We start from the raw sequence: 230,686 nt of genomic DNA, 5'->3' as shown, positions 1-230,686 counted from the left end.
GGCGGACTGCACAATGGATTCGTGCAAGGTTTCAATGCCAAGCCTGTCCATAATGGCGTTGAATTCGGCAAGGAAGCCTTGCTGTGACAATCGCTCTGAGTTTTCAGCCAGTGTGGCCTTAGCCCCTGTTCTTGCGGCAATGGATTTATTGACACGATTGGCAAAAATTCGCAGGCCCACCGAAGTTTCAAACCGGTATTCGATGGCATTTGGGTACCAGTGCTCCATAAACACAATATTATTGTGCACACTGGCGTCACTGGCCGATTCAAGAATAATTGCCGTATCGCCGAAAGGGTCGCCGTTGTCGGAGTGATAAATGACGTTCTCCGCTATTTCTCCACCGTGGTGGGAATACTTGAGTACCGCACTGTTCTGCGGCAGCGGCATACCGAAACCGATGGCCCTGTCGACGTCCACAAACAAATTGCCGATAACTCGGTTATGGGCGGAATTCACCCAAAAATGCACTGCATGCTGAGCGATATGACCGCTCGGGCTGGCAATATCCCGAAATACGTTCTTCTCTACCAGCCAGCCTTCTGCACCCAGTGCGTCAATGCCGCCGGTGTAATAGTTCTGCGCTACCCCGCGGGTAAACTGGAAGATACTGTTTTTAACAACGCCGCCAACAGAAGTATTTTCCGGGGTGTGTTTGTTGTAGCTGACTTTAATAAACTGCTCGTAGGCATCCTGCAATATGCAATTGTTGATGATGGGGTAACTTGCGTTTGACTCACCGGCGATTTGAATTAAATGGTTTCTTGCCTCAGCCAGGGTCACCCCGTCGAGATAAAAATGATTCGCCGCAACACGAAACAAATTTCCGCTGCCACCTTTAATCACAACGTCATAAGGGTCGCCGGTTTCCGACATCACCATAATGTTGTCGTGCTGAACGTACACCGTTTTTTGTAACTCATATACCCCTGAAGCCAGCAAAATGGCGGCATTTCCATTGCTCAGTGCCGCTTGTTTAAGGGCGCCAAGCAACTCATCAGCATTATTCACGTTAATCCGCCGGTAGGACTGGGGCACTTCAATTCTGGGTTCAAAGAAGGTTTTTCTGACCGAAGTGGCCACCTCGGTTTGCCGCTGAACAGGAGGCGGCTCCAAGACGCCCCGCTCGGTCAATTTCGAAACTATCTGATAAAGGGTTATGTCGCTTGCAAAGAATGCGGTCACGCCGACCACCGTTGACAGCAGCCCCACAATTGCAAAAAAACCGGCAATACGGCTCAGCATCCTAGCAGTCACCCGAACTGAAATTGGCTGAGTTTCGGCGCAAAAGAAACACTCCCGATAACATCAGGAAAACCGGGATCAGCCAAATTGCCCAGTAAGATATTTTCTCAAAATAATATTTTTTTGTAATGAAGTGGCGAACTCCATTCCAGTATCCGGCCTTGGCAGACATGCCGTTTACCACCACATCTTCACCGTTTGCGGTATAACCAGCCTGGTTGTATTCCTGTTCGAGTATTTTGGGATTTGCCTGATAGAACGCCAGGTCATGCTGCAACACAATGCCAAAATCCGGGTCGAGCAACTGTTTGCGATCACCGTAATCCACTTCCACCATCACATGCCCCGGCACGGTAATGATTTTGTTTGCAATCTGGTTTCTGTCGAGCAGTTGGGACATCAGCATGGACGCATCCCCGCAAATGCCAATACCACGCTCAATCGACTTCTCTGGCGAACTAAAGTGATATCGCTGGTATTCAGGGATCCCTGACCATAGGCCCATGGCGTACAACAAATAGTTTTCCCACACAGGCACCCTCTGATTAAACCGGCCCGGTTCATAACTCTCCCAGTGAATATGCGCCAGCCCACCTGAGATGGCCTGTGTGAGTCTCGACACATACACCTGAGGAGATTCATCGGCTCGCTTTATCGTTTCAAGCAGCAACTGATCAGGTGTAATTGAAACATCTTGCGCGCCAAATCTTAGGTTCTCAGCTGATATTGCGTCAGGATTGAGGGATTTTCGCAGGCCGTAAAGATTGATGGCGAACAACATCACTGCCACTGCGATCAGAACTATCGAAAACAACCGTTTCATTTCATACCACCTACACCTTCACCCGCTACTGGCCTACGCACCGTTTTCAATCCGCGTCCCAATTAACCAGACGAGAGAATTTTTTCACATGGCCCTTCCAGCCAAACTTTATGGCCGTTTTATCGTGCAATTGTCTTTGCCGTGATGCGTCCATGACAGGCAAAGATTCCAGGACCTCGCCGATACCCTTTTCAATACTGGCAACCGTCGCGGCATCGATAATGCTGCCAGTTTCACTGTCAGCCAGCGCCTCGGCCGTACCTCCGGAATTACCCGCCACAACGGGTTTCCCACAAGCCTGGGCTTCAACCAGCACCATGCCAAAACCTTCAATATCCCCCCCGATGGTTCGGTTGGGCAGGACAAACAGATCGCATTGCTGATAGCACTTCACGAGTTGCAAATCGTCGAGGTTGGTATACACAACAACCTTTGACTCAAGCCCGAGTTGCTGAATTTTGCCCAGCAGATTTTGATGCTGCTCCCCTCTGCCGACGATGGCATAAAACAAATCAGGCTTACGTTTGAGCAGAGCAGGCATTGCCTCAATCAGATAGTCCTGCCCTTTTCGTTGTTGTAACCGCCCTACGGTTAACAGCACAGTCTTGTCTGTCCAGCCCATCTGTGCGCGAAAATCCAAATCTGGCGCAGCTGGCAAAAACTGGTTGGTATCCACACCTGGGTTCAGCACAGCACATTGCCCAGCGTTTCCAAACCCCAGTGATTCAACCAGTCCGGCGGAATTCTGACTGTTGCAGATAAGATTGCGGGCCCGCTTGCATACCTGCCTGACCAACCAAGCCTGCTCCCGGCTGCTTGCAGCACACTCCACATCTTCTCCGTGCACAAAACAGCGGTACGGAATGCCAAAAACCAGATTCAGTAACCAGGCGGTTACGCCCTCATGAATTACCCGCCCACAGTGGATTTCGGTAATCCCATTCTGCTTTATGATGCTGCGCAGCTGCCTAATGGTTTGAAAATAAAATTTCAGACCAGTAAGGCTTTTCAGTCCCCACTCAGGGCAACGAAGCGGCATTCTGATTATATTGAGATTGTGTGATTGGTCGAATTTGCTCGCCCCGTCCTCACTATGAGCAACTATCAGCACCTGCTCCCGGGGTAATCGGGAATACAACTCCCAGAACCAGCGCCCGCTTCCGCCTTCAATGGGTGGAAAGTTCTCGGTTAACACCAGTACCTTTTTCATCGCTTTAGCTCTCCCACTTCCGAGTGTGCTTTCAGTAACAGTGCCTGTGTAAAAACCGCCAGATAAAACCACATGTTGGCTCGCGCAGAATCAGTAGGATCGCCGAAAAAGCCAAATGCCAGATAAGCGGCTAAAATACCCAGAAATGTAATGCGCAACGCCCCTTCAGCCACTGTACCAGAGTGACGGTAACGGCCAATTCCCATGACACATATCACCACAAAAAGAACGCAGCCAAGAAACCCAAGCTGGTAGTAAACACTCACATAGAGATTTTTTATGTGCCAGGGAAGGTGGGAAAAATCGTGATAAAAAAACCACTGATCCATACCAGCCGAAAAGTCTCCGTTGCTGATCAGATTGTTGCCTGTGCCATCCAGCAGAGCCAGGCCGGTCAGCCCGGTTTTGCCGCTGCTGTTATTCTGTCCAATCAGAAAAGTAGCGGGCAGCGCAAAAGCTGATGCATCAAAAGAATCCAGCTTGATTTGCTTTGAAACGGTTTTGAATTCCTGCGAAGGTTCAAAACGGAACTTTTCAGTGGTGCAATTTCCTGCCCAGTGTTCAAAAATAATCAGATTGCGCTGACAAACCTTAACCAAAAGCCCCGCCGGCCCGCGGGCGCGGTAGCGAAACTGCAGACTGTACTCACCCCCGGGCGTCACATTAACCCTTTGTCCAAGCTGCAGATCGCCGCCCGAATCAAGTTCAAGCAACCCCTGCCCTTGTGAAACAGAAAAAGTCCCGTCTTTGGCCACCACTTCAATGTTGTTTAAAGCATGATTGAGCGGGAAGCTTCCCAGCCCATTACCCAGGAATTGGGCCGTTAGTGACGGCTCGCCGGAATCAAGAACCGCTTGCCAGTGGGTCAGGCGGGTTTGTAAATCTGCCCAGATGGTTTCATTGCGAATGGTGATCCTGGACCCGCTGAGGCTGGTGACCATCACCGCTGCTACCAGTGTATAGGCTCCCCCTCTGAATAAAACCTGACTGACGGGTTCGGCTTCTGGGGACCTTCGAGCGAGGGCGAGCGTTGAAACCAGGCAGACTATTATTCCAGCTGCCAGCCAGACAGATTGCGCGAGACTTTGCTCAATCCACCGGCTATCGAGATAGCTTTTAACAGCAATCAACAAAAATACCAGTGCAACACCAACCATCGCTGGCCAGTATCCCGCTTTTAATACCCCGCGCTGCTGTGTTATCCACAGGCTTGCTACTAACAGCCCCCCGGAGGCGATAAGCGCGTAGTAGCCAGCCCGCTGAAAAACCAGAAAAGTACCAAGCAGCAAAGCAGCATAGAGAACAACCGTGGCAAGTTCATTTGCTCCGGAGTTTCGCCCCCTTACACTCCACCAATACATTGCAGCCACGGTTGCCAGGCCGATGGCGGTCGCTGCGTAGGTAGCACGGGTAAAGCCGACAAGAATGCAGTAAAGCAGGCAGCCCATTGCCAACAGGCTGATAAACCTGCTGCGAGAGGAGCGAAAATACATCACTGCCATCAAATTAACCGGCGCCAGAAACAGCAGAATGCCATCCAGACTCTCTCCGCCAGTATGCATCCCCGCAATTTGGCCGGTAATGCGGTAAATAGACGAGAAGTTAGCCAAGGCATGCAGTTTCAGCCACAACCCAGAATCTGAGGCCCAGGTCGCCAGAATGCCCCGCTCCCACAGAACCAGAACGAACAGGACAAAGGTTGTGAGCAGCCCCGCGCATAAGAAATGATTCAGCGTTTTTTCGGAATGCTGCTGAAATTGGGCTTGCAGCAGCCAGCTCAGTAGCAGGGCATAAACAATGCCTTTGAGGATGGCTGCGCCAAACAGGGGGGTATGATAGAAGTTGGTGGTCATTGGCTCAAACAGGCCAACAAAATCAAATGGCTGCGTTACAAAAATACAGAGTGCAACAAAGGCAATCGCCACAAGCTTGCTACGTTGGGCCAGATGCACACCAAAATCGCGCTTGGCACTGGCAACCGCCAGTGTCAGCAAGACGAAGAAGTCCAGCTCATCGGCAACATAGCGGCCAGTCCAGGGGGCCAGATTCAGACCAACGGTGAGCACCGGTAATACATAGAGCCAAAGGCGGGAAAAGTAACAACTGCCTGCGGCATACACTAATCCGAAAAGGGCAAGCTGCCACTGGTACATGGGAAAGGCAGCAAGCAAGTAAACCGCAAGCCCTGCAAAGGACAATGAAACAATTACAGGCAGGAGGTATGCAAGGTAAACCATTTTACAGCCTGCCTATCGGCTTTCCGCAGAGTTCAAATTCAGACCGGAAACACGAGATGTCAGCGAATCCAAAGGTATAGTGACAGGTGCAACCAGCACCTTGACACTGCCGTGGGTGTTGCCACCCAACAGTGCATTACGAATTTGATACAACTTGGTCTGGATTTGCCCGGAAAACAGCTGACCGTCCACTTCGTACCAGTGCACCAATTGCACCCGCTTGCCCAGAGGGGAAACCAGATTTCTTACCGGCAGGGTTAGCTGATGGTTCTCCAGTTGCACAGTAACTGTCGCAGAAGCCTCCAGTGACCAGTCATGCTGAGCGTAAAGGCGGTTGAGGTCGCTTACCAGCTCATTGCCATCGCCGTTAAACCAGGCCTGGTAAAACTGGATTTCACAGCGGCCATCCGCCTCCATAAACTGCATCAGCTCAGCGGTTGGATTGGACATGGCCGGCTGCCAGGCATGCCGGCTCTGGCAGCCTGACTGCGCGTTTTTAAGCACTGTGAATGAGTGACTTTCAGCCCCCGCGAAGGAGGCCAGATTGGATTGAACCCATCCCGTCCAGGCTGTACCCGACAGTAAAAGTAAAGCAAGCACCGAAACATGGACGTTGCTCACTTTTGCAGTGAGCTGAGCGCCGCTTTGCTTCGGCGCTTCCCACTGGGCGTCTTTGTCCCGCATCAGTTCACCTATGCCAAGCAAACACATGATCACCAGCGCAAAGAAAAACCAGCCATAAATGAGGTGGTCGGCACCAGCAGCGTGTTTCATATCAGTTTGGTAGGCAATCAGAATGATGCCGTACACACGAATGATGTTGGCAATTACGGGAAACGCGATGGAAATCAGGGTGAACAGAATGCGTTTAGATGCTTTTCGCAGATTGAGATAGGCGTAGAGTGTACCTATGACAATACTGGCAATAAAAAAACTGACTCCGGAACAAGCCTCTGCAACCAGAAACCGCCCCTGGGGTATCTCGATATAAAGGCCATTGCGGTACAGTGGTATGCCCGTTGCCTTGAGCAGGGCGACTGAACCATCTGCTGTGATCTCCTGTAAATAGGGGATCAGTTGCTCACCAACCGGAACGCTGAACAGAATGAAGCACAGCGGAAACACAACCACGTACGCCGCTCTATGACCCAGCAAGGCCCACAAAAGCAGAGGCAATAGGGTGAAAGTTGCAATGTGCATGAACAATTGCACATCGCCGGCAATACCAATTACGTACAACAGCAAAGTTGGTCCAATCGCCAGCAGCGGCAAAAGAGTACTTTTGAGGCCGCAGGCCTGCAACGCATAACGTTTCAGGTAGATAAGATACAAGGCTCCGGGAACAATGAAAAAGCCATGATTGAATATTTCATTGCCCCACCAGATTTGCGCCGCCGTCCACAGCCCCTGCCAGCAGAATGCCAGCCACAGTATTGCAGTAAGCCCTATAGCCCATTGCCAGTCATTACGTTCTTCCCTAAACCACTTCATGGAGACTGCCTGTTTTCCGCGCTTATTCGAGCTCGTAAGCCTGTTTCATGGTACCCCAGCGGTAATCTTTCAGCAGTTTTACCAGCTTACCTTCCATACGGGAGAGGTTCACGTAATGGCGAAAACGCGATTTCAATGGTGCGTTGTTAATGCGAGGCTGCTGAGCATCAATTTCCCACGGGTGGAAATAGAAACTGTATGGCGCACTTTCCTGTTTGAAAAAACGCTCTATGCGACGCCGTGAAAGCCAATAGGGATACAGGCGGAAGTAGCCGCCACCGCCTATCCCTGTGTTGGTGTCGTTGTTTCTTACGGTAGGAATGGGGATCTCGGTAATCCCTTCCGGACGCTGGTGTTTGAACCTCGGCCAGTGCGGTACACCGTAAAGATCATGTTCAATAGGGTATGTGCTGGAAGAGTAAGTAAACCCTAACTCACTGAGCACTTCATAAACCCAGGTATTTGACTCATTGACGGAAAAACTCGGTGCGCGGTAACCGTCTACCTTCACGCCACCAATGTCTTCGAGGATCGCCTTGCTGGTGCTGACATCGTCGCGGAATTCCGCTTCGGTCATGGTGGTGGCGCGCTGGTGAGCCAGACCATGACTGGCCAGTTCATGACCCTCGTCCACTATGCGCTTGATCACTTCCGGGCAACGCCTGGCAACCCAACCTAAGGTAAAGAAAGTCGATTTAACCCCATGTTCAGCGAACAGATCGAGCAAGCGGTGCGTATTCTCCCCAACACGCAGACGCATAAAATCCCAACCATCCTGAGAAATGACATCTTCAAATGCGGAAACCTGAAAGTAATCTTCCACGTCTACCGTCATGGCATTGAGGCGAGACTCTTTTTTTGACTGCATGTTAAAACACCTTGAGCACTAGCGCCCTTTACCAAACAGCACCACTTCCACGGTACGGATGAGAATCAGAATATCCAGCAGCAAGCTTTGGTGTTTGACGTAGTAAAGGTCAAATTTCAGCTTCTCCATAGAATCTTCCACACTTGCCCCATAGGGGTAATTGAGCTGGGCCCAGCCTGCCAGACCAGGTTTCACATTATGACGCTGATTGTAATACGGCACTTCCCGCACCAGCTTTTCAACAAATTCCGGGCGTTCCGGGCGCGGGCCAATAAAAGCCATTTCGCCTTTGAACACGTTGAACAGTTGGGGCAGTTCGTCGATGCGGTACTTGCGAATAAAATGACCAATCCTGGTAACGCGGTCATCGTTTTTGCTGGCCCATTTGGCACCGTCTTTTTCAGCGTCCGGGCGCATGCTGCGGAATTTAATGATCTTGAACAGCTTGCCGTTCAGGCCTACCCGCTCCTGTTTGTAGAATACCGAGGTACCGGTACGCCGACCATCATCCAGATAAATAATGAATGCCGTCAGCGCCATGAAAGGCCAGGTGAAAAACAGCACCAGGGTGGCAAGAAATGCATTGAGGCTGTAATCCAGCGCATCACGCAGATAGTTCTGGCTGTGAAAGCCGTTGGAGTATATCACCCAGCTCGGATACATCAGATTCACCACAATCTGGCCGGTTTCCCGCTCCATGAAATCCAGCAGGTCGGTGACTTCAATGCCGCGCAAACGGCACTCGAACAGTACATCGATGGGCAAAGTTCCTCGGCGCTGGTCGCAGGCAATAACGATTTCTTCAATATCGTTGTCGGCAATAAACTGCTGGAAATTTTCATCCACTTTAACGTGAATGATTTTTTCTTTTTTGATGCCCTCTTCACGGTTGTCACCGGGAATGGGAATAAACCCAAGTAATTCAAAACCGATGCGGTCAACATCACGGCGCATGCGCTTTTCAATAATCGAAGCCCGCTCACCGGCCCCGAGGATGACAATTCGCGCCTTGCCTAGCCCCAGTAAACCCAGACGATTGGTAAAATAACGAAATACCACCAGAGAAATCACAATGGCCGACATGGCCGCAGGCAGGAAGTAGGAGTCCATGATCAGGTGTTCAAAAAACGCCCTGCTGACCACCTCAACCAGAAAGTAACTCAAACCTACACTGACAAAGATCCGTCGGATTATGCCGCGAAAAGTCTCCCTCAGCTTGGCTTCGTAAAGGCCCACTGCCAGTGAGCACAACAAGATAGAGATGGTGATAAGCCCAACGTTTACCGCCAGTTTTTCAATAGAAACGGACGCGGTGATGGACAAATGTATGAGAATGAAATGGGTGATGTAACCCATGTATGCGATGAGAAGCGCTTCACTCAGTACGAGTATGTTTGAACGCTTACTTTGATTGTGCCTGTTTACTGCCACCCCTGGCCCCCTGTAACTACAACTGCAAACCCATGATAAAGGTTATTATTCTAATAGACTACGTATCATGATGGCATTATAGTGTTATTTGCCTTAGGGTAAATTATATTCTAAAAAAATTAACCATAAGATGTGTAGGATGATCTCTTATGTACTGCTCTAGACGTTTGTTAAAAGTCGCATTTGGAACAGCTATCACTTTGCTCGCCGGATGTAGTAATACCAGTTCTCTCCCTGAGGCCACCGCCCGGGCATCTCTGACCACCGATGTAAACAATTACCAGTATCTGATTGGTCCCGGTGACACCCTGACCATTTTTGTATGGCGTAACCCCGAGATTTCCGGGCAGTTCATCGTTCGTCCTGACGGTAAAGTCACCACTTCACTGGTGGAAGATATCGATGTTGCCGGCCGGACGCCATCCATGCTGGCGCGGGAAATTGAGGAAAAACTTTCCACCTACATCAACAACCCCCGCGTTACCGTAAGCGTAAACAACTTTGTCGGCCCGCTAAGTGAGCAGGTCCGGGTCATTGGCGAAGCCACCAATCCCAGTGCCATCAGTTACACAGAGCACATGACCCTGCTGGACCTGATGATTGCCGTTGGCGGTTTAACTGAGTTTGCCGATGGCAACAACGCCAAACTGGTACGCGTGGTAAACGGTAAGCAACAAACCTTTTCCATCAACATTGATGATTTGATCCGCGAAGGCGATATCTCCGAGAACGTTGATATGCTGCCTGGTGACATTGTTATCATCCCTGAAGCCTGGTTCTAGTCGTAGTCGGAACAATTTTACATGCAGGATTTACAACAAACCCTTAATCAACTTGTTGATTATGTTAAGGGTATTTGGATCAAAAAACGCTTTGTGATGATCTGTTCATGGGTGATCTGCCCCATTGGCTTTGCCTACGTGGCAAGCATGCCGGATCAGTATGAATCCAAAGCCGTGGTGTACGTTGACACACGCTCGGTATTGCAGCCCTTGCTGCGCGGGCTGGCGATTCAGACCAATCCGGATCAGGAGATCCAGATGATGGCCAGGACACTGCTCAGCCGCTCCAACCTCGAAACCATTGCCCGTGAAAGCGATTTGGATATTACTGCGGCCACCGAACAGGAGTTTACTTCCCTGGTTAACGGCCTGGCAGAAGACATCGATCTGAATTCCACCGGGCGGGACAACATCTACACTATCTCCTACCGCACCACATCCCCCAACACCGCACAACGAGTGGTACAGGAGACGTTGGATTTATTCGTTGAAGGCTCTCTTGGGAATAACCGAAAAGATACCGACACGGCGGGCCGTTTTCTTGACGAACAGATTGCCGAATACGAAAGCCGGCTGGCCGAAGCGGAGCAAAGGCTGTCTGACTTTAAACGCCAGTACAACGATATTTTGCCCGTTCAGGGGTCCTTCTACTCCCGTTTGCAACAGCTGAATGCGGAACAGGAAGCCACTCTGCTGCAGATCAGGCAAACCCAGCAACAGGTAGAATCACTCAAAAACCAGCTTTCCAGCACTAAAGCGGCTGACGGATTTGCCGTTACCAATGAAGGCGATACCGTATTGCGCACCCGTTACGACGAGCGTATTAAAGCGCTCGAAGAAGAAATGGATCGTCTTAAGTTGCGCTTTACTGACCTGCACCCGGATGTGATGGAGACCCAGGCGCTGCTCGACAGTCTGACCCAGGCTCGCCAGAAAGAAATTGACGCCTTCCTGAGCCAGGATACTTCCGACAGCAATGAGCCGGTGGGTGAACTCAACCGCGAACTCAAACTTGAAATCAGCCGTCTGGAGAGCACCATTGCCTCATTGCGGGTAAAAGAGCAGGATCTCGAGCGTAAAATTGCTGATTTAAATTCAAAAATCGATTTGGTGCCGCAAATTGAAGCGGAATCTGCGTCCCTGAACCGGGACTATGGCATTACCAAGCAAAAATACGAAGAACTGCTGTCACGCCGCGAATCAGCAGACCTGTCCCGTCGTGCAGACGTGTCGTCAGAAGAACTGCAGTTCAGAATAATCGAGCCCCCGCTCAAGCCACTCAAGCCGTCTGGCCCCAAACGGGTATTGCTGTATACCGGGGTACTGATAGTGGGCTTTGGTGCAGGCATTGCACTGGCATTCCTGATAAGCCAGCTTTCGCCGGTACTTATCCGGGCCAAACAGCTGAGCCAGATTACCGACTATCCGGTCTGGGGCTCAGTAAGCCATTTAAATGTAAAACATATCCGCAACGTTAACCGCACGCGGGTGGCTGTATTTGCATTATCTTCGGGCGTTATTCTGGCACTGTATGGCGTGCTGGTAGGCGCAGAGATGATGAGCATCAACCTAATGCAGAGCATCTTGTCATGAGCAGTACCATAGAAAAAGCGCTGCAAAGGCAGCAGCAGGCCAAGCGTGACGCTGAGAAAGCCACAACCCTGGAGAAAGCGGCAGCGGTCAGCCAGACCGCCTCTGAGGCTGTGCCAGTCAAACCGGCCCGGGCGCCTCAGCAACAGCCCGAAAAACTGCCAGAAACCAAACCATTTGAGATAGATCTGGAGAAACTGGCCTCTAAAGGCCTTATTTCTTTGACGGGCGCCCGTACCCAAATCAACGAAGAATACCGGGAAATCAAACGCAAGCTGATCGGCAATGCGTTTGGGCCGATCTCTTCCACCCTGAATAACAGCAACATTATCATGGTTACCAGTGGCCGGCCGTCCGAAGGTAAAACCTTCACTGCCGCCAATCTGGCTCTGAGTATCGCCTCAGAACAGGACAAGACGGTACTGCTGGTGGATGCGGATGTGCTCAAGCCCAATGTACTCAACACTCTGGGGCTGGAAAAAAGAGCCGGCCTGATGGAATACCTGCTGGGTGAAGTGGAAGATATCTCGGATGTGCTCTACCACACCAACGTCGACAAGCTGAAAATCATTCCGGCCGGGCGTTCTCATCATCTCTCTACCGAGTTGCTCGCCAGCCAGAAGATGCAGGATACGGTTAACGAGTTTGCCAACCGCTACCCTGATCGTATCGTGATATTCGATACCCCTCCCCTGATTGGTATTACCGAGTCAGCTGTACTGGCAAATTTTGCCGGCCAGGCGGTTGTGGTTACCGAAGAGGGTAAATCCAAACTTTCCGATATCCGCCATGCTGTTGAGCGCTTGAACCCCAACATGGCGATCGGTTTTGTGGTGAATAAATCCGTCAATAATGACGCGGAGGGAACCGGATATTATGGGTATTACTACGCGGAGCGTGAAGAGTAGTTCTATGTCACCGATTAGTAAGCGCGTTCGGCTGGCCGCACCACTCTCTTGTGTAATGTTGGGCACTTTGCCGGCCATGAGCCTGGCAAATCAGGTCAAGATTACGGCTTCAGCCGACGCTGATGTGATTGTCCAGAATGTCGATTCTGACAGCCAGGGCGAAGGAACTTTGAATACGCTAAGCCTCAAGCCCAGATTCAACGCCGCTTATCAAAGCCGCACTTTTCTGGGCAATTTCAGTGGTGCGTTGACCCACCTGAACCGTGACAACAACGACAACAGCCAGTCTGACAATTATGCAGAATACAGCTACAGTGCCAACTGGCTGGCGATTGAACGACTCCTGAGCTTCCAGGCCTCAGGCGGTATCAGTTACCGCAACGCGAACGCATCAAATTTTCTGGTCTCCGACTTTCTTGCCAATGAACAGGATTTGGCCAAAACCCAAACCAACCGTATTGCTTCAAATCTGACCATGGAACAGGGAGACTGGGTTCGCGCATCGGCATCAGTCAGTTACGCCAAAGTGGATTCTGAGCAAAACCTGACTGCCGGTTTTGCTGGTCTTGACAGCACTTCATCCTCAGCCCGTGCAAGTCTGCGTAATGGCGATGAGGCCAAAATTCTGATTTGGTCTGTTACCGGCGGTTACCAGAATACTGAGCGCAACACGGCCGCCCAGGGTGATTTTGTCAGCCAGGATGCAAACGGCTATCTGGATACCATGCTATTGGGTAACTGGGGCCTGAGGCTCACTGCCAGTCACGAATCAAACGAAGTATCGGATGTGACTGGCTCAGAAACCTATGTGCGCGAATTCGACAGCTACGGCGTTGGCCTGACCTACCGCCAATCGGAAAACCGCTACCTGTCGGTAACGGCCAACCAGAGCCAGTCCGATTTGGATGAAGCGGGTGACGATACCTTTGTGGGTATCGATCTGCGCTGGGCTTTCTCCCCACGCACGTCACTGGATGCCCGTTACGGGCGGCGTTTCTACGGTGAAAGTGCCAGTGGTGCGTTGAATTACAATACCAAGTATCTACGCTCCAGTCTGAGCTATTCCGAAGACATTACCAATTCGTCCCGTTTGCTGTCTGACCCGATTCTGCTCGGCCTGCTGGTTTGCCCCTACGGTGACAACGCGACTCTGACAGCCTGCTACCTTCCGGACAATCTCGACTACACACCGCAGTCTGGTGAGCAGGTGTTTGTGATCAATTCCGAAAACTTCGAGCTGGACGACAACATTGTGTTACGCAAATCGGCAAACGGGCAGGTTAACTATCAGTTTTCCCGTCTTACATTTGGCCTTTTTGCCCAGCACACTGAAGAGGACTATCTGGATCAGGACAGGTTCCGTACCACCATGGCAGCCGGTATCAACGCCAGCTTTTCAGTTGGTCAGCATACTCACATCAACGCCAGTGTGCGCTTCGCCGACATTGAACAGCAGTCTGCCACCTTTTCCAATGGTAACAGCCAGAACACCAACGCCTCATTCGGGCTGGAACGCCAATTTGGCCGGTATCTGGTCAGCAGTCTGGATGTCAGTTTGGTCAAGAAGAATGGTGATTTAACCGACAGCTACTTTGGTGCCAATTATGAAGACCGGCGCCTGACGCTGGGCATTCGTTACACCTACGAATAAACCTAATCTGGCATTCCGGCTTACCCTGTAGAGAGGCCTCTATGGGGTTTGCCCGGCAATCACCCATCCGGCAAACAGCGCCACGCTGAAGCTCATCAGGGTGCCCAGAATCATATATTCCGTCAATCGCATGTCCCGCTCCTTAGTCAGATCCCCAAACCGGAATACGGTTTTTGTCGCCACCAGAAAGCCGATACCGGCAAACTGTTCCAGCAAAACAAAGGACAAGGCCAGGCTGCGTTCCAGATAGCCAATCCATGCCCCGGCAAACAGCAGGCCCTGACGCCCGTCGGGCGCCCCAGCGTGTTGCTGCAGCGCATCGGTATGGGGTTTAAGCGCTTTGGCAATGAAAATGGAGGCAGGTCGCCACGCCACAACATAGGCCAGAGCGATACGCAGGTTATCCGGCGTAAATACATGTTTTGTCAGGCCGATGAGTGATTCAACTGTCAGATCGGAAAACCACCAGGCCACGAGCAGAAGGATAATGATATGCACAGCCTGATCGAGCAGAAAAAACCTGAGAATATCCTGGCGATAAGACTTCCACACGTCGGTGAGCAGATGGCTGCCCACAATCGCAACCACCGCCGCCATGCCAGCCCACCAGGATGGAGCAAAAAAAGCCACCACAACGGTATTGAGTGCCGCGTGAACCGCAACGTGTTTCCACAGCCCGCCCGAACGCCAGTGGTGTGTAGTGCGACATACCACCCAGGGTAGAGGCTGTGCGTAAAAATCCCCAATCAGATGGGCCATCAGCAAAAACAATAGTAATTCCATTTCAGCCCCCTACCCGTGTATTTACCAAATACACAAAATCTCTGACCAGCTCTGCGCCGATGGCGGCCAGCCGCTGGCTGATATTCTGCCGGCTGGTATGCAGCTGCTGTGCAAGTACACGATGCTCGGCAAAGCCACTTTCCAGGTACGAGTGTAACAACTGCTTCTGGCTTGTTGTCAGCCTGCCAAGCAGATGACTGAGAAACTCACACAGCAACCCCATCTCCTCATCTCCTGAGCCACCGCAAATTGCGACATGAATACTGCCACGGGCCGCTCTATCGAGGTTACGCCCGGAGCACACATAAGCTTCTCCAAGCGCCGAACGGGGGCCACTTTCCGATACAGTCCCTTCACCGTACGCCAGTGATAATGTGCAATCGGCTGGCGTTTCCAGCCCCACGCCGGCACCCAGCGCAAGTTTGAACTGCAGTGCTGCGTTCAGCGCGGGTTGCGGCTCGGGAAACATCAGTTGAAACGCATCGCCGCGATAGCCATAGCCCTGGGCCCCGTATTTATCGGTACAATCAGCAATAAAAGTCTCTACAGCCTGTACCGAGCGGTTAAAATCCGGCTGCGACATTTTGCTTGAATGCACTAGATCGCCAGTTAGCACAGCAATCATCGTCTTCCTTTCTGACAGAGTTTTTTTTACTGTAGTTGCTCCATGACTACAAGGCAACCTTATTTAATTGCATAAAAAAAGGCAATCATATTAGATTACCTTTCTTACTACTGATCTTCATCGGATTTCAGTCGCACGTAAGTGCGGTATTTCTTTTTCAGCAGCTTGTCAATGTACTGGGTCAGCTTGATTTTGTGGCTGATGGCATCATCCAGTGCATCAACCAGTTCACTGAGCATCGCCTTATAATATTCGGCATCCTGTATCTCATTACCATTGGGAGTCAGGAGCTTCTTCGCCGGTTTATGGGTTCCCTCTGGTACGCTCACTTCAATCTCTTCCGCTTCATCAGCAACTGAAGGTTTATCCGGAACAAACATCTCTTCTCTGACCTCGTCGATTACGGCATTCACCGCTTCCTCAGTCAGAACTTCAAGTTCTTCAAGAAAACCGAACAACAGGATCCGGTCCATCAGAGTATTGATTTTCCGTGGCACTCCACGGGTGAACTGATAAATGCGCTCAAATGCAGCGTCAGCAAACAAAGCGTCGCCATTCCAGCCGGCATGTTGCATACGGTATTCAATGTAGGCGCGGGTTTCTTCCTGGGTCAGAGGAGCAAGGTGACAGGACGCCACAATGCGCTGACGGAACTGCTCCATATTGGGTGCCCGCAGTATCGGCTGAAGCTCTTCCTGCCCCAGCAGGAAACTCTGCAGCAACGGCTTTCCTTTCTGCTGGAAATTGGAAAGCATGCGCAATTCTTCTATGGTTTCCAGCGGCAAATTCTGTGCTTCATCAACCAGCAACAAGGCTCGCTGGCCCCGCTGACTGAGGGTAAACAGAAACGTTTCCAGCTCATCAAGAATGTCTGCCTTACTCTTGCCGGCGGTATCAAGCTCAAATTTGGCCGCCACCATTTTGACCAGTTCATCAGGAGTAAGTTTTGGGGTGACAATTTGCGCCGCCACAATATCGTCCTGAATGTCCGCCAACAGGCTGTTGGCGATGGTAGTTTTTCCGGTACCAATATCACCGGTAATGACAATAAAGCCTTCCGCCTGAGACAAGCCATACTGCAAATAGGACATGGCCCGCTTGTGCCACTTACTGGCAAAGAAAAACGCCGGGTCCGGCGTCAGCTGGAACGGTTTGGAGTCCAGTCCATAATAACTTTCGTACATAGTGATACCGCTAATGCTTAATGTGGCAACTTCCTTTGGTGCTAGCTTATCCTAAAGCATGCACAGGGGCTATGCCTCTTTGTGCTGGTTTTGCACAATACGTTCAATGATGCCCGTGGTAGAAACTCCTTCTTCAAAATGCAACACCTTGACTTCACCGCCATTTGCCAGCACCTCACGGCCGCCAGCAATGTCTTCCACCCTGTAGTCGCCGCCTTTGACCAGCACATCAGGTAGCAGGCGGGCAATCAGGCGCTGTGGAGTGTCCTCTGAAAACGGCACTACCCAGTCAACCGAACTCAGGCCTGCCAGCACAGCCATACGTCGCTGCACTGAATTCACAGGTCGTCCGGGCCCTTTCAGACGCGAGACCGACTCGTCCGTATTCACCGCAACAATCAGGCGGTCACCCAATGCTCCGGCGGCATCAAGATACGACACGTGACCGGCATGCAGGATGTCGAAACACCCGTTGGTCATCACTACTTTTTCACCCCGCTTGTGCGCCTGCTCCAGTGCCAGAGCCAGCTGTTCCTCGGTCATCACTCCACCATCCAGGTGTGTAGACTGATGCCCAAGCGCGACCGCCAGTTCGGTGGTAGACACGGTAGAAGTACCCAGTTTGCCCACAACCACACTGGCCGCCAGATTCGCCAGAACACAGGCATCCGACAAGGCCACCCCGGTGGCCATACATACTGCCAGCGTAGACACTACGGTGTCACCCGCGCCGGTCACGTCATAAACCTCCTTGGCCTTGGCGGGCAGATGAAAGGCTTCTTTGCCGGACTCGAACAAGGTCATCCCCTGCTCCGAACGGGTCAGCAGCAGCGCCGGTAACTCCAGGGCATCGCGGCAGGCCTCAGCCTGCGCAATCAGGGTTTGTTCATCTCCAGCTTCGCCCATTACCCCGGCCAGTTCCGCCATATTGGGGGTTATAAGGGTTGCCTGACGATACTTGTCAAAGCTGCTGCCCTTGGGGTCAACCAGAATTGGCTTGCCATGCTGTCGCGCCAGTTGAATGAGCACCTGGGGATCACTCAGACAGCCTTTGTTGTAATCTGACAGCACCACCAGATCAGCCTCCTGAACGGCCGTTTCAAAAGCGGAATAAAGCGCTGACTTATCGTCATCGGCAAAGCTCTTTTCAAAATCAAGCCGCAGCAATTGCTGATTGCGGCTCATCACCCGTAATTTGGTAATGGTGTCCTGGCCTTCAATGGCGAAAAAATCACAGTCAATGTCAAAGCTGGCGAGGCGACTTTTCAGAATTTCAGCATTTTCGTCCCTACCGCACAGGCCCATCAAACGGACACTGGCACCAAGTGTGGCCACATTGATTGCCACATTGGCTGCACCGCCGGGGCGATCTTCACTTTCGCGAATGTTCACAACCGGCACCGGAGCTTCGGGAGAAATCCGTCCGGTCCCGCCACTCCAGTACCGGTCGAGCATCAAATCGCCGACAATCAGGATTTTGGCCTGGCTGAAATCTGGTAGAATCATAATTTTTCTTCAGTACCTCAATAAAATTGCCAAGAAGTATAACAGCCAAATCATCAGAAGCAGAAACCCGCGCCACGGCGAGCTGGTATCTTTACCTGCTGCAAACCCGAACAGGCCAGCTGTATACGGGCATCACAACGGACCCGGTACGGCGCTTTCGTCAGCACAGCGGTGAAATAGTTGGAGGAGCAAAATCATTGCGCGGAAAGGGGCCGCTGGTTATGCAGGCGGTTTTTCAGAGCACCGACCGTTCTCAGGCGTCGGTTTGGGAAGCGCGAATAAAATCGCTTTCCCGAGTGCAAAAACAGGCTCTGATTCTCGGACAACACCCAATGAACTCTGAACTGACCAACGTCACACATCAATTTCAGACAACGCCAATACCAGAGGTCTGAAGCTTCAAACCGTACTGTTTGTCAGAGTAAAAATTCCAGAACGCCATTAACAACCAGGGCAATACCAATACTGAGGGCAAACCCCAGCGATGCCACTCCGACATTGTGCTGGTGATCGACTTCCTGACGATAATTCATGCCAAAAAGAATGATCTTCTTGCTTAACAGCACCGTCAACTGAAGGGCAAATGCCAGACACACGCTCACTACCAGCCAACCGGTAATATTGCTGACGTAACCCGCCGGGTCGTAGACCAGTAACCTGGCAGCAGAGGTGACAATGGTGGCGGTACCCAACAGATTGCCGGTATGATCAATTGCCAGCGCCAACTGACCTTTTCGCAACGCCCCCTGAAACGAATCGTTCTGGTTCTCGCTGGCATAGCGGGCCTCGTAAAATCGGGTCATAACAAGCAAAATGGCAAGCACAACCATAAAACCGGTGGTAACCGCAATAATGGCGTTGAGGTTGCTGCCTTCCACCCACAGCATGATACTGCGCAAAATGATGGCACTGGCGACCAGACTGGCTGCATCTACAAGCGCTACACTCACGCTGCGTTCGGAGATCATTTCCATGGTATCCAGCCGGTTGAGTACCAGCTTGTCGTGTGCAAAACGACCGAACTTCACCAGCACAATCCCAACCACTCCAAAGGTCAGCATGCCAAGCGCTGCATTCTGATAGCCATGCCCAATGTGGCGACCCACGGCCGATGCCAGTACGATGCACAAGGAAAGCATTCCCCCGGCGATGCTGATGCCGAAGGCAAAATTGTCTTTTACCCCCAACTCTTCGGTCACCGACCCCATATCCTTTCTGAACATTCGGGTCAGCCATTTCATCGCCACCAGCAACATAAGCGCCAGTGCAAGATCAATTGCCAGATAGACCCACATATCGTGTGGCAGGGTAACCAGCTTTACGAGGTTTTCCATCGCTAATAATTCCTCATGTCTTTTATCTGCGCAGAACCGACGTTGACGGCGCTGGAGAGCAAGTTGAAACTGTGCCAGACTCAACAGGCTATGCCATACAGGCAAAGCCTTGTAATTTATTCACTTAACAGACTTTTCGTTGGTATTATGCCTACGCTGCAAAGAAATAACAGGATTATGATTGAGCGTGGCGCTCAGTTCTGGCAACGTTTTTGCGATGCCATGGGTGGCCATTCTGCGCTGCTTTCCCACAGCAATTTACTCACAGAAGTATTTGGCCTTAGCGAGTTTATTGCCGAACAGGCCATCCGCCACCCTGAGTGGGTGACGGAAATTATTAGCCAGGGCGAGCACCTCTGCCACAATCACAGCAGTTATGCCGAACATTTAAGGCAGTCTTTATACGGCATCGAGCACGAAAACGACTTCCATCAGGCCCTGCGACATTTCCGGCACCGGCATATGATGAGTATTGCCTGGCGTGATCTTACCAACGTTCAGATCATCGAAGATTCCCTCAAACAGGTTTCCGAACTCGCTGACGCACTGATCCTGGAAGCTTACCAATGGCTATACCAACGCCATTGTGAACACTATGGCACGCCTGTTGGCGAGCACGGCCCCCTGCCTATGCTCATCCTGGGGATGGGGAAACTCGGCGGCAGGGAACTCAACTTTTCATCTGATATTGACCTGATTTTCAGCTTTCCCGCCAAAGGCCACACTGAAGGCAGCCGCAAGCCCATTGAAAACCAGCAATTCTTCAACCGGTTGGCGCAAAAGCTGATTTCGGCACTGGCAAAAATCACCGCTGACGGCCAGGTCTTTCGGGTTGATATGCGGCTACGCCCGTTTGGCGAGTCCGGGCCCTTGACCATGCACTTTGCTGCGCTGGAAGATTATTACCAGGAGCAGGGCCGCCACTGGGAGCGGTTCGCAATGGTCAAAGCCCGAATTATGAACCCTCCTGACGCCTACACTGAAGAACTTGAGGATATACTCACGCCCTTTACCTTCAGGCGCTATCTGGATTTCACCACCATAGACGCGCTGCGCTCCATGAAACAGCTGATTGCCCGGGAAATAAGACGCCGACGCCTGGCCGACAATATCAAGCTGGGTGCGGGCGGGATCAGGGAAGTGGAGTTTTTTGCCCAGAGCTTTCAGTTGATTCACGGTGGACGCCAACCACAACTGAGAACCCAAAGTGTTAAGGCAACCCTCGAGGCACTGGAAAAACTGAACCTGATAGACCAGGCTACCCTGAACACCCTGTATGCTGACTATTGTTACCTGCGCAAAGTAGAGCACACCCTGCAGCAATGGCGTGACGAACAGACCCAGACCCTGCCCGACGAGGAATGGGGTCAGGAAATTGTATTTACCGTGTGCAAAGAGCCGGATTACACTGCCTTTTACGCTAGTCTGCATCGGGTAATGGCGCAAATACATGCCCAGTTCAACCAGTTAATCGAAGAACCCCAGGAAAGCCGCGGGCACAACGATGAACTGTTCGTAAAATGTCGCGATGCATGGCAATTGGGTCTGGATGAATCCGAATTTACCCAGCTGATGAGCCCACCGCTTAGCGAAGCGGCAGCAGCAAAGTGTTATCACCAACTGCTCGCCTTCCGCCAGCAACTCAGGGCCTACCGCATGGGTGAGCGGGGTGAGGAAACCCTGCATAAACTTATCCCCGAATTGCTGTATGTACTGACCTGTCAGCTCCCCGAACAGGCGGGGCAGGTTCTTGGCCGGGTACTGGATGTTGTCAATGCGGTTACCGGAAGAACCACCTACCTGGATCTGCTACTGGAAAATCCTGACGTTCTGCAACAGCTGGTGAAGCTGTGTCATCACAGTGGCTGGATTAGCGAGCAAATCCAGCGTTTCCCCTTGTTGCTGGACGAGTTACTCACTCCCTTGTACCTCCAGCAACAGAATGCCGACATCTTCATTAGCAAGCAGCATTATCAGGATGAACTTCGTCAAACTCTGTTGCGGATTGAACCCGAAGACACAGAACTACTGATGGATAGCTGGCGACAATTCAAACTCTGCCAGCAGCTTCGCATTGCTGCCAGTGACATCAGTGGTTCCCTGCCGGTGGAAGCGGTGAGTGACAAACTGACAGTACTGGCTGAAGTGGTTCTCGACAGCGTCATTCATGAAGCCTGGCGGCAGGTTTCTGACCGCTTCGGCATACCGGACCACCTCAATACCGGAGCCCAGGAATGCCCCGCTGCTGCCAATACCGGCTTTGCCGTAATAGGTTATGGCAAGCTGGGGGGCTATGAGCTCGGATATGGCTCGGACCTCGACCTGGTGTTTTTGCACAATGCGCCGCGCACGGCCAATACCACCGGCAGCAAATCTGTCAGCGCACAGCAGTTTTATATCAAGCTTGCCCAACGCATAATGCACCTGCTCAACACCACCACCCTGTTTGGTCAGTTGTATGAAACCGATCTGCGCCTGCGGCCATCCGGCAACTCAGGGCTGCTGTGTTGTCATATTGATGGCTTTGAACATTATCAGCGGCACGAAGCCTGGACCTGGGAACACCAGGCGCTGGTTCGGGCCAGGAGTATCACAGGTGACAAAGCCTTACTCGCTACTTTTGATTCAATCCGACATCAAACCCTGAGAGCAAAAAGAGCGCGTTCAGAGCTGCAAAAAGATGTGGTCTCCATGCGCGAAAAAATGCGTGCCCACCTGCTGAACAACAAAGAGGAAGGCGTTGACCTGAAACAGTGTGAAGGGGGCATTACCGACATTGAGTTTCTGACCCAGTACTGGGTACTGGCCTATGCCGATGAACACCCAACCCTGACCCGATACAGTGACAATTTACGGATTCTGGATGCTGTTGGAGAGGCCGGCCTGTTGCCAGGGGAAGAAGTAACACAATTGCAACAGGGTTATCTAAAGTTGCGGGACCATTACCACCAGCTCACTCTTGCGGAGCATAAATACGCCTCAGATACGGAGGTATTAAGCCAAATCCGCCAGCGGGTTTCGGAAATCTGGCAACAGGTATTGGGTTAGCCCGCGGTGATGCGGTTGCAGTTTTCTTTCAGGAACGGCGTACTCTCGACGGTCACCACCAGGGTACGCTGACCAGGGCAGACAAAGGCCTTAACCTCACCGTCAAAATTACTGTCAATCGCAGATGCAATTTTAGCCAGCGAGCCGGCAATGGTGTTGTCCATCTGAAAATGATGCTTGATGACAAAATCTTCCCTGAGATCCCATATCAGTTGCATACCTTCCTGCTGGGCATAATCTGACATGGCTTCCCGCAGGGTATTACCGGCTTTGAAACTGCGGTGCTTGTGTTCCCCTACCCACCGGTGATTGGCGGGGCGCAGGTCACTGGACATATCCTGGAGCTGCGACTCCAGGTTCTGCTCAGATTCACTTAATTCAATAACAAAATCACCGCCGTCTTCCTCGATTTTCTGCGATGAAGAATGGCGGAACTCACGGTAAAAATCCGACAGCCCTTTGGCAATCGACTTTTGTTCCGGAGCGCCTTCCGGCAACGGGCGGGCATCATTAGCCTGCTTCATCTGAATAAGCACACCGGCAATGATCACCAACAACAGAGCCAGGGCAATATGTCTGGCCCAGAACAGAGTATTGGAATAGCCTTTTTTCGCCATAGAATTCAATTAACCACTACTGCCTATCTCAGCGAACTGCAATATTTCGGGGAATCACCATTTATACCTTATCGGCCAGACTTTACAAAGCATGAAGTACATTCAGGCATATAACGATGGGTCATCCTCATTCGGACGGGTTTTAAACCGTTTGTGCATCCACAAATAGCTTTCCGGCTGTTCCAGCACAATTTCCGCAATGCGCTGATTCAACAGGGTCAAGGCCGCAACATCGTCCATTTCTCCCAACTCGGGCATGGGAGGGTAAATCTTAATCTTGTAACCTCGGGCGGTATACTGTGAAGAAATCAGCATAGGCACACAATTGGAGCGGCGGATGAACATCAGCGTAGCGGTAGTGGTGGCGGTATGCTTTACCCCACCAAATGGCACAAAAATGCTTTGTGCGCGACCGTAATCCTGGTCGGGAAGATAGAGACACAATTCCTGATGATCCAGAGCAGACAATAAGGCACGGGAATTGCGCTTGTGGATCATATATTTATTGGATTTAGCGCGGCCATGATACTGCAGGTAATCCATCAACGGGTTATTGTGCTTGCGATAAAACCCAATACTCGGGTGAATGTAACCGATGCCCCGGCAGCCGAATTCCAGGTTCACATTGTGCAGCGCCATGCCGAACACGCCCTTACCTTGCGCCAAAGCCTGTTCCACATGCTCATAACCTTCAACCTCGGTTATCCGCTTAACCCGCCAGGCCGGCCACCACCACCCCATGGCCGTTTCAAACAGAGCCATACCGGTGCGACGGAGATTTTCCTTTACCAGCGCATCTTTGTCGCTTTCGCTCATATACGGGTAACACAGTTCGATGTTCCGGCGGGCAACGGCGGCCCGCTTTGGGGCTATCCAGCCAATAAGACGCCCGAACCCCGCCCCCAACCAGCGAATGAGTGGTAAGGGTAACCATATCAGCAAATACAAAATTCCGGCACCTAACCAGACCGGCCAGTAGCGGGGGCCAAGAAAGGCCAATTTGAACTGTGGAGGTTTGATTGCTTGAGACAACGTCGACTCATCCTGAAAAAATTTGCCGTATTGTAGCGTCAGATCCCGGACAAGCCCACCTTTGCAACGCCGGCATACCGCAATTCCCTCAAGTTTCGCGATCGATTTGCCGGAGTTTTTTCTCGAAGCTCTCGAACTGCGCCTGGGATTGGTAATCGAAATTGTACTGATTATGAAAACCAAACTGCAATTTTACAGTCGCATCTTCGATAAACAGGGTGTACCCATCCAGATCAGTGAAGGCAGTTACCCCATTTAGCACATACTTGTCGCCCTGTTTTTCACCGTGCTGCCGGATCTTTTCAAACACCCTCAGAACAAACTTGCTGTCGAGTTCGTTTTTCATTGTAGTTCCTCCTGTAACCGGCACTGATATCAGCGTGACGAATAACATTTAAGTGTAGGCCATCAAAACCGATCCGGGCACCATACATCCGGTACCTCACAGGAAAGGGTTCAGTTGAAGTTGTACCTCAACCCAACCGTCACCACATTGGCTTTGAAATCCTGTTGGCCACGCGCATGACTGAACTCCAGACGCACCATGGAATTCATGCTGAGCTGAAAATCAAACCCAACCCCAACCAGGGCAGCAGCAATCCCTTCGTCGTAATGGCAGGTATTCGCCAGAGTCCCCGGCTCCCCTCCCTGCCGGCAGGTCCCGTCTGGCAGGGAGCCTTGTGCAGTCAGCACATCGGCGTTCATAACGCCCAGTTTGTAATACAGCTCACCCCAAGGGCTGCCCGCTTTTCCGAGCATCGCAAGATACAGCGCGTCGGCTTTCATGCCGCTCTGCGAATCGAGCCCATCTACCAGCGACTGATAACCAAATTCCAGATACCACTGAGACAGAAACTGATGCCCCATTGCAAACTGATAATGGGGTTGCTGCTCCGATAACTCACCAAATTCCACATCGGCATACCCACTACTGAGCACACCATACATGCGCTCGGTTGCCTCTACCTGGACGTTCACTCCCAACGCCAGTGCCACAGCGGCAATACGTTTAAACATGATTTTTCCGAACAAATAAATTAAAAGAAATATTCCAGGGTCAGTTGAATGTGATCGTCCCTGCGCAGGTAAAAATAGGTATCCGTTTCATCGTCTGATGACAAAAAGTAGGCGTCAAGTTTCCAGCGCCACTGGTCACTCATGCGGCTGGACGCTTCCACAAAGCCACTGTATGTGGCCAGTTCATCCAAATCCTGCACATAACCTGCGAGTACTTCGGTACCATCCAGGTCGTTGAAAACCCAACGCAGGCCCAGCATGAGATCATTTTGCCCGTTAGCAAAGAAGTTATCAGTGCGCTCATCGAACTGGTATTCCATCAGAACCCCCAAATCATGGGAGGTATCGAACACCCCCACACTGGTGCGCTCAAACCCGGCCACCAGAGCGGTAAAATCTTCACTTTGCCCGCGGCGGTGAATGGTTTCCAGTTTCAGTAACCAGGCGCCCTGCACTTTCAGCACGTCCAGCCCGAACTGTTCCACCTGAGCGTAATACGGTGTCACACTTTCGGAATTCTGGGCCAGAAATAACAATTCGGGCTCCCGGGTGGTACCGTCAAAATACGACACGCCCACTTCCCAGTCACCAATGCTGTTCTGCCAGCGTAAAGCGTAATCCAGATGCTGCTGCTCATCGTCAGACTCATACAGCGCCGCATCGGCATCAATCGGCAGCGGAGGTCTCAGACGACCATCGGTGCCAGCAAAGGTACGTTCACGAAAATAAGGTAACAGAAATCCGGATACGGTGCCCCAGTCGCCAAATACCCTGAGGTTAACCATTGGCTGACCCAGCTTGTCTTCACCATCCAGTGATTCGACAGCATCGGTCTGATTGATTATATCCACCAGGTGCAGGGACTCGGTCTGCCCCCAAAACACTTTGCTGACTCCAACCCGACTCTCCCAGTTGTCACCAACGTGCAGCCATACCAGCTCCCGGATATCCCCATGGGTGCGCTCACTGTCCTGTTGGTCGAGCCTCACAAAGGGCTTCACCACCAGGCTGTCGATCCCGTCGTTCCACTCTGTGTAGAGCTCCGGTTCAATGAATAGCGACACCTGCATGCGTTCCTGGCCGGAATACGCTGCATCCTGGAGAAAGTAGCGATTTTCCAGCCCGGAAAGCCCGCCAAGTTCCCATTCGGCCCATACCTGGCCACTGGCGAGGATCAGCCCCGCACTGATAATTTTCCTTAAAAACACGACTTATCGCGCCCTCCTGAGGCTGTTTTTATCAAAATCCGACTCATCCAGCCCCACTTTAAACTCGAGGGAATGAGTGACCAGTTTGGTGGATTTATTGGTTTGCAAATTGAACATGTAACTGGTTTTTGGCCGCCAGTATTTACCGATGTACAACTCATAGTCCTCAAATTCCAGGATTTTGAGGGCCGCTCCCTTACGGTCAAAAAATTCGGCTTTACGCACCCGGTAGTGGGCCTTGTCGATCCAAACCAGCTGTCTGGAGTAACCTGAGAACTCATCTTGCGGAACCTGCTCAATCACGTACACATCATCGCCGTTGAATTGATCATCGCGAATAAAGCGGTAGGAGAATTTTTCCACCTCGAAGGACGTCATATCCTCAAACGCAAATTCACTGCCCATAAACGGCCCGGATTTATTTCGCGAGGCAATGCGTTTTACCCGTTTAAGTGCCGGCAGGTAAATCCACTGCTCATCTGGCTCGCTGGCATGTGAAAAACTTAAAAATGCGGTGCCACTTACGTCTTTTGGTGAATCAAAGATAGTCAGTGCTTTGTCACCATCGTCACGTACTTCCAGAGTATTAACTCGCATATCACGGGTCGCTTCCTGGCCCTGGGCATTGCGCAGGATCATGGTCATTTCGGCCACCGAATTGTCCCACCCCCGATCTCGGGCCTTGCGTTCCTGGGCAATTCTAAGCCCCTCTGTCTGAGCGTCATCGGCCCTGACCAGATTGCCGGTCATCAGCGCCAATAAAATCAGACACGCGCTCCAGCTGGCGCAATATTTACCCATAGTGCTCTCCGTTAGAAACCTGCCGGTCCCGATCCAGCCACATCAGGAATGCAGGCAGAAAAATCAGGTCCACCAGCAATGCTGCAACAATAATGATCAATGTCAACAGCCCCATGTCTGAATTAAGGGCAAAATCCGACAGTGTCAGCACACCGAATCCAGCCACCAACACCAGTGTGGTCGTAGTCAGGGCCAGACCAACCGTTTCAAAAGCGTAATGAATGGATTCAGAAACACGTTTTTTCTGGTTTCGGGCAATCTGGTACTTGGACAAAAAGTGCACTGTGTCGTCAACAATAATACCCATCGTCATGCTCAGCACCACTGAAAGGGCCATATTGATCTGGCCGGATAACAGCCCCCACATACCAAACCCGACCAACGCCGGCAATAAATTAGTAAACAGGCTCACCAGCCCAAGACGCCAGGATTTAAGGGCCAGCACTATCAGGCCAGAGATCAATATCAGCGCCAGCACTGTACCCCACACCATACTTTGCATATTGCGCTCGCCAATATGTGCAAACATCAAAGGTGGGCTTGCCGCCTCAACCCGCAAGCCCGGGGCGTTCTGCACAAACCATTGCCGGGCCTGGGTCTCGAAAGCGGTAAACTCGTTGCTGCCCAGGTTGCTCATCACCGCCACAATCCGCAGCGCGGATTTATCGATGTCCAGCTGATTGGTGAGATCCAGACCGTAGGGTAATGACATTTCGTACAGCAGCAGATATTGCGACGCCAGTTCCCGGTTCTGTGGCAGCCGGTATGCTTCGGCCTCGTCGTTGTGCATATTCATGCTCAGGCGCTTCATGGTATCCGAAAACGTCAGCACATGATGGACCTGAGGCTGGTTGCGCAGCCACCCGGCAAACTGGTCAACACTGGCCAGTACTTCTGGCTCGGTAACGCCGTAGGGTTCATTGGTGTAAACGACAAAATCCACATTCGACATGCCGCCAAGATAGCGCTCCTGAACATCCACTGCCTGACGGAACCGGCTGTCCGGATCGAAGTATTTAACCGCGATATCGTTGAGTTCATTGTGAGAGGCAAATCCACCGGCGACCAGCACAATCAATGCTGAATAGGGCAAAATCCGTCGATAATACCGGGTGACCCATTGTCCACCACGACGAAAAAATGCATGCTTGCCCTCATCCTTTTGTGCCGTGTTAACCGGCATAAGCATCAGTAAGGCGGGCAAAACCGTCAGCGATAGCAGGCACGCAATCATAACGCCTGCAGCAGCCATATTCCCCAGGTGCGCCAATATCGGTACAGCCGAAAAATTCAGCATCACAAAACCTATCGCGGTGGTAATGCTGGTAATAAGGATGGGTTTGATATTGAGGCTGAGACTCTCAAGCAATGCCTGTTTGCGATTGAGGCCCTTGCCCAGAAAATAACGCAGGCCGACAATCACATGAATGCAGTCAGCCACCGCCAGCGTGGTTACCATAGTTGGCACGTTCACTGTCGCGGTACTCAGATAAATGCCATACCAGCCAGCTCCGCCCATCACAATCACAATGGTGCCCACAACTACTGTCAGCGTCGCCAGGGCTGCCGCCCACGAATGGGTAAGAATGGCAATCATGATAATGATCAAAAGATACATCAGGGGGATCAGGGTCTGGGCATCGTTTTGCGCAGCAACAGCGAAGGCATCATTCATGATCACCATACCAACCAGGTATATTCGGTGATTGGGGTAATCCTGCTGGTAGCGGGTTTGCAAATCCCTGGCGAATGCGGCTATTTCGATCACTTCCTGGGTTTGGTCACCATCCGGCAACTGGATAGTTGCATTGATCACTGCCACATCACCGTTCTCCGACACCAGCCGGCCCTTAAGTTCCGGGCTACCGGAAACCACAGATTCGACCCAAAGGACCTGTTCCTCTGTTGCGCGACCAGACAGAATAAGGTCGGTAACCACCAGATCGTCATCTTCCGCATAGGTATGCTGGTAGTTTGAGAGCGACTCAACACGGGTGGAGAGCGGAAGTTGCCAGGCGTCGTGCGTGAGGTCGTGGATCAGGCTGAAGGATACCGGATCGTAAATGGTGCCGGATTGAGGGACTATCAAAAACGCCACATTTTCGCTTTTATTGAAAATGTTCTGCATTTCCTCGAATGCCAAACGCTGTGGGTTGTTGGGTTCAAAAAATACTTTGTAGTCACCGCGAAAATAAAGATTTTTGGCGCCAAGACCAATCACCAGACACAGTACTACAAACCCGAGCAAACCTGTTTTGGGCCGATTCAAAAAAACTGTGATCCAAGCGGGTACTGCCACCATGCTCCAACTCTGCCTTATTGCTCAATTAACTAACGTCTAGGGCCTGTTGATCTTTAGTGTTCAATTTTGCAACAAATTGTCGTGCATTTCGGGTTCACTCTGAGTGCTTCCATGGCTGCGTTGTTCGTCATTTACTTAGCTGACTAAGCTTCATGACTCTCGCCTTGCCCTGAAAACACTCAGAGAGAACAAATTTCGAACAGCAAAGATCAACAGGCCCTAGAGTGTATCCGTTTATCATTCATAAGTATAAGTAGCCCAAACGAAAATCCTCCTGATCTTACGTCAAACAAAAAGGTCTCCGGCTCAGGGCTCGCTTCATGCTAGACGCATTCGCCCCACGTTTTAACGACTTTGTAACGGAATATTTGATCTTTTTTTAAAGTCATCGTAGTATCACTTCACACAACTGGTCAGATGAGCGGATGAGTTTACAATGAGTATCAGAACAAGTTTAAAAAAAGTCCTTCCTCCTATTTCGATTACCGAGCAAGAAGCTCTGGACGCAGGAGATATTTGGATTGAATCTTCCATCTATCAGGGCAAACCTGATATGCAGGCACTGCGTAATGTCCCGCAGGCCAAACTCAGCGCCGATGAACAGGCGTTCCTGAATGGCCCTGTAACCGAACTGCTTGCCATGATTGACGATTTTGAACTTGGCAACGGCAAGCACATCCCTCAGGAAATTCTCGATTTTCTGGGTAAAAACCGTTTCTTCTCGATGATCATTCCGAAGAAATTCGGCGGTCTTGAATTCAGCCCGTACGCCAACTCCACCATTGTTGCCACCATCGCCGCCAAAAGCGGTGCCCTGGCAGTGACTGTGATGGTACCGAACTCACTGGGCCCGGGCGAACTGCTGATGCATTACGGAACCCAGGAACAACAGAATTACTGGCTGCCACGTCTGGCCGTTGGTCAGGACATTCCATGCTTCGCGCTAACCAGCCCCGAAGCAGGCTCTGATGCCGGAGGCATTCCGGATGCTGCAATTGTTACCAAGGGCGAATGGAACGGCGAAGAAGTCATTGGGCTTTCTGTGAGCTGGGACAAGCGCTACATCACCCTGGCACCGATCGCAACTGTGCTGGGTCTGGCATTTAAAGTCTTTGACCCCGAGCATCTGTTGGGTGACAAGCTGGAGCTGGGAATTACCTGTGCCCTGCTACCAAAATCACACCCTGGTGTGGAACTGGGCAACCGCCACGACCCAATGGGACAACGTTTCTACAACGGTACAACCCGAGGTAAAGACGTGTTCATTCCGATGGATTTCATCATTGGTGGCCAGAAGAACATCGGCCGTGGCTGGCAAATGCTGGTTAGCTGCCTGGGCGCTGGCCGGGGTATCTCATTGCCCGCGATGGGCGTTGCGACAGCGCAGTCTGCACTCAAAGGTGCGGCCGAATACTCTTTCGTGCGTGAACAATTTGGCCTACCTATTGGTCGCTTTGAAGGGATCCAGGGCAAACTTGCGGACATCGCCGGCAAAACTTTCCTGCTGGAAGCCATGCGGGTTCTGACCACTGAAGGTCTTGGGCTGGGCCTGAAACCTTCCGTTGTAACGGCAATTGCAAAATATCACATGACCGAGCTGGGTCGTGACGTGATGAATTCTGCGATGGACATTCAGGCTGGTAAAGCCATTCAGCGCGGCCCCCAGAATACCCTTGCGGGTGGCTACAGTGCACTGCCTATCGCGATCACGGTTGAAGGTGCCAACATTCTCACCCGTAACCTGATGATTTTCGGTCAGGGTGCCATGCGCTGCCATCCGTATTTGAAGGAAATGGTGGACCTGATCCACAGCAACGAGCCCAGTGCCGATGCTGAATTCAATACAGTCTTGCGCAAAACCGTTACCTTCAGCGTGAAAAATTCCCTGCGCAGCCTGGCTAAGAGCTATCTGCCATTTGTACGTGGCTGCGAATCCAGCATGCCGGAAGTCCGCAAATACGAAAAGCGCATCAACGCGTTATCAGCAAAGCTGGCACCGCTGGCTGATCTGTCTCTGGCAGTACTGGGCGGTGACCTGAAAAAAGCGGAGTTACTGTCAGCACGTCTGGGCGACGTCATGAGCTACCTCTACGGTGCCATGGCCGCTGTGCGCTTCTATGAGCAGCGTATCGAGGATCGCAAGTTGGCTAAACCGTATTTTGATTACGCCATGCAGTGGTCTTTGCAACAAGCTGAACAGGCGCTGGTAGATTTCATCAACAACTTCCCGAACGCAGCCACTCGCGGTCTGATGCGGGTATTAACCAATACCTACACCAACAGTGTCAGCAGCATCAGCGACGATTTGGTGCGTGAACTGTCACTGGCATCCATGCAGGACAACAGCGTTAAAGCGCAGCTGACTCATCTGGTTCGCCCGATTGAAGGTGATGGTAACCACATCAATGAGCAGGCCTTCAAAGCCAAACATGCGGTTGCACATCTGTTGGCCAAAGTTCAAAAAGCCCTGCGTCAAGAGCCTGTGGTGCCTTTCCTGTCATTGGAAAATGCCCTTAACAAGCTGACTGAGAAAGGTACTATCACCAATGAGGAAGCCGCTTTACTGCACGATTACAATGAAAAACGTAAACTTGCCGTGCGGGTTGATGAGTTTACCTTCGACATGGAATTGATTCCTGCATCTGATACAAAATCAGCTAAGGAAACCCAGCAACATGCGGCGTAAAGCTGTTTTTGAATATTCCCAAGGCGGTCAATGACCGCCTTTTTTGTACCACTTTGCCCCCCTGAGATTGAAATCCCAATTGTGATCCGCAAAAGATTGCTGTATTTTCAATTCATTAACATTTGAAACATGCAGTCAGGCCCCTTCTGTGCAGGTACGCTCCGGGACAATAAAACTCGACCATCATCTGGCTTCCAAAGACACTCTGGAACTGCTCTACGGTAACATTTTCACCGGAATGATCATGAGCTTTGTGGCCATGAGTGGGTTAATATTTGGGCTCCCGAATCCGCAAACTGCAACGATAAAATTTTGGTTCTGGGTAGTCACCATTGGCATCATAACACTGCGCCTGGTGGACGCTTTTCACTGGCAGACCCGGGTAAGAGATACCGACTACAATCCCAAATGGTCATTCCTGCGGTTTCACACCGGCGCCGTTGCTATGGCGTTCGTCTGGGCTGCGTACAGCATCACCCTGTTCAACAGCATGAACACCATCGAATTGGCTACTACCCTGGTTATTCTGAGTGCCATGGCTGCGGGCGCAGCAACCGTACTTGCGCCCAGTCGCACCCTGCTGATTTTTTACTGCAGCATGCTGATACTGCCGATTTCAATCCAGTCTGTCGTTAATTCAAAGGACGACTTTACCACCATTGGTGTGCTGGGCTTGTTATTTTGGGTATCGATGCTGTTTACCGGGTTCAAATCCAATAATTTCTTTCATAAAGCCATCAGACTGAAACATGCCAATAATGAATTGGTTCAGCAGATGAAAATCGAACGTAATGAAGTGCGTCGCATCAACGAAGATCTCCGGCGCAGCAATGAAAAGCTTGATCACATTAACGCCAGCCTGGAAGCGGAAGTCACCCGCAGAACCAATGAAATGCACCGGCTTTCCAACCGGGACCCGCTGACCCTGTTGCTGAATCGCCTGGGCTTCATACGGCAGTTGGAAGAAATCATCCGTACCACCGAAAAACTGCACAACACACTTGCTGTACTGTTTGTCGATCTGGACGGCTTCAAGCAAGTTAATGACAGCCTCGGCCACTGGGTGGGAGACAAGGTGCTGGTTGAAGTTGCCACCCGGCTCAAGCGCTTCTGCGATCCGGACCACCTCGCACGCTGGGGTGGTGATGAGTTTGTCATTGTACTTCCCTACGCCAATGAAGATACCGCCATTGCGGTTGCCCAGGCTGCTAGAAGTGGCATTTCCGACCCTATTATTGTTGAGGAAAACCAGATTTCACTGGATGCGTCCATCGGCATTGCACTGTATCCGGACCACGGTAAAACCGCTCAGATACTGATCCAGGAAGCGGATCTGACAATGTACAACCGAAAACGGAATGCCAGAGGCAGCGTGGGCGTCTTCAATCAGGCCATTTACCAGATGGCAAGAGAAGAGCAGGACCTTCGTGACGGCCTGCGTCGGGCCATAGAAAATGGCCAGTTGTTTGTAATGTTCCAGCCCATCCTCAGTGCAGCCAAAAGGCAACCCTGGGCCGTCGAAGCCTTGCTGAGATGGGAGTATGGTGATCGCAGCGTGCCACCGTCAGTATTTATACCACTGGCGGAGAAAACCGGCCTGATCCATGATATTGGTACCTGGGTGCTGCATAGGGCATGCATTGTCGCGGCCCAGTGGCCGCAGGAAAGCGAAGTGGCGGTTTCTGTCAATGTCTCGGTCATACAACTGATGGACGACCGCTTTGTAAATACCCTCGACAAAGTGCTGAAAAGCAGTGGCCTGGACCCTACCCGCCTGCATCTTGAGATCACCGAGTCTGTATTCGCAGACAACCGTGAAACGGTTGTCCGACAGGTAAATGCCATCAAGGCCCGTAAAGTTCAGATATCCATTGATGACTTTGGCACCGGATTTTCTTCCCTCAGCCAGCTGCAGTCCTTAAGTTTTGACCACATAAAAATTGATCGCTCTTTCGTACAGAAACTCGAAGAAGGCAGTGATACTATTATCCGGGCGACTTTGATGATCGCAAGAGAGTTTGGCTGCAAAACCATCGCCGAGGGGATTGAATCAAACGCTCATGCCGAGCGCCTGATTGAAATGGGAGTGGATTGTTTACAGGGTTTTCACTACGCACGGCCCCTCAGCGCTGAAGCAATCAGACAGTGGCTTGAAAATCAGAAACAGTAAACACCATGGCTCAACTCTATTTCTACTATTCGGCGATGAATGCCGGAAAGTCCACTTCGCTATTGCAGTCTGCATACAATTACCAGGAGCGGGGAATGCGTGCGCTGATATATACTGCAGCACTGGACCACCGCTACGAAGTCGGCAAAGTGACCTCACGAATTGGTCTGCAGGCTGACGCCCTATTATATTGCCGCGACGACAATCTGTTCGAAGCGGTGCAAAACCAACTTCAGAGTGCTCCATTGCACTGCGTATTTATCGATGAAGCCCAGTTTCTGACCAAAGCCCAAGTTCGGCAACTGGTGGACATTGTCGACGACCTCCATATTCCTGTACTCGCCTATGGCCTGCGCACCGATTTTGTAGGTGAAACCTTTGAGGGGAGCCATTACCTTCTGGCCTGGGCAGACAAACTGTTCGAACTAAAAACCGTCTGCCACTGCGGTCGAAAAGCCAATTTCGTAGTACGCCTGGACGTTAACGGAGCCCCACTGACCGCTGGTGACCAGGTAGAAATTGGTGGCAATGACCGCTATGAGTCCATGTGCCGAAAACACTTCAAAGCGCTGGCATGGCCTGAAAAATCCGGAATCTGACCAACGTCATTGCTGATCTTCAGCCGCAGTATTACTCATGCACTTTCTGCCCGGTAGTTGACTTTCGATTGCTGACACGCAACAGTAGCAAGTCACACTATGAGGGGCACAATGTTTAATAAAATCAAACGATTCAATAATTTTTCCGGCATCACAGGGCTGCTGGCCTGTAGTGTCATGCTCGGCGTATCCCCTGCGAATGCCAGCACATTGCCCGCCTCCCTGAATGACTTGCCCGAAGTTATCGAGCAGGCACTTGTTCAGTTCCATACTCCGGGAATGAGTGTGGGGGTAGTCAAGGACAATCAAGTCGTCTATCTGCAAGGGCACGGTTTACGCAGTATTGAAGACCGTCTGCCGGTAACACCGGAAACCTATTTTCGTCTGGCATCCGTGAGCAAGGCCTTTACCGCTACCGGAATTGCCCTTTTAGCTGAAAGCGGTGACCTCAACTGGCAGCAGCGAGTAACCGATCATTTAGCGCATTTTCAAATGGCAGACCCTTGGGTAACCCGGGAATTCACTGTTCTGGATTTGCTTACACACCGAAGCGGCCTCGCATCCGGCGCTGGCGACAGCATGTTGTGGCCAGAACCCAGTGGATTCAGCCGCGAGGAAATCATTCATAATCTGCGCTATCTGACCCCAAAAACCAGTTTCAGAAGTGCGTATGCATACAATAATGTGATGTACATTACCGCGGGAGAAGTGATTGCCAGCACTACGGGGGAAAAATACCAGGACTTTATCGACAAACACATTTTTGCTCCCTTGGGCATGCACTGCTTTGCCGGTGATGTCCCTCCATCGGCACTGGTCAATCATGCCGTAAGCTTTGGATTCAGTGAGCAAAGGGGGCAGTACGCCATTCCCCGCAACCAAATCCGTCAGCAGGGCCTGGTGTCGGCCGCCGCAGGAGGCCTTACCTGTAACGCCAAAGAAATGCTGAAATGGTTGTCCATGTGGCTTAACGGTGGAAAGCTCCCCGATGGTAAAGCCTTTTTATCCTCTGACAGCATAGAGTTTATGTGGTCCCCCCAAACCCTGCTGCCCATTTCGGATATAGACCGGGCCTGGGATGAAACTCAGTTTAGTGCTTATGGAATAGGTTGGCGTCTGGCCGACGTTCTCGGTCACAAAGTGATATCTCATACCGGCACACTTTCCGGCTATCAAACCTACGTTACACTGGTTCCGGAACTAAACCTGGGGGTGGTGTTGCTGAACAATGGTTCCAATTATGGTGCCCGGGGTGCTGTAATGCAAACCATCCTCAAGGCTTATATGGGTAAACCCAAACCGCCAGCAGCAGAAAACTGGATAAGCGCCTATTCCGCATTACAGCAGCACAATAAGGTGCTTAGTCAGGAACGGGAAATTGAACTGGCCGGCAGCGGCCACGTGGTGCTTGAACTGCCACAGTACGCAGGTGAATTTGAAGACCAGTGGTTTGGTGCATTCAGGATAAAATACGCAAGCCAAAAACTCACCATTGAATCTGAAAAAATGCCCATGCTAAGCGGCTTTCTTGAGCCTTTTGACGATCACCGGTTTGTGATTCGGTGGCACAACCCGAATGCGGCAGATGACGCCATGATCCTGTTTGACGTAAGCCCACAGAGAACGGTAACGGGTTTTACGCTGGCTCCGTTCAAAGCGACGGTACCTGAGTATCACGAATACAGCGACATGTACTTCAAACCTGTTGCGGGCAACAATACTTCAGCAGAATAACCGCCCAGAGTGGTGGGATTTCACCACTCTGATGGCTACTATCCCGTATCAGGGATCGCCTGGGAAACACCCTTCCATAAAGCTGTGTATCCAGTCACCATCCCTTGCCATCACCTCATCGAACACATGGTGATTCACTCTGCGGTTCTCAGGCAGTTCAGGGTCAAGTTCAGGATGTGGACGGCGTGTCATCTCAAGACCCAATTCGTCCAGGCGCTCTACGAAATTCTGGTACCAGGGATATAACCCTCCCTGTATTACAGCGAATTTGGGCAAACGGCTGGGATCCTGCCTGCTGGCCCAACGCTGATAAACTTCGGCGATATAAAAAACGCTATTGCGTTTGAGATAGATCTCATTTTCCTCAAAGTAGTTCTCCCAGGTTACCGGCTCCAGAAAGAGTGTTTGAGACTCGGTGATCAGAGAACCATCTGCAGAAACAATACAACCGAACATCCGCGGATAACGAAAGCCATAAAGAAAGGCACCAAAGCCACCCATTGAAAACCCAGCAATGGCACGATTCCTTGCGCCTCTTCGCACTGGATAATTGCGCTCTATATAAGGAATAAAATCCCGAATAAAAGCGGTTTCCACCTGATAATCGTTACCGTCAAAAGTCTCTTCGCCGTTTTCACACCCTGCAGGACACTTGTCCCCCGGGCAAACATTACGAAAAACCCGGGTACTGGGAGGAGGGCACTGCAACTCTCCCGGCAGCATGTTAGCCCACATGGTGACCGGCGCCCCGGCATACATATACACCAGAATAGCTTCCTGCATTAACCCCTGGGCTACGGCATCCTGATAAAACCTGTGGCTGTAATAACCCATTCCCGAATTCTCAAAGGCATCGTCAAGCACCCTCCCCCCCTTGCCGTGTAACCAGTAAATCACCGGGAAGCGCTTTCCTTCGGCCGCGGACTCGGGGACGATGATCCGGTACTGAATTTCCATATTCGTGTTTAGCGCTTCACTTCGGGGAACAGTAAGCAACTCATCCAGCGTATTGGCCTGCAGAGTGGCAGTGAATAACAATGCGAACAATAAAAATTTCATACAGTCTTCCTGAAGTAACGTGGGGCGGCCACAGGATACCGTGAAGCCTCTGCCAAAAAACGTGCCGCTGAGATAACCCGGACCTTGGCATGCTGTGCGGAAAACAGCAGCAACAAACTCTATTCGTTAACCAATCTAAAAGATTTTGCGAGGTAAGATTAAACACTTGCCGGGCTCGAAGTGGCCCGTTGAAAAGACACGCTAAATTAAGAATACATCCAGAACAATGAATTTCAAGCGACCTCAAATGCAACAAAAAACACTTAAAATTCAAAAAATTAGTTTAATATAGTAATGTTTTATTATGAGTTAGCCAGATGAAATACACCTCGGCTCTCAAAAATACAACTTTTATACTAAACCCAGTGTGCAGTATTGCGTGGCTAACGATGGTTGGTCCGGACACCGGTCCGGAAAAATTCAAACAATAGCGGGCGATTAAACACAATGTATTGTCACTACAAAAGGGCAAGTTTTCAGATCTGGGCCTGTTTGGTATAAAATTCGCCGCAAAATAGCCAAGGTACCCAAACATGGTCAGGAATTACCGCTTCCTCAGTGTCATGATGACATTTTGTATTTTTCTTGTATTGCCCGCCCAGGCTGAATTACAGAACAGCTCTCGTGAAATTGAACCGCAAACCGAAGTAACAACCGAGCATAAAACCACCATCCGCGGGAAAAAGATTCCCTACACCGCAACAGTAGGCACTCAGCCGGTCTGGAATGCCGACGGCGAGGCCGTTGCCACGCTCCACTATACTTACTACCAGCGTAGTGATGCCCAAGACACCACCACTCGCCCTCTGATGATCAGTTTCAATGGCGGACCGGGTTCCGCTTCAGTCTGGATGCACATTGCCTATACTGGCCCAAAGTTACTGAACATTGATGATGAGGGTTACCCTCTCCAGCCTTATGGAGTCAAGTCCAACCCCTATTCCATTCTTGATGTTGCCGACATTGTGTATGTAAACCCGGTGAATACGGGCTACAGTCGGGTGCTCAAAAATAAGGACGGCGATGCCATGAGCAAGGAAGAGCAACAAGCAATGTTTTTTGGTGTCAATGCTGACATACAGTATCTCGCAGAGTGGATAAACACATTTGTCACCCGCAACAACCGATGGCGCTCACCCAAATATCTGATCGGTGAAAGTTACGGCACAACCCGGGTATCCGGTTTAGCTCTTGCACTGCAAAATCAGCAGTGGATGTATTTAAATGGTGTCATCCTGGTCTCTCCTACCGGGTTAGGTATCAAACGGGATGGCCCGGTGAAAGCCGCGAACCGTCTACCCTACTTCGCGGCCACAGCCTGGCATCACAATGTGCTTGCTCCCCAGTTTCAGGCCATGGAACTGGAATCTTTTCTCGCCGAGGTAGAAGAATTTACGCTGAAGGAATTGCTGCCTGCACTTGCAAGGGGAGGGTTCATTCCCGAAGTTGAAAAAAAGAATATCATCAGCAGGATGTCAGCCTATTCCGGCTTGTCCGAGCAGGCCATTGCGCAAAACAACCTTGATGTAAGCCCCCAGTTTTTCTGGAAGGAACTGCTGCGGACAGAAGGTAAAACCGTAGGCAGGCTGGACAGCCGCTATCTGGGAATGGACCGTCAGGATGCAGGTACCCAACCCGACTATAATGCAGAACTGACATCGTGGCTGCACGCCTTCACACCGGCTATCAATTATTACCTGCGTGAACAGCTGAACTTCAAAACCGATATAAAATACAACATGTTTGGCAATGTGCATCCATGGGACCACAACGACAATCACAGCGGCGAGGATTTACGGCAGGCCATGGCGGCCAACCCCTACCTCAAGGTTATGATCCAGTCCGGCTATTACGATGGCGCAACCAATTACTTTGATGCCAAGTACACCCTGTGGCAGCTGGACCCCAGTGGCCGCATGAAAGGCCGTATGAGCTTCAAAGGCTACAGAAGCGGCCATATGATGTATCTCCGCAGACAGGATCTCGAAACATCCAATCAGGACATACGGGATTTTATTCTCTCCAGTTTACCCGCAGAGGGACAACCGGCCCGATACGCCCGTTAACCAAAAATGAACCTATGGCCTCATTCGGGGCCATTTCCTCCAGCTCGAGCTCATTGTTTTTGCGCACACCATTATTCTCGCGATGCCGCTCAATCCCTCTACACTATTAAATGCCACTTGTTCGCCCGATTGAACTGGTGTGACGGTTTCATCTTTAATATGTTTGACGTTCTGTAAGATAGGGAAATTATGCATTACCAATGGAGATTTTTCTTCGCGATTTGCCTGCCCGGTTACTGGATTGGAGTTTCCGCTATGGCCTCAACCCCCGAAATCAGCGAATTGCAGCGCCAGTTTACCCCCTTGGTTCAAAAGGACCTGTCAGAAACCCTGGTCACTGCCTCTCTGCTGAGCGATGACGAAGTCATGCAACTTGGCGTCTGGGACTTCGACCCAAATCGCTTACTGGGAACCGACAACGATGAATTTGGTTCCGATGAAGCCCGGGCAATCAGAGATTCACTGAATCAGGTCAGCCTTCCATGGAACAAGCTTTGGTTGCAGACGGAAAACGGGGACCAGATTTCACTTACCGGAAAATTTGCCGCGTTGCAGGTTAAACAGCGAGTTCAGCTTGATCGGGAGTCCAGAGATTTAGCGGAACATCGGGTTTACAGTGCTCACTTGGGCGTCTCCTATCTCAAAAATTTCACCGACCACTGGCAGGGTCAGGCCAGGTTTAGCGCAAGCTGGATGCACTACGAAAACACTTTCGAGTTTATTTCTCCGCTTGCCAAAGCGTTCAAGCCGGTCATCAATGGGGTATTCTCCAATTACGACGTTAACGCACTGATGTTCGAACCCACTATTCGACTGAATTACCGTTGGCAGGGGCGCAATACTCGATACCGCCTTTTTTCCGCCTGGCATTATCTTTTTGGCCAGACAATCCATGCAGATATCGACGCTCACGATGTGCGTCCCCATGCCTGGTACTGGTCAAACGGCATCGAACTCAGCCGCCCTGTTTTTCGCGACACAAACAGCAGCCAACAACTGTGGTCCAGGTTTTCCCGGGTTAACGTAGGCGGTTACCTGTCAGAGCCTACAGGCAGTTCACACTATTACGAACTGGGTGCCGGCTGGCTGATCAACACACCTAAATTTGGCAATTACGTTACCAATCTGGGCGTGGGCATCAATCTCAATTATGGCAGTACCCTGAAGGGAGGCACTTTGGTTATTCTCTATAATATTGGTGCCTTTTGAACCACCTGACCCATTCGCGCAGGGACAGGGCAAATAAAATCGGCCCGGAACTACGACAGCCGGTACACATGATCTACTATAAGCACACATCTGTTTAAAGCATAAGGAAGCGGCAATGAAAAAAGTGTTAATTTTCCTACTCGTTCTGTTGGTGATCGTAGCGGGCGGGATTTGGTATCTGCTCAGCGGAGCCGATGAGTTCATCCACAATCAAATTGAACAGCAGGGCAGCAGATATCTGAAGACCGATGTCAACGTTGCCAGCGTTAGCCTCATTTTCAGAGAAGGCCGGCTGGAAATTTCCGGTCTGGAGGTGATGAATCCAAACGGCTTTACTTCCGATAAGGCATTTAACCTGAACCAACTGGCAATGGACCTGGGCGCTTCCATGAAGGAGCCCTATGTGATCCAGGAAATACTGATTGATGCCCCCCAGGTATTATATGAAGTTAACGAGTCCGGCCAGTCCAATTTGCTGGTGCTGAAAGACAACCTACAATCCTCTTTGCCCACCAAAGATGGCACAGCACAGGAAACAACGGAAAAGTCTGATTCTCCACTGGTACTGGTAAAAAAAGTGACGGTTGCGAATACCCGGCTCAGGATCAATGCGGAAGCACTGCAAACTGGTGAGCTTAAGCTGGAGAAAAAATCCTACGATGTAACCTTGCCCACGTTCCATGCCGGCCCGATTGGCGAGCCAGACGGACTGCCTGCGGATCAGGTGGGTGCTGCGATTTTCAACCAGATGCTGGCGAATCTGATCAAAGAGGCCAAGGCGAAAGCCAGGGATATCGTTGAGGAGCAGGCAAAAGCGAAAGCAAAAGAAAAGCTCGAAGAAGAAAAAGGCAAATTGTTGGAAAAAGCTGACAAAAAACTAAAAGAGTTGTTCAAGCAGTAGCTAAATACGTAATCAATGCCACCTGTACTGCCTTGCCAGGTGGCCATCTGCCAATAAAAAGCAATCCCCCTACCATAGATTGGGGCCGTTCAATGGCCCAACACTGCGTCTCAATAAAGCTTCACTGACTGAGATGATTCAGGACATCAACTCACCATGGTTTTCAGGTAAGGCTGTAACTCCTCAACTAAGCACACCATCAGGGAAGATATTATGCCCAATACACCCAGTTCAGCGTTCTCCGAAACCCAGCAAATGCTGGCTCTCTGCTACATCTCGTATTTCCACTATGCTGCCACCGCCACCGACCGTGAAAATGCGAGAAAAATCAGTCATGAAATTGATGATGAAATCGCCAAAAGCGCCGTTGTACAGGGCCAATGGGAACGGGTCTGGGGGCCAGCCCTGTTTGCCCTGCCCGGTTCGAAATTTGATGACGCGCTGGTGTATGTGGTTAAACACCGAGTTCAAGAAAACCACTTTGCCATTGTGGTGCGCGGCACCAACCCCATTTCTTTGCCCAATTGGGTACTCTGGAATTTTCAGGCCAAGGATTTGAAACTTTGGCCCGGCTACACAGAGAAAAAAGATAAAAATGGAAAGAACAACCCAATCCTTTCACCAAGCTGCAGTAAAATCACCCAGCTTCAGGAAGACCAATTGCCATGCATATCAGAAAGCAGTTTTTTTGGCCTGCTGGTTATGCAGGCGCTGCGGCCGCCCATCGGCATACTGGGTTGCAATTCAAATCTGCTTGAATTCTTCAGAGAGCAACAGGAGTCGCTGAAACCAGGCTCAGAGCCCCTTTCCATCATCGCTACCGGGCACAGTCTGGGAGGCGCACTCAGCCCGCTCATTGCCTTATGGCTGAAAGAAGAAAATATCCCGGCAAAATTCCAGAGCATAACCTTTGCATCCCCAACCCAGGGCAACAAAACGTTTGTTGAGTATTTTCATTACCAAATCCAGCGTGAAGACTGTATCCGCGTTGCCAACGATTTGGACATTGTCACCCTGGCGTGGGACCCGGCTCTGATGAGCAATATTCTGAATGTCTATCTGAAGCAATGCCCACCGCTTTATCCTTTACCACACTCGTGGCTGCTGCTTAGGCGACTCCAAAGCAGGTCTGAAAAGAAAACCTACCGCCATCTCGCTGACCGCTCCGCAGTCTTTCCAGGAGTCTTTTGCCCCACGAAAGTTCCTTACCTTTATCAGGCCATATATCAGCATGTGATGGCGTATCCTAAACTGCTTGATATTGATGACCACATTAACTGGGACAGCTGGAACCCGTTTTTCAAGCTCATTGGCCAGGAAATACGACTCATGGCCTACCGAATGATTACTTGAAGTTCCCGCTGCAGATACATCGGAATTTACCCCTTCAAATTGCAAACTCAAATTCCGGGCCACATTGACGGTTTAATCGCCATCAAGTTGTCCGGATTTTTTACACTCGGATTTTCCTACGTTAAAAAAATCACGCAAGCCATTGTTATTTAACAACTAAAAAGATTGGCACGTTAAGTGCTATTCACAAAGAGTAATATTAAGATTTAGCCTCGCTTGAATCTAATAGAAGTAAAATTATTCAGGAGTATGTTATGAAGTTTCTTAAAGGATGTTGTTTGGGATTTGGTCTTCTGCTTGGGGCGAGTGCCAATGCCGCGATTATCACCTTTGATTTTTCCGGCCCTGGTGGTAACCAGTTGTACGATAGCCTCACCTTTAACTCTGGTGGTTATACTCTGACCGTCACCGGGCGGGCTTCCTATATGGGCGAGAAAGTGGACGGCGTTAAAGTTGAACAGTTTACTCAGGGCCTTGGTGTTTACAGCGGCTTTTCCGACGATTACAAATTGGACGATACACCGGATTTGCAGGAAACCCTGTTCTTTAAACTCACCAGTGACGGTGACCCGGATGCGAAATTTTCCTGGGTAGAGATCTTCTTTGGCTCCAAATGGGCTTCTCAGTTGGAAGACGGTGACGGTGCACAGGTTCGCTTTGGCTATCCTCACACAGAAAACTTTGTCGATGGTCCGGCAGATTCAGCCGAGTTTGACCTTGACGGGTTTTCCACACTGATTGATATCCAGCCTGACAGCGACGAAGGCGATAACGGTTTCCGGGTACAAAAAATCTCTATCGACGTACCAGTACCTGCATCTATCGGTCTGTTTATGGTTGGCCTGCTGGGACTGAGCGCACGCAGACTGTTCAGTAAAAAGTAATTTTCGGACAGGCCGATATCGGTCACCGCCAGCCCTTAAGGGCCGGTGCAGCACAATCTGATACGCTTAACTATCGAAAAGGCATCTACCAAAAGTAGGTGCTTTTTTTTATATCCCAATCAAATTGAACGGCCTTTTACATTCCCCTTCTCACTTGCCCGGTTATGGAAACACCCATTGTTTGATCTGCGGCAAATGCAAATCACAGCCGCTGCACTACGCTTAAAATTCATTTGGATTGAATTGGGACGTTATGGGAGAGGCAATCAGTACAGCCGGCGCGGTACTCGGTGGACTGGGCATTTTCTTCTTGCCATTGGCATGATGACCGACGGTTTGAAAACAGCCGCAGGGCCAGGATTGCGCCACCTGCTCACCCGCTGGACCGATACCCCACTCAGGGGAGTATTGGCCGGTTTCCTCATGACCGCCATCGTGCAATCCTCCAGCGCAGTTACGGTTGCTTCACTGGGCTTTGTCAACGCTGGGCTTATCAACCTGCATCAGGTTCTGGGCGTCATTTTCGGTGCCAACATTGGCACCACCATGACCGGGTGGCTGGTTGCCCTGCTGGGTTTTGAAGTCAACATTCAGGCTTTCGCACTGCCACTGATAGGTATTGGCATGCTGTTAAAACTGATGCGAGGCCCAGGGCAACTGGCGTCCGCTGGCGTTGCGCTGGTTGGTTTCGGGCTGTTTTTCATCGGCATCGGCGTCCTGAAACAAAGCTTCGAAGGTATTGTAGAAACCTTTTCCCTCACCCGGTTCACCGCAGACGGTATGTCAGCGTTAGTGATTTACCTGCTGCTTGGAGTTCTAGTGACCACCCTGACCCAATCTTCCAGTGCGTCAATTGCCATTACCATTACAGCAGCATCGAGTGGGGTAATTGGCCTGTATGCCGCCGCAGCCATGGTGGTCGGCGCCAATGTGGGTACCACCTCAACTGCGGTATTTGCTGCCATTGGTGCCACTTCAGCCGCCAAGCGAGCGGCCGCTGCGCAGGTGCTGTTCAATTTGATCACCGCAGTGGTGGCGATGCTTATCCTGCCGGTGCTTTTCTACCTTATCAACTCGATCAGTGCCCTGCTCAGCCTGGATCCGGACACAGGCATCACACTGGCTTTGTTCCATACGCTATTCAACCTGCTGGGGCTGTTGTTGATTTTTCCGTTTATGGATAATCTGGCGCGCTGGCTGGAGCAGCGCTTCAAAAGCTGGGAAGAAACCGAGTCCCACCCGCGTTTTCTGGACAACACCATTGCCCAGACACCCGCTCTGGCCGTAAACGCCTTGTTGAATGAACTCGATGTCGTACAACAGCGATTCCTGAATCTGTACCAACTGGCCATCAGCCCACAGTATGATGCCAGTAAATTCCGCCAGCAGCGCGATGTACTCAATAACCTTGCCCGGCAAATATCCAGATTTATCGTCAATCTGGAGAGTGCGGCACTGCCAGACGAAACCACCGAACAACTGGCAACCCTGATGCGGGTTGAGCACTACCTTGTGGACTGCACTCTGTCTGCCGACACTTTGGCGGCCAGCTGGAATACCCGGGAAAAACTCCGGGATCCGACGCTGGAATCCGAACTGGCGGGATTCCTGAATCAGGTCTACAACAACATGGTAACGGTAACGCATGCCCAAGAAGCTGCAAACAGCGACATTAATTCAACACTGGACTCCATCCTGCAGGAAAAAGATCGCATCAAGGCAACATTGATCATGGCAGGTACCCGTCACCAGATAGAAATTGCACAAATGTCATCAGCCATCGACAGCTTGCAGGAAGCCTGGCATATCACCAAAACCTGGCACAAAGCCACCCACAGGGTTACGGCGCTGGCCGCCATCGTTCGCCCAGAGATGCCGGAACCCGAACCGCTAGTGGCGAGCCAATAAATAACAGGGGCAACACCCATGGCATCACTGACCTTTCTAGGCGCCGTTGAGGGCGTAACCGGCTCAATGTATCTGTTGAAAACAGAGTCGGGGACTATTTTGCTGGATTGCGGACTGTACCAGGGCAGCCGCAAGGAAGAACAGGGTAACTTCAGCCACTTCCCGTTTTCGGTGCAGGACATAGATGCCGTGGTTTTATCCCACGCCCATCTGGATCACTGTGGACGCCTGCCCATGCTGGTCAAGTTCGGCTACCGTGGCCCAATTTACATGACTACACCAACCTGCGAACTGATTGAAATTCTTCTCAAGGACGCCGCGTCCCTGCAGATGCGAGATACCGAATGGGAGAACAAGCGCCGGCGTCGCTCTGGAAAAAAGGAGATAGAACCCCTTTACACATTGGAGGACGTTGATGCCACCCTCGCCTGCTGTGAAGGCATCGCCTACAACAGCCCGCGGCCTGTTTTGCATGGCGTCGACCTGTGCCTGGCGGAGGCCGGGCACATTCTTGGCTCGTCCATTGTACAGCTGACCATTAACGAGGGCACAGTGCGCCGCAGGCTGGTATTTTCCGGTGATTTGGGCAACTCCCAGGCCGCTCTGCTGCGCAATCCGGCCTACCTGCAAGACGCTGACGTTGTTCTGATGGAATCGACTTATGGTGACCGCGAACACCGTTCCATGGCGGAAACCCTCGATGAGTTCGAGCAGGTAATCATTGACGCATCTCAGAACGGCGGCAATATATTAATCCCGTCGTTTGCGGTAGGCCGTACACAGGAAATTCTGTTCCGGCTGGGCGAGCTATACCAGCAAGGTAAGTTGCCCCAGCGACTGATTAGCCTGGACAGCCCCATGGCGATTGCCGTCACCGAGCTGTACCATCGCTATCAGGACGTTTACAACCGCAAAGACCTTGCAGCAATCGAACAGCATGATGACCCTGCCCATCGCCACCAGCACAGTCTGCATACGTTTTTGCCCACTCTGCGCTATTCCGTTACGACCGAAGAATCCATGGCGCTCAATCGCATCGAAAGCGGTGCCATCATTATTGCCGGCAGCGGCATGTGCAACGGTGGGCGCATTCGCCATCACCTAAAACACAACCTGTGGCGACGCCAGTCTCATGTGATTTTTGTCGGCTATCAGGCCATCGGCACCCCCGGCAGAACCCTTGTGGATGGTACAGAACGGATTCGAATTGCCGGGGAGTCGATTGTTGTACGGGCACAAATACATACCCTGGGCGGATTCTCTGCCCACGCCAGTCAGTCCCAGCTCACAGACTGGCTCGCCCACTTTTCAGACCCCAGGCCACAACTGTTTCTGGTACACGGTGAGGAAGAAACCAAACAGGCATTGAAGCAGCATTTATCCCAGTTCGGGTGGAAAGCGAAAATACCGCAGCTTAATCAGACCATAGAAGTATAAAATACCGACAAAAAACCCCTGATTTTGCCTTATGTGGCCGAGTTGTTACACTGGCAACGCCAATAACAACAAAAATATCAGGGGTAATACTTTGAATAATTTATATAAAAACGTAGCAGGCCGGATTGAGGACCTGATTCTGGCTATTGTGGCACTGGGTATTCTGGTCGTTTCCATCGAGTACATTCAGTTTTACCTTTACCACCGTGAACTCAATCTGGACACCCACGGCTTTATTCAACGGATCGTACTGTTTCTGGTGGTGATCCTGTTTACTTCCTATTACTTTCTTGCCTATTCCGCGTACTTCTCACACAACGACACCGACGATAACCTATCCAACTTGTGTTCATTGCGTCTGATCACCATGTACATACTCGACCTGATCCAGGTCACCCTGGCTGCGTTGCCCTATGCAATTCTGCTGATTGGAACCCTTTCTTCTGCCCCCGACCAGTTCAACAGCTGGAAACCGGGTGAATTTATTGCTCTGAAAATATCGCTCAACCAAATGCATTTACTGTTTGTGATCATGATGTGCTGGCACCTTGTGGTCTATGCTTGGTACATGGTGGCTTCAGGCGATCAGAGCAGCAAACGGCTGCACCTTGGTTACACCGCCTGCTATGTGCTGCTTGCAATGCAATCCGCATACGCCCCTCAATGGGCCGAAAAGAGCCCGTTTTTTGTTTGGGGTCTGATTGGCGTGTACATGTTATTGGTATTGTCTTTGTACCTGAGCAAGGGCAAGCAGGACGTACAGCGGGCCATTGACTTTGGCAAACATGCCGCATGATGATCTTGACCAATCTGATTGGCCTCCTGGCAGTGCTGCTGACCATGATCGCCTACTACCAAACAGATCGCATTCGCTTTTTGCAGGTCAACGTACTGGCGGTCAGTTTTTTTGGTATGACATTGATTCTCAACCAAGGTTTTACCGGAGGCCTGATTTCCTTCGTGAATGTGGCGGTGTACATTGCCGCCATTTTTACCTCCCAAAAGGCTCGTCAAAAATTATCCTGTGTCATGCCGCTTGTTGCCTTTTCCATCGCCTTTTACTGGTATGGCACTGAGTCCGTGCAACGCGGCGACATGCCCGCTCTCCTCACCGCAAACCTGCCGTTTATTCCGGCAGTGGCGACTTTTCTGGTGACCTTGTCAGCGCTGCAACAAAGTATTGTGATCAATAAAATCATTCTGTTTTCGGGAGTCGTGCTTTGGGCCTTATACAGTTTTCTTGTCGGTGCATGGTATGCACTGGCTTCGGATGTGGTAGGTCTCGCCGTTTTGCTGTGGTCACTGCACCGGATAGCCGGCCAAAGAAGCAAACTGGCAACCTGAGCAAAAAATGCCTGCGGAGCAAAACCCTGACCAATGCAGAAGTAATTTCGACTGCATGTTTCCCATTTCTTTGTTAGCAATAAAAATGAGTTGATTGGTGATTGGCGGTTTATTGTTCAGCCCTATTAGGGTAAAGTACGCGCGTTTTTTTACCTCAATCCCAGATACCCGCTCGTCATTGCGCATTCTGGCCTGCGTTCCATAGGAAGTACTCTTTTGATCACCACCGCCAATATCACCATGCAGTTTGGTGCCAAGCCGCTGTTTGAAAACATTTCTGCCAAATTCGGTAACGGCAATAAATACGGCCTTATCGGCGCCAATGGCTGCGGCAAATCCACCTTTATGAAGATTTTAAGCGGTGAACTGGCTCCCACTTCAGGCAATGTTTCAGTCACTCCCGGTGAACGCATTGGAACCCTGAACCAAAACCAGTTTGCCTTCGAAGAATTTTCGGTTGTGGACGCAGTCATGATGGGTAACCCGCATTTCTGGGCAGTCAAACAGGAGCGGGACCAGATTTACGCCCAGGATCACATGTCAGAAGAAGACGGCATGCGGGTTGCGGATCTGGAATCCGAGTTTGCTGAAATGGACGGTTACACCGCCGAAACCCGCGCTATTGAACTGCTGGTCGAAACAGGCATCGACGAATCCTATTACTACGGCAAAATGTCGGAAGTGGCACCAGGTTTGAAATTGCGGGTACTGATCGCACAGGCGCTGTTCTCCAACCCGGACATTCTGCTGCTGGACGAGCCAACCAACAACCTCGACATTTACACCATCAAGTGGCTGGAAGATGTGCTTAATCTGCGCAAGTGTACCATGGTGATAATTTCACACGATCGCCACTTTCTGAACGCGGTATGTACCCACATGGCCGATATAGATTACGGCGAACTGCGCATCTACCCGGGCAACTACGAAGCCTACCTGGCCGCCTCCAGTCTGGCACAGGAGCAGCTGTTGAATGAAAACGCCAAGAAAGAAGCCGAAATCAAAGAACTGCAGAGTTTTGTAAACCGCTTCTCTGCCAACGCATCTAAAGCCAAACAGGCCACCTCTCGCGCCCGCCGGATGGAGAAAATTGAATTGCAGGAAGTCATCGCTTCCAGCCGTCAGTCGCCTTACATTACTTACAAGCAACATAAAAAACTCCACCGCCAGGCATTGGAATTACACGATTTGGAACACGGTTTTGACGGCGAAACCCTGTTCAAAGGTGGCGACATTCTGCTGGAAGCCGGTTCCAAGCTTGCAGTGATTGGTGAAAACGGTGCCGGTAAAACCACCTTTCTGCGTTGTCTGGTCAACGAAATTACCGCCAACGGCGGCACCATCAAATGGTCGGAAAATGCCGCGATTGGTTATCTGGCCCAGGATGTGAGCCGGGATTTTGCCAAGTCGATGAACCTGTTTGACTGGATGTCTCAATGGCGCACTCCCAAACATGATGACCTTGCGGTACGAGCGATTCTGGGCAGATTGCTGTTCAGTGCCGATGACATCGTCAAGGACGTTAAAGTGTGTTCCGGGGGCGAAAAGAACCGTTTGATGTTCGGCAAGCTGATGATGCAGGAAATCAATGTGATCATCATGGACGAACCCACCAACCATATGGACATGGAAGCCATTGAAGCACTGAACAAGGCTTTGAAAGACTTCGACGGCACGTTGATTTTCGTCAGTCACGACCGCGAGTTTGTCTCAAGTCTCGCCACTTCAGTGATAGAAATCAAAGATCGCAAGTTAACCTATTTCCAGGGTACCTACGACGAATTTGTCAGTGCGCGCTAATTCTGCCGCTGAATTGATGGAAGCCGCCAGAGTCTGGCGGCTTTCCATTCAAAGATTAAAGCTGCTTTAATCTGAGCATCAACAAGGCGGCACGTTTCGATTGTGCCGGTAAGGCATCCAGGTCGCCGGTTTCATTCACCGTATGCCCGGCGGTACCGCTCATACCCAGCCCGTCTATGGCCATGGACACATATTCTGACGTGAAAGATACATCAGCCGCTCCGGCATTGAGCGGGTTAACCGCGGCAACACTGCCCTGGCCCAAATCTTCACTCACTGCACTGTAGATAGCCAACAGTTGTTTGTTCCCTTCGGTGGGTGCCAAAGGTGGATATCCGTCGCCAAACTCGATAACCGCAGACGTCTGTGGCAGGTTCTGACTCACTATTTCAGTCATTTTCTGTTGAACCCGGTTCAGTTGCTGCAACGAAATTGCACGAATGTCGCCAGTCACAATGGCCGACTCCGCCACGACATTGTTCTTTCCGAAGGAGGTACCACTGTTACTGGCCCGATCATGGGTTATGGTAGTACCACCAATGATTCTGCCAGGGTTAAAGGTCAGTAACTCTTCACTTCGCAATCCTTCGTAAAATGCGTTCAGTATTCTTGCAGCTTCATAGATAGCACCGGCTCCTATTGCGGGCTGAAAAATCTGCGAGGAGTGGGAGGGTACACCAGTCACTTTCAGTGTCCAGTCCACCGAGCCACGTCGGGAAATATTGGCGGTTGCCGGATTGCCGTCACCGTTTTCAAACCCCAGAGCGATATCGGCCCATTTGGCGGCATCAACCAGTGCCTGCTTCGACAGTGACAATGGGTCACCACTCAGTTCTTCATCACCGGTAATAACCACTCTGATATTCATGTCGGCCAGATCACCGCTGTGATTCAGCGCCCGAAGTGCCTGCAACATAATGATGTTGCCACCTTTCATATCAGCTATTCCCGGCCCCATTGCCTTATTGTCTGCCAGGCGCGTAAAAGTCTGAAATGGGCTGTCCGGTTCAAATACCGTATCCAGGTGGCCGATTAACAACATTTTTGGCCCTTTTCCGCCTTCCAGCTCTGCAATGAGGTGGCCAGCCCGACCAAATTTTTCCCCTGACTCAAAGCGGGCCGTGAACCCCAGCGCTTCAAATTCAGGGATCAGCAGATTAGCCACCGCTTCCACACCGGCAAAATTCATGGTTCCACTATTAATGTTAACGCTTCGCTCCAGCAGAGCCTCAGCCTGGGAGTTTGTGCTGTCCAGGTAGGATACGATTTGCTGTTCCGTCGATGAAAGTGCCGCTAATGCTGAATGGGATACAAGCCCCAAAGCCAGCACCAAAGAAGTTGCTTTTATCATTTTTATTGCCTGTATAAATCGTCGAGTGTCAATTGTCTGCACTACTTTATGCGGTGTCACCGTTCAGTGCAATGAGACTGCGTTCAGTCAGCCATACCTCAGGCTGAAAAACTCGCAGCGACAGCATCGCTCTGTTCCGATCAGTTTTTGTGCAATCGCATAGTATCATTGCGGCCCGTTGTGTCAGGCGGGCACCATGTCAAGGAGCCAGGCTTAATCGGACGTTGTATTTAATCCCGGTCGAAATTAAGGGGCAAATGCCCGCACAATATGAAAAAGTCGTTTTTATCCAGATTCTTAGTTACAGCTACAGGCCTGCTGCTGCCAGCCTTCAGCAGTTTGGCACAAAACCATTCCGTTCCGGTATTGGCGGTGGAGTACCCGCCTTTCACCAGCATCGATATGGAAAACAACGGCATTGCGTTCCGTCTGCTGCGGGAAAAACTTCAGAACTGTTCAACCCAGGTGGAACCATTGATAGTGCCGCCTGCAAGGGCACACACCTGGATCCAGGACAATAACTGGTGTGCAAGCTTCTATCCCCCTTTGGCAGGGGATGTTTCAACCAACTTTTACCGTTTGTCTGACGGCGAAGTGATAATCGGCCTTGCCCGAATTCGTAAACAAGGGCACTTCAGTCTCAACGACCGTCAGTTAACCACAGGAAAAAGCGTTGCTGTTCTGCGACCCTCCAGCAAGGGTGAAATCCATCAGCAACTTATTATGCGGGGCCTTAAGCTGGTCTATATAGAAAGCCTCAACCAGGGGTTCAGCCTGTTGCAGCTTGGCAGGGTAGATTTTGTCATGGCGGACAAGGTCAGTGCAGCACTGGCAGAAAAAACCAATCCCGGGTTAAACCTTCAACTGGCAGCAGAACCGCTATTACATACGCCAGTCGGCATATACCTCAACCCTGGTTGCCCGCAGTATGAGCGCTTGCATGCCTGCCTAAAACAATAGCTTGCCTTTATTGCGAATTACGCTTTATTTTTCAGAACCTTACGGTAGCGCTGCAAACTGTTACCTATGTGTTTTCGGGCCGCAGCCTGGGCCGCAGGTTTATCCTGCGAGATAATTGCATCTACGATATCCTGATGCTCCTCATGAATCAAATGCAGGTAATCAATGATAGTCATATGCTCTGCCGCAGCCGCCATGGCAACGGTTCGATCCGGGATCATCTGTTTTCCGATGAATTGCAAAAATCGTTCAAAATAGCTGTTCTGCGACGCTTCGGCTATGCACAAATGCAACTGAAAATCTTCGTCAATCAAGGATTCCCCCAGAGTTAGCCGGGCACCAAACTCATCCTGCAATTCTTGCAACTTCGTTGCCATTGATTCGGTACGGCGTTCGGCAGCCAAACCCGCCATTTCGGTTTCAACGGCCATGCGGATTTCCAGTAACTGACAGGCGTTCTCAGCAATGTTCAGTTCGGTGGAAGAAATGTGGAACGCGCGGGAAGGTGACTTGCTGAGCACATAAACGCCAACCCCCCGCCGGACGTCAATCAGCCCCTCAGCACTCAACCTTGCCAGCGCTTCCCGCACGACAGTTCTGCTTACCCCCGCTTCCTCTGCGATGGCCTTTTCCGTTGGCAGTTTGTCGCCCACTTTAACCTGCTGGGATTGTATATATGAGCGCAATTTTGCGGTCAGTTCCGATGTCAGAGAAGATGAACTAACCCTGCCGAGACTGATATTGCCTTGTGTTTTTTCCATCCAGATTCTTATTCAATGTTTAAAAAGTCCGTCTGGCAATTTATGACCGCCAGCCCAAAAAAACTTACAACGGAGCACAACCCGTGCTGAAGATTTCCGCCAGAAATACGGCACAAAATATACTGACAAACCAAACTCAGGGAAAGGTCCCTTTTTGCACAAAAGTCTGTTGTTGCCCCAGTTGTTGTATGACATCATACATGTAACATTTTAGCAAAAATTGTAAAAACACAAGAGGCATAATCGTGAGCAGATTAAAATCAAAATTAGGTCGGTTGGCGCTGGCTTTGATGGTTGCAGGTGTCGCTGGTAAGGCCCAGTGCCAGCAGGACGCGCAGCCTCAGTACCAGGTTGAAAAGATTGCCAACCAGGTTGCTGACTGGCAACTGCAACATTTAGATAACTTTGATTACATTCCCAGTTTTCACAAACAAACCTACAACACCTGGGGCTGGGTACACGCTGCATTTTACGTAGGCCTTAACCGCTGGGCTGACACCACCCAGAATGGTGCGCTTTATCGCGATATCCTGCATTGGGCGGACGATACCAATCACTTTTTACTCGGCCCGCGGGCGTATCATGCTGACGATTACGCGGTAGGCCAGGTCTACACTGATTTATACCTGAGCGGAAGAGCTGGCGAACAAGCCATACTGGCATCAAAGAACCTGCTTACCCACATCGCCGAGGCCAAACCCAATGTTGATCTGGCTTTCAACAGCGACGCTCTGGGAGAACAGGAACTGCGCCTGTGCCAACTGCGCTGGTGCTGGTCGGACGCGCTTTTCATGGCTTCCGCAGTGTGGATAGACATTGCGCACATCACTGGTAATGATGAAATTTTTGAGTTCTTTAATCACGAATTCTGGGCCGCTACCGACTACCTCTTCAACGAAAAAACCGGCTTCTATTTCCGTGACTCCCGGTTTATTGGCAAAAAGGGAGACTTTGGCGAAGACGTACACTGGGGCCGGGGCAACGGCTGGGTTTTCGCGGCAATGGTCGATATTCTGGAAGGGCTGGACGGACTACCCAACAATCACAAGGACAAATACGAAGCCCTGTTTAAACGTATGGCAAAAGGTCTGGTGAAAACCCAGCGTGAAGACGGATTCTGGGCAGCATCCCTGATGGCACCAGAGCAAACCTCAAAAGAACTCAGTGGAACGGCATTCTTCCTCTACGGTCTGGTTTGGGGGGTTGACAATGGCTTACTGGATGCCGCCACCTACAACCCAATCATAGATAAAGCCTGGCAAGCCATGAAAAACTCAGTGCGCGACGATGGCAGCCTGACCTGGGTTCAGCAAATAGGCTTTGGCCCTGAATCTGTAGTGGAAGACAGTACCCAGCTGTACGGCACCGGTGCGGTCCTGCTCGCAGCATCTGAACTGTATAAACGGTGTCAGTCACAACCGGCCAACAATCAACTGGACTACTGTTCGGCCCCTGACTAATCGGGGCCGCCACACTATCTACTGTGGCTTAAACGCAAAAAACCAGTACCCAAATAGGTACTGGTTTTCAACACAGCAAATCGACAATTCTGCACTGCCGATAATTCAGAACGTCGACGGCAAGTCCTATTTCATAAAGACTCTGCCTGCCTCAGAAAAGGTATCAACGCAAACCCAGTTTTTTGAATTCCGTGAACGTATGGATCACACCACGTAACTCAGCGAGCCCTTTTAACCGCCCCATATAGGAATAACCCGGTTTAACGCCCTCTGCATTAATCTCGTCTGCCATCAGATGGCCGTGATCCGGTCGCATGGGTATTTGCAAGCCGGTTTTCTCTTCGGCATCCAGCAAAGCCCCAATTAACCCTACCATGTCGTTATCTCCGGACAGATGCTCAGATTCATAAAAAGAACCGTCTGCTTCCCGGATCACGTTACGAAGGTGGACAAAATAAATCTTTTCCGCAAACTCTTCTGCCATGCTGACCAGATTGTTGTCGCCTCGGGCGCCATAGGAGCCCGCACACAGGGTAAGGCCATTGGATTGGCTTGGAACGGCGGTCACTACCTTACGGGCATCGTCCTGGGTAGAGACAATTCTGGGCAGACCAAACAGCGAGAACGGCGGATCGTCCGGATGAATACACATCTTAACGCCGTACTCTTCTGCGACCGGAATGATTTCACGTAAAAAGGCGAACAGATTGTTTCTCAGGCCCTCGGTGCCCAGTTCAATGAACTCACCAATGGCTACTTTAATGGATTCACGGTCATAGGAACCCTCACCGCCGGGTAAACCGGCAATGATGTTTTCCTCCAGCAACTTCAGTTCGTCCTGAGTGAGTGCATTAAATCGCTGTTCAGCCTTCTGAAGTTGTTCATCGGTATAATCATCGCGGGCGTTTTTGCGCTCAAGTACGAAAACGTCGTAAGTAATAAAATCACTCATCTCGAAACGCAGGGCAAAACTGTTGTTAGGCAGGCGATAATTCAGATTGGTGCGTGTCCAGTCGACCACCGGCATAAAGTTGTAGCAAATGTACTCAATACCGGCTTTGCCGGCATTCATCACGCTTTGCTTGTAGTTTTCAATGTAGGTCTGAAAATTACCGGTTCGGGTTTTAATGTCATTATGAACCGGAACGCTCTCAATGACTGACCATGTCAGGCCTGCCTGCTCGATCATCTGCTTACGTTCTACCAGAGTGTCGTAAGGCCAGACTTGTCCGGTAGGTACCTCATGCAGTGCAGTAACAATACCCGTGGCTCCCGCCTGGGCTATCATTTCCAGAGTAATGGAGTCGTTTGGGCCAAACCAGCGCCAGGTTTCTTTCATACTGTTGTCCTAAAAATTTCAACGCCCCAACCAATTGGTAAGGCCACCTTATCAATTTAAGCACAATCATGGCTAAAAATACAACAGCATAATGGTAGGTACAGAGCCAAAACCTGGTATTTCAGGTCCGACTCGCGGTAGTTCAACCTCAAAAAATTAACAATTTAACGTTGCGGTACAGTTACCTGCCAGAATCAAAATACGCCGAGGCAGCTTCAGTCGCATTTTCAATGTGCGCTTTCATAGCGCTTCGCGCGCGTTCAGGATCGCGCCGTTCCAGTGCCCGAAGAATTTTCCTGTGCTCGTTGATCGACGGATGAATACCTTCTTTGCGCAACCGGGACATAAACAGCTGGCTCAGTGAAGAGCGGTTTCTCAACTCCCACAACCACTTAATGATCACGCTAATGGCAGAATTCTGGCTGGCTTCCGCTATCAGTAAATGAAACTTCATATCCGCCTTTTCAGAGGCATCAGGACGTTTTTCCTCTTCCTCCATCTCCAGGATAATATCTTTTAACTCAGCCAGTTGCTTGTCGGTGATCCTGGCGGCGGCCAATGCACAGGCCTCTGATTCCAGAATATATCGGGTATCCAGTATCTCAAAGGGGCCAACACCTTCATCTTCCAGCGTCAGTTCCGGTGACTGATCAAGTACATAGATGCCCGAGCCGGTTCTGATTTCAATAATACCGGCCAACTCGAGCGCAATCATGGCTTCCCGGATGGTGGGCCGGCTGACTCCAAGCTTCTCTGCCAGATCCCGTTCAGAAGGCAATCGCTGGCCTGATGACAATTCGCCGCTTTTGACCAGATTAGATATTTGTTCAGCAACTTTGACATACAGCCGCTGTGTTTTAATTGCTTCCAGCTCCATTTACGCACCCTGACAAAACTTCTGTTTCGATTAATTGCACCTGAATTGGTATTACCAAACGAATTCTATTCCAGTTTGCTTAAAATCGAAAACAAAATAGCCAATATAACCATACAAAATTACAAAAACATAACCTAACCCAAAACAACCATACCTGACAAAAATTAAAAGTCATTGATATATAAAGAGATTATACCGATACAAACCGGCATACCAAACAGCCCACAATATGAATCAAATTCACTCACAAAGTTTATCATTTGTTAATATTTCGTAACTTTCACTATGGACAAGTGGTGTACAGCTCGCTAGACTGGAAATATTGGCATTACCACTTAGCCATATGACATTAATAAAAAATGGGTACCTTTCAGTCTTGGAAAGCCGTTTCATACATTGGCAAGCGGCTCAGACGACAGGTCTGAAATGGGCTACATGGCTACGAGCAAATACTCAACAGGGTTTGGTTTATGATATTGACACATCAATTGTGGCGTAACCTTTTTCAGGCAGTGGGCTTAAGTCTGATACCTCTTCTGTGTTTTGCCACCGATTATGGCGTCACTAACATCAATGCTGACTGGCAATATCTTGAAAGCAATGAATCAAGCGTCGAACAGGCCCTTACGCATTCTGATTGGCAGGCAGTCAGCCTCCCCCATACCTGGAATGCGACCGATACTGTTGACCCAATCCCCGGTTACCGGCGAGGGGCCAGCTGGTATCGCAAACAGCTTCCTATCGGGCAGGCTGAAAATCATGTCCTGTATTTTGAAGGGGCCAACATGGAGACCGAGGTCTTCGTTAATGGCCACAAGGCCGGAGGCCATGTGGGTGGCTATCTGGGGTTTGAAGTGGACATTACCCCCTTTGTAACGGCCAACAGCACTGCAGACATAATGGTTCGGGTAACAAACGGCTACAATCCGGATCTGATCCCCTCACAGAAAGCCGATTTTTTTATTTTCGGCGGTATCACGAGGGATGTGTGGCTGAAGGCTTTGCCTTCGGCTTACATTCAGCAAGTCAGGGTTGCGACGCCTGCAGTCACACAAGAAACTGCCACAACGGAAGTGCATTACCAGGTACTCAAAACGGGTTCAACCGTCGCCACACAGGCTGTAGTTAGTCTCCAAAATCCCGATGGAACAACGCAACTGGAGCAGCAGCTGCCCCTCACTCTGAAAGGCGGGCTCAATTCCTTCAGTGTGTCATTGGCAGAATTACCACAACCCCAGTTGTGGTCACCGGACACCCCCAACCTTTACACGGTAAAAGTTGCACTGGTTGATGACAGCCGCACCGTTATTCATCAGCTCGACACCCGATTTGGATACCGCTGGTTTGAGATGCGTCCCAATCAGGGCTTCTTTATTAATGGAAAACGTACTCTGATCCGCGGCACCCACAGACATGAAGAACACGCTGGTGTGGGGGCTGCACTTTCCAATCAGCAACATTGGAAAGACATGCGCATGATCAAGGAAATGGGTGCAAATTTTGTTCGCCTCGGCCATTACCCCCAGGATCCGGAGGTGTATAAAGCTGCCGACGAACTCGGCCTGGTGATCTGGGATGAACTGCCCTGGTGCAGGGGGGGTAAAGGCGGAGAAGTATGGGAACAAAACACCGAACGCTTGCTGACCCGTCAGATAGAACAGAATTTCAATCACCCCAGTATCGCCTTCTGGTCATTAGGCAATGAAATGTACTGGGTGGAAGACTTCCCCGGCGGCGGCAGCGATGAGGTCATTGTGCCTTACGTTAAGAAACTCAACGCTTTAGTTAAAGAGCTCGACCCATCACGCCTGACCACAATGCGCAAATACTACCCGGGTGCCGAAATTGTCGATGCCTTTTCGCCCTCGATCTGGGCTGGCTGGTACGGAGGTGCCTATGGCCAATACGAAGCTGCATTGAAAGACGCCATGCAAAAGTACCCTGCCTTTCTGCATATGGAATATGGTGGTTCCAGCCACGTAGGCCGGCATACCGAGACGCCAGTTTCCGTCGACGGCATGCAGGGTGCGCAGGTTTCGGTTACCGAAGCCGTAAATCAGTCTGCGGTAACCAGCGTCGCCAAAGATTCTGACTGGAATGAAAACTACATCGTTAACCTGTTTGACTGGCATCTGAGTGTATCCGAGTCACTGGACAATTTTGCCGGTAATGCACAGTGGGCCTTCAAGGATTTTGGCACCCCCTTGCGGCCCGAAAATCCCATACCTTATGTCAATCAAAAGGGCTTGGTCGATCGCGCAGGTAGTCCCAAGGATGCCTACTACGTATTTGCCAGCTATTGGTCTGATGAACCGTTTTGCTACATCGAATCCCATACCTGGACCCATCGTTTCGGGCCAACGGAGGGGCGACCGGTAAAAGTTTACTGTAATACCGAAAAGGCGGAGCTGTTTTTAAATGGCCAGTCACTCGGGGAAAAGCAAAGGCAATACGGGCACTTTCCGGCCCACGGCCTGGTATGGCAGGTACCATTCAAAGACGGTGACAACGAGCTAGCGGTAAATGGCATTCATGCCGACGGCAGCCAGGTCACTGACACTATGACCGTTCACTATACGGTTGGAGAAAGCGGCAAGCTCGATAGCATCAGACTGGCAGCAACCCAACAATCCGACGGTACTTATTTAATAACTGCTGAAGCACTGGACAGCGCGGGCAGTCGGGTAACCGATTTCTCAGAACGAGGCTATTTCTCTGTGCTCAACGGCGTAGGGCAATTGATTGACAACCAGGGCACACCATTGGGTACCAGCAACATAGAGATGGCTAATGGTGTTGCCCGGATAGTTTATCAGCCCGAAAGTAAAGCGCGGGCAGTTATTGGCTTTAACACTCAGAACTTCAAAGGAGCGTATCTGAGCGTGAATTGACGTTGGGCATTCAGGGCCGTCAGCGTGTGCTTGGTAAATATAGCTGCCTGTCCTCTACCCAACAGATTTTGTTCAAAACAACGCCGAGCAAAATCATTAAGGCGCAAATTGTATCAACTTCACTCACAATTGTTTAAATTTTGTTTGATAATGGTTTATTTTGTGTATAAGTTTTTATCTGAGAACACGTAGACGGGGAACAACACAATGAAAAATCTATTTCAAAGACGCTCCAGTTTAGCCATTGCAGTAGCGGCTTCCTTGAGCGGTCTTTCCACTGCTGCCATGGCACAGGAAAGCGACAGCTCAGAGAGCGCTGACAATACGGTTGAAGTCATTAACGTAACCGGTATCCGCAGCGCACTGGCCAGCGCCCTTGCAGAAAAACGCTATGCCTCCAGTATCAAAGAAGTTATTCAGGCCGAAGACATCGGTAAACTGCCCGACCAGAACCTGGCGGAAGTGCTGGAAAACATCACCGGGGTGCAGATTGACCGGACTGCCGGTGTCGGTACTGGCGTACAGATTCGCGGAACCAACGCCAACCGGGTGGAAATTAACGGTGTCGCAACTGTAGGCTCAGGTGACGGCCGCACCGGCATCAGCTTTGACGACCTGCCTGCTGCGCTGATTTCCTCTCTGGAAGTTATTAAAGTTCCTACTGCCGAAACCGTTGAAGGTTCTGTAGGTGGTACCATCAACCTGCGTACCCTGCGGGGCTTAAGCCTCGATGAACGTGTAGCCACATTCCGGGTACAGGCAGAAAACAGTGATTTGGCCGACAGTACCTACCCTCGCATTTCAGGCACGTTTGGCGACAAATGGTCCACTGACGCCGGTGACATTGGAGTGGTTTTCACTGCCAGTTACGCAGAGCAGGATGTGGCTTCCTTTGACCCCCGTTACGACCGTGACCGCGAAGTACTACCGGATTCCGGCCGCGCCAGTGCCGAAGACTTCCCGTTTTTCCGTACCCAGTTCTTTGATCAGGTCATCACCCGTTACGAGTACGAAACCAAAAACTACACGGCCTCTTTTGAATACGCCCCCACCAATGACGTAAAAGTGTATTTTGATGCCACCATCAACGATCAACAACGGGCACAAAAAACCTCGCGGGCTTTGTTCTCCGGTACCGGGGCCAACTCGGTGGTAGACAATACCATTAATGAAGAATTTGAAACCATCAACCTGGGCACTATAGACGGCCCCAACGGCCCGCTGGTACTGGGTGAAGTGCAGGCGGTACTCAGCGGCATCATCCGCGCCACCGAAGGTTCTGATCCAAACCTGCGCGTAAGCGGTATCACCGGCTCCCGGGTCACTGACAGCCGCGTGTTTGCGCTGGGCAGCGAATGGGCGTTGGACAACCTGATGCTGTCGGCAGAAGTTTCTTACGCCGATTCCGATTCCGTATTCCCCAGCATGAATACCACACTGGACTTCATTAACCCCAACGCCATGCAACCCGAAGAACTGGGATCACTGGATAACGCGGTTCCAATGGTGTTTGACGCATCCGGTGGCACCCTGCAGTTTGCCATTGCCGAAGGTTTGCCCGAGTCACCTTCGACTGCCGACATGCTGAACCCACAAAATTATGCGCTTCGTCAGGTAGCGCGTGGACTGAATAACCGTAAAAATGACGAAACCGCGTTTCGGTTTGATGCCGCCTACGATGTGGCTGATTTGAACCCCTTCTTTGTTGAAGTGAAAGCCGGCTTGCGCTGGAACGAGAGCTCAACCGAGTTCAACGATGTGGATGCGAGTTACAACTACACCAGTACTGCCAACCATGCCAACCGCCCCCGGGCCAGCCTGTTTTCCGATATCATCACTGCAGGGCCGGACAACTTCAACGCCGCGGACAACCGTACCCTGTACGTACGGGATTACCTGATGGTCAACAACGACCTGGCATTCAGCAACCCTGCAGCGGTAATTGATGCGCTGAACAGTGCCCTGGTTACCGCTGGGCTTGACGCAATGGATGAACCTTCCGTTAATGTCAGCTCATTCTCGGATATTTCCGAAGAAACCCTAGCCATGTACCTGCAAGGTGATTTCTCCTTCGATATTGGTGATATTCCCATCAACGGAAACGTGGGTGTTCGCTACATCGACACCGAAGTCACCTCCATCGGTAACAACGCCCAGGATAACGTTGTTCTTGAACGCATTGTTGATACCTCAGACTACGACTTTGTGCTGCCTCGATTTAACATTTCCGCCGAAGTCACCGACGACCTGCTGATTCGTGGCGGCATCGCTAAGGACATCCGCCGACCTGACTTCAACGACATGTCAGTGTCAATTAACTATCCCGGTGGTGCCGGAGCCGCCGTCGTCAGAGGTAACCCTCAGTTGAAACCGGAACAGGTATTATCGTTCGACATCTCGGCCGAATATTATCTGTCAGAGGCCAGTTTCTTCAGCATTGGTTTGTTCCATAAAATCCGGGAAGACATTTTTGCCACTGTACGTGACAACCCGGCTGAGCCCATTGGTGAAAGTGGACAGATTGAGCGTGATATCACCGCCCCCTGTGAAGAAGGCGGGATTTTCAACCCCACAATTACCGACCGCAACGTATGGTCTTCGGTAACCGAAGGTGCCGGTATCTGCGTTCCGCTGGAGAGTATTTTCAACGTTGAAAACGAAGAAACCCAGACCGGGGTAGAAATAGCCTTCCAACAGGATCTGTCGGCCTGGGAAGACTCATTAGGCTGGGCATCCGGTTTTGGTATTATCGCCAACTATACCTATCAGGAAGCGGGCTCGAAAATCGATTCCTACAACGACGGTAGCGGTGATGGTAACGCCCTGAACAAGATCCTGGGCCGCACGGATACTGACATGTCTACGCCGACCCTGGACGACGACGTAGTTATGGAACGTATAGAGCTGCTGGATCTGTCACAGGATTCCTACAACATCACACTGTTCTACGACAAATACGATTTGAGTGTGCGCGCACGCTACACCTGGCGCTCTTCATTCAAGACAGACGACAAAATCAGTTTTGACCTTAACCGCATCGTCGATGATCGTGCCCAGCTCAATATGAGTGTTAGCTACGACATCAACGACATGTTCACGGTTGGCCTGGAAGGCGTCAACCTGCTGCGTGGAGACCGTAACCAGTGGTGCGTTAACGAAGGCGCGCTGTTCTGTTCACAGGGCCTGACTGACCGCCGGGTAATGCTGGGCGTCACCGCCCGCCTGTAATTCGACCTTTTGTCATAGTGAATGCGCATCAGCCCCTGTTGCTGATGCGCATTTTTTTATGCCCGTTACCGTCGCCCAAAGCAACCACAAACAACCCAATACAATCACAAATAGTCATAATTAAACAAAAAACAATCACAAAACCCTTCACACCACGTCAACGAATTGTTATAAATCTGCTTCAATGCGTTAACGCTTTTGCCTACGCAAAGGAACACATTTGAAAACCGGGGGTTTAGGGATATGAAGCCATTTTTGCGTACCGTTTCCGTTGTCATGACAATGGCATTATTAGCTGCCTGTTCAGCAAAGACTCAGAGCCAGCTCAGCAGAGCCAAAGATGAACCGACAGCCTCCCTGCCACAACCGCAACAGGTTTTACAGAGCATTGAAAAAGCCGCTAACTGGCAAATTGCCCATACCTCTTACATGCCTCACGTGGGGCGGGCCAGAAAAGGCTCTGAGGCTTATGGGCGCTGGATCCAGGGTGCGTTTTACAAAGGCCTGACCAAAGTTGCAGAGCGTTCGGAAAACCCCTTTTACGAAACCTGGATAGGTTATGTTGGCAATGATCACGACTGGCGTCTGGGGCGGGTAAAGTACTTTGCAGACGATCAGGTTATTGGCCAGATGAACCTGTGGTTCTACGAACGTCATCCCGACCCCGACGTTATCGCACCACTTATCGAAGCGTTTGATCCAATCATCGAGCGAGCCGCCGATACCAGCCTGGAGTTTGTTGACGGGCGCAACGAAGACAATGTTCACCCCTGCCAGGTTCGCTGGTGCTGGGCAGATGCCCTGTTTATGGCTCCACCCACCTGGTTTGGTCTGACTCAGGTAACCGGCGATCCGAAGTATATGGACTACGCCCACAAGGAATTCAAGGCAACCATCGATTACCTCAGAGATGACAAAACCGGCCTGGTCTTTCGTGACTCCCGCTACTTTACCCGTACCGGAAAATTCGGTGAGCCGGTTTTCTGGTCCCGTGGGGTTGGCTGGGTGTACGCAGGTGTTGTCAATACCCTGGAATACATACCTGAGGATCACCCATACCGGGCCTACTATGAAAACCTCTACATTGAACTCACCAATACGCTGGTGAAACTGCAAAAGCAGGACGGCTCCTGGCCCATGTCACTGCTGGGCGGTGAAAACTACGCCGAGCCTGAATCCAGCGGTACCGCATTTTTTGTCTACGGTCTGGCCTGGGGCGTCAATCAGGGCTTACTTGGGCAATCTGACTACCTTCCCTACATTGTAAAAGGCTGGACGGTGCTAGAGAGTTCATTGCACCCGGACGGCAAATTTGGCTGGGTTCAGGGCGTGAATGACAAACCCGATGTGGTGACTTACGAAGATTCGCAACTTTATGGCGTAGGCGCCTTTTTGCTGGCAGGTTCCATGATCTACGACCTGGCTCTACAACAAACAAAATCCGAATAAATAACCATGTCGGCAAATGCGTTTACTTTAACGCGCGGGCATACTGGTAATAAAGTCAACCATCAGGAAGTGTAAATGCTTTACCTACAAAAGAAAAATGTATTCACCTGCAATAATCTGGGCAAAAAATTGCGCATTGCTCTGTTTTCGATGGCAGTTGCGACTCTGGGCGCCTGTTCCAGCGCGAGTACACAGTCTGGGCCAAGCTCGGCAGCGATCTCGGATACCCCGCCGCCCAACATTGTTGTCATACTGTCTGACGACCACGCTTGGAACGACTACGGCTTTATGGGCCACGATATCGTTAAAACACCAGCACTGGATAACATTGCCCACGAAGGGGTAACGTTCAAACGTGGCTACGTTCCCACCTCACTGTGCCGCCCGTCACTGGCCACCGTCGCCACAGGCTACTACGCATCGCAGCACGGCATTACCGGTAACGATCCTTCCCGATTGCTGCCTGGCGGCAGAGAGGGCGAACTTTACCAGCAGCAACGTGGCGAAATCATTGCAAAAATCGACACGTTGGACACCCTGCCGGAACTGCTCAGGCAAAAAGGCTACGTGTCCCTGCAAACGGGCAAGTGGTGGGAAGGCAGCTATCAGCGCGGCGGCTTTGATGAAGGCATGACCCGCGGCTTTCCTCAGCCAGGTGGCCGCCATGGTGACGACGGCCTAAAAATTGGCCGTGAGGGGCTGGACACCATTTTTGAATTTGTAGACCGGGTAAGTGCTGAAAACAAACCCTTTTTAGTCTGGTATGCGCCCTTTATGCCGCACACCCCTCACACACCACCAGAGCGTATTCTTGCAAAATACACCGACAAAGGCCTGCCCATTTCCATCGCCAAATACTATGCGATGATCGAGTGGTTCGATGAAACCAATGGACAACTGATGGAGCATCTGGAGCAAAAAGGCCTCAAGGACAACACCCTGATAGTGTACGTTTCCGACAACGGGTGGATTTCCAACCCAACCAAAACCGACGGCTTTTTACCCCACTCCAAGCAAAGCCCGGGAGAAAGCGGTGTGCGCACCCCAATTATGTTCTCGCTGCCAAGCCAGTTGAAAGCGCAAATGCGCCCTGAGCCAATCAGCAGTATTGATATTCTGCCCACCATTTTGGGCGCTGCGGGCATTGAGGTACCGGAAGGACTGCCAGGATTAAACCTGTTTGACAATATGAAACAGCAGACGCCCATTGAGCGTGACACCGTTTTCGGAGAAGGCTTTGCCCATGATATGGGTGATCTTAATAATCCGGAAGCTACACTGCTTTATCGCTGGGTGATCGAAGGGCCATGGAAGCTGATCCTGAGCTACGATGGTGAGAACGTCTCCTATCAGAAATACCACGAGGATGTTTTGGTTCCTCCACGGCTCTACAATCTGCTGGAAGACGAACACGAGAAACATAATCTCGCAGAACAACACCCTGAACTGGTTGAGCGCTTGTCACAGAAACTGACCGACTGGTACCCGGTAAAGGAAAGAAAAATTCTGCAATAAAAGGTTACTATTCAAAAATGAATCAGCCCTCCCAAACCGGGAGGGCTTTTTTATTAACGTAAAATCTGCTTCAGTCGTCAAAATGCCAGTGGCTGGGTTTAAGGCCTTGATACACAGAAGCAATCTGGGCCACCTGCTGCCCCAGTAAACAGCCCATGTTTATTTTCGATAAATCGTTGCCGGAAAAAGCCAGCGAACTGATGTTGTTCAACCGTTCACTTTTTACGTTATCCAGATGGGGGCGGCCCATCTGATGGGTCAGATATGCCTGCTCAACCCATTGCAAATGCGCCTGATCCACATCTTGCAGCATTAGCCGGGTTTCACCACTATTCGGGTTCACCCGCACTACGCTGTTGCTGACAATGCTGGTTACCCATAGGTACCCCTCGGTATCCATGGTCAGGCCATCCGGATAGATACCCTGCCCGTACTGGGCTGCGAGCGTTGGATTAATAAGGTTGTTGTTTGCGTCAATGTCGTAGCGCAGGGTTCCACGACTGAAAGTTGCGTTAACATAAAGAGTGTTGCCATCGGGAGTAACATACACTTCGTTGGTGTAACCAATATTATCAGCCACAATGCGGGCACTGTGCTGGTCTATAAGCACGATAAACCCGTCTTGAACATCCGAGCGGTAGCCCTTTGCCCTGGGGATCTGGCGGGTACTGACCGTTAGCCAGTAGCGCCCCTGATGGTCCAGATAAATAAAGTTACTCGGTGGCAGGGGCTGCCCCTCAACCTCCAGTAACCAGGGTTCAATGTTGTGCTCACGGTCGATGCGATAAACGCCCCCATCCGCCGTACCCAAATGTGCGACCAGAAAGCTGCCGTCGGGTAACAAGCAAATACCATTGGGCTTTAAAATACCGGGTGGATCCTCTCGCCCTGCCACTTCACCACCGCCAAAGAACGTACACTGGCCATCTGGCGCAATGCGGCTCACACCACCACGAAAGTCGGATACATACAGATTGCCGGCGGCGGTTGCCAGCACACACTCCGGGCGCACCAGACCTGAGCCGGTAAAAGTGATGTCATTAAGGTTTAACGCTGGCGGGTAATTCATGGTCACTACTGGTCCCTGTAAAAAATCACTGGCAGTTAACGAAAACGCATTAAAAGGCGATCAGGTTTCCGCTGTGCGCCGAATGATATATGGCCTGTTCAATTTCGATGTTTTTAAGGTACTCAAAGCCCTGATTTTCCAGCGCTGCGCCGGTAAGGTAATGTGCGGCTATGTGCTCGATGGTATTAAATACACAATCCCCCCCGAAGTGCTGATCCCGCCATTCATAAGGCTGTTCAACCCACTGTTGGCGGCCAAATTCGCGCAGCAGTATGCCCCCTTCGCCATTCAAGCGCAGTTCCCCGTGGGTACCGGCAATTTCCATTTCCCCCATGGTACGGCGGGTATTAGTGGCACAGTGGTCCAGCAAGCGATTGCCGTCGAACACCGCCTGAATGCGGTTTTGAAATTCAAACAGGATAAGCCCGGCATCCTCGCCTTTAATGTGGGGGTTGCAGCGGCGCAGCTTGGCGAACAGATTATTAGGTTCACCGAACAGAAAACGAAAGGTATCGACCAGATGGATAGCGGTTTCGTGCACCAGAAACTTGGGCATTTGCTGAAAATAGGGCTGGCGCGCCAGGTAGGCCTCGGGGCCCTGGCCGTCTCCCGGGCGAAGCTTGAATTCCACATTGAGAACTTCGCCCAGCCTGTTTTCATCAAGCAGTTGCTTGATTTTGCGATACCAGGGCATAAAGCGGAAATTTTCGTGCACGATGAGTTTAATGCCCGCATCGGCGGCAATCCGGGTCATCTCTTGTGCCTGTTCCAGGTTTTCACCAAATGGCTTCTGACAAATCACATCAATACCCAGCCCGGCAGCAATTTTTACCGCCTGGAGGTGGGTTTCCGGCGGGGTTATTACATCCACCAGGTCCGGTTTACAGCGCTCGAGCAAGCGCTGCAGATCATTATCGTAGTCCCCAATGTTGAACCTTTGGGCAAATTCCATGGCTTTGTCCCGATTGCGATTGTTGACTCCAACAATCGTTGCCCCCGGTAAGCGGTTCCAGGCTTCATAGTGGAACTGGCTGAAATACCCGGTTCCTGAACACACCACAGTTAAATTATCAGACATAATAGCGCCTTAAGGGATTTAGCAAGCAACAGGATCAGCACATTCAGACCACCGGGCTTTTGCGTGCAAGCCGTGAAAACAGCCCAGCCCAGAAAGAGGTGGTCCTGGTTCTTACCGCCGGTATCTGATTAACAATGAAGCAGCCAATGATCACCAGCAAAATCACTGCAACCGGACGTTCAAACATGGGCAGGAAGCTGCCCTCACTCAACATTAACGCACGCCGCAGGCTTTCATCTGCCATGCCACCCAGCACCAGGCCTATCACCATGGGTGCAATGGGAAAATCCATTTCTCCCAGAAAATAGGCCGCGATGCCAACCGGTATCAGAATGTACAAATTGAAAATACTCAAGCCGAGCGCATACCCGCCCAAAATACACAGTATCCCGACTACCGGAATAAACAGCGGTGCCGGGATGGTCAGCAGTTTCACCACCTGCTTTGCCAGCAACATACCATTTGCCCACATGGCGAAAGACGCCAGCACCATAATGGCTGTCACTTCGAGCAGAAAATTCGGATGGTCTACTTCAATAGAGGGGCCCGGGGTAATGCCGTGCAGCAGCAACGCCCCAAGCAACATGGCCGCAGGCGGGCTGCCAGGGATCCCAAGGGTCAGCAACGGGATCAAGGCGCCGCCAATACAGGCATTGTTGGCTGTTTCTGACGACACTATTGCTGCTTCAGAGCCCTTGCCGAATTCCTTCTGCTGTTCAGGCGTACTGGCATTTTTGGCCGTGCTGTACGACACCCAACCGGCGATATCCTCACCAATCCCCGGTACAGAACCAACGCCAACCCCAATGGTTGATGAGCGAAAAATATGTTTTATGTTTCGGGTGATGGCAGATAATTCCGGCAGAATCCGCCCAAGTTTAGGCGCTTCGGCCAGTGACCGCCGCTCTGACAACACCCGAATCACCTGCGGGATGCCAAACGCGCCGATGAGCACAGGCACAATCTCAAGCCCGGCATCCAGTTCGCTGAAGCCTGCCGTGTAGCGGGGAAAATACTGCAGAGAGTCCCGCCCGATAGTTGCCAGGAACAACCCTATCAATCCGGCTATCCAGCCCTTGAGCACCGTGCCCGGGCTGGTAAGGGTGCCGCTGATAACAATGCCGAACAGGGCCAGCAAAAAGAATTCCCAGGAGGTAAACTGCAACGCCATACTGGCGATAAAAGGTGACAGGGTAACCAGGAACAACAGGCCAATCAGGGTGCCAATAAACGACGCAGTGGTAGTAAGCCCCAGCGCCCTCCCGGCCTGGCCTTTCTGTGTGAGTGGGTAACCATCCAGCGCCGTTGCCGCTGCCGCAGGCGTGCCCGGTATGTTGATGAGAATTGCCGGGTAGGACCCACCATATATCGCCCCCACGTATAACCCGAGCAGAGCAAGCAGGGCCACATCCGGCCCAAAACCGTAGGTCAGAGATGTTAACAATGCGATTCCCAGAGTCGCTGTGAGCCCGGGCATAGAACCAAAAATGATGCCGACAAAACTGGCTCCGAAAACCACCAGCAGATTGGTCGGGCTCGTTGCCAGGGCAAAGAGTGTTGAAAAGAAGTGGGAAAATTGCTCCAGCATCACAAGCCTCCTGACTACTGGAAAGCCAGTACGTCGTATACCAGATAATTCAGGAAATCACTCACCGTACCGTATTCCACCGGCATAGGTACATACAGCAGGAAGTTAAAAGTGCAAACCAACAACAGTGGAACCAGCAGAACCACCAGAACCTGAATCACCGCACGTTTGCGATCCTTGTTCTGAGGAAAGCACACACTTAAGGTCAGCAGGCACATCAATGCCATCAGCATACTCAAGTCGCTGTACCGGATGGCATCCTCATCGTAGTTTATGCTCAGCCAATGGGTATCTTCTGATACGTTGACGTTCAATTTGACGGCAATCAGACATAGGGCCAGCACCAGATGCAACGTGCTTGAGCGGCTCAGACCGTTAACCATCGGGTAATAAAAACGACTGGTAAGGGACAACAGAAATACAACGGAGGCAAGATAGAAGTCGGTGGAAGGAATATACACATACACGTAAACCAGCAACAAGCCAATCACGTACCAGCGGTCTTTTATACGCTCATTACGCCAGTCACCCAGCCACCCTCGCAGTTCACCAAAGCCCCTGAAACCCTGCTTTCGGGTAGCTTTATAAAGCAACATTCCACTGCAAATTACCAACAGACCGCACACCAGTAATGGGAACAACGCCGGAGAAACAAACCACTGGTTATCTACCCCGCCATAACTGCCTGACATCGGAAAGCCCAGAGTATGAACCAGCAATGCCACGGCAACCGCCAGCAACACCAGCGCGACCTTAAAATCCTGCTGCGCATCAGCTGCCGACCCGGCAGTCAGAACTGTCGACGGCGCGTTTGACTGTTGTTCCATGGGTTACCCAATCTCTGTCTACTCATAGTGGCGAACCAGCTCCCTGATACCCAAAATCAGGGTTTGGGGATGCCAAATTTGTCTGGTGAAAACTTGTTCGAACCCAGCCCCTGCAAGGTCCAGGTAAAATACGACTCCAGTGCAGCAAACTCGTCGCGGGCCGCTTCACCATGCTTGCCAGACAACTGATAGTAATTGTCCCTGGCCCATTGCTTTACCACCGGCGACTGCATGGCGGCTTCAAAGGCTTTACCCAGTTTTGTTTTTACGTCGTCAGGCGCATTCTGGTGAACCGCAAAACCAATGGCCTGGCTGAGAGGCAAGTGCTCCGCTAGCTCAGGGTAAAGGCCGAACGCACTGGGAATAGTACCAACACCTTCCAGCTCAAATGGTTCAGGGTGCAGCATTGCCAGCGGGCGCAATTTGCCACCGCGGATCAACTGGGCCTGCTCTGCCATGGAGGTGATCACCACATCCACTTCGCCAGTGATGGCGGCCGTTTGAGAGGGAGCCGAGCCAGGGTAAGGGACAAACTGAAAATCTACGCCACTGACACGTGCCAGCTCCAGCAGATACAGATGGTGAATGCCCCCCGTTCCGCCGGCCCCGGCTTTATACGCCTGTTGTGATTGAGCCTGATGAGCCACGAGGTCCTGCAGTGATGTTATTGGTGAGTCAGTATTGACCGAAATGACGTCCGGCGAACTGCCGACGATGAACGGCGACCAGACATCAAAACGCTCGTTCCAGCCTCCGTTCACCGCTGCCACCACGTTAGAACTGGATATGCCCACCAGGTTGTAGCCATCCGGGCGCTTGCTAAGCACAGAATTCATGCCAATGGAGCCGGCTATGCCGCCGGTTTTATTGACCACGTTGATGCGGGTGTCGAGCACTTTGGCCATTTCAGCCATGATCATACGATTCACCGCATCTGTGCCCCCACCTGCCGACCACACCACCGTATTGGTGATTGGGCGTACCGGATAAGGCCGCGCGGCGTGGGCCAGAGTGGCGATGACACTCGCCATAATCAGCGCCGGTAGAATGATCTTCTTCATAGTGCTACTCCGAATCATTTTTTGTAACCTGCCAATCCTGCCGGTAAGAAAAACTCCCCCGGGCATCGGCTTAGTCAGGCCAGTTTGTCCAGTTCTGCGAACACCAACGACGAAATCGCCTCGGTACCGGAAGTGCCTCCAAGTTCATAAGGCAACAAGGTACCGGTGGCATAGGCATTCTCAACTGCCGTGTCGATTTTACGCGCGGCCTCAATGGCACTGGAATTATCGTGCTTGTTGCCCAGCCAGCGTAACATCATCGCGGCTGACAAAAACATCGCGGTCGGGTTGGCTTTACCCTGGCCAATGATGTCGGGTGCCGTACCGTGGCAAGGCTGGAACACCGCTTTTTCAATGCCAATATCCGCTGAGGGTGCCATGCCCATGCCGCCCATTAGGCCAGCGCCCAAATCCGACAGAATGTCACCGAACATGTTCTCGGTGACAATCACATCAAACTGCCACGGCCGCCCCACCAGCTGCAGGGCCGCGGCGTCGACATATACGTGGTTGTTATCCACATCGGGATTTTTCGCTGCCACTTCGTCGAAGATTTGCCGCATGTAATAAAACGACCCTAACACGTTTGCTTTATCAACACAGGTTACCAGGCCCTTGTATCCTTCATTCCTGCGCTGGCGACCCAGTTCGAAGGCGAAGTCAAACAGGCGTTCACAGCCTTTACGGCTGATTTTCTGGGTGTCGTACGCTGCCTCATCAGCACCTTCGCCCTCAATTTTGAACTTTTCCCGGCTGGCAAACAGGCCCTCGGTGCTCTCACGTATCAGAATGAAATCAAGATTCTGCGCCTTCTCTGAGGTAAGCGGTAACGGCAATCCTGGCATGGTTTTCACCGGCCTGACGCCGGCGAACAAATCCATTTTTTCCCGCAGTTCCAGTTGCGGGGCAATTTCCCGCCCGTCCGGATAACGAATGCTCGGCATTCCCATGCACGCCAACAATGTGGCATCGCTGTCAAACGCGTGCTGCAAGGCTTCTTCGGGCAGTGAAACACCGGTTTCCTTGTAATGCACTGCGCCCGCAGCAAATGAGCTGTAATTCAGGCTTACCCCCCCAACCTGCTTGCAGACCTTGTCCAGCAATTCCAGACACACTGGCGTCACTTCATGGCCAATACCATCTCCGGGTAATACGGTTATTGAGAATTCTGATTTCACTGTTGCTGTTTCCTGTTTCCGTTGGATATCACAAATGATCCAGCCGATATTGTCTGATGATCCGGACTAAACTGGCGCCGCCGTTCACACGGTGCTGGCGATGTATCGATACCGCTTTTTGCGGATCTTTATGTTTTATCGCTTCAATCACCTGCTGATGATCAAGCGTTGAATTAACCGGCTTGTCCCGTAACTGCAAGGTAAAGTAACGGGCGCGATGGGCAAGATCCCAATAATTCAATACGGTCTGCTTCAAGCGGGCATTGCCGCAAAAGGCCAGTAGCAGGCGGTGAAAATCTTCATCCGCTTTGGCCCAGGCTTCGAGGTCGTCCCGCTCCAGTGCTTCGGCCATGGCTATTCCGGTCTGTTCAAGCTGGCCAATTTCCTCGTCCTGCAAACCCTTGTTGGCAATAACCGACACCGCTTCGCACTCCAGAGCGGTAATAATCTGATAGACCTCCTGCATGTCATCTGCAGACAGAGGCAACACCTGCATACCGTGGCGGGGCTGCACTTTGATCAACCCCTCATTTTCCAGCTTAACCAGCGCCTCCTTGAGCGGAGTACGGCTGATCCCCAACAGCTCAGCCAGCTCTTTTTCCAGAAAGAAGCGCCCGGGTTTTAACTCGTTGTTGAGAATTTTTTCCCGTAATTCTTCGTAAGCACGCTGACTTAATGACACGGCTTTACCCTTTCAATTCGCACGTTGAACACTAATCCGCTGTTACAGCGAACAAGGTACTGTAAACTTCAAATAATATAATGTATAAGTTAATGTATTGCTAATGCAAGTAAAAGAAATATGAACAAAGTGACTGACTCTACCCCCTGGCTGGGGTGCATAGCTGACGATTTTACCGGTGCCACAGATTTGGCCAGCTTCCTGGTTGCAAGCGGTTTGCGCACCATTCAGGTTAATGGGCTGCCTACGCCTCAGCAAATTGCCAATATCAAGGACGTGGATGCCGTTGTGATTGCGGTTAAATCCAGAACCATCCCAGTCCAGGACGCAGTTGAACTGTCACTGGCCTGCCTGGAGGTGCTGCAGTCACTGGGATGCGCTAAATATTACTTCAAATATTGCTCAACATTTGACTCAACGCCAGAGGGCAATATCGGGCCGGTTATCGACGCACTGATGTCAAAGCTTAATGCAGCCTCTACCGTAGTTTGCCCGGCATTGCCGGTTAACGGCCGTACGGTGTATCAGGGCCATCTGTTTGTGTTTGACCAGTTGCTGCATGAAAGCCCAATGAAGGACCACCCGCTGACACCAATGAAGGATTCTTCACTGGTCCGGATGATGGAAGCCCAAGGCACAGGTAAAGCGGTATCGATCCCAAGCCAGGTCGTTGAACAAGGCCCGGGAGCATTAACAGAAGCGCTGGAAACCCAACGCGTGAACCATCATTATCTGGTGCTGGATGCCCTCAGTACCGACCATCTCAAGTGCATTGGCGAATGCCTGTCATCATTCACACTGATTACCGGCGGCTCTGGGCTGGCCATCGGTTTGGGAAAAGAGTTTGAGGACTGTGGCGGAAACCTGACAGAAGTAACCAGTAGCGTGCAGCCCATCGCCGCACCAACGCTGGTGCTGAGCGGCAGCTGTTCTGCCATGACCCAAAAGCAGGTTGCCGCGTATCGCACCAGTCACCCGGTCATGGAGCTTGACCCGGCAAAACTGGTGACCGGCGAACAGTCGGTGGATTCCATTATTACATGGCTGGCTTCGGCAATTGACCGGGCTCCGCTGGTCACAGCCACCGCAGCTCCCGACATCATTGCTGAAAATCATCAGAACTATGGCGCCGAATTCATCGCTGGCCTCATAGAACAAACCTTCGGTGCGCTGGCCATTGCAGCCAGTGACCAGCTGGGTGTGCGCAATTTTGTAGTGGCGGGCGGAGAAACTTCGGGCGCGGTGGTCAATGCACTGGGTGTGGACAGCTTCTATATTGGCAAATCCATCGCCCCCGGCGTGCCCATGGTACAAACCCCTGGTGAACAGCCGATAAATCTGGCCCTCAAATCGGGCAATTTCGGCCAGCAAGACTTTTTCTTTCAAGCATTGGAAACCTTATCATGTTGTTAACCGAACACATTGCCAAACAAAAAATTGTCACCTATGCCAAGTCCATTTTTGACCGCGGCCTGACGTCCGGTGCGTCTGCCAATATGAGCATCCGCATCGCTGAGGGCTGGGTAATGACCCCCACCAACACCTGTTTCGGTTTTCTGGAAGCGGACGAGTTGTCGGTGGTCAGTCACGACGGCACCCTGTTAAAAGGTGCGCCGCCGTCGAAAGAATTTCGCCTGCACAAAGCCATTTATGACCAACGCCCCGATGACACCTGCGTGATCCATCTGCACTCCACACACGCCACTGCCCTTTCATGCCTGCCGTGTGACGATGTCACCAATTGTGTTCCCTGTTACACCCCGTACCTGACCATGCGCCTTGGGGCCATTGCCATGGTGCCCTACTTTGCGCCGGGCGACGACAAACTGGCAGAAGCTGTAGGCGCGATTGCCGCCAGTCACCCCGGGATAATCATGGCCAACCATGGCCCCATTGTTTCGGCCCCCGACGTGGAAAAATGCGTTTATGGTATGGAAGAACTGGAAGAAAGCTGCAAAATTGCGCTTATGTTGCAGGGCAAACCGGCCAACCGCTTGCTTGACAGCGAAATCCAGGAATTAATTAATAAATTCAAAAAGTAAGGATACGTATGTACATTGTAACCGTGAAATTTCTTATCAATGAAGGCCAGATGCAGGCGTTTATGCCGGCAATGCTCAAACAGGCTGAGGACTCTCTTTCCAACGAAGAAGCCTGCACCGTGTTTGATGTTGCGGTGAGTGAAAACAACCCCAATCTGGTGTTTCTGTACGAGATCTACAACTCAAAAGCCGATTTTGAATATCACCTTGAAACCGAACATTTCAAAACCTTTTCAGACAGGGTCGGCCCGCTGGTAGCCGACAAACAGGTGGAATGTTTCCACCTGCAGAAATAATTCTCCCACAACCAGGGACAGGCCTCGTCAGCCCATGGAAAATTCAATTACCCAGACCACCGCGATTTTCTAGGGCCTGTTGATCTTTTTTATTTAACATTTGTTCATTCTGAGCACTTTCAGGGCAAAGGCGAGGACCTTCAAGCTTAGTCTGCGTACCCTTTGCCATTAGCCCCTGTGGACAAATTCAGGCCCAGTTCCGGTATTTTAATGGCCCTCCCGGGCCAGAAAAGATCCGGCGTGGGAGTTTGATGGCTCCTAAGGGCAAGCAAACATTGGCTGGCTCGTCAGCCAACACCCCTCTGCGTTCAAAACAATGTTTCATACTTTTTAAAGTCCCGTTCAACCTCTGCCAAAGCTTGCTTTTTAGTCGGCATATACTGGTTCCCTGACCTGCTCCACCTGAACGATTTTGATATTAAAATTACATTCAACTCAAACCAATTGCTTTTGCTTGACTACATTAGAGAGTGAAATCAAGTTATTGAAATTCATATAAATATAATTCAAATAAGGATGTTAAGAACAAAAAACCATCAACCAAAGGCTTGATTAATTAATTCGTACTGTTTAAAATTTATTTTAATTGAACAGTCAATCAATAAAAAATTATGCCAAAAGTAGGAATGGAGCCCATACGTCGCCAACAGCTTATTGAGGCGACATTGGAGTCAGTTGCAGAGTTGGGCTTACACGCTACGACCATTAACAGTATCAGCAAACGAGCCGGACTATCGTCGGGAATCATCAGCCATTATTTTGGTGGTAAAGACGGCCTGCTCGAGGCCACAGTGAGATTTTTGCTGAACAACTTGCGTACCACGCTCGTATCAAAGACCCAAAATGGCTGTACGCCAAAAGAGCGTCTTATGTTTATTGTTGAGGCAAACTTTTCCGTCGTGCAGCAAAGCGCCCGTTCAACCAAAACCTGGTTGAGTTTCTGGGCTCAGTCGATGCATGCCCCTCGGTTGGGGCGATTGCAACGTATCAACGCCCAACGTCTTTATAGCAACCTACTGTTTTCGTTGAATTCGTTGATGTCAAAATCTGACGCGCAAAAAGCCGCCAAACTCAGTGCCGGCATGATAGATGGGTTGTGGCTTCGGGCGGTATTAAGCCAGGCCAATGAAACGGAGTTCAAAGAGGCGGAGCAACTCGCAAAGCACTACATCGAGAACTTAATTTCATTGAGCGGAGACTAATATGACCCTGCCAGTATATCAGAACTTCATACACGGCCAGTTTGTCGCGAATAACGGCGGCAACACTTTTTCAGTCAAGAATCCGGCGACCGGGCAAGAGATCTATCATGTTGAGGAAGCCGATGAATATGTACTAGCTCAAGCTATCGAAAGTGCAAAAAAGGGCTTTGCACAATGGTCAGCCATGAGCCCAGTGGAGCGCAGTCGCATCTTACTCAAAGCCGTTGCACTGCTGCGTGAGCGCAACAATGAGCTGGCTCGACTGGAGGTCCTGGATACGGGCAAACCGATCCAGGAAGCTGATTGCGTAGACGTGGAAACCGGTGCTGATGTCATAGAGTACTTCGCAGGCTTAGCTCCTGCCCAACTGGGCTCCCAGCAAACCGTGGGGCAAGATTTCTTCTACACCCGCCGTGAACCACTTGGCATTTGTGCCGGTATTGGTGCATGGAATTATCCGCTTCAGATTGCATGTTGGAAATCGGGTCCTGCACTGGCGGCGGGCAACGCCATGATTTTCAAGCCGTCAGAAGAAACTCCGATGGGAGCAATCAAACTCGCGGAGATCTTTATCGAAGCAGGCATGCCTGCCGGTGTTTTCAATGTGGTTCAGGGTGCCGCCAACGTCGGCCAATGGCTGACCACTCATCACGACATAGAAAAAGTGTCTTTCACCGGTGAGGTGGGTACAGGCAAGAAAGTGATGCAAAGCGCTACCTCGAACCTGAAGGAAGTCACGATGGAGCTGGGGGGGAAATCACCGCTGCTCGTTTTTGATGACGCGGATATCTCTCAGGCCGTCAGTGCTGCCATGCTGGGTAACTTCTACACCCAGGGTGAAATATGTACTAACTGTACCCGGGTCTATGTGCACAAAAACATCTATGATGCCTTTTTGGCGGAGCTGAAGACCCGCACCGAAAACAACATTATCGCCGGCGATCCATTGGATCCGGACGTGAATCTGGGCGCTTTAATTTCCGAAAAGCACCAGAAGCTGGTACTCGATTACATCGAAAAAGGTAAAGCCGAAGGGGCAACATTGCTCACCGGTGGGTATGCCTTATCTCCTGAATCAGCCCCAAACGGTTACTTCGTTGCGCCGACGGTGTTTGTCGATTGCCATGACGACATGACCATTGTCAAAGAGGAGATCTTCGGGCCTGTAATGAGTGTGTTGGTGTTTGAAGATGAAAACGACGTAATAGCACGTGCCAATAACACTGATCTTGGTCTGGCGGCAGGCGTATTTAGTACGAACATTCAACGTGCCCATCGGGTTATTCACCAGCTAAAAGCCGGGATCTGTTGGATCAACAGTTACGGCAACTCACCTGCTGAAATGCCTGTGGGCGGTTACAAGCAGTCCGGTATCGGCCGGGAAAACGGCGTTGAAACGCTTAACAGTTATACCCAGACCAAATCGGTTTATGTGGGTATGAGCCAAATTGAAAGTCCGTTTTAAGGAGGCAGCATGAGCGATTTCGATTACATTGTTGTAGGCGCGGGGTCTGCCGGATGTGTGCTGGCAAACCGTCTGTCTGCCAATCCTCACAATCAGGTGCTGCTGCTTGAAACCGGCGGATCCGACAAAAGTATTTTCATAAAAATGCCTACCGCATTGTCGATCCCAATGAATACCAAGAAATATGCCTGGCAGTTCCATACTCAGCCAGAGCCGTTTCTGAACAACCGCGAGATGCATTGTCCTCGGGGTAAAGTGCTGGGAGGTTCTTCATCCATCAATGGAATGGTCTACGTACGTGGTCATGCCAAAGACTTTGATGAGTGGGAACAGCACGGTGCTGAAGGCTGGAATTACCAGGCGTGTCTGCCGTATTTCAAAAAAGCCGAAACCTGGTACCGCGGGACAGATTCCTATCGTGGTGGGAGTGGCAAAGTCGGTGTAAACAACGGCAACGAGATGAAAAACCCTTTGTATAAGGCGTTTATCAAAGCCGGAGAACAGGCAGGCTACGCGGTCACCAATGACTACAACGGCGAGCAGCAGGAAGGTTTTGGCCCGATGCATATGACCGTCAAAGATGGCGTGCGCAGTTCCACCAGCCGGGAGTATTTGGATCCGGTTAAAAACCGCGACAATCTGACCATCATTACCGGCGCACTGGTAAGCCGGGTATTGCTGGAAAACAAAAAAGCTGTAGGTGTGGAATACCGGGTCGGCAGCGCCACAAAACAGGCCCGCTGCAATAAAGAAGTGATCCTCAGTGCCGGTCCGATAGGCTCACCACACATTTTGCAGTTGTCAGGAATTGGCGATGCAGAGGTTCTGAAAAATGCCGGCGTAGATGTCCAGCATGAACTACCGGGAGTGGGTAAAAATTTGCAGGACCACCTGGAATTCTACTTCCAGTACAAGTGCAAACAACCGATTACTCTTAATGGCAAGCTGGGACTACTGTCGAAGGCCAAAATCGGTACTGAGTGGATCCTGAACCGCACTGGATTGGGTGTGACCAATCACTTTGAATCCTGCGCGTTTATTCGCTCCAAACCCGGTGTTGAATGGCCGGATATCCAGTATCATTTTTTACCGGCCGCGATACGCTACGATGGCAAGCAGGCCTTTGAAGGGCACGGTTTTCAGGTACATGTTGGTCATAACAAGCCCAAAAGCCGTGGCGAAATAACCCTGCAGTCCAGCGATCCAGCTGTGCCGCCGAAGATCCAGTTTAATTATCTGGAACATCCGGACGACATTGAAGGGTTCCGGGCCTGTGTCCGTCTGACCCGGGAAATCATTTCCCAACCAGCATTTGACGAATTTCGGGATGGCGAAATCCAACCCGGCGAACACGTTCAAAGCAATGACGAAATCGACCAGTTTGTCCGTCAGGCAGTTGAAAGCGCTTACCACCCGTCCTGTTCCTGCAAGATGGGTGAAGACAAAATGGCGGTTGTTAATTCTAAAACTCAGGTACATGGTATTGAGGGATTACGAGTGGTGGATTCATCCATCTTCCCGACCATCCCCAATGGTAACCTGAATGCCCCCACCATCATGGTTGCAGAAAAGGCCGCAGACCTAATTCTCGGCATTCAACCCGAAACCAGTGAACCCGTGCGCGTGGCACCCAGCCAGGACTGGCAAACAACACAACGTTAATTCGGACGTGCTTTTCAGACTCCTCCCCGAATCAGTTCGGGGCCGGGAGAGCATCAACACGGCTGTTGCTATTTATTCCAGGGACCAAAAGCGCATTTTTCACACTAAATAACCGGAGTAGTTATGAGTTATTTTTATTCGTATTGGGAGGGTGACAATGACCATTTGGCTTAGTGCAGGTATCCTATTTACCCTGTTGTCGGTGGCTTACTTTATCTACAAGTGGGGCAATGTTCCCGTTGTGGGCGTAACCCCTGTCAGAACCTTTACTTTCATTGCGATCTTATTCACGTCCGGCCTGGATGTTGGCTTAATCATGTTCCCGCTCACCGAATTCGCGGGTTATGCAGACATAAGCGCAAGCCCAGAGTATGGCTTTACCAATCCCCTCGCTATCGAGTTTGGGTTTTGGGGCTTTCTCATCTGGGGCTTTTACTTTTTAACCTGCTTTTATTTCTGCGTAATAGAACCGAAAGTAAAGTTCTTTGAAAAACCATTAGTCAAAGTGATCAATAACGTGGTGATCATTGGCACCTGTGCCTTTACGGCTTACCTGTTGTTGTCAAATCTGCCGTGGTACCTGCCAGCAATCGGAGATGGCGAGTCCATACTGCCGGTATTTTACCTGATCGTTTTCGCAGCAATCGCCTTTGCGGTTTACTCAAGTACCGACATCAAGTATGTGCGCTTTTTGAGCCTGTCCACCAGCTGGCTGTTTATTGCCCTGATTGCATTTATGGGTACCTCAGCCTTTGCGTTTGGAGACAGCGAAGTATCCAGCTACATGGACAACCTGGCGATGCTGGGCGACTACTTCCCCAACATGCACCACTTTGTACTGCCGCTGAATGACTATCATGAGTTCTATCTTTTCTGGTGGTTTGCCTGGAGCATTATGATTGGTCAGTTTACCTCACGTTTTGTGGGTGGCCTGAAGACCTATCAGGTCTTGCTGGCGATGTTGATCTTTCCTTCGATCCCGATCGCTACCTGGTTAGCAGTTCTGTATCACTATCATGATGCAGGAATTTCAACCGAAGGGTTGCTGAACTTTGCCATGGTTTTTGTAGGTGTGGTGTTTGTTATCAATTCACTGGACTCACTGATCCGACTGTACACCGATAACCTTAATCTGACGGTCGAGCGCCTGGGTAAAGCTAACTACATCATTTTGAACATTGCAGCACTGTCTCTGTTGACGCTGCTGTTCAAGCTGAACTTTCTGCAAATCCAATGGGTGGGTGCTCTGGTAATAGCCATCTTTTTCGCATGCTTTGGTTACATTCTTTACCAAAAGCATCACACGGTTACCAACATTAGTGGTTCCCCAAAAGAGAACACCATCGATTTCAGTAAAATTGAGAGTATGAGTTAACGTTATGAAGTCATTAATTAATACCCTGATCTTTTCCCTGGCGCTGGTTAGCACCACGCAAACTGCACACGCTGACTGGAGCACCTCGGTAACGGCAGCTTCGGACTACACCTTCAATGGGGTAAGCCAGACACAAAATTCTGCGGCCATCCAGGCTAGTCTGGACAAGGCGTTTGATGGGGGTTTTTACGCTGGAACCTGGGCCTCCAATGTGGACTTTGGTGGCGAAACCAACATTGAATGGGATTTTTATGTCGGCCAGTATGTGCAACTGAACAAACAGTTTAGTGTTGACTACGGCATGGCCTATTACACCTATCATGGTGGTGACGCATCCAGCGATGGTAACTACCCGGAAGTTTATGCCAATTTTGGCTATGCTAATGCACTGGGTAACACAGAGCTAAACTTCTGGTACAGTTGGGATTACTTTGGTACCGGTGCCAACCACACGGTGAGCATGGTTGCCCACACTTTCCAACTGGCACCCAACCATGCCCTTCGGGCCAGTTTCGATGTGTCTAATTCCTGGGACGGCGATAAATGGAGTTGGAACGGTAGCGACAGTTCATATCACCACTACCGACTGGCTTATCAAACCAGTCTGGCCGGCTTCAGTGTAGAAATAGCAGCAGAAAACACCAATCTGGACTGGGACACGGCAGACGAACGCATTGTACTGAGTATATCCCGCACATTTGGGTTTTAACTGAACAATTATCAAGGGCGCCGAAGACGATCTGCGCCCTTGATATTTCCACCACAGTTACCCCGTCAACGACTATCAACTCACCGGATAACCCGCAAGCCATCTGTACCCCGGCATATCAGGCAAAACTATCAAAGTACAGATCTTTTGCTTCAACGCCGAGCTCTCGCAGCTGGTTCATCGCATCGTCCATCATGCCTGCTGGCCCGCAGATAAAGTATTTCGCCGCCAGCAAGTCGCTGGTTGTGCTATTGGCAAACAGCACCTGCTGTGCATACCCGGTCGCGCCTAACCAGTCGTCCGAAGCCCTGGACAGCACCGGGGTAAAATGGAAGTTGCTGAACTTACGGCTCAGGGCAAAGAACTCTTGCTGATACAACAAATCCTCTTCGGTTCGGGCACCAAAGTAAAAATTTATCGGCTGCGTAGATTTCATCACCCGCAACCGCTCCAGAATGATCGAACGCAGCGGTGCCATCCCTGAGCCCGCCCCGATCAGAATCATTGGCCCTGAGTAGTCTGGCTCGGCATAGAAATCCTCGAACGGCCCCATTGCATCCACCCGCTGTCCCGGCTCCATATTACACAGGTATGACGACCCTACCCCAGCCGGAACTCCGGGCTCAGGGGCACGCTGGTATTTGATGGCAAACACAAGTTCTTCGGATGTGTGACTGTCACTGGCCAGTGAATAACTGCGCAAACAGGCATGGCGTTCAAACTGCTCATCAGGAACCCCTTCCCAGTTGCCGGCATATTGGTGAGGGATGTTTTTAGGGCGCACGTCACCGTGCCCATGAGGAATAAAGAAGCGCACAAATGCCCCGGCTTTATAGGTCAGGCGGTTGCCAATGACTTTGAACCTCAACTCTTTGATATTCGAGCTGACAAAGCGGCTGTTAGTCAGTTCCAGCGTGACCTTTTTGGCATCTGTCACGTCAAACAGGGTCATGTCCTGAACGTCAGTGGAGAAGTGCTGACAGGCCAGTCGGAAGCCCTGCTCCAACTCGTCAACAGAGAACTGCTCATGGTCTGCGGATGTGGGTTCCGTTGATGGGTTAATCAGTACCTTGCACCGTCCACAGGTGCCGCCGCCACCACAGGTAGACGGCAGGGCTATACCGTGCTCAGCCAGTCCGTCCAGAATATTGGTGGCACTGGAAAGCTCGACTTCCCAAAGGGGACGACGCTGCTGATCAAATATTTTGACCGGGATTGTGGCTGACAGCCACGCCACCTTGTACTGCCCGCGGAACGCCAGGTCCACCGTCCAGATGAGTCCGGTTAACGCCAGCCACAGCGTAATAAAGGCAAACAGAATGATTTGAATGTTATTGAAGCTGCCTTCATTTCCGTAATCCATAAAGTGCAGCATGAAGAAAATGTCGGCCAGGCGTTTATGCGCGTCACTGTGGCCCACCACACGACCGGAGCCAGCTTCAATGTAGACGCTGGTGTCAATGTCATCGGCAAAGTTAACCCGCCAGGTAGCATTCTTTTGCTTGGGGAAGTCTTCCAAAGGCGGCTGCAACAAGGTCACAGAATCCACCGCCCCCGGTCCGTTGTATGACTGACGGGCCAGCCGGGTAGCAAACGACGCATCGATATCGACCCGCTCGCCACTGTATGCATCCACCAGGCTGTAGTCATTTTCAAAGTCCCGGTATAGCCCCAATTTATGAGTAAGCAGGTAATAGGGCTGTCCCAGCAACTCAATTTGCGTAATGACAACGCTTTTAGGATTACGCTGCAACACCGCTTTTGGCTCTACCAATGCGGTTACATCAATATCGCCCGGTTCGTGATGAGCGTGGCTGCGATAAGTGTGTCCGCCCACCTTGTGGTGGTCCATGAGGTTGAAATACAGGCCGCTGCCTAACCACAGCAAAAACTGCATTCCCACCACTAAAGACGCCCATTTATGTATTTTTCTTATCCACTGCATACTGCTCGCCTCTTAATTCAACGCATCGGTAATGGCATGCCCAGGCGGATTTTTCCTGAAAACCCGGAAATAGGTCAGAAGCAAACCGGACACGCCGCCACCAATCCCCAGCAGGGTGAGCCAGAACAGCAGACGATTGTCGATTTCCTCACCGGAGGAGTAATCCATGACATGGAAACGAAACATCCAGTCAAACAGACGCCAGAACGTATGGCGCTTGCCTGCCAACTCTCCGGTTTGAGCCTGTATGTAAATGGTTGGCGCAGCGAAATTGTCGAAGTCCACCCGCCAGGCCGGTAACGCTCTGGGGCTTAATTCAAACGGCGGGTTTTCCGTAATCAGCTCAGCCTGTTCCACTTCTCCGTCACCGGTATAGTATGCCTTCGCCAGTTCAACGGCGGTAGCTTCGTCCAGCGGCGACAGCACTTTGCCATTGTGCGCACTGACCATCACCCGTTGCTCACCTGCACGGAAGCGGTAAACCGCTTGCCCGGCCAGCGTACCCAGTGACACATCGTGAGCGCCTCTATGGTCAGCAAATAGCTCAGCCTGAGAATAGTGAATGGTGTTGGGGTCAATTTTATCCTGCGGCGTATGTACCAGGGTGTCGCCGTGAATGTAATCAATATCAAAAAACACCATGTAGGTACCGGTCACTGACCAGATCACAAACTGCAGTCCAATGAACGCCATCAGCCACTTGTGGTATTTACGGCTGGTTTTGAGCAGGCTGAACGGCGGTCGGGTGTCATTGCCAACCTGGTGGCTTCGCCACAGGAAGTAAATGGCAGGCAACACAAGCAAGGTCAGCAGCACGGCACTGGCCATACCGCCCACCATGGGCGCAGCAATCCGGCTCATCACTTCCGAACCGGTGCCACTGCCGTAAAGAATAGGAAGCAAACCAATAATAATGGTAGCGACCGTCATCATCACCGGGCGGACCCGCATTCCGGCACCATCCGTTACTGCCTGCGCCAAATCGCTGCGGGTCAAGGCCCGCCCCTGCCGGGCACAGTCTTCCTGCATGGCCTGATATGACTGGTTCAGGTATACCAGCATGATCACGCCAATCTCAACCGCAACGCCGGCAAGGGCAATGAAGCCAACCCCAACAGCCACCGAGAAATTGAAGCCCTCCAGGTACATCAACCACAGGCCACCAATCAGGGCCATTGGCAACGACACCACGATGATCGCCACTTCACTGAATGAGCGGAAATTCAGGTACAGCAGCACCAGAATAATTGCCAGAGTCAGCGGTAACACATAGCTGAGCTTTTCCTTGGCCCGTTCCATGTATTCGTACTGCCCGGCCCAGTTCAGTGAATAACCGGCCGGCAATTCCAGCTTATCGGCCAGCGCCGCTTTGGCGTTGGCAACATAACTGCCAATGTCCACACCGTCGATGTCGATGTAGCTCCAGCCATTGATGCGGGCGTTTTCACTTTTGATCCCCGGCGGGCCACTTTCCACATACACCCGGGCAACATCACCCAGGGCGATACGCTGCCCGGTGGGTGTCACGATAGGGAGCCGCGCCAGACTCTCCGGGGAGTTGCGGTAGTCCTGCGGGTAACGCAAATTAACCGGGTAACGTTCCTGGCCTTCAACGGTCTGAGTCACATTCATGCCTCCAATGGCGGTGGAAATCACCTGCTGCACATCGGCAATGTTGAGACCAAACCGGCTGGCTTTGTCACGCTGAATGTCCACTTTGATGTAGCGGCCACCGGCGACCCTTTCGGAATACACCGATGCGGTTCCCGGCACATCTTTAAGAATGGTTTCCAGTTGCTGGCCGATGTCCTGGATCACCGCCAGGTCTGGCCCGGCTACCTTAATGCCCACCGGGGTCTTGATGCCGGTTGCCAGCATGTCAATGCGGGTTTTGATGGGCATCACCCAGGCGTTGGTCAGGCCCGGAAACTTCACTAAAGAATCCAGTTCCGCCTTCAGGCTTTCGGTAGTCAGCCCCTCACGCCATTCACTTTTGGGTTTGAGTTGAATGAAGGTTTCAATCATGGTCAGTGGCGCTGGGTCAGTTGCCGTATCCGCCCGCCCCACTTTACCGAACACGTTCTGTACTTCCGGGACGGTGCGTATGAGCTTATCGGTTTGCTGCAACAACTCACGGGCTTTCCCTATCGACACTCCCGGGTAGGTGGTGGGCATGTACATCAGGTCGCCCTCATCCAGTGGCGGAATGAATTCACTGCCAATTTTGTCCAGCGGATAGAAACCCAGTACCGTGATCACCATAGCCGCAAGCAATGTCGCTTTAGGAAATTTCAGTACCTGTTTCAATACCGGCAGGTAAGCCGCAATCAGTAACCGGTTGAGCGGGTTTTTATGCTCAGAAATCACCTTGCCGCGAATGAAGTAACCCATTAGCACCGGCACCAGCGTAATGGCAAGCCCGGCCGACGCTGCCATGGCGTAGGTTTTGGTATAGGCCAGCGGCGAGAACATCCTGCCTTCCTGGGCTTCGAGAATAAATACCGGCAGGAACGACACAGTAATGATCAACAGGCTGAAAAACAGAGCCGGCCCTACTTCCGAGGCGGCCTTGGCGACAATCTGCCAACGGTTTTCATCGGTGAGAGGGGTCTTCTCCATATGCTTGTGCATATTTTCGATCATCACAATGGCACCGTCGGTCATGGCCCCGATGGCAATGGCTATGCCCCCCAGTGACATAATGTTGGCATTAATGCCTTGCAGGTACATCACAATGAACGATACCAAAATACCCAGCGGCAAGGTCACCACCGCCACAATCGAAGAGCGCAGATGGAACAGGAACGCCACGCAAACCAATGCCACCACAGCCAGTTCTTCGAGCAGCTTGCTCCATAGGTTGTCCACTGCTCGTTCAATCAGTTGCGAACGGTCGTAGACGGTCACCACTTCCACGCCGTCGGGCAACGAACGCTGCAACTCAGCCAGTTTGGCTTTAACTCCATCGATGGTTTTCTGCGCATTTTCACCAAAGCGCATCACCACCACGCCACCAACCACTTCGCCTTCACCATTGAGCTCAGCTATACCACGGCGCATCTGTGGCCCAACATTAACCTGTGCCACATCGCCGATGGTCAGCGGTGTGCCGGAGGCATTAATGCCCAGCGGGATGGATTCGATATCGGCTACTGATTGAATGTAGCCGGTGGCAGTGACCATGTATTCGGCTTCGGCCATTTCAATGACCGACGCACCGGTTTCCTGGTTGCCCTTGTCCAACGCCAGCTGGATCAAAGACAAGGGAATGCCGTAGGCGCGCAGTTTATCCGGGTCCACCTGCACCTGATACTGTTTGACCATACCGCCCACGGTGGCCACTTCCGAGACACCGGGTACCGTTTGCAGTTCGTACTTGAGGAACCAGTCCTGAATACTGCGCAACTGGCTGATGTCGTGGCGGCCGGTTTTGTCGGCCAGAGCATAAATGTACACCCAGCCTACACCGGTGGCGTCCGGCCCAAGCTCCGGTTTGGCATTGGCCGGCAGGTTGGATGCGGCCTGGCTGAGGTATTCCAGCACCCGGCTGCGCGCCCAGTATAAATCGGTGTCATCATCAAAAATGATGTAGACGTAAGAATCCCCGAAGAACGAAAACCCCCTTACCGTTTGTGCACCGGGCACCGACAACATGGCCGTAGTAAGCGGAAAGGTGATCTGATCCTGCACTACCTGGGGTGCCTGCCCGGGGTAGCTGGTCTTGACTATTACCTGCACGTCGGACAAATCAGGAATGGCGTCCACCGGCGTATTTTTAAGCGCAAAAAGACCGGCAAAAATCACAATCAGGGTCGACAGCAGAACAAAAAAGCGGTTGCCGACCGACCATCGAATTATGGCTTCAATCATTGATAATGGCTCCCGGTTCAGTGATTGCTGTGATCAGCATGGCCAGCCATATCATGCCCGCCGGCATCAACCGGCGTAATCGCCACCACCACAAAATCGTCGCCGACTTCAAAAGTAAAGCTGACGGTCATGCCCGCCTTGAGCAAGGAAAGGTCAATGTCATCTGCCACTCTGAAGTCCATGGTGGCGGGCGGCCTGTCCCATTTTTCGATGGCGCCGCGGCTGATATTCAGCACTCGGTTTTCGCTGTCCACCGTATTGATCACACCGTTTACTGTGGCCGAAGAAGCGCTGTTGTCCATGCCTTGCATAATGTGGATGCCTGTTAACCTGTAGCCACCACCAGAGGTTTTGGTCACTTCAAAATGCAGCGACTGCCCGGCTTCCAGGGCATCCATATCAACCGATTCGTCAACGGTAAAATCCATCGTCATTTCAGGCCAGTTCCACGCCTCGGCCGGGCCATGGGTAATGTTGACCATGCGATGCCCCGCCATCACCGAGTTCACACTGCCTTCCATCCACACTGAATCCGGCTCGGCGTCATGGCTCATGCGCTTGAAATCGGAGGTTTTGCTTGACTCGGAATCAATCAGAAACTGGGCCGAGGTGACCACCACGTCGCCTTCGGCAAGGCCATCAAGGATCTCAATATTTTCCCCGGTCACCCGCCCGATGCTTACCGCCACCGACTTAAAGCGCCCGTCGCCCTTATCGAGTACCACCCGGTCCTGCTTGCCGGTGCGGATCACCGATTCTTTCGGCACCACCAGGGTATTGGGCGACTCACCTGCAACAATGGTAACTTGCGCAAACATGTTGGGCTTGAGCTGATGCTCAGGGTTGCTAAAGCGCATGCGAACCCGCAACGTGCGGTTCTGGGCGTCCAGCGTCGGGTAAACATAATCCACCACGCCCTGCCAGGTTTTACCCGGCAGATAGTCCAGCGTCATGGTGACCGGCAGCCCTGCCCTTACCAGTGCGGCATCCCGTTCAAACACCTCGGCTTCCACCCACACTTCATTAAGCTGCCCAATGCTCATCAGCGTGGTGCCGGGCTGAACGAAGAATCCTTCACGGATCTGCAATCCATCCACCACACCGGACTGCGGAGAATAAAAGGTCACACTCTGGTAAACCTTCCTGTTTTTCATCAGCTTGGCAATAAATTCCGGCGACAGATGCAACGACTGCAGGCGCTCTTTGGCAGCGCTGACCAGGGTTTCGTTGTTACGCCTGAGGGCAATCAACAATTCTTCCTGCGCGGTCACCAGCTGGGGCGAATACAGCGTGTACAGGGGCTGTCCCTTGCTTACCGGCTCACCGGCGGCCTTAACGAAAAGCTGTTCAATCCAGCCTTCCACTCTGGGGTGAATGTGCACCAGAGTGTCTTCGTCATACTGCACATAGCCCACCGTTAACAAGTTGGATTCCAATGAAGTGCGCACCACTTTGGCGGTTCTCACCCCCAGGTTATTCACCACATCAGGCGAGATGGTTACCGTGCCGGCACTGTTGTCTGCGGCCCCGGCGTCTTCTTCATAAACCGGAATAAGGTCCATCCCCATCGGCGATTTACCGGGTTTGTCACGACGGTAGTTCGAGTCCATCGGCGCCACCCAGTACAATGGTTTCTTCTCACCGGAAGCGTCACTTTGATGTGCCTGTTCAGCCGGTTGCAATACCCACAGCGCTGCGGCTCCTATCGCTGCACCCGCCAGCGCCGCCACGATTATTGTTTTTGTTTTCTCGGACATTAGTTGTCTCCCATTACAGGTGCCGGATTGGATCCGGATTGGGCAAAATAGTAATTCAGCTGCGCGGTGATTTTGAGAATATCCACCTCGATTTGAAGCGCAGCAATTTTGGCGTTCAGTTCCGCGATACGGGCACGGATCACCTCAGCGAAATCACCGTCATCATTAGTGTAGGCGGTCAGCGAGGCCTCAGACTGTTCGCGCACCTGAGCCAGCAGTTCCTCGCTGTACAACCCATCACGCTGTCTGAGCCGCGCCAATTGACGAAGCCCTTTTTCAACCTGACTGAGCATGGCCTTGAGGGTTAGCAGCTTTTCGGTTTTCACCGATTCGGCCATAGCCACTGAAGCCGAAACCTGTTTGTCCTGGCGGTTCTCGGAAAACAGTGGCAGGTCGAAGGTGACGCCCACGGAGAAAAAATCAGCCCGGTCCATGCCATTGGGCGCACTGTCCCTGTAGGCATAACTGGCGTTAACGCCCCACTGGGGCTGGTTTTGCTGACGGGCCAGTTCGGTTTCCTTATGCGCAACCTGCTGGGAAACGTCAATTGCCAGTATTGCAGGGTGGCCAGCCAGACGGCGAGCCAGTTCGCTGCGTGAAAGCCCGGCATCGGCCAGAGGGTCTAACGTCAACTCCGGCAATCGCTCTGCAACACCTTCAGCCAGCACAACGTTGTCGAAGTTCATCAGCATGTCAGGGTTAGCGGCGTCAAACTGATACAGCCACTCTGACAATTGTGCAGCAGCAGCTTCAAGTTGCTGGTACTGTACCGTCAAACGGTCATCCAACTGCACCAGCTCCAACTGGGCACGAATGATGTCCTGCTGACGGGTCTTACCCGTGGCCGATGCGTAACTGGCGCGGGTTACCTCCACCAGTTGTTCAAACAGGGCTTTGTCCTGTTCAATTAACGCAATGGTGGCCTGTGCCTGGTACACCTCCAGCCACAACTGGGTCACTTTACTCTCTATTGTGGCCCGACGATCGTCGCGCAGCAGGGGATATTTCTGTGACTCGGCCTTCAACTGCCCCTGACGAATTTCCAGCGCATCCCCACGTGGAAACATCTGGGTTACGCCAATTTTGAACTGGGTCATGGCTTCCTGATCAAAGCTCCAGCTGTCCATCGGCAGGTTCATCAGGCCAATGGAGACTGTAGGGTCCGGCAATGTACCGGCTGCCACAACCTGTTCTTCCAGCGCCTGCTGTTTCAACAGGCTGCCTTTCACCCAGGGGTCGTTACTGAGCGCTATATCAATGGCATGCTGCAGCGAAAGCGCCTCCTGTGAGTGAGCACTCACCGCTTGCAAAAAACCACAGAACAAAATACCCAGGCGTACTGAACGCAATGTATTCACAAGCATCGGAATTGTCCCTTGTAAAAAAAATTAGTTGATATTTATGATATCGGGTCAACGCTCAGTGGCAGCCCATTGTAACCGCCTCAGGTACGGTAAATTTCAGGCACAATGATCCTGTATCAGGTAATTATCGGTGGGCGATAAAGGGAAGTAATACTGGATTTTGGGGTTGCAGACTGGGCAGCTGCGTAGACCTCAGACTGCACGCCAGCCTCTGCTATTTGTAGCTGGAAACTGACACAGGTGTAGGAAGTACAGGCGTTCATCGGGCACTGGCAATCGGATGCACAGCAGTCCTGTGCTGCCTGCGCTTCTGCAACGGGAGCCATGTCATGGTTCATATCACCATGCTGCATCATGGCGTGGCCCATGGCTGCGTGGCTATTCTGCGCCGGCTTTGAAGCCGGTGTACCGGTTGCCTGCATGGCCATTTCGCAATGCATTTCGGCGTACGAAAACGCCTGCCCGCAAAGAGCAACCATCACAGCAAAAACGGTAAACAGCCTGGCAATCGAATTCAATTCAAAACCTTTGAGTGAAACAGCGCGTCAATACTATCCAACACAGCCCCGATTTGTAAAGTTTGTGGCCTTTTATTGGTGCACTTGCTCAATTTTGGCCCTCTTCAGGTGGGTTTTACTCCGTTTTACTGCCCATGCCTGTCGGCTGGAGTAACACTCAGCCTTCTGGAACAGTATTTGCTGCTCCCCGCCTTTTGCTGTATCGAGAATCTGGATTATGAAAGCATTTATCGAAAACATGCCCAAGGCAGAATTACACGTCCACATTGAAGGCACCCTGGAGCCGGAACTCAGCTTTGCATTGGCCAAGAAAAACAACGTTAGCTTACCGTTCGACACGCCTCAGGCACTGATTGCCGCTTACGACTTTTACGATCTTCCCTCATTTTTGAAAATTTACTATGCCGGCATGAGCGTGCTAATTGAAGAAGACGATTTCTATCAGCTCACCTGGGATTATCTGGCCAAAGCCGCTTCACAAAACATTGTTTACGCCGAAATATTCTTTGACCCCCAGGGCCATACCATTCGCGGCGTGGCCTTCGACACTGTGATTAAGGGCATTCGCCGGGCCCAGTGCGATGCCGAGAACAAGCTTGGTATACGCAGCCAGCTCATAATGTGTTTTTTACGCGATATGAGCGCCGAGTCTGCCATGGAGCACCTTAAACTGGCCGAGCCGTATCTGGACTGGCTGGTAGGCGTTGGACTCGATTCTGACGAGTTCAATAACCCGCCGATAAAATTCAAAGACGTTTTCGCGCTGGCACGGAAATGGGGTTTAAAACTCACCATGCATTGCGACGTAAATCAAAAAAATACTTTAGAACACATTCGACAGGTGCTTGAAGAAATAGAAGTCGATCGAATCGATCACGGCGTTAATGCGCTGGAATCAGACGAGTTGTGTGAACTGATCAAAAGCAAAGGGCTGGGCCTCACTGTGTGCCCCGTTTCGAACCAGTTTGTGGTCCAGTCACTGACTTCAGGGGAAATCCGCGACATGCTCAAGCGGGGTATGAAAGCCACCATCAACTCTGACGATCCGGCCTATTTCAGGGCTTACCTGAACGAAAACCTGATTGCCCTGCAACAGGAAGGCGACTTTTCCCGTTCGGAATTGAAAACCCTGATGGCAAATGCGTTTTCCGTAACCTGGTTGCCAGAAAGTGACAAGCGAGCGTATTTGGATAGACTGGAACAATACTACGCTTGATTATTGGGCAGCCACGGCTGGGGAAAAACAATGGAACGAAAAGCACAATGTATGTGCGGAAAACTGACGATTCAGGTGCGGGGAGACCCAAGCATCACCCTGGCCTGCAACTGCCAGAACTGCCAGCGTCGCACTGGCTCAGTGTTTGGCGTAGGAGCGTATTTTGATAACCACAAAATTACCGGGCGGGAGGGTACGCCCAAATCGTTCCGAGTTGCAACGGAGAGTGGCAACTCGGTCACTACTTATTTTTGTTCCAATTGCGGCTCCACACTTTATATAGAAGCGGAAATGTTTACGGGCATGACGGGAATACCAGTGGGGTGCTTTACCGATCCAGGCTTTCCTGAGCCCACACTGTCAGCGTGGAATCAGTCAAAATATGATTGGGTTCAATTTCCAGAACACTGGCTTAAGCTTGAAAAGCAAGCCCCCAATAAAAGCTGATAACCCGTTGGCCATAAACAGCGCCCCAATTTACAGGGCACCATGCGGGTGAACTGCGCGTTCAATATTGGTCTGCGTTGTATCCCTTATGAAACGCCCGCTTATTTCACAAGATAAAAAGCGCGGGTGTCTTCCGCCAGTTTTTGCAACGATGGATGGTGCAGATACATCATATGCCCGGACTCATAGTAAGTCATGGTGACCCGGCTCATATCAATCCCGTGGCGGCCAAAAGTAAACTCGGCATCAAAAAACGGCGTGGAATAATCGTAGTAACCACTGGCAACCATCACTTTTAACGCCGGGTTTTTGCTCATGCCTTCGGCCAGATAGGAAGCCGCATGCACAAACTGGGGCTCACTGTGGCTGCCGCGATGCCAGACCCAGTTATCACCGACTTCAGAGCTGCTCACAATGTATGGCTGCAGCCAGCTAACACCGAGATCATTATGCAGATAATCATTCAGCGCGGCGGTATAGGCAGCACTGACCGCGGCACTGGCGGCATCATAACGGGTTGTCACGGCCAGATCGTCTGTTTCATTGGTGGTATAGCGGCTGTCAAAATTACCGGTCGACAGACCTTCTTCCCGCAGCAGTTGTTTTTCAAACCGGTTGGCCTGTACCCTGAGGTTCGCACGCTTGACATAGTTCACATCCAGTCCCAGATAACCAGCGAGCTTTGAGGCCACCTGATTGAACTCTGCAGCAGGCAAGCGGCTTCCTTTGAACAGGGCCGGCAGGTATTCATTCACCGCAAAACTGCGCACTTCTTCAAGATGTTCAGTCAGGCTGGCAGGGCGGTCGGCCAGTTTGTTGTGGTACCAGGCGGTAGCAGACATACTCGGCAAATAGGTGACATAGGCCAGCATGTTGTGCGGAGTCCAGGGCGTACTGCCGGTAAAGTCGAGCGCCTGGGAAACCATAATAATGCCATTCAAACGAATGGGCTCTTCGCGATTGTGCAGATACGGCAGCATCGCCGCGCTGCGGGTGGTACCAAAGCTTTCTCCCAGTACATACTTGGGGCTGTTCCAACGTTTATTTTTGCGGATCCACTCCCGAATCACCGTAGCGGTGGTTTTGGCGTCTTCCTTGAGGCCCCACACGTCTTCAGCAGTACCTTTACCTGCCAGCTTACTGAATCCGGTACCCACAGGGTCAATCAACACAATATCGGTCACGTCCAGAATGGAATACTCGTTGTCCACCATCTGGTACGGTGCATTGCCAGCGTCCTGGGCATCACTGGGCACCACAACCCGTTTTGGCCCCACCATCCCCATGTGTAACCACACTGACGAAGACCCTGGCCCGCCATTAAACACAAAGGTAACCGGGCGATTAGCCTGTTTTTCCTTGGCCAGATAGGCGGTAGTAACAACACTGGCATACACCCCGCCTTCGCTGTCTTTGAGCAACATATTGCTTACTTCGGCACTGTAATCCAGCTTGCGGCCACCGAACTTGCCGGTGTGCGATGTCACAAAGCTTTGTTCTTCCGGAATGGGAAGGGAAGGGTCGCTTTCATGCTCATTTGCCATTGAAACGGCATTGAAACTGAGCACAGAGACCAAAATCAGGAGTTTTTTACTTATCATCATCACTTCTTAATGTGTAGTTGCCTGGATTGGAGTTTCAAAAACCACCAGTTGCGGGTGGTTTATTGAGGTTAAATATTCAACCGGGCGTTTTTGGTATCACAGGTTAATACTTTGAGAACCAGCACCGGGCTGTCTTTTTTCAGTTTTAGCAGTTGCGCTTCTTTCTCGACAATGAAGAAACACTGATGGCCGAATGCCCTTCCCCCATGTGAATACCATGCCGGTACTGGCGCCCCTCGGTGACCTGATGAACGTCAACCGCGATGCTCTGGTGTTGGCCTGCCAACGGCCTGCTGGTTTTTGTCTCTACCCAGCTGTAACCAAAACTCTGATTTGGATCAGATGCTGCTAAGCTGACGAATTTTAACCGGCATCAGGTTTACCGCATTGATAACGGACATGGAGTAGCCCGGGCCTTCCTTCGCCAAATCACTCGCCGGTAAATAAAAAGCCTGTGCAAACCCGGCGCCGTACAACGCAGCATCGACAATATTCCAGCGTTCGTTGTGCCACACTTCTGCCCAGGCATGGCCATAAGCCACCACCTCATCTGGCAACTCAACAATTACCGAACCGACAATTACCCGCGCAGGTAAACCCAGCGCACGGGCTAGCGCCGTAGACAAAACCGCGTATTCCGTACAGTCACCGCTTTGCTGAGCCGCTACTACCGAAGCAATATTGAAACCGTGAATAGAGGTAGGGTTCACCATAAACTCACTCACGTATTCTGCCAGTTGCTCTAACCTCACCGCTTCCCCGGGCAAAGTTTTGAAACCGGCCACGAACTCCTGAGTAGCACTTTCATCAAAATCCACCACAAAACTGGCCTTTGAGTGCTGCTCCTGTACGCTGCCGGTGTATTGAGGCTGCGCCTTCATGGTAACAGCGAGAACATTGTCACTCACCGGAGCAGTGGTAACTCCCTGCCACTCACGCAGCGCTGCTGCGATTGCTTCAGGGTTACGGGTTTCCAGCTCAAAACGAATTTCACTTGAAAGTGGCAAGGACTGCTCGGGCTTGAGAGCTATGCTCAATTGCGCCATCGAAGGCACTGTTTGGGCAAAAGCTCCCCAGCTCCAACAGCAAATCAACCAGGCAGTTATCCTCATGGCCACTTGGGCTCGCCACTCACGTGCAATAATTCCATCTGCATGCTGATTGGCCCCTGGCTAAGGGTACCTCGCTGGATAACCCCCAGATCGTCGGCCATGACCTTCATCACAATCGGCCCCATATCAATCTGGATGTTGGCATTGGGGTCATCCGCTATTTTGGTCAGAGTGATCTTGAGCGCAGAGGTCGGGTCGGCATCGCTGGACCACATGTAAACTTCGCTGGCCTGCTGCTCCGACTTGAGCAGATTCGCAGTTTCCTGATAACTGCCAAACCCTGAAATCAGCCAGTCGTTGTACTCCAGCGTCGCTGATATCGGCTTGCCCTGCATTTGCCCATTTACCTGCCACCTGTCATCCGCAATAGCCAGGGAAAACTCGGATGCCAGTACGTCATTTTCAACCGAGTACTCGGTGGCATTAATAATTGAACCATCGGGCCGGCTCCAGGTAGTAGAAACCGTATCCGAACGGGAAACGCTGTTTGCATTGACTGGAAGCATCATGGCCGATTCATTGATTATCCTGATGTCACCGTCCTGATCGGTAGTGTATTTTTCGCGGCTGTACCCTACCGGTAATCCGTTAAAAGAGAGCTGGTAGATGGGTTCAAAAAATTCGGCGTCAGTATCGCTCGCCAGAAAGGCACCGACAAAAGATTTAAACACGGTTAGAAACGTATCACGGTAACCCAATTCATTGTGTACACAAATCTGCAAGCTGTTGTCGGTTTGCGCCGACAAGCCCTTAAGCACACCACTCACCTTTTCGTTACCCTCACCCAGGCTGTACATCGTATCTAACAGCATGTAAGGCGTATCCCCTATCAAGCCAATATCCATAGCGTAATTGAAGGTTGATGAGAGGGTCTTTTTGTTGATGGCCTCTGCCCCTTTTACACTATGGCTGACAATGCTGTACAGGCTGGACGCGGTACCATCAAACTCGGTCAGGACATAACACTCAACCGGAGTATCAGAACCAATGCCAACCGAGTAATACCAATAGCCATCTCCCTGTTCAACAAGCTCTGCATTACCCAGTACCTTGTGCTTGACGTTCAGGGCTTCTATTGCCAGTTCAGTGGTATTTTTCACTTCGGCCTCTCTGGCCATCGCTGTTTTGAACCACTCAGGGAATTGCTCCAGGGGAACCAGATCAACCGCATTGGCACCAACGGATACCGACAAACCCAAGACCAGGGAGGAGGCAGTTAAAGACAATTTCATAGAATTCTTCCTTGATATTTTTATTACGGCAAACAGAGTTTTACCTTTGACTGAATGACCAGACAATAACTGCTTGGCGTGATTTTTTCTATAAGAAATCCATTTCCGTGACTGCGCCATTGCATCATCGCCAGCGCTTCTGCTCGTCAGTAAACCTTTGGTATGAAGGCTGCTATCTTCTTTTTGTACTGAATGTAGGTTTCGCCAAAATTCTTCACCAAATCACGCTCCTCAAAATAAATGCCCACAAACATGTACAGCGTGAACAAAAGTGCCAGTACCAGGCGGGTTGTTGTCATCAGGGGCGTTGCCCACAACAGAATCAGCATGCCCAACATCATAGGGTGGCGGCTATAGCGGTACATATATTTATTGGTGAATGCCAGCGGTGTGTAAGGCCTGTTGCAAAAATACAGGTATACCTGGCGTAACCCCATCAACTCGAAGTGGTTGGTTACCAAGGTAGACAATAACAGATACACAATACCCATCACGTACAGCACATAAAGGGTGATCATCGCGACCTGATTCTGAACCTGCCAAAACACACCGGGCAATGACTGCCAGTAATACATGGCAATGCTGGAGACTACCCCTGACAACAACATGTACGTGGCCCGTTCCGCAGCTGCAGGGATCCATCTTGTCAGCCATTTCTTGAATTTGGCTCTGGCCATCAGGCTGTGCTGAAGGGCGAATAGCGCAATCAGCCCGCAGTCGACCAACAGCGCCAGCCAAACGGATTCAGACTGCCAGTGACTCAGGCCAACAGGCGCCAGAGCGCCTGCCCCGAGAATCAGCCAGAACAGTCCAAAACATCCCACGGCGTATCCAAGAAACCCGTAAGCAAGTACCGCAACACGCTTGCCCAGGTTGCCGGTATCGCCCGCAACAGGCGTGCTATGAGTGAGTGAATGGGTGCTTTGCATGATCTTATCCTCATTGAACCTGTTTATGGCTTAACGCTTTTGCACTACGATTTCCAGATACTCGGAAGGCACCACAATGGCTTCACCCTGGCTGCGGTTAAACCGGCCTATAAGCTGGTGAATGTCACTTTCGAGGTTAGCTGCCTGCTGCTCATCCAGAGCGGCAAAAGCTTTATGAACCGGGCCATAATAAGTGCGAAACAAATCAATCCAGTGCTGTGGTGAGCAGAAGCGAAAATTAAACTCCTTAACGCGATAGGTGATTTCCGATGCGTGCGGTTCGAATTGCTCATCAATAAAGGTTCGGGTTCCCCACAGTGCCGGTGACTTCACACCCACAGGCGGCGCAACATAGCTGCCAATCAGTTTGAACAACTGGCCAACAAAGCCCTCTGGCGTCCAGTTCACCAAGCCAATTTTTCCATTGGGTTTGCAAACACGAATGAGCTCTGCCGCACTTTGTACTTGGTTGGGCGCGAACATTACTCCAAAGGTCGACACCACGTTATCAAAGGTATCGTCAGCAAAGGGTAAAGCTTCGGCGTCTGCAAACTGGTAATCGATTTCCAGGCCTTCGGCCTCGGCACGCAGTTTTGACTGTTCCAGCAGCGTTTCAACGTAGTCGGTAGACACGACGTGGCAAAAACGGCGTGCTGCCGCCAGGGTAGCGTTGCCATTGCCTGCGGCCACATCCAGCACCGATTCTCCGGATTTCACGTCCAGAGATTCACACATCTGCTCGCCGGTGATCTGCAGGGTTACGCCAATGCGGCCGTAGTCGCCCGAGCCCCAGGTGGTACGTTGCTTTTCCTTGATGGCCGAATAGTTAATTTCATTCACGATTTGTGGTTGGGTTGCGGTTAACATGGATTTATCTCCTGATAATGTTGTAAGACACTATTGTCTCGACAGGAGCAATGATAGGTCGCAGCCTATCTCCAAGCTTGAAGATAGGTTGGAGGTTTTATGGGGATTTTGTGGAGATGGTAATTTACCTGAAAACAAAAGACTTCACAGTGGTTGGGAATCAGCTCAGCAAGGCATAATCCTGCATTTTCTGCATTTCTTCTGGTTTCACAAAACGCTGAATATCACTTATGGTCAATTTGGGCCTTATGCGCCTGGCATCCTCAAACGCTCTGGCGGCGGCTTCGGGCTGATCCGCCTGTGCCAGCGCCACACCCAATACAACCCGGGGTAAAAAGATTTTATCATCAAATGCGCAGGCATTTTGTGCCACTTCAATGGCTTCATCAACACGCCCGTAACTCAGCAACCCTCGGGCCAACAACGCCCCCCAGGCACCAATACGGTTGTCCCGCGGGCTAATGCGAATTCCGTGATACATATTTTTAAACCCTTCCTCATTGCCGGTTTGCAGTTGCGCCGCCCCCAGCGCCGCCCAGCCCTGCGCATTGCTGGGGTCCAGTTCAACACAGCGTTCCAGCAATTTAATACCGCGAAAAAAATCCCCCATGTCACTGAACGCACAGCCCACGTAACCCAAGACATCCGGATCCTGACTGTCCAGGGCAATGGCCTTTTCTGCCGCAGCCAAGGCTTCTTCGTGCCAGCCGTCATGATTGACCAATCCGACCAAATGGCCGATTGCCAGCGTCAGGGCCAGATAAGCATGAGCAAAAGCCAGTTCTGGGTCTTTGGCGATGGCATGACGCAGCAGGTCCGCACATTCCTCAAAACTCTCCTCACTCCAGCCTTTAAGGCCGAGCACCGCATGCCCCTGGCGGTAGAGTTCCCAGGCCGCCAGGTCCACCTGACGACGTTTGCGCAGGCACGCCAGTTCAACCCGGTTAATTTCAGGCTCAATGGCACTGGTAATGTTCAGGATAATGTCCTCAAGCTGCTCACCGAGGCTTTCCAACGGAAAATTTTTTCGGACACCCCACAGTACCCTATCGCTCTCGGTCTCCAGCAGTTTGACCGACAAGGTGAGCCGGTCTCCCAGGCTAGCGACCGAGCCATCAACTATATACTGCGCCCCCAGCTCACGAGCAATATTACTCTGACTGGCAGGGTTTGCCCGGTAGTAGGCACCGCTATTGCGCGACGTCACCAGAAAACCCGGTGTTCGGGCCAGATGAATGTTGATTTCTTCGTATAGGGTTTCGGCAAAGAAGCTGACCAGATCAGCCCCCAGACACTGGAAAGGCAATACGGCGATCACGATACGCTTGTCCGGGGCAAGGTTGCGGATGGGGAACAAACACACATTACCGTTTTCTTCACTGCCTGCCAGGGCACTCTGGCGCAGAAGTTCGTTTACGCCCCCCTGTTGATCGCTGCTGTCAGGCAACATAGTGGAGTTCTTCACTGCGGCCTGTTCCCGGACCGGCGAGATAAAGCGGAATCCACGGCGGTTTACCGTTGCAATGTATTTTTGAGTTTTGCCCCCGTCGCCTATGGCTTTTCGGGCAGCCTTTACGCAACTGCTCAGTGTTGACTCGCTGATGATCTTTCCGGCCCACAGAGTGTCCATCAGTTCTGATTTGCTGACGATGCGCTCCCGGTGCTGCAACAGATAGGCAAGCAAATTGAACACCTGTGGTTCAATGGCCTGCGGCTCACCGTTACTGCGCAGCTGATAACTGGTGGTATCCAGTTCGAAGTGATCAAAAGTAAAGTTCATAATAGCCGTCATTCCATCGATACGTTCAAGGTTGCAAGGGTCACATTTGCGCCGAACTCAGTATGACTCAAAGAGTATAGAAAAAGCACAAAATTTAAACACCTGTGAAAACGCGTCAATGAGTGTTATCCGGCCGCGCTTGACCAATTCGCCCCATGGCTACCTGGATTGGGTTAACGCAACGATGCGCCTTACCCCTTGCCTTTGGGCTTATTGGGGCCGGATTCTGAATCTTTTTCAATGTAGGATATGATTTTACCCGCCACATCAATACCCGTAGCGTTTTCAATTCCCTCCAGCCCGGGCGAAGAGTTAACTTCAATAACCAGTGGGCCATGGGCAGAACGCAGAATATCCACACCGGCCAAATCCAGCCCCATCACATTGGCGGCGCTGACGGCCAACCGCCGTTCTGCAGCACTGAGTTTGACCACTTCCGCACTGCCTCCCCGATGCAGGTTTGAACGGTATTCGCCCTTGGCTGCCTTGCGTTGCATGGCTGCAATTACCCGGCCTCCCACCACAAAACAGCGAATATCAGAGCCTCCGGCCTCCTTTATAAACTCCTGCACCAAAAAGTCACTGCCAATGCCACGAAATGCATTTATCAGTGCTTCAGCCGCTTTTTTGGTTTCGGCCAACAACACACCATTGCCCTGGGTACTCTCGGTGAGTTTAACGATGAGTGGAGCGCCCCCTACCGATTCAATCAAAGCTCCGGTAGCCCTGGCCAGGTGGGCATAGCTGGTTACCGGCTGACCAATTCCCTTGCGGGCGAGTAACTGGTGAGCCCGCAATTTATCCCGTGAACGCGTTATTGCTATCGACTCATTGATGGAATAGACAGACGCAACCTCAAATTGCCGTAACACCGCACACCCATAGGCAGTGACACTCGCACCGATACGCGGGATCACCGCATCAAACTGCAACTCTTCGACCGTATCGGCCAGCCGCTGGTAGTAAACAGTGGGATCATTTGCAGTAATATTCATAAAACATTTCAACACATCGACCACTTTCACCTCATGCCCCCGGCTTTCTGCCGCTTCCACTAGGCGGCGGGTGGAATAAAGCTTTCGGTTACGGGAAAGTATGCCGATTCTCATGAAATGCTCCTGTTGGTTGCTCCCAAGCTTTAGGAGTGGATTGAAAATTAAGTAACCCACACCATGAGCTCTTTGACGTTGTTCAAGCCTAGGCGCTATGCTTGTAGAGTGCAAAAAATCATTGAATGGCTGTGATTTTTAAAAAAACTTTGCACCGAAATTGCCGAATTCCAACAGGCAGACGGATTCAGCTAAAGACCAATTTCTGCTGCCCCTTCAAGAACAAAGATTGATTGAATACCGCCCATATTCAAGCCTTTGGCATCCTGTAAGATACCAGTTACTGCTGCTAGAAAAAGCCAATATCCATAAACACAAAAATCAAAATAGCTCTTCAAAGTGCATTAACAATCATATATCTTCAAGTTTATCGAATGTGAATATATTGTAAGCATGCATGCACTGAGGAAAAGAAGACCACCCATGAAGTTACTTACACTCAATAATACGGCCAAAATTATTAGTATTGCTCTGCTAACTGCCACAGCAGGGTGTAACAGCCACAGCAGCAATGACGAGCCTGAACTCAAAATAGCCCTGACACCCGCTAAAACAGGCAGCTTTGGTGATCAGGGTGACGGCACTTACATTAACCCTATTCTGAACGCTGACTACCCGGACTCAGACATTGAGCAGGTGGGCGACACCTACTACATGATCACTTCCAAGCAGCACATGTCACCCGGCATGCCAATTCTCGAGTCCAAGGATATGGTGAACTGGACCAATGTAGGCCACGCTTTCCCAAAATTGTCCTGGGCGCCTGAATACAACTGGGATCGCATGAACGGCTATTCCTTTGGCGTGTGGGCCGGTGACATCGCGTACCATGAAGGCAAATGGTATGTCTATCAGGTGGATTACCAGCATGGCCTGATGGTCACCACTGCAGACGACATCCGCGGCCCGTGGAGTGAGCCCATTATGATGCTGCCCAAAGCTGATGTTCTGGATGATCCTGCAGTATTCTGGGATGAGGAAACCGGCAAAGCGTATGTGCTGGTGAATACCGGCACCAAACAAAAAGGCCCGGACAACACCATTGAAGGTAACGAAAACCGCATATATGAAATGAGCTGGGATGGCACCAAAATCCTTGATGAAGGCAAACTTGTTTACACAGGCATGGGCGCCGAAGCCGCCAAAATTTATAAAATTGACGGCACCTGGTACATCTTCATGGCGCAATGGACCATGGGTGACTATTCCACCAAACCCGGGGTTAAAAACCCCAAAAATGACCGCAAACAGTTAGTGTTGCGCTCTAAAGAAAGTATTTACGGCCCTTACGAAGTGCGCACTGTGCTAGAAAAAGGCTCGGAATTTAATGACCGCAGCGCCAGCCAGGGCGGGTTGATGCAGGCTCCGGACGGTTCATGGTGGTACATGCACCAGTTGATTCAGAACGACGACATCCCGTTCCAGGGCCGCCCCCAATGCCTGGAACCAGTAACCTGGGTGGATGGCTGGCCCATTATCGGTATTGATGAAGACAACGACGGCATTGGCGAACCGGTAAAACGCCACAAAAAACCGATTGACGGCTACCCCATTTCTGCACCGGCTAGCGACGACGACTTTTCTTCAGAAACGCTGGGCTTCCAATGGGAATGGAACCACAACCCGCGGGATAGCCACTGGTCGTTAACCGAGCGCCCGGGCTGGTTGCGGCTGAAAGCCAGCAAAGTATTGCCCAACAAAGCCGGCCACGGTCCGAATATTAACCAGTGGACCAATAACGACGGTTCTGACGGCGATTTCTGGCGCGCCAGCAACACCCTTAGCCAGCGCATAATGGGAATAACAACCGGCACGGCGGTAGCCAAATTTGACCTTTCCGGCATGCAACCTCACCAGTTAGCCGGGTTCGTGCGTTACGGCGGCGTGTTCAACCTTTTGGGCGTTGAAGTAAATGAACAGGGGGAAAAACACCTGTTCTATATGAACGGCATGAGCGAAAAGACCGTTGGCCCCAAAATTACCGGCAATAATCTGTACGTCAGAACATCCAACGCCAGAGACCAGGCAACCTACGAATACAGTTTTGACGGCAAAAGCTTCAAAGCTTTCGGCCCCACTTTCACAATTGCTTTCGGCAAATGGACCGGTGACCGGCTGGGATTCTTTAGCTGGAATGAACGGGAAGATGCCGGTTACATTGATGTTGACTGGTTTACCTATGACTACGACGGCCCCAAAGCCGCTTCGGCGCCTATGGATGTGGCGGAGTAACGCTTTCACAATCGCAGCCCCGCACAGGGCCATTTAAACAGCTTTTCAGCGAGCCTCAGGGCTCGCCAGCTTGGTTTGCGCATTGACACCGCTCTGACTTAGCGATAGATTTGCCATAAAACTACACCCGTAGTTTTATGGCATTTATTGATTAAGGGATCTGATATGAATTTTATAGGCAAAAGCCTGATAAGTGCACTCGCTGTTGCTTTGCCATTTCAGGCCGCATCGGTCAACTTGTTAAAAGCCAATACTGAATTCAAAAACCAGCAATACCAGCAAGCGTTTTCACTCTACGAGGAAGGAGCCAGGGTGGGCAGCGCTCACGCCTATTATCAGCTTGGCGTTATGTATTCCAAAGGCCTGGCCGTGCAGGCCGATACCTTAACTTCACTGGTTTATTTTGCGCTGGCCGCAGAACAGAAATACCACAACGCTGAGACTGTGGTAAAAAACATGCTGGCCAACCTGAACGAAGAAGAGTTATCCGATATAAATCAATTGCTTGAAGAGTATGTAGCGGAGCAGCATCAAATCCAGCAACAATATTTGCCTGCCATCAACCCGAAGAATCTGGATTACAAAGTAACTTTTGAAGGCAAAACCGCCTTAGAACAGAAGTTTCATCCGGAAACCCTCGATGACGAGCCATTTGAAGATTTTTATTCCGGTGATGATGAGGAGGAGGATCTCGACTCCAACGGGCTTATTATCACAGAACAGCCAGGCTTTCTGGTAGTGGAAAATGATGTGGCAGCAGACGGCTCGGTGCGCTACATCAGCGAGGTTCAAAAATCCGGTTCGGTGCGCAGGTATGTCGATTCCTACAAACTCTTTCCACTGGAAAAACCGGACTTGAATGGCAAGCCTGTTGAGTTCGTCAATCGGGCGTACCTGGGGGTTGCTGCCAGCGACAAATTTCAATTAATTGAAGAACTGCCACGGCTTTATGGGGAAACCCGTAAAATTATCAGGGCTGCAGAACAAAGTGAGTCCCTTGAAGACCAGTATCAATACGCTATGGCCATGATCATGTTCCCCTGGCTGGAAGAGCAACCCAACCAGGCCCGCGAACTGCTCAAACAGCTGGCAATACAAGGCCACCCTTCTGCAATGTACGAATATGGCTTGCAGCTTTACATGGCACAGGAAGACATTCCCGAAGCGGTAAAATGGATAACCGAAGCAAGTAAATTCGGCCTGGCCCGGGCAGAATACCGGCTGGGTAAATTGCTGTTAACCAGCCCATGGGTTATTCATGATGAAAGTAAAGCCCTGTTCTGGTTTGAATCGGCCATGCAAAAAAGCCATGAAGCGGCCGCACTGCACGCAGCTCACATTAAGCTGACCGCCAAAAATCAACAACTAAGAGATGTTGAAGGCGCGATTCAATACCTCAGCAGAGTAGAAGCAACCCAGGGGTTAAACCCTGAGTACTATTACCTGCTTGCTCTTTCCTACAAAGACCGCCCCGACAGAGACTACAAACTGGCTTTTCAGAATCTGGAAAAAGCCATCTTCATGGCAGGCCAGGCCAACTGGGACACTTCAGAGTGGGAAGGATTACTCGCTAAACTATTACAGGGCAATATTACCGTCACGGATTTTGAATCGCCTTAACGCACAATTGATGATGTACATGGGGCCCGAAGTATTGGGCCCCAGTTAAGCAAGCTGTGCCGTGTTCAACGTCTCTATCTGTTACTGTCTTCCAAAAAATCCTCGGCGGCTTTCTGCGCCTGTTCTGCACGGTCTGCCACTTTCGCCTTAAAGCTTTCAAATGACTCGCGCAGTTTCTCGCATTTCTCGGTATTTTTGCCCTCGCAGTAGTCAAGCGCCTCTTTCCATTCCTCGGTCAGTTCCTCTGCTTTATCACCGTACTTTTTGATCAGATCAGAATAATGGCCCTGCTTGTCTTCCAGCTCATCAATATGATCTTCCATAGCCGCTTTGGCTTTTTCCACTGCATCCATGACCTGGTCTTTTTTGGCCTCCAGATCTGCTTTTTCACAGCCGAGCAGACCGGTAACGGCAATAACAACCAGGCCAATCTGAATCATTGTTTTATGCATTGTGTTTCCTCCTTGGTGAAGTGGCTGAACATGGGAGCTCTGCTCAGAATCAACACTAATGGCAAGCGCAGTAATATTGCTCCCCCTTAAAAAACTTAGGCCCAATCAGAAGCATTGTCACTAGGGTGTGTTTATCTTTGTTCATTATTTATGAACAAAGATAAACACACCCTAACAATGCCAATGAATTTCTGCGACCTCCTACCACACAATATCTTCGGTAAAAATGCGAGTTCGACAGGTCATCTGCTGTGAAAGTGCGCTTTTCAAGATTGATTTTGATAAAGCCTATAACGTAGAGTGGTGATAACGCAGTAGTAACAAGCACGTAACAGGACTAACAAATGAAGTGGTTGTGGATGTTTGGTGTGCTGATGGTTAGCACTCACGTGTTTGCCAACGCGCAGGAGCAAAAGTTTGCGCAGTACCAAAGCACCTATCTGCAGCTTGTAACGGATTACCCCAATGCTTTTCAGCGTATCAACGCCTTGTACTCCAGCCATCTGTTTGATCAGTCGGAACTTGGTCAGTTGTTCGAATTTCTGGTGCTGGCAGGTTACTACGATCGATGGACGTCACTGCCGTTCCCAAACCTGGAGCTGGTTGAAATCCAACCACATTGATTTTTATGCCGGCTTGAGAACACTGAATATATTGTACCTGCCTGCATCCGAATCCATGGTTGTACAGAGCCTTTTTGGGCCTGCGGGAAGAAGTCAGTGGGCAGGTCAGCACAGATACACTGTATTTCATTACGCGCTGGATCATTCAGTTATTCCAGATTTCAGGAGAGGACCCCGCCGCGCTGATAGAGCTGATGCTGGTAATGGACAACCTGAAAAACCACAATCCTAACCTGCTCTTTCAGTACAGCGTTGATGAAGCTCATGAGAGTGCGTTTTCCATTTATTATAATTTGAACAACCTTGAACCGGCCGAGCAGCACTGCCAAAGGTTTGTCGAAGCTCAACAACAACGGTTTTCTTCACCACCAGCAGAATTTCGCTGCAAGGCCCAGCTGACAGGTGACACACAACCATTCCAGCATGCCTGGCAGGATTACCAGGCAAAACTGTTGAAAGCCGAATTGCGAGATGATCCTTTGCAACATGCATTGATACTGAAAGACCAGGCATGGCTAATGCTGCGGCATAATAAAGACGCCAAAGACATCCAAAATTTGCTGGACCGCGCTATAGATATACTCAACAGCCAACCGTACGTGAACCACAGGGAAATGGCGCTGGCGTACTGGCTTAAGGTTTATGTTCTGGCTCAGCTGGGGGATTACGAGCGCGGTCTCGATAGGCTGAATAAAGCGTACGAATCCACTAAAATCAAACAGCCTCCGCAGCTCAACAACCTGCTCCAAACTGCTCATCTGTACTTACTGAAAAGCTCTGGCCGCTATGAAGAAGCCTCTGCGCTCGGAAATGAGATAGCGTATCAAAGCTTTTATCGTGAGCCACTTACCGGGCACAACGACCTGCCGGTTTTAAGCATTTCACTCGAAAAGGTTCTGCAGTTTAGCGATTATGCGAGCATGCAACAAAAAAATGAATCGCTGGCGTTGCAGGTGGAAAATGCCCGCCTGTTTCGCCTGTTAACGGTTTTGCTTGCGGTATTCACTCTGGTAATACTCAGTGTTACCTATCTGGCCTATCGGAATTCAAAAATGCAGGCCCGCACAGATGGGCTGACGCAACTGCTTAACCGCCAGGAAGGCATGCGCCGCCTTAAACTGGAAGCAGGGAGAATGCGTCGGCGCTCCGACCGTATTTGCATAGCCATACTGGACCTGGATGGTTTTAAGCAAATTAATGACACTCATGGGCACCGTACCGGCGATGAAGTACTTAAGCTTCTTGCCGGCATTATGCAAAAACACCTTCGCCAGTCTGACGTAGCGTTCAGATACGGTGGCGAAGAGTTTGTAATTGTCTATCGCAATACTACCACTGCTGAAGCCAGCGTGAGCCTGGAAAACCTGCGCGACAAACTACAGAAATACAGTGGCTGGGAAACCACTGATGATACTCTGTCAGTCAACTTTTCTGCCGGGTTGGTGGAATTTAGCGATACGGATGTTAATGTCCTCTACGCCATCGATTATGCCGACAAAATGTTGTACCAGGCAAAGCGCAGTGGAAAAGGCAAAACAGTTGCGGGGGTTTATTCCAGATCCACTCCTGAAGATTTAACCTTCAATGGCGTTTAAAGCAACCTGAAGCGCATGTGAGATAGCGCCTGGGACAATCCTGCCCCAGCGCTTTTCGTACACGAACATCACCCATGACTGACCAACGTAAAACCCTCATCCAGCCAGCCAGTTACGCCACCAATCATTTTTTTCACTGGCCGCCCCAGCCTGGCAAGTTTCATGGCCGCTTTCTCGGTGGCATTGCAATGTGGCCCGGCACAATACACCACAAAACAGGTGCCTTGCGGATAGTCGGCCAACGTTTCTTTACTTATAGTTGGGTAAGGCATCAGCACAGCCCCTGAATGTACCCTTTTTTTGCAGTCTCCAGGCCGCGTACGTCCAGCAGCACAAAGTCATGCAAATCATTGTTTATCGCGTAGTGAACATCCCAGCAATCTGTCTCAAATTTCATTAACGACTGAAAATGGGCCAGCGCTTCGACGCTTTCAGCGGGCATGGGTCGGACAACGTGTGATGGCATTTCTTCTCTCCTTTGATTCAAAATTCAACAACATTATTGCCTGCTGGAAAAATCACCGTTATTGTCCAATAAGACACTATTCGTAATAATTAAGACAGAATATGATTCACCAAAACCCAAAAGTGCTGATCTTGCTGACCGAAAGCTTGTCGATTTTCGAATACGCCTGTGCCACTGAACTGTTTGCGTTACAGCGGGATGAATTTGACCACTGGTACACCACTGACACGGTTTCACTGACCCATTCCTCGTATGAAGGACTGGCAGGCACCCAGCTAAACTGCCGACAGGTTGGCGTATTGCCTGAGTGTGATCTGTTGGTCATCCCAAGTTACCCGGTTAACGCCCTCCAAGTGCCTGATAAATTGCTGGCGTCATTGCGGCACCATCATGGCCGAGGGGGCAGAACCATCAGCTTCTGTTCGGGGGCATTCCTGCTGGCTGAGGCGGGTTTGCTGGACGGCCGGCCTGCAACTACCCACTGGCGCTATGCCGAACAGTTCAAGCAGCGATTCCCCAGCATAGAATTCCGAGATGACATCCTGTACCTGTATGACGGGCAGATAGGCTGTTCTGCCGGCAGTGCCGCCGGTATCGACCTCGGCATTGAAGTTATCCGGCGCGATTTCGGGTATTCGGCAGCCAATATTGTGGCTCGCAGGCTTGTACTGCCGGCGCATCGCAGTGGAGGGCAATCTCAGTACATAGAAAAACCAGCCTCGAATGGCAGTACAGGCCTTGCCAAAAGCCTGGATTGGGCGGTAAATAATTTATCCCATACACTCAGGGTGGACGATATTGCCAGGCAGGCCAACATGACCAGACGCACCTTCGACCGGCACTTTAAAAAAAGTTTCAACATTACGCCCCAGGTCTGGCTTACCCACCGGAAACTGGAAATAGCCCAGCGGCTGCTGGAAGATTCCAACCTGAATATTGAACAGATTGCCTTGAAGTCAGGCTATGAGAACGGCACATCACTGCGGATAAACTTCAAAAAATACATATCAGTTTCGCCCAATGCCTACCGTGAGCAGTTCGGACGAAAAGAGCCGCCCCCTTTCTGAGCGGCCAGTGTTTACTCTGGCTCTGCCACACTCGCCATTTTTACCGGATAAGACTGCAACAGCTCGCTAACCAGTTTGGTCAGTTCCTGCTGAACCGTGATGCTGTCTTGTGCTTCAATCTCCACACTGCCAACTGCGCTGTAAATAAAGGCACCGTCTTTCACAATATCAATCTGAAGATTCTGGTACTGAGTTACCTGCTCCCCCACAGGTACACTGAATATGCTACCCAGGGATATACCGCTGGAACGCCCGAACACCCCGGTGCCAAGGCCGATATTAACCGACGCCCCCCCTTCTTTACTCGCAACTGTAGGGAAATAGCCCACTTCTATGTCGGCATTTTCTTTACTGGCAGGTTTTAACCCCCTGCTCTGAAGGACTGAAGAAATAGCCGTCACCATATGATCATCAATGGCAGGATTAACCGAATTCAGTGGCACCTGAACGTAAAAGGTATCAATGGCGTCAAAGTTCTGCTCGTCACTCATGTTGATTTGTGGCTGATTGGAGGCGCACCCAACCACCACACTCAATGCCGCAATAACAACCATCAGTAGACGCGCAGCACGCAGGGGAGTTTTTGGTATCAGCATAATTTTTTCCATAAATTTCCGGCTGTTTATCAACGGGCTAACCCTAGGGTGTGTTTATCTTTGTTCAATGTTTATGCAGTCGGTCATTAGTGCGCCAGACAATTACAAAATGAGTGAGGTTTAGTAGGCCTAAATGAGCGAATTTGAGGGCAGTATGGCGCAATAATGGCCACTGCCCTTCGGGTTGGATCTAAAATGACCGATAACCGCGTTGCCGCTGACTTATTTGGATTACCAAACTGCGTCACCGACGCCTTGTCCTCAGCCATTTTAGTTTCCAACATAAATAATGAACAAAGATAAACACACCCTAGTGTTTGGCTCGCATCCCATGGCTTTAATCATAGCTGACATTGTGCCGCTGGCATCTTTGATTTTCCTGTGTGTGCTGACGGATGAATGATTGTGAGTTAGATGCTGAAAAGAGGTACACTACGAAGACATATTTCTGGGAATAACCCGATGAGCCAAGAACAAATCAACAACCCTTTGCATGGCCTGACGCTGGAGAAAATTTTAACGCGCCTGGCAGAACATTACGGCTGGAACGGACTTTACGAACATATCCGTATTAACTGCTTTGCCAATGAACCTTCCATTAAGTCTTCACTCAAATTTTTGCGTAAAACTCAATGGGCAAGAGATAAAGTTGAAGCCTTGTACCTCAAAACATTTAAGTAACTCTTTGTGTTCCAGCATACGCCCAACCGGGAGTTGCGGGCTATGCAGTCAAGCGCGGTTTTCCGGCTCCCATCCAGCTTTCACACAGCCAGCACAAGATACCTGCCAGTGCGCCACTCAAAGGCCCGAATTGGTAAAATCAAAAATGACCCCCAGCATTTTGTTGTGTGCTGCTTTCCTGTCTACCCCCTCCCTGTCTTTGCACAAACTCACGCCCATAGCTTCGTTTGCATGATTACACTCATCGAGGTAAATAAAGTGCCCTTCATCATTCACAAGCGTGTACAACTCAGCACTCTTTAAATTGCTGGTGTAGTGGCAGACTAAACCCGAACACCGTTTTAAGTGGTAGCATTACACTTAATAACGAGGTGTTCAATGAGAAGACAAAGACGGTCATTCAGTCCGGAATTCAAACATGATGCAGCCAGCCTGGTACTCGACCAAGGTTACAGTATGGCTGAAGCTGGACGCGCAGTAGACGTTCACGAAAATACCCTGCGCAAATGGGTTCAGCAGCTCGAATCGGAGCGCAGTGGCAACACGCCCAGGTCCAAGGCGTTGACTCCAGACCAGCAGCGTATTCAAGAACTGGAAGCCCGCGTAAATCGCCTGGAACGAGAAAAGGCCATATTAAAAAAGGCTACTGCTCTCTTGATGTCCGACGACCTGAAATCCACGCGCTGATAGACCGGTTGAGGGAGCATGAATCAACAGAATTGGTCTGTTCAGCGATAGGGATCGGCGTCAGCAGTTACTATGAACGGCGTAAGCGTCAGCGGCTGATTAGTGCTAAACGGAACATTCTGCGGGCCAGAGTAAAGCGCTTGTTTGATAAGAGCCGCCAGTCTGCCGGAACCCGGACGATAGTCAGTATGCTGCGCGATGAAGGCATTGTCATGGGCCGATTCAAAGCGGCTCGCCTGATGCAGGAGCAGGGTTTAATGAGCAAGCAACCCGGCAAGCACGCTTACAAAAATGTACAGGTCGAACGGCCGGATATCCCCAACCTGCTGGACAGGCAATTCGATGTTGAGAAGCCCAATCAGGTCTGGTGTGGCGATATCACCTACATCTGGACCGGCTCAGCCTGGCACTATGCAGCGGTCGTCATTGATTTGCATACCCGCCGGGTCATTGGCTGGAATCTGTCACACCGGCCGGACGCAGAACTCGCGGCCAGAGCACTGGATATGGCCTATGAATTACGGGGTAAACCGAAAGGCGTTCTGTTCCACAGCGACCAGGGTTCCCAGTACGGTGCTCGCAAATTCAGGCAACGACTATGGCGTTACCAGATGATTCAAAGCATGAGTCGGCGGGGAAACTGCTGGGACAACAGCCCAATGGAACGTGTGTTCAGAAGCCTGAAATCCGAGTGGATGCCTTCAACTGGCTACCGTTCGATTAACGAAGCGAAACGAGATGTGGGTTATTACCCAATGAATTACTACAACTGGGAAAGACCGCATCAATTTAATAAAGGGCTACCACCGGCGAAAGCAGAAGAATTAGCTAAAAAGGTGTCCGGGTTTTATTGACCACTACACTCCAACAAATACCACAATTTCCCCCGTTCCTAAATTAGCCTTCGTTCTGGTTCTAAATGAGACAATATCAATCCGAGATGTAGCGGATTACTTCCTCCAAAATATGGGTTGTGCGTGCGATATGTCCTGGATGTTATGGTTGTTAAAGAGCTTTCAAACTCTTCCAAAAACCTTAACCAGTGTTGCATTGGATCATCATCAGATAATTTGCACTCAGGGTAACCCATCATCTTTTTGACTAGGAATGCTTTCAAGAATTCATACTGACCTTCACTGTTCCAAATAGCAAAAAACGTACTCCACCGCTCGGATGAGGGAGGAGGGTTATCAGCATCAGTAACAAATTCATGAATATTTCTATATCCAAGGATAGCGCTTATATAATAGATAGCTCCCTCCCAGTATGCTCCTATCTCAAAAATTGATTTGCTGTCCACAGGGTAAGCGGGAAAAGCCGCGATTTTGGCAATTCGAAATCCATTGATGATATCTATGTACTTGGTATGCCAATCGTCATCGGGATTGAGGTGCCTGCCCTCTACAAAATAAAAGTGACGTCCATTTAATTCAAAACGTTCAGCCAACGGAGGGCTAGGAATGGCCGACTTACCAGTCGTCGATATGAATGCATCACTGTTAACATCAGATAATGGTAGCTCACCGGCCTCAGCCTTCCCCAACATATCGACAAACCAACCTGCATACTTATAATTTTTTCCTAAAGATAAGGCTAAAAGTCTCGGAAATCTTTCCTTTATCAACTCAGCGAGTTCTGAAACATTACAGTTCACTGCATCACGCCACCCAAAATACTCATTACCGCTGGATCCGCTGGTATGAAGGGCATTTTCAAAACAGCTTTCCTCAAGCACTTCCATGCCATCATATTTTTTATATCCCGAGGAGTAATACGGGACTAGTTGAAGACGCCAATGAATACCCGAGGACGACATCCCGCAATATATAGCTAGATTTTGATATCCCTGCTTGTGAAGCTCGTGAATTGCCCTGAGCAGTCTCAAAGATCTTCGAACTATCGGCTCTTCTATCATAAATTTAGTATCCCAAAATGATCAAACAGTGACTCATAAAACTAGAATAATCATACCATTACAATCTACCATCGATATTACCTATGAATAGGATGTTTAACTAAATTAGTTGGCTCGACATCATGATTAACAAGCCGAAAAAATTATGACAACCGAATGGTTTGGTGCACCGTCGCCGGTTCGCTATGATGTAGAAAACAACTAGGAAACCCTGGAGCGAAAAATGTGTGAGCCGAGCAGTACACTCAAGCTTTGTACATGTGAAAATGAAATAAATAAATCCAAACCTTACTGGATACTATATCGTTGTACCCGAAAAGGACCGCCAAATATGATTATGGGCACCTTTATAGAGCCTGAGAGCTCTGTACTTTCAACTTTCAACTGGGCTAGCAAACACCTTAATGAATCTGATAGCTGCTTTGACTTTTCATATCACCCAAAGGACCAAGACCGCCTGAAGCTTTTCGTCAATGATAGATGCTTCGCATTTACGTATGATGACCGCAGTAAAAGATGGTGTGACGACTGGTACCAATTGGAACCAGAAACAAGTTTCGAGGAAGTCAAATCAGGGAAGGTAGAGCTGTTATAATTCGTACAGCCAGGGCTAATATCGTCTAGTAAAACTGTCCAATATTCATGGAACCAACTAACCTCCGAATCAGGATCAGATTAGGGCCCTACATATTCGTTTATGTTAATCTGCAAACATCGTCCAATCCAAGAGCAAAAACGGCAAAAAAAACTGTTTTCCCAATATTTTAATGACAAAATTGTACAAAAAGATTTCCTAATATACTCTAGATATGCCTACGCAACTCATTACTTAGCTCGGTTTGTAGTGGTCAATCACTCTCTGATTCAGTCGTCTAATTGTTTTTATATCTGATACTTGAATGTTCTTCATTTAATCAGCGCTGATATTCCAGTATTTTCATTTATCTAATATAGCTCATCTTTCAGCAGATCATTCTTCCGAAGTAAGAGCTTTTTTTAGCAAAAAGATACTGCTTTAGTTTTTTGAAATGCAATAAAAAAGGGCCTTTCGGCCCTTTTCACAAACTTCATTTGATTCACAAACTTTATTTATCGTACACAAACTTCATTCGGAATCGACAACAAAAATATCACTCATCCCGATACGTATCCATGGTCGGGCAGGAACACATGAGGTTGCGGTCGCCGAATACGTCGTCAATACGGTTAACGCTGGGCCAGAACTTGTTGCGGGCCACTTCAGGAGCCGGATAGGCGGCCAGGTTTCGATCGTAGCTGCGGCTCCAGTCGCTGTCGCAAATGTCAGCCAGAGTGTGTGGCGCATTGTGAAGCGGGTTGTCGGTGGCATCCCACTCGCCGCTTTCCACTTTGGCAATTTCTTTGCGAATGCTGATCATAGCGTTGATGAAGCGATCCAGTTCATACTTGGCTTCGGATTCGGTGGGCTCGATCATCAGCGTACCGGCTACCGGGAAGCTCATGGTTGGCGCATGGAAACCGTAATCGTTCAGACGCTTGGCAATATCCACTTCGGTTACACCAGAAGCTTCTTTGAGCGGGCGCAGATCGATAATACATTCGTGGGCAACCCGGTCGTTACGACCTTTGAACAGCACGTTGTAGTGGCCTTCCAGTGACTTGGCCACGTAGTTGGCATTCAGAATCGCCACTTCGGTAGCTTTGCGAAGGCCGGCTGAACCCATCATTTTAATGTACATATAGCTAATAGGCAGAATAGACGCACTGCCCCACGGAGCTGCCGAAACCGCACCGCAGTCTTTACCGGCATTCTCAATATTCACCACCGCGTGATTGGGCAGGAATGGGGCCAGGTGTGATTTCACACCAATAGGGCCCATACCCGGGCCACCGCCACCGTGTGGAATGCAGAAGGTTTTGTGCAGGTTTAGGTGCGAAACGTCCGAACCAATATAGCCCGGTGCAGTAATGCCAACCTGTGCATTCATATTGGCGCCGTCCATGTATACCTGGCCACCGTGCTGATGCACGATGTCGCAGATTTCACGGATGGTTTCCTCATACACTCCATGGGTAGAGGGATAAGTGATCATGGCACAGGAAAGGTGGTCGCCCACTTCTTCCGCTTTGGCGCGCAGGTCGGCCAGATCCACGTTACCGTTCTTGTCGCAATCTACCACCACAACCTTCAGGCTAACCATTTGGGCCGAGGCCGGGTTGGTACCGTGAGCCGAACTGGGGATCAGGCACACATTACGGTGGCCTTCGCCGCGGCTTTCGTGATAACGCTGGATGGCCAGCAAACCGGCGTATTCGCCCTGGGCACCGGAGTTCGGCTGCATGGAAAGTGCATCGTAGCCGGTGATGTTAATCAGCCAGTCGCTCAGTTCACCAATCATTTCCTGGTAGCCTTTGGCCTGCTCAAGCGGAGCAAACGGGTGCAACTGACCGAATTCCGGCCAGGTAACCGGGATCATCTCGGCGGTGGCGTTGAGTTTCATGGTGCAGGAGCCCAGTGAAATCATCGAATGGTTCAGAGCCAGATCTTTGTTTTCCAGCGCCTTGATATAACGCAGCATCTCAGTTTCAGAGTGATACTGGTTGAATACCTCGTGGGTGAGAATGTCATCGGTGCGCTGTAAATCAGCCGGAATCGACTGGCTGCCCTGGGTGGTCACTTCGGCGTCCAGCGTGTCGATATCCAGGCCGTGTGCGTCGCCCAGCAATACGTTTAGCAGGGCCAGAATGTCGGCACGGGTGGTGGTTTCATCCAGAGAAATACCCACGGCCCCTTCCAGGTCGGCGCGCAGGTTAATGCCCGCGGCGTAGGCTTTGCTGAGCACGGCCTGCTTGTCGCCCACCAGCACGGTGAGGGTGTCAAACCAGGTGCTGTGCTTCAGGCCCAGGCCTTTCTGGGTCAGGCCGGTAGCCAGAATATCAGCGAAGCGGTGAATGCGCTGGGCAATGGTTTTAAGGCCCTTCGGGCCATGGTACACCGCATAGAAACTGGCCATGTTAGCCAGCAATACCTGTGCGGTACAGATGTTGGAGTTGGCCTTTTCACGGCGAATGTGCTGTTCACGGGTTTGCAGCGCCATACGCAGTGCCGGGCGACCACGGGTGTCTTTACTCACACCAATAATACGCCCTGGCAGTGAACGCTTGTACGCGTCGCGGGTTGCAAAGAAAGCCGCGTGCGGGCCACCGTACCCCATAGGGACACCAAAGCGCTGGGCACTGCCCAGAGCTACGTCTGCACCCAGTTCACCGGGCGATTTCAGCATCACCAGGCTCATCAGGTCTGCCGCTACGGCCACTATGCTTTTTTTGGCCTGAACCGCAGCAATGATGTCGCGAATGTCGGCCACCTCACCGGTGGTACCGGGGTACTGCAATAAAGCGCCAAACACATCGTGATCGGCGGCTTCGCTCGCCGGGCCGGTAACGATGCCAAAACCAAACATTTCCGCGCGGGTTTCTACCACGTCACGGGTTTGCGGGTGCACGTCGTCGGCAATGAAGAACAGGTTGGCTTTTTTGTTTTTCGAAACCCGCTTGGCCAGCGCCATGGCTTCGGCAGCCGCGGTACCTTCATCAAGCAAAGAAGCAGAGGCCAGTTCCAGGCCGGTTAAATCAATGGTGACCTGCTGGAAGTTCAGGATGGCTTCCAGACGGCCCTGAGCGATTTCCGGCTGATAAGGGGTATAAGCAGTATACCAGCCCGGGTTTTCCACTACGTTGCGCAGGATCACATTCGGCACATGAGTATCGTAATAGCCCATACCAATAAACGAGCGGTTGATGGTGTTCTTGGCGGCCACGGCTTTTAATGCCGCCAGCGCTTCAACTTCTGTCGCGCCCTCTCCTACTTCAATGGGTTTATCCAGCTGAATGGCGGCAGGCACGGTTTGAGCCATCAAATCGTCCAGCGATTCGGCGCCAACGGTTTCCAGCATGGCTTGAATTTCTTGCTCGCCCGGGCCAATGTGGCGGCGAATAAAGGCGTTTTTTTGCTCCAGCTGAGCCAGAGTAGGAGATGAATTCGACATATATCTCTAATGGATCTGCAATGATTAAATGAAAACGAAAGGGGCTTTGCACGCCCCTTTCACACAGTATTCAGCTTGCGCCGGCTTATTCTTCGTCGATGCTGTTTTCGTAGCCGTCGGCGTCGAGCAGGTCTTCCGCTTCAGAAGGATCGTCGGCTTTGATTTTGAACATCCAGCCGTCTCCGTAGGGGTCGGAATTCACCAACTCCGGAGAATCTTCCAGATCTTCGTTCACTTCCACAATTTCACCGCTGATGGGCGCGTATACGTCAGAAGCGGCCTTAACCGATTCTGCAACGGCAATGTCGTCTCCGGTGCTGACTTTGTCACCGACATCCGGCAATTCGACAAACACCATATCACCCAGCAGATCCTGAGCGTGCTCAGAAATACCTACGGTAAATACGCCATCTCCTTCTGGGCGCACCCATTCATGGGTAGCCGCGTAACGTAAATCGGTTGGGATGTTGCTCATAATTTTTCCTGATCTAGTTAGAGTCTGTTTATCTGTGTTAATTACAAAACGCTTTTGCCATTGCGAACAAAACTGGGTTTAACCACTTTTACTGTAACCCACTTTTTGCGCATTTCCACTTCCACCGTTTCGCCCACATTGGCCGGTACGCGGGCCAATGCAATGGCGTGCCCCAGGGTGGGTGAAAAGGTGCCGGACGTGATGATGCCTTCGCCGTTTTCGGTGTTGATTTTCTGGCCTGCGCGCAGCACGCCTTTTTCTGTCATCACCAGGCCAACCAGCTTGTCGGTGCCCGCTTCACGTTGCGCTTCAAGCGCCTTGCGGCCGACAAAATCGCGCTCTGCCGGTTCCCAGGTGATGGTCCAGCCCATATTGGCCGCCAGTGGCGAAATGGTTTCGTCCATATCCTGGCCGTACAGGTTCATACCCGCTTCCAGGCGCAGGGTGTCCCGCGCGCCCAAGCCACAGGGTTTTACACCCGCATCCAGCAAACCTTGCCAGAACTGTCCGGCCTGCGCTTCGGGTACCATAATTTCGTAACCCGCTTCACCGGTATAACCCGTGGTGGCAATAAACAGGTCTTCCGCCTGCACACCAAAGAACGGCTTCATTCCCGCCACAGCTTCTTTTTGCGCGGCGCTGAACAAAGTAGCTGCCTTCTCTTTAGCATTCGGCCCCTGTACCGCAATCATGGCAAATTCCGGGCGCTCGGTAATGATCACGTCAAAACCCTGGGCTTTGTCCAGCAACCAGTTCATGTCTTTTTCACGGGTGGCCGAGTTCACAACCAAACGGTAGTTGGTGGCGTCGAAGTGGTACACAATCAGGTCATCCACTACTCCACCTTCCTCATTGAGCATACCGCTGTAGAGGGCTTTGCCCTTGTCTTTGAGCTTGTCCACGTCGTTGGCCAGCAAATAACGCAAGTAGTCTTTGGCCTGCAGGCCGGTTACGTCAACAATGGTCATGTGGGAAACGTCGAACATACCGGCGTCCTGGCGAACGGCATTGTGTTCTTCAATTTGCGAACCGTAATTGATGGGCATGTCCCATCCGAAGAAATCCACCATTTTGGCACCGGCTTCCAGGTGCTTGGCATGAAGGGCAGTGGTGCTGGTCATCCGACTCACTCTTGTCTTAAATAAAATCGTTAAAAAGTATAGGAGTTCGGTCAGGCAGCAACAAATTGGAATTTCTTATCATTACATTTGCAAATATAATGTATTTACTTCACTACATCAGAATTTCAAATCTATATGAAACAATTGTCGCTGGATAATTTACGCACCTTTGTCAGTGTGATTGAGCTGGGCGGCTACGCCAAAGCCGGAGAACTACTGGGGCGTTCACAACCGGCCATCAGCCTGCAAATCAAAAAGCTAGAAGAACAAACCGGGCGCAAATTGTTTACCAAGGTGGGGCAACGGCACCTGCCCAGTCCCGACGGCAACTGGCTGTACCCTAAGGCCAAGGAAATGCTGGCCATGAACGACGCCATTTTTCGCAGCCTGAACCCGGCCCCATTGAGCGGCAGATTAAGGCTGGGCATACCCAACGAATTTGCTTCCACTCTGTTGCCCGGTTTGATTGGCGAGTTTTCCAAGCGCTACCCTGACGTGTCTCTGGAAGTCACCTCGGCACTAAGCCGGGATCTGCTCGCCCCGGCCCGACGCAACAGTTTCGACCTGATTCTGGCACTGGTGAATCCCAAGCAGCAGACCGACGGCCAGCGCGTGATTGAAGACGATATGGTATGGGTGGGCGACCCCTCCCATTCGCTGGTGGGCGACAACATTTCCCTGGTCCTGGCGCCGGATGGCTGCATGTACCGTAGCCGCGTAATTGAACAGCTCAAACAGCAAACCCGGGCATGGAAAATTGCTTACACCAATGCGGATCTGTCCGGCCTGGTTGCTGCCATTCAGGAGGGGCTGGGTATTACTGCACTGGCCCGCTCCAGCATGCCATCGCAACTTACGGTATTACAACACCCTTACCTGCCTCGCCTCGGTACGGTAGACATCTGCCTGTTCAACCAGGACACCCAGCACCCGGTGGTAAGCAAAACTCTGGCGGATTTTATTCGCTCCCGTTTAACGGGCTGATCCTTGTTGAAGTCGGCTCGTCTTGTGTCTGTTCCCGACAAACACTATACTTCCGGACGTCTAAACGTCCTTTAGAGAGTGGTATTTTGTCTGAGCATCTAACAAACCGGGGTAAACTGGCGCTATTGCCCCTGGCGGTCTTCCTGTTGTTTTTCCTTGGTGCCGGTTTTTATTATCAGTCTCAGGGCGTGGAATATGCGTTCTACCAGCTGCCGGCACCCGTAGCCATTTTACCGGCCATATTACTGGCGGTATTTTTGTCCCGCGAATCCCTGAGCCAGACCATTCACCAGTTTGTTGACGGTGCCGGGCACCACAACATCATTACCATGTGCCTGATTTACCTGTTGGCGGGGGCATTTTCCGCCGTCGCCAACACCACCGGCGGCGTAGATTCCACCGTGGCATTGGGGCTAACCCTCATTCCAACCGACTGGCTGCTGCCAGGGCTGTTTTTGCTCAGCGCGTTTGTAGCCACTGCCATGGGTACTTCCATGGGCACATTGGCTGCCATGGCGCCAATTGGCCTGGGCATGGCCGAAACCACCGGCATTTCACTGCCGTTGATGGCGGGGGTACTGATGAGCGGTGCCATGTTTGGCGACAATCTGTCGATCATTTCTGACACTACCATTGCCGCCACCCGCACCCAGGGCTGCCAGATGCGCGACAAATTCATGCAGAACATCAAGTTGGCCATCCCCGCCGCACTGCTGACACTGGTTTTCCTGATCTGGAACAGCCCTTCGGTGGAAATTGCAGAGCCGACGGCTGCCAACCCCTGGCAGGCGCTTCCCTACTTGCTGATCCTGCTGCTGGCGGTGGCCGGAGTTAATGTATTTGCCGTGCTGACGCTGGGCATTGTCAGCTGCGTTTTGATGGGCGTGTGGCAGGCAGACTACCCGGCGGGGCAACTGGGGCAGGACATCTACAGCGGCTTCGGGCAAATGCAGGAAGTATTCATTCTTTCCATGCTGATTGGCGGTCTTTCCGAACTGATGCGCCGCCAGGGCGGGCTGAGCTATCTGGTGGAACGGCTGCAAAAACTCGCTGGCCGCCTGTCTCGTCACGACCATGCCAGCCACAGCCTGGCCATAGCCGGGCTTATCAGCGTGACCAACCTGTGTGTGGCCAATAACACCGTATCTATCATTGTGGCGGGTGAAGCGGCCAAACGGCTGGCTGAGCACGGCGAAATACCGCCCAAGCAAAGTGCCAGCCTGCTGGATATTTTCGCCTGCATCGTACAGGGGCTTTTACCCTACGGAGCCCAGGCGTTGCTGCTTGGGGCCAGCTTCAGTATTTCGCCGGTATCGCTGGTGCCCTACGTGTACTACTGTTTCATACTGGGCCTGGTGGCCGTGGGTTTTGTCATCTGGCAGCTATTGCAGGCGAATCAGACGGATTAAAAAAGCCTGCGTACAGCAGGCTTTCATCGTTAACCAAATTTCGCCTCAGCGAGCGTGCCAATCGGCTCCTCCAGACTCGCCGGGGGCACAGTAAACCACTGGGGGCCCTGCTCTGTCATGTAAAGGCAGTCCTCCAGTCGCACACCAAATTCGCCGGGAATATAAATGCCCGGTTCGTCAGAGAAACACATTCCAGGCTTCAGTGGTGTGATTTCCTCAAGTACAAAATTCACACTTTCGTGGCCTTCCATACCAATGCCGTGCCCGGTGCGGTGCGACAGGCCCGGCAACGCATACTCGGGGCCGTAACCCAGAGTCTGGTAATAATCCCGCACGGCTTTATCAACCTGCCCCGCCGCCACGCCAATTTGCGCCTTTTCAAACGCGATTTGCTGGCCCTTGCGCACACTCTTCCATACCTGGTGCTGCTTTTTGCTCGGCTCACCGAAAACAAAGGTGCGGCTGATGTCTGACTGGTACCCATGTACGTTACAGCCGCAATCCATCAGGATCAGCGAACCTTCCTGAATTTCCTGCGACTGACGGGTACCGTGGGGGTAGGCGCTGGCTTCATTAAACAGCGCCATGTTCCAGGTGCCTTTGCCCCCCAATCGTTGTTGGGCACCATCCATAAGCGCTTTCACATCGCTCTGGCTCATACCCAGGGTAAGCTGCCCGTAAACATGTTCGTATGCCTTGAGTGTTACTTCGTTGGCCTTGTGCATCAGAGCCAACTCATGGGCACTTTTGTACATGCGGCATCCGCGGGTGACAGGCTCTGCGCTGACGTGTGTCATGCCCGGCAACAGGGCCATCACTTCACTGAGTACGAAGTAACGCACGCTGTTTTCAAACGCCAGCTTGCCCTTGTCCAGTTTCCACTCAGTCAGTAATTCTTTCACCCGTTCGAACGGGCTTTGGTGCTCCTGCCATACCCGCACCTCACTGCCTACGGCCATGGACTCGCGCACACTGGGCTCTTCGAAAAACGGGGTGACGACGGCGGGTTCGCCTTCCTGTGGCACAACCAGTGCGGTCAAACGCTCACTGCGCCACCACTGGATGCCGCTGAAGTAATCCATGGCGGCACCGGGCTCCAGGATCATGGCCGACACGCCCTGCTCGGCCATCAGCTTCTGTGCTGTTTTAATGCGCTGACGACGCTCTGCCACACTAATGGGTTCCACCGAACCGGTGATATCCGATAAAGTATGAGAGCTTGAAGCACCTGACTGCGCCGCTCCGGCCAGGCCAGAAAGCCCCAGTGTACCCAAACCTAAACCGGTCATTTTTAAAAAGCTGCGTTTGTTCATCTCGTTATTCCAGCAAAATAAAGTAAAAATTTAGTGTTGGTTACAAGCCCATGGCCCTTACAATCCACTGACGTTTGAGGGCGGGAATGGCGTTGGTTGCGCTCAGCCCTACTCCACGCAGCAACTTTCTGAGTGGGTCGTCTCCGGCAAACAGGCTTTTGAAGCCATCCATCGCCGCTATCATTTTCACCGCTTCAGCTTTACGGGCCCGTTCAAACGGCCGCAGATAACGCTGGCGGGAAAAGTCTTTGCCCTGCTGGTGCAAACGCGTGATCTCACGAGCCAGCGCCAGTGCATCCTGCATTCCCAGATTGGCGCCCTGCCCGGCAAGTGGGTGCACGGTATGAGCGGCATCACCAATGATAACCACACCGTCTTTTACCCATTCACGGGCGTAACGCATGGTAAGCGGGAAACAGGCCCGCTCACTGATCAGCTCCAGCGGGCCAAGCACACTGTTACTGGTGGCTGAGAGCTGATGTGCAAACGCCTGCTCATCTTTTGCCATCAGTTCCCTGGCATGCTGATGCTGCTGCGACCACACAATGGAACAGGTGTGCGGGTCCGCCATCGGCAACAGTGCCAATGGCCCATGGGGGGTAAATACCTGTCGGGCGACCCGGTTATGGGGTTCGCTGCAGCGGATATTGGCGACAATCGCAGTGTGACCATAATCCCTGAAATTCAGTGGCAAATTGGCCTGCTGACGAATAAAGGAGTTTGCGCCGTCGGCGCCCACCAGTAACCGGCAAGCCACCACATCGTCAGTGTCGAGCATCAGCATGGTCTCCTGCTGGCCCCACAATATCTTGCTGATGCGGCCGTTGATGAAGGTAAGGTTATCCTGGGTGGCGCACGCTTTAGCCAGCCCGTTCACCAACAGCTGATTTTCAACTATATGACCAAGGTGCTCCGCCGCAACCTCCCGGCAATCAAATTCAATACGGCCAAAACTGTCCTGGTCCCACACCTGCATAGCGGTATAGGCACACAGGCGTTCGGCAGGCATGTGTTGCCAGGCTCCCAACTCAGTAAGAGCCTGCTGATTGGCACTGTTAATGGCGCTGACCCTCAGCAGCGGTTCAGTGCCCACTGGCAGAATAACCGGCTCGTCGCTAATGAGCGCCACCTGCAGTGGCAAATCTTTCAGCGCACGGGCCAGAGTCTGCCCTACCAGGCCTGCGCCAATAATGGCGATGTCTACCTTGTTCATGATTGCTCCGGGCTCACGCTTTGGGTCCAAATCCGGTGGTCTGGCGCACAAACCTTTGTTTGAGCGCCGACAGGTTATCCATACTGATAAGCCCTATATTCCGGGCCGCCTGCAGCGGCCAGTGTGAATTGGAAAACAACCTCACCAGCGAATCGGTCAGTGAAATGGTGGCCTGGCGATCACCTTGCCGGCTTTGCTGGAAACGGTGCAATACCGAGAATGCACCGGGGTCCGGCTCACTCTCAAGAGAGTCAATCAGGCCAATCACATCCCTTAATCCTAAATTAAAACCCTGCCCGGCAATCGGATGCAAAGTCTGTGCGGCATTACCTATGGTTACAACGCGGTGAGAGATTGCCGGATCTGCGGTACGCAGCACCAGCGGATAGTGGGTTCTTTTGCCAACCCCTTCAATGATACCGTGCCGATAGCCAAAGGCCGCTTGGAGCTGGCGAACAAACTCAGCATCGGTGCACTTCAGCAAGCGCTTGGCTTGTTCAGGAGGCAGAGTCCATACCATAGCGAAGCCATAACTACCGGATTGCGATTCGCTAACACCGCCATGGTTGAATGGCAGAAAGGCCAGTGGCCCAAACGGCGTAAAGCGCTCATACGCCCAGTTGTTGTGAGGCTCTGAGGTACGCACATTGGCAACAATGGCGGTCTGGTTGTAATCGTCAGAGCGGTGCTGCAGCCCCAACTGATTGCCCAGTTCAGATCGCCCTCCGTCGGCCAGCACCAATAATCTGGCGCGCAGGGTATGGCCGTTGTCGAGCGTAACCGTAACACTCTCTTGCTGGCGGTTGACCTCAGTTACTGACGCAGGCGCATGAATACTAAGGCGCGGGTGACTTTCCACGCGAAATGCCTTGCCCAGTTCGGTCAGCGCCACTACCCGGCCAAATGCGGGCAATCCATGCTGCCGTGCGTCCAACTGGCACAGGCCCGCAGCGCCCTGCTCCGATACCTGAATACGGGTGATCTCAGCGGCATGACTGACATTCAGGCTGACACCCAGCTTTTCGAGTTCATCCAGGGTTCGTTTGGCCAGAGCAATGACCCGGGCGTCGAATCCGGGGTGGCGTTCATCGACAGAAAACGAGTTGGCGTCAATAAGACTTACCCGGCAGTGAGTGCGAGCCAGCAATCCTTTCGCCAGCAGGCTGCCCACGGTGCCGCCGCCTACAATGGCAATATCCGTTTCGGTTCCAGGGGTTTCTGTCACACGGCTACCCCTTCATCAAAACTTCGATGCCCGCCACGGTTTTGGGCACATCCGCAGTGAGAATTTCAACCCCGGTAGCGGTGATGGCTACGTTGTCTTCAATACGCACACCAATGCCCCGGTAGGCTTCGGGCACCTGCGGCTGGTTCGGAAAATACAGCCCGGGTTCCACCGTGATCACCATACCCGGTTGCAGGGGGCGGTCTTCTCCATTCAGCTTATAATCACCCACATCGTGCACATCGAGGCCAAGATAATGCCCCAGCCCATGCAGGAAGTATTGCTGCCATGCTTTGGATGCAATATTTTCATCTACCGTACCTTTGAGTATGTTCAGCTTCACCAGGCCTTCTGTGAGTATTCTCACCGCCACTGCACTGGCCTCGGGCAAGGTTACCCCGGGCTTGAGCATGGCCAGCACCCCTTCCTGGGCATCCAGCACCAGATTATAAATAGCCTTTTGCGCTTCACTGAAGGTACCTGAAACCGGGAAGGTACGGGTGATGTCTGCCGCATAACCCTGATATTCTGCACCGGCATCGATCAATACCAGATCGCCGGCCTGCAACTGGCTGGCGTTCTCGGTGTAATGCAGAATGCAGGCATTCTCGCCGCTGCCGACTATGGTGCCGTAGGCGGGAGAGCGGGCTCCGGCCATGGCGAATTCGTGATGGATTTCTGCTTCCAACTGGTATTCAAAGCGCCCCGGCGCAGAAAACTTCATGGCCCGGCAGTGTGCAGCCGCCGTAATTTGCGCTGCGGCTTTCATGGCCGCCACTTCACAGGCCGATTTAAACAGCCGCATTTCGTGCAGCATGGGGCGAATGTCCATGATGCCACCTGGCGCGCGGTTTTCCTTTGGGGCCTGTCTGAGCAGGGCCAGAGCTTCCTGAACCAGGTTGTCTGCCGCGTCATTATCACCAAGTGCAAAGTAAAGCTGTTGGTGCCCTTCAAGCCACTCCGGTAAAATGTCTTCCAGTTCGTCAAGCTCGTAGGCTTCATCCACGCTGAAGCGCACCAGGGCTTGCTCTGCGCCCAGCCGCCGCCCGTGCCAGACTTCAGCTTGAGGGTCTTTCGGCAGGCACACCATCGCCCGGTAGGAGCCACCGTGACGGGAATGGTTTGACAGCAACAGCCAGGCATCAGGCTCTTCAAAACCGGTGAGGTACCAAAAATCACTGTTCTGCCTGAACAGATACTCGGTGTCCCGGCTGCGGGTTACCAGTGAGGCTGCGGGGATTAAGCACACACTGTCCGGCAGGCACTGGGCCAGCAAACGTTCCTGTCGGGCAATAAATTCCTGACTGCTGATCATGGCAAGCCCCAGTTAATGCACCGAAGGCTTTTCGTTCTGGTCTTCCAGCAACGACTGGCCCAGCTCGTTAAAGCACAGCAAGGCTGAGATTTTTACATACTCCACCACTTCATACAGAGCCCGCTCAGAATCTTCGTCTTCACTCATAGGCTCTTCCATACGGGCAATCTCAGCAAAATCTTCCAGCGCTTCTTTCACATCCTCGGAGCATTGCATTAAATCCTGCTGGTGCAACCCAAACCCGAGCATAAAACCCTGTACCCAGTTGATGAGGGCAACGCCCCTGTCATTAATGGGAGCCTGGTCATCGGGCAGCATCAATTGCAGTGCAAATTCGGCCTCGACAAATTGCTGGCAGGTTTGCTGAAACAGGCTATCGAGAATTTGTGCCACAGACTGTGGGAAAGTTTCGCCCTGATTGCAGGTATCGCTCAGAGCACTGATCCATTGGCGTTCGGTCAAAGACATGCCACCACAAAGCATGCCACATAAAGTACCGTGTACTTCTGCTGCGTCGACAACCATCCCTTGTTGTGACAATCGGTTGGTAACGCTGTCGTAATCCAGTTGTTTATCCACGGAAAATTCCACTATCATTTTTCGGTATGCTAGCAAATTCAACCTGCAAAACCCAGCATGTACAGCACCGGATCCCCTCTGTTTGGGTAAGGATTGGGCTATTGCCCCGCAGCCGAATTGAATATTGATGTGAACCACTTTCCCATCCAGACACTGCAGTGAATGAACTCACAAAAGGGAAAGTGCGATAGTTTCGAGCGAAATGCGGCACTCCTTATGAGCATAGCTCAATCCACAGAGCTTGTTACCTTAGTTGTACAAAGGCAGAAATGGACACCATTTTATTGCACATAAGCGCGAGAGTAACTGGCGGTCGAAGCCAGATTTGGTTATGATCGCCGCCAACAGGACGTTGACTCGCTCGATTCTGGCTGTATTGGTTGTAGCAACTAAAAAACACGCCGCTTCCGTGCACTTCAAACAGACGGCGCAACCCGGTTCCGAATGTGAAGCTGGTCTATCCGGCAAGGTGAGTAGCTTCACCTCCATCGGCGTTTGGTATAACCTGTTGCGTAACGCATGATAACTATGTCTCCTGGGATGTTTGCCAGTTCATTCATGTCCCTGGCCGATGCTACTTAAAAGGAAGTTGACTTTGTGACTATTGCGCAGGCTCGGCGCGTACCGAGAAGCCTACGGTCATGACGATTCTTCCACCGTGTCCTTTTCGGCACACGGGCGAACGATGGACAGCGGCATTTTGGGAGACACCCCCTTTAACGATGGTATTACTCAATGGCAATCATTAATTTCGGTTCCATTAATATCGACCATGTCTATCAGGTCGATCATTTTGTCCAGCCGGGTGAAACCCTGGCCTCTTCACATTATCAGCAACTTCTTGGCGGCAAAGGGGCTAATCAGTCTATCGCCCTTGCCCAGGCCGGAGGCAATGTAAAACACGTTGGCAGCATTAACGAACACGATGCCAGTTTCAAACAGGCGCTGATAAAAAGCGGCGTTGACTGCCGCTTCCTGAGTTGCTCTGACGTGCCCACGGGGCACGCCATTATTCAGGTCACCCCCAGCGGTGAAAATGCAATTGTGCTATTCGGTGGCGCCAATCAAACCATATCGTCCAAAGACGTTGAAAGAGCGCTGCTTGACAGCCGGGCCTCAGACTGGGTACTCACCCAGAATGAAACCAGTTGCATCGAAGAAGTGCTGCGTTCAGCCAAAGCCAAACACCTTAAGGTAGCCTTCAACCCTGCGCCCATGAGTGAATCTGTCAAACAGTTGCCGTATGAGTGCATTGACCTGCTGATTGTGAATGAAACAGAAGCGGCAGCCATTACCGGCGAGCCTGAGCTGGACGACATCATTGCCCATTTTAAAGCCAACTGGCAACATGCCGAAGTGATCATTACACTGGGCAAACAGGGTGTGATCATGTTACGCCGCGAGCAGACCATTGAGGTCAGTGCGTTCAGTGTTGACGCTGTAGACACCACGGCCGCCGGTGACACCTTTATTGGCTACTTTCTGTCAGCGTATGCAGAACATGCCGACGCCCGAAAAGCATTGGTTCGGGGCTGCGCCGCATCAGCCATTTCGGTAACCCGGGAAGGAGCGGCACAATCAATTCCAAGCCAAAAAGAAGTCGATCGTTTTCTGGCCAAACACGCTGGTTAATCAACATTCGAGTAAAGTATGACTCATAAAATAATTCTGGACACGGACCCTGGTATCGACGATGCCATGGCAATCTTTTTTGCCTTTCAACACCCTCAAATCGAAGTTCTGGGCCTGACCACCGTGTACGGCAACGTACCGGTGACCATGGCAGCGCGCAACGCTGTTACACTTTGTGAACTGGCAGGCCAGGAAATTCCGGTTACCCAGGGAGTAGGTATGCCGTGGGTAGGGCCGGAATCCGGTTACGCCCATTTTGTGCATGGCGACGACGGCTTTGGCAACATTGGTTTTCCGGCTTCTGACAAACCTCTGGACCCGCGCAGTTCAGCCCAATACATCGTCGATATGGCCCGCCAGTATCCCGGCGAAATCACTCTGGTAGCCATTGGCCCGCTGGGCAATCTCGCGCTGGCTTTGCGGCTTGAGCCGGAACTGCCCAAGCTGGTAAAAGGGGTGAGCATTATGGGTGGCGCAGCGTTTGTTCCCGGGAATGTGACTCCGGTTGCCGAAGCCAACATCTGGAATGATGCCCATGCGGCCGAGATTGTTTTTGCTGCTGACTGGGAACTCACCATGTTTGGCCTGGATGTGACCAACAAGGTGCACTTCCCCCCCAGTTTTGTTGAAACCCTGGCGCAGAAAAATCCCAAACTGGGTGGCTTTGTGCAAAAGGCCGCGCAGTTTTACATTGACTTCTACTCCCTGGGTAAGGATGAGCACTTCTGCTGTTTCCACGATGCATTTCCGATTGCGCATCTTATCCACCCCGAGCTGTTTGAACTGACCGAAGGGCATGCCCGGGTTTCCACCGACCCGCTGAACCGGGGCCAGACTTCAGTCGCACCAGCAGGTACAACCGCCAGCCCTGACTGGCTGAATGCCAGCACCATTAAAGTCGCCACCAAGGTTGACGCCAGTGCGCTGGAGAAACTGTTCATCGAAACCTACGCACTCTGAGTTTACGATGGTGAAGGTGCAGTGCACCTTCACGCCAGTAATAGTGTTAAGGATGCAGAAGTGACAACAGGCAGCCCTTTCAAGCTTCCGGAAATGCCTCACAACGAACCGTTGAGGCTTTCTGAGTTATGCCAGTACGGAGTGCTGGACACCGAAGAAGAAGCCCTGTTTGACGAAATTACCGAACTGGCAGCACAGGTGTGCCAGACCCCCATCGCTTTAATCAGTCTGGTCGATGCCGACCGCCAGTGGTTTAAATCCCACAAGGGTCTTGACGTCAGGGAGACCGACCGCAAGGTGGCATTCTGTGCCCACGCTATTCTGCACGATGAGATCATGGAGATTGCCGACGCCCGAAAGGACCCGCGCTTTGCCCAGAATCCACTGGTCACCGGCCCACCGCACATCCGGTTTTACGCAGGCGTCCCCTTGGTCAGTGAATCCGGCTATCGCCTTGGTACCCTTTGCGTGATCAGCGATCGCCCGCATACTCTCAACTCTGTCCAGAAACAATCGTTAAAAACGCTGTCGAAGTCGGTGATGAGTCACCTTGAACTTAGACGCAAAAACAGCCTGCTGGCTGAGCAGAGCCAGTTAAAAAGCGATTTCTTATCCTACGTCAGCCATGAGGTAAAAACGCCCCTCAATGCAATAAACAGCTTCAGTCAGCTGCTGCTGGAAGAAGCCAGGGCCAGCAAAGATTCTGCAAACAAATTGGAAGCACTCAACCACATACATACCAGCGGTACCAGATTGCTGGAAGTGGTTAACTCGATTCTGGATCTGCGACAGATGGAGGCAGGAACCCTGGAGCTTACACCCAGAAGTGTAAAATCAAGGGCGTTGTTCACTCACGTGTTTTCTTTTGCGGAACAGCAAAGCAAAATCAAAGGGGTGGAATTGACAACTACCCTTTCTCAATCCTTGCCAGAATGGATTTATCTGGACGACAACAAATTCACCCAGATAGTGGTTAATTTACTGAGCAATGCGATAAAGTTTACACCAGCAGGGCAATCTGTTTGTTGCAACGTGAACTGGCAGCAGCGCGGCATTGTGATTACCGTAAAGGACAACGGGCCGGGAATTTCCTCACAGGAGCTTGAGCATTTATTCACCCCCTTTGTGCGCCTGGCCTCAGCCAGACATACCGAGGGTTCAGGCCTCGGCATGGCGATCACCAAGGCACTGATTGATCTGATGAAAGGCCACATCCATGTGGACAGTGAGCTCGGCAAGGGCACGAGCATCGAGGTGATCGTGCCTGTAAACACCTCAACTTCTCAGCAAGCGAACCCTGACGGGATTTCACCAGCAACTGACTGCACGGATGTTCTGGTAGTAGAAGACAACGAAATTAACCGGCTGGTGATGCAAGCCCTGCTGGCCCCATTTCCCTGCCGGGTGGTGACTGCCGATACCGGTGAACAGGCAATTGACGCCTGTGAGAACAACAGCTTCGGGCTGATACTGATGGACCTCAACCTGCCGGGAATGTCTGGTTTGGAAGCCAGCCAAACCATTTGCAAGCGGTATCCGCAGGCTTGTATCGTGGCCCTGACCGCCGACTCCCTGGTTGATGAGCACAAACTAAGGGCTGCCGGCATCAGTCAAAAACTGACCAAACCGGTGGATAAAATCCAGCTCAGCGAACTGCTTAAGCAGTTATTGGCCAATAAAGATAACCACAAATGACACAGCTCAACGATGCCCGTAATGCGCTCAGGCGTGAACTGCGCCGGGCCCGTCGCCAGTTAACCCCGGCGCAGCAGCAGCGGGCGGCCGTTCAACTGCTTGAACAGTGGCAAAGGCATTTTCATGCCGTTCCCGGACGTGTTGCTCTCTATCTGGCCAACGACGGCGAGGTCAGCTTGCAGCCCCTGCTTCAGTGGCTGCAGTGCAACCGTGCAGAAATCACCTTGCCTGTGCTTCATCCGTTCAGTGGCAACGCTTTACTGTTTCAGCGTTATATGAACACAACCCCAATGCACCTGAATCGCTTTGGTATCGAGGAACCGGTTTTGGACTGCACGGCTGTTCGGCTTGTGCCGCAACACGATATGATTTTACTGCCACTGGTAGGCTTTGATGCTGCCGGTAACCGGTTGGGCATGGGTGGCGGCTTCTATGATCGCACCCTGGCGGGGCTGATCGAGGCTGACAAGCGCCCGCTTTTGCTGGGTGTGGCCCACGAATGCCAGCAGGTACGGAACTTGCCGGTGGAGTCCTGGGACATTCCGCTTGACGGAATTCTCACGCCCGCAGGCTTCATCAGCGCAAGTAGCAGAATTTTAGACGCGAACACCAAAGGGCATCACATTTAACCCGAATTCAGGTACACTTCGGCAAAATTTCAGGAGTCTATAACTATGGATCAGAATACCAAAAAGCAGGCGGTTGCCCTGGCTGCACTGGATTACATTGAAGCTGACACCATCATTGGTGTTGGCACCGGCTCTACCGTAAATTTCTTTATTGATGCCCTGGCTGACATCAAACACAAACTGGCAGGCGCCGTATCCAGTTCAGTGGCTTCAACGGCCAGGCTGAAAGCACTGGGTATTGACGTGTTTGAACTCAACGAAGTGGACAGTCTGTCGATTTACGTTGATGGTGCCGACGAAGTCACTCCCCACAAACACATGATTAAAGGTGGGGGTGCCGCGCTCACCCAGGAAAAAATTGTTGCCGCGGTAGCCAAAAAGTTTGTCTGCATTGTGGATGACACCAAGCAGGTGGATGTGCTCGGCGACTTTCCCCTGCCGGTGGAAGTGATTCCGATGGCCCGTTCCTATGTGGCAAGGGAGCTGGTCAAACTGGGCGGCGATCCGGTGTGGCGCCAGGGCGTAATTACCGATAACGGTAATGTGATTCTGGACGTGCATAACCTCAAAATTCTCAACCCGCGGGAAATGGAATCCACCATCAATAATATTGCCGGCGTGGTCACCAACGGCATTTTTGCCCATCGAGGTGCAGATGTGGTGCTGGTTGCTACCGAGCAGGGCGTTGAGACTCATTAACAGTTCACACCGCTGGCCTGGCCTTGCAGGCAAGCCTGCATGGGAATTTGCCTGTAACCTGAACAAACTGAACAAAAATAGCACTTTTCTCTGTCGCTGAGTTCTGCTATTTTACCCATTTAGACGTCCAGATGTCTTTTTAATCCACTTTTCCCGTATCGAGATGCGAAGCAATGAGTAAAGTTTCACTACCCAAGGATAAAATCCGTATCCTGCTGTTGGAAGGACTCCACCAAAGTGCGGTTGAGACCTTTAAAGCCAATGGTTACACCAACATTGAATATTTGAAAACGTCTTTGCCGGAAGACGAATTGATCGAAAAGATCAAAGATGTGCATTTCATCGGCATTCGCTCTCGAACCTACCTGACCGAAAATGTGATTGAAGCGGCCAGCAAACTGGTTGCCGTGGGTTGCTTCTGCATCGGAACCAACCAGGTTGATCTGGACGCCACCCGCTCACGGGGCATTCCTGTGTTCAACGCCCCCTTCTCCAATACCCGCTCGGTCGCTGAATTGGTGCTGGGCCAGCTGATTTTGTTATTGCGTGGCATTCCGGACAAAAATGCCAAAGCACACCGCGGCGAATGGGACAAGAGTGCCGTTGGTTCCGTAGAAGCACGAGGCAAAACACTGGGTATTATTGGTTACGGCCACATTGGTACTCAGCTCAGTATCCTGGCCGAGCATCTGGGTATGCGCGTGCAGTTTTACGATATTGAAGACAAACTGGTATTAGGTAACTCCACCCAGGTAAAAAGCCTGGATACCCTGTTAAGCACTTCAGATGTGGTTTCTCTGCATGTACCGGAAACGGCCCAAACCCAAAACCTGATTGGTGCCCGGGAACTGGCCAAGATGAAAGCCGGCAGCATTTTAATCAACGCTTCACGGGGCACCGTAATTGATATTGACGCTTTGGTGAATGCGCTGGAATCTGGCCACATTCATGGCGCAGCCATTGATGTATTTCCGGTAGAGCCGAAGTCGAACAGCGAAGAGTTCGTGTCGCCGCTGCGCCAGTTTGACAACGTGATCCTGACCCCGCACGTGGGTGGCAGTACCCAGGAAGCACAGGAAAATATCGGCGTGGAAGTAGCTGGAAAACTGGCCAAATACAGTGACAATGGCTCCACCCTGTCGGCGGTTAACTTCCCTGAGGTTTCCCTGCCGGAGCACGTAGGTCGTTCACGATTGCTGCACATTCACCAGAATCGCCCGGGTGTACTGACCCAAATCAACCAGACGTTCGCTGAAAAAGGCATCAATATTGAGGCGCAGTATCTGCAAACCAGCGCAGAGATTGGTTATGTTGTGGTAGATGTGGAAGCTGACAAAGCCTACGAGGGCCTGGCTCAACTGCAGCAGATTGACGGCACAATAAAAGCCCGTATCCTGCACTGAGTTAAACACACGCACAAAAAACGCCGCAATCTGCGGCGTTTTTTTATTCCTTTAGAAGTAGTAGTGTGATCATCAAGCGATATTTTACTCGTATATCACCTCAAGCTCATTGATATTTGGCCAGTCACCGATAGCCATTAGTTTTACATAACGACCTTCAGCGTAGAATTCAGTTACCGTCGGTTGAGCATCATCATCTTTGTTTTGATGTTTCGCTACCTTTACGAATTCTTCATCAAGTGAGTTAGCAACGAATATTTGGTATTTAACTTCTTGACCTTCAGTAGTCCAAAGTTTAGTACCTGAAATCGTTTTCACTTCACCAAAATCAACGATGACGTCTTTAGTGCCGTTTTGTGCTGCTGACCAACTAGAGTCATCACTCGTATCACCATCGAAGATCTTGGCAGCTTCGTAGCCTTCCTCTTCTGAATCAACCGAAATTACCGATGGCTTCACAGTAAAGCTCATATCGGTTTCAGAAGACTTACCGTTGGTATCGGTAGCAACCGCTTTTAGGATATGGGTTCCTGCTGCAGCACCCAGCAACTCTGTAGGATAGTCATAGCCGCCCCATGTGTATGGCGCTTCGTAAATGTCACGCACTAAGTTGTCGTCCAGGTACAAGTCAACACGTTCAATACCAACCCAGCTAACAATCGATTCAGTGGTAACTGATGTTGATAGCGACTCATAACCCACTGATAAATCCATTTCATCGTAAACAAAGTCTACATGGGGTGCCGGAACTTCCTCAACAATAAGCGTCATGTCTGCAGACGTTTCTAATCCGTTATTATCTTTAGCAACAGCGGTGAAAGTATGAGTACCAACGCCTAACGGATTAGGGTTTGGTGTGTGGCATGGTGTAGGTTTAGGGTCTTGATCGCAGCTTATCCAGCCCATAGCGCCAAATTCATAAGGTGCATACGGATGACCAAAATTCCATGACGGTTTGGTATCAACACGCACCAGCTCGCCATTTCTATATAAGGTGACTGATTGAATTGAGCCACCTTCATTGGGTGATTCCGCTTTTAGAATAATCATTAATTGCGGATAACCTTCGTAAACGGTCACCACATCATTAGGCCAGGTTAATACCGGAGGTTTGGGCGCAGCTTTAACAATGACCTTCATGGTTGTTTCGCCCGAATCGCCAGCGCTATCAACGGCAACCGCTTTAAAGATATGCTCACCTGCAGGTAATGGGTTAGGGTTTGGCTCATGGCAAGGGGTAGGAACTGGATCTTGATCACAGCTGATCCAACCCATAGCACCTGTTTCATGGGCGTTATATTGATGACCAAAATGCCAAGACGGTTTAGTGTCGACACGCACTAATTCATCATTGATGTATAAGGTGACTGATTCTATGGTGCGGCCTTCAATTGGGCTGCTGGCATCTATTCTGAACTCCAAGCGCTCAAAGCCTTCATTAACCGTCATTTCTGTTTCAGGGAACTGAACGATCGGACCATCAGATTTGACTGTTAAAGTCATGGTCGCTACCCCCGTATCGCCTTCACTGTCAAGTGCAACCGCTTTAAATACGTGAGTACCCGCTGGTAATGGGTTTGGGTTTGGCTTGTGAGTGTCTAACCAACCCATAGCACCCGTTTCGTGTGGCTTGCTGGCATGACCAAATAAGAATTTATAGGAATCATCAACACGAATTAATTGGTCGTTAATGTATAAAGACACCGATTCAATGGTACGACCTTCAACAGGGGTGGCTTTTACTTCAAAGATTAGTTGCTCATAACCTTCGTCAACGGTTTTTGACGACCAAGGGAATTTAACTTCCGGTGCGTTTTCATTGTTTTCAATATCTAAATCAATAACTTGTATATGAACAGGGCGAGCACTACCTTCAGCTTTTTCCATTAAGTAGTAATAGAGCTTTCCTTTACTGATGTATGGAACACCGTGGGAGAACTGCGTTCCAGAGTCGCCGTCATATACACGGGTGAAGTTGCTGGTACCACCTTCGGTTTTTTCTACAAACGGGCGTCCCGAGCCGTTTAAACCAATAACGTAGACATTGTTTCCAGATGTATAAAGGCTTTGAGCACCAGTAAATTCTGTAGAATGAATAAATTCAGTCGCCCCCATAGGCTTGTAAGAGTGAATATATACTTGTTGGAAATCAGCTCGTTTGCTGTCTGCTGAGCGTACGCGACTGATGATGTGAATATCGCCCCGTTCAGTTACTGTCCAGTCAAAGTAGCTAACCATATAAACAGAGTTAGGATCTTCATGACCAGTGATGAAGTCACCCGGCTCAAACACTTTAATTTCATCTGAGTTAACTAACGGCCAAGTTATTGATTCACCGTGGTGGTTTTTCCAATCGCCAAAACCTTCAGGGTGATCAGAATAGGCGTAGTAAACACCGTTTTGATGAGTATACCTGTCAGTAGAAACTGCCTGACGTTGCTGGAAACCAACGCGCAATTTTCCTGCAACGTATTTCATGTTTCCATATAAGCCCCAGTTGTAATCGTTGCCTTTATCAATAGCATCCAGTGAGTTAAACGCTGTGTACCTAGACCATTTTTGGTTTACTGCATCATAACGGTTAAATACGTAGCGGCCGTTATTGTCTCTGCCATTACGCATATAAGAGAGCAAGGTGCCATCTGAGTTAGTAAAGAATTTAGGGTAAGTTAGCCTGGTGTCATCAAGAACATCCGCTAAATCACCTGTCATTGTGACGTGTTTATAGTCATCAGGACCTTGGCTAATACTGCTGGTGTCTTTTACAAATTGGCTAAGCGTAAAGTCGCTATCAGATACTTCCGCAGCACCAGGAACCGAGTAGCTATAACGGAAGAAATCGTCTTTAAAGACGCCCTGATCACGATAGCTATGCATATCGTAGAGTAGATGAATAGTGCCGTTTATTGGGCTCACTGCGACCGCAATGGTGTTGTGTGATTCACCTATGTGTGGTTTGCCGCTAAATCCAGTGTGGCGATGAGGGAATTCAATCGTTGCTTTGCTACCTGTTAACGTGTTGTAACGGGTTAACATTACGTGACGATCGTACTTGCCACCGCGATACCAGGTTGTGAACACATAGTGTTTATAGGTTTTGATACTATCGCCATGGGCAGATATTTGTGGCCCATAATAATAATCGTATTTTTCGGTACCGTTATCTGGCGTGCTAGCGCTAACTTTTACGCCATCGAAATGCAATGCGTTATCGGCGATTTTAACCTGGCTTTCCAAAGTCACTTCAGCGTTTACGTGCTGAGTCGAAAAACCTAAAAGCGAAATTACTAACAATAGATAACGTAGCATTGGCATACGTGAGTCCTTTCCGTAATTCATAATGTACTCTTCTGTATGTGTTGTGATTGGGTGGGCAGTGAGCTTTACTTTATAAAGGCTAATTTAATGGTTTCACCAACTCGTGCTGACTATCAAATTATCAAAAAGACAACCAAAACACTCACGCCTGATCATTTGCAATCAAATATTAAATCAACATTTATGCAACATCAATCAAAAATGTTAATGCCATGTATCATGATTCAACAATTTATTTTCTACTTGCTGACTAAAACAGGTAGCTAGCTTGGGCTTGGAATTAAATACAAAAGAAAACGCACAATCTTTTGAATTTCATATGAAAGAGGAACAGATCTGTTTGGTGCGGAGATTCAGTTTCCGGAAAGTATAGGTTGTTACTCGCCCTCATGCCGAAATTCCGCAATTGGCAAATTACCAGAATGATTAGACTGGCTATGCAAAGTAGCTCAGGTTTGCTGCGCCTGAACGAAAAAAGCCCAGTCGCTAAACTGGGCTGATTCGTGGAATTGTTAGTCCCGGCAAGGGAGGGTTTACTACTCAGATAACATAAGCGCCCAGAAATCCAAACCTGGTTTTGATATTCCAAGGCAGCAAATCATCAATTTAGCAATCCGATTTGCAGATATTGGGTAAATTCTTTTCACAAACTCAAATCTTCCCACACTGCTCCTATTAAAGCTTACCTATCAGAAAAAGTTGTACACCAGGGCAACCGAAGTTTCAGTATCCAGCTTGTCTTTACCGGATTCTACGTGGGTATTGTGTGAAAGTTTGATACCTAACTTCATGGAAAGAGAGCCATTAATACTGGCGGTCAGTGCACTCTCAGATAGAGATTTGGTGTTGTCTCTACCCACCTCAGTACTGGCAGTCTGGGTAAACTTGGACGTTTCAGAAACAAACCACTGGAAAGCAGCGGATGCACGAACAATCATACCGTTTTGCTGCTCACCGTCCTGGGTTTTACTCCACGCGTAACCCGGACCCAGCGAATATTCGAACTTACTGGTTTCGGTCTCCCACAACTTTTGGTTCCAACCGGATGCGAGAGTCGCCTGATAGTCGTAACTGCTTTGCTTGTCCTGTTCGTAGGAAGCGAAGCCGAATAGACGATGATCGGGATTGGTTAACTTATAATTGGCCTGGGCGGAAGCAAAATACTTCTCAGCAGAGATACGGTCTTCCTTTTCCCCGTCGGCATTTTCTACTGTCTCTTCTTTGTAGAGCGCAGAAATGTTGTAGTCGTTACTCCAGTCTTCCAGCTCATGATTGGCGACAATAGACCCATTCAGTGAAGTGGTTTCAGTATTACCGGTGGTAATGTTAAATCCCATTCCGGCTTCCATTGAAAAGGGTTTCATTTCCTCTTCACCTTCAGCAAATGCCAATGTGGTAAAACATAACCCTGAAAGGGCAAAAGCCAGTATTTTTTTATCCATGTGCTTTCCTAAATTAAAACCATTTCCGTGATAACAGGACCAGCTGACGGCTCGCACTTGCCAGCCTGGTTCCGGGTATCAATATTCGCAAAAGGGCTACTCCCCGCACGCATGCAAGCGTGCATGAGACAATATTGCTATTAAAAAAACTGGTACACCAGCGAGACTGAAGTTTCCGTATTCAGCTTTTCTGCAGCTTCAAGCACACTGGTCTCATGGTTCATTTTCAACGCCAGTTTCATGGCCAGCGAGCCGAACAGGTTCGCCGATAGTGATGTTTCGGAACGGGATTTGGTGTTGTCTTCTCCCGACTCCATGCTGACAAACTGGCGAAACTTGGCTCCGGTCGCCCACTGAAACTTATATTCAGCCGACGCCCGCACAATCACACCATCATTCAGATTGTCGTTTTTCTCTTCTTCTGCAGAAACAAACGCATACCCCGGCCCCACAGAGTAACGAAATTCACTGTCCTCATCACGCCATAACCGGTGTGACCAGCCACCTGCCAACGACGCACGATAGTTGTAACCATTAAACCTGTCATTTTCATAGTCGCCATACATAAACATGCGGCGCCCGGGCGTGCCCAGCTTGTAATCGAATTGGCCATAGGCAAAATAACGTTCAGCAGCGACGTCATTAACCTTTTCACCGTTAACGTTTTTTTCAACTTCCTTGTACAACATTTCGGCAAAATAAATGTTGCTCCAGTCGTGGGTCTCGTGGTCAGCGGCCAGGCTGGCTTTTACTGAAGTGGCATCAGTGTTACCGGTAGCCAGAAGCAAGCCGACTTCGCCGTCGAGAGAAAAATGCGGATCTGCGCCATCCTGAACAACAAAGTCGGTGTTGTACAGGGTTTGTATACGGCTGCGTTTGGCCGCCATGGCACTTTCACAAAAGGCCAGTGTAAGCAAAAATATAATCAACAAACGCAAGACAATTTGGTTTTGCATAAAATTAATTCTTGATTGTAATTTAGCGCAACGAGATTTTTTCTGTACCGTCCCTGGTAGCCGCCCGGCGATATGACACCTAGCGGATCAAATTCACAATTTTCTGTGTTTCAGTGTTCGCAAAGCTCACTGCATTCCCCAGGGTTTCCCCCTCCACTTTGAGGCTGGCGGCGATTTCCGGAGTAAACAATTCCAGCTTGCCATATTCCTGAGGTTCATTTTCTCGCAATGTTATCCGTTGGGCACAAGCTATCAGGGCAATATCACGCTCCGCTGCCTGCTTATGTGGATTGTGTGCATTTTTAACAGGGAAAAACAATGGCAATGGCAACTTCCAGCTTTCCATAATCGTACCGCTGCACTCGGCAAAGGTGAAATTAAAATACTTCTTTTGCTTTTCCCACGGTAATCCCGGGTGCTCATCACTAAGATAAGCCTGATACTCATCCGGTGAACATTTTGCGATGACCAGTTCACTGAGGTTCATCAGGATCCCCATCACAAAAAAACGTTCACTGGCCCGCACCCTGGACTGTTTGGCCAGATACTTACCGGCCATTCCGCAGTAAACTGAAGAATGCCAGTGTTTGTCGAGCCGAATCAAACCGGACTCGAAGCACTTGAATGCCGAATTAGCGGTCTCTGCAATCACCAGGTTGTAGAGTGCTTCACCACCAATGACATTTATGGCCTTAGGAATGGACTCAATCTGCGAAGGAAAACGAAACAGGGCACTGTTGGCAAGGCGCAGGATTTTGGCACTTAACGACGGATCCACACTGATCATACGTGCAATATCGTCGGTATCGGAACGGTGATCATCCAGCACATTACGGATACGCAAACAGAGATCTGGTAACGTAAAGGATTGTGCTGCAAAGGAAACGTACTTTTCTACTGACATACTTTTATCAACCTGCCCGATTATAACGCGGGCCATTATACCAATCAGAACTTAAAACTCAGCCTTTTTGACTAACTTCCTCGTCAGAAGGAAACAGTTCGGTTTGCTGCGCTGCTGGCTTATCTTCGGACTGCGCTGCGTCGCGGCGTTTGCGCAATGCTGCCTGCTTGCGCCTGACACATGCGGCAATAATTTGTCGCTTGGTGTCGTTGTTCACTCTTTGCCAGTACAAACGCTCATCCCGACTTCGGAAACAGCCCACACAATAGCCCCGTGGCCCTGACTGGCAAACCCCAATACACGGGCTGGGAATATCAAAAAATTCCAGTTGTGAGGGTAGTGGCTTTTTGTCCGCTGTCATTGTCAGTTATGTAACGTTACTTTAGTAAAATTGCGATAAAGTTTCGGCGCTTAACTTCAAAGCCTACGATATTACACGAGCATGGCGAAAATGTGGCCAAAAATGCGTTAAAACGTAAAACCCAGGCAAAAAAAAACGAGGCCACCCGGCCTCGCTTTTCAACAATGATTACCAATACTTACTTTTTCTTGGCTTTTGGATTCGGCAAATCAGTTATACTGCCTTCGAAAATTTCGGAAGCCAAACCAATTGACTCATTCAGCGTTGGGTGAGCGTGAATGGTCAGTGCCACATCTTCAGCATCTGCACCCATTTCAATCGCCAGGCCAATTTCACCCAGCATCTCACCTGCATTGGTCCCCACCAAGGCACCGCCCAGAACACGACCAGAATCTTTGTCGAAGATCATCTTGGTCATACCGTCGGTCGCGTCAGACGCAATGGCACGGCCAGAGGCAGCCCACGGGAAGGTGGCGGTCTCATAATTCAGCCCCTGCTCTTTGGCTTCTTTCTCGGTCAGTCCAACCCAGGCAACTTCCGGCTCAGTGTAAGCAACAGAAGGAATACAGCGAGGATCGAAGTAATGCTTCTTACCGGCAATCACTTCAGCAGCTACGTGGCCTTCATGCACACCTTTGTGCGCCAGCATGGGCTGGCCTACGATATCACCGATGGCGAAGATGTGACTTACGTTGGTTTGCATTTGCTTATCTACATTGATAAAGCCGCGCTCATCAACCTTCACACCCGCTTTGTCGGCATCAATCTTCAGACCATTCGGGCGACGGCCAACCGCTACCAGAACCTTGTCATAACGTACCGGCTCAGCAGGCGCATTCTTGCCCTCGAAGGTCACGTACAGACCGTCTTTTTTCGCTTCAACGCCGGTTACCTTGGTTTCCAGCATAATGTTGAATTTGTCTTTGATGGTTTTGGTATAAACCTTCACCACGTCTTTGTCGGCTGCCGGGATCAGCTGGTCAAGGAACTCAACCACGTCGATTTGAGAACCCAGGGCATGATAAACAGTCCCCATCTCCAGGCCAATGATACCACCACCCAGAACCAGCATTTTCTCTGGTACGTCTTTCAGTTCAAGTGCACCGGTGGAATCGATAACACGCTCATCCTGCGGAATGAAAGGCAGAGATACAGGTTCAGATCCAGCAGCGATAATGGCTTTTTCAAAAGTGATGGTGGTTTTACCTTCCGCGCCTTCCACCACCAGGGTGTTGGAGCCGGTGAATTTACCGTAACCCTGAACGTGCTTAACCTTGCGCATCTTGGCCATACCGGACAGGCCTTTGGTCAATTGAGCAACCACGCCGTCTTTATATTCACGGATCTTGTCCAGGTCAAAAGACGGTTCGCCAAAGGTCACACCGTGAGAAGCCAAATGCTTGGCTTCCTTGATCACCTTGGCAACGTGTAACAGTGCTTTAGACGGGATACATCCCACGTTCAAACACACCCCACCCAGTGTATCTCTGGCATCCACCAGCACGGTTTCCAAGCCCAAGTCGGCTGCCCGGAATGCTGCGGAGTAGCCGCCAGGCCCGGCGCCCAATACTACTAACTGAGTTTTAATTTCGCTCATTGTGACCTCAATTCTGTCCAAATATCTGAATTTATGCGTAACGGCTCGAATTCTAACTAGGGCTGGTCTGCCCTGTAAAGCCAACTTCGGCTAAAAGCCGGTAAAACCTTGCGTGGGAGCCTTTAGGCTCCCACTACGGAACAGCGGGTTACAACAACATTTCCCGCAGATCTTCCAGTACGTTTTTCAGGTGTACCGCAAAACGTGCCGCTACTGCACCATCGATCACCCGGTGATCATAGGAGAGCGACAGTGGCACCATCAAACGAGGCTCAAATTCCTTACCGTTCCATTTTGGTTTGATATCGCTTTTCGACACACCCAATATGGCTACATCAGGCGCATTTACAATAGGCGTAAACGCCGTACCGCCAATACCGCCCAAGCTGGAAATGGTAAAACAGCTGCCTTGCATATCGGCTGCCTTGAGCTTGCCATCACGAGCCTTGGCACTGATTTCCAGTAGCTCTTTGGACAGCTCATAAATACCTTTCTGATCCACGTCACGCACTACTGGCACCACCAGACCTCCGGGAGTGTCTACAGCAATACCAATGTGGTAGTACTTTTTCTGAATCAGCGATTCACCGTCTGCAGACAAGGACGTGTTAAACACCGGATAGGCTTTGAGTGCATCCGCCACGGCTTTCATCATGAACACAAGCGGCGTGATCTTAAAGCCCAGCTTGCGCTTCTCTGCCACCACATTCTGTTGCTTACGGAACGCTTCCAGATCGGTGATGTCAGCTTCTTCGAACTGTGTCACATGGGGGATGGTCACCCAGTTGCGATGCAGATTCGGGCCAGAAATCTTCTGGATACGGGTCAGTGGCACTTCTTCCACTTCACCGAACTTGCTGAAGTCCACCTTGGGCGGTGCAATTACCTGCAGGCCACCTTCTCCGGCGCCAACCGCAGCGGCAGTCGCCTTCGGACGGCTCAGCTCGTACTTAACGTAAGACTGAACGTCTTCCTTGAGGATACGGCTTTTCGCACCGCTGCCGCTAACCTGGGTCAGGTCAACACCAAACTCGCGGGCCAGACGGCGTACCGAAGGTGACGCATGTACCTTACCGGACTTAGGCTTTTCGCCAGCGGAAGGGTGGTGAGGCACCGGCGGAGGCTTAGGGCGGCTGCTTTCAACAGGTGCAGGTGCACTGGCAGGAGCCGCAGCAGCTTTTGCTTCGGCTTTCGGTGCCGCAGCGCCCTGAACCTTAAGCATCAGAACCGCAGAGCCCTGTGACACTTTGTCACCCTGCTTGATCAGCAATTTGGTCACTACACCGGCTTTTGGTGCCGGCACATCCATGGTCGCCTTATCGGTTTCCAGCGTGATGAGGCCATCTTCCACCTCAACCGTGTCACCTTCGCTAACCAGTACATCAATAACATCCACATCGCTGGCATCGCCGATATCCGGAACGGTAACTTCGATTTCCACTTCTTCGCCCCCGGCAGCTTCTGCCACCGGTTCAGCTGCAGCAGGAGCAGCTGCCGCTGATTCGACAGGCGCACTTTCAGATGCCCCGCCGCTGACTTCAAGAACAAGAACCAAAGAGCCTTCACTGACCTTGTCGCCTTCCTTCACTTTCAGACTGACAACTTTACCGGCCTGCGGAGAGGGCACGTCCATGGTGGCTTTATCGGTTTCAAGCGTGATCAGGCCGTCTTCGGCAGCTACAGTATCACCTTCTGCAACCAGTACTTCGATAACGTCTACGTCAGAGGCATCACCAATATCAGGAACTTTCACTTCAATGGTCTGGCTGCCACCACTGGCTGCGGCAGGTGCCGGTGCCGGATCTGCTGCCGGAGCAGCAGAAGCTTGTGGCGCTTCTTCCGCCGGGGCAGATTCACTCGCACCACCGGCTGACAGCTTGGCCAGCAGGTCGCCCTGCTTGATTTTGTCACCCACTTTAACGTTCAGTTCGGCAACGGTTCCGGCGAACGGCGCAGGTATGTCCATACTCGCCTTGTCGCTTTCAACCGTTACCAGAGATGCTTCTGCTTCAACCTCGTCACCCACTGCTACGCACAGTTCAATGACTTCAACTTCATCTTCACCCAGGTCGGGTACGAATACGTCTTTAATATCTGACATAGTACTGAATCTCCCTGAACTTACGCGTAAAGCGGGTTAATTTTTTCAGGATCGATATTCAGATCCTGCATGGCTTGCGACAAGGTTTTGCTGTCGACTTCACCGGCTTTGTGCAACTCGTACAGAGCAGCAAAAGTTACGTAGCTGGCATCCACTTCAAAGTGGCGGCGCAGATTGGCGCGGCTGTCGGAGCGGCCAAAACCGTCGGTACCCAGTACGCGATAAGAGCCCGGTACAAACGCACGAACCTGATCAGCATAGTTTTTGATGTAATCGGTCGCAGCGATAGTCGGGCCATCAATACCGGCAGACAGGGTCTCGGTAATGTAAGGAACCTTGGCCTTGGCTTCAGGGTGCAGCATGTTGTAACGGTCGCAGTCCATACCTTCGCGGGCAAGTTCATTAAACGAGGTCACACTGTAAACTTCGGCAACCACGTTGTAGTCTTCTGCCAGTTTGGCCGCGGCTTCGCGAACCTGTTGCAGAATGGTGCCGGAGCCCAGCAGCTTAACCTTGCGCTTGCGCTTCTTGTCACCCACAGTATCCAGCAGGTAAATACCTTTCACGATGCCTTCTTCCACGCCCTTCGGCATTTCCGGCTGAACGTAGTTTTCGTTCATGACGGTGAGGTAGTAGAACACGTTTTCCTGTTCCTCGAACATGCGGCGCAGGCCGTCCTGCACGATAACCGCCACTTCGTAACCGTAGGTCGGGTCGTAGCTGATACAGTTCGGGATCAGGGCAGCCTGGGTATGGCTGTGACCATCCTGGTGCTGCAGACCTTCACCGTTCAGCGTGGTTCTTCCGGCAGTACCACCTACCAGGAAACCGCGAGCCTGGCTGTCACCGGCAGCCCAGGCCAAATCGCCTACACGCTGGAAGCCAAACATGGAATAGTAGATGTAAACCGGGATCATCGGCAGGTCGTTGGTGCTGTAGGAGGTACCCGCTGACAACCAGGACGCCATGGCACCCAGTTCGTTGATACCTTCCTGCAAGACCTGGCCTTTTTTGTCTTCGCGGTAGTAAGCAACCTGATCAGAATCCTGTGGTTCGTATTTCTGACCCTGGCTTGAGTAGATACCCACCTGACGGAACAAACCTTCCATACCAAAGGTACGGGCTTCATCCGGGATAATGGGCACTACACGCTTACCGATTTGCTTGTCTTTCAGCATCGCTGTCAGTACACGCACAAACGCCATAGTGGTAGAGATTTCACGATCGCCTGAGCCTTTGGTAACAGCTTCAAACGCTTTCAGTGGCGGTGCTGGCAAATCTTCAGTGCTGTTCGGCAGGCGGCGCGGCATAAAGCCGTGCAACGCATCGCGACGGGCACGCAGATATTTCATTTCTTCGCTGTCATCAGCAAACTTGAAGTAAGGCAACTTTTCCAGTTCGCCGTCGGCAACCGGAATGTTGAAACGGTCGCGGTATTGTTTAACCGCATCCATGTCCATTTTCTTAACCTGGTGGGCAATGTTTTTACCTTCACCAGCCGCACCCATGCCGTAGCCTTTCACGGTTTTGGCCAGGATAACCTGTGGGCGACCTTTGGTGTTCACTGCACGATCGTATGCGGCGTAAACTTTCACCGGATCGTGACCACCACGGTTCAGGCGCCAGATGTCTTCGTCAGACATGTTGGCTACCATCTCTTTCAGCTCAGGGTATTTGCCAAAGAATTTTTCTCGGGTGTAAGCTCCACCCTTGGCTTTGAAGTTCTGATATTCACCGTCAACGGTTTCGTTCATCAAATCGAGCAGTTTGCCGGAAGTATCGCGGGCCAGCAGAGCATCCCAGTAACGGCCCCAGATAACCTTGATCACTTCCCAGCCAGCGCCACGGAAGGTACCTTCCAGTTCCTGAATGATTTTGCCGTTACCACGTACCGGGCCGTCCAGACGCTGCAGGTTACAGTTCACCACGAAAGTCAGGTTGTCGAGACCTTCACGGGAAGCCAGGCCAATTGCACCCAAGCTTTCCGGCTCATCAATTTCACCGTCACCAAGGAAACACCAAACGCGCTGTGCAGAACAGTCTTTCAGCCCACGGTTGGTCAGGTATTTAAGGAAACGGGCCAGGTAGATAGCCTGCATTGGGCCAAGGCCCATGGATACCGTTGGGAACTGCCAGAAATCCGGCATCAGTTTCGGGTGCGGGTAGGAAGACAGCCCCTGGCCGTCCACTTCCTGACGGAACATATCAAGCTGCTCTTCACTCAGGCGGCCTTCTATGTAAGCGCGGGAGTAGATACCCGGAGAAACGTGGCCCTGAATGAACAGGAAATCGCCACCGTCGTTGTCGTTGGGGGCGCGGAAAAAGTGGTTGAAGCCTACATCGTATAACATGGCCGATGAAGCAAAACTGGAGATGTGGCCGCCCAGTTCAAGATTTTTCTTGGACGCCCGCAGCACCATCATCAGGGCATTCCAGCGCAGGGCATTACGGATCTTCGCTTCAATGGTCTGGTCGCCCGGCATGGTCGGCTCCTGCCCGGGCGGAATGGTATTAATGTAAGCGGTGGTTGCATCATAGGGCAAATGGGCACCATTTCTGCGCGCTTTTTCGATTAACGATTCCAGTAAGAAATGCGCTCTTTCAACGCCCTCTTCTTCTAATACCGACTCTAACGACTCCAGCCATTCTTGTGTTTCTTGAGGATCCACATCTTGGTGCATCATTTCAGTCATGGTGCCATCCTATTTTTCTGCTGATATAGAAAACCATCCGCCTGGGAGTACACCCGGGGGATGGAATACTTAACTTACGTTGTACTGGTCGTAAGCCATACTGGCTTACACATTAATAAACCGGCCTTTGCCGGTACATATTGAGGCCGTCAGGCCCCTAAATCTCCAGGCGTCTCAATGCACGTTGCACACGGCTGTCGCGCTGATTGATCGCCAGCAAGGTTTTCTCAATCAATGCCAGGTGGGCATTACACGCCTGCCTGGCAGCTTCGGGATCACGCGATGCAATCGCAGCGACAATCTCCCGACGTTGACTGGTAATTTCCTGGTTCACACTGGGCTGATAGGCCAGCATGACAAAATTTCGTTCGATGTTTTCCACCAGCATGGCCTGCATGGTACTCATCACATGCAACAACACCATATTGTGTGAAGCCCGGGCCATACTCATGTAAAAACGCCCTACTGCTTCAGCCAGGGGGCGTTTGGAATCATCCGGCCCCGGTTCTGGCAACATGTCCAATGCATCCTGCAAAGCTTCGTAATCTTCCGGCTGACCCCGCAATGCGGCATAGTAGGCTGCCATTCCCTCAAGCGCGTGGCGAAATTCCAGTAAATCAAACTGGGTTTCCGGCCGTCGGCTGATCAGCGCCATTAACGGGTCCATCATCGCGGCGTTCAGATCACGACTGACAAAAGTCCCGCCGCCCTGCTTACGCTCCACAAGCCCCCGGGCCTGCAAATTGCCAATGGCTTCGCGCAACGATGGCCGTGAAACGTCAAACTGCAGGGCCAGTTCTCTCTCCGGCGGCAGTTGCTGCCCGGCCAGCAGGGAACCGTCCAAAATCATGGATTCCAGCTGTTCGGTGATCACATCCGAGAGTTTCTTTCGACCTTGCCGCATGCGGAAGTTGCCCTACACCTAATAAATAGGGTGGCGAAAATGTAAACATTTTTCGAGAGCCACCCTGCATTGGTCATACCATTTTACCTATACAGTTTAGGTCAGATCGCCAACCGGGTAAATAGTTTCAATATAGCAGAGCTTGAAAAATCGACTAAAAATCAACTTTAATACTTGAATTTAAAGAAGTTTTAATTGAGAAGCAGACTGGTCAGACAAGAAGTAATCCGTCGTCAGGCCAGTCCGATTGGAAAGACAGTGGGCCGTTGAATGTCAGGCCAGGTTGCCGGTTAAGGTAAGAAGTGCTGTAACTACTAATAAAAACAGAATGTTACGTTTAGCCAGTCGCACCAGTTGCACGGGCTCAGCGGCAATGTCGCTGTGAACTTCGTCGTTGGTCATCTCCGCAGCCGCAGCAACACTGGTCAGCAATTTGATCGCACTAATGCGGGTATCGGCCAGTGCATCCAGCCAAACCGGCAGAGCCCGGGAGAAATGCCCCATTAACAAAAAGCCCAGTGACGTGATGCGCACCGGAACAAAATCCAGAACATGCATCACTGTTTTGGTTACCTCAAACTCTGCTTCCCCGGCATCCGACTGCTCATCGGTGAAGGTGTGATGGAACTGTCGTGCAACACAGTAAATAAGGGCGCCTGGCGCTCCAAAGGCGATGAAAAACAGGATCACGGCCGCGTAATGCTGATAATTGAGCCAAATCAGTTGCTGACCAAAACTGCGGCCAGTTTCATGCTCTGGCGTAATATCTTCTGAAATGGGTTCGTCAACATCTTCATTTATATCGCGATGCCCCAACTGTCTTGCATACAAGCTGCAGGCTTCGAGATCCCCCCGATCGGCGGCCTGCAAAAAGCACCGGTAGGTCGCTCTGAGTTCGGGGCATCCCATACAGACATATAAAAGAAGCGTTTGCAGAATAAAGGAAAGAAATCCGCCCAGTAGCCAGGACTCCAGCACCCAAAGCAGCAAGCCTGGGGCGAGTATAAAAAACAATACTATATAGTCAGGGCTAGAAGTTGTGAGCCAGTTTTTATCCTGCAGCCACTGACGATAACGCGCTATATAGGTTTCTATGCGCCATTCAGGAGTCTTAATCAGACTGCGCTCAAGAGCAATCACCAATAACAGACTTACAATAATCATACGAACCAGTTTCCTAAACTATAGGGTCAATTCAGTCATTCAGAATTTGAGTTGCTGACGCAGACGACACCAGTCAAAAAAGGGCCCGGGGTCGGTCTTTCTGCCAGGTGCAATATCATTATGCCCCACAATGCGGCCGAGGGAAATTTTCGGATATGCTTCAATGAGTTCCTGACACACTTTCACCAGACTGGCGTACTGATGTTCAGTATAGGGTTGCGTATCAGTGCCTTCCAGTTCGATACCAACGGAAAAATCATTGCAGCGGCCCTGGCCCTGAAAGCTGGAAACGCCGGCATGCCAGGCTCTGGCACTGAAGGGTACATACTGCTCAACTTTACCGTCTCTGCGGATTACACAATGCGCAGACACTTTAAGGCCAGCTATCTGTTGGTAAAACGGGTGCTCTGACGGGTCCAGCGTGCCACAAAATAACTGTTCGATCCCCTTTCCGCCAAACTCCCCGGGAGGCAACGAAATATTGTGGATCACCAACAACGAGATATCGCACTTCTCAGGCCGCTCATCCCAATGCGGGGAAGGAATGCACTCGGCCCCATGAACAAAATCGAGCTGTTCAGACATAATCTTCAAAATTACTGAATTTATTGAACGGCCAGTCTGGCACCGCCTAAATCAATCTACAAGCGCTGATGTTTTGATATAGTGATAAAAATTTATTGAACAACGGGGTAAAGCAATGAGCAGTGGTGGTGACACCAGCGTTAGCAAATGGATGGTGATCCTCGCCTGGATCAGTGGCTTGGGCCTGCTGACCTATGTGTTTAGCGGAATGCTTGAGAAGCGGTATAACCCCAACGATCAGCCGGCCTCTCAATATTATAACGGCCAGACCGAAGTCACTTTGAAACAGAACCGCGCCGGGCACTATGTTACTAGTGGTACCATCAATGGCCAGAAAGTGGTGTTTCTCATCGATACCGGAGCAACCGACGTGGCTATACCCGCCCATCTGCAACAGCGGCTGGGTTTAGAGGCCGGTTACAGCAGCCTGGTGCAAACTGCCAACGGCACTGTGCGAGTCTCCAGCACGCAAATCGAACGGTTGAGTATCGGTGAAATTGAAGTGCGTAATGTTAAGGCAAACCTGAATCCGGGCATGGATGGCGACTATATTCTGCTGGGCATGAGTGTATTGCGCCAATTGGAGTTTACTCAGAGAGGAGATTCGTTAATATTGCGTACCCTTTAAAAAGTACGAGTTGATAAGCATGTCACGCCCATCTCAATCAGAAATTGAAGCTCAGGTCACGCTCGCGCTATGCGAAGATCTGGGCGGTAGCCTCAGCCCTGAAAACGATATCACCGCCAATCTTATTCCGGCACAGCAAAATGCCGTTGCAACTATTATCACCCGGGAACCCTGTGTGGTATGTGGAACCGAATGGGCAGATGCGGCCTTCAGACTCATTGACCCCAGCATTGAACTCAGCTGGCATGTTTCTGACGGAGATAAGGTAGAGGCAAACGCTACCCTGGTGACCTTGCAGGGCCCGGCCCGTGGCATACTCACTGCAGAACGCACCGCACTGAACTTTTTACAGACGCTTTCCGCTACGGCCACAGTAACGGCCCACTACGTCGCGAAACTGGCAGGGAGTAACACTGCCATACTTGATACCCGCAAAACTCTCCCGGGGCTGCGCCTTGCGCAGAAGTACGCCGTCAGTTGCGGCGGTGGCACCAATCACCGGGTGGGTTTGTACGACGCCTATCTGATAAAAGAAAACCATATTTTCGCCTGCGGCTCAATTGAAAACGCAGTCAGCCAAGCCCACCTGGATGCGCCGGGCAAGAAAGTCGAAGTAGAAGTGGAAAACCTCGCTGAGTTTGAACAGGCGCTGCAAGCCGGTGCCGACATCATCATGCTGGACAATTTTGATAACGAACAGATCCAACGCGCAGTAGCCCTGAACCAGGGGCAAAGTAAACTGGAAGTGTCTGGCAATATCACCGATGAACATTTGCAATCCCTTGCGGATTTGGGGGTTGACTATGTCTCATCCGGGGCCTTAACCAAGCACGTTACCGCAATAGATTTATCATTGCGGGTGCGCATTGAAGGCTAACTCTGCCAGTACATCAAGACCTAGTAGACACTTACTAAACAAGGACTTGGAATACTGTGGTCGGATTTCTTAAGGTCTGTGGAATCGAAACTTGAGTATGGTTTCCAATACTTGTCAGCAAAGCAAGTGCTCCTATACTGAGTCTCAAGTACCGGGGCCGTTGTTCACAGCGACTCGGGAATTAAACGTCACTTTTGAACTAACAATGTATTTAAACGTGTTAACGTCCCGGAGAGAAGACCATGAAATTAGCTAAAAAATCCAACCAAAAAGGTTTCACCCTGATCGAACTGATGATCGTTGTTGCCATCATCGGTATTCTGGCAGCCATCGCACTGCCTGCGTATCAGAACTATGTTAAGAAAGCCAAGTTCACTGAACTGTTGAACGGCGCAAGTGCAGCTAAAGCAGCGGTTGAAATCTGCTACCAGTCTCTTGACGCACTGGCTGACTGTGACGCGGGCGGCAACGGTGTTCCAGCGGTTATCGCTGCTGCAGCGGGTGTTGCTGGCGTTTCCACTACTGACGGTGTAATCACTGTTTCTGCACCTACTGATGAAACTGCCCTGGCTGGTGAAACTGTTGTATTCACTCCTACTGCAACTGGTAACGGTAACCTGAGCTGGGAAATGACCTGTAACGTTGAACTGTCTAACAGCTGTACTGCGGCCGCTGCTGGCGCGTAAGTCACACTAACCTGACGGTTAAGAAGGGGCTCGGTATTATTCTGAGCCCCTTTTTTGTATCCTAAGCTAACGTATTGAATGTGAAGGCAAAGTATGGCAGCAAATAATCTGGTTACCTTTGAATGGCAGGGTGCAGACCGGGCAGGCGCCACCCGCAAGGGCGAAATCATGGCCAAGAACACCATTGAGGCCAAAAACCTGCTGCGCGCCCAAGGCATTTCTGCCAAAAAAGTGAAAAAGCAATCCACCCCCCTGCTGAAGAAAAAACAAAAAATTACCCCGGCAGACATTGCAGTAACTTCCCGACAGTTGGCCACCATGCTCAGCGCTGGTGTAACGCTTATCCAGTCAATTGAAATGATCGCCCAGGGCCACGCCAATGCCTCGATGCGTAATCTGCTGAATTCCATCGGTAATGAAGTCAAGGCCGGAACCCAATTATCAACAGCACTGCGCAAACACCCCGAATACTTTGACGACCTGTACTGCGACCTTGTCGCTACTGGTGAACAATCCGGTGCCCTTGAAACCATCTACGACCGCATAGCCACCTACAAAGAAAAAGCCGAAGCGCTGAAATCCAAAATCAAAAAGGCCATGTTTTACCCCATTGCCGTTGTGGTTGTGGCCTTCGTAGTAACCGTAATTTTGCTGATTTTCGTGGTACCTCAGTTTGAAGAGATCTTCAGCAGCTTTGGTGCTGAGCTGCCCGCCTTTACCCAACTGGTACTGGCCATTTCTGCTTTCGTGCAGAATTACGGCGTATTTATAGGCCTGGGAATGGCTGGTGCTGGCTACGCTTTCGCCCGGGCGCACAAAAAATCCCAGAAACTGCGTGACAAGGTGGATGTTCAGGTGCTTAAAATTCCGGTGATTGGTGAAATTCTTAAAAAGGCCAGTATTGCCCGTTTTACCCGCACCCTTTCGACCACGTTTGCAGCAGGTGTACCATTGATTGGTGCCCTTGAATCGGCCGCCGGAGCCTCAGGAAATGCCGTGTTCCGCGACGCCATTCTGTTCATTCGTAAAGAAGTAGCAGGTGGTATGCAAATGAACACCGCCATGCGAGCTACCGGTGTGTTCCCGGATATGGTCACCCAAATGATCGCCATCGGTGAAGAGTCCGGTGCGGTGGACGAAATGCTGAGTAAAATCGCGACCATCTATGAAGCGGAAGTTGACGACATGGTTGACGGCCTGACCAGCTTGCTGGAGCCATTGATCATGGCCGTACTCGGTGTGGTAATCGGCGGTTTGATCATTGCCATGTACCTGCCAATCTTCCAGATGGGTAACGTCGTTTAATCTGCCCGTTGCACCATTACTTTTCGTTGAGGTCAGGCTGACATTCTGGCAGTCTGACCTCAGTTCCCGCTGTATTCTGCAAAGTTTAGTATTACCATGACCGCAATAGTTGATTTAGCACTTCAAAGCAGCGCTTTTTATCTAAGCCTGGTGTTTGTTGTCAGCCTGATGGTGGGCAGTTTCCTGAATGTAGTTATTTACCGCCTGCCTATTATGATGGAGCGCAGTTGGCAACAGGAATACCAGGGGTATTTTGACCCCGACACCGAAGTTGGCGAAAATGAAACCTTCAACCTCATCAAACCCGACAGCACCTGCCCGAAATGCCAGCATAAAATCCGTGCCTGGGAAAACATCCCCGTTATCAGTTACCTGTTTTTAAGGGGCCGCTGTTCGGGCTGTGGTACCGCTATCTCTGTGCGCTACCCTCTGGTTGAGCTTTTTACAGCGCTTGCCTGTACCCTGGCCGCCTGGCACTTTGGCCCTACTGCTCAAGGGGTATGTGCGGTATTTATCACCTACATTCTAATAGCCTGTATTTTTATTGATTTGGATAAAATGTTACTGCCTGATCAGTTGACCCTGCCTTTAATGTGGCTGGGCCTGCTGGTAAGTACCCAGGCGCTATTTGTTGGCACGTCAGATGCCATCTGGGGAGCGGCTGTCGGCTACCTGAGCCTGTGGTCAGTGTACTGGTTATTCAAACTGGTCACCGGCAAAGAGGGGATGGGTTATGGGGATTTCAAGCTGCTGGCGGCTCTGGGTGCATTCACCGGCTGGCAAGGCTTACCCATTATTATTATCCTGTCTTCCTGTGTAGGTGCAGTAATCGGCATAACATTGATGATTGTGCAAAAGAAAGATTCAACTCTGGCCATCCCATTTGGCCCCTATCTGGCCATAGCTGGCTGGCTGACTCTGCTGTACAAAGATAATATTATCACCGGTTACATGACCTGGGTGTTCGGCGCATGATGTCTGCCACAGGCCAGCGCCCTTATGTGGTCGGCCTGACCGGTGGCATCGGCAGCGGAAAAACCGCAGTCAGCGACAAATTTGCCGAATTGGGTATTGATATTATTGACGCCGATATCATTGCCCGGCAGGTTGTTGAACCCGGTACTCCCGCGCTAAAGGCCATAACAGAACACTTTGGTGCGGCCGTCATTGATGCAGACGGGCGGCTGGACCGTGCAGCATTGCGGCAACGGATTTTTTCAGACGAGCAGCGTCGCCAATGGTTGAACAAATTACTCCACCCTGCCATTCGCCTGGCCATGCAAGAAGCCATCCATCAATCCCGCTCCCCCTATTGTATTCTCGCTGTACCGCTTCTGATTGAAAACGGGCTGGACGGCATGGTTAATCGAGTGCTGGTTGTTGATTGCCCCGAACACATTCAGCTTGAACGGGCACTTGCCCGAGATGGCAGCACCGAACAAACCATCCGCGGTATTATGGCGTCACAGGCCAGCCGTGAACAACGCCTGGCCAAAGCCGATGACGTCATCGACAACTCCGGCCCACTGTCTGCAATCGCTCCTCAGGTACTGAAACTGCACCAAGCCTATATTGAATTCTCAGCCCGGCTGTAATAGCCGGCTAATTCTGCCTGACACTTGAAATTTCCCCGCTTTTACGTTGTAGTGCGTATGCCAGCAAATCCTTGGGTATAATTACTCATATACACAGGGATATTCCCGGGGTACCCTCCGGGCAAACAGGAGCAGGCAACCACGCCGCACCACAGAGGGAATACATGACCACTACCGTTTTCGAGTTTCCACTAAAGGAAAAAGTACGCAATTATCTGCGTATCGAACAATTGCTGGTGCAGCTCAAAACCGCCAGTGGCAACTCCCAGAGTGCCATCCACATGTACTTTTTTGAGCAATTGTTTACCTTACTGGATTTGTTTGATCGCATCGATGTACGCAGTGATGTACTCAAAGATCTCGACGGTCACGAAAAAAACCTGCGTTACTGGTCGCGCCACCCGAATATCGACAGCAGTGCGCTGGAAGAGGCTCTGAACTCCATACTCGACCTGCGCAAACGGCTCAAAGACAGCAGAAAATTTGGCTCTCTGCTGAAGGACGACAAGCTTCTCAGCAGTATCCGCCAGCGCTTTGCCATCCCCGGCGGCACCTGCGGGTTTGACTTACCCAACCTGCACTATTGGCTTCATCTGCCGGTAACTGAACGGCAGCCCATTATGAAAGGCTGGCTCGACAACCTTTCTGTGCTGGAAGAAGCCATTGCCACCAGCCTTTCGTTTCTGCGCGAACGCGGGCATTTTCATACCACCACCGCGGTAAATGGCTTTTATCAGGATGTGGCCGAAGACAAAAATGAACTGATTCGGATTCGCTATCAGTCCGACCAGGGGTATTACCCTACTTTGAGTGGCAACAAATACCGTTTCGCCCTGCGTTTTATCTGGTTCGAACCTAAGGACAATCAGATCACAGGCGTAGACAACGATGTGACTTTCGACCTCGCAGCCTGCTAAAATCCTGTTTTCAGCGCAACCATGCGCAAGGTTCAGCCGCAACTTTTTAGTGGGGGTCTCCCATGATTGTAAAATGTCCGATTTGTTCAGCGCCTGTGACCTGGTCACAGCAAAGCCCATTTCGCCCCTTCTGCTCCAAGAAATGCCAGCTCATTGACCTGGGTGAATGGGCCAGTGAAGAACGCAGTATTGCAGACAAAAGCCAGAATCAAACGCCGTCTCAGCTGGATATAGAAGAAATTGAAGCCATGTTGAGCGAACAGCCCGACGATTTTTTTAAGCCGTAAGGAAACACCGAATGATCAACTCAATTGCTCTGGTAGGCGCAACACATGGCAATGAATTAAGCGGCATACAGCTGGTAAAAAACTGGCGACAGAGCGGTTTACCGGAACGCTTTCGCCCTCTGAATGTCAATCTTTTGCTCGCAAACCAGGCGGCCATGCAAGCCAACGTTCGCTTTGTTGAACAGGATCTCAATCGCCAGTTTACCCCAGCCAACCTGACCAGTCCCGCCGACAACCTGGAATCGCATCTTGCCATAGGTCTCAATTCGCAGCTCGGGCCAAAAGGCAACGCACACACTGACCTGGTTATTGACGTGCACAATACCACCAGCAGCATGGGGGCGACCCTTATCATTCTGCAACTGGATGAATTTCACATTCAGCTGGCGCGTTTTGTTAAACAGGCCATGCCGGAAGCCAACATTCTGGTGGAAGACGAAAAGCCTTACGAGGAACATGGCTACCTTTGTACGGTTGGCAAGCGCGGCGTGATGATTGAAGTTGGAGCGCAGCCACAGGGTGTGCTGAGGGAAGACGTGTATCAGCTTACCCTAACCATGGCCGAAGCCATTCTGGATTTCTGCGTTTGCAGGAATCAACAATCGGTACCAGCGCTCCCCGCATGTGAAGCGTTTCGGTTGGGAGAGAATATCCATTTTCCATTGGATGATAATGGCGAACGTACCGCCATGATCCATCACCACCTGCAGGATGCTGATTTTGTACCTCTGATGCCCGGCCAGCCGGTTTTTCGTAGCTTTGATGGCAGCGATATCAATTGGTGGGGGGATACTCCAACGTACCCGCATTTTATCAATGAAGCGGCTTATCACAAGTTGCATGTGGCATTTGCTACCGCCGATTTGATTACGCTTTAGTGCCGCTAATATAGCTATTCGCTTCTGAATCTAGAGACGGTCAATCGAAGAAAGTTAAAAGAGGCCCCTTAAAGCGAGATAAAACGCCGGGGCAGGAAAAGCAAAATCGAGGCGAGACAGGACGTCGAGCCAAAGCCATCCAGGCCAGGATGGCCTGTTGGCTTGGTCGATTTTGTCTACCCCGGCGTTTTATGCTTCGAGCGTTTCAGGGGCTGCGGGGAGTCCAGAGGGCGCCGCACTGCGCCCTTTGGTTGCCTGGCCGGCCAGATACGGATAAAAGCGCCTGCATGCAAAGAAATACCTAAATATCAATTTGATGAAATCAAAAAACCGCCTTTTGGCGGTTTTCTACAAAGCATTCTGCAAATGCTGAATGATAGCCCGGTTGGCTTCCGGAAAGTCCGATTCCAGCAATTCCTTCACCGGGCACCAGCGGCTGCGCTGCCCCTCCCGGCCGTACGGCTCACCGACAAACCCGGTCACAGTGTGAATGTCCAGTCTGACCCGCTTATCACCGTAGTCATGCTGAATAACCATAAAGGGCTGGCTGGCCTCAACGGTGATGCCAATCTCTTCGGCCAATTCCCTTGTCAGAGCCTCTTCGACGGTTTCTCCGGCATCAACCTTACCACCTGGGAATTCCCATTTTCCGCCCTGATGAACCTGCTGCGGCCGTAAACATACAAACACGTTCCCGTCTTTGAGGATCACGCCCACAGCGACATGCACTTCCTTCATGCTCAGGTTAACTTACCGTGGCATTGCTTGTATTTTTTCCCTGAACCACAAGGGCATGGGTCGTTTCGGCCAACTTTTGGCCCTTCACGCACAACTGCCCGTGCACTGCCTGCTGACTCTTCAGGGGCGGCTGACGCATCCTGGTGCTCATAGTTTTTAGGCACCTCGTCGGCCTGACGTCGCTGCTGTTCAACTTTTTCCACATCGGACTCGGCTTTCACCTGCACCCGGCTTAGGATCATTACCACTTCACTCTTCAAGGCTTCAAGCATGGCGGAAAAGAGTTCAAACGATTCCCGCTTGTATTCCTGCTTGGGGTTCTTCTGCGCGTAACCACGCAGGTGGATTCCCTGACGCAAATGATCCATCGCTGCCAGATGCTCTTTCCAGTGGCTGTCGAGGTTTTGCAGCATTACAGCCTTTTCAAACTGGCGCAGGACTTCTGGGCCAACCACATCCTCTTTAGCCTTGTATGCCTGTACAATCTCGCCAAGAATTCGCTCCCGAAGCTTTTCTTCGTAAAGCTTGTCGTCATCATCAAGCCATTTCTGAACCGGTAAATCGACAGCGAAATCGGCCTTAAGGCGCTGTTCAAGCCCTGACACATCCCACATTTCTTCCAATGATTGAGGAGGAATGTATTCGTCAACAACCCCGGAAACCACATCTTCACGAATTACCGTGATGGTTTCGCTGATATCACCTTCATCGAGTAATTCATTACGCTGTTCATAAATTACTTTACGCTGATCGTTAGCAACGTCGTCGTATTCCAGCAACTGCTTGCGTACATCAAAATTGCGCCCTTCTACTTTACGCTGAGCGTTTTCAATGGCACGGGTTACCCACGGATGCTCGATGGCCTCGCCACGCTCCATGCCCAGACGCTTCATCATGCCGGCCATTTTTTCCGATGCAAAAATACGCATCAGGGCATCATCCAAAGACAGATAGAAACGGCTTGAGCCCGGGTCACCCTGACGACCGGAACGACCACGCAACTGGTTATCAATCCGGCGGGACTCATGGCGCTCGGTTCCAATGATGTGCAAACCACCGGCTTTCAGAACGGCATCGTGACGCTCCTTCCATGCCGCCTTGATCTTGGCAACCTGCTCTTCTGTTGGATTCTCCAGCGCTTCCAATTCTGCCTGCCAGTTACCACCCAGCACGATGTCGGTTCCGCGCCCTGCCATGTTAGTAGCAATGGTCACGGCCCCGGGTTTTCCTGCCTGGGCAATGATGTCAGCCTCTTGGGCATGGAACTTGGCATTCAGAACTTTATGGTTGATCTTGTTTTTCTTGAGAACCCGGGACAGCAACTCAGAGTTTTCAATCGAAATGGTCCCCACCAGTGTTGGCTGGCCGCGCTCAACACAGGCCTTGATATCTTCAACAATGGCTTCGTACTTTTCCTCTGCAGTGAGGTAAATCAGGTCGGCCATATCATTACGGACCATCGGACGGTTAGTTGGGATAACCACCGTTTCCAGCCCATAAATATGGTTAAATTCGAACGCTTCGGTATCGGCTGTACCCGTCATCCCGGCAAGCTTGTTATAAAGACGGAAATAGTTCTGGAAGGTAATGGATGCCAGGGTCTGGTTTTCATTCTGGATCCGCACTCCTTCTTTGGCTTCCACAGCCTGGTGCAGGCCTTCCGACCAGCGGCGGCCTTCCATTGTGCGGCCGGTGTGCTCGTCAACAATGACAATGGAACCGTCTTTAACGATGTAGTCAACGTCTTTGTGGTAAAGTTTATGCGCCCGCAGCGCCGCGTTAATGTGGTGCAACAGGGAAATGTTACCGGCGGCGAACAGGGATTCCTCTTTGGGCAGAATGCCTTTTTGCTGCAGGATTTCTTCTACGTGGATCTGGCCGTGTTCGGTCAGATGAATCTGCTTGCCTTTTTCGTCCACGGTGAAATCACCGTCACCAGGCGCATCTTCTTCGTCTTCTTTATCCTGCTGAACCAGCTCAGGTATGATCAGGTTGATTTGTCGATACAGCTCTGAATTGTCTTCAGCAGCACCGGAGATGATTAACGGAGTTCGGGCTTCGTCGATAAGGATGGAGTCCACTTCATCCACAACAGCGAAATTAAGTTCCCGTTGCACCCTGTCTTTAGGGCTGAACGCCATATTGTCGCGCAGATAGTCAAATCCGAATTCGTTGTTGGTACCGTATGTAACATCAGCCTGATACGCGGCACGCTTCTGCTCTGGTGGCATACCGGGCACGTTGCAGCCTACGGTCATACCTAAATATTCGAACAGAGCCCGGCTCCAGTCCGCATCACGGCGGGCAAGGTAATCGTTCACCGTCACCACGTGCACACCTTTACCCGATAGAGCATTCAGGTAGGTAGGCAACGTAGCCGTAAGGGTTTTACCTTCACCGGTGCGCATTTCAGAAATTTTGCCTTCGTGCAGTACCTGACCACCCAACATCTGAACGTCGAAGTGACGCATACCGTACACCCGTTTACTGGCTTCACGCACGGTTGCAAAGGCCTCAATCAGCAGCGCCTCCAGGGATTCACCTTTTTCGATGCGAGTACGAAACTCGGCTGTTTTGCCTTTAAGTTCCTCATCCGACAAAGCCTCGAACTGAGATTCCAGTGCGTTAATGGCATCAACAGATTTTTGTAGTTTTTTTAAGAGTCGGTCATTGCGGCTACCGAATACTTTTCTCAGGATGCTTGCAAACATTTGGTTGAGGTTCCACTGCTTTACGAGACACACCACCAGGCGGGGTCTCTTCGTTATAAAAAATAATGCCAGCCTGCAATTTACTTGCGGGCTGGTATCGTAACCTGTTGCGCTAATTAAACCAGTATTAATTAACTTACCTGGTGTCAGATTGGGCTGCTGCCTGTTTATTTGCGATAAACGAATGGCAGAGGATCGATGTGTTGTCCGTTTCTTATTACTTCATAGTGTACGTGGGCACCGGTTGAACGCCCAGTGCTGCCCATACTGGCAATCTGCTGACCCTTGGTCACCACCTCACCAACACGCACTTCAATGGATTGATTATGACCATATCGGGTGATAAGACCATCACCGTGGTCAATTTCTACCAGCTGGCCATAGCCAAATCGCTCTCCCGCCCAGGTAATAATGCCTGCTGCGGTTGCGACGATTTTTTCTCCGGACTTACCTGCGAAGTCCAGACCATGGTGCATTGCAGGTTCACCGGTAAAGGGATCTGCACGCATTCCGTAATAAGAAGACAACCATCCTGATTCAATAGGACGACCAGTTAATTGACTCTGCTGCTGGATATGGTGCCCGCGTACCAGACTTTCAAGCATGGATAATTGCTGGGACTTGATTTCCAGCGACTGTTGCATGGCATTGATTTGCTGTATCAGTGGGTTATCTGCTGCAGAATCAGACATCGATTCATGAACAAAAGCGTCCAGGTCGGCCGCTTCCATTCCCAATTCTGTGGCAATATGATTGCCCTGTTCGTCGAGTTGAAGCAGCTTGGCTTCCAGTTCCGCCAGCCGGGCAACCATCTGACTCAACTGGGCCTGTGTATGGCTTCTGAGTTCGGTGATCCGGGCCTGGTCTTCCGACACTTTTTCCTGCGCCAGTTTTACCCTCGCAAGGTCTTCAGATACGGACTCGGTCGAACGGCTGGAGACCAACATGAACAGCGAAGACAATACCGTAACGCTCACCAGTGTTCGCACACTGATGCTCTGCCGGTATTTTCGCTGTTTACCCGCCAGGGTAATGGTCAGTCTCATAATTCAACTCGAAGAAAAAACGTTGCTCAGTTTACCCTCGATTCCACTGTGGAACAAACCACAAACGATACCAGGGTTTTCATTTGAACAACTATTGTACACACCGGCAAAGTTTGCCGGCAATGGGAAATTCAATGCAACTAAGGAATTATGAGCGTACTTTGCGTTTATAAGGCTTTTAATATGCTTAATGAAAACAAAAAAGCCGCTGATGAGGCGGCTTTTGAGGTACGGTAAGGACTGGGCCTTCAGCTGGGCTCACGCCAGCGCCGGAGAAGCGTACTGAATCGGCGCTTCGTCCTGGGACTCGTAAGTCACGTATTCCCAGCAATCAGCTTGTTCCAACACCGCATTGAGCAGCTTGTTGTTCAGACCATGACCGGTTTTGTAAGCACGCAACTCACCGATAATGCTGTGGCCGCCCAAATACAGGTCGCCTACCGCATCGAGAATTTTATGCTTGAGAAACTCATCTTCATAACGCAGCCCTTCCGGATTCAGAATACGAAACTCGTCAAGCGCAACGGCATTTTCCATACTGCCGCCTAATGCCAGGTTGTTGGCATTCATGTATTCCAAATCGCGCATAAAACCGAAAGTACGGGCGCGGCTAACTTCGTTTACAAACGAACAGCTGTCAAAGTCCATCACCATATGCTGACGGGTCTGGCTGATCACAGGATGGTCAAAATCAATTTTGAAATCGACCCGGAAACCATCGTGAGGTACCAACTCTGCCCACTTGTCGCCGTCTTCAACCCGAACAGGCTTCTTGATTCGAATGAAGCGCTTGGGCGCATTCAGTTCTTCAATACCTGCCGATTGCAGAAGAAAGACAAACGGGCTGGCGCTACCATCCATGATTGGCAATTCATTGCTGTCCACTTCAACGATGATGTTATCGATACCCAGCCCCGCCAAAGCAGATGCCAAATGCTCAACCGTGTGAATGCTCACACCTTCTTCGTTGTTCAAACACGTACACAGCATGGTATTGCCCACTGCATTTGCACGCGCAGGAATGTCCACAAAAGGTTCAAGGTCAATACGCCGAAACACAATTCCTGTGTTCGCAGGCGCAGGCCGGAGAGTCATGGTGACCTTTTCACCTTTGTGCAGCCCAATGCCTGTTTCCTGCACCGGGCGCTTAATGGTACGTTGTCTAATCATGGTTCGAAGCTTCCACCTATTGCTAAAAGCGGCCGCGGATTATAGTGAGTATACGCTCACTTGTCAAAAAAGTGTCATATTCATGACCTGTTTCACCGCAGCTTATTGGGCTTTTGACCTTCAGTTGGAGTCAAAATTCCGATAATTCGCCGTTAGTCAGCCTGCTTGCGCAGGAACGCTGGAATATCGAGATATTCCAAATCAGTGCCTGGCTGTGCGTCATCGTCGACTTTCAGAGCCTGATTACCGTCGGTAGAACCAACGCTGCGGCTTTCCGACACTGAATGACTGCTGCCGAATTCACGGGCAGAGGCCGACAATCGGGCGCCTTCGGTACTGACCAGAGAGATGTCCGGTTTACGCTCCGCACCAATACCGGTAGCAACCACGGTGACCCTCAACTCATCGGTCATTTCCATATCGATAACCGTACCCACCACCACGGTGGCATTCTCGGACGCAAACGCTTTAATGGCGTTACCCACGGTCTCAAACTCGTCGATGGCGAAATCGGGGCCAGCAGTAATGTTAACCAGGATGCCACGCGCGCCGGACAGATCGATGTCTTCCAACAACGGGCTGGCAATTGCCGCTTCTGCTGCCTCTTCCGCACGATCCGCACCAGACGCCGAACCGGAGCCCATCATGGCTTTGCCCATTTCAGACATTACCGTACGCACGTCAGCAAAGTCGACGTTGATAAGGCCCGGGCGGGTAATAAGCTCGGCAATGCCCTGAACGGCACCACGCAATACATCGTTTGCAGCGCTGAAAGCTTTCAGTAATGGAGTACCTGGGCCCATTACCTTAAGCAACTTTTCGTTCGGGATGGTGATCAGAGAATCGACGTGCTTCGACAATTCTTCAATACCCTGCTCAGCAAACGCAGTACGCTTTTTGCCTTCAAACGGGAAAGGTTTGGTGACCACAGCAACGGTAAGAATACCCATCTCACGGGCAATCTTGGCCACTTCAGGCGCGGCACCGGTTCCGGTACCACCACCCATACCGGCTGTGATGAACACCATATCGGCACCGTCCAGCGACTGGCGAATGGTTTCGCGATCTTCCTGGGCTGCCTCACGACCAATATTCGGATCGGCGCCTGCACCCAGACCTTTGGTTACGGTAGAACCAATTTGCAAAGTGACATCGGCACTTGAACTGCGTAATACCTGTGCGTCAGTGTTGACTGCGATGAATTCAACGCCTTCAATGCTTTGAGACACCATGTGCTCAACCGCATTGCCGCCGCCACCTCCAACGCCTATGACTTTAATTACGGCTTCTTCGCCGTGACTATCCATTAACTCAAACATACTTACTCTCCGGATTTGTACGTCTTTCAACACTAAGCCAGGTCACAAACAACCGATTTACTGAATCCATGTTAATCGTCATGCCTAAGCTGTAGCGCCCCCAAAAATTAAAATTCACCTTTAAACCAGCTTTGCACCCGGTGAAACAAACTCTCACCGTGCCTCTGCTTGCTGGATTTCTTATTCTCTGCTTGCATTTTGCCGTACTGGAGCAAGCCCACTACGGTAGCAAAACTGGCATCGTCAGTATATTCCGACAAGCCGCGCACATTGATGGGTTTCCCCACCCTTACAGGCATCTGGAAAATCTCCTCGGCAAACTCAACCGCCCCTTCCATCTTGGCGGTACCGCCGGTAAGCACCAGACCTGCTGCAATCTGTTCTTCCAAACCACTGGCCCGAATCTCATCATGAACCAGTTCAAACAATTCCTGATACCGGGGCTCGATCACCTCGGCCAGGGTATGACGGGACATCACCCGCGCAGGCCGTCCACCTACACTGGGCACTTCAATGCTTTCTTCCATGCTGACCATGTCTTTCAGCGCACAGGCGTAGTTCACCTTGATTTCTTCCGCGTTACTGATTGGCGTACGGAAAATTTTCGCGATGTCACTGGTGATCTGGTTGCCCGCCACCGGGATAACTGCGGTGTGACGAATGGCGCCATCGGTGTACACCACAATATCAATGGTGCCGCCACCAATATCCACCACACAAACGCCCAGTTCACGCTCATCATCGGTGAGTACCGCATAGCTGGAAGCCAGTGCCGAAAAAATCAGCTGATCAGCATTAAGTTCACAGCGCTCCACACACTTGACCAGGTTCTTGGCCATGTCATCGGCACAGGTAATAATGTGCGCATCCGCTTCCATTCGCACCCCTGACATGCCAATCGGATTTTTAATCCCCTCCTGCACATCAATGGTAAATTCCTGCGGCAACACATGCAGTAACCTGCGCTCTGCGGCAATTGGAACCGAACGCGCAGCATGGATCACGTTATCCACATCTTCCTGCGTCACTTCCTGATTGTTGATCGGCACCATGCCGTTTTCGTTCTGGCATTTGACGTGGCGGCCAGAAATGGACATCAGTACCGATGAAACCCGGCAATCTGCCATCAACTCCATTTCATTAACTGCCCGTTGTACCGACTTCACCACCAGGTTGAGATCATTTACCCCGCCTTTGTCCATCCCTTTGGATGCGTGAGTGCCAACACCAACGATGCTGATCTGATCGTTATCGAGTAACTCGCCAACTACGGCTTTTACCTGACTGGTGCCAATATCCAGGCCTACAATCAGATTTCGTTCAGCGGGTTTAGACATCTTTCCTTTTCTCTCTCAACTAACTCTGTTCATCGTCGTCAGTATTCCAGCCAACGGCCAGCCCTGTGTCGTAGCGCAAATCAACGTATCGTACCGGCTTTGACTGCTGTGCCAGGAGCGGATACATATCAATAAAACGTTGCAGACGGTCTATGAATTCCTGCCTGCCCAAATTCAGTTCGATGCCGTTTTTTAACTGCAGCTGCCAGGCAAACCGCTCACTCAAAGACAACTCTGCAATCGGCATATCCGTGGTTGCCAGCAATGTCTGCATGGCGTTGTAACCTTCCAGCGCTGTCTTCTCACTGCCACCGGGGCCATACAGACGCGGCAAATCCAAATCGTCCGCTTTGGCGCTGAAGGTTTCCCCGTAAGGGTTCAACAACAAATCTTCGTTCCACTTCGCTACTGGTGTCTGTTCCACCAAATAAATCTTCAGACGGTTCGGCCACTGCTTTCTCACCGAAGCACGATAAATCCAAGGTTGTGCCTCAACCAAGCGATACACTTCGTTTACGTCCAGGGCAAAAAAACTGCCAGGTTGTGAACGTCGGATCAGGCGTTCCAGACGGGTGATATCCACATGCTGGAACTCGCCGGAAAAATCCACTACCTGCACAGGCATGCGCTGTTCATCCTGCATCCAGGCATAGGTTTTGACGCCGCCAACAATCAGACCGGCCAACACCAGCAGCAGAAAAACCACCCCGGACCACAACTGGTAACGGGTGTACTGCGCGCCTGACGAATCCGTGCTCACCATCAGGCTCCTTCAGACACTCCGGCCGAGTCGAAACTGGTCGACAGAATGGCCAAGGTCAACTGATCAAAACTCATGCCTGCAGTTGCGGCCGCTTTAGGCACCAGGCTTTTTTCAGTCATGCCAGGTACCGTATTGGCTTCCAGCAAATAAAAATTACCATCGGCATCCTGCATCACATCAACCCGTCCCCAGCCACTGCCAGAGAGCGCGTTAAACGCAGTTACAGACAATTCGGCCAGTTCGGTTTCCTGTTGCTCAGACAAACCACTGGGACAAAAATACTCAGTGGTGTTGTCCTGATACTTTGCTGCGTAATCGTAAAAAGTATGGGGGGTAGACATGCGGATCGACGGCAATGCCTTGCCCTGCAGTACAGCGACTGTCAGTTCCGGCCCGTTGATATACTGCTCCAGCAGGACCTGATTATCATAATTAAAGGCGTCCTGAATGGCAGTTTCGAGTTGTTTAGCGCTTGTCACTTTGGCCATTCCGATACTCGAACCTTCACGAGCCGGTTTGACCATGACCTCATTCCCCAATTGACGCATTATAGCGCTGCATGATCCAGCTTCAAAGCCACTTTTATCAGCAATTTGATATTTTGCCGTAGGCAAATTAAGGCTTTGCCACACTTGTTTGGTATGGATTTTATCCATCGCCAGTGCTGACCCCAGCACACCACTTCCTGTGTAAGGGATTTTGAGCTGCTGCAAGGCTCCCTGCATGGAACCATCCTCACCGCCGCGGCCATGCAACATGATGAAAACACGGTCAACTTTCTCCGCCAGTAGCTCCGTCAATGGTCGCTCGGCCGGATCAAATTTGAACGCATCTACGCCCTGCCTCAGCAAGGCATTGAGTACCGCTGTACCGGAGTTCAGTGAAACCTCCCGCTCGGCAGATTCTCCTCCAAACATGACGGCCACCCGGCCAAAATTCTGCACGTTGTTTTCAGTGCTCATTAACGGTTCTCACCTTTCAAAACCTGTGGCGACAACTGTGCCGCCGCCAGCGTTCGAGCAATCTGCCCGATGTTTCCGGCCCCCTGGGTCATGATCACATCTCCGCAAGCCATCACACCGGAAAGGATTTCGCCCAGCTCTCCGTGTTCCCCAACATAAATGGGCTCAACCTGCCCGCGCAGACGAATTGACCGACACAGGGCCTTACTGTCCGCCCCTTCAATCGGTTGTTCACTGGCCGCATACACATCCAGCAGCAACAGCACGTCCACCTGAGACAACACTTCAACAAAATCTTCATACAGGTCGCGGGTGCGGGAATAGCGATGTGGCTGGTAAATCATCACCAGCCGCTGCCCCGGCCAGTTGGCCCGCGCCGCTTCAATGGTGGCTTTCACTTCAGTGGGATGATGGCCGTAATCATCCACCAGACACACCTTACCCAGGCTGGTATCAAACTCACCGAGTAGCTCGAAGCGGCGCCCGATGCCGCCAAAGCCGGCCAAGGCGCGCACAATCGCTTCATCCTCAATACCTTCGTCTGTTGCCACTGCAATCGCCGCCAACGCATTAAGCACATTATGCATACCCGACAAATTCAGCGTAACCGACAGCCTTGGGTGGTCAGGGCGAAGTACGTCAAAACGTGACTGACCAAAAGAAAATTCCACGTTCAGTGCACGAAAATCGTTGTGATCCTGCAACCCGTATGTTGTCAGGCTGCGCCCGATACGGTCGCTGATACTGCGAATATTGTCATCATCACCACAGACGATAGCCTGGCCGTAAAACGGCAGGTTATGCAAAAACTCTACATAGGTGTCTTTCATCTTGCCGAAGTCACCGTCATAGGTAGCCATATGGTCCGGCTCGATGTTGGTTACCACCGACACCATGGGTTGCAGGTGCAAAAATGAGGCATCACTTTCGTCGGCTTCGGCAATCAGGTAACGGCTGCTGCCCAGGCGGGCATTGGTACCTGCACTGTTCAAAAGGCCACCAATCACAAACGTGGGGTCCAGCTGAGCCTCGCCAAAAATGGTGGCGATCAGGCTGGTAGTAGTGGTTTTACCGTGGGTTCCTGCAATCGCAATACCATGGCGGAACCGCATCAGTTCCGCCAGCATCTCCGCCCGGCGAATGATGGGTATGCGGTGCTCCCGGGCATACTGGATTTCCGGGTTGGCTTCATTAATCGCACTGGACACCACTACCACATCTGCACCGCGCACATTGGCGGCGGCATGCCCAATGGTGATTTGAGCCCCCAGTTGGGTCAGCCTTTGCGTCATGGCGCCGGCCTGAATGTCGGAGCCATGAATGTCATAGCCCTCATTGAGCAGCACTTCAGCAATGCCGCCCATTCCGGCACCACCGATGCCGATAAAAAATATTTGTCTGACCTTCCGCATTTGCGGGCTTTGAAATGGCGTTTCTAAAACCATCAGGCCGCCTCTCCTACCAATGCTTCGCACTGGGTTACTACTTGTATGGTTGCATCCAATCTGGCCTGTTCCCGTGCGTGCTGCCCCATTATCAGGCACTGCTCGGGCGAATCCAGCCAGTCGTTTATTACTTTACCCAGCCGTTTTTGCAACTCAGGCTGGGGTATCAAAATAGCTGCTTTGTGCTTCACCAGCGACAAAGCGTTTTTGGTTTGATGATCGTCCACGGCGTGGGGCAGAGGAACAAAAATCGCGGCTCTGCCAGATGCGGCAACTTCGGCAACGGTAAGCGCACCGGCACGGCAAACAACAAAGTCGGCCCATTCGTAAGCACCGGCCATATCATCAATAAATTCCGTCACCCGCACGTCGCACACACCGCCCTGATAACGCGCTTCAACCTGCTGCTGATTACCTTTTCCGGTCTGATGCCACACACTCAAACCACTCATACCTCTGCATACCTGCGGTACGATTTCATTCAGTGGTGCTGACCCCAGACTTCCGCCTACTACCAGCATATTCATTGGCAGAGCTATGCTGGTATGCGCCGGCATTGCCAAAAATTCCGCCCGAACCGGATTTCCCACCACCACACAATTTGCTGCCCTGGCTGAAAATTGGGATTGGGCATCGTCGAAACCCAGCAGTATACGCCGTGCTATCCGGCCCAACAGTCGGTTGGTCATACCCGCAGCAGCGTTCTGCTCGTGAATAACAACCGGTACACCCGCCAGCCAGGCAGCCAGGCCCCCCGGACCACTGGCATACCCACCTAAACCAATCACCAGATCCGGCTTCAGTTCGCGGATAAGTTTTTTGGCCGCCATCAGAGCCTTGACCAACGCCGTTAAACCCGCCAGGCGGGCACTGAGACCTTTGCCCCGCAAACCTTTCACCGGGATAAAGTGAATAGGGAATCCGTTAGCTGGAACCACCTGAGCCTCCATGCGCTCAGCCGTGCCCAGCCACTGAATATCCCACCCTTTTGCCCGCAGGGCTTTTGCCACCGCCAACCCGGGAAACACGTGCCCGCCGGTTCCTCCGGCCATTACCAGGCAGCGCTTAGTCATCTTCCGCCCCTCCGGCTACGTCATCCAGCATGCCTTTGACCTTCTTTTTGGCCGATTCGGTTGCACCGCTGTGAGTGGAGGGTTTGTGGGACAGGCGGGGTTTTCTCCCGCGGTCTATGGCCTGGACACCGTCCATGCGCAATTCAAAATCAATTCTCAATAATATGGCAACCGCACAGGCCATAATGATCAGACTTGAACCACCGTAACTGACCAAAGGCAGGGTTAACCCTTTTGTTGGCAGGATACCCGCACTGGCACCAATATTGACCGCAGTCTGAAAACTGAACCAAATACCTATACTGTAGGCCATGTAGCCGTCGAAGGGGCGTTCAGCCTGCAGTGCCCGGTTACCCAGTTGCAATGCCCGCACCACCATCCACAGAATCAACATCAATACCGTCATGACACCAACAAAACCCAGTTCTTCGGCTAAAATTGCCATAACGAAATCGGTATGTGCCTCAGGTAAAAACTCCAGCTTCTGCAAACTGTTACCTAACCCCTGACCGAACCAGTTTCCTCGCCCGTAGGCCATCAGTGATTGAGTCAACTGGTATCCACTGCCGAACGGATCGGCCCAGGGGTCGAGAAATGATATCACCCTTTGCATCCGGTATTCTTCGAACACTATTAGCCCAACAACCAGTACCAGACCGCCAAACACCAATGCGAAGAACTGCCACAATTTGGCCCCAGCCAGAAACAATAATCCTATGGTGGTAGCAAACATTACCACCACGGTACCAAGGTCAGGTTGCAGCAGCAGTAAGCCAGCCAAGATCAGAAACACCGCCAGCGGCTTTATAAACCCTTTAATGTTCTCGGTGACTTCCTCGTAACGGCGCACCAGATAGCCAGCCAGATAGGCAAAGAAAAACAGCTTGGCGGGCTCGGCTGCCTGAATGGTAATCGGGCCTAGCACCAGCCAGCGGGTACTGCCGTTCACATTGCGGCCTATGAGCAACACGGCTATCAGCATACCCAAACCCACTAGCAGCAGGTAGGGGTTACTCATGCGCCAAAACGACATCGGCAACTGCATCACAACCAGTGCGGTTGCAGTTGCCGCTGTCAGGTAAATTCCATGACGAATGGCAAAATGGAACGGATTATCAAACAGCCGGTCTGCAACCGGCATGGAGGCGGAAGTGACGATAATCAGCCCGATAGACATCAGCGCCAAAGACACCAGAATCAGGCCCGAATCGTATGCCGAACGCTGGCGCACCTCACCGTGGCGCTCACTGAACAACTGGGTAAGTTTACCGGCTGCACTTATCACTGGCGGGTTACCTCGTGAATGCATTGGGCAAAAACCTCACCCCTATGGGCATAATTATCGAACATGTCCAGGCTCGCGCAGGCTGGTGACAACAGCACCGTATCGCCTGCTTCGGCCTGCTTCCAGGCCTGTTTAACCGCGTCAAGCATAGAATCGACATAAACAGCGTTCTTCGCTAACGCGCAAATTTTCCTGCCGTCCCGGCCAAGCCCAATCACGTTGTCGACGTAGGCATCCAGGGCTGGCTGCAATGCGCTCAAATCCGCCCCTTTACCATCACCGCCAGCAATCAGAATCAGCTTGCCCTGCCTGCCTGGCCCAATTCCCTTGAGCGCCGCTTCTGTGGCGCCCACATTGGTGGCCTTGGAATCATCAATCCAACGCACCCCCTGGGTCAGAGCAACCTCAACACACCGATGCGCAGCCGACCTGAACGAGTATACCGCCGCTGCGGCTTTAGAGGGCTCAACCCCCATCGTCATTGCCAGTGCCAGTGCGGCCTGAACATTGAGGGCATTGTGACTGCCTAATAACTGGGTTTTGTCCATATCGATTACCGGTTCACCCTGCCAGGTGATCCAGCGGCCGTCCATGCCAAAATCGCTACTGGTGGTGTCAAGACCAAACGTTACCTTCGGGACGTTAACGCCTTCAGGCCAAGTGTCCGGCTGCGCCCGCCATACCACTGCACGCTCGCAATGTTCAAAAATCCGCTGTTTCGCAGCGCGGTAGGCCTGCATGGAACCGTGGCGATCCAAATGATCATCGGACAAATTCAGGATGGTCGCTGCTTTCAGCTCAAGTGATGAAGTCGATTCAAGCTGAAAACTGGACAACTCCAGTACGATAGCATCCCAGCTCTCTTCCAGCGTATCCAGTACAGGAGTGCCGACATTGCCCGCCGCACAGGCGTTGAAACCCGACTGCTGTAAAATGTGAGCCACCAGCATGGTTACGGTGGTTTTACCATTGGATCCGGTAATGCCCAGTGCGGGAGTGGTGTTCATGCGGGCAAACAGTTCGACGTCGCCTATCACTTCAACCCCTGCCTTCCTGGCTTGAAGGATGGCGGGTAAGTCCGTTGCAATACCCGGGCTCAAAACGAGCAAATCCACACCTTGCCAGAACGCTGCTTCCGGCTCGCCAAGGCACACCGGCACTTGCACAGTTTCAGGCACCATCAGATCAGCACGGGTATCCCATGCACTGACACAACGGGCATGCTGACACAAAAACCGCACGCAGGCCTGGCCGGTAAGGCCAAGCCCTGCAACAACTACGGTTTTACTCTCTAGTGTCTGTGTCATAGTTACCGCAGCTTCAGTGTCGCCAGTCCAACCAGCACCAGGATCAGTGAGATGATCCAAAACCGCACAATCACACGTGGTTCCGGCCAGCCTTTAAGTTCAAAATGGTGGTGAATCGGTGCCATACGGAAAATACGTTTGCCACGCAGCTTGTATGAGCCGACCTGCAGAATGACCGAAAGAGTTTCAATCACGAACACGCCGCCCATGATGATAAGCACGATTTCCTGCCGTACCAGTACCGCCAGAATGCCCAGCGTGCCTCCCAGCGCCAGCGAGCCCACATCGCCCATAAAAACCTGTGCAGGATAGGTGTTAAACCACAGAAACCCGAGGCCAGCACCGACAATGGCGGTACACACAATGACCAGTTCACTGGTTAAGGGAATATGGGGGATATTCAGGTAACTGGAAAAATTCACATGGCCGGTAACGTACGCAAATATTGCCAGAGCCCCTGCTACCAGAATGGTTGGTACGATGGCGAGGCCATCCAGACCGTCGGTCAGATTCACTGCATTGCTGGTCCCCACTACCGCAAAATACACAATCGCAATGTAAAACACTCCAAGCTGTGGCAACACATCTTTGAAGAAGGGCACCAGTAATGAGGTTTCGGCGGCAATGGACGCACTGGAATACAGGTAAAATGCCACGCCCAGCGCGATCACCGACTGCCAGAAATATTTCCATCTGGCTATCAGGCCTTTGGAGTCTTTGCGGATAACCTTGCGATAGTCATCCACGAAGCCTATCACTCCGTAACCGATCACGACCGACAGGGTTACCAGTACATAGCGGTTTTCCAAATCAGCCCACAACAGAACGCTGGTGACGATGGCTGCGAGTATCAGCAAGCCTCCCATGGTCGGTGTCCCGGCCTTGGAAAGATGGCTTTGCGGGCCGTCATCGCGAACCGTCTGACCGATTTGCATACGCTGCAAACCCAGGATCATTTTCGGCCCGATAACAATGGCTATCAGCAACGCGGTGAGGGTACTGAGAATGGCCCGCATTGTCAGATAGGAAAATACGTTAAACCCGGTCTCAAACTGAGTCAGCCAGTCGGCCAGCCATATCAACATGCTATGCGCTCCCGACGGCTATCAAGCTTTCCCAGCGGTGACGCCTCGATCGCGGCAACCACTCGTTCCATCTTCGAACTTCGGGAACCCTTCACCAAAATGGAAATGTCCCGCTGCTCGCTCATCAAGGTTGTTTCCAACTGAGCTACCAAATCTTCAACGCTGCTGAAATGCTGGCCCTGGTCTGAAAATACCGCACTGGCACTCTGGCTGAGTACGCCAAGAGTGAACAGCGCGTCTATGCCTTTTTCCAACGCATATTGGCCAACCTGTTCATGGTAGTAACGGGATTTTTCCCCCAGTTCAGCCATGTCCCCCAGTACCAGCACCCGCTTGCCGGAAAACCCGGCCAGGGTATCGATTGCTGCATTCACCGACGCCACATTGGCGTTGTAGGTGTCGTCGAGCAAACGCACCTGATCGGTCAGGCGCTTTACATTTAACCGGCCTTTTACCTGGGTCATGGAGAGCAGTCCGTCCCGCACATCTTCCAGCGTGGCTCCAACCTGTAACGCCAGTGCTGCGGCTACCAGTGCATTACCCACATTGTGGCTGCCAGGAATAACCAGCTGAATCCCGATCTGGCCCTGCGGACACACCAGCTGAAACTCGGCACAGCCATCAAGGCCAATGCAGATGTCTTCAGCATAAAAATCTGCCGGTTGCTCCTGCTTAGGAGCGAAAGTCAGCACGTTGGTATGGCGTAACTTACCCAGCCAGAAATTGGTAAACTGGGAGTCGGCATTGACGATGGCGACGCCATTTTTGTCCAACCCCTTGAATATTTCACTCTTTGCCCGTGCCACACCCAACAGGCTTCCAAACCCTTCGAGGTGCGAAGCTGCAGCGTTCACAATGGTCGCTACGTCGGGTTTAACCAAATCTACCGTATAGGCAATTTCACCCAGATGATTGGCACCCAGTTCCATCACCGCAAAATCGTGTTGTGGCTCCAGACGCAACAGAGTGAGGGGCACTCCAATTTCATTATTGAAATTGCCGGCCGTGGCCAAAACCGTGCCGCGTCGTGCCAGAATCGCTGCGGTCATTTCCTTGACCGTGGTTTTACCGCTGCTGCCGGTAATGGCAATCGTTTTGGGCGCGACCTGTCGTTTCACCGCGGCCCCCAGCAAGCCCAGCGCAATTCGAGTGTCCTCCACCCGAATCACCGGCACCGCAGAATTTACAGGTTCACTGGCGATAACCGCAGCGGCACCGGCCTTTTCGGCGGCTTCTGCAAAGTGGTGTCCATTGAAGTTATCCCCAATCAGAGCGAGATATACATCACCCGGCTTAATGGTCCGTGTATCGGTGCTGACTCCCTCAATGGTTAAGTCTTCACCCTGAAGCTGACCGCCAACTTGTTCAGCGATCCAGGACAGCGTTGTAGTTATCATATGCTGTACTCCTGTTGTAACCGCGCTACCAAAGCGCGCTCGTTGTAATCTGTCTTGGTGTTACCAATAATCTGGTAGTCTTCATGGCCCTTGCCGGCAACCACAATCAGATCGTGGCCGGCGGCCTTGTCCAGGCAGTAGCGTATGGCCGATTCCCGATCCGGCTCACAAAAGGCCAACTGCGGCTCTTTCATCCCAGCGAGGATATCGGCCGCAATGGCATCCGGGGCCTCAGAGCGGCTGTTGTCCGTGGTAACAATGACATGATCTGCCCCCAACTCTGCGGCTTTGCCCATAAGAGGCCGCTTGCCTTTGTCTCTGTCTCCGCCACAGCCAAACACACACCAAACTTCCGCACCAGTATGCAGACGAGCGGCATGCAGCGCCTTTTCGAGCGCATCCGGTGTGTGCGCATAATCCACCACAATATTGGCGTTACTAGTAAACTCAAAAACTTCCATGCGCCCTGGCACCGGCTGAATGGCGGGTAATACCCGAACCAGATCATCAAACCGTTCTCCTTGCGCAAGTAAGGCTGCAACCGCCAGCAACACATTGCTGACATTAAATGCCCCCAATAATGGTATTTTCACCACAGAAGCTCCCCATGAAGATTGCAGATAAAATTCACATCCGCCTTCATGGTAGGCCACCTTTGTGGCCAAACAATGGCGACATTCAGGCAAAGTTGCGGGGGCTCCCTGACACGATACCCAAACCTTGTTCATCGTTTCAGGTGCTTCGGCCAGCCAGTTCTGGCTCTCCAGGTCATCACCGTTGACCACCACCGTGCGCAATCCGGGCTGTCTGAGCAAACCCCGTTTTGCCTTGGCATATTCTTCCATGGTTTGGTGGTAGTCGAGATGATCCCTGGACAGGTTAGTGAATACCGCAATGTCCGTGTTGACCTGATGTAACCTGCCCTGCACCAGAGCATGAGATGACGCTTCAAACGCTACCTGCTGAACCTGTTGTTGCACAAATTCTGCCAACAGGCACTGAAAGTTAATTGCATCGGGTGTGGTGTTGGCCGCCGGGGACTGCACCCACTCTGTTTGAGGCCCTTCATACACGCCGCTGCCCAGCGTGCCAATCGCCGCACTGCGAGTACCCAACAGAGCTTTCAACTGAGTCACCAGTTGCACCACCGAAGTCTTGCCGTTGGTTCCGGTAACCGCAATGGTCGACATTTTATTGGCCGGATAATCATAAAAAGCCGCAGCGAGCGACGACAGTACGTATTGCAGTTCGTAGAACGCGATTATGACGGTATTCCCCCGCATTTCGAGGGCTCCATGCTGGGATCTGTCGTCAGTTTGCGCCACTACTACCCGTGCCCCAAGGCTGATTGCCTGGGGAATAAACTCACGGCCGTCACGCTCATGCCCTTTTACAGCGAGAAAGGCCACTCGTGTATTTACCTCACGGCTGTCGAGCGTCAGCCCTTCAATCCGAATGTCGGGAACGTCCAGCCCAAATTTTGCCAGCCAGGCGCGGGTACTTTGAATAAATGCGCTAACTACCATTTTGCGCTCCTTTCATCCACAAGGTGGACGTTACCTGTCGGTCATCCGGGGCAATATTAAGCAGTTGCAGGGCACCGCCCATGATTTTTGAAAACGTAGGCGCTGCAGTGTCACCAGCGTGATAAAGATCGCCACCGGGTTCATTTATCAATACCACGGTTACCAGCCTGGGATCAGAAATCGGCGCAATTCCGGCAAAGATATTTACGTACTCTTCGCCGTAACCACCGGCAATGGCTTTCCGGCTGGTCCCGGTTTTGCCAGCAACCCGATACCCCGGCACCTGTGCTTTTTTCGCGGTACCGTCTTCCTGGGTCACACTTTCCATCATGGTCATCACAGCGTTGGCATTTTTTGCACTGACCACCTGTTCCTGCTGCGGCTGCCAACCTGAGGATTGAGGTTGCTGCACAATTTTAAGGGGGCGCCGCACCCCGCCATTAGCAATGGTAGCGTACATTCTGGCCAGCTGAGCGGTGGTAACGGAAATACCATAACCGAATGACAGGGTAGCCAGTTCAAAGTCAGACCAGCGGCTGCGCTCATGAAAGATACCGCTGCTTTCACCGGGAATGTTCGAGCCCGTATCCGTCATCAACCCCATATTGTAGTAGGTATCGAGCAGAAAATTTTTGGGTACGCCCAGTGCCAGTTTCGACGTTCCCATATTACTGGAGTGCTGAATGATTTCTTCCAGCGTCAGCGGGCCGTAGTTGCGTTCATCCTTAACCAGACTGCCACCCAGTCGCATTCTGCCCGGCGACGTATCAATAACGTCTCCCACCTTAACATTGCCAAATTCCAGCGCTGCCAGTACGGCCAGAGGTTTGAGTGATGACCCCGGCTCAAACGCATCGGTAAATACACGGTTACGCATACGATGAGGTGACACATCATCCCTGTCATTGGGGTTAAACGAGGGAGCATTAACCATCGCCAGAATGTCACCAGATTTAACATCCACTACCAGCGCAGAGGCTGAGGTTGCTTTGTAGTACAGCATGGCTTCCTTGATTTCCCGGTAAGCCAGTGCCTGAATACGCTGATCGATGGTCAGTTGCAGGTTACCTGCCGCCTCACCGTCCTTGGTCTCAAGAATTTCAACCTGACGCCCCTTGGCATCCCTGCGGATTACGCGGGAGCCCGGTGTGCCCGTCAGCCAGTCGTTATAAAGGCGTTCCATACCCTCAATGCCATTATCGTCGACGTCGGTGATCCCAATAACTTGCGCCGCCACCTCTCCGGTAGGGTAATAACGCCGGCTTTCATTGCGCAGGTAAATACCAGGAATATCGAGCTGCTCAACGTATTCTGCCATTGCCGGGGATACCTGCCTTTGCAGGTACACAAAACGTCGTTTGGGGTTGGTTACCATGGAACGCAGCTTGTCTGCGTCCTGTCCAAGCACTTCGGCCAGCGCCTGCCAGCGGCGGGTAAGCGACAGGCCATCTTTCTGATGAATAATTTTTGGGTCAGCGTAAATCGCTCTGACTGGCACACTGACGGCCAGTTCCACACCATTACGGTCGGTAATCAGGCCGCGATAGCTGGGCATGTTGCGGGTTCGCAACGTGCGGCTGTCACCCTGCTCAATCAGATTGTCGGGCGCAATCACCTGAATGTACGCCGCCCGGACCGCCAGCACTACAAACACCATTACCACCACAACCAGCACAACCACAAACCGCCAATGCACCAGGCTGGGCTTAACGTTCTGCTTCGCACCACGCTTTGATTTGTTGTAATTGGGCTTCATCGTCAGGGTTGTCATTTGAGCTTCACCACCACTTCTTCTTCGGCGGTGGGCCTGTGCATGTCGAGTTGCTTTTCAACCAGGGCTTCAATTCGGTTGTGTTCCGTCAAGGCCCGCTGCTCCAGCACCAGATTGCGCCATTCCACATCCAGGTCGTCTTTCTCCTGCATGAGTTCTTCCAGCGCAATCAGTTGCTGACGATTGTGGTGACTGCTGAGGATCACCGCCATCGCACTACCTATAACCATTAAATACAACAAAACCCGCATCTTGTAGCGGGTCAAATCTGCAAGCAAAATATGCAGTAAACTGAAGTGGGTTGTCTGTGGCGGCGACGTTTTTCGATTGGTCATAACTTCTCCGCCACCCTTAACACCGAACTTCGGGCCCGCACATTGTGCTCGACCTCCTCCCTGCTCGGTTTTATGGCTTTGCCAATCAGCCTGAGTACTTTGTCTGCATCAATCTGAGCCTGGGTAACAGGCAAGCCTGGCGGAAGATCCTTGCCTTTGCTCTGCTCCTTCATAAAGCGTTTAACCAGACGATCTTCCAGTGAATGGAAGGATATGACCGACAATCGCCCACCCGGTTTAAGCACTTCAACCGCCGCTTTAAGGCCGGTTCGAAGCTGATCAAGCTCTGCATTTACGTAGATGCGGATACCCTGGAATGCCCGTGTAGCAGGATGCTTGAACTTGTCTTTGACCGGAACGGCCTGATCGATGATTTGCGCCAGTTGTGAGGTGCGTGTAATGGGAGAAACCTGACGCTGGTTCACGATTGCATGGGCAATGCGTTTGCCAAATTTTTCTTCTCCAAACTCTTTAATAACCTGAGCGATGTCCTGTTCTTCGGCCTCGGCCAGCCACTGTGCGGCGCTCACACCGCGAGTGGTGTCCATGCGCATGTCCAAGGGGCCATCCCGCAAAAAACTGAAGCCCCGGCTGGCGTCATCCAGTTGTGGGGAAGACACACCCAGGTCCATCAAAACGCCGTTGATTTTTCCGCTCAGCCCTTTGTCCTGAATCACCTTTGCCATTTCACCAAAAGGTTCATGCACAATGCTGAACCGGGCATCGTTCTCGAAACGCCTGGCTGATTCTATGGCTTGGGGATCGCGATCAAACGCGATCAGGCGGCCATTATGGCCCAGTTGCTCAAGAATGGAGGAGGAATGGCCGCCACGGCCAAAAGTGGCATCAATGTAAATACCGTCTGGCTGGATCGCCAATGCGTCCACGCTTTCCTGTAGGAGTACAGAGGTGTGGGAAAACGCAGAGTCGGTCATAGAGAGAAGTCCTGAAGGCGTTCCGTAAGCTCAAAGTTGCCACTGCGCTCAGTTTCCATATCTGCGGAAATCTGCTCAGCCCAGACGTTTGCATCCCATATTTCGAATTTATTGAGTTGCCCCACCAACATCACTTCCTTTTCGAGCCTGGCGTGCTGCCGCAAAGGAGCTGCAAGTAACAAGCGGCCGCTCTTGTCCATTTCACATTCGGTGGCGTACCCCAGCAAAAGGCGCTGCATGCGCCTTTCAGAGGGTATCATACTGGAGAACTTGCTCAGCTTGAGCTCAATTTCTTCCCATTCAGCAAGTGGGTAAAGCAGCAAACAGCTTTGTTGAGTGTCAACGGTACAGACCAGTTGTCCGTTACAATCATCCAGAAGGGGCTGGCGGTATTTTGTTGGTATGGCCAGCCTCCCTTTGGTATCCAGATTGATTGCATTAGCGCCGCGGAACATTCCCCTAGCCTTCTTAGTTTTGCTCGTATTCTTGTTGTTGTTTGAGTGCTGATCTGCAAAGCGTTGATTATATGATCCACAATTTGCCACTTTTACCCACTTACCGTCAGTTTAGGTAGCATTGATCCCCACTGTCAAGCAAAAAAAGCCCTGAAACCCGCGTGTCTATTGGGATTGAGCTGAGTATTTATACAGTAGTTAAAAGAAAAGTTGCTGAATAACGGGTAGAAATCGAGACCGCCTGTAAAGGAAGAAGATTTGAAAATAAAAAATAGGGAAGTTACTGAGGCTTTCAGCGAAGTGAGTATTAACTCGTAAAGGGCCTGCTGCCCGAACAACTCGGGCACTGGCAAATTTTCAGAAGCGTATCGACGTTAATAAGGTGAGTGAACTGATTCCGTCGCCCTGTTCGAGATCCGTTCCCAGGCCAAACCTAAAATTAAAATGTGAACTGAACCAGTAATCAAAACCCAGTTCCAGCAGATGTTGCCCGGCAATAATATCATCCACCGGTGCAAAGCGCTCATCCTGCTCTATGTAGGTGTAGGTGGCGGATAGGCTCAGTTTCTGATTAAAAAAGTAGCGACCGTCCAGCTCAAAGTTCTGGGTATCGGAAAATGTGTACTCCCCGCGGACATCCCAGCCACTTCCCCCATCCAGCGAAGTGTAACGACTGAACACGCTCGGCGACCAGTCGCTGTCCCGGTAGCTTTCAGTGATATCGCCAAAGGCCGATTCCCAAGTGCGTCTTGTGTAGTAGACGCCGACCCCTGCATGCCAGTTCGGCTGAAAGAAGTAACCCAGGTTCAAATCCAGAGCCTGATAGTGATTATCAGAATAAAACGATCTGTCGTTTTCACGATTTACAAAGGTGTAGTCACCACTGACTACCCACGATGGGTTTACATACCAGTTAGCACCAACCTGATAGCGACTGTCGTTGTCAGCCTGAAAGTACCTTACAGACACATCATTGGCGCGCTGAATATAGGGCCTGATCAGATAGGGAGATTTGCTGCTTTCAATCGGTGTGAGATAGCGTTTGTATTCGACACCGATGAACTGGTCATCCCGGTCCTGGGTGTCCATGATCCCAAGGTTGATTTCATTATTCATTTCAGCCGCAACGTTAAACGTAAATCCAGCCCCCAACACTGCAAAACGGGCCAGTCTGCCTTTTGGCTCCATGTAATACTCCAATTGGATATCCATATACAAGAAAGCCATTTTATAGACTTAAAACAGCGATTTAGCAAGACACAAAGAGTACAGGTCGCTGGCTCAACATGTGATCCGGCGAGTGAAAAGAGAGTTCAGAACAAAAAACGGGCCATTGGCCCGTTTTATGCTGATTTAATTTAGCTACCGCGCGTTAAGCGTCGCTTTTTTCCACTTCTGCGGCGTCCGCTTTTTCCGCTTCGGGTCTCACCACGCTCAGTTGCATGGTACGAACCGGATTGGCGGTTTCTTTAGAGAGCTCAACCAGACGATTCAACTGACCCAGAGACATCATGATGGCGTACATTGCGCCCAGGAAACCTGACTTGTGCAGTTCCAGCACCTGCTCATCAGACAATTCGAGTACTTTCTTCTCGTTGATGCTCAGCATGCCTGTTACATTACGTTGCTGGCCATCCTGGTACATCAAACGAATTTGAATTTGCTCCAGCAGGTCCAGCTCAACCACTTTGTTCACAAAACGCTGAGTCAGCATTTCGCTGTTTGCCAGATCAGCAAGAAACTGCTGACGGTTTTTCAAAAAGTCACTGGCTTCACCTGCTTCGGTGAACAGAGGTTGACCGTCATCTGAAATCAGTTCGCTGTTTTCGTCGATGTAAACACCCAGCTTGTCACCATCCGGACGCACGTCAAACGGATAGCGCAGAATGTTCATTGGGATGTGCGGGCCTTGCCAGCTTTCACCGGTCAGAAACAGGTTCTGGCTTTGTTCAATACCCAGCATTGCCACAACGTGGTGACGCAATGACTTGGGATCCTGAATAAATACAATTGGCATGGTTCCGGCCAATTGGGCGAATTCTTTGATAGACGCTGCAGCAAGGTGAGTATTTTTCGCGTAGGAAAATGTGCTTTTCGCCGCTATTTTTATGTCTTTATGTTTTTCTTTATCGAGCGGGATGTAATTAATCGCCATAGCTTTTTCTCATACTAGGTTAACGTGGTGACCGCAATTCTCTGCGTGAAATCGAAGATGGGGCTTGTACAACCAGCCATTAACGTTTTGACGTCTGGTGCAAACAGCCCGGAAACAATCCGTGCACGGAATCAAACGAGGATTACCACAAATATTGATATTACGTGTAAGTACACCTGTACTTAGGGCGTCGGGCAGTATCCCTCATTTATTTGTACAAGTCACGTACCTACACCATAACAATTTTTAAGTTTTTGTTACAAGTCCCAAAAGCGCGTCTGGCGGGTATTTCAGCAGTTTTCATGAAGGTTAGGGAGAATTATTGCCCGCCAATAAAATTGCACATTGTTCATTGGCTTCAGATTGCGTAGTCTGGAACCATGCTTCCTGGGGAGATCAACCTTTTGAAAGTTCTATCAAAACTGATTCTTTTAAGCTGTTTATCAATAGCCACAGCCTGCTATGCTGCCACAGACTGGCCTTACCCTGAGGATATTCCTCAGGCAAGCTCTATGGAGGTGGGATTAGCCGGGCAAAAACCCGTTGATGTGTCACGATTCCTGCTTGCACGGGGTGTCTCCCGGGCCAGCATTAATGCCCAGGGCACCCACGTAGCCTTTATCAGCTCCGTTACCGGGCGTCGCCAGCTTTGGGTGCAGAGCCTGGATGGGGAGGCACCCGCTCAGCTTACATTTGGAAACGGTATCTCTTTCTATGCCTGGCATCCCGGAGGCAACCAGCTTCTTTACGGCGCTGACAATGACGGCAATGAACGGGAAGCTTTTTACCTGATACACCTTTCTGGTACTTCGGAGCAGCTTATCCTGCCTCACAGTGACGCCTTCAGAGCGTTCGGCGGCTTTTCTCCGGACGGCTTGCAATTTACCTATGCTTCAACCGAGCGAAACGGCCGCGATTTCGACATCTACCTGCATGATTTGAACACAGGCGGCAACACTCTTGTCTGGCAAGCGGAATTTGGCTACTTCCCATCGGCCTGGCAGCCTGACAGCAACCAGGTAGTCGTCACTGAAACCCGGGGGGAAGACGCCCAGGATGTCTATCTGCTGAATTTGGAAGCAAAATCACTCACCCCCTGGTTCAAACCGGAAATTGCTGCCGCATTCTCCAGTTTTAACTGGGCTCCCGATGGCAATACCCTGTATTTCACTTCCAATCTGGACAGAGAAATGTCGGCGGTTTTTTCCTATCAGCCCAAAACGGCCAGCCTGAATGTGCTTGCGACCAGTGACTACGATCTGGAAAGTGTCGCCTTGTGTAACAACGGAAGTACCCTGATTTGGAAAGAAAACCGGCTGGGCTTTGATCAACTGTGGGTTCGGGCGCTCGATTCCGAAAACGCCAGAGCCGTAGAATTACCTTCCGGCATGTACTCCCTGAGTTGCGCTCAATCCAGTTCCGAGATCCTGGTACAGATATCCGCACCAACCCGGCCCGCTGAACTGTATTTGGTTAGCGCCGATGGTAAGGATGTCAAACAGGTGTCCTCTGCCACCATGGCTGGTATCGACGCTTCCGAGCTGGTTACTCCCGAACCCGTTCGCTTTACCGCACAAGATGGTGTAACCCTGCACGGCTTATTATATGTGCCACGTAACCTGACCTCCCCGGCCCCGGTTGTGGTTGATGTACACGGCGGACCAACTGCCCAGGCCCGCGCAAGCTGGATCCCAATTACCCAGTATCTGGTTGGAAAAGGAATAGCGGTACTCGACGTTAATGTGCGCGGTTCAACCGGTTATGGCAAAACATTTGCGCGGCTGGACAATCAGGAAAAACGGCTGGACAGCGTGCGCGACCTGGTTGACGCCCTGGCTTTTCTCAACAAGGATCCGCGTATCGATGCCAGCAATGCAGCGGTAATGGGCGGATCCTACGGGGGTTATATGGTCAATGCCGTCATGGGGCTTTATCCGGGTGCATTCAAAGCGGGAGCCTCTTTTGTCGGCGTCTCCAACTGGGTGCGGGCGCTTCAGACCGCCTCACCGCGCCTTAAAGCATCTGACCGAATTGAATACGGTGACATTCGGGAACAAAAATGGCAGACATTTTATGCCGAAAACTCGCCAATCAATACCGTACATAAAATCAGGGCCCCAATGTTATTCCAGCACGGGGTAAATGACCCCCGGGATCCGGTCACCGAATCCGATAATATGGTCAAGGTCTTGCGGGACAAGGGTATTGACGTAACCTATCTGCGTTTTCCAGACGAAGGCCACAGTGTCTCCAAGCTGGAAAACAAAGTTATTTTCTACCGTCAGCTGGCCGCGTTTCTCGAGCGCCACCTGACCACAACACAATGATAACAACGACAAACAAAGGAACACTTATTATGCAAACAACATTTTTGGGTACCCGGCTTTCAGCCGCTGTCATCGCGGCGTTAAGCAGCCTGACATTTTCCTGTGCCGCAACCTCTTCTGGCGTGTCCCAGCAGGCTCACGATATTGCCCAACAAACCATCATCGTTGACGGTCACATTGATGTCCCCTACCGGGTCCATGAAAAATGGGTTGATGTTTCTGAAGCCACCGAAGACGGTGAGTTTGACTACCCTCGCGCTGTAGCGGGCGGTCTGAACGCGCCGTTTATGTCTATCTATGTGCCAGCCAGCCTCGACAACTCTCCCCAGTCTACCCAACTGGCACATCAGTTGATTGACTCCGTTGAAGCCATTGTTGCCAGGGCCCCGGACAAATTTGCGATCGCCAAAAGCGTCGCTGACGTTAAAAGCCAGTTTGCAAAAGGGCTGATTTCCCTGCCTATGGGCATGGAAAACGGTTCACCGTTACAGGGCGACATGGCCAATCTGGAAGCGTTTTATGAACGCGGCATTCGTTATATTACCCTGGCACACAGCCAGTCCAACCACATTAGCGATTCCTCCTATGACCTGCGCCGCCAGTGGAAGGGTTTAAGCCCGTTCGGTAAAACACTGGTTACCGAAATGAACAATATCGGCATTCTTATCGACATTTCCCATGTTTCCGACGACGCGTTTTACCAAGTGATTGAACTGACCAAAACCCCGGTCATTGCCTCACATTCCTCGCTTCGTACCTTTACCCCTGGCTTTGAACGCAATATGAACGACGACATGGTCAAAGCGCTGGGCAAAAACGGGGGTGTGATTATGATTAACTTCGGTTCCGGCTTTGTCACCAAAGCCGCCCGTGACTGGCGCGATGGTCTGAGCAAAGCCCGCAACGCATTGATTAAGAAAGTGGGAGCGGACAGCCCTGAACTGGAAGGCTTTGAAGAGCGTTATAAGGAACAGAACCCGTATCCGTATTCCACTCTGGATGAAGTACTCGACCACGTTGACCATGTGGTAGAACTGGTGGGCGTTGATCACGTTGGAATTGGTTCGGACTTTGACGGTGTGGGCGACTCCTTGCCAATTGGCCTTAAGGATGTTTCAACCTTCCCGAATTTTGTTCAGGGACTACTGGATAGAGGCTACGCCCGCAAAGACATCGAAAAAATTCTCAGCGGCAACGTACTGAGAGTCTGGTCTGAAGTGGAGGCTTACGCAGCCACTCACTGAGTGAGAACAGAAAAGCCCGCATCATGCGGGCTTTTTTTATTTTATCGGCCCTGATGCTCATCCACAAAACTCTGCAGCATCATGGTCATCTGCCGATACAAAGGGTTTGCCTTTGGCACTGCGCATTCTTCAATTCCATTCACCCTGGATTTATCAAACTGCATCGCCCGTATCATGGCTTCACTGACCACCAGGTCGGCATGGCACAGGTTATAGCTTTCATCGATGATAAACACCGTATTACTGCCACGGGTAAATTCCAGCAAACCCTCAATGCCATGAATTGGGGTGGTTCTGTCAGCCTGTGAGTGAGCGGCAAACAAAGGCACTTCAATACGCTTACCCGCCTCAAGCTGATCCCGGATTTGGTTGATCACATCCATCAGCTCGAGACCGGCGAAGCCTGCCACGCTGGGATACTTATATGGGTTTGGCCCGTCAGTCTCATAGTGACCATCAATCAGTTTGGCTACCCATTTTATGCCCCAGAATTTTGACATACTTTCCGCATTATCAGTCAGTGCCAGCGCTCCGGAAAACAGCATCAGACCGTCGATCTGAGCCGGGGAATCCAGATACTGCTCAACGGACAGCGCTCCTCCTGTGGAAAAGCCGCCCAGAAACACCTTGGTATCAATCCCATCCGTCAGCGCGACAACTTGATCAACATGCTGCTGCCAGCGCTCTGCCAGCTGTTTATCTTCCATGTCTGCATCAGCAACTTTTAATCCATGCCCAGGCAGCAGCGGTGCGATAACAGTAAATCCTTTTTCGTAGAGTACCTGGGCTATACCGCTGACAAAAAACGGCGAATCACTCAGGCCATGGATGAGAATGGCGGTGTTGGCCGTTGGCACACCATGATGAAGAATAAAAGGCGCATTACCCTCATTGCGCAATTTGTCAGAACATACACGGAAACGATGAGCGGCAGGTTCCGGGCACGGCTTCACCTGCCCCCATTCACTGGTATACAACTCTGCAAACTTGTCCAGTAATGGGTCCAGCGGCTGAGCCTGTATCTGGCACAAGGCCCCAGCCAGCCAAACCATCAAAAAGGTTATTATTCGCACGCTTCACTCCTTGGTTAATTGCCTGTTGATCGACACGCCCTGATACAAAGGTATAGCATTTCATCCTTACATATAAGTTGTCATGCTGAGCCAATCACAATCTGTAGCTAGGATGGGCACTATCGGGGAAATAACTCCAGTTGGAATAATTAGTTAGTGCTCCGATACCCGTTCGGAACCGGATCCGGACGATGGGGGCAAGTTTGCCCTGAACAGTTGAAAAAGGCAAAGCGGTTCGAAAGTCCGTGACGCAAAGCCACCGGTCTGTGTCGTATAGGTTCTGGCCCCCAAAACAGATACCAACGATATGACAGCGGGGCTACCGAACTAAAGGAAACCTGCCTGGCAGGTCACATCAAGGTTCACTTTTTCAGTCAACAACAAGTTATCTGGCGGCACAACAACACCGCTATTCTAACAATTGAGGACTGTACCGATGATTATCTTGGTTGGTGGAGAAAAAGGCGGCAGCGGTAAAAGCTGTCTTGCACAAAATATCGCTGTTTATCTGCGAAGAGAAAAAAGCGACAGCGTATTGATGGTGGATTGTGATCCCCAACGCACCACCTCAGACTGGATCCAGGAACGCAAAGCCAACGACGCATTGCCGGACATTAACTGCATTCAGCTGTATGGAAAAATTCGTAATGAACTGCTGAGTCTGCGCGAGCACTATGGTTATGTAGTCATAGACTGCGGCGGTCAGGACAATCTGGCACTGCGTTCTTCGATGGCTGTAGCCGACCACATACTGATACCCCTGCGCCCAAAACGCCGGGATCTCAAGACCGTGCCACACATGGAAGACATTCTCTCTACCTGTAAAATGGTCAACCCCAAGATGAATGCGGCCTTTGTTATTACCCAGTGCCCTTCATTGCCTTCTTTGTCCAGTCGAATTATTGAAGCCAAAGAAGTTTGCCGATCGTTTGACATTCCGGTACTCAATTCGGTTACCTACAGCCGTAATATGTACGACGACTCCGAAGAATCAGGAATGTCAGTGATCGAAAGTGAGCCCAATGGCAAGGCATCCATAGAGATCCGCAGTATCATTGAAGAATTACTCGCCAGAGGTAAGGGGGAGTCGAATGAGTTTGTACAACCTCAGAAAGTCCAGGCCTACCGATAATCGTAATGCAGTATCCGTGGATGAATTCATTGAAGATGCCATCCACTACGCCAGCGGCTATCAGGGAGCGGCAAAAAAAGCCGCCTCACACGCCTGGCCTGACGATTTTGAACTGGGAGAGATCATTCCATTTTTCAATCAACAGGAAGGTACCAAACCTATGCGTCGGGCCACGTTTACCTTAACCGAGTCCTGCATTGACAAACTGGCTGAACTGGCTGAACAAACTGGCATTCCCCGCTCACGGCTGATCCGCATTTGGGCTGACCAGCAAGCCAAACAGAAACAGCACACCAATCTTCTGTGCAGTACGGTGCCCTGAACCGGGGCGCCTTGCTCTCACCTCAACTGCGCAGGTTTGCCCTCTCAATACCTTTTGGTGCGGCTAAATACCCTTGAGTTGTAAATACCGCTTTGATTATTTGATCATTTTATACACAATAGCTACTACCCATCCCACGGGATAGGCAGAAATGACTGTTGGAATCCGCACCGATGGCATGTGCAGGTAGTTTCGGTGCCTGTTTTCCGGACGTATTGTCCGGTTATGGAATTGCTATGACTGCACGCCCCTTGGTGTTGATGTTTTGCCTGTTGAGCGCAACCGGTTACGGCCAGGATGGCGCAATACTCGATGTGACCTCCGAACGAGCCAGGCAGCAGCTGGAAAACATTCAGACCTTGCGGGATGCCGGTGAACTGCAGCAGGCTGAAGCAGCCACTCTGCTGCTGCTGGAGCGTTCCCGCAGCCAACATTCCCCGGCTGATGTCGCAGCCGCTTTTCACGAACTGGGGCATATCAGTTCCCAGCAAAACAAATACGACCTCGCCCAGAGAGCCTTTCAGAATTCACTGGAAATCTTTACCGAACAGGAACTGTTACAGCAAATTGCGGTACTGCTGGCAGACCTGGGTGCCAACATCAGCATTCAGTCACGTTACAGTGACGCTCTCGATTACCTCTACCGGGCGTTGACGCTCTATCAGTCCTTAAACGATCAACAGGGCATTGCCAAACTGCAACTGCGAATTGGGATTGTGCTTAAGGAACTGGGCCAGTTTGGGCCGGCACTTGAATCGTTGCAGCGGGCGCTCTCTGCTGATGCCCAAAACCAGGATCAGGCATTGGTAGGGGACGCCTTAACGGAAATTGGCAAAATTTACCTGGCGATGGGGCAACATGAGGATGCGCTCAGCTACCTGCAGGACGCACTTGCCATCAATACCAAGCTTGCCCTTGAGCAACGCATTGCGAAAAGCCACAGTGTTCTGGGAGAGTTATACCTGAACATGCAACACTACGATCAGGCCCGCATTCAGTTAAACGAAGCAATCACCCGCTTTTCAGCCCTCGATGCCCCCCTTGATCACGATTGGGCTCTGACTACGTTGGGGCAGGTGGAGCTTGCACAGGGTAATACGCAGTTGGGGCTCACTTACCTCACAGAAGCTCTTGGCCGCGCCAAAGAGCATAATTTTGCCTCATTACTTACGCATATCCATCTTGCAATCGCTGAAGCTTTCCTTCGGCTTAACAACCTTGAGCTGGCACTGAACCACGCAGACAAAGGCCTTATCGAAGCGGAAAAACGTGACGAGCTTAGTCGTCAAACTGAGTTTCTGGCCGTTAAGGTCTCTGTATTTACTGCCCAGCAGAATTTCCGCCAAGCCTTTGAAGCTTTAGCCAGAAAGACCCGTCTGGAAGCCCTGATTGTAGATAAAAACAGCGCAATGAGCATGGCCCAGTTGCAATCGGAACTTGAAGTCGAACGGCAAGCCAAATCCATTGACGCATTGCGGCGTAACAAGGCCATTGCACTGGCTGAAGCTGAGCAGAAAAACCTGCGAACTACGCTGTTTCTCGGCAGCATTGTGGCCATCCTGCTGTTTATTTTTCTGCTGTGGAGCCGCTTTACACAGCGTCATCAAAACATTGTGCTTAAAAGGGAAGTGAAATACCGTACCCAGGAACTGGAAGAAAAAAACCGCCAGTTACAGGACGCCTACCAAACCCTGGAACAGGTCAGCTTGCGCGATCCACTCACAGGCTTATACAACCGGCACTACCTGGAAGCCCAACTGCCCGGCGAAATTCAGCGCTGTCAGCACAGTTTCGTGCAAACCGCCCATACTCATGCGCAAGATCAGGATCTGCTGTGTTTTGTCCTCGACATCGACAATTTCAAGCGCATCAACGATGATTACGGACATCTGGCTGGTGACCGTTTTCTCATGCAGTTCACCAAGGTTATCCGCGACGTATTCCGCCAGACCGATTTACTGATCCGATGGGGAGGCGAAGAATTTCTGGTGATCTGCCGCAATGCCAACCGTTATGACATGTGTATGCTGGCAGAACGGTTCCGGGCCGCGGTGACAGAGGAAACCTTTTACCTCACCGACGAACTGTCGATAAAAGGCAGTTGCAGCATTGGTTTTTGCAGCCTGCCCCTGTACCGTCACCATCCTTACAAGCTCGACTGGCAACGCACATTTTCAATCATGGATTACTGCCTCTACGCAGCTAAAAATTCCGGCAAGAATTGTTGGGTAGGAGTGATTGAAGGATTAATGGAGCAGCAAGGTTCAACACGGGCCACACATCATATTGAGCAAAAGTTTGCACTTCCCCATCTGGAGATTGCAACTTCGCTAAACAATCTGGCCAGTATTAACTGGCCAGATGAAAACGCAAATAATGAAAATCAGGCGCCGGTTTTAACGTCTTCCAGTTGATACTTGTCGATCAGTGAATAGAGTGTCGGGCGGGTAACGCCGAGCAATTCTGCGGTTTTTGACATGTTTTTCTCTGCGGTCTGAAAAGCCCGTCTGATTGCCCTGCTCTCAGCCTGCTCGCGTACTTCCCGCAAATTAAGCGATTCTGGCGCGCGGGTATTTTCATAGGACTCCAGCCCCAGATCCTCGGCTTGCACAACGCTGCCCTCAGCCATGATAACAGCGGACTTCAGTTTGTTTTGCAACTCACGAATGTTGCCCGGCCAGGGGTAGGCCAGCATGGCCTGAATGGCACCATCGGAAAAAGACTTCGCTTTGGCTTTGAAATCTTCACGGTACTGATTGAGGTAGTTTCTGGCAATGAGAATGATATCCTCATCACGGTCTCTTAACGGTGGGATATTAATGGGGATTTCACCGATCCGGTAGTAAAGATCTTCGCGGAATGTCTCCTCGGCCACCATACTTTGTAAATCCCGGTGGGTTGCACAGATAACCCGGATGTCTACCGGAATTTCCGTTCGGCCGCCCACCCGCTCAATCACCCTCTCCTGCAGGAAGCGCAGCATCTTCGCCTGCAAGCCAATGGGCATATCACCAATTTCATCCAGAAACAGGGTTCCGCCCTGCGCCGTTTCAATTTTTCCGATGGTGGTCTTATTTGCACCGGTAAAGGCGCCCTTCTCATAACCAAACAACTCGCTTTCGAGCAAATTTTCCGGAATGGAGGCACAGTTAATCGCTACAAACGGCCTGTCTTTTCGGGGGCTGTGCTCATGAATGCTGCGGGCAAATACTTCTTTACCGGTGCCACTCTCGCCCAGTAACAGGGTGCTGATATCGGTACCGGCAATTTTTTCCGCCCGGCGGGTAACCGCCAGAATCGCTTCACTATTGCCAATGACACTCCCCATACCTGGCTTGGTGCGGGCAAGAATGCGGTTTTCCTGTTCCAGATTGGCAAGATTGAATGCGCGCTGTACCAGCAATTTGATGGTGTCTGAGTCTATGGGCTTCTGATAGAAATCGTAAGCGCCCAATTCAATGGCCTTAAGCGCATTAACCCGATCGTTGTTGCCGGTTACCACAATCACTTTTGTCTGCGGTGCCAGCGCCAGAATTTCCTGCAAGGTTTTTAAGCCTTCCGATGCGTTGGCCGGATCGGGAGGAAGGCCAAGATCGAGCGTTACCACCTTGGGCTCATGCCTGCGGAGTTGTGCGATCGCAGAAGCGCGATCGTCGGCAAATACCACCTGATAACTGGTAAAGCTCCACTTCAATTGTTTTTGGATGCCTAAGTCATCATCAACTACAAGAATGGTATCCATAATCCTGCTACTTCCTGTTTTAATATTATTTAACTACTGACTGATCTTCGCCAGCCTGCCTCAGGCCTGTGCCTTTGGCTAATCCAGTGGAAACGCCAAAGTGAAACAGCTGCCTTTTCCGGGCTCACTGTCAACACTCAGGCGCCCACCTATTGACTCCATATAATGCCTGGCATCGTAAGCCCCAATCCCCATACCTGCGTTGCCTTTGGTGGTATCGAAGGGCTTGAACAGGCGCTCCTGAATAAACGCCTGATCCATGCCACAGCCGCTGTCCCGTATGTGCACCAGCTGACGGTTCGTTAGCGGGTCTAGCTGCAATTCTATGCGCACATCACCTTCATCTTCAGTTGCCTGCTGAGCATTGCTGACCAGGTGATATATCACGTTGCTGAACTTTTCCGGATCAACCACTACCTCAGGGTCGTCATGACCACAAATTTGCGGTTCTGGCCGCATTGCCTGGCACTTCTCAGCGACCACTTTTTCTATCAGGGGTTTGAGAGAATGCGCCGAATTAGCCCCCGGTTGCTGCACCTTTTTCTCGGTAAGCTGGCGAAGCATTTTGTCCATCCGCGCCTTGGTATAATGCAGCGTTTCAAAGGTATCTTCAATAAACTCAGGGTTGTCTTTGTGCTGTTCGGCATTGCAGAGTATCAGATCAATTTGGGCCATGACATTCTTAAGATCGTGAAGGATAAATGCCGACATACGACTGAACGCCGCAAACTGGGCATTTTCGGCCACAGTCTGTGCCGCTTCGTGATGCAATATATAGGTTGTTACCTGATCCGTCACCGCGGTCAGGTAATCCCTGACTTCCCAGTTCAGTGACACCGCCTCAGCTTCGAGCGCCCGCATGCAGACAAATCCCCATAGCTGCCCTTCATTAAAAACCGGTAACACCAGCTGAAACTCGCATTGTTGCAACAACGCTCTGTCCAGTTGCAATCCGTTGTAGCTAAAGGGTTTGACCTGATATTCGTCGATGTCGATCAGCCACTGGGTTTGGCCGCAGTAGGGCTTGAGCTGGTTAAGAATGGTTCGCTCAGCATCGGTCAGCACACGGCTTCCCACCGACGCCAATACATCCAGTTCATGGCCGGCCACTTTTACCAGCTTGCCTTCGCTATAACTGATTGCGCCCAACATACCGTCAAGCGCGGCCCGGTATACTTCAGGCATTGAGTTGGTGGAAACCGAAAGCGACTGGGTCAGCTTGACCCACTCAACCCGGTAGTCGTACTGGTTGGCAAAGAAATGTTTGGTAATAAAAACCTTGATACGGGTTCTCAGGCTGTTTGAAAGAACCAGAGAAGCCAGCAAAGCCAACGACAACACCATCAATACAATTTGCACTGTGGCACCCCAGTTTCCGCCCAGGTAATTAATCACATACCCAATCAGCGCCATGATAAACAGATAAGCGCCGGCAACCAGCAGCAGCGAACTGTGCAGTACCACATCGCGGGAGATAAAAATATCAACCCCCCAGTGGCGTATTCGCCGGATTGCCACCACCAGCAAAGGCAGCAGCAACACATAGATGTACCCTCTGGCAGCAAGGTAACCCGGCTCTATCTGGTTGATCATGGTCGCGTTGGCGTAAGTCACAAACTCAAAAAGTTGGGTCGCCCCTAAATAAACCACCAGCGGTTTATATGACCACTGATTGCCACCGGACTGACGATACAACACCTCCAGCAGGATCAAACCCTCCAGCGCCAAAACGGTCTGAAACAGATAGCGCCAGGTGGCAGAAAAGTACATAAATTGCGGCAGTATCAAAGCCAACAGGGCTGGTAGCAGAATGAAGTGAGTGGCTGGTCTTCTCAGCACCTGCCACAGGTCGGTAAAATCGTCACGCAGACAACTGGCAATAAACAGCAGCCAGACCAGCTGACGGAGCGCATCTGCTGTCAGCATATAGTTAGGCGTAGCAGGGCCGAACAGCAGAGAAATGTAACCCAGGGACCAAGCCAGCGTGGCCATGGTGGCAATCATTAGCAGGTACTTCGCTAACCCTGCCTTGCGGACCGTAAACAGCAACAGCAGCAAAACCAGGTAGGCCAGGCTGTTTAACGCATATCCGATATCCGATATCATAGTTCCCTCTTTACTGCTTACTGCTTACTGCTTACTGCTTACTGCTTACTGCTTACTGCTTACTGCCAGATTGTAGCAATTCAGTTCATCACCGCTTCTTCAAAACCAGGCTACCAATGGAATAACCGGCCCCAAAAGAGCACAATACCCCAATATCGCCGGATACCAAATCGGTATGATGCAGGGCGAAAGCAATCACCGAGCCAGCTGAAGCGGTATTGGCGTATTCATCCAGCACAATCGGTGCCTCTTGGGCACTGGCATCACGCCCCAGCAACCGCTTGCAAATCAGCGTATTCATATTGATGTTGGCCTGGTGCAACCACCAGCGGGTTACATCCTGCGGCGTTAATTCATGTCGGGACAAATGTGCGGCGATGTGATCTGCTGCCATTGGGCATACTTCCTTGAACACTTTACGGCCCGCTTGATGGAAAAGTTTGTCTGCGCCATAGGGGTCAACGTCATTGGCCCGGCTCATGTAACCAAAGTTCGAACGGATATTGTTCGAATACTGAGTGAGAGCCTGTGTGCTCAATACGTCATATACATGCTCTGAACGGGCGGTGTCGGCGGTTTCCAGAACCGTGGCGGTAGCTACATCACCAAAAATAAAGTGGCTGTCACGGTCGCAGTAATTAATTTGCGGCGAAACCAGCTCGGGGTTTATCACCAGCACCGCCCTGGCATTACCAGCTGCAATCATTTCATAGGCGCGGTGCATGCCGAATGTCGCCGCCGAACAGGCCACCAGCATATCAAAGCCAAAGCCCTTGATACCCAGTTCATGCTGAACCTCAATTGCAATCGCCGGATATGATCGCTGGGTGTAGGCACATGATACGATCACCGCATCAATTTCGCTGGCGGATTTATTGGCTGCCGCCAACGCTTTTCTCGCTGCTTGCAACGCAATTTCAGCCTGATCAGACAATTCTTCTTCAGCGCGTTCCGGAATGTTTGGCCGCATTCGGTTTATGTCCAGTGCGCCGTCTTTCTGATAAATATAGCGCTGGCGGATTCCCGAGGCCTTTTCAATAAATTCGGCGCTGGAATGCGGCTTGGGCTGCAACTCGCCCGCCTCGATTTGCGCCTGATGCTTCAGGTTGTAAGCGTCGGCATAGGCATTGTAGCTGTTCACCAGCTCTTCGTTGGTTATGGTGTGCTCAGGGTTCCACACCCCTACCCCACTGATAACAATTTGTTGCGACATGAGTTGACTCTGTTGATTTATGTCCTGGTGCGCGGTTTTGATTTTCAGGAATGCTCCGGCACCCAATGAATGAAGGCCGGTATCCTGCGCAGAATTCACCAACCGTCACCCACATATTATACTGGATTCTTGTGCCGAGTATGCAGCGAACTGGAAACACAATCAAAAACGGCGCCCACAAGGCGCCGTTTTCCATATCAGGTACAGAGTGCCGAACGACTTCTCCGTTATCTGCCATACCGATACAGTTCCACTCACTACATTCCCTGCAATTAATATGGCCGAGCCATTGGGGCTGTCCTCAGGGCTGACAAACACCAGGCTCTCCGTCATCACCGTCCAGACTGCACCCGAACAACACTGCTGAAAACCACACACGCAGCCAACGCAAGTCGGAGCTGATCTTAAATGAGCATGCCCTATCCTTTTTTCTTAATCCTGATAATTGGTATTGAATGTGTTGCGACCGGTGCACAGTGGAGGTTGTGCTCCTTAATATTGGGGCACGTTGGCCGCCGAAAGCCTTGTCGACTCTAGAGAGGTACTGTGACAGGAATATGATGCTATGGTTACGGTATTGTGAGGGACCGGGAAGCAAAACAGACTGCTGTACAATGGTAACGCCCTAAATACGAAAGCATTTTAAACACAGTCAAAAAAGGTAAAATGGGGTTGTTTCCGGCACACTAACGGTAAGCACGCCTTATCGACAAGCGGCTCAACTACGGAAAACTGCAATCAGGCACAAAGGAACCCACTATGTTTTTAAGAATCAGATTTGCCCTGGCCATTGTTGCCGGCCTCACCATTGCCGGCTGTGCGACCTCACCAACCGGCCGCAGCCAGATGTTGTTGTATACCAGCCAGGAACTGGCTCAGATGGGCGATCAGGCGTTTTCTTCGATGAAAGCTGAAATCAAAATTTCCAACCAGCCGGTTCAGAACGCCTACGTTAAATGTGTAGCAGATGCCATTACTGCCCAGGTTCCGGCTTCCGTCTTTAATGGTCAATGGGAAGTAGTGGTGTTTGAGGACGATCAGGTCAACGCCTTTGCCCTTCCCGGTGGTAAAATTGGCGTTTATACCGGGTTACTCAAAGTCGCTGAGAATCAGCATCAACTGGCAACCGTAATTGGTCACGAAGTGGGTCATGTCATTGCGGAACACGGCAATGAACGCATGTCCCAGGGGGCTCTGATCAACGTCGGAACGCAAACCGTCGGGCAAATTCTCGCCGCCGGGGAAATCAGTCAGTCTGGTGCCATAATGGCAGCAATAGGCCTGGGTATGGAAGTGGGGGTACAATTGCCCTTCAGCCGCACACACGAATCGGAAGCCGACCTGATTGGCCTGGACCTGATGGCACAGGCCGGCTTTGACCCCCAGCAGTCGGTAAACCTGTGGCACAACATGGCCGCTGCAAGCGGCGAGCAGCCACTGGAACTGCTCTCTACTCACCCAGCGCCGCAGTCCCGAATTAAAAATCTTCAGGCCAGCATGCCGAAGGCGCAGGCAACTTTTCAGCAGTCTTCATACCGTCCAGGCTGCAAATAACATAAAAAACGCCACTTTTTTGGTGGCGTTAACAAAGTCAAACCGATCCCGTTAAAGTCTTTGCGAATAACGAATTACCTAGGCTTCCTGCGACTCAGACTCTTTGAATACGTGTACGTCCATTTGCGGGAATGGAATGGAAATACCTTCCTGGTCAAACCGCAGCTTAACGGCTTCTGTGTAGGCAAACTTCACCGCCCAGAAATCTTCAGTTTTAACCCATGGGCGAACCACAAAATTAACGCTGGAATCGCCCAGTTCACTTACTGCCACCTGAGGTTCCGGATCTGCCAGAATGCGCTCATCTTCTTTGGTCAAACTTTCCAGAATTTGCTTGGCTTTAAGTAAATCGTCGCCGTAAGAAATTCCGAACACCATATCCACCCTGCGAGTTTTCTTGGCGGAATAGTTCACAATGTTGTCACTGTAAATAGCCCCATTGGGGACAATAATGTCCTTGTTGTCCGGTGAAGTGAAATTGGTAGTAAAAATGCCGATAGCATTCACTACACCAGCGGTTCCGCCTGCTTCCACGTAATCCCCGGCTTTAAACGGTTTAAACACCAGCAACATCACTCCGGCAGCGAAGTTTTTGAGCGAATCCTGCAACGACAAACCAATGGCCAGGCCGGCTGCACCAACTATCGCTACCAGCGATGTGGTATCTACACCCAATTGGTCCAGCGATGCGACAATTACAAACAGCATCAGAATCGCGCTGACGATGGATTCAATAAAATTCACCAGCATCTGATCGTATTTTGAACGGGCCAGAAGCTTACCCACCAGACCAACAATAAAGCCTACGAGCAGCCGGCCAATGAAAAAGATGACCAGCGCCATGGCAATATTGATTGCCCAGGGAATTGCATAGGTGTTGATGTAGAGATCGATATCTTCAGCAGTAAACAGTGAGAGCGTTTCTTCCATAAGCATGTTTGCGGCAACAGCCGCCTCGTTGTCGAAGTTGTAGAAAAAAGGGCCGAACTTTTAAGTTAGCAGCCATTCCCGTGATTGTGCAATAAAAAACCAGCATTAGCATTTTCCATTTTGCAGCAACGGCTTATACAAAGCTGATCGGCCAACAAATGGGTTTTACTGTAACCGAACTGTCACTGACAAATTCCAAAAATTGGTCTATATTCTCATTCTCTTCGAAACCGGTTACCAATTCCGGGCCCGGGGAGAGGGCCAGGCCGTCAGGAGGCGCCAGGCCCCGGAAGCTATGGTGGCTCATGGTCGAGCGTTTTTCGACCGCCATCCTGGTCGTACTGGTATTCCGTTTGCAACCAGCAGCAGTAATGGAATGATGCTTGTTAACTGAATGCCTGCGATATAGCAATGTGTTACGTATTAATGTTTTTAAGGGATCTGAAAATGTTATTTCTTTCAGTGCTTTTTCTGGTTGTTTTAGTTTTATTTATCTATGCTCTGAGCAATGACACCGGCACCAACTCGGTTCACGCTCGGCAAAACTCTCCCACACCTGCCTACAAACAAACCATACACCACTTTACCCATCCGCCGACGGCAGGACAGGGGTCGGTATACTCTCACTCAGCCTGAACACTATTCCCCTGATACGAGGCTCTGACTGACATTCAATTTGTGCGGACCGTTGCTAATAACGGTCCGATGTAGTTATGATCCGGGTACAGTTAACTTTTTTGTATACGGTTCATGCGAATTCCCCGGCTTTATTACCCTCATCCCATCCCTCTCGATTGTGAGTTTTCCCTGACAGACGAGGCTGCACATCATGTCGCAACGGTACTTCGGCTGAAGGCAAACCACCCTGTTGTACTGTTCAACGGGGATGGCAATGAGTACAGCGGGCAACTCATCAGTGTCAGCCGTAAACAGGTAGTAGTGGAAGCCGATGCCTGCCTTACCCTTAATAAGGAATCACCGCTACCGCTCCATTTGGGCCAGGGAATTTCCAAAGGCGACCGCATGGACACTGTGCTGCAAAAATCCGTCGAATTGGGTGTAACCGAAATTACTCCTTTAATAACAGAACGCTGTGCGGTAAAACTGGATGAGAAACGCTGGCAGAAGAAACACCAGCAATGGTTAAAAATTCTGATCAGTGCCTGTGAACAAAGTGGCAGGAACCGTATTCCGGTTCTAAACGAACCGCTTCCACTTAGCCAGTGGTTTGCAGCCTCAACAAAGGCCTGTAGACTGGTTCTGGCGCCGGGAGCTGAAAGCTCTTTAACCCAAGTCCCCTATTGCACTCACGGCTACCGCCTGCTGATTGGCCCTGAAGGAGGGCTTTCAGACAACGAGATTCACCAGGCCGAGGAATGTGGTTTCTCCAAAACCAGTTTAGGGCCAAGAATCCTGCGCACTGAAACTGCGGCCATTGCCAGCCTCAGTCTGTTACAGGGCCTGCACGGCGATTTATAGCATTTTAAATTGCTGTGAACGGGACTGAATGAAAATCCGGTCTTTGTTGGCAGCATGTTGCGCCTGTGGCGCTTGAATTCTCACTATTCAGCGCCATAGTTAGCATTAATCAATTCAATACCAGAGAATCAAACATGAGCTATACCCTTGGCATCGTGATGGACCCCATCACGACTGTTAAACCCCACAAGGACACCAGTTTTGCCATGATGCTGGAAGCACAGCGTCGTGGCGCAAAAATACGCTATCTGGAGATGGCGGATTTGTATCTGGACAATGGCGTTCCCATGGGGCTGGCAAGGGATATTGAAGTTATTGACCAAGCGCACGATTTTTACCGGCTTGGTGAATCCCGGACGCTCGCTCTGGGTGATCTGGACGTGATCCTGATGCGCAAGGACCCGCCCTTCGACAGTGAATATTTGTACGCAACGCAAATATTGTCTCTGGCTGAACACGCCGGAGCGTTGGTGGTTAATAGCCCCCGCGCATTGCGGGATTTCAATGAAAAACTGTTTACGGCCTGGTTCCCGGAACTCATTCCGGCCACCCTGGTAACCCGCAACAGCAATCTGATTCGTCAGTTTCACAGCCAGCATCAGGACATCATATGCAAGCCACTCGATGGTATGGGTGGCGCATCTATTTTTCGGGTCACACCGGATGGCAACAACCTTGGTGTGATAATCGAAACACTGACCGACCATGGCAAACGGCAAATGATGGTGCAGGAATTTCTACCCGCCATCAAAGACGGCGACAAGCGGGTATTGATTGTCGACGGTAAGGTCATACCCTATTGTCTGGCCCGCCTGCCAAGCAAAGGCGAAAACCGTGGAAACCTGGCTGCCGGCGGTACCGGCAGGCCACAGCCTATCAGCGACTCAGACCGGGCATTGGCAGAAGCCATTGCACCGACCCTCAAAGCCCACGGACTCCTGTTTGTTGGGCTTGACGTGATTGGCGACAGGATCACCGAAATCAATGTCACCAGCCCAACCTGTGTGCGGGAAATTGAAGCAGCTTATGACATCAATATTCTGAGCCAATTGTTTGAAGCCATTGAGGCAAAGCTGTCGGAAAGGCAATGAGATATACCATGACCGAATTAACCAGTTTGCAGAACCATTTTTTGATTGCCATGCCATCCATGGAAGACCCCTACTTTTCCCGTTCGCTAACCTACATCTGTGAACATAACGACCAGGGCGCAATGGGGCTGGTAATCAATCAGCCCTCGAACATGACTTTACAGCAATTGCTGGAGCAGACAGATAAAGACGCCAAAGTCGCTGAAGACAGGGCCGAGCAGATCATTCTTGCCGGTGGCCCGGTTAGCCAGGAGCGCGGTTTTGTGCTGCACAACTCCCAGGGAAGCTGGGCTTCAAGCCTGGCGCTGACCTCAGAAATTACGGTCACCACCTCCAAAGATATTCTCACCGCAATTGGCAATAAAACAGGCCCGGAGAATGCCATTATCGCGCTCGGCTACGCTGGTTGGACCGCCGGGCAACTGGAAAAGGAAATGCAGGAGAATTCCTGGCTGACCGTCGAAGCCGACGAAACCATTATGTTCCATACCCCCATTCACCAGCGCTGGCAGGCTGCAGTAAACAAACTGGGAATTGATGTCTGGCAACTGGGTCCGGAAATTGGTCATGCCTGAGGTTGGTAAACGCACCGTACTGGCATTCGATTTTGGTACCAAAAGCATCGGTGTCGCGGTTGGCCAGGAAATTACCGGCACCGCCTCACCTTTAGCGGCTCTGAAAGCCCGCGACGGCATTCCCGATTGGGAACAGGTGGGTAAAGTATTTCAAGAATGGCAACCCAATCTGGTGGTGGTTGGTTTGCCACTGAATATGGATGGCACTGAGCAGGATGTCACTCAGCGGGCCCGCAAGTTTGCCAACCGCCTGTTCAGCCGCTTCGGCAAGCCAGTGGAAACCTACGATGAGCGGTTGTCCACCGTAGACGCCCGAGCCACCCTGTTTGAACTGGGCGGCTACAAAAAACTCAGTAAGGATAAGGTAGACAGTGTATCTGCCTGTGTAATTTTCGCCGGCTGGGCAGAAAGCCAGTACCAGTAAAGCTTCAGCGGTAGCAGTGCCAGCAAACGCCAAACGCAGCACCGTTTTGCTCACCACAATGTTCGCAGCACCACTCCTGGCCGCTATTGAGAGAGGCAGAATTTATCAGCGCTGCTACCACTTCCGAGGCGCGCTTGTACCATGCTTCGTCCAGTAACCAGATCTCCTGCTGGCTGTCCTGCCAGGGCAGTTCCCCAACTGCACCGCCGACGAATTCGTTTTTCATCAAATAAGGAATGTTGAGCGCATCCAGTTCGCTGCGCACGCTCTGGACTAAGAAGCGATCATCATGGCCAAACAGTTTTCGCATAAATCCATCCTTTTCATAAACGCGAGTTATTCCGGCACTGGCAGACTTTTAAACCATGGTTTTCAGTATAGGTGACGCGGGTTTAGTCGTAAAAGGAGTGAGCCATGAGTAACGGCTCCCCCCTGTCACTGGGGCCTGCTGGCTTAATCCATGTCAATGGACACCTCGGACAAGGAGCCAAGCCCACTGCCTTCGTTGGTGTCCAGTTTGATCATCAGACGCAGATCGTTCGGAGAATCAGCATGGTGGAGGGCCTGATCCAGATCGATTTTACCGGCTTTGTACAGGTCGTACAGCGCCATATCAAAGCTCTGCATGCCCATTTCCTTACCTTTTTTCATCGCCTCTTTAAGGCTGCCAATCTCATTACGCTGAATCAGGTCGGTCACCAGCGGTGAATTCAGCAGGATCTCGATGGCTGCTACCCGGCCCTTACCGTCTTTGGTCGGCACCAGTTGCTGGGCCACGATGGCACGAATGTTCAGCGACAGATCAAAACGCAGCTTGTCGTGCATGTCTTTGGGGGCCAAATGCATAATACGTTCAATGGCCTGGTTGGCATTGTTGGCGTGCAAGGTAGCCACACACAAATGGCCGGTATCGGCAAAAGACATGGCGTATTCCATGGTTTCCATGGAACGGATCTCACCGATCAGAATCACGTCAGGGGCCTGACGCAAGGAGCTCTTGAGCGCATCGTCGAACGACTGGGTGTCGATACCGACTTCACGCTGGGTGACCACACAGTTATGGTGCTCATGAACAAATTCAATCGGATCTTCGATAGTCAGAATGTGGCCCCGGGAATTGGTATTCCGGTGCCCGATCAGCGCAGCCAATGAAGTAGATTTACCGGTTCCGGTTCCACCCACAAACAACACCAGCCCGCGCTTGGACATAATAATATCCTTGAGCACCGGCGGCAGCCCGAGATCGTCAGCCTTAGGGATTTGGGTAACAATACGACGTACCACCATCCCCGCCTGGTCGCGCTGCCAGAAGGCACTGCAACGAAAACGGCCAACTCCCTCCCGGGCGATGGCAAAGTTACATTCCTTACTGGAATGAAACTCGTCGTGCTGCTTGTCGTTCATGGCTTCGTGCACCAGCGACAAGGCTTCTTCATCCGTCAGTGGCATCTCGGTCAGTTTGGTCAGCTGCCCATTGATTTTTGCACTGACCGGAAATCCCGCAGTGATAAACAAGTCCGAGGCAGACTGGGAAACCATTTGTTCCAGAAATGAATCCAACATTACTCAGCGCTCCTTAAAAACTGCTACCGGGCTGCTTGTCCACCGCCTTGGCGGCGGCATCTTCCTGAGAAATCACCCCCATGGCAACCAGACGCTGTAAGCATTGATCCATGGTCTGCATACCGTGGGACTGGCCGGTCTGAATCACCGAGTACATTTGCGGTACCTTGTCTTCGCGGATCAGGTTACGGATAGCCGGAATACCAACCATGATTTCGTGTGCTGCCACCCGGCCACCGCCAATCTTTTTCAGCAGCGTCTGCGAAATAACCGCACGTAACGATTCTGACAACATGGAACGGACCATGGCTTTTTCTTCCGCGGGGAACACATCAATAATACGGTCGATGGTTTTGGGCGCTGAGTTGGTATGCAGGGTACCAAACACCAGGTGACCGGTTTCCGCCGCTGACATCGCCAGGCGAATGGTTTCCAGGTCTCGCAATTCCCCCACCAGAATTACATCCGGGTCTTCACGCAGAGCTGATCGCAGGGCATTTGAAAAGCTGCGGGTATCCCGGTGAACTTCCCGCTGGTTAAGCAGACTCAACTTGTTGTCATGCACGAATTCGATGGGGTCTTCAATGGTGAGAATGTGCTCACGCTTGTGGGTGTTGATATGGTCAATCATCGCCGCCAGGGTGGTACTCTTACCGGAACCGGTTGCTCCGGTAACCAATACCAGACCGGTGGGCTGATTGATGATTTTCTTGAAGATTTCCGGCGCACCGAGGTCCTCTAACGTTAATACTTTACTGGGGATAGTCCGCAGTACTGCCGCTGCACCGCGGTTTTGCACAAACGCATTAACCCGGAAACGGGACAGGTCTTTGACTTCAAAAGAAAAGTCAGTTTCCAGATTCTCTTCGTATTCTTTGCGCTGCATGTCGTTCATGATTTCATAAATCAGACCATGAACCTGCTTGTGATCCAGCGCCGGAACGTTTAGCCGTCGCATTTCCCCATCCACACGAATGATGGGTGGCAGACCTGCTGACAAGTGCAGATCCGACGCATTATTCTTTACACTGAAGGCTAAAAGTTCGGTAATATCCACAGCCACTTCTCCAAAACTTTAGGTAAATCATGCAATCAATAGCAGAACGACTGAAAGCCGCGCAGGGGCGTATCAATCAGGAGACTGCTCTGGCACATCGTCCACCAAATTCAGTGCAATTACTAGCGGTTAGCAAAACCAAACCGGTATCTGATATCACCCAAGCGTATGAAGCGGGACAACGTTTGTTCGGCGAAAATTACGTTCAGGAAGGGGTGGATAAAATTATTCAGCTTCAGGCACTTGCTGATATTGAGTGGCATATGATTGGGCCGTTACAATCGAATAAAACCAAGGTAGTTGCCGAACATTTTGATTGGGTGCAGTCAATTGACCGTAGCAAAATTGCCCAGCGTCTTAACGACCAGCGGCCAGATTCCATGCCTCCTCTGCAGGTATTAATTCAGCTGAATATTGATGATGAAGATTCCAAATCCGGCGCAACCCCAAAACAGCTGGAAGCATTAATTGAACAAATTGAAGCTCTCCCGCGCCTTGTTCTGCGGGGCCTGATGGCCATTCCAAAGGCAAGCCCCACGGTTGAAGAGCAACAGAGAACTCTTGGCCGACTGCAACAAATCTTTGAGCACTACCATACAAAACTGGCCAATTTTGATACCCTGTCAGTTGGAATGAGCGGCGACCTGGGTCCGGCCATTGCCCATGGTTCTACCATGGTTCGTATCGGCACCGCCATCTTCGGTGCCCGGCAGTAACCCACGGCCAGCCAACCGTTAAACTTCAACAAAAAGGGTATTCATGCAACAGAGAAAATTGGCCTTTATTGGTGCAGGAAATATGAGCCGCAGTATCATCAGCGGCCTGGTCCAATCCGGTTATGACAAAGACTCTATTCTGGCAAGTAACCCCTCAACACCCAAGCTGGACGAGCTTCGCAGTGCCTTTGGTATCCGTACAACTCAGTCGAACGAAGAGGCTTGCCAGTTTGCCGATGCCATTGTACTTGCAGTGAAACCGCAGATTATGGGTGACATGTGCCAGGCACTTCAAGCCAGCTGTGATCTGAGTGGAAAACTGTTTCTTTCAATTGCTGCCGGTTTACCGGTAGCCAGGCTTCAGGCCATGCTGGGTGGCGATTATCCAGTAGTACGCATTATGCCCAACACCCCGAGTCTGCTCGGCAAAGGAATGTCTGGACTGTACGCGCAACCCTCGGTGAGTGAAGCCGATCGCCACTATGTTGAATCTGTAATGGCCAGCGTAGGCGACACCCTTTGGGTTGATAAGGAAGACGACATCAACGGCGTAATTGCCGCGGCTGGCAGCAGCCCCGCGTATTTCTTTCTGTTTTTGCAGGCCATGCAGGAAGAAGCCATCAACATGGGTTTCAGCCATGATGACGCCCGTAAAATGGTCCAGCAGGCCATGCTGGGAGCCGCTGAAATGGTTTGTCACAATCCACAGCTTGAATTAAGTGAGCTGAGAGCCCACGTTACGTCAAAAGGTGGCACCACGGCTGCGGCGGTAAATAGCCTTATTGATCAAGGCCTGCCGGACATGGTTGCCAAAGCCATGCGGGCTGCCGTTGCCCGTGCAGAAGAAATGGCCAAACAACTTTAGTTAAAACATTACCAGGGATTTAATCACAATGAGCGCATCGGTTTTTTTGATCAGCACCCTCTTCAACCTCTACCTGATGGTGGTGATTTTACGATTGTGGTTACAGCTGGTGCGGGCGGATTTTTATAACCCGCTCAGCCAGTTTGTTGTCAAAGCCACCCACCCGCTGGTGGGGCCGATGCGCCGGGTTATCCCCTCTTTGGGGCGCTTTGACACGGCCACGTTTGTGCTGGCCGTTGTTGTCGCTTTTGCCAAAATGGCTACCCTGATGCTGCTCTTCAGCAATGGCCCGTTCAACCCGGTTGGGCTGATAATTGTCGCTTTGGTAGATGTCATCAAGGAATCCCTGTCACTGGTGTTCTGGGTCCTGATCCTTCGGGCCATTCTCAGTTGGGTATCCCAGGGCAATAACCCCATTGAATACGTGCTGTATCAGCTGACCGAACCTTTTCTGGCCCCCATACGCAAAATCCTTCCTCCCTTAGGAGGGCTGGATCTTTCCGTACTGGTAGCCATCATTGCACTGCAATTTATACAGCTTCTGCTACAAGATACCTTTGGCCTCTACTAAACTCTTGGGGGAGGTAATTATGCAAACCTTAAAACAACGTCATTATTTTGTGTGGTGGGCTCTGCTGCTTTGCCTGACAGCCATGTCTGCACGCGCAGAACAAAAAATCCAGTTAGGTAACTGGGATGTGCACTATATGGTTGTGAATACTGCATTTCTGAATCCCGACGTAGCCAAAAACTATGGCATCGTTCGCAGTAAATACAGTGCGCTGATCAATGTTTCCGTATTGGATCATACCAGTCAGCAGGCGCAGAACGTTGCCGTAATGGGCACAGCGACTAACCTGCTGGGTAATGCCAAAGAACTGGCATTTCAGAAAGTCGAAGAAGGGCCGGCAATCTATTACCTGGCTGAAGTTACATTCACCGACAGAGAAACGCTGCGTTTTGCCATCGACATCCAGCAAGGCAACGAGATTAGGACACTAAAATTTCAACAACAGATGTTTGTTGACGACTGAATATTAACGGCCTGAAAATCACTCAGAATTGGTCGAACATGATTCGGTTGCCGTCGGGGTCGGTCAGGATACAGTGGCCGGGGCCGGTGTCGCCTTCCACCGCAACATCCGGTCGAATACCTCGTGCTTTAATTTGTTGTTCGATGGCCCGCACATCCGCAGGGTTAAAGGTAAGAATGTTATGCTCGAACATGCCTTCAAATAAACCAATCACAGTGCTGCCATTCTGCAGGATCAGCCATTTTTCTTCGACAGACCCGCACCCTTGTAACGCCTGAAACCCCAGAGCCTGATAAAAAGTGAGTGACTCCCTGATATCTTTTACTGCCAAACTTACCGAAAACTGACCTAGTTCCAAAGGCTGCTCCCCAAGTAATCGTTGTCCAAGCCGAACCCATCGTTGGTACACAATATGGCTTTTATTTTAGCCCTGCGGTATCTGGCTGGCTTCAACCTCCCGGGCTTTCCTGTATGCCGGGCGCTCAACCATGCGATCTGCGTACTGCTTTAAGTTTTCCGGTAACCGCAACGACTCCCCTTGAGCCCATACCAGAATATGGGTCGCCAGTATGTCGGCCACCGTCAATGTATCGCCACAAACAAATTCCTGCTCCCCTAACAAGGTAGAGAAGACATCGGCAGCCCGTTCAAATTCCCAGTCACTCACGGCCAACATCTGTTTGATACGGTATTCTTCGGGCAGAATAAAGGTATGCTTGGCCCGGTACCACAATGGCTGCTCCAGCTCCGTCATCAGAAAATACATCATTTGCTCAAAATGGGCGCGTTCAAACGTCCCGGGCTTGGGAATGAACTCCTGTTGACCGTGTTTGTCCGCCAGATAAGTGAGAATCGCCGCCGATTCCGATAACCCTCCCTGCTCACATTCCAGCCAGGGTACTTTAGCTGAGGGGTTACGCTCGGAAAATGGCGGCCGGCGATGTTCGCCCTTGAGCAGGTTTACCAGCTTGTATTCATAAGGCAAACCAATTTCTTCGAGCGCCCAGGTAACACGGAAAGCGCGGGTTTTGGGAAATCCATAAAGTGTATACATCCAGGTATCCAGATTACTGGACGGACTCCAGGTGGAAGCCGTCAGGGTTGTTCATCACGCAGGAACACCAACTCACTGCCCTTGCTATGTTGTGCACTAAAACGATAGCCTGCCAAATCAAATGCCTCAAGCCCGGCAACCTCACTGACCCGGTTTTGTATGATATACCGCGCCATCAATCCTCGAGCCTTTTTAGCGAAAAAGCTGATCACCTTATACTGGCCATTTTTGAAGTCTTTGAATACCGGCGTTACTACCATGCCATCGAGCGCGTTTTTCTTCACCGACTTAAAATACTCATTTGACGCCAGGTTCACCAATACATTATCGCCCTGCTTGTGCAATGCCTTGTTCAGCTCAACCGTAATGCGCTCTCCCCAGTACGCATACAGATCTTTACCCTTGGGGTTCTGCAATTTTGTTCCCATTTCGAGGCGATAGGGTTGCATCAAATCCAGTGGTCTTAACAGCCCATACAGGCCTGACAGGATCCTCAGATGCTGTTGCGCATACTCCACATCCGTCTCAGACAGAGTATAAGCATCAAGCCCTGTATAAACGTCACCATTGAAAGCAAACAGCGAAGGCCGTGCATTGTTTTTGGTAAATGGGGTACGAAATTCTGCAAACCGATTGGCATTGAGTGTTGCCAGCTTATCGCTGATACTCATCAGCGACGACAACTCAGCGGGTGACAACTGCTGGCAAACCTGAACCAGTTCAAGAGTGTTCTCCAGTAATGCAGGCTCTGTAGCATCTGACTCCGGGACCGGGGTTTCATAATCGAGATTTTTGGCAGGGGAAACAACGACTAACATCAATACTCCAATGTATCTTGATTCTAAACGCCATCCGCCGGCGCAATTATTCGGCGATGACTGATTTTGTTGAGCAAGTATACCATTGAGCAAACTGTCTCATGGGACTTTATTGTTGGGAAAAATCGATTCGGGCCATCGGTTTTCCCCAATAATAAGCGGCGAGGAATCTTGCTGAACAGGTGTAAATTCCATCATCTGTTTGGTATAAATGAGTAAATTCAGGCTGGTGCCGTTGTCCAGCCGTCACAACCCTACAATTCAGATGACGCCAGCGGGCGTTTGAACAACATTTCGCGGAAGTCTGCCCGGTAATCGACAGGCATCCCTTAGACAAAGGCCATCATTCAGAGAGTATTATGAGTAACCAACTGCAATCACTACGTAAAATCACGACCGTAGTTGCCGATACCGGCGACATTGAAGCCATTCGCAAGTATGAGCCGGTGGACGCAACTACCAACCCCTCGTTACTTCTCAAAGCAGCCAGCATGCCCCAGTATGCCTCCTTTATCGATGATGCCGTTGCCTGGGCCAAACTGCAGTCCAACGATGCAGAGCAACAACTGATTGACGCAGCAGATAAGCTCGCCGTATTGATCGGCAAGGAAATATCCTCCATTGTACCTGGACGGGTATCCACCGAAGTCGATGCGCGTCTTTCCTTCGACACAGAGGCCACCATCGCCAAAGCCGAACGTCTGGTGCAACTCTACAGCGACGCCGGTGTTGATAAGTCACGCATTCTGATCAAAATTGCATCCACCTGGGAAGGCATTCGGGCCGCTGAAGTGCTGGAGCAAAAAGGCATCAACTGTAACCTGACCCTGCTGTTCAGTTTTGCCCAGGCCAGAGCATGTGCCGAGGCTGGGGTATTCCTGATTTCTCCTTTCGTAGGCCGTATCCTCGACTGGTACAAAAACAGCACAGGAAAAACGGAATATACCAAGGAAGAAGATCCAGGTGTGGTTTCCGTTACCAGTATCTACAACTACTACAAAGCGCACGGCTACAAGACCGTAGTGATGGGTGCCAGTTTCAGAAACATTGGCGAAATCCAGGCACTGGCAGGCTGTGACCGTCTGACTATAAGCCCACAACTGCTGGAAGAACTGGCCAACGAACCGGGCGAACTTACCGCAGTACTGAGCTATTCCGGTGAAACCAAAACACCTGGAGCGGCACTCACTGAAGATCAGTTCCGCTGGGACATGAACGAAGATGCAATGGCAACGGAAAAACTTGCGGAAGGTATTCGTAACTTTGCCGCTGACCAGGTAAAACTTGAAGCTATGTTGAAAGCAAAATTAGACATATAATAATATAATTAATATATTCTGACACTCAACCATTACGTAGGACCCGAATCATGACTGTACTGACAAGCCAACCAGAATGGCAACGTCTGACGGAGCTGGCAACATCGGTTAAAAGCACCCACATGCGGGACTGGTTTGCTGAAGACCCACAAAGGGCCAGCAAATTTCAGACAGAAGCCTGTGGCCTGTATCTGGATTACTCCAAAAACCGGGTAGATCAGGAGGTTCTTGATACCCTTTTCGCTCTGGCAGACTCCCAGGGGCTGTCGGCACACCGGGAAGCAATGTTCGGTGGCGCGAACATCAATAACACGGAAAATCGCGCGGTGCTTCACACCGCGTTACGTAACTTCAGTGGTGAACCTGTGTATGTGGATGGCCAGGATGTGATGCCCGAAGTACTGGCAACACTGGAAAAAATCCGGGCCTTTACCCATGCGATCCATTCAGGTGCACATGTGGGTTACACCGGCAAACCAATCAGGCAGGTTGTCAGCATTGGCATTGGCGGTTCTTTCCTGGGTCCCAAAATCATGACCGAGGCACTAAAGCCTTACACCCATGACGCGGTAAAGGTGCATTTTGTAGCCAACGTAGACGGTTGCCATATTCACGACGTACTCAGTACCCTGGATCACACAGAAACACTGATCGTGATGTCGTCCAAGTCGTTTTCAACCCAGGAAACCCTGCAGAATACTTTATCAGCAAAAGACTGGTTTCTCAGCCAGGGCGGCAGTCAGCAGGACATTGCCAGGCATTTTGTCGCGGTTTCCTCCAATGTTGCTGCTGCCACTGAATTTGGCATTGCGGAAGAGAACATATTCCCGATGTGGGATTGGGTTGGCGGACGCTATTCACTGTGGTCGGCCATTGGTTTGCCTATTGCCCTGGCTTTAGGTTTTGACAACTTCAAAAGCTTGCTGGAGGGCGCTCATGAAATGGACAAACATTTCAAAACCGCTCCAAGCAAGCAAAACCTTCCGGTGATCATGGCGATGCTGGGCATTTGGTACCGAAACTTTTTCGACGCCCAGTCCCACGTACTTTTACCCTATTACCACTATCTGCGTGGCTTGCCTGCGTACGTGCAACAGTTAGATATGGAAAGTAACGGTAAACAGGTCACCCAGGCAGGCCAGCGCGTTGATTACGCCACCGGCCCGATTATCTGGGGCAGTGAAGGCACTAACGGCCAGCACAGCTTTCATCAGCTGATTCACCAGGGTCATGGCATTATTCCGGCAGACTTCCTGATGCCCCTGAATGTTCCCAATCAGGATGACACCCATCACGCCATGCTGGCATCCAACTGTTTTGGCCAGACTCAGGCGCTGATGCAGGGCAAAAGCTTTGAAGACTGCTACAAGGATTTGGAAGGTAAAGGCCTGGATGAAGAACAGCGACGCAGCCTGGCAGAACACAAAACCATGCCGGGTAACAAACCCTCGAATACCATTTTATTTGAAAAACTCGATCCGTTCACACTTGGCGCGCTGGTTGCTATGTATGAACACAAGGTATTCGTTCAAGGGGTAATCTGGCAGCTTAACTCCTTCGACCAATGGGGCGTAGAGTTAGGAAAAGTACTTGGTAATCAGGTTCTTGCCGGAATAGTTGGGAGCGCTGACCACGATCAGTTCGACCCATCAACCCAACAATTGATTGCACGTTTCCGCAAGGCAAATGCACCAAAATAAGGAAAGCAATTTGCTGTATAGCCAGGAAACAGCGCTATTCAGATAACGGCCAGGCTGGCTGGCCGTTACACATTGGACGTGTACCACTGAATTGTCATCAAGATGTCACACTTTGTTAATTAAAAGTAAATAACGTTATTTTAATTTGCTTGTGGCTATGATACAAAAATGTGCAGAGAGGAAAGTTCAGCCGATCTGTCACGGTTGTAAGTGGTAACAAAAAGGAGATCCTCGTGGATAAAGCAGATCTATTTGCCATGCTCGACATTGAAAGCAACTCAGCGAAAACCAAAAGCAAAAAACGCAAGTGGAGAGAGATTGAAGCGCTGCAGGATAGATACAAGCTGGAAAAGGAATTGGCCGAACTGGACTGCGGGTTCGAGTTCGAACTGGAATCCATGCAACGATAAATACATAAACGGCCACCTCACATAGGTGGCCGTTTTACGTTTTATCTGCGCTTTAAGCCAGAATTCAGGGCCTCAAGCCAGTTAAGGCATAGCCCTTTATACTTGCCAGTTAATTGGGGTTTTGCCCTTTGACTGCAGTATAGAGTTGGTTTTGCTAAAATGCTTGCAGCCCAGAAACCCTCGGTGCGCGGATAACGGCGAAGGATGCGGCGCTTTCAATACGTGGTGGCGCTCACTGTCAATGTGCTGCCCTTTCTTTTGCGCGTGGCTGCCCCAAAGCAGAAACACCACACCATCACAGTATTGGTTTACCGCATCTATGACTTTGTCGGTAAAACGTTCCCAACCATACCTCGCGTGACTGTGTGCCTTACCCTGCTCAACCGTCAACACGGTATTGAGCAGCAGCACTCCTTGTGTAGCCCAATCCTGCAAAAAGCCGTGCTGAGGAATCTTAAATCCGTCGATATCCGTCGACAATTCCTTGTAAATATTAACCAGCGAAGGCGGCGGCTTTATTCCGGGTTTCACAGAAAAGCATAATCCATGAGCCTGTCCGGGCCCGTGGTACGGGTCCTGGCCCAAAATAACCACCTTCACCGTTTCCAGAGGGGTCAGCGTTAAAGCACTGAATACTTCCGGTGCAGGCGGGAAAATCACTACTCCCTGTTGCCGTTCCTGTGCAATCCGTTCAACCATGGATTGATAGTACGGCTGCTGTTGTTCAGCTTCGAGTACCTGCGCCCAGTTGCTCATTACTTGGTTTTCAACAACGCCAGCATATGCGCCTTTAAATCTTCATATTCAGCGCTTAACGGCACTGCCAGACTGGTTTTGGCGGCAACATCTGCCAAGGGCTTTGGCAGACTGAGCGGCTGCCCAAGCACATTCTCTACCGTTTCACGGAATTTGGCCGGATGAGCGGTTCCGAGGAACAGCCCCACTTCCCCCTCATTCAGATCGTGACTGAGTGCACGGTACGCCACTGCAGCGTGGGGTTCACTGGTATAACCCAACTGAGCCAGTTGGCGCATTGCCAGATGGGTGTACTCTTCATCCACCGACTCGCCGCGCAGACAATCCGCCGGCAGGTAACCCTGCTCAATCAGTGCTTCAATCCGTGGCCAGTTGTTTGGCTGGCTTACGTCCATGGCATTGGACATGGTAGCTACCGTAGCTTTTGGAGCCCACTCACCCGTTTTCAGATAACGGGGAACGGTATCATTCAGGTTCGTCGCTGCAATAAAGCGCTTGATCGGCAGCCCCATGGTTTTAGCTATCATGCCGGCGGTCAGATTTCCGAAGTTTCCGCTGGGAACCGAAATCACCAGATTGCTGCGCTCTTCTTCAGGAACCTGGCTCACGGCTTCAAAGTAATAGCACACCTGTGCCAGCAAACGGCTTATGTTGATGGAATTGGCCGAATTCAGGTGCAGGCCTTCACGTACATCCGGATCATCAAATGCGGTTTTTACCAGCGCCTGACACGCATCAAAATCACCGTCTACCGCAACGGTGTGAATATTGTCACCCAGTGTGGTAAACAGCTTTTCCTGCAGCGGGCTGATTTTACCTTCTGGGAACAGGATCACTACGTTGATGTTTTCGATACCATGAAAAGCGTGGGCAACGGCTGCACCAGTGTCTCCGGAAGTTGCCGTCAGAATGGTGACAGGTTGCCCTTCACTCAATCGCGAAAGGCACTGGGCCATAAAGCGGCCACCAAAATCCTTAAACGCGAGGGTTGGGCCGTGAAACAGTTCAAGGGTATAGATACTGTCAGTGACTTTTTCTACCGGGGCGGGAAACGTGAATGCTTCATTCACTACAGCTTCAACCATGCCCTGCGGAAGTTCATCACCAATCAGGGCCTTTAAGACTTCGATACTGCGCTCTGCAAACGGCCGACTCAATAAGTCGTCGATATTTTCCAGAGTCGGGATGCGGGTCGGAAAATACAGCCCTTGATTCTTACCCAGTCCACGCTTCACCGCCTCGGCGAAGCTGGCGGTATCACCCGCATCTTTTAAATTAACCAGTTCCACTATTTTTTTACCTTATTCTTCAACTTGCTGTTGGCAGGCACCCTGTGAAGGAATGCGACATACGTGGCTAAAGCCATCTTCGTTTTGTATATAGTTTTCTGTCAGCCATTGCTCTACGGCTTCGGCTGTATGACGGTCGTTGCAAACCGCAAACACTGTTGGCCCGGACCCTGAGATTCCAAACGCCAGTGCACCGCTTTGCATGGCAAAATCCCTGGCGTCATCAAATCCGGGCAGGAGGGATTTTCGGTACGGTTCGGCAATCACATCCTGCATCACACCAGCGGCCATTTTTGCGTCCCCACTGTGCAGTGCATGCACGAAAATGCCCAACTGGCGGCCGAACGTAAGTGCGGTGGCCATTGGTACTTCTTTGGGCAGAATGTTTCTGGCGGCTGAAGTTGAAACGCTGATCCCAGAGTAACAAATCACCCAGTACCAGTCCTGAATTACCGGCAAAGAAACCGTCACAGGCGCAGCTTGCCCGGTCATCAGGGTCATGCCTCCAAGGTAGCAGGGGGCAACATTATCGTAGTGAACACTGCCACTGATCTGACCTTCGAGTTCTCCCATCATCAGTAGCAGTACATCTTCGCAGAAAGGCTGCCCGAAATGCTCGTTCAGGCCATAAAAAGCAGCAACGATGGAACTGGCACTGGAACCCAGTCCACTACCGATTGGCAGGTTTTTGAACAGGGTAACCGCAACCGGAGACACTGTGTGCCCGGCCTTAACCATTTCCTCAATAAAATAATGGTAACAGTGCGTTACGATGTTGGTGTCCGGATCGGACGGCAACTTGTGTGCAAATGGCCCTGCAACGGTTAACTGATATTGCTCAGCATCAACTATTTCCACCTCATCGCCCAGCGGAGTACCATCTACCGGCTGCAGCGCAGCGCCCAACACGTCGAAGCCAAGACTGACATTACCAATAGACGCAGGTGCGTATGCTCGGGTTGTTTTCATAACTGCTCTCCTGACCTCAATGGGCCGATTGCTTCCAGGGCATGGTACGAAGAATATCAGCAAACACACCTGCTGCGGTTACTGTTCCACCTGCGCCGTAACCACGGATAACATAGGGTTTTGGCTGATAGTAATCACTGTTGATGGCCAGCGCATTCTCTCCGTCTTTAACCGCAGCCAACGGATGACTGGCGGGCACTGCCTGAATCGTAACCTTACAACGGTTTCCTTCAATGCTGCCAATGTATCGCAGCACTTTGTTTTCTGCTTTCGCTTTTTCAACCCGGGCACCAAAATCCGCATCCAACTGTGGCAGTTGCTGCATGAATTCATCAATGCTGCAGGACTCGGCGAAACCGGCGGGCAGCACCGATTCAATCTCGATGTCAGACAGTTCAAGCGTTAAATCGGCCTCACGCGCCATGATCAGAAGCTTCCGGGCTACGTCCATGCCACTCAGGTCGTCCCGGGGGTCGGGCTCCGTATAGCCGTTTTCCTTTGCCAGCGTGGTGGCCTGGGAAAGGGTCATCCCCTCTTCCAGCTTACCGAAAACATAAGACAGGCTGCCGGACAAAATACCTTCGAATCGGTGCAGCACGTCACCGGCACTGAACAGCTTCTGCAGGTTGTCGATAACCGGAAGCCCTGCGCCTACCGTAGTTTCGTACAGATACTGACGGTTGGTATCCAGCGCAGTTTTGCGCAGTTTGCGGTAATAGGCCATGGTGTCGGTATTGGCCTTTTTATTCGGCGTAACCACATGGAAACCGTTTTCCATCATCTCTACGTATTGCGCCGCGATGCCTGCATGGCTGGTACAATCCACAATGACCGGGTTGACCAGACTGTTGTCATTAACAAACTGATGTACCCGTTCAATGGAAAAACTGTGTTCCGAGTCATTGAGCAAAGACTGCCAGTCATTCGCCACATCAATGCCCTGTGCATCGAGCAAAAGTTTGCGGCTATTGGCAATCCCGTATACCCGAAGCTGAATATTGCGTTGCAACAATGCATCCTGCTGGCGGGCAATTTGAGCCAGTAATTCCTGCCCCACGTTTCCACACCCTATCAGGAATACGTCAATGGTGTGGCGATCGGAAAAGAAGTTCTGATGAACCACTCGTACAGCCTTTTTGGCGCGCTTGGCTTCAATAACGGTAGAAATGGAACGCTCAGAGGAACCTTGCGCAATGGCCACATTGTTCACCCGGGCCTGGGAAAGGGCGCTGAAAAACCGTGCAGCCAGGCCTTTGGTATGGCGCATACCATCGCCAACCAGGGTGACAATCGCAAGGTCGTGACGCACTTCAATGGGGTCCAAAAGCTGATTCTGCAATTCCAAGGCAAATGCATCTTCCAGTAAATTCAGAGCTTTGCCTGCATCTTTACTTTGAATACAGAAGCTGATGCTGTACTCAGAGCTGGACTGTGTGATCAGGCTGATAGAGATGTTGGCGTTAGAAATTACTTCAAATACACGGCTTGCCATGCCCACCATGCCTTTCAGTCCCGGTCCGGCGACGTTGAACATGGTGATGTTGTCCAGCTGCGAGATCCCCTTCACCGATGTCCAGATTTCACTGGCTTCATTACTGATCAACGTACCTGGTGCAGAAGGGTTCAGGGTGTTACGAATCAGGCATGGAATGTGGTGCTGGGCAATGGGGCCGATGGTTTTGGGATGCAACACCTTAGCGCCAAAGTAGGACAGCTCCATGGCTTCCTGGTACGTCAGTTTGTCCAGCAAAACCGCATTTTCCACCTGGTTGGGATCGGCGTTGTACACACCGTCCACATCAGTCCAGATCTCACAGCAGCTTGCATCGATACAGGCTGCCAGTATTGCGGCAGAGTAATCCGACCCGTTTCTGCCTAACGTAACTTTTTCACCACCTTCGTTGGCCGCCACAAAACCCGGCATCACCAGCAATTGGCTGCCGTCGGTCACAACATCGGAAAACCGGGCCTTGCTCAACGCTACATCGGCGATGCTGTCGAGGTAATCCCCTTCAGCCAGAATGTATTGCACAGGGTCGATAATCCGGTTGGCGATGCCTTTGGCACTCAGGATTGCACTGAACAGCGTAACACTGATGTACTCACCAATACTCAAAATACCGGCGGCCACTTCATCTGGCGCACAACCCAGCAATTTGATGCCTTCAAGCTGTTGTTTTAAAGAGGACAGATGCGACTGGATGTACTCGCTAACACTCTGTACTGCAAAATCCGGCAACTCCTGGGACAGTTCCTGGGCAATACCTTCCACGGTTTGCTGTAATTTAATAAATAGAGGCAGATAATCTTCGTTGGCTGCAGCCTGCTCACACAGGGAAGAAAGCGCGTTAGTCACGCCTTTGGGAGCCGATAAAACTACCGCAGCACCTTCGGTCTGATGGGTCGTGGTACTGATCTCGGTGACACGAAGATACCGCTGTGCATCGGCCAGAGAGGACCCACCAAACTTTAATACTTTCATCTATTGCTCCTTTCGGTTTGTAACCTTCAACACACCACATTCTGACAGACACAGGGTAAAAAAAAACCCGCTCTCTGAGAGGGCGGGCTTTCGGTGTCTGTTGCAAATGCGCACTAGCCAGCGACCGCCCTCAAAGAGGTGGTAATAATCATGCCGGTGGTGCTAATAATTGTTTTCATGTGGTCAATTTGCCGTATAGACGTCTATATGTCAACCGCGTTTTTCGACAAATTCGTCTGGTACGACATTTCACGCCTTGCCGGGCAGTTCGGGAATCCAGTAAACCTAAAACTGATGCTGGGCCACATCCGGCCACTGATACAAAATTTAGTAAATAAACTATTAATTAGATTAAAAAAACGGTATTTAAATTGATACCAAACCTAGGCATAATACGACTTCGGATGGAGTCCGATGTAGTGACAAAAGGAAGATATTTCATCCGCAAGTTGTCTGTCTGCTTTAGACCACCCTGTCGTACTCGGTCCTTATCTATAGATGTAATTTAAGGACAAAACAATGAAAGTACTCCGCACCGGCGCGATCGGCCTGCTAGCCTCATTGCTGTTAACCGCCTGTATTGAAGTGGAAGACAACAACAATAACAACGACATCGTCAATGCCATCAATGAACTCGATATCACCCCTGTTGGGCCTACCATTACTCTGCGTGGTGCAGTCAGGGAAGCCGGAACGGTCAGCGTTCTGGCAGGCATTACGGTAACCGTATCTGCAGGGACAACTGAACTCGGCAAGGCGTTAAGCTCCGAAGACGGTACTTTTGAAATTTCCGGCCTGCCAACCTCCTCAGCCATTGATATCGTACTTACTGATGAATCAGGCGAATTCCTTACCAATGTCTATTCCGGAGAAACACCCCATACACAGAGTTCCGTTGGCTATCAAGATATCGGCGTACTGCTTATTTCCGAGCCACTTACGGTCAGTTTTGAAATACTTACCAGCAACAATTCACCTGTGCCGGATTTGCAGTTCACCAGCAGTCTCTATTCAGCCAGCGGTAGCATTGCCCCTGAATATCGATCTGAGTCAACATACGATGAAACCACCGGACTTTATTCAATTACCATCCCCAAAAGCATTAATACATCATTGTATGCTTCTCTGGATGTTGACGGCGACGGTGAAGCGGACTACCGCAGGGAAGACTCGCCCTATTCCGATGCAACAAACCTGTACCTTCAGGATATAAACCAGTACCCGGTTGATACCGTTTATCTTTATGCTCTGGACGAAGCCCTTTCTCAAATTGAATTTCGACTATCCATTCTTGATAACGATTTTAACCCTCTGACCACAGCGAAGGTGATGATTGACGATGAAAATAACGAAGAAGTGGTATCGAGCTACGACGAAGCCAGTGGCCAACACGTCATTACCGTAAATTACGACCGATATTCCAATGACCAGCTTCGTCTGGTTATCCCGTCGCTGGAAGAGAACGGGGTGATGTATGAGTCAGCCATCATTTACGCTACCCCTTATGATGACACCTTGCGGATCAACTCAAGCAATGCCAATGGTTACCTCAATTACGAAACAGACTTAGCCGAACAGGTGAACATTCCTGTTGAACTTCGGGAAGGCTTTCCCGATGCGGAACTGGAGTTAATTGCCGAACACATTGATACCGAAACCGGGGTTTACACCCTCTATTACTCTCACCCAATCAGCGTGCAAGACAATGCAATATCATTCTATCAGTTAGGAAGCTACTCCGTGGTTCGAGGCAATGACAGTGATACCGACCTGCTGCTTGACGGCTCCAGCCAAGTATCCCAGTTGCAACGCCTTCAGGAAACGAGCGCAGTACTTTCGCTCGGAAACACACGCTTAACTATCACTCCGACAGATCCCTTATTACCCACCTTCAATTATAAGTACAATATTGGTTTCCTTAACCTTATCGACCAGCAACTACTGGTGGACTTGTACAATGATACCGTTGATTTCAAAGCCTCCATCACTTCAGATACGGCCTTTGATATTTCGGAACTGGTGCTCGACAACAACAACTACTGGACGCAGGGTGAAATCATTACCCCTTTCAATACCGCAGGAGAAAGCGCATCACCTTTTAACGGTCGCGATTCGGTTTACCTGTACCTGCCTCTGAGCGCGAGTAGCCTACAATACTTCACTCTCACCAAACGAATTGTCACTTCACAGGGCACCGTTACTGGTGAAAATGACTTTTATGAGATTGTCAGAGACGGGGAACTGAACTACTACTCGAACTCAACTGCTTATATAGCCAACTTTGCTTACAACGAAAATATTATTTCAAGTTATGACTATGGCAGAGTTGTGACGGGCAGCAGCCTTGATGACGACACTTATTGGCTGCGTGTCTCCATGTCTGAATATATGTATGACAACACCGATTCATCGCAAAACACCATCCAGTTTGAGTACGCCTATGAGACTAAAGACGGCCAGTTTGAAACCGGCGCCCTTACATTACCGGTAAATTGATCAGCGATTACGTCTAATTGGGGCTCTATTTAGAGCCCTTTCTTTTATTAAACCGTCGGTCGGCGTGTCATGTAAGAAAGTTACCTTTGTAAGCGACATTGCAACAGAGTTGCCTCTGTGTACATATCATCGACCTGTAAAAACTAGGTAAATGTAGCCCTGTCAGGCAGCCCCGACAGCAGGCCGAGCGGATAACTCCGCTCTACTGCACCGGCGCTCAGACAGATAGGTCTCCAGTACCTTAACCTGCTCGCCTGACAAGCGCAGGCCCTGCTTGGTCCTGCGCCAAAGAATATCTTCCGCGCAGCTGGCCCATTCTTCCTCTATCAGATAATCCACCTCGGCCTGCATAAGGCCTGCACCAAAATCCTGCCCCATAGCAGAAAGTTGCGACTTACCGGCCAGAAACTTATGACACAGCAAACCGTATTGGCGCACATAGCGTGCGCACAACTCTTCAGGCAACCAGGGATACTGGACCCGTAAATCAGATTCAAGCTGGCCATGGCTGGAAAAACTGCCTCCGGGCAGGGCCGGACGACGGGTCCAACTGGCTTTCATGCGCGGGAAGATGACTTTTAACTTATCCACGGCACTCTGGGACAATGTGCGGAACGTGGTAATTTTGCCGCCGAATATATTGAGCAATGGCGGATGTCCGGACTCATTGTTCAGTTCAATGCGGTAATCCCGGGTCAGCGTTTGCGCAGATGCCGATTCATCCTCAAGTAAAGGCCTTACGCCACTGTAAGTATGCACAATATCATCGGCACTGATTTTGTGCCTGAAATACTGATTGACAATTTCAATGAGGTAGCCTTTTTCCGCTTCTGAAATGGATGCGTTTGATGGATCGCCAGTGTAATCTTCATCGGTGGTTCCCACCAGGGTAAAGTCACCTTCAAACGGAATGGTAAATACTATCCGGCCATCCTTGTTTTGCAGAATGTAGGCTTCTTCCGAATCGTACAGCCGTGGAACAATAATGTGACTGCCTTTCACCATGCGCATAGATTGCTTTTGCACGTTGCCGCTCACCCGTTCCAAAAACGAAGCCGCCCAGGGCCCAGCCGCATTTACCAATGCCCGGGCCTTAACGGTTTGGCTGCTTCCGTCCTTGCTTTTAAGGGTCACCTGCCAGCATTTGCCGTTTGGCTGAACACCAACACATTCCGTTTGTGGCCGGATGTCAGCGCCTTGGTCCCGTGCGGCGAGGGCATTCAGGATCACAAGCCGGGCATCGTCTACCCAACAGTCCGAATACTCAAAGCAGGTTTTTATATCCGCAACCAATGGCCCTTGCGCATGGGTTTTAACCTTCCTGGAACGTGGCAATACATTACGTTTTGCCAGCGAATCGTAAAGGAACAACCCAGCCCGAATCATCCATTCCGGACGAAGATGTTTTTGATGTGGCAACCGGAAACGCAAAGGCCAGATAATATGAGGGGCCTTGGCGAGGAGCACTTCCCGCTCAGCCAGCGCCTCTCGCACCAGTTTAAATTCATAGTGTTCAAGGTAGCGCAACCCGCCATGAATCAGCTTGCTGCTGGAAGATGAAGTCGCACTGCCCAAGTCACCTTTTTCACAAAGCAGCACAGACAACCCCCGCCCCGCTGCGTCTGCAGCGATTCCGGTACCGTTCACCCCACCCCCAATCACCAGCAGGTCAACATCGTATTCCTTTCCTGAGCGCTCACTCACAATTGCAACCTTATATTCACATCAACAATGTGAGCATTTGAACGCCAAAACGAAAACATGTCAACACAAACGAACATTTAAGAAAACATTCACGCCTTTACGAACGTAATATTATTTTCCTTGATGATTTTTGAGATTGGCGCGGGCGGCGTTTTGTCACAAACAAGGTAATCCACCTGTGACAAGTGCCCCTGCTCAACCATGGCGTGACGCTCGAACTTGCTGTAATCAGCAGCCAGTATGGCTTTGCGGGTGTGTTTAAGAATCGCCTGGGAAACTTTCACCTCACGAAAATCAAAGTCGAGCAATGCGCCGTCGCTACTGATCCCGCTTATCCCGATAATGCCAAAATCCATTCTGAACTGGCTGATAAAATCACAGGTTGCTTCGCCGATGATTCCACCGTCACGATAGCGAACCTCACCTGCGGCAATGATTACGGTAAAATCTTCCTTTGCCGATAAGATGCTGGCTACGTGCAGATTGTTGGTCACAACATGCAAATTCTTATGGTTCAGCAACTTGGTCGCGATCATCTCCGTAGTGGTGCCTATATTGATAAACAACGAAGCTCCATCGGGGATCATATTCGCAACGGCGATAGCTATACGTTCCTTTACCTGCCGGTTGTAGGATTTTCTTTCCTGGTAAGGTGTGTTCTCCCAACTCTTATTGATGCCTGCCCCACCATGATAGCGGCACACCACACCGCCTTCGGCAAGTTGATTAAGATCCCGTCGAATAGTCTGGGGCGTTACTTCACACCGTTCGACAAGTTCATCAATGGACATAAAGCCCTGCTGCTTGATCAAATCGACAATCTTTTCATGTCGCTGTGCCTGATTCATGGCAAACCTCTGGTAGTTTTTTGTTGAGTATACCTGAATAGCCGGAACAAAAAACGCGGTAACGAACACAAAATGTTCGATATCGAAAATTTAATGTTGTTAATTTACTGTAAATCGTGCACTATCGCCCCTTGCGATACTAAGGAGGCCGTTTTGGATAAGTACATACTGGCGATAGATCAGGGCACAACCAGTTCGAGAGCTATCATTTTCGCTGCTGATGGAACAATCAAATCCATCGCACAGCAGGAATTTCCGCAACACTATCCCCAAGAAGGGTGGGTTGAACACGATGCCGGGGAAATCTGGTCCAGCGTTCTGACAACGCTTCGCGATGTATTCAACGAATCTGGCTTAACGCCGGCCGATATTGCCACTGCTGGTATAACCAATCAGCGTGAAACCACGCTCGTTTGGGACCGGAATACCGGCGAGCCAATTTATCCTGCAATAGTTTGGCAGGACAGGCGCACCTCGGCTCGATGCAAATCCATCAGCCAGGACAACGAGCTCACCTCCTATATTACAGAAGCAACCGGCTTGCTGGTTGATCCCTATTTTTCCGCGACCAAAATCCAGTGGATCCTCGATGAAGTTGACGGTGCAAGAGATAAGGCTGAACGCGGAGAACTGCTGTTCGGTACCATAGATACTTTCCTGATCTGGCGGCTTACGAAGGGGCAAAGCCATAAAACCGATGCCACCAACGCGTCCCGTACCATGCTTTTCGACATTCATCGCCAGCAATGGGACGAAAGGCTGCTAAAAGCATTTAACATCCCTGCCGCAATGTTACCCACCGTCGAAGACAGCGCTGCCGAATTCGGTAGCATTGATGCCGAATGGCTGGGACACCCCATTCCCATTCAGGGCGTGGCCGGGGATCAGCAGGCGGCGCTCGTAGGCCAGGCCTGCTTTGAAAAAGGCATGGCAAAAAGTACCTATGGCACCGGCTGTTTCATGATGCTCAATACCGGTGAAACTCCGCTAAAATCCAGCCACAGACTGCTGACCACCGTAGCCTACCGGATCAACGGTAAAACTCATTATGCTCTGGAAGGCAGCATATTCATGGCAGGTGCCACCGTGCAGTGGCTTCGCGACGGTCTGAAACTGCTTTCCAGTGCATCTGAAAGTGAAGCACTGGCTAAAAGTGCACGGCAGGACAGCGGAGTTTTTCTGGTTCCCGCCTTTACCGGATTAGGGGCTCCCTACTGGGACCCGGACGCCCGCGGCGCAATTTTCGGCCTTACCCGGGATACCGGAATCAACGAACTGGTTGCCGCTGGCCTGCAGTCTGTGTGTTATCAAACCAAGGATCTGCAAAAAGCCATGGAAAGTGACGGTGCACGCCCGACCACGTTACGGGTGGATGGTGGCATGTCGAACAACGACTGGGTTATGGGCTTTCTCGCCGACATTCTTGGTGCTGAAGTCGAGCGCCCCAAAGTAACCGAAACCACAGCATTGGGTGCCGCCTACCTGGCCGGGCACCAGGCGGGGATCTATGTTTCCGTTGATCAGGTAACGCGCCAGTGGCAATGCGAAACCCGATTCAAACCGCGCCTTAGTAAAGGTGAACGTGACCAGGCTTACGCCCGCTGGCGCGATGCGGTAGACCGAACTCTGAGCCGGTTAACCCGGCCAGGTTAATTTTTGGTCAATTTTTTTAACTAATTTTTTACTTAACATTGTCATTACAACCAAAAGTTGTGTTAGTATCTTGAAATCAGATAAGGAAAACGTTTAACCGAGCCAGAATTCTGATTTTAAACATATATTTCAATAACTTAAAAAAGCATAAAAACTGTTAGCGAAAAATGTGTGTGAATTTATTGTTAATTCATCCAGTAATCCATCAGCTTTGCATTATTTATAATATAAATAGGATAAATAATTGCCTGCACACGGAGAAAACACTATGACAAAAGCAACCATGTCGTCTCGCACCAACCCTCTGTCCAAACGCACCCTTGTGGGAATTGCGATTGCGTCAGCCCTACAAGCACCCGTTGCCCTTGCACAGACTCCAGCATCTTCCGAGAATGTTGTGGAAGTGATCGAAGTTCGAGGCTTTACCAGCTCACTGAAAGCTTCCATGCTGGACAAAAAAGCTTCCGACGTAGTTTCCGATGGCATCACCGCCGAAGACCTGGGTAAATTCCCGGATCAGAACGTTGCAGAATCACTGCAACGCATTACCGGTGTAGCCATTGACAGAAGCGGCGGCGAAGGTCAGTTCATTACCGTGCGCGGCTTTGGCCCTGAATTCAACACCGTACTGGTTAACGGCCGTCAGCTTGCAACCGAAAACCAGGGGCGTGCTTTCAGTTTTGATACTCTGCCTGCCGAACTCATCAGCGGTGCAAACGTTTACAAGAGCCCGATGGCTTCTATGCAGGAAGGCGGCATAGGTGCCACCGTAGAACTGACCACCGCTCGCCCTTTCGACTTTGATGGCTTCAAAGCTGCTGCCAGCGTAAAAGGTATGTACGAGGATGTTGCTGAGGAAGTGACTCCGCAGATGTCCGGCCTGGTGTCGAACACCTTTGCCGATGGCACCATTGGCGTATTGGCTTCTGCGTCATTCCAGCAGCGTAAATCACAAACCAATGTTCTCGAGACCCGCTACTGGCGCCCGGGTGTAAGCCTGACCAACCGCTCAGAACTGGATAACCCTGCGTATGCAGAGACTGCACAGTTCAATGACGTTTACGTGCCACAGAACTTCGACCAAATCGTTGACATGGCAGATCGGGAGCGCACAACGGCTACCCTGGTGGGCCAATACATGCCCAATGACAATATGACACTGACCCTGGACGGTATGATTTCCAAGTTTGAAGTCGACTCCGATGCCAGCAGCGTGGGCCACTGGTTCTCAGACAGCAACCTGGATAACCTGGAATTTACCGAAAACGGCAGTGTGGCCAGCATGGACAGCACTGTGGTTGGCGGCGTAGGTGGTGCTACTGACTTCATTCAGCGTCGCTACGGCCGTGATGTTACCATTCAGGCATTCGGTGCTAATTTCGAATGGATCATCAGCGACACCCTGTCCGGTGAGTTTGACATTTCTACCTCAACTGCAGAAGACAACAGCGGTGGAAGAAACTACTTCACTGTTGTCGGTTACAACAACGATTACAGCATTGATTACAGCGGTTCTGTACCGTCTCTTACCGTAAACGGTGGCTCAGAAGCGTTGCTGAACAAACCTGCAGGCCGCATGCACTACAACGAGCGCAATGGCTTTGATACCGAAGATACGATCAACGAATACCGCGCGGATTTCACCTGGATACCGGAAGAACTGACCGTATTCAGCAAAATGGAATTCGGCGTCTACTTCCAGGACCGTGAGAAGCAAAACCAGCGACGTTTTGCCAGTGCCTGTAACATTTACTGCGGTTATCAGTTCGACCTGCCAGACGATTACCTGTCTGAGTTCAGTGCACAAAACTTCTTTGGCGGCGTACCGAACCAGTGGCTGACTTACGACCCGGAAGCCTTCTTTGAGTACGCAACTTCCGACGCTGCGGCACAGCAAATTGCCGACGCAACCGGGCAGGCTCTGAGCGATGTTCAGGCTGCACTTGCTGCCACCAACCTCGACAACCCACCGCTGGGTAACGACTCATTCACCGTGAGCGAAGAAGTGTTCAGCACCTATGCACAGTTCTTCTTTGCGACTGAAGTTGCTGATATGCCTCTGGATATCAACTTCGGCTTCCGTTACAGCGAAACAGACACCAGCGTCAGCGGCATTGGTCAGATTGTAAAAGATCTGGAACCCATTCCTAATGACCCGTCCGACCTGAATGTGGTGTACGAAACGGAAGTGGGCGATATCATCGAAGAAAGTGCCAGCTACAGCAACCTGTTGCCTAACCTGAACGCTAAACTGGCTGTAACCGACGAGTTCATGCTGCGCTTTGGATTCTCCCAGACTCTTACCCGTCCTACCATGGGTGACATGGTACCGGTGTTCAACGTTACCGTGGCCCGTCCTAACCAGTTGCAGGCCCAGGCAGGTAACACCGAACTGAAACCATTCCTTTCCACCAACTGGGATGTTTCAGCAGAATGGTACTACGACGACACCAGTTACCTGGCGGCGGCCTTCTTCCAGAAAGAAGTGGAAGACTTCATTATCGCTACCGTTGAGTCTGAAACCCTGAACCTGGACAGCGGAGCCTACGACTTTGACGTTCGCCGCCCTCGTAACGGTGAAGTGGCCAATGTAGACGGTTTGGAAATTGCCTGGTTGCACACACTGGAAAGCGGTTTTGGTATTCAGGCCAACGCTACTTTTGTAAACAGTGATGCAGAATTTGATGCCAGCAACACAAACCAGATTTTCGCACTGCCTGGTCTGGGTGACTCACAAAACCTGACGGTATTCTACGAAAAAGATGCCTTCCAGGCCCGTGTTGCCCTGAACAACCGCGAAGCGTTCATGCAGGATCTGGTCAGCCCGCTGGGTGGTATCGAGCCTCGCTTCACTGACACCTACACTCAGGTGGATGTAAGCGCCAGTTACGACATCAATGAGACCTTCACAGTATTCTTCGAAGGCATTAACGTAACCGGTGAAGAACTGCATCGCTACGGTCGCTACCAGGAGCAGTTTGTGCAGCTGGTAGACGATGGCGCACGTTACGCTCTGGGCGTACGGGCTACTTTCTAAAAAAGTTAGTCATTAACAGGGGGCTCCGCGCCCCCTTTTGTTGTTTTCGAGTAAGGAGTTTCCTGTGTCGGGCACTGTTACCCAAGTCCTTGTTTTTATTATTGTCACAGCCTTAATTGGTTTACTGACCTATCTCAAATGTCGTGGTCACGGCCACAGTAGTTCCAGCGAAAACAAAGAATACTTTCTGGCTGGCGGCGGGTTGACCTGGATATTCGTGGCCGGCTCCATCACACTCACCAACCTCAGCACCGATCAACTGGTGGGCATGAACGGCAATCAGATGGCCTTGCTGGCCTGGTGGGAATTCGCTGCGGTTGCCGGGCTGATGATTCTGGCCAAGGTTTTTTTGCCGGTTTACTACCACTATCAGTGCACCACTACCACTGAACTGCTGGAAAAACGTTATAACAACAAACACATACGTGCTCTTATCGGCCTGCTGTTTTTCCTCGGCTCAAGCCTGATTTTCATGCCGGCGGTAATCTATTCCGGCTCACTGTTCATGATCAGCATGTTCGGCCTCGACCTGCCACTGATGTGGGTTGCCACTGCGTTTGCGCTTGTCGGCGCTTTGTACGCCATATTCGGAGGCCTTCGAGCGGTTGCGGTATCCGACACCTACTCGGGTGTATTGTTGCTGGCAATGGCCATTCTGGTAATGGTTCTGGCATTAGTTGCCATTGATTTTGACTTTTCCGGCATCCCTAAAGAACGCCTCTCCCTGATAGGCGACAGTGACTCCCCCCTGCCCTGGCACACCCTGCTTACCGGTATGATCTTCATCCAGACATTTTACTGGAGCACTAACCAGACCATTACCCAACGGGCCATGGCAGCTCCCAGTCTGAAAGAAGCGCAAAAAGGCGTGTACGCTGCGGCCATTATCCGATTTATCATTGTGCCTGCGATCATTGTGGTACCGGGTATCATTTCCTACAAACTGTATGGCGACATTAACGACGCAGCCTACGGCACCCTGGTCGGCGACGTATTGCCGGATTGGCTGTCAGGTATGTTTGCAGCAGCACTGGCGGCCGCCGTACTCACAACCTACAACAGCAACCTCAATTCCGCCACCGCCTTGTATGTGTGTGACATTCACGAGGCCTATATTAATAAATCTCCCAAGGTGGCCCGTCTGGGCGGCATCGTTACCGCACTGCTGACGATAGTATCTTTGCTGATGGTGCCGGTTTATGCACAGGCGGAAAGCATCATTAACCTGCTGCAACAGCTCTGGGGTTTGATGAGTATGCCAATTCTGTCTATTTTCATCGTTGGCTTGCTGTTCAACAATGTGAACCCCTATGCAGGGATCTTCTCGGTCATTTTTGGTGTCGCGCTCTATGCGTTTTTCAGTTTCGTCCACGCGCCGTTTGGCTTACATTACATTCACCTGATGCTGGTCACCCTGGTGAGCTGTATTACTGTAGCACTGACAGTGAACCGCCTTGTGTTTGGCCAATCAGCCCAATGGCGAGGCCGGTTGATGGGCCACAGCAACGTGGACAATCTAACCCAAGAGGCGTAATGGTGAATGGGCAATAGCGTCAAACACATTGTTATTGTGGGCGGCGGCACCGCAGGCTGGCTAACGGCCTGCCTGCTGGCTGCCAAACACCGCGGCGTAAAATCTGCGCCGCAAGAGATGAAAATCACCCTGATTGAATCAGACACAGTTGCACCAATTGGCGTGGGCGAAGGCACCTGGCCCACCATGCGGGCAACACTGGCCCGCATCGGCATCAGCGAGCAGCAGTTGTTTTCCCGCGCAAATGCCGCTTTCAAACAGGCCAGTAAATTTGTTGACTGGCATCGAAACGCCAGTGGCGACAGTTACTATCACCCATTCAGCGCTCCGCAGGGCTCTGCACGCATTGATATTACACCTTACTGGTTAAGCGGCTACGCCACCGGCAGCTACGCAGATGACGTGTGCTTTCAGCCACACATTTGTGAACTTGGCCTTGGACCCAGGCCGTTGCAGGACAACAACGGTCAAAGTGCCAACTATGGCTACCACCTTGACGCAGGGCTTTTTGTGCAGCTTTTACGGGATCATGCCGTTACACAGCTCGGCGTTCAGCATATTGTAGATGACGTGAACCATGTGGTGATGTCCGACAACCAGGGAATTGAAGCGGTACACACCAGCAAACACGGCCCGATCAGTGGCCAGCTGTTTGTGGATTGCAGTGGATTCAAAGGCCTGTTGATTGGCGAAGCGCTGAATGTGGAACTGCAGGATTGTTCGGATACCCTGTTTGCCGATTGTGCGCTGGTTTGCCAGCAACCTTACTCCGACCCGCATCAGCCCATAAAGTGTTATACCCAGTCGACCGCACAGTCTGCCGGCTGGATTTGGGACATTGGCCTGCAGAACCGTCGTGGCGTGGGCCACGTATTCAGCACCCAT

Annotated in this window: 188 protein-coding genes, 1 other RNA gene, 1 pseudogene and 1 riboswitch (2 of these 191 cut by a window edge); of the genes and pseudogenes, 84 read left to right on the top strand and 106 right to left on the bottom strand. The window is 51.1% G+C overall.

Annotation, left to right across the window (positions count from 1 at the left end; all coding sequences use genetic code 11):
• The 7 genes in view from DXV75_RS01650 to DXV75_RS01620 are tightly spaced (at most 46 nt apart) and all read right to left on the bottom strand, a layout consistent with a single transcriptional unit that may run on beyond the window.
• Positions 1-1,245, bottom strand: the 5' portion of a protein-coding gene (locus DXV75_RS01650) for a right-handed parallel beta-helix repeat-containing protein (RefSeq protein WP_115591481.1). It extends 12 nt beyond the left edge of the window; 1,245 of the gene's 1,257 nt are visible here — the first part of the coding sequence; it begins with the start codon at positions 1,243-1,245; the stop codon falls past the left edge of the window.
• A gap of 1 nt (position 1,246) precedes the next feature.
• Positions 1,247-2,068, bottom strand: coding sequence for a hypothetical protein (locus DXV75_RS01645; RefSeq protein WP_115591480.1), 822 nt, complete (start codon positions 2,066-2,068; stop codon positions 1,247-1,249).
• A 46-nt stretch (positions 2,069-2,114) separates the two neighbouring features.
• Complete coding sequence (locus DXV75_RS01640) at positions 2,115-3,278, bottom strand: glycosyltransferase family 4 protein (RefSeq protein WP_115591479.1); 1,164 nt, start codon at positions 3,276-3,278, stop codon at positions 2,115-2,117.
• Complete coding sequence (locus DXV75_RS01635; protein ID WP_115591478.1) at positions 3,275-5,515, bottom strand: hypothetical protein; 2,241 nt, start codon at positions 5,513-5,515, stop codon at positions 3,275-3,277. Before DXV75_RS01635 ends, DXV75_RS01640 begins: the two co-directional genes overlap by 4 nt.
• A 12-nt stretch (positions 5,516-5,527) precedes the next feature.
• Positions 5,528-7,006 carry an exosortase A gene (gene xrtA / locus DXV75_RS01630; RefSeq protein WP_115591477.1) on the bottom strand — a complete coding sequence of 493 codons (1,479 nt, stop codon included), beginning with the start codon at positions 7,004-7,006 and terminating at the stop codon, positions 5,528-5,530.
• A 22-nt stretch (positions 7,007-7,028) separates the two neighbouring features.
• Positions 7,029-7,874: an XrtA system polysaccharide deacetylase gene (locus DXV75_RS01625; RefSeq protein ID WP_115591476.1), complete on the bottom strand. Its 846-nt coding sequence runs from the start codon at positions 7,872-7,874 to the stop codon at positions 7,029-7,031.
• Between the two features lie 18 nt (positions 7,875-7,892).
• A complete protein-coding gene (locus DXV75_RS01620; protein ID WP_115591475.1) occupies positions 7,893-9,305 on the bottom strand; it encodes a TIGR03013 family XrtA/PEP-CTERM system glycosyltransferase in 1,413 nt (470 codons plus the stop codon).
• 149 nt (positions 9,306-9,454) lie between these two features.
• Between DXV75_RS01620 and DXV75_RS01615 the strand changes: the two genes are divergently transcribed.
• The 4 genes from DXV75_RS01615 to DXV75_RS01600 are packed head-to-tail and all read left to right on the top strand — an operon-like array spanning position 9,455 to position 14,236.
• Positions 9,455-10,087 carry an XrtA/PEP-CTERM system exopolysaccharide export protein gene (locus DXV75_RS01615; RefSeq protein WP_115591474.1) on the top strand — a complete coding sequence of 211 codons (633 nt, stop codon included), beginning with the start codon at positions 9,455-9,457 and terminating at the stop codon, positions 10,085-10,087.
• A 21-nt stretch (positions 10,088-10,108) separates the two neighbouring features.
• Positions 10,109-11,680 carry an XrtA system polysaccharide chain length determinant gene (locus DXV75_RS01610; RefSeq protein ID WP_115591473.1) on the top strand — a complete coding sequence of 524 codons (1,572 nt, stop codon included), beginning with the start codon at positions 10,109-10,111 and terminating at the stop codon, positions 11,678-11,680.
• Positions 11,677-12,585, top strand: a complete 909-nt coding sequence (locus tag DXV75_RS01605) for an XrtA-associated tyrosine autokinase (protein ID WP_115591472.1) — start codon at positions 11,677-11,679, stop codon at positions 12,583-12,585. Before DXV75_RS01610 ends, DXV75_RS01605 begins: the two co-directional genes overlap by 4 nt.
• Positions 12,586-12,589: 4 nt before the next feature.
• Entirely contained in the window at positions 12,590-14,236 is a 1,647-nt protein-coding gene (locus DXV75_RS01600; RefSeq protein ID WP_115591471.1) for a porin family protein, read from the top strand.
• A 39-nt stretch (positions 14,237-14,275) separates the two neighbouring features.
• Here the strand turns inward: DXV75_RS01600 and DXV75_RS01595 are convergent, their stop codons facing one another.
• The 4 genes from DXV75_RS01595 to hldE all read right to left on the bottom strand — a co-directional run bounded on the left by DXV75_RS01595 (position 14,276) and on the right by hldE (position 18,334).
• Positions 14,276-15,019 (bottom strand): DUF3307 domain-containing protein, encoded by a 744-nt coding sequence (locus DXV75_RS01595; protein ID WP_115591470.1) that lies wholly within the window; start codon positions 15,017-15,019, stop codon positions 14,276-14,278.
• A gap of 1 nt (position 15,020) precedes the next feature.
• Positions 15,021-15,644, bottom strand: a complete 624-nt coding sequence (locus tag DXV75_RS01590) for a hypothetical protein (RefSeq protein ID WP_115591469.1) — start codon at positions 15,642-15,644, stop codon at positions 15,021-15,023.
• 107 nt (positions 15,645-15,751) lie between these two features.
• Positions 15,752-16,828, bottom strand: a complete 1,077-nt coding sequence (locus tag DXV75_RS01585) for an XrtA/PEP-CTERM system-associated ATPase (RefSeq protein WP_115591468.1) — start codon at positions 16,826-16,828, stop codon at positions 15,752-15,754.
• Positions 16,829-16,897: 69 nt separating this feature from the next.
• On the bottom strand, positions 16,898-18,334 hold the full coding sequence (gene hldE / locus DXV75_RS01580; protein WP_115591467.1) for a bifunctional D-glycero-beta-D-manno-heptose-7-phosphate kinase/D-glycero-beta-D-manno-heptose 1-phosphate adenylyltransferase HldE: 1,437 nt from the start codon (positions 18,332-18,334) through the stop codon (positions 16,898-16,900).
• A 26-nt stretch (positions 18,335-18,360) separates the two neighbouring features.
• Between hldE and DXV75_RS01575 the strand changes: the two genes are divergently transcribed.
• The gene (locus DXV75_RS01575; RefSeq protein WP_115591466.1) at positions 18,361-18,729 is read left to right on the top strand and encodes a GIY-YIG nuclease family protein; all 369 of its coding nucleotides are present in this window, start codon (positions 18,361-18,363) and stop codon (positions 18,727-18,729) included.
• A 21-nt stretch (positions 18,730-18,750) separates the two neighbouring features.
• Here the strand turns inward: DXV75_RS01575 and DXV75_RS01570 are convergent, their stop codons facing one another.
• Positions 18,751-19,668: a DUF350 domain-containing protein gene (locus DXV75_RS01570; RefSeq protein WP_115591465.1), complete on the bottom strand. Its 918-nt coding sequence runs from the start codon at positions 19,666-19,668 to the stop codon at positions 18,751-18,753.
• 147 nt (positions 19,669-19,815) lie between these two features.
• Between DXV75_RS01570 and glnE the strand changes: the two genes are divergently transcribed.
• A complete protein-coding gene (gene glnE, locus DXV75_RS01565; RefSeq protein ID WP_115591733.1) occupies positions 19,816-22,716 on the top strand; it encodes a bifunctional [glutamate--ammonia ligase]-adenylyl-L-tyrosine phosphorylase/[glutamate--ammonia-ligase] adenylyltransferase in 2,901 nt (966 codons plus the stop codon).
• Here glnE and DXV75_RS01560 read toward each other — a convergent pair.
• The 7 genes from DXV75_RS01560 to DXV75_RS01530 form a co-directional block, all read right to left on the bottom strand.
• Positions 22,713-23,333, bottom strand: a complete 621-nt coding sequence (locus DXV75_RS01560) for a TcpQ domain-containing protein (protein WP_115591464.1) — start codon at positions 23,331-23,333, stop codon at positions 22,713-22,715. The genes glnE and DXV75_RS01560 overlap by 4 nt on opposite strands.
• A gap of 102 nt (positions 23,334-23,435) precedes the next feature.
• The gene (gene lpxL, locus DXV75_RS01555) at positions 23,436-24,365 is read right to left on the bottom strand and encodes an LpxL/LpxP family Kdo(2)-lipid IV(A) lauroyl/palmitoleoyl acyltransferase (protein WP_115591463.1); all 930 of its coding nucleotides are present in this window, start codon (positions 24,363-24,365) and stop codon (positions 23,436-23,438) included.
• Positions 24,366-24,453: 88 nt separating this feature from the next.
• Entirely contained in the window at positions 24,454-24,711 is a 258-nt protein-coding gene (locus DXV75_RS01550) for a DUF3081 domain-containing protein (RefSeq protein WP_115591462.1), read from the bottom strand.
• 110 nt (positions 24,712-24,821) lie between these two features.
• The gene (locus DXV75_RS01545; RefSeq protein WP_115591461.1) at positions 24,822-25,382 is read right to left on the bottom strand and encodes an outer membrane beta-barrel protein; all 561 of its coding nucleotides are present in this window, start codon (positions 25,380-25,382) and stop codon (positions 24,822-24,824) included.
• Between the two features lie 20 nt (positions 25,383-25,402).
• Positions 25,403-26,590, bottom strand: coding sequence for a hypothetical protein (locus tag DXV75_RS01540; protein WP_115591460.1), 1,188 nt, complete (start codon positions 26,588-26,590; stop codon positions 25,403-25,405).
• Between the two features lie 3 nt (positions 26,591-26,593).
• Complete coding sequence (locus DXV75_RS01535) at positions 26,594-27,391, bottom strand: outer membrane lipoprotein-sorting protein (RefSeq protein WP_115591459.1); 798 nt, start codon at positions 27,389-27,391, stop codon at positions 26,594-26,596.
• The gene (locus tag DXV75_RS01530) at positions 27,384-29,660 is read right to left on the bottom strand and encodes an efflux RND transporter permease subunit (RefSeq protein ID WP_342767296.1); all 2,277 of its coding nucleotides are present in this window, start codon (positions 29,658-29,660) and stop codon (positions 27,384-27,386) included. The genes DXV75_RS01535 and DXV75_RS01530 overlap by 8 nt, the downstream gene beginning before the upstream one ends.
• Positions 29,661-30,129: 469 nt before the next feature.
• Between DXV75_RS01530 and DXV75_RS01525 the strand changes: the two genes are divergently transcribed.
• The 4 genes from DXV75_RS01525 (at position 30,130) to DXV75_RS01510 (ending at position 36,882) form a co-directional block, all read left to right on the top strand.
• The gene (locus DXV75_RS01525; RefSeq protein WP_115591457.1) at positions 30,130-32,379 is read left to right on the top strand and encodes an acyl-CoA dehydrogenase; all 2,250 of its coding nucleotides are present in this window, start codon (positions 30,130-30,132) and stop codon (positions 32,377-32,379) included.
• Positions 32,380-32,527: 148 nt separating this feature from the next.
• A complete protein-coding gene (locus DXV75_RS01520; RefSeq protein WP_245953083.1) occupies positions 32,528-34,549 on the top strand; it encodes a putative bifunctional diguanylate cyclase/phosphodiesterase in 2,022 nt (673 codons plus the stop codon).
• Positions 34,550-34,554: 5 nt separating this feature from the next.
• The gene (locus DXV75_RS01515) at positions 34,555-35,148 is read left to right on the top strand and encodes a thymidine kinase (protein WP_115591456.1); all 594 of its coding nucleotides are present in this window, start codon (positions 34,555-34,557) and stop codon (positions 35,146-35,148) included.
• A gap of 111 nt (positions 35,149-35,259) precedes the next feature.
• Positions 35,260-36,882: a serine hydrolase gene (locus DXV75_RS01510; RefSeq protein WP_245953082.1), complete on the top strand. Its 1,623-nt coding sequence runs from the start codon at positions 35,260-35,262 to the stop codon at positions 36,880-36,882.
• 48 nt (positions 36,883-36,930) lie between these two features.
• Here the strand turns inward: DXV75_RS01510 and DXV75_RS01505 are convergent, their stop codons facing one another.
• On the bottom strand, positions 36,931-37,941 hold the full coding sequence (locus DXV75_RS01505; RefSeq protein WP_115591455.1) for an alpha/beta hydrolase-fold protein: 1,011 nt from the start codon (positions 37,939-37,941) through the stop codon (positions 36,931-36,933).
• 533 nt (positions 37,942-38,474) lie between these two features.
• On the opposite strand from DXV75_RS01505, the gene DXV75_RS01500 reads away from it, so the two are divergent.
• From DXV75_RS01500 to DXV75_RS01450, 10 genes are all read left to right on the top strand, one after another.
• The gene (locus tag DXV75_RS01500) at positions 38,475-40,007 is read left to right on the top strand and encodes a S10 family peptidase (protein WP_425451666.1); all 1,533 of its coding nucleotides are present in this window, start codon (positions 38,475-38,477) and stop codon (positions 40,005-40,007) included.
• Between the two features lie 255 nt (positions 40,008-40,262).
• Positions 40,263-41,216 (top strand): Solitary outer membrane autotransporter beta-barrel domain, encoded by a 954-nt coding sequence (locus DXV75_RS01495; protein WP_181898318.1) that lies wholly within the window; start codon positions 40,263-40,265, stop codon positions 41,214-41,216.
• Between the two features lie 115 nt (positions 41,217-41,331).
• A complete protein-coding gene (locus DXV75_RS01490) occupies positions 41,332-42,117 on the top strand; it encodes an AsmA family protein (protein WP_115591453.1) in 786 nt (261 codons plus the stop codon).
• 213 nt (positions 42,118-42,330) lie between these two features.
• Positions 42,331-43,470 (top strand): lipase family protein, encoded by a 1,140-nt coding sequence (locus tag DXV75_RS01485; protein ID WP_115591452.1) that lies wholly within the window; start codon positions 42,331-42,333, stop codon positions 43,468-43,470.
• Between the two features lie 254 nt (positions 43,471-43,724).
• Positions 43,725-44,354, top strand: a complete 630-nt coding sequence (locus DXV75_RS01480) for a PEP-CTERM sorting domain-containing protein (RefSeq protein ID WP_115591451.1) — start codon at positions 43,725-43,727, stop codon at positions 44,352-44,354.
• A gap of 336 nt (positions 44,355-44,690) precedes the next feature.
• The gene (locus DXV75_RS01475) at positions 44,691-46,262 is read left to right on the top strand and encodes a Na/Pi cotransporter family protein (protein WP_245953081.1); all 1,572 of its coding nucleotides are present in this window, start codon (positions 44,691-44,693) and stop codon (positions 46,260-46,262) included.
• Positions 46,263-46,280: 18 nt separating this feature from the next.
• Entirely contained in the window at positions 46,281-47,699 is a 1,419-nt protein-coding gene (locus DXV75_RS01470; RefSeq protein WP_115591450.1) for an MBL fold metallo-hydrolase RNA specificity domain-containing protein, read from the top strand.
• 91 nt (positions 47,700-47,790) lie between these two features.
• Positions 47,791-48,495, top strand: coding sequence for a hypothetical protein (locus DXV75_RS01465; RefSeq protein WP_147291781.1), 705 nt, complete (start codon positions 47,791-47,793; stop codon positions 48,493-48,495).
• The gene (locus DXV75_RS01460; RefSeq protein ID WP_115591448.1) at positions 48,492-49,043 is read left to right on the top strand and encodes a YgjV family protein; all 552 of its coding nucleotides are present in this window, start codon (positions 48,492-48,494) and stop codon (positions 49,041-49,043) included. The genes DXV75_RS01465 and DXV75_RS01460 overlap by 4 nt, the downstream gene beginning before the upstream one ends.
• A gap of 216 nt (positions 49,044-49,259) precedes the next feature.
• On the top strand, positions 49,260-50,843 hold the full coding sequence (locus DXV75_RS01450; protein ID WP_115591446.1) for an ABC-F family ATPase: 1,584 nt from the start codon (positions 49,260-49,262) through the stop codon (positions 50,841-50,843).
• A gap of 55 nt (positions 50,844-50,898) precedes the next feature.
• Here the strand turns inward: DXV75_RS01450 and DXV75_RS01445 are convergent, their stop codons facing one another.
• Positions 50,899-52,194, bottom strand: a complete 1,296-nt coding sequence (locus DXV75_RS01445) for a M20/M25/M40 family metallo-hydrolase (protein ID WP_115591445.1) — start codon at positions 52,192-52,194, stop codon at positions 50,899-50,901.
• A gap of 270 nt (positions 52,195-52,464) precedes the next feature.
• Here DXV75_RS01445 and DXV75_RS01440 point away from each other — a divergent pair, with 270 nt between their 5' ends.
• The gene (locus tag DXV75_RS01440; RefSeq protein WP_115591444.1) at positions 52,465-53,154 is read left to right on the top strand and encodes a type 2 periplasmic-binding domain-containing protein; all 690 of its coding nucleotides are present in this window, start codon (positions 52,465-52,467) and stop codon (positions 53,152-53,154) included.
• Between the two features lie 17 nt (positions 53,155-53,171).
• On the opposite strand, the gene DXV75_RS01435 is transcribed toward DXV75_RS01440, so the two are convergent.
• On the bottom strand, positions 53,172-53,915 hold the full coding sequence (locus DXV75_RS01435) for a FadR/GntR family transcriptional regulator (RefSeq protein WP_115591443.1): 744 nt from the start codon (positions 53,913-53,915) through the stop codon (positions 53,172-53,174).
• A 245-nt stretch (positions 53,916-54,160) separates the two neighbouring features.
• On the opposite strand from DXV75_RS01435, the gene DXV75_RS01430 reads away from it, so the two are divergent.
• Positions 54,161-55,375 (top strand): glycoside hydrolase family 88/105 protein, encoded by a 1,215-nt coding sequence (locus DXV75_RS01430; protein ID WP_115591442.1) that lies wholly within the window; start codon positions 54,161-54,163, stop codon positions 55,373-55,375.
• 163 nt (positions 55,376-55,538) lie between these two features.
• On the opposite strand, the gene uxuA is transcribed toward DXV75_RS01430, so the two are convergent.
• A complete protein-coding gene (gene uxuA, locus DXV75_RS01425; protein WP_115591441.1) occupies positions 55,539-56,714 on the bottom strand; it encodes a mannonate dehydratase in 1,176 nt (391 codons plus the stop codon).
• Between the two features lie 181 nt (positions 56,715-56,895).
• A complete protein-coding gene (locus DXV75_RS01420; RefSeq protein ID WP_115591440.1) occupies positions 56,896-57,591 on the bottom strand; it encodes a FadR/GntR family transcriptional regulator in 696 nt (231 codons plus the stop codon).
• Between the two features lie 470 nt (positions 57,592-58,061).
• On the opposite strand from DXV75_RS01420, the gene DXV75_RS01415 reads away from it, so the two are divergent.
• The 4 genes from DXV75_RS01415 (at position 58,062) to DXV75_RS01400 (ending at position 66,674) form a co-directional block, all read left to right on the top strand.
• Positions 58,062-60,482, top strand: a complete 2,421-nt coding sequence (locus tag DXV75_RS01415) for a glycoside hydrolase family 2 protein (protein WP_115591439.1) — start codon at positions 58,062-58,064, stop codon at positions 60,480-60,482.
• Between the two features lie 207 nt (positions 60,483-60,689).
• Entirely contained in the window at positions 60,690-63,710 is a 3,021-nt protein-coding gene (locus DXV75_RS01410; RefSeq protein ID WP_115591438.1) for a TonB-dependent receptor, read from the top strand.
• Positions 63,711-63,953: 243 nt separating this feature from the next.
• On the top strand, positions 63,954-65,159 hold the full coding sequence (locus DXV75_RS01405; RefSeq protein WP_115591437.1) for a glycoside hydrolase family 88/105 protein: 1,206 nt from the start codon (positions 63,954-63,956) through the stop codon (positions 65,157-65,159).
• Between the two features lie 75 nt (positions 65,160-65,234).
• Entirely contained in the window at positions 65,235-66,674 is a 1,440-nt protein-coding gene (locus DXV75_RS01400; protein ID WP_115591436.1) for a sulfatase family protein, read from the top strand.
• A 70-nt stretch (positions 66,675-66,744) separates the two neighbouring features.
• On the opposite strand, the gene DXV75_RS01395 is transcribed toward DXV75_RS01400, so the two are convergent.
• From DXV75_RS01395 to DXV75_RS01365, 7 genes are all read right to left on the bottom strand, one after another.
• The gene (locus tag DXV75_RS01395; RefSeq protein WP_115591727.1) at positions 66,745-67,743 is read right to left on the bottom strand and encodes an SMP-30/gluconolactonase/LRE family protein; all 999 of its coding nucleotides are present in this window, start codon (positions 67,741-67,743) and stop codon (positions 66,745-66,747) included.
• Between the two features lie 49 nt (positions 67,744-67,792).
• Positions 67,793-68,821, bottom strand: coding sequence for a Gfo/Idh/MocA family protein (locus DXV75_RS01390; protein WP_115591435.1), 1,029 nt, complete (start codon positions 68,819-68,821; stop codon positions 67,793-67,795).
• Between the two features lie 43 nt (positions 68,822-68,864).
• On the bottom strand, positions 68,865-70,409 hold the full coding sequence (locus DXV75_RS01385) for a tripartite tricarboxylate transporter permease (protein ID WP_115591434.1): 1,545 nt from the start codon (positions 70,407-70,409) through the stop codon (positions 68,865-68,867).
• A gap of 14 nt (positions 70,410-70,423) precedes the next feature.
• Positions 70,424-71,236 carry a tripartite tricarboxylate transporter TctB family protein gene (locus DXV75_RS01380; RefSeq protein WP_115591433.1) on the bottom strand — a complete coding sequence of 271 codons (813 nt, stop codon included), beginning with the start codon at positions 71,234-71,236 and terminating at the stop codon, positions 70,424-70,426.
• Between the two features lie 56 nt (positions 71,237-71,292).
• Positions 71,293-72,297 carry a Bug family tripartite tricarboxylate transporter substrate binding protein gene (locus DXV75_RS01375; protein WP_115591432.1) on the bottom strand — a complete coding sequence of 335 codons (1,005 nt, stop codon included), beginning with the start codon at positions 72,295-72,297 and terminating at the stop codon, positions 71,293-71,295.
• A 74-nt stretch (positions 72,298-72,371) separates the two neighbouring features.
• Entirely contained in the window at positions 72,372-73,475 is a 1,104-nt protein-coding gene (locus tag DXV75_RS01370) for an isocitrate/isopropylmalate dehydrogenase family protein (protein ID WP_115591431.1), read from the bottom strand.
• 28 nt (positions 73,476-73,503) lie between these two features.
• On the bottom strand, positions 73,504-74,157 hold the full coding sequence (locus tag DXV75_RS01365) for a GntR family transcriptional regulator (RefSeq protein WP_115591430.1): 654 nt from the start codon (positions 74,155-74,157) through the stop codon (positions 73,504-73,506).
• A 120-nt stretch (positions 74,158-74,277) separates the two neighbouring features.
• Here DXV75_RS01365 and otnK point away from each other — a divergent pair, with 120 nt between their 5' ends.
• The 8 genes from otnK to DXV75_RS01325 all read left to right on the top strand — a co-directional run bounded on the left by otnK (position 74,278) and on the right by DXV75_RS01325 (position 82,908).
• Positions 74,278-75,570 (top strand): 3-oxo-tetronate kinase, encoded by a 1,293-nt coding sequence (otnK, locus tag DXV75_RS01360; protein ID WP_115591429.1) that lies wholly within the window; start codon positions 74,278-74,280, stop codon positions 75,568-75,570.
• Positions 75,561-76,199: a class II aldolase/adducin family protein gene (locus DXV75_RS01355; RefSeq protein WP_115591428.1), complete on the top strand. Its 639-nt coding sequence runs from the start codon at positions 75,561-75,563 to the stop codon at positions 76,197-76,199. The genes otnK and DXV75_RS01355 overlap by 10 nt, the downstream gene beginning before the upstream one ends.
• A gap of 8 nt (positions 76,200-76,207) precedes the next feature.
• Positions 76,208-76,495: a putative quinol monooxygenase gene (locus DXV75_RS01350; protein WP_115591427.1), complete on the top strand. Its 288-nt coding sequence runs from the start codon at positions 76,208-76,210 to the stop codon at positions 76,493-76,495.
• 611 nt (positions 76,496-77,106) lie between these two features.
• Complete coding sequence (gene betI, locus DXV75_RS01345) at positions 77,107-77,697, top strand: transcriptional regulator BetI (protein WP_115591426.1); 591 nt, start codon at positions 77,107-77,109, stop codon at positions 77,695-77,697.
• Between the two features lies 1 nt (position 77,698).
• Complete coding sequence (gene betB / locus DXV75_RS01340) at positions 77,699-79,162, top strand: betaine-aldehyde dehydrogenase (RefSeq protein WP_115591425.1); 1,464 nt, start codon at positions 77,699-77,701, stop codon at positions 79,160-79,162.
• Positions 79,163-79,171: 9 nt separating this feature from the next.
• Complete coding sequence (gene betA, locus DXV75_RS01335) at positions 79,172-80,824, top strand: choline dehydrogenase (RefSeq protein ID WP_115591424.1); 1,653 nt, start codon at positions 79,172-79,174, stop codon at positions 80,822-80,824.
• Positions 80,825-80,981: 157 nt separating this feature from the next.
• A complete protein-coding gene (locus DXV75_RS01330) occupies positions 80,982-82,199 on the top strand; it encodes a BCCT family transporter (RefSeq protein WP_115591423.1) in 1,218 nt (405 codons plus the stop codon).
• A 4-nt stretch (positions 82,200-82,203) separates the two neighbouring features.
• On the top strand, positions 82,204-82,908 hold the full coding sequence (locus DXV75_RS01325) for a TorF family putative porin (protein WP_115591422.1): 705 nt from the start codon (positions 82,204-82,206) through the stop codon (positions 82,906-82,908).
• Between the two features lie 118 nt (positions 82,909-83,026).
• On the opposite strand, the gene DXV75_RS01320 is transcribed toward DXV75_RS01325, so the two are convergent.
• The 5 genes and pseudogenes from DXV75_RS01320 to DXV75_RS01300 all read right to left on the bottom strand — a co-directional run bounded on the left by DXV75_RS01320 (position 83,027) and on the right by DXV75_RS01300 (position 92,362).
• Entirely contained in the window at positions 83,027-84,853 is a 1,827-nt protein-coding gene (locus DXV75_RS01320) for a 2Fe-2S iron-sulfur cluster binding domain-containing protein (RefSeq protein ID WP_115591421.1), read from the bottom strand.
• Between the two features lie 768 nt (positions 84,854-85,621).
• A pseudogene (locus DXV75_RS01315) lies at positions 85,622-88,723 on the bottom strand (efflux RND transporter permease subunit); the annotation flags it as partial.
• Positions 88,724-88,740: 17 nt separating this feature from the next.
• The gene (locus DXV75_RS01310) at positions 88,741-90,480 is read right to left on the bottom strand and encodes an efflux RND transporter periplasmic adaptor subunit (protein WP_115591419.1); all 1,740 of its coding nucleotides are present in this window, start codon (positions 90,478-90,480) and stop codon (positions 88,741-88,743) included.
• The gene (locus DXV75_RS01305) at positions 90,480-91,844 is read right to left on the bottom strand and encodes a TolC family protein (protein WP_115591418.1); all 1,365 of its coding nucleotides are present in this window, start codon (positions 91,842-91,844) and stop codon (positions 90,480-90,482) included. The genes DXV75_RS01310 and DXV75_RS01305 overlap by 1 nt, the downstream gene beginning before the upstream one ends.
• A gap of 116 nt (positions 91,845-91,960) precedes the next feature.
• The gene (locus DXV75_RS01300) at positions 91,961-92,362 is read right to left on the bottom strand and encodes a hypothetical protein (RefSeq protein WP_115591417.1); all 402 of its coding nucleotides are present in this window, start codon (positions 92,360-92,362) and stop codon (positions 91,961-91,963) included.
• Positions 92,363-92,579: 217 nt separating this feature from the next.
• Here DXV75_RS01300 and add point away from each other — a divergent pair, with 217 nt between their 5' ends.
• Both add and DXV75_RS01290 read left to right on the top strand, forming a co-directional pair.
• A complete protein-coding gene (gene add, locus DXV75_RS01295; RefSeq protein ID WP_115591416.1) occupies positions 92,580-93,578 on the top strand; it encodes an adenosine deaminase in 999 nt (332 codons plus the stop codon).
• A 30-nt stretch (positions 93,579-93,608) separates the two neighbouring features.
• Positions 93,609-94,025: a GFA family protein gene (locus tag DXV75_RS01290; protein ID WP_115591415.1), complete on the top strand. Its 417-nt coding sequence runs from the start codon at positions 93,609-93,611 to the stop codon at positions 94,023-94,025.
• Between the two features lie 101 nt (positions 94,026-94,126).
• Here DXV75_RS01290 and DXV75_RS01285 read toward each other — a convergent pair whose 3' ends face one another.
• From DXV75_RS01285 to rimK, 8 genes are all read right to left on the bottom strand, one after another.
• The gene (locus DXV75_RS01285; RefSeq protein WP_220272493.1) at positions 94,127-95,569 is read right to left on the bottom strand and encodes a S10 family peptidase; all 1,443 of its coding nucleotides are present in this window, start codon (positions 95,567-95,569) and stop codon (positions 94,127-94,129) included.
• A gap of 205 nt (positions 95,570-95,774) precedes the next feature.
• Positions 95,775-95,915: a hypothetical protein gene (locus DXV75_RS17085; RefSeq protein ID WP_181898317.1), complete on the bottom strand. Its 141-nt coding sequence runs from the start codon at positions 95,913-95,915 to the stop codon at positions 95,775-95,777.
• 52 nt (positions 95,916-95,967) lie between these two features.
• Positions 95,968-96,675, bottom strand: a complete 708-nt coding sequence (locus DXV75_RS01280; RefSeq protein WP_245953080.1) for a transglutaminase-like domain-containing protein — start codon at positions 96,673-96,675, stop codon at positions 95,968-95,970.
• A 62-nt stretch (positions 96,676-96,737) separates the two neighbouring features.
• Complete coding sequence (locus DXV75_RS01275) at positions 96,738-97,973, bottom strand: hypothetical protein (protein ID WP_115591412.1); 1,236 nt, start codon at positions 97,971-97,973, stop codon at positions 96,738-96,740.
• A 146-nt stretch (positions 97,974-98,119) separates the two neighbouring features.
• Positions 98,120-98,902, bottom strand: coding sequence for an NnrU family protein (locus tag DXV75_RS01270; RefSeq protein WP_115591411.1), 783 nt, complete (start codon positions 98,900-98,902; stop codon positions 98,120-98,122).
• A gap of 30 nt (positions 98,903-98,932) precedes the next feature.
• Entirely contained in the window at positions 98,933-99,769 is an 837-nt protein-coding gene (locus DXV75_RS01265) for a class I SAM-dependent methyltransferase (protein WP_115591410.1), read from the bottom strand.
• Positions 99,770-99,929: 160 nt separating this feature from the next.
• Positions 99,930-101,549, bottom strand: coding sequence for a winged helix-turn-helix domain-containing protein (locus tag DXV75_RS01260; protein WP_181898316.1), 1,620 nt, complete (start codon positions 101,547-101,549; stop codon positions 99,930-99,932).
• Between the two features lie 191 nt (positions 101,550-101,740).
• Positions 101,741-102,658, bottom strand: coding sequence for a 30S ribosomal protein S6--L-glutamate ligase (gene rimK, locus DXV75_RS01255; RefSeq protein WP_115591408.1), 918 nt, complete (start codon positions 102,656-102,658; stop codon positions 101,741-101,743).
• Positions 102,659-103,081: 423 nt separating this feature from the next.
• On the opposite strand from rimK, the gene DXV75_RS01250 reads away from it, so the two are divergent.
• Both DXV75_RS01250 and DXV75_RS01245 read left to right on the top strand, forming a co-directional pair.
• On the top strand, positions 103,082-104,890 hold the full coding sequence (locus DXV75_RS01250; protein WP_115591407.1) for a glycoside hydrolase family 43 protein: 1,809 nt from the start codon (positions 103,082-103,084) through the stop codon (positions 104,888-104,890).
• A gap of 165 nt (positions 104,891-105,055) precedes the next feature.
• The gene (locus DXV75_RS01245; RefSeq protein ID WP_115591406.1) at positions 105,056-106,510 is read left to right on the top strand and encodes a tetratricopeptide repeat protein; all 1,455 of its coding nucleotides are present in this window, start codon (positions 105,056-105,058) and stop codon (positions 106,508-106,510) included.
• Between the two features lie 74 nt (positions 106,511-106,584).
• On the opposite strand, the gene DXV75_RS01240 is transcribed toward DXV75_RS01245, so the two are convergent.
• Complete coding sequence (locus tag DXV75_RS01240; protein WP_115591405.1) at positions 106,585-106,962, bottom strand: hypothetical protein; 378 nt, start codon at positions 106,960-106,962, stop codon at positions 106,585-106,587.
• A gap of 344 nt (positions 106,963-107,306) precedes the next feature.
• On the opposite strand from DXV75_RS01240, the gene DXV75_RS01235 reads away from it, so the two are divergent.
• Entirely contained in the window at positions 107,307-107,585 is a 279-nt protein-coding gene (locus DXV75_RS01235) for a hypothetical protein (RefSeq protein WP_115591404.1), read from the top strand.
• A 74-nt stretch (positions 107,586-107,659) separates the two neighbouring features.
• Complete coding sequence (locus tag DXV75_RS01230; RefSeq protein ID WP_147291780.1) at positions 107,660-109,180, top strand: GGDEF domain-containing protein; 1,521 nt, start codon at positions 107,660-107,662, stop codon at positions 109,178-109,180.
• A gap of 68 nt (positions 109,181-109,248) precedes the next feature.
• Here the strand turns inward: DXV75_RS01230 and DXV75_RS17190 are convergent, their stop codons facing one another.
• Positions 109,249-109,452: a rhodanese-like domain-containing protein gene (locus DXV75_RS17190; protein WP_245953079.1), complete on the bottom strand. Its 204-nt coding sequence runs from the start codon at positions 109,450-109,452 to the stop codon at positions 109,249-109,251.
• Complete coding sequence (locus DXV75_RS17185; protein ID WP_245953078.1) at positions 109,452-109,646, bottom strand: rhodanese-like domain-containing protein; 195 nt, start codon at positions 109,644-109,646, stop codon at positions 109,452-109,454. The genes DXV75_RS17190 and DXV75_RS17185 overlap by 1 nt, the downstream gene beginning before the upstream one ends.
• A gap of 101 nt (positions 109,647-109,747) precedes the next feature.
• On the opposite strand from DXV75_RS17185, the gene DXV75_RS01220 reads away from it, so the two are divergent.
• Positions 109,748-110,713 carry a GlxA family transcriptional regulator gene (locus DXV75_RS01220; RefSeq protein WP_115591402.1) on the top strand — a complete coding sequence of 322 codons (966 nt, stop codon included), beginning with the start codon at positions 109,748-109,750 and terminating at the stop codon, positions 110,711-110,713.
• An 11-nt stretch (positions 110,714-110,724) separates the two neighbouring features.
• Here DXV75_RS01220 and DXV75_RS01215 read toward each other — a convergent pair whose 3' ends face one another.
• Entirely contained in the window at positions 110,725-111,309 is a 585-nt protein-coding gene (locus DXV75_RS01215; protein ID WP_115591725.1) for a DUF4136 domain-containing protein, read from the bottom strand.
• A 462-nt stretch (positions 111,310-111,771) separates the two neighbouring features.
• Here DXV75_RS01215 and DXV75_RS01210 point away from each other — a divergent pair, with 462 nt between their 5' ends.
• Both DXV75_RS01210 and DXV75_RS01205 read left to right on the top strand, forming a co-directional pair.
• Positions 111,772-111,990 (top strand): VF530 family protein, encoded by a 219-nt coding sequence (locus DXV75_RS01210; RefSeq protein ID WP_115591401.1) that lies wholly within the window; start codon positions 111,772-111,774, stop codon positions 111,988-111,990.
• Between the two features lie 378 nt (positions 111,991-112,368).
• Positions 112,369-113,531, top strand: a protein-coding gene (locus DXV75_RS01205; RefSeq protein WP_115591400.1) for an IS3 family transposase whose coding sequence is annotated in 2 segments (ribosomal slippage) — positions 112,369-112,624 and positions 112,624-113,531 — 1,164 coding nt in all. Because the reading frame shifts where the segments join, the coding sequence is not laid out codon by codon here.
• Between the two features lie 38 nt (positions 113,532-113,569).
• On the opposite strand, the gene DXV75_RS01200 is transcribed toward DXV75_RS01205, so the two are convergent.
• The 4 genes from DXV75_RS01200 to gcvT form a co-directional block, all read right to left on the bottom strand.
• On the bottom strand, positions 113,570-114,592 hold the full coding sequence (locus DXV75_RS01200; RefSeq protein ID WP_115591399.1) for a hypothetical protein: 1,023 nt from the start codon (positions 114,590-114,592) through the stop codon (positions 113,570-113,572).
• Positions 114,593-115,722: 1,130 nt separating this feature from the next.
• Positions 115,723-118,620 (bottom strand): aminomethyl-transferring glycine dehydrogenase, encoded by a 2,898-nt coding sequence (gene gcvP / locus DXV75_RS01190; RefSeq protein ID WP_115591397.1) that lies wholly within the window; start codon positions 118,618-118,620, stop codon positions 115,723-115,725.
• Positions 118,621-118,705: 85 nt separating this feature from the next.
• Positions 118,706-119,095 (bottom strand): glycine cleavage system protein GcvH, encoded by a 390-nt coding sequence (gene gcvH / locus DXV75_RS01185; RefSeq protein WP_115591396.1) that lies wholly within the window; start codon positions 119,093-119,095, stop codon positions 118,706-118,708.
• 41 nt (positions 119,096-119,136) lie between these two features.
• Positions 119,137-120,216: a glycine cleavage system aminomethyltransferase GcvT gene (gene gcvT / locus DXV75_RS01180; protein ID WP_115591395.1), complete on the bottom strand. Its 1,080-nt coding sequence runs from the start codon at positions 120,214-120,216 to the stop codon at positions 119,137-119,139.
• Positions 120,217-120,351: 135 nt separating this feature from the next.
• Here gcvT and DXV75_RS01175 point away from each other — a divergent pair, with 135 nt between their 5' ends.
• Together DXV75_RS01175 and DXV75_RS01170 are read left to right on the top strand one after the other, a co-directional pair.
• Positions 120,352-121,200 (top strand): LysR family transcriptional regulator, encoded by an 849-nt coding sequence (locus tag DXV75_RS01175; RefSeq protein WP_115591394.1) that lies wholly within the window; start codon positions 120,352-120,354, stop codon positions 121,198-121,200.
• A gap of 86 nt (positions 121,201-121,286) precedes the next feature.
• Positions 121,287-122,609 (top strand): Na+/H+ antiporter NhaC family protein, encoded by a 1,323-nt coding sequence (locus DXV75_RS01170; RefSeq protein WP_245953077.1) that lies wholly within the window; start codon positions 121,287-121,289, stop codon positions 122,607-122,609.
• A gap of 29 nt (positions 122,610-122,638) precedes the next feature.
• On the opposite strand, the gene DXV75_RS01165 is transcribed toward DXV75_RS01170, so the two are convergent.
• The 5 genes from DXV75_RS01165 to DXV75_RS01145 are packed head-to-tail and all read right to left on the bottom strand — an operon-like array spanning position 122,639 to position 128,254.
• On the bottom strand, positions 122,639-123,922 hold the full coding sequence (locus tag DXV75_RS01165; protein ID WP_115591393.1) for a M24 family metallopeptidase: 1,284 nt from the start codon (positions 123,920-123,922) through the stop codon (positions 122,639-122,641).
• Between the two features lie 40 nt (positions 123,923-123,962).
• A complete protein-coding gene (locus DXV75_RS01160) occupies positions 123,963-125,135 on the bottom strand; it encodes an FAD-dependent monooxygenase (protein ID WP_115591392.1) in 1,173 nt (390 codons plus the stop codon).
• Positions 125,136-125,148: 13 nt separating this feature from the next.
• Entirely contained in the window at positions 125,149-126,360 is a 1,212-nt protein-coding gene (gene ubiH, locus DXV75_RS01155; RefSeq protein ID WP_115591391.1) for a 2-octaprenyl-6-methoxyphenyl hydroxylase, read from the bottom strand.
• Between the two features lie 4 nt (positions 126,361-126,364).
• Positions 126,365-127,675, bottom strand: coding sequence for a Xaa-Pro aminopeptidase (pepP, locus tag DXV75_RS01150; protein ID WP_115591390.1), 1,311 nt, complete (start codon positions 127,673-127,675; stop codon positions 126,365-126,367).
• Between the two features lie 12 nt (positions 127,676-127,687).
• Positions 127,688-128,254: a UPF0149 family protein gene (locus DXV75_RS01145; RefSeq protein WP_115591722.1), complete on the bottom strand. Its 567-nt coding sequence runs from the start codon at positions 128,252-128,254 to the stop codon at positions 127,688-127,690.
• A 331-nt stretch (positions 128,255-128,585) separates the two neighbouring features.
• Here DXV75_RS01145 and DXV75_RS17050 point away from each other — a divergent pair, with 331 nt between their 5' ends.
• The 8 genes from DXV75_RS17050 (at position 128,586) to serA (ending at position 135,272) form a co-directional block, all read left to right on the top strand.
• The gene (locus DXV75_RS17050) at positions 128,586-128,777 is read left to right on the top strand and encodes a hypothetical protein (RefSeq protein WP_147291779.1); all 192 of its coding nucleotides are present in this window, start codon (positions 128,586-128,588) and stop codon (positions 128,775-128,777) included.
• A 6-nt stretch (positions 128,778-128,783) separates the two neighbouring features.
• Positions 128,784-128,965: non-coding RNA, 6S RNA (gene ssrS / locus DXV75_RS01140), on the top strand.
• 24 nt (positions 128,966-128,989) lie between these two features.
• Positions 128,990-129,886, top strand: a complete 897-nt coding sequence (locus DXV75_RS01135) for a ribokinase (RefSeq protein WP_115591389.1) — start codon at positions 128,990-128,992, stop codon at positions 129,884-129,886.
• A gap of 18 nt (positions 129,887-129,904) precedes the next feature.
• A complete protein-coding gene (locus DXV75_RS01130; RefSeq protein ID WP_115591388.1) occupies positions 129,905-130,846 on the top strand; it encodes a nucleoside hydrolase in 942 nt (313 codons plus the stop codon).
• A gap of 60 nt (positions 130,847-130,906) precedes the next feature.
• Entirely contained in the window at positions 130,907-132,541 is a 1,635-nt protein-coding gene (locus DXV75_RS01125; RefSeq protein WP_115591387.1) for a hybrid sensor histidine kinase/response regulator, read from the top strand.
• Positions 132,538-133,170, top strand: coding sequence for a 5-formyltetrahydrofolate cyclo-ligase (locus DXV75_RS01120; RefSeq protein ID WP_115591386.1), 633 nt, complete (start codon positions 132,538-132,540; stop codon positions 133,168-133,170). Before DXV75_RS01125 ends, DXV75_RS01120 begins: the two co-directional genes overlap by 4 nt.
• Before the next feature lie 45 nt (positions 133,171-133,215).
• Positions 133,216-133,869: a ribose-5-phosphate isomerase RpiA gene (gene rpiA / locus DXV75_RS01115; protein WP_115591385.1), complete on the top strand. Its 654-nt coding sequence runs from the start codon at positions 133,216-133,218 to the stop codon at positions 133,867-133,869.
• A gap of 173 nt (positions 133,870-134,042) precedes the next feature.
• Entirely contained in the window at positions 134,043-135,272 is a 1,230-nt protein-coding gene (serA, locus tag DXV75_RS01110) for a phosphoglycerate dehydrogenase (RefSeq protein ID WP_115591384.1), read from the top strand.
• A gap of 84 nt (positions 135,273-135,356) precedes the next feature.
• On the opposite strand, the gene DXV75_RS01105 is transcribed toward serA, so the two are convergent.
• The 11 genes from DXV75_RS01105 to ampD all read right to left on the bottom strand — a co-directional run bounded on the left by DXV75_RS01105 (position 135,357) and on the right by ampD (position 151,297).
• Positions 135,357-138,611 carry a BNR-4 repeat-containing protein gene (locus DXV75_RS01105; protein WP_245953076.1) on the bottom strand — a complete coding sequence of 1,085 codons (3,255 nt, stop codon included), beginning with the start codon at positions 138,609-138,611 and terminating at the stop codon, positions 135,357-135,359.
• A 668-nt stretch (positions 138,612-139,279) separates the two neighbouring features.
• Positions 139,280-140,032 carry a DUF481 domain-containing protein gene (locus DXV75_RS01100; RefSeq protein ID WP_115591382.1) on the bottom strand — a complete coding sequence of 251 codons (753 nt, stop codon included), beginning with the start codon at positions 140,030-140,032 and terminating at the stop codon, positions 139,280-139,282.
• Between the two features lie 140 nt (positions 140,033-140,172).
• Entirely contained in the window at positions 140,173-140,988 is an 816-nt protein-coding gene (locus tag DXV75_RS01095; protein WP_245953075.1) for a DUF481 domain-containing protein, read from the bottom strand.
• 79 nt (positions 140,989-141,067) lie between these two features.
• On the bottom strand, positions 141,068-141,892 hold the full coding sequence (locus DXV75_RS01090; RefSeq protein WP_115591719.1) for an HDOD domain-containing protein: 825 nt from the start codon (positions 141,890-141,892) through the stop codon (positions 141,068-141,070).
• Between the two features lie 58 nt (positions 141,893-141,950).
• Complete coding sequence (locus DXV75_RS01085) at positions 141,951-142,253, bottom strand: DUF1289 domain-containing protein (protein ID WP_115591381.1); 303 nt, start codon at positions 142,251-142,253, stop codon at positions 141,951-141,953.
• A 178-nt stretch (positions 142,254-142,431) separates the two neighbouring features.
• A complete protein-coding gene (gene lpdA / locus DXV75_RS01080; protein ID WP_115591380.1) occupies positions 142,432-143,850 on the bottom strand; it encodes a dihydrolipoyl dehydrogenase in 1,419 nt (472 codons plus the stop codon).
• A 148-nt stretch (positions 143,851-143,998) separates the two neighbouring features.
• Positions 143,999-145,951, bottom strand: coding sequence for a pyruvate dehydrogenase complex dihydrolipoyllysine-residue acetyltransferase (gene aceF, locus DXV75_RS01075; protein WP_115591379.1), 1,953 nt, complete (start codon positions 145,949-145,951; stop codon positions 143,999-144,001).
• 20 nt (positions 145,952-145,971) lie between these two features.
• Positions 145,972-148,644 carry a pyruvate dehydrogenase (acetyl-transferring), homodimeric type gene (gene aceE / locus DXV75_RS01070; RefSeq protein ID WP_115591378.1) on the bottom strand — a complete coding sequence of 891 codons (2,673 nt, stop codon included), beginning with the start codon at positions 148,642-148,644 and terminating at the stop codon, positions 145,972-145,974.
• 157 nt (positions 148,645-148,801) lie between these two features.
• On the bottom strand, positions 148,802-149,548 hold the full coding sequence (locus tag DXV75_RS01065; RefSeq protein WP_115591377.1) for a GntR family transcriptional regulator: 747 nt from the start codon (positions 149,546-149,548) through the stop codon (positions 148,802-148,804).
• Between the two features lie 273 nt (positions 149,549-149,821).
• Complete coding sequence (gene ampE / locus DXV75_RS01060) at positions 149,822-150,712, bottom strand: beta-lactamase regulator AmpE (RefSeq protein WP_115591376.1); 891 nt, start codon at positions 150,710-150,712, stop codon at positions 149,822-149,824.
• A gap of 39 nt (positions 150,713-150,751) precedes the next feature.
• Complete coding sequence (ampD, locus tag DXV75_RS01055; protein ID WP_115591375.1) at positions 150,752-151,297, bottom strand: 1,6-anhydro-N-acetylmuramyl-L-alanine amidase AmpD; 546 nt, start codon at positions 151,295-151,297, stop codon at positions 150,752-150,754.
• A 115-nt stretch (positions 151,298-151,412) separates the two neighbouring features.
• Between ampD and DXV75_RS01050 the strand changes: the two genes are divergently transcribed.
• The 9 genes from DXV75_RS01050 (at position 151,413) to DXV75_RS01010 (ending at position 158,470) form a co-directional block, all read left to right on the top strand.
• Positions 151,413-151,925, top strand: a complete 513-nt coding sequence (locus DXV75_RS01050; RefSeq protein ID WP_115591374.1) for a retropepsin-like aspartic protease family protein — start codon at positions 151,413-151,415, stop codon at positions 151,923-151,925.
• 19 nt (positions 151,926-151,944) lie between these two features.
• Positions 151,945-152,802 (top strand): carboxylating nicotinate-nucleotide diphosphorylase, encoded by an 858-nt coding sequence (gene nadC, locus DXV75_RS01045; RefSeq protein WP_115591373.1) that lies wholly within the window; start codon positions 151,945-151,947, stop codon positions 152,800-152,802.
• Between the two features lie 242 nt (positions 152,803-153,044).
• Entirely contained in the window at positions 153,045-153,488 is a 444-nt protein-coding gene (locus tag DXV75_RS01040) for a pilin (protein WP_115591372.1), read from the top strand.
• A 93-nt stretch (positions 153,489-153,581) separates the two neighbouring features.
• Complete coding sequence (locus DXV75_RS01035) at positions 153,582-154,793, top strand: type II secretion system F family protein (RefSeq protein WP_115591371.1); 1,212 nt, start codon at positions 153,582-153,584, stop codon at positions 154,791-154,793.
• A gap of 96 nt (positions 154,794-154,889) precedes the next feature.
• Complete coding sequence (locus DXV75_RS01030) at positions 154,890-155,768, top strand: prepilin peptidase (protein ID WP_115591370.1); 879 nt, start codon at positions 154,890-154,892, stop codon at positions 155,766-155,768.
• Positions 155,765-156,388, top strand: coding sequence for a dephospho-CoA kinase (gene coaE / locus DXV75_RS01025; protein ID WP_220272492.1), 624 nt, complete (start codon positions 155,765-155,767; stop codon positions 156,386-156,388). The genes DXV75_RS01030 and coaE overlap by 4 nt, the downstream gene beginning before the upstream one ends.
• A 164-nt stretch (positions 156,389-156,552) precedes the next feature.
• Entirely contained in the window at positions 156,553-157,305 is a 753-nt protein-coding gene (gene zapD, locus DXV75_RS01020) for a cell division protein ZapD (protein WP_115591369.1), read from the top strand.
• Between the two features lie 62 nt (positions 157,306-157,367).
• Positions 157,368-157,592, top strand: coding sequence for a DNA gyrase inhibitor YacG (gene yacG, locus DXV75_RS01015; protein WP_115591368.1), 225 nt, complete (start codon positions 157,368-157,370; stop codon positions 157,590-157,592).
• An 11-nt stretch (positions 157,593-157,603) separates the two neighbouring features.
• Entirely contained in the window at positions 157,604-158,470 is an 867-nt protein-coding gene (locus DXV75_RS01010; protein WP_115591367.1) for an aspartoacylase, read from the top strand.
• Positions 158,471-158,818: 348 nt separating this feature from the next.
• Here the strand turns inward: DXV75_RS01010 and mutT are convergent, their stop codons facing one another.
• The 21 genes from mutT to DXV75_RS00905 all read right to left on the bottom strand — a co-directional run bounded on the left by mutT (position 158,819) and on the right by DXV75_RS00905 (position 183,285).
• Entirely contained in the window at positions 158,819-159,208 is a 390-nt protein-coding gene (gene mutT / locus DXV75_RS01005; protein WP_115591366.1) for an 8-oxo-dGTP diphosphatase MutT, read from the bottom strand.
• A 2-nt stretch (positions 159,209-159,210) separates the two neighbouring features.
• A complete protein-coding gene (gene secA, locus DXV75_RS01000; protein WP_115591365.1) occupies positions 159,211-161,919 on the bottom strand; it encodes a preprotein translocase subunit SecA in 2,709 nt (902 codons plus the stop codon).
• Between the two features lie 167 nt (positions 161,920-162,086).
• On the bottom strand, positions 162,087-162,965 hold the full coding sequence (locus tag DXV75_RS00995) for a M23 family metallopeptidase (RefSeq protein ID WP_115591364.1): 879 nt from the start codon (positions 162,963-162,965) through the stop codon (positions 162,087-162,089).
• Between the two features lie 258 nt (positions 162,966-163,223).
• Positions 163,224-164,135 (bottom strand): UDP-3-O-acyl-N-acetylglucosamine deacetylase, encoded by a 912-nt coding sequence (gene lpxC / locus DXV75_RS00990; RefSeq protein ID WP_115591363.1) that lies wholly within the window; start codon positions 164,133-164,135, stop codon positions 163,224-163,226.
• Positions 164,136-164,287: 152 nt separating this feature from the next.
• Positions 164,288-165,454, bottom strand: a complete 1,167-nt coding sequence (gene ftsZ / locus DXV75_RS00985) for a cell division protein FtsZ (RefSeq protein WP_115591362.1) — start codon at positions 165,452-165,454, stop codon at positions 164,288-164,290.
• Between the two features lie 107 nt (positions 165,455-165,561).
• Positions 165,562-166,791 (bottom strand): cell division protein FtsA, encoded by a 1,230-nt coding sequence (ftsA, locus tag DXV75_RS00980; protein WP_115591361.1) that lies wholly within the window; start codon positions 166,789-166,791, stop codon positions 165,562-165,564.
• Between the two features lie 19 nt (positions 166,792-166,810).
• Positions 166,811-167,554 (bottom strand): cell division protein FtsQ/DivIB, encoded by a 744-nt coding sequence (locus tag DXV75_RS00975; RefSeq protein ID WP_115591360.1) that lies wholly within the window; start codon positions 167,552-167,554, stop codon positions 166,811-166,813.
• On the bottom strand, positions 167,554-168,516 hold the full coding sequence (locus tag DXV75_RS00970) for a D-alanine--D-alanine ligase (RefSeq protein ID WP_115591359.1): 963 nt from the start codon (positions 168,514-168,516) through the stop codon (positions 167,554-167,556). The genes DXV75_RS00975 and DXV75_RS00970 overlap by 1 nt, the downstream gene beginning before the upstream one ends.
• A complete protein-coding gene (gene murC / locus DXV75_RS00965) occupies positions 168,516-169,961 on the bottom strand; it encodes a UDP-N-acetylmuramate--L-alanine ligase (RefSeq protein WP_115591358.1) in 1,446 nt (481 codons plus the stop codon). The genes DXV75_RS00970 and murC overlap by 1 nt, the downstream gene beginning before the upstream one ends.
• Positions 169,961-171,034 carry an undecaprenyldiphospho-muramoylpentapeptide beta-N-acetylglucosaminyltransferase gene (murG, locus tag DXV75_RS00960; RefSeq protein WP_115591357.1) on the bottom strand — a complete coding sequence of 358 codons (1,074 nt, stop codon included), beginning with the start codon at positions 171,032-171,034 and terminating at the stop codon, positions 169,961-169,963. The genes murC and murG overlap by 1 nt, the downstream gene beginning before the upstream one ends.
• Positions 171,027-172,343, bottom strand: a complete 1,317-nt coding sequence (gene ftsW, locus DXV75_RS00955; protein ID WP_115591356.1) for a cell division protein FtsW — start codon at positions 172,341-172,343, stop codon at positions 171,027-171,029. The genes murG and ftsW overlap by 8 nt, the downstream gene beginning before the upstream one ends.
• The gene (gene murD / locus DXV75_RS00950) at positions 172,316-173,626 is read right to left on the bottom strand and encodes a UDP-N-acetylmuramoyl-L-alanine--D-glutamate ligase (RefSeq protein ID WP_115591715.1); all 1,311 of its coding nucleotides are present in this window, start codon (positions 173,624-173,626) and stop codon (positions 172,316-172,318) included. The genes ftsW and murD overlap by 28 nt, the downstream gene beginning before the upstream one ends.
• Positions 173,627-173,628: 2 nt before the next feature.
• Entirely contained in the window at positions 173,629-174,711 is a 1,083-nt protein-coding gene (mraY, locus tag DXV75_RS00945; RefSeq protein WP_115591355.1) for a phospho-N-acetylmuramoyl-pentapeptide-transferase, read from the bottom strand.
• Positions 174,705-176,108, bottom strand: a complete 1,404-nt coding sequence (locus tag DXV75_RS00940; protein ID WP_115591354.1) for a UDP-N-acetylmuramoyl-tripeptide--D-alanyl-D-alanine ligase — start codon at positions 176,106-176,108, stop codon at positions 174,705-174,707. Before DXV75_RS00940 ends, mraY begins: the two co-directional genes overlap by 7 nt.
• Positions 176,105-177,634, bottom strand: coding sequence for a UDP-N-acetylmuramoyl-L-alanyl-D-glutamate--2,6-diaminopimelate ligase (murE, locus tag DXV75_RS00935; RefSeq protein ID WP_115591353.1), 1,530 nt, complete (start codon positions 177,632-177,634; stop codon positions 176,105-176,107). Before murE ends, DXV75_RS00940 begins: the two co-directional genes overlap by 4 nt.
• A complete protein-coding gene (locus DXV75_RS00930; protein ID WP_181898315.1) occupies positions 177,624-179,405 on the bottom strand; it encodes a peptidoglycan D,D-transpeptidase FtsI family protein in 1,782 nt (593 codons plus the stop codon). Before DXV75_RS00930 ends, murE begins: the two co-directional genes overlap by 11 nt.
• Positions 179,402-179,740, bottom strand: a complete 339-nt coding sequence (ftsL, locus tag DXV75_RS00925) for a cell division protein FtsL (RefSeq protein ID WP_115591352.1) — start codon at positions 179,738-179,740, stop codon at positions 179,402-179,404. Before ftsL ends, DXV75_RS00930 begins: the two co-directional genes overlap by 4 nt.
• A complete protein-coding gene (gene rsmH, locus DXV75_RS00920) occupies positions 179,737-180,675 on the bottom strand; it encodes a 16S rRNA (cytosine(1402)-N(4))-methyltransferase RsmH (RefSeq protein WP_115591351.1) in 939 nt (312 codons plus the stop codon). Before rsmH ends, ftsL begins: the two co-directional genes overlap by 4 nt.
• Positions 180,672-181,130, bottom strand: coding sequence for a division/cell wall cluster transcriptional repressor MraZ (gene mraZ, locus DXV75_RS00915; RefSeq protein ID WP_115591350.1), 459 nt, complete (start codon positions 181,128-181,130; stop codon positions 180,672-180,674). Before mraZ ends, rsmH begins: the two co-directional genes overlap by 4 nt.
• Positions 181,131-181,487: 357 nt before the next feature.
• On the bottom strand, positions 181,488-182,318 hold the full coding sequence (locus DXV75_RS00910) for a putative porin (RefSeq protein ID WP_147291778.1): 831 nt from the start codon (positions 182,316-182,318) through the stop codon (positions 181,488-181,490).
• A gap of 184 nt (positions 182,319-182,502) precedes the next feature.
• Complete coding sequence (locus DXV75_RS00905; protein ID WP_115591348.1) at positions 182,503-183,285, bottom strand: SapC family protein; 783 nt, start codon at positions 183,283-183,285, stop codon at positions 182,503-182,505.
• Positions 183,286-183,797: 512 nt separating this feature from the next.
• Between DXV75_RS00905 and DXV75_RS00900 the strand changes: the two genes are divergently transcribed.
• Both DXV75_RS00900 and DXV75_RS00895 read left to right on the top strand, forming a co-directional pair.
• Entirely contained in the window at positions 183,798-185,612 is a 1,815-nt protein-coding gene (locus DXV75_RS00900; protein ID WP_245953074.1) for a S9 family peptidase, read from the top strand.
• 29 nt (positions 185,613-185,641) lie between these two features.
• Entirely contained in the window at positions 185,642-186,856 is a 1,215-nt protein-coding gene (locus tag DXV75_RS00895) for a dipeptidase (RefSeq protein ID WP_115591346.1), read from the top strand.
• A 41-nt stretch (positions 186,857-186,897) separates the two neighbouring features.
• Here DXV75_RS00895 and DXV75_RS00890 read toward each other — a convergent pair whose 3' ends face one another.
• The gene (locus DXV75_RS00890; protein WP_245953073.1) at positions 186,898-187,929 is read right to left on the bottom strand and encodes an alpha/beta hydrolase; all 1,032 of its coding nucleotides are present in this window, start codon (positions 187,927-187,929) and stop codon (positions 186,898-186,900) included.
• A gap of 214 nt (positions 187,930-188,143) precedes the next feature.
• Positions 188,144-188,256, top strand: a riboswitch (cyclic di-GMP riboswitch).
• A gap of 109 nt (positions 188,257-188,365) precedes the next feature.
• On the opposite strand from DXV75_RS00890, the gene DXV75_RS00885 reads away from it, so the two are divergent.
• The 3 genes from DXV75_RS00885 (at position 188,366) to DXV75_RS00875 (ending at position 191,797) form a co-directional block, all read left to right on the top strand.
• Positions 188,366-189,061, top strand: a complete 696-nt coding sequence (locus DXV75_RS00885; RefSeq protein WP_115591344.1) for an AAA family ATPase — start codon at positions 188,366-188,368, stop codon at positions 189,059-189,061.
• Positions 189,021-189,383, top strand: coding sequence for a ribbon-helix-helix domain-containing protein (locus tag DXV75_RS00880; protein WP_115591343.1), 363 nt, complete (start codon positions 189,021-189,023; stop codon positions 189,381-189,383). Before DXV75_RS00885 ends, DXV75_RS00880 begins: the two co-directional genes overlap by 41 nt.
• A 236-nt stretch (positions 189,384-189,619) precedes the next feature.
• Positions 189,620-191,797: a diguanylate cyclase gene (locus DXV75_RS00875; protein WP_181898314.1), complete on the top strand. Its 2,178-nt coding sequence runs from the start codon at positions 189,620-189,622 to the stop codon at positions 191,795-191,797.
• On the opposite strand, the gene prsR is transcribed toward DXV75_RS00875, so the two are convergent.
• The 3 genes from prsR to DXV75_RS00860 all read right to left on the bottom strand — a co-directional run bounded on the left by prsR (position 191,767) and on the right by DXV75_RS00860 (position 196,444).
• On the bottom strand, positions 191,767-193,125 hold the full coding sequence (prsR, locus tag DXV75_RS00870) for a PEP-CTERM-box response regulator transcription factor (RefSeq protein ID WP_115591341.1): 1,359 nt from the start codon (positions 193,123-193,125) through the stop codon (positions 191,767-191,769). The two genes, DXV75_RS00875 and prsR, sit on opposite strands and share 31 nt — an antisense overlap.
• A 78-nt stretch (positions 193,126-193,203) precedes the next feature.
• Positions 193,204-195,231, bottom strand: a complete 2,028-nt coding sequence (prsK, locus tag DXV75_RS00865; RefSeq protein WP_115591340.1) for an XrtA/PEP-CTERM system histidine kinase PrsK — start codon at positions 195,229-195,231, stop codon at positions 193,204-193,206.
• 88 nt (positions 195,232-195,319) lie between these two features.
• Positions 195,320-196,444: a beta-ketoacyl-ACP synthase III gene (locus DXV75_RS00860; RefSeq protein ID WP_115591712.1), complete on the bottom strand. Its 1,125-nt coding sequence runs from the start codon at positions 196,442-196,444 to the stop codon at positions 195,320-195,322.
• Between the two features lie 759 nt (positions 196,445-197,203).
• On the opposite strand from DXV75_RS00860, the gene DXV75_RS00855 reads away from it, so the two are divergent.
• Positions 197,204-197,998 (top strand): M48 family metallopeptidase, encoded by a 795-nt coding sequence (locus tag DXV75_RS00855; protein WP_115591339.1) that lies wholly within the window; start codon positions 197,204-197,206, stop codon positions 197,996-197,998.
• A gap of 78 nt (positions 197,999-198,076) precedes the next feature.
• Here the strand turns inward: DXV75_RS00855 and DXV75_RS00850 are convergent, their stop codons facing one another.
• Positions 198,077-198,928 (bottom strand): mechanosensitive ion channel family protein, encoded by an 852-nt coding sequence (locus tag DXV75_RS00850; RefSeq protein WP_115591338.1) that lies wholly within the window; start codon positions 198,926-198,928, stop codon positions 198,077-198,079.
• 750 nt (positions 198,929-199,678) lie between these two features.
• Here DXV75_RS00850 and DXV75_RS00840 point away from each other — a divergent pair.
• From DXV75_RS00840 to ruvX, 4 genes are all read left to right on the top strand, one after another.
• The gene (locus DXV75_RS00840) at positions 199,679-200,407 is read left to right on the top strand and encodes a 16S rRNA (uracil(1498)-N(3))-methyltransferase (RefSeq protein ID WP_115591336.1); all 729 of its coding nucleotides are present in this window, start codon (positions 199,679-199,681) and stop codon (positions 200,405-200,407) included.
• A gap of 134 nt (positions 200,408-200,541) precedes the next feature.
• A complete protein-coding gene (gene gshB, locus DXV75_RS00835) occupies positions 200,542-201,498 on the top strand; it encodes a glutathione synthase (RefSeq protein WP_115591710.1) in 957 nt (318 codons plus the stop codon).
• An 8-nt stretch (positions 201,499-201,506) separates the two neighbouring features.
• A complete protein-coding gene (locus tag DXV75_RS00830; RefSeq protein ID WP_115591709.1) occupies positions 201,507-202,073 on the top strand; it encodes a YqgE/AlgH family protein in 567 nt (188 codons plus the stop codon).
• Entirely contained in the window at positions 202,066-202,497 is a 432-nt protein-coding gene (gene ruvX, locus DXV75_RS00825; RefSeq protein WP_115591335.1) for a Holliday junction resolvase RuvX, read from the top strand. The genes DXV75_RS00830 and ruvX overlap by 8 nt, the downstream gene beginning before the upstream one ends.
• Positions 202,498-202,501: 4 nt before the next feature.
• Here the strand turns inward: ruvX and DXV75_RS00820 are convergent, their stop codons facing one another.
• The 3 genes from DXV75_RS00820 to DXV75_RS00810 form a co-directional block, all read right to left on the bottom strand.
• On the bottom strand, positions 202,502-202,807 hold the full coding sequence (locus DXV75_RS00820; protein ID WP_115591334.1) for a putative signal transducing protein: 306 nt from the start codon (positions 202,805-202,807) through the stop codon (positions 202,502-202,504).
• A 143-nt stretch (positions 202,808-202,950) separates the two neighbouring features.
• On the bottom strand, positions 202,951-204,060 hold the full coding sequence (locus tag DXV75_RS00815) for a PilT/PilU family type 4a pilus ATPase (protein ID WP_115591333.1): 1,110 nt from the start codon (positions 204,058-204,060) through the stop codon (positions 202,951-202,953).
• A 13-nt stretch (positions 204,061-204,073) separates the two neighbouring features.
• Positions 204,074-205,117, bottom strand: coding sequence for a type IV pilus twitching motility protein PilT (locus DXV75_RS00810; protein ID WP_115591332.1), 1,044 nt, complete (start codon positions 205,115-205,117; stop codon positions 204,074-204,076).
• Between the two features lie 29 nt (positions 205,118-205,146).
• Between DXV75_RS00810 and DXV75_RS00805 the strand changes: the two genes are divergently transcribed.
• Genes DXV75_RS00805 through DXV75_RS00790 form a run of 4 tightly spaced genes read left to right on the top strand, consistent with a single transcriptional unit; the run spans position 205,147 to position 207,732 of the window.
• Positions 205,147-205,833 carry a YggS family pyridoxal phosphate-dependent enzyme gene (locus tag DXV75_RS00805; RefSeq protein ID WP_115591331.1) on the top strand — a complete coding sequence of 229 codons (687 nt, stop codon included), beginning with the start codon at positions 205,147-205,149 and terminating at the stop codon, positions 205,831-205,833.
• A gap of 43 nt (positions 205,834-205,876) precedes the next feature.
• Complete coding sequence (proC, locus tag DXV75_RS00800) at positions 205,877-206,698, top strand: pyrroline-5-carboxylate reductase (RefSeq protein ID WP_115591330.1); 822 nt, start codon at positions 205,877-205,879, stop codon at positions 206,696-206,698.
• 28 nt (positions 206,699-206,726) lie between these two features.
• Positions 206,727-207,269, top strand: a complete 543-nt coding sequence (locus DXV75_RS00795; protein WP_115591329.1) for a YggT family protein — start codon at positions 206,727-206,729, stop codon at positions 207,267-207,269.
• A gap of 19 nt (positions 207,270-207,288) precedes the next feature.
• The gene (locus DXV75_RS00790) at positions 207,289-207,732 is read left to right on the top strand and encodes a DUF4426 domain-containing protein (RefSeq protein ID WP_115591328.1); all 444 of its coding nucleotides are present in this window, start codon (positions 207,289-207,291) and stop codon (positions 207,730-207,732) included.
• Positions 207,733-207,754: 22 nt separating this feature from the next.
• Here DXV75_RS00790 and DXV75_RS00785 read toward each other — a convergent pair whose 3' ends face one another.
• The 3 genes from DXV75_RS00785 to yaaA all read right to left on the bottom strand — a co-directional run bounded on the left by DXV75_RS00785 (position 207,755) and on the right by yaaA (position 209,604).
• Positions 207,755-208,090 (bottom strand): VOC family protein, encoded by a 336-nt coding sequence (locus DXV75_RS00785; RefSeq protein WP_115591327.1) that lies wholly within the window; start codon positions 208,088-208,090, stop codon positions 207,755-207,757.
• A gap of 66 nt (positions 208,091-208,156) precedes the next feature.
• On the bottom strand, positions 208,157-208,786 hold the full coding sequence (locus DXV75_RS00780) for a glutathione S-transferase family protein (RefSeq protein WP_115591326.1): 630 nt from the start codon (positions 208,784-208,786) through the stop codon (positions 208,157-208,159).
• Positions 208,787-208,827: 41 nt separating this feature from the next.
• Positions 208,828-209,604: a peroxide stress protein YaaA gene (gene yaaA, locus DXV75_RS00775; protein ID WP_115591325.1), complete on the bottom strand. Its 777-nt coding sequence runs from the start codon at positions 209,602-209,604 to the stop codon at positions 208,828-208,830.
• 359 nt (positions 209,605-209,963) lie between these two features.
• On the opposite strand from yaaA, the gene tal reads away from it, so the two are divergent.
• The 3 genes from tal to DXV75_RS00760 all read left to right on the top strand — a co-directional run bounded on the left by tal (position 209,964) and on the right by DXV75_RS00760 (position 213,033).
• Positions 209,964-210,923 carry a transaldolase gene (gene tal / locus DXV75_RS00770; RefSeq protein WP_115591324.1) on the top strand — a complete coding sequence of 320 codons (960 nt, stop codon included), beginning with the start codon at positions 209,964-209,966 and terminating at the stop codon, positions 210,921-210,923.
• Positions 210,924-210,973: 50 nt separating this feature from the next.
• Positions 210,974-212,623, top strand: a complete 1,650-nt coding sequence (gene pgi, locus DXV75_RS00765; RefSeq protein ID WP_115591323.1) for a glucose-6-phosphate isomerase — start codon at positions 210,974-210,976, stop codon at positions 212,621-212,623.
• Between the two features lie 233 nt (positions 212,624-212,856).
• A complete protein-coding gene (locus DXV75_RS00760; RefSeq protein WP_115591322.1) occupies positions 212,857-213,033 on the top strand; it encodes a DUF3545 family protein in 177 nt (58 codons plus the stop codon).
• Between the two features lie 96 nt (positions 213,034-213,129).
• Here the strand turns inward: DXV75_RS00760 and ung are convergent, their stop codons facing one another.
• The 4 genes from ung to thrA are packed head-to-tail and all read right to left on the bottom strand — an operon-like array spanning position 213,130 to position 218,529.
• Positions 213,130-213,789, bottom strand: coding sequence for a uracil-DNA glycosylase (ung, locus tag DXV75_RS00755; RefSeq protein WP_115591321.1), 660 nt, complete (start codon positions 213,787-213,789; stop codon positions 213,130-213,132).
• Positions 213,789-215,078 (bottom strand): threonine synthase, encoded by a 1,290-nt coding sequence (gene thrC, locus DXV75_RS00750; protein ID WP_115591320.1) that lies wholly within the window; start codon positions 215,076-215,078, stop codon positions 213,789-213,791. The genes ung and thrC overlap by 1 nt, the downstream gene beginning before the upstream one ends.
• Before the next feature lie 12 nt (positions 215,079-215,090).
• Entirely contained in the window at positions 215,091-216,047 is a 957-nt protein-coding gene (gene thrB / locus DXV75_RS00745) for a homoserine kinase (protein WP_115591319.1), read from the bottom strand.
• A gap of 16 nt (positions 216,048-216,063) precedes the next feature.
• Positions 216,064-218,529 (bottom strand): bifunctional aspartate kinase/homoserine dehydrogenase I, encoded by a 2,466-nt coding sequence (gene thrA, locus DXV75_RS00740; protein ID WP_115591318.1) that lies wholly within the window; start codon positions 218,527-218,529, stop codon positions 216,064-216,066.
• Positions 218,530-219,048: 519 nt separating this feature from the next.
• On the opposite strand from thrA, the gene DXV75_RS00730 reads away from it, so the two are divergent.
• Positions 219,049-221,025, top strand: a complete 1,977-nt coding sequence (locus tag DXV75_RS00730) for a hypothetical protein (RefSeq protein ID WP_115591316.1) — start codon at positions 219,049-219,051, stop codon at positions 221,023-221,025.
• A gap of 162 nt (positions 221,026-221,187) precedes the next feature.
• Here DXV75_RS00730 and glpD read toward each other — a convergent pair whose 3' ends face one another.
• Both glpD and DXV75_RS00720 read right to left on the bottom strand, forming a co-directional pair.
• On the bottom strand, positions 221,188-222,729 hold the full coding sequence (gene glpD, locus DXV75_RS00725; protein ID WP_115591315.1) for a glycerol-3-phosphate dehydrogenase: 1,542 nt from the start codon (positions 222,727-222,729) through the stop codon (positions 221,188-221,190).
• Positions 222,730-222,818: 89 nt separating this feature from the next.
• Complete coding sequence (locus DXV75_RS00720) at positions 222,819-223,577, bottom strand: DeoR/GlpR family transcriptional regulator (RefSeq protein ID WP_115591314.1); 759 nt, start codon at positions 223,575-223,577, stop codon at positions 222,819-222,821.
• 153 nt (positions 223,578-223,730) lie between these two features.
• Here DXV75_RS00720 and glpK point away from each other — a divergent pair, with 153 nt between their 5' ends.
• The 4 genes from glpK to DXV75_RS00700 all read left to right on the top strand — a co-directional run.
• Positions 223,731-225,230 (top strand): glycerol kinase GlpK, encoded by a 1,500-nt coding sequence (gene glpK / locus DXV75_RS00715; RefSeq protein WP_115591313.1) that lies wholly within the window; start codon positions 223,731-223,733, stop codon positions 225,228-225,230.
• A gap of 268 nt (positions 225,231-225,498) precedes the next feature.
• Positions 225,499-228,267, top strand: a complete 2,769-nt coding sequence (locus DXV75_RS00710) for a TonB-dependent receptor (RefSeq protein ID WP_115591312.1) — start codon at positions 225,499-225,501, stop codon at positions 228,265-228,267.
• Between the two features lie 64 nt (positions 228,268-228,331).
• Entirely contained in the window at positions 228,332-229,801 is a 1,470-nt protein-coding gene (locus DXV75_RS00705; RefSeq protein WP_115591311.1) for an SLC5 family protein, read from the top strand.
• Between the two features lie 6 nt (positions 229,802-229,807).
• Positions 229,808-230,686, top strand: the 5' portion of a protein-coding gene (locus tag DXV75_RS00700; protein ID WP_115591310.1) for a tryptophan halogenase family protein. The gene runs 666 nt beyond the window's last position; only the first 879 of its 1,545 coding nucleotides appear in the window; the start codon lies at positions 229,808-229,810; its stop codon lies beyond the right edge, outside the window.

The sequence above is a fragment of the Alteromonas aestuariivivens genome (genome assembly GCF_003367475.1).
Taxonomy (GTDB): domain Bacteria; phylum Pseudomonadota; class Gammaproteobacteria; order Enterobacterales; family Alteromonadaceae; genus Alteromonas; species Alteromonas aestuariivivens.
Note: the sequence above shows the minus strand (reverse complement) of the source record. Positions and strands in the feature narration are given on the sequence as shown.

What these genes read in the sequence shown, in the direction of transcription:
- DXV75_RS01645 (WP_115591480.1), bottom strand. Translation starts at nt 2,068, where the DNA reads ATGAAACGGTTGTTTTCGATAGTTCTGATCGCAGTGGCAGTGATGTTG.
- DXV75_RS01640 (WP_115591479.1), bottom strand. Translation starts at nt 3,278, where the DNA reads ATGAAAAAGGTACTGGTGTTAACCGAGAACTTTCCACCCATTGAAGGC.
- DXV75_RS01635 (WP_115591478.1), bottom strand. Translation starts at nt 5,515, where the DNA reads ATGGTTTACCTTGCATACCTCCTGCCTGTAATTGTTTCATTGTCCTTT.
- xrtA (WP_115591477.1), bottom strand. Translation starts at nt 7,006, where the DNA reads ATGAAGTGGTTTAGGGAAGAACGTAATGACTGGCAATGGGCTATAGGG.
- DXV75_RS01625 (WP_115591476.1), bottom strand. Translation starts at nt 7,874, where the DNA reads ATGCAGTCAAAAAAAGAGTCTCGCCTCAATGCCATGACGGTAGACGTG.
- DXV75_RS01615 (WP_115591474.1), top strand. Translation starts at nt 9,455, where the DNA reads ATGTACTGCTCTAGACGTTTGTTAAAAGTCGCATTTGGAACAGCTATC.
- DXV75_RS01610 (WP_115591473.1), top strand. Translation starts at nt 10,109, where the DNA reads ATGCAGGATTTACAACAAACCCTTAATCAACTTGTTGATTATGTTAAG.
- DXV75_RS01605 (WP_115591472.1), top strand. Translation starts at nt 11,677, where the DNA reads ATGAGCAGTACCATAGAAAAAGCGCTGCAAAGGCAGCAGCAGGCCAAG.
- DXV75_RS01600 (WP_115591471.1), top strand. Translation starts at nt 12,590, where the DNA reads ATGTCACCGATTAGTAAGCGCGTTCGGCTGGCCGCACCACTCTCTTGT.
- DXV75_RS01595 (WP_115591470.1), bottom strand. Translation starts at nt 15,019, where the DNA reads ATGGAATTACTATTGTTTTTGCTGATGGCCCATCTGATTGGGGATTTT.
- DXV75_RS01590 (WP_115591469.1), bottom strand. Translation starts at nt 15,644, where the DNA reads ATGATTGCTGTGCTAACTGGCGATCTAGTGCATTCAAGCAAAATGTCG.
- DXV75_RS01585 (WP_115591468.1), bottom strand. Translation starts at nt 16,828, where the DNA reads ATGTACGAAAGTTATTATGGACTGGACTCCAAACCGTTCCAGCTGACG.
- hldE (WP_115591467.1), bottom strand. Translation starts at nt 18,334, where the DNA reads ATGATTCTACCAGATTTCAGCCAGGCCAAAATCCTGATTGTCGGCGAT.
- DXV75_RS01570 (WP_115591465.1), bottom strand. Translation starts at nt 19,668, where the DNA reads ATGGAAAACCTCGTAAAGCTGGTTACCCTGCCACACGATATGTGGGTC.
- glnE (WP_115591733.1), top strand. Translation starts at nt 19,816, where the DNA reads ATGCCTACGCTGCAAAGAAATAACAGGATTATGATTGAGCGTGGCGCT.
- DXV75_RS01560 (WP_115591464.1), bottom strand. Translation starts at nt 23,333, where the DNA reads ATGGCGAAAAAAGGCTATTCCAATACTCTGTTCTGGGCCAGACATATT.
- DXV75_RS01550 (WP_115591462.1), bottom strand. Translation starts at nt 24,711, where the DNA reads ATGAAAAACGAACTCGACAGCAAGTTTGTTCTGAGGGTGTTTGAAAAG.
- DXV75_RS01545 (WP_115591461.1), bottom strand. Translation starts at nt 25,382, where the DNA reads ATGTTTAAACGTATTGCCGCTGTGGCACTGGCGTTGGGAGTGAACGTC.
- DXV75_RS01535 (WP_115591459.1), bottom strand. Translation starts at nt 27,391, where the DNA reads ATGGGTAAATATTGCGCCAGCTGGAGCGCGTGTCTGATTTTATTGGCG.
- DXV75_RS01525 (WP_115591457.1), top strand. Translation starts at nt 30,130, where the DNA reads ATGAGTATCAGAACAAGTTTAAAAAAAGTCCTTCCTCCTATTTCGATT.
- DXV75_RS01515 (WP_115591456.1), top strand. Translation starts at nt 34,555, where the DNA reads ATGGCTCAACTCTATTTCTACTATTCGGCGATGAATGCCGGAAAGTCC.
- DXV75_RS01510 (WP_245953082.1), top strand. Translation starts at nt 35,260, where the DNA reads ATGTTTAATAAAATCAAACGATTCAATAATTTTTCCGGCATCACAGGG.
- DXV75_RS01505 (WP_115591455.1), bottom strand. Translation starts at nt 37,941, where the DNA reads ATGAAATTTTTATTGTTCGCATTGTTATTCACTGCCACTCTGCAGGCC.
- DXV75_RS01500 (WP_425451666.1), top strand. Translation starts at nt 38,475, where the DNA reads ATGGTCAGGAATTACCGCTTCCTCAGTGTCATGATGACATTTTGTATT.
- DXV75_RS01495 (WP_181898318.1), top strand. Translation starts at nt 40,263, where the DNA reads ATGGCCTCAACCCCCGAAATCAGCGAATTGCAGCGCCAGTTTACCCCC.
- DXV75_RS01490 (WP_115591453.1), top strand. Translation starts at nt 41,332, where the DNA reads ATGAAAAAAGTGTTAATTTTCCTACTCGTTCTGTTGGTGATCGTAGCG.
- DXV75_RS01485 (WP_115591452.1), top strand. Translation starts at nt 42,331, where the DNA reads ATGCCCAATACACCCAGTTCAGCGTTCTCCGAAACCCAGCAAATGCTG.
- DXV75_RS01480 (WP_115591451.1), top strand. Translation starts at nt 43,725, where the DNA reads ATGAAGTTTCTTAAAGGATGTTGTTTGGGATTTGGTCTTCTGCTTGGG.
- DXV75_RS01470 (WP_115591450.1), top strand. Translation starts at nt 46,281, where the DNA reads ATGGCATCACTGACCTTTCTAGGCGCCGTTGAGGGCGTAACCGGCTCA.
- DXV75_RS01460 (WP_115591448.1), top strand. Translation starts at nt 48,492, where the DNA reads ATGATGATCTTGACCAATCTGATTGGCCTCCTGGCAGTGCTGCTGACC.
- DXV75_RS01445 (WP_115591445.1), bottom strand. Translation starts at nt 52,194, where the DNA reads ATGATAAAAGCAACTTCTTTGGTGCTGGCTTTGGGGCTTGTATCCCAT.
- DXV75_RS01440 (WP_115591444.1), top strand. Translation starts at nt 52,465, where the DNA reads ATGAAAAAGTCGTTTTTATCCAGATTCTTAGTTACAGCTACAGGCCTG.
- DXV75_RS01435 (WP_115591443.1), bottom strand. Translation starts at nt 53,915, where the DNA reads ATGGAAAAAACACAAGGCAATATCAGTCTCGGCAGGGTTAGTTCATCT.
- uxuA (WP_115591441.1), bottom strand. Translation starts at nt 56,714, where the DNA reads ATGAAAGAAACCTGGCGCTGGTTTGGCCCAAACGACTCCATTACTCTG.
- DXV75_RS01420 (WP_115591440.1), bottom strand. Translation starts at nt 57,591, where the DNA reads ATGGAGCTGGAAGCAATTAAAACACAGCGGCTGTATGTCAAAGTTGCT.
- DXV75_RS01415 (WP_115591439.1), top strand. Translation starts at nt 58,062, where the DNA reads ATGATATTGACACATCAATTGTGGCGTAACCTTTTTCAGGCAGTGGGC.
- DXV75_RS01410 (WP_115591438.1), top strand. Translation starts at nt 60,690, where the DNA reads ATGAAAAATCTATTTCAAAGACGCTCCAGTTTAGCCATTGCAGTAGCG.
- DXV75_RS01405 (WP_115591437.1), top strand. Translation starts at nt 63,954, where the DNA reads ATGAAGCCATTTTTGCGTACCGTTTCCGTTGTCATGACAATGGCATTA.
- DXV75_RS01400 (WP_115591436.1), top strand. Translation starts at nt 65,235, where the DNA reads ATGCTTTACCTACAAAAGAAAAATGTATTCACCTGCAATAATCTGGGC.
- DXV75_RS01395 (WP_115591727.1), bottom strand. Translation starts at nt 67,743, where the DNA reads ATGAATTACCCGCCAGCGTTAAACCTTAATGACATCACTTTTACCGGC.
- DXV75_RS01390 (WP_115591435.1), bottom strand. Translation starts at nt 68,821, where the DNA reads ATGTCTGATAATTTAACTGTGGTGTGTTCAGGAACCGGGTATTTCAGC.
- DXV75_RS01385 (WP_115591434.1), bottom strand. Translation starts at nt 70,409, where the DNA reads ATGCTGGAGCAATTTTCCCACTTCTTTTCAACACTCTTTGCCCTGGCA.
- DXV75_RS01380 (WP_115591433.1), bottom strand. Translation starts at nt 71,236, where the DNA reads ATGGAACAACAGTCAAACGCGCCGTCGACAGTTCTGACTGCCGGGTCG.
- DXV75_RS01375 (WP_115591432.1), bottom strand. Translation starts at nt 72,297, where the DNA reads ATGAAGAAGATCATTCTACCGGCGCTGATTATGGCGAGTGTCATCGCC.
- otnK (WP_115591429.1), top strand. Translation starts at nt 74,278, where the DNA reads ATGAACAAAGTGACTGACTCTACCCCCTGGCTGGGGTGCATAGCTGAC.
- DXV75_RS01355 (WP_115591428.1), top strand. Translation starts at nt 75,561, where the DNA reads ATGTTGTTAACCGAACACATTGCCAAACAAAAAATTGTCACCTATGCC.
- DXV75_RS01350 (WP_115591427.1), top strand. Translation starts at nt 76,208, where the DNA reads ATGTACATTGTAACCGTGAAATTTCTTATCAATGAAGGCCAGATGCAG.
- betI (WP_115591426.1), top strand. Translation starts at nt 77,107, where the DNA reads ATGCCAAAAGTAGGAATGGAGCCCATACGTCGCCAACAGCTTATTGAG.
- betB (WP_115591425.1), top strand. Translation starts at nt 77,699, where the DNA reads ATGACCCTGCCAGTATATCAGAACTTCATACACGGCCAGTTTGTCGCG.
- betA (WP_115591424.1), top strand. Translation starts at nt 79,172, where the DNA reads ATGAGCGATTTCGATTACATTGTTGTAGGCGCGGGGTCTGCCGGATGT.
- DXV75_RS01330 (WP_115591423.1), top strand. Translation starts at nt 80,982, where the DNA reads ATGACCATTTGGCTTAGTGCAGGTATCCTATTTACCCTGTTGTCGGTG.
- DXV75_RS01325 (WP_115591422.1), top strand. Translation starts at nt 82,204, where the DNA reads ATGAAGTCATTAATTAATACCCTGATCTTTTCCCTGGCGCTGGTTAGC.
- DXV75_RS01320 (WP_115591421.1), bottom strand. Translation starts at nt 84,853, where the DNA reads ATGCAGTGGATAAGAAAAATACATAAATGGGCGTCTTTAGTGGTGGGA.
- DXV75_RS01310 (WP_115591419.1), bottom strand. Translation starts at nt 90,480, where the DNA reads ATGTCCGAGAAAACAAAAACAATAATCGTGGCGGCGCTGGCGGGTGCA.
- DXV75_RS01305 (WP_115591418.1), bottom strand. Translation starts at nt 91,844, where the DNA reads ATGCTTGTGAATACATTGCGTTCAGTACGCCTGGGTATTTTGTTCTGT.
- add (WP_115591416.1), top strand. Translation starts at nt 92,580, where the DNA reads ATGAAAGCATTTATCGAAAACATGCCCAAGGCAGAATTACACGTCCAC.
- DXV75_RS01290 (WP_115591415.1), top strand. Translation starts at nt 93,609, where the DNA reads ATGGAACGAAAAGCACAATGTATGTGCGGAAAACTGACGATTCAGGTG.
- DXV75_RS01285 (WP_220272493.1), bottom strand. Translation starts at nt 95,569, where the DNA reads ATGGCAAATGAGCATGAAAGCGACCCTTCCCTTCCCATTCCGGAAGAA.
- DXV75_RS01280 (WP_245953080.1), bottom strand. Translation starts at nt 96,675, where the DNA reads ATGGCGCAATTGAGCATAGCTCTCAAGCCCGAGCAGTCCTTGCCACTT.
- DXV75_RS01275 (WP_115591412.1), bottom strand. Translation starts at nt 97,973, where the DNA reads ATGAAATTGTCTTTAACTGCCTCCTCCCTGGTCTTGGGTTTGTCGGTA.
- DXV75_RS01270 (WP_115591411.1), bottom strand. Translation starts at nt 98,902, where the DNA reads ATGCAAAGCACCCATTCACTCACTCATAGCACGCCTGTTGCGGGCGAT.
- DXV75_RS01265 (WP_115591410.1), bottom strand. Translation starts at nt 99,769, where the DNA reads ATGTTAACCGCAACCCAACCACAAATCGTGAATGAAATTAACTATTCG.
- DXV75_RS01260 (WP_181898316.1), bottom strand. Translation starts at nt 101,549, where the DNA reads ATGAACTTTACTTTTGATCACTTCGAACTGGATACCACCAGTTATCAG.
- rimK (WP_115591408.1), bottom strand. Translation starts at nt 102,658, where the DNA reads ATGAGAATCGGCATACTTTCCCGTAACCGAAAGCTTTATTCCACCCGC.
- DXV75_RS01250 (WP_115591407.1), top strand. Translation starts at nt 103,082, where the DNA reads ATGAAGTTACTTACACTCAATAATACGGCCAAAATTATTAGTATTGCT.
- DXV75_RS01245 (WP_115591406.1), top strand. Translation starts at nt 105,056, where the DNA reads ATGAATTTTATAGGCAAAAGCCTGATAAGTGCACTCGCTGTTGCTTTG.
- DXV75_RS01240 (WP_115591405.1), bottom strand. Translation starts at nt 106,962, where the DNA reads ATGCATAAAACAATGATTCAGATTGGCCTGGTTGTTATTGCCGTTACC.
- DXV75_RS01235 (WP_115591404.1), top strand. Translation starts at nt 107,307, where the DNA reads ATGAAGTGGTTGTGGATGTTTGGTGTGCTGATGGTTAGCACTCACGTG.
- DXV75_RS17190 (WP_245953079.1), bottom strand. Translation starts at nt 109,452, where the DNA reads ATGCCTTACCCAACTATAAGTAAAGAAACGTTGGCCGACTATCCGCAA.
- DXV75_RS17185 (WP_245953078.1), bottom strand. Translation starts at nt 109,646, where the DNA reads ATGCCATCACACGTTGTCCGACCCATGCCCGCTGAAAGCGTCGAAGCG.
- DXV75_RS01220 (WP_115591402.1), top strand. Translation starts at nt 109,748, where the DNA reads ATGATTCACCAAAACCCAAAAGTGCTGATCTTGCTGACCGAAAGCTTG.
- DXV75_RS01215 (WP_115591725.1), bottom strand. Translation starts at nt 111,309, where the DNA reads ATGCTGATACCAAAAACTCCCCTGCGTGCTGCGCGTCTACTGATGGTT.
- DXV75_RS01210 (WP_115591401.1), top strand. Translation starts at nt 111,772, where the DNA reads ATGAGCCAAGAACAAATCAACAACCCTTTGCATGGCCTGACGCTGGAG.
- DXV75_RS01200 (WP_115591399.1), bottom strand. Translation starts at nt 114,592, where the DNA reads ATGATAGAAGAGCCGATAGTTCGAAGATCTTTGAGACTGCTCAGGGCA.
- gcvP (WP_115591397.1), bottom strand. Translation starts at nt 118,620, where the DNA reads ATGTCGAATTCATCTCCTACTCTGGCTCAGCTGGAGCAAAAAAACGCC.
- gcvH (WP_115591396.1), bottom strand. Translation starts at nt 119,095, where the DNA reads ATGAGCAACATCCCAACCGATTTACGTTACGCGGCTACCCATGAATGG.
- gcvT (WP_115591395.1), bottom strand. Translation starts at nt 120,216, where the DNA reads ATGACCAGCACCACTGCCCTTCATGCCAAGCACCTGGAAGCCGGTGCC.
- DXV75_RS01175 (WP_115591394.1), top strand. Translation starts at nt 120,352, where the DNA reads ATGAAACAATTGTCGCTGGATAATTTACGCACCTTTGTCAGTGTGATT.
- DXV75_RS01165 (WP_115591393.1), bottom strand. Translation starts at nt 123,922, where the DNA reads ATGAACAAACGCAGCTTTTTAAAAATGACCGGTTTAGGTTTGGGTACA.
- DXV75_RS01160 (WP_115591392.1), bottom strand. Translation starts at nt 125,135, where the DNA reads ATGAACAAGGTAGACATCGCCATTATTGGCGCAGGCCTGGTAGGGCAG.
- pepP (WP_115591390.1), bottom strand. Translation starts at nt 127,675, where the DNA reads ATGATCAGCAGTCAGGAATTTATTGCCCGACAGGAACGTTTGCTGGCC.
- DXV75_RS17050 (WP_147291779.1), top strand. Translation starts at nt 128,586, where the DNA reads ATGATCGCCGCCAACAGGACGTTGACTCGCTCGATTCTGGCTGTATTG.
- DXV75_RS01135 (WP_115591389.1), top strand. Translation starts at nt 128,990, where the DNA reads ATGGCAATCATTAATTTCGGTTCCATTAATATCGACCATGTCTATCAG.
- DXV75_RS01130 (WP_115591388.1), top strand. Translation starts at nt 129,905, where the DNA reads ATGACTCATAAAATAATTCTGGACACGGACCCTGGTATCGACGATGCC.
- DXV75_RS01120 (WP_115591386.1), top strand. Translation starts at nt 132,538, where the DNA reads ATGACACAGCTCAACGATGCCCGTAATGCGCTCAGGCGTGAACTGCGC.
- rpiA (WP_115591385.1), top strand. Translation starts at nt 133,216, where the DNA reads ATGGATCAGAATACCAAAAAGCAGGCGGTTGCCCTGGCTGCACTGGAT.
- serA (WP_115591384.1), top strand. Translation starts at nt 134,043, where the DNA reads ATGAGTAAAGTTTCACTACCCAAGGATAAAATCCGTATCCTGCTGTTG.
- DXV75_RS01105 (WP_245953076.1), bottom strand. Translation starts at nt 138,611, where the DNA reads ATGAATTACGGAAAGGACTCACGTATGCCAATGCTACGTTATCTATTG.
- DXV75_RS01100 (WP_115591382.1), bottom strand. Translation starts at nt 140,032, where the DNA reads ATGGATAAAAAAATACTGGCTTTTGCCCTTTCAGGGTTATGTTTTACC.
- DXV75_RS01095 (WP_245953075.1), bottom strand. Translation starts at nt 140,988, where the DNA reads ATGCAAAACCAAATTGTCTTGCGTTTGTTGATTATATTTTTGCTTACA.
- DXV75_RS01090 (WP_115591719.1), bottom strand. Translation starts at nt 141,892, where the DNA reads ATGTCAGTAGAAAAGTACGTTTCCTTTGCAGCACAATCCTTTACGTTA.
- DXV75_RS01085 (WP_115591381.1), bottom strand. Translation starts at nt 142,253, where the DNA reads ATGACAGCGGACAAAAAGCCACTACCCTCACAACTGGAATTTTTTGAT.
- lpdA (WP_115591380.1), bottom strand. Translation starts at nt 143,850, where the DNA reads ATGAGCGAAATTAAAACTCAGTTAGTAGTATTGGGCGCCGGGCCTGGC.
- aceF (WP_115591379.1), bottom strand. Translation starts at nt 145,951, where the DNA reads ATGTCAGATATTAAAGACGTATTCGTACCCGACCTGGGTGAAGATGAA.
- aceE (WP_115591378.1), bottom strand. Translation starts at nt 148,644, where the DNA reads ATGACTGAAATGATGCACCAAGATGTGGATCCTCAAGAAACACAAGAA.
- DXV75_RS01065 (WP_115591377.1), bottom strand. Translation starts at nt 149,548, where the DNA reads ATGCGGCAAGGTCGAAAGAAACTCTCGGATGTGATCACCGAACAGCTG.
- ampE (WP_115591376.1), bottom strand. Translation starts at nt 150,712, where the DNA reads ATGATTATTGTAAGTCTGTTATTGGTGATTGCTCTTGAGCGCAGTCTG.
- ampD (WP_115591375.1), bottom strand. Translation starts at nt 151,297, where the DNA reads ATGTCTGAACAGCTCGATTTTGTTCATGGGGCCGAGTGCATTCCTTCC.
- DXV75_RS01050 (WP_115591374.1), top strand. Translation starts at nt 151,413, where the DNA reads ATGAGCAGTGGTGGTGACACCAGCGTTAGCAAATGGATGGTGATCCTC.
- nadC (WP_115591373.1), top strand. Translation starts at nt 151,945, where the DNA reads ATGTCACGCCCATCTCAATCAGAAATTGAAGCTCAGGTCACGCTCGCG.
- DXV75_RS01040 (WP_115591372.1), top strand. Translation starts at nt 153,045, where the DNA reads ATGAAATTAGCTAAAAAATCCAACCAAAAAGGTTTCACCCTGATCGAA.
- DXV75_RS01035 (WP_115591371.1), top strand. Translation starts at nt 153,582, where the DNA reads ATGGCAGCAAATAATCTGGTTACCTTTGAATGGCAGGGTGCAGACCGG.
- DXV75_RS01030 (WP_115591370.1), top strand. Translation starts at nt 154,890, where the DNA reads ATGACCGCAATAGTTGATTTAGCACTTCAAAGCAGCGCTTTTTATCTA.
- coaE (WP_220272492.1), top strand. Translation starts at nt 155,765, where the DNA reads ATGATGTCTGCCACAGGCCAGCGCCCTTATGTGGTCGGCCTGACCGGT.
- zapD (WP_115591369.1), top strand. Translation starts at nt 156,553, where the DNA reads ATGACCACTACCGTTTTCGAGTTTCCACTAAAGGAAAAAGTACGCAAT.
- yacG (WP_115591368.1), top strand. Translation starts at nt 157,368, where the DNA reads ATGATTGTAAAATGTCCGATTTGTTCAGCGCCTGTGACCTGGTCACAG.
- DXV75_RS01010 (WP_115591367.1), top strand. Translation starts at nt 157,604, where the DNA reads ATGATCAACTCAATTGCTCTGGTAGGCGCAACACATGGCAATGAATTA.
- mutT (WP_115591366.1), bottom strand. Translation starts at nt 159,208, where the DNA reads ATGAAGGAAGTGCATGTCGCTGTGGGCGTGATCCTCAAAGACGGGAAC.
- secA (WP_115591365.1), bottom strand. Translation starts at nt 161,919, where the DNA reads ATGTTTGCAAGCATCCTGAGAAAAGTATTCGGTAGCCGCAATGACCGA.
- DXV75_RS00995 (WP_115591364.1), bottom strand. Translation starts at nt 162,965, where the DNA reads ATGAGACTGACCATTACCCTGGCGGGTAAACAGCGAAAATACCGGCAG.
- lpxC (WP_115591363.1), bottom strand. Translation starts at nt 164,135, where the DNA reads ATGATTAGACAACGTACCATTAAGCGCCCGGTGCAGGAAACAGGCATT.
- ftsZ (WP_115591362.1), bottom strand. Translation starts at nt 165,454, where the DNA reads ATGTTTGAGTTAATGGATAGTCACGGCGAAGAAGCCGTAATTAAAGTC.
- ftsA (WP_115591361.1), bottom strand. Translation starts at nt 166,791, where the DNA reads ATGTCTAAACCCGCTGAACGAAATCTGATTGTAGGCCTGGATATTGGC.
- DXV75_RS00975 (WP_115591360.1), bottom strand. Translation starts at nt 167,554, where the DNA reads ATGGTGAGCACGGATTCGTCAGGCGCGCAGTACACCCGTTACCAGTTG.
- DXV75_RS00970 (WP_115591359.1), bottom strand. Translation starts at nt 168,516, where the DNA reads ATGAGCACTGAAAACAACGTGCAGAATTTTGGCCGGGTGGCCGTCATG.
- murC (WP_115591358.1), bottom strand. Translation starts at nt 169,961, where the DNA reads ATGGTTTTAGAAACGCCATTTCAAAGCCCGCAAATGCGGAAGGTCAGA.
- murG (WP_115591357.1), bottom strand. Translation starts at nt 171,034, where the DNA reads ATGACTAAGCGCTGCCTGGTAATGGCCGGAGGAACCGGCGGGCACGTG.
- ftsW (WP_115591356.1), bottom strand. Translation starts at nt 172,343, where the DNA reads ATGCATTCACGAGGTAACCCGCCAGTGATAAGTGCAGCCGGTAAACTT.
- murD (WP_115591715.1), bottom strand. Translation starts at nt 173,626, where the DNA reads ATGACACAGACACTAGAGAGTAAAACCGTAGTTGTTGCAGGGCTTGGC.
- mraY (WP_115591355.1), bottom strand. Translation starts at nt 174,711, where the DNA reads ATGTTGATATGGCTGGCCGACTGGCTGACTCAGTTTGAGACCGGGTTT.
- DXV75_RS00940 (WP_115591354.1), bottom strand. Translation starts at nt 176,108, where the DNA reads ATGATAACTACAACGCTGTCCTGGATCGCTGAACAAGTTGGCGGTCAG.
- murE (WP_115591353.1), bottom strand. Translation starts at nt 177,634, where the DNA reads ATGGTAGTTAGCGCATTTATTCAAAGTACCCGCGCCTGGCTGGCAAAA.
- DXV75_RS00930 (WP_181898315.1), bottom strand. Translation starts at nt 179,405, where the DNA reads ATGACAACCCTGACGATGAAGCCCAATTACAACAAATCAAAGCGTGGT.
- ftsL (WP_115591352.1), bottom strand. Translation starts at nt 179,740, where the DNA reads ATGACCAATCGAAAAACGTCGCCGCCACAGACAACCCACTTCAGTTTA.
- rsmH (WP_115591351.1), bottom strand. Translation starts at nt 180,675, where the DNA reads ATGACCGACTCTGCGTTTTCCCACACCTCTGTACTCCTACAGGAAAGC.
- mraZ (WP_115591350.1), bottom strand. Translation starts at nt 181,130, where the DNA reads ATGTTCCGCGGCGCTAATGCAATCAATCTGGATACCAAAGGGAGGCTG.
- DXV75_RS00910 (WP_147291778.1), bottom strand. Translation starts at nt 182,318, where the DNA reads ATGGAGCCAAAAGGCAGACTGGCCCGTTTTGCAGTGTTGGGGGCTGGA.
- DXV75_RS00905 (WP_115591348.1), bottom strand. Translation starts at nt 183,285, where the DNA reads ATGGCGATTAATTACATCCCGCTCGATAAAGAAAAACATAAAGACATA.
- DXV75_RS00900 (WP_245953074.1), top strand. Translation starts at nt 183,798, where the DNA reads ATGGAGGTGGGATTAGCCGGGCAAAAACCCGTTGATGTGTCACGATTC.
- DXV75_RS00895 (WP_115591346.1), top strand. Translation starts at nt 185,642, where the DNA reads ATGCAAACAACATTTTTGGGTACCCGGCTTTCAGCCGCTGTCATCGCG.
- DXV75_RS00885 (WP_115591344.1), top strand. Translation starts at nt 188,366, where the DNA reads ATGATTATCTTGGTTGGTGGAGAAAAAGGCGGCAGCGGTAAAAGCTGT.
- DXV75_RS00880 (WP_115591343.1), top strand. Translation starts at nt 189,021, where the DNA reads ATGAGTTTGTACAACCTCAGAAAGTCCAGGCCTACCGATAATCGTAAT.
- DXV75_RS00875 (WP_181898314.1), top strand. Translation starts at nt 189,620, where the DNA reads ATGACTGCACGCCCCTTGGTGTTGATGTTTTGCCTGTTGAGCGCAACC.
- prsR (WP_115591341.1), bottom strand. Translation starts at nt 193,125, where the DNA reads ATGGATACCATTCTTGTAGTTGATGATGACTTAGGCATCCAAAAACAA.
- prsK (WP_115591340.1), bottom strand. Translation starts at nt 195,231, where the DNA reads ATGATATCGGATATCGGATATGCGTTAAACAGCCTGGCCTACCTGGTT.
- DXV75_RS00860 (WP_115591712.1), bottom strand. Translation starts at nt 196,444, where the DNA reads ATGTCGCAACAAATTGTTATCAGTGGGGTAGGGGTGTGGAACCCTGAG.
- DXV75_RS00855 (WP_115591339.1), top strand. Translation starts at nt 197,204, where the DNA reads ATGTTTTTAAGAATCAGATTTGCCCTGGCCATTGTTGCCGGCCTCACC.
- DXV75_RS00850 (WP_115591338.1), bottom strand. Translation starts at nt 198,928, where the DNA reads ATGGAAGAAACGCTCTCACTGTTTACTGCTGAAGATATCGATCTCTAC.
- DXV75_RS00840 (WP_115591336.1), top strand. Translation starts at nt 199,679, where the DNA reads ATGCGAATTCCCCGGCTTTATTACCCTCATCCCATCCCTCTCGATTGT.
- gshB (WP_115591710.1), top strand. Translation starts at nt 200,542, where the DNA reads ATGAGCTATACCCTTGGCATCGTGATGGACCCCATCACGACTGTTAAA.
- DXV75_RS00830 (WP_115591709.1), top strand. Translation starts at nt 201,507, where the DNA reads ATGACCGAATTAACCAGTTTGCAGAACCATTTTTTGATTGCCATGCCA.
- ruvX (WP_115591335.1), top strand. Translation starts at nt 202,066, where the DNA reads ATGCCTGAGGTTGGTAAACGCACCGTACTGGCATTCGATTTTGGTACC.
- DXV75_RS00820 (WP_115591334.1), bottom strand. Translation starts at nt 202,807, where the DNA reads ATGCGAAAACTGTTTGGCCATGATGATCGCTTCTTAGTCCAGAGCGTG.
- DXV75_RS00815 (WP_115591333.1), bottom strand. Translation starts at nt 204,060, where the DNA reads ATGTTGGATTCATTTCTGGAACAAATGGTTTCCCAGTCTGCCTCGGAC.
- DXV75_RS00805 (WP_115591331.1), top strand. Translation starts at nt 205,147, where the DNA reads ATGCAATCAATAGCAGAACGACTGAAAGCCGCGCAGGGGCGTATCAAT.
- proC (WP_115591330.1), top strand. Translation starts at nt 205,877, where the DNA reads ATGCAACAGAGAAAATTGGCCTTTATTGGTGCAGGAAATATGAGCCGC.
- DXV75_RS00795 (WP_115591329.1), top strand. Translation starts at nt 206,727, where the DNA reads ATGAGCGCATCGGTTTTTTTGATCAGCACCCTCTTCAACCTCTACCTG.
- DXV75_RS00790 (WP_115591328.1), top strand. Translation starts at nt 207,289, where the DNA reads ATGCAAACCTTAAAACAACGTCATTATTTTGTGTGGTGGGCTCTGCTG.
- DXV75_RS00780 (WP_115591326.1), bottom strand. Translation starts at nt 208,786, where the DNA reads ATGTATACACTTTATGGATTTCCCAAAACCCGCGCTTTCCGTGTTACC.
- yaaA (WP_115591325.1), bottom strand. Translation starts at nt 209,604, where the DNA reads ATGTTAGTCGTTGTTTCCCCTGCCAAAAATCTCGATTATGAAACCCCG.
- tal (WP_115591324.1), top strand. Translation starts at nt 209,964, where the DNA reads ATGAGTAACCAACTGCAATCACTACGTAAAATCACGACCGTAGTTGCC.
- pgi (WP_115591323.1), top strand. Translation starts at nt 210,974, where the DNA reads ATGACTGTACTGACAAGCCAACCAGAATGGCAACGTCTGACGGAGCTG.
- ung (WP_115591321.1), bottom strand. Translation starts at nt 213,789, where the DNA reads ATGAGCAACTGGGCGCAGGTACTCGAAGCTGAACAACAGCAGCCGTAC.
- thrB (WP_115591319.1), bottom strand. Translation starts at nt 216,047, where the DNA reads ATGAAAACAACCCGAGCATACGCACCTGCGTCTATTGGTAATGTCAGT.
- thrA (WP_115591318.1), bottom strand. Translation starts at nt 218,529, where the DNA reads ATGAAAGTATTAAAGTTTGGTGGGTCCTCTCTGGCCGATGCACAGCGG.
- DXV75_RS00730 (WP_115591316.1), top strand. Translation starts at nt 219,049, where the DNA reads ATGAAAGTACTCCGCACCGGCGCGATCGGCCTGCTAGCCTCATTGCTG.
- DXV75_RS00720 (WP_115591314.1), bottom strand. Translation starts at nt 223,577, where the DNA reads ATGAATCAGGCACAGCGACATGAAAAGATTGTCGATTTGATCAAGCAG.
- DXV75_RS00710 (WP_115591312.1), top strand. Translation starts at nt 225,499, where the DNA reads ATGACAAAAGCAACCATGTCGTCTCGCACCAACCCTCTGTCCAAACGC.